Here is a 225,347-nt window from a genome sequence, read left to right as displayed (position 1 = left end):
TCGAGCTTCATGCCGAGGTCTTCCGAGATCACCTGGCCGCCGGTGAGGACAGCGATGTCCTGCAGCATGGCCTTGCGGCGGTCGCCGAAGCCCGGTGCTTTCACGGCTGCGATCTTCAGGCCGCCGCGCAGCTTGTTGACCACGAGGGTCGCGAGCGCTTCGCCTTCGACGTCTTCACCGATGATGAGGAGCGGCTTTTGCGACTGGATGACCTGCTCGAGGAGCGGGACCATCGGCTGCAGCGACGAGAGTTTTTTCTCGTGGAGCAGGATGTAGCAGTCCTCGAGTTCCGCGACCATCTTGTCGGGGTTGGTCACGAAGTAGGGCGACAGGTAGCCACGGTCGAACTGCATGCCTTCGACGACTTCGACTTCGGTCTCCATGCCGCGGGCTTCTTCCACGGTGATGACGCCGTCATTGCCGACTTTCTGCATTGCGTTGGCGATCATCTTGCCGATGGCTTCTTCGCCGTTCGCCGAGATGGTGCCGACCTGAGCGACTTCGTCCGAGTCCTTGACCGGGCGAGCAGCGCTCTTGATCGCATCGACGACTTTCGAGGTCGCGAGATCGATGCCGCGCTTGAGGTCCATCGGGTTCATGCCAGCGGCCACAGCTTTCAGGCCGTCTTTGACGATCGCCTGAGCGAGCACGGTGGCGGTGGTGGTGCCGTCGCCAGCCTCGTCATTGGTGCGCGAGGCGACTTCTTTCACCATTTGCGCGCCCATGTTCTCGAACTTGTCCGAAAGTTCGATCTCTTTGGCGACCGACACACCGTCTTTGGTGATGCGCGGCGAGCCGAACGACTTTTCGATCACGACGTTGCGGCCTTTCGGGCCCAGCGTGACCTTCACCGCGTCGGCGAGGATGTTGACGCCGTCGAGCATACGATCGCGGGCGTCGGTGGAGAATTTCACGTCCTTGGCTGCCATGTTTGTTGGCTCCTTGACTGAGTTGTTCTTGGGATATCAGGGGGTCTCGGTAAGGGCAGGGCGCCTTACGAGATGATGCCCATGATGTCGCTTTCTTTCATGATGAGCAGCTCTTCGCCGTCGAGGGTCACTTCCGTGCCCGACCACTTGCCGAAGAGAACGCGGTCGCCTGCTTTGACGCCCGGTGCGATCAGCTCGCCCGATTCCTTGCGCGCGCCGTCACCCACTGCGACAACTTCACCCTCTGCGGGCTTTTCTTTCGCGCTGTCGGGGATGATCAGGCCACCCTTGGTTTTTTCTTCGCTCTCCACGCGCTTGACCAGCACACGGTCATGAAGCGGTTTGAATGCCATCTGGGTCACTCCCTAAAGGTTCCAGGTTCGAAAGCTTTTAGCACTCGTCACTGGTGAGTGCTAACGATGGCGGAGTTAGTCATTGGGGCGGGCGGGTGTCAATAACCGGATGACGAATTTTTTGCGTCAATTCGAGCGATCGGGGCGCGGCGATTTCGCCTCTATGCGGAATGCAGATCGCATGGCACTCTCGCCGTCATGAAACTCGCCACGTTCCTTCGGCCGCTGCTGGCCCCCGCGCTCTCGCTCTGCCTTGCACTGCCCGCTTGGGCCGAGTGTCGCGGCAAGAATATTTTCGACGCGCTGCCAGCAGCCGAGCAGGAGGCGCTGACCGCCGAGGCCGATTCCGCGCCCTTCTCTCGCGGATTGCTGTTCTCTGCAACCAAAGGCGAGGAAAAGATCACGCTGGCTGGCACTTACCACCTTCCCGATCCGCGCCATGACAAACTCGTCGGCGCGCTCTCGAAAGCGCTCGACGATGCGTCGCGGCTTCTGGTGGAGGCCGGTCCGGACGAGCAGGGGAAGCTGGAACATGCGATCAAGACCGACCCGACGCTGATGTTCTCGACCGGCAAGACGCTGCCGCAGATGATGTCGGAGCAGGACTGGAACATGACCAAGGCGGCGCTGGCGGCCCACGGGATGCCCGCCTTCCTCGCGGCCAAGATGCGGCCCGCTTTCGTCGCGATGACGCTCTCGCTTCCGCCGTGTGCGACGGCCGAGCTTGCGAAGGGGCAGGGAGGGCTGGACCTGCAGGTGATGACGAAGGCCGAGGCGGACGGCGTGCCGGTCGAGGCGCTCGAACCGTGGGATACCGTCTTCAAGCTCTTCAACGGGATCACCGAGACCGAAGCGCTGGAGATGCTGCGCGCGGCGGTGATCGGCGCGCCCCTGGCCGACGACATGGGCGTGACGATGGGCGATCTCTATTTCCGGGGCGAACCGCGTCTGATCTGGGAACTCGCGCGCTATCAGGCGGTCGCGGCGGGCATGGATGCCGACGAGGTCGAGCGTCAGATGAAGCTTTCCGAGGACCTTCTGATGGTGGCGCGTAACCAAAACTGGCTGCCCGAGATCGAGGCCGCGGCAGAGGATGGCCCGGTCGTCGTGGCGGTGGGCGCGCTGCACCTGTCCGGCGAAGAGGGGCTGTTGCGGCTGCTCGAAAAGGACGGCTGGACGATCAAGCGGCTCGATAGCTGATAAGCTGAAATACCGCCTTTGCGGGGCGCCCGCCCAAGGTTCGGGCGCGCCCCTTTCCGCATTGCCAGACCCCTAGGTGACAAGCCCAGACACAGCGCCTATAACCTGCGCCGACAGATTATTATCCGTGAGGATCTCCCCATGACGATTAAGGTTTTTGGCCATAAGGCTCCCGACACCGACTCCACCGGCTCGCCCATCGCCTGGGCGTGGTATCTCAATGATGTCAAAGGCACTCCGGCCAAGCCCTGCTTGCTGGGTGAGCCCAATACCGAGGCCGCTTTCGTCATCGAGCATTGGGGTCTCGACAAGCCCGAGATCATCTCTGACGTGGAAGAAGGCGAGGACGTGGTCGTCGTCGACACCAACAACCCCGCCGAGCTGCCGAGCGGTATCAACGCGGCCAACGTCATCCAGATCATCGACCACCACAAGCTGACCGGCGGGATCGAGACCAAGGGGCCGATCGACATCACGATGCGCCCGCTCGCCTGCACCGCGACCATCCTCTACGATCTGATGGGCGACGACGTGGCGAAGGCCCCGCGCGGCATCAAGGGTGCGATGCTCAGCTGCATCCTTTCGGACACGCTGGAGTTCCGCTCGCCGACCACCACCGATCACGACCGGGCCGTCTGTGACGCGCTGGCATCGGATCTGGGCATCGACATGCACGAGCTGGCCGAGAAGATGTTCGAAGCGAAATCGGACGTCTCCGCCTTCACCGATGCGGAATTGCTGCGGATGGATTCCAAGGAATACCCGGTCGACGGCACGAGCTTCCGCGTCTCGGTGCTGGAGACCACCGCACCGAAGATGGTGCTGGACCGGAAGGCCTCGCTGATGTCCTCGATGGAAGAGGTCGCGAAGGAAGACGGCGTCGATCAGGTGCTGCTCTTCGTGATCGACATCCTGAAGGAAGAGGCGACGCTGCTGGTGCCGAACGATCTGGTGAAGGGCGTGGCCGAGAAGAGCTTCGACGCCACGGTCGAGGGCGACACGGTGGTGCTGCCCGGCGTGATGAGCCGGAAAAAGCAGATCATTCCGTCGCTCAAGGTCTGATTGTCGGGGTTTGAGATTGGGGAAGGGGCGTCCGGTCGGGCGCCCCTTTTCGCTTGGTCGCGGAGCTGGGCGTGTGCCGGCCCGAGGGGTGGCGCAGCCTATTTCCTAAATGGCGCGGGGCGACCAGCCCCGGGCCGCGCCCGACCCTCCCCCCGGGAGGGCGCATTGGCGATGTCAGCGCGGGCTCGAACGTCATTCGGGCTTGAGAGATAAATCGCCCGGCCACCCGCCGATCGAAGCGCCCACCCGAGGCTCGGGCGCGGCCCTCAGGGCCTCACTCCTCCATCGTCCCGGTTTCCACAAACCGCTGGTGCCAGCTCAGCGCCTCGCCCAGCAGGTTCGGGGCGTGATTGGCGAAGCTGCCTTTCTTCGCGCGTTCGAAATAGTCGCGCAGCATCGGGCGATAGGCGGGATGGGCGCAGGTCTCGATGATCGTCTCGGCGCGCTGCTTCGGAGACAGCCCCCGCAGATCCGCCAGACCCTGCTCGGTCACGATCACCTGCACATCCTGCGCGATGTGATCGACATGGGCGGCCATCGGCACGATCGCGGAAATCTTGCCGCCCTTCGCGACCGACGGCGTCATGAAAATCGACACATAGCCGTTGCGCGCGAAATCTCCTGAACCGCCGATGCCGTTCTGGATCTTCGAGCCCATCACGTGGGTCGAGTTCACGTTGCCGTAGATATCCGCCTCGATCAGCCCGTTCATCGCGATACAGCCCAGACGGCGCACCAGCTCGGGATGGTTCGAGATCTCCTGCGGGCGCAGGATCAGCTTGTCGCGGAAATAGGCGGCGTTGTCGTTGAAATACTGCGCCTTCTCGGGCGAGAGCGAAAACGCCGTGGCCGAGGCCATGCGCAGCTTGCCTGCCTCGATCATGTCGAGCATCCCATCCTGAATGACCTCGGTGAACGCGGTCATCTGGTCGAAGGGCGCTTCGATCAGCCCGGCCATCACGGCATTGGGCACATTGCCCACGCCAGATTGCAGCGGCAGAAGCCCGCGCGGCAGGCGGCCCTGTTTCACCTCGTTGCCGAGGAAATCGAGGATATGGCCCGCAATCGCCTCGGCCACCGCATCGGGCGGGCTGAAGGGCGCATTGCGGTCGGGCGCGTCGGTCTCGACCACGGCCACGACTTTCTCGGGGTCGACCTCGAAATAGGTCTGGCCGATCCGGTCGTCAGGCTTCACCAGTGGGATCGGCACGCGGTTCGGGGGCAGGGCGGTGCCGTAATAGATGTCATGCATCCCCTCCAGCAGCGGCGATTGCCAGCGGTTCACTTCGAGGATGATCTTGTCGGCACAATCGAGCCACGTCTTGTTGTTGCCGACCGAGCTCGACGGGATCAGCTTGCCATCCTCGGTGATGCCGGAAATCTCGATCACCGCCGTATCCAGCTTGCCCATGAAGCCCATCCACGCCATCGGCGCGACCTGACTCAGGTGCATGTCGAAATATTTCATCTGGCCCGCATTGATCCGCTCGCGCGCGATCGGGTCGGAATTGTAGGGCAGGCGGAATTCGATCCCGTCGGCCTTGGCCAAGGCACCGTCCAGTTCGGGGCCCGTCGAGGCGCCCGACCAGATCTTGACCTTGAACGGTCGGCCCGCCGCGTGCTCAGCCTCGATCCGCGCGGCCAGCGCCATCGGCACCGCCTTGGGATAGCCCGAGCCGGTGAAGCCCGACATGCCGATGGTCGCGCCATTGTCGATCAGCTCTGCGGCCTCTTCGGCCGACATCACCTTGGCGGCGAGCCCGGCATGGGCTTTGCGGATCGTATGGTTCATGAACAAGCGCCTCCTTCGCGATGGTTCGGTCGTGATGGCGCGGAACGGGGCTCCTCTCTGCCCCGCATGGCCGCGCGACCTAGTGTTCCGCTGACGAGGAACGCGAGGTTGCGCGGGATGTCCATGTTTGGCAGGTATGCGCCGAGTGCATAGCAAATGTCACAGAGCGCATGGCATATCGATCTCAGCGCCAAGGGCGCAGAGATCAGGCTTCGGCAAAACCCATCGAAATCAGGGCATTGGCGAAATCGTCATTGGTGAAGGGCTTGATCAGCATTTTGCCTTCGGGAAAGCCGTCCATCATCACGGATTGTTCATCATATCCGGTCGAGTAGAGGATCGGCACCGCACGTTCGCGCAGCGCCTTGGCGGCTTCCAGCGAGGTTTCATCGCCAAGATTGATGTCGAGCAGCGCCATCGAGATTTCATTGCCGCCAGAAATATGGAGCAATGCTTCTTCGACAGTGCCGAAGATGACCACATCGCGCGCGCCGAATTCGCTCAGCATCGCGGCCGCATCATAGGCCACGATCATCGCGTCTTCGAGCACCAGCGCGGTGCCGTCGATCCGAGGGGGGGAACAAAGAGTCACGAGGACCGCCTAGCCGCGAGGCGGGCACCGCTTACGCGGATCTCGCTTCGTTCGTGTTGGAAAATCCGGGGCATCAGCTTCCTGTCCTTGCAGATTACTGCATTTGGAGGGGGGGATAGGATCGGGATCGATCCGACGTCAGTATAACGCTTTTAGGCTTCAGCCTGATTGTCGGTGCGCTGAGAGGCCTCTTGGACCTTAGTGCACCTCGTAATCTCCGGGGTCATTTAACTATGACATACTGCTGCAAAGCGTCTAGCTGGCATGAATCCCACAGGGCTGCCTGTTACACAAGCGATCGTGAACATGCGGGGCGCAGATAGTGAGGGAAATAAGGGGAAATACGGAATCCACCCACGAAATTTGAAAGGAACCTGCCACGGTCCTTCGCGTTGCCTTATGACGTAAAAGTGAGCCAAGGCATGACACGCAACTTTAGAAATTGTCCCTTCGTCGATAATCCCGCCTTCATGGCGCCCGATGCGCACGAGGAAGCAATCGCCGAAGCCGCCCGCGCGGGCGAGCTACGGATGCCCGCAGGGCAGACCGTCGTGATGGAAGGCAACGAGCCGCAACGCTTCTTCACGTTGATCGAAGGCCAGGCCATGCGCTACCGGATGCTGGAAGACGGGCGGCGCCAAGTGCTCAATTTCCTCTTTCCCGGCGATCTGATCGGCCTCGACGCGATCATGATGGGCATGGCCTCGCACACGACCGAGGCGCTGACCCCGGTAAAGCTCAGCGTTTTCGACCGTAAACAAGTGTGGGAGCTTTTCTCGAAGATGCCGCAGCGTGCGATGATGCTGACATGGCAGGTCGCGCGCGAGGAGCATTTCCTGAGCGAGGCGCTGGTGACGGTCGGGCAGCGCTCTGCACGTGAAGCGCTCGCATGGGCCTTCGTCACTCTGTTCGAGCGCGGATCGCAGACCGGGCTGGTGCGCGACGGCAAGATGCCGTTCCCGGTGCGGCAGCAGGATCTCGCGGATGCGCTCGGGCTATCGCTCGTTCACACCAACAAGACGCTTGCCCGTCTGCGGTCCGAAGGGCTCGTCAGATGGGCGCAGGGGATTCTCGAACTGCCCGATCTCGAAAGGCTCGCCGATATAGGAGTCGTCGAACTCGGGGCCGGGCCACCGCGCTACTATTTATAGTCGCGCAGGAGAGTGGCGGAATTCCTCAGGAACGCTGCAGTCGTGCAGCGATTCCTAAAGCTTTTCACATAAGCGAAAAGCGTTTTTCCGCCGGGTGACGCCGAGGAATATCCAAAAAAACCTGCATCAATGTCCTATGACGTAGCGCGCTCAGCGCTTTCGCGGCAGATGCTGGTTTCTTCGCAGAAATCAACAAAACGGAACCGAGCAAGCTTGGAAAACCTGTCTCGAAAACCTGACCTCGCCTATCTGGCGGAGCTGTCCCAATCGCAACGCGCCATTCCTGCGGGAGCGGCGCTTTTGCCCGAGTCCACGCCATTGATCGTGCGGGTCGAGCGCGGGATCGCCATGCGCTATACGCTGCTCGAAGACGGGCGCAGGCAAGTCGAAGCGCTGGTCTATCCGGGCGATCTGTGCGGGCTGACGAGCGTGCTCTACGGTCCGGGGGCGAGCTATTACGAGGCGCTCACGCCGATGATGCTGTCGAGCTTTGATCCGGCCGATCTGCATCAGCCTCTGCCAGATGGTCCCGACCGCACCACGACGCTCGTGTGGCTGATGACGCGCGAACTGACGCGGCTGTCGGGCTGGCTGGCCTCGGTCGGGCAGCGCAACGCCAATGAGGGGATCGCGTGGTTCGTGATGCACGCATGGGAGCGTGCCGAGGCGGTCGGGCTGATCGAGAAGGACAGCGCACCGTTTCCCTTCGCTCAGCAGGTCGTGGCGGACTCGCTTGGGCTGTCGCTCGTGCATACGAACAAGACGATCCGCCGCCTGCGCGATCAGGGCCTGTTCCGGATTGCTGGCGGGCGTGTGCGGATCTCCTCGCTCCCGGCGCTGCGCCGAGCCGCGGCGCTCTGACCGCTCCTTTCCGCTAACCCTCTCTGACAGCGCGCCGCGGGTTTCCGCGGCGTTGGTTTGTCATGTGCCGGGGGAGGGCGCTGCCCGTTCCCGTCAAGGCGGGGCGAGGCGGGAGCCTGAGCGGATGACACCCCTCACGCACCGCGTGACCTCAAGCGTCCGTGATCGGCTAAGTTGCTCATTTTGCTCACGGATCGCTCACCGCTCCATCACAAGCGCGAGAGAAGGGCCCGTTTACCCCTGTATTCGGGCGCGCCCGTTCAAGACCAACCCCCTTTATTTATTGGTTATTTTTTCGTGCGTCGCAGGTGTGTGATGACATTTGTGCATGATTTTCAGTCGGTTACGCTCGTTCCTGCGACAATTTGTCAACACCGATTGACCTCGCGGGCGCTGCCCTAGAGTGGGAGGCATCGCGCGGGACGGGAGCCCTCGCGGCCTCCCCCGAGAGACCCCTATGCCCCCGCGCCAAGAAGAGGGAATAGGAAAGGTATTTCCGTGTTGTTTGAAAAAATCTACAAGCGGCCCAGCCGCCTCGCTGCCCCGGTCCTGTTGACCGTTGCGGCTGCATGGCTGTCAGGTTGCGCGGAGAACGGGGTGATGACCCCGCTCGGCCCGGTGGCGGCCGGAGAACGCGCTCACCTGATCAGCTTCTTCCTTTGGATGCTGCCCATTTCCCTGCCGATCCTGATCGGCACGCCGTGGATCGCGATGCGCTATCGCCGTCAGGGTGGGAAAGGTAAATATGACCCGACCTGGTCGCACTCGGTTGCCGCCGAAGTCGTGATCTGGGGTGGTGCCACGCTCACCTTCCTTATCGTCGGCTGGCTCACCTGGGGCCACGTGATGGGCGAAGACCCCTACAAGGCAACGGGCAAAGAGCCGATGCATGTGAAGGTCATCGGGTCCGAATGGAAATGGATGTTCATCTATCCCGGCAAGGTCGCCGCCGTGAACCGGTTGGTCCTGCCCGAGAACACCCCCGTCGAGTTCGATATCACCGCCACGGGCGCGATGCAGAGCTTCTGGATCCCGCGTCTTGCCGGCCAGATCTACGCAATGCCCGGCATGGGCACGAAGATGAACCTGACCACCTCGGAAGATCCGTCGCAGACCTATGGCTTCAACAGCCAGTTCAACGGCGCGGCCTTCCCGCTCAACAAGTTTGAGGTCGACGTGGTGAGCCAGGAGCAGTTCGACGCGTTCCTGCAAGAACCCAAGCACCCTTTCGCCCAGCTCGAAAAAGCGTTCAAGAAGACCGCGACGTGGTCGGGGCCTGAGCTCTTCGAGCCGCCGGAGAAAGGCTACTGGGGCAAAGTAATGATGAACCCTGACATGCTGTCCGATGGCGGCGCAGCGATCCTGCCCGACCACGCGCCTGAGCAGAAGAAGATCGATGACGCGATCCGCGAAGAACTGCATGTCTCGCAAAACCAACATCAAGGGGACGCTCAATGAGTATTCTTGGTAGTCTCGATTGGAACGATATCTTCATCGTTCCCTTCTTCACGGATCCGTCTCTGTCCACCGGGATCGCAGCAGGCGCGGGCGGCATCGTCGTCCTCGGCGCGCTCGCGGTCATGGTTCTGCTGACCGTCAAAGGTTGGTGGAAACCGCTCTGGTCGAACTGGATCACCACGCTCGATCACAAGAAGATCGGTGTCATCTACATCGTTCTGGCGCTGATCATGCTGATCCGCGGCGTCCTCGAGGCGGTCGTGATGCGCGCCCAGCAGGTCTCGCCCGCACCGGGCTTCCTGTCGGTCGAACACCACGCCGAGCTGTTCTCGACCCACGGCACGATCATGATCTTCTTCGTGGCGATGCCCTTCCTGACCGGCGTCATCAACGTCGTCATGCCGCTCCAGATCGGTGCGCGCGACATGGAGTTCCCCTTCATGAACGCGGTCTCGCTCTGGCTGTCGATCGGCGGCGCGGCGCTCGTGATGGCCTCGCTCGTTGTTGGTCACTTCGAGACCGGCGGTTGGACCGCTTACCCGCCTTATACGGGCATCAAGCTGTCGCCGAACGAGGGCGTGGATTACTGGATCTGGTCGCTGGGCCTGACTTCGGTGGGCTCGACGCTTTCGGGCATCAACTTCCTCGTGACGATCTACAAGCAGCGTGCCCCCGGCATGAAGCTGTTCGACATGTCGATCTTCGCCTGGGCGACGCTCTGCACGGCGATCCTGATGATCTTCGCGATGATGCCGCTGACCGTAGCTTCGCTGATGCTGGCGCTTGACCGTCAGGCGGGCTTCCACTTCTTCACCGCCACCCAAGGCGGGAACATGATGAACTTCGCCAACATGTTCTGGCTGTTCGGCCACCCGGAAGTCTACATCCTGATCCTGCCGGCCTTCGGCGTGTTCTCGGAAGTCATCCCGACCTTCTCGGGCAAGAAGATTTACGGCTACACCTCGCTCGTCTGGGCCACCATTGCCATCGCAGTGCTGTCCTTCACCGTCTGGGTGCACCACTTCTTCACCATGGGTCAGACCGCCCACCTTAACGCCATCTTCGGCATCGCGACGATGACGATCGGTGTGCCGACCGGTGTGAAGGTCTTCAACTGGATGCTGACCATGTGGCGCGGCAAGCTGCGGTTCTCGACCGCGATGCTGTTCTCCACCGGCTTCATCTTCACCTTCGTGATCGGCGGGATCACGGGCGTCATGCTCGCCAACCCGACGATCGACTTCGCGACCCACAACTCGCTGTTCCTGGTGGCGCACTTCCACAACATGCTCATCCCGGGCCTGCTGTTCGGTATGTTCGCGGCCGTGAACTACTGGTTCCCGCTTTGCTTCGGCTTCCGCCTGGACGAGAAATGGGGCCGTCGCAGCTTCTGGCTGTGGATGATCGGCTTCTACGGGGCCTTCATGCCGCTCTATGCGATCGGTCTGATGGGCGCACCGCGCCGCATGGCCTTCTTCACCGAGCCGGCCTACTTCCCGTGGCTGGTAATCGCGATGCTCGGCGCGCTGTGCGTGCTGGCGGGTCTGACCGCGCAGATCATTCAGGTCTGGGTCTCGGTCAAGAACCGTGAGAGCCTGATGGTGCCGGCGGGCGATCCCTGGGACGGTCGTGGTATCGAATGGTCGCTGGGCTGCCCGGTGCCGGAATACGACTTCTCCACCATCCCGGCGATGACCTCGCGCGAGCCGTGGGTCGATGCGAAGGAAGCGGGCAAGCGGGTCATGGATCCGACCGAGTTCGTCGACATCCACCTGCCGAAACCGACCGGTATGCCGTTCCTGGTGGGCCTCGTCGCGACCCTCTTCGCTTTCGCCATGATCTTCCAGATGTGGCTGATCGCTGCGGTGGGCTTCGTGGCCATGTGGGTGCTGGTGCTGATCCGCTCCTACGACACCGACTGGGAAGAAACCGTCACCGCGGAAGAACTGCGTGAGGGCTATGAAGCCCACAAGCGCCTCGTCGAAACCACGCCGCAAATCCGGCTCGACGATGAGTTCACCACCAAGAACCGCGGCCTGATCATGGAGACGCAGGTATGAGTGCAACTATGAGCAACACGGGGGCAGCGCACGCTGCCTCCCACGATCACGGCCATCACGACAAGACGGGCACGGTGATCTTCGGCTTCTGGATCTTCCTGATGTCGGACCTCATCGCCTTCTCGCTGATGATCGCCAACTACGCCGATGCCGAATGGCACGGCATCGCGAACGGGCCGAGCCCGCATGAGCTGTTCAGCCTCGGCCTGCCGACCATCGAGACAATGGCGCTGCTGATCTCCACCTTCACCTTCGGCATCTGCACGCTGGGGATGAAATACGGCGCGTCGATGAAGCGCACGGTGGGCTGGCTCGTCGTGACGCTGGCGCTTGGCGCGATCTTCCTTGGGATCGAACTCTACGAATTCCACGAGTTCTGGACCGAGGGCAACACGCCGCAAGTGTCGGGCTTCCTGACCGCCTATTACTCGCTGGTGGGTCTGCACGGTCTGCACGTCACCTCGGGTATCATCTGGGGCATCCTGCTGATGGTTCAGATGAAGACCTTCGGGATGAACGACCTGATCAAGTCGCGTCTCGTGCGTCTGGGCCTGTTCTGGCACATGCTGGACATCGTCTGGATCGCGCTCTTCACGAAAGTCTACCTGATGGGGGTGCTGTGATGGATTATATCAACTCCGACGTCGGCATGGACTCGGCTGAATACAAGCACGACATGGCGCGCTATGTCTGGGGCTTCGCGCTCTCGGTGGTCCTGACGCTCGCAGGCGTCGTGATCGTCGCGGGTGGCGTGTTCTCGACGGGCCTCGCATGGTCCATCGTGGGCATCCTCGGCATCGCGCAGCTGGTGATCCAGTTCTGGGCCTTCATGCACCTCGACTTCTCGAAAGAGGCGCGTCCGGACCTGTATCTGGTGCTGTTCACCTTCCTGCTCATCATCCTGATGGCTGCGGGCACTGTCTGGGTGCTGGCCGATCTGGCAAGCCGGATGGGTATGGGCGCCGGCAGCATGTAAGCCGAGGGGCAGGGGCCTTAGGGCCTCGCTCCGCCAAGCAAAAAGAAACGCGGGCAGCGCAAGCTGCCCGCGTTTTTTCATGTCCACCTGAGAGGCGCGTTTACATCGGGAAAAGCTGATAGCCTTGGCTTTCCAGCACGGGCACGGCGGCCAGAGCCGAGAGCGCCACATCGACATTCGGCCCGACCTGATCTTCGGTGAAGCCGTGATCGGCCAGTGCCTGCCCACAGACGTAAAGCGTGACGCCCGCATCCGCGAGCTCCTGCTTCAGCTTGGTGTCGGGATCGTCCTTGCCGAATTTCTTCTTATACGCTTCGGGCGAAAGCGCGAGCGGGGTCGCCGCGCCATGCAGCACCACCGCGAATTTGCGATGTTCCTTGTCGACGCCCGCATTGCCGTAGACGTTCACCGCGCGCGCGACATGCCACAGCGCCGCGTTCACGCCGCCGTCCATCGTCTCGCCCATTCCGACATCGAAGACGATCTTCCAGTCCTTGTTCGGATCGGGGCTGAGCGCGCCATCGGGCACGGGGTGCATCTTGCCGTAGTCCTTCACGACCGGGTTGATCCATTCGGTTTTCGAGCCGTCGTTGCTCGAGGAGGCGGCGAACGCCGCGCCCGAACCGAGGGCAAGGGCGAGGGCGGCGGGAAGAACGAAGCGGGGTGCGCGCTGCATGAAACTCTCCTGTGAAATCGATTTGAGGGCCGGAAACGGGGATGTCCGCGCCCGGTGAGGCTCAGCGCGGGGCGCAGCGCTTCGTTCCTCGCCGCACCGCTCACGGCAGATCAGGGCTGCGTGATGCGTGCCGCGCCTCCGCGCGTGCCAAAACCGATGCGACACTAAGTCACGCAAAACTCACGAAATGTCGCATCCCCGTGATCGACGCGATCGCGCTAAGCAATGTGAGTAACCAGTAGTGAGCCAGTCGGAGCATCGATGACACAGAGTGCATTGCGGATCACGGCATTCGTCTCAGCCGTGATTTTGGGCCAGCTTCCCGCCTACGCGCAGGACGCGGCCGGGGAGGAGACGCCCGCAATCGGCGCGCAATCGACACCCGTCGCGCAAGGGGCCTCGAAGGCCGCCCATATGAGCGATCCGGTGAAAGAGCTCACTGCCGACCACTCGAAATTCGATCAGCTCAAGGGACCGTTCGCGTCGGGCTCAGAGGTGACGGAAGCCTGTCTGTCGTGCCATACTGAGGCCTCCAATCAGGTGATGCATTCGGTCCACTGGACCTGGGAATACCAGAACGAGGCCACTGGCCAGACGCTCGGCAAAGCGCATGAGATGAACGCGTTTTGCGGCAATGTCGCCTCGAACGAGGTGCGCTGTACGTCGTGCCATACGGGCTATGGCTGGACGGACGTGCGCGAGCCGATGCCCGACGATCCGACCAAGGTCGACTGCCTCGTCTGTCACGACAAATCCGGCCAATATACCAAACAGGACAACCTCGCGGGCGAGCCGCCGCTGGATCCGGTGGCCGCAGGCGCGAAGACCATCACCGGCGCCGCCGCATGGCCCGTCAATCTGGCCGAGGCCGCGCAATCGGTGGGCGCACCGCCCGGACGCGACAATTGCGGCAACTGCCACTTCTACGGCGGTGGCGGCGATAACGTGAAGCATGGCGATCTCAGCTCGGCGCTGTTCAACCCGCCGCGCGACGTCGATGTCCATATGTCGCCCGACGGTCAGAACTTCACCTGCGAGACCTGCCACGTCTCGGACAAGCACGTCTTCGAGGGCTCGCGCTACGAGACCGACGTGATCGACCCGCATCCCGATCGCAAGGCGGGCACCGCCCATGACGCGGCCGTCTGCCAGTCCTGCCACACGGACAGCCCGCATGAAGGGCCGAACCCGCTGATCGCGGCGAAGCTCAACGATCACACCGACACGGTGGCCTGCCAGACCTGCCACATCCCCAGCTTCGCGCGGGGCGGGGTGGCCACAAAGACCGTCTGGGACTGGTCCACGGCGGGCAAGCTCGACGAGAACGGCAAGCCGATTACCGAAGAGGGCTTCACCCAATCCGACGGCAAGCACCTGCACACCTACATGTCGAAGAAGGGTAATTTCGAATGGGGCGAGAACGTCACGCCCTATTACGCATGGTCCAACGGCGAGATGACCTTCACCCTGCCGGAGGAAGAGATCGACCCGACGCAGGTGGTCGAGATCAACAAGATCGGTGGCAATCCCGGTCAGCCCGACAGTCGCATCTTCCCGTTCAAGCGGATGGTCGGCACGCAGGCCTATGACACGCAGCGCAATGTGCTGGCCTATAACAACGTATATGGCCCCGGCAACGGCACCGCGCTCTGGTCCTATTACGACTGGGAGAAATCGCTCAAGGCGGGCATGGACTATGCCGGTGTGGAGTATTCGGGCGAGTTCGATTTCGTCCATACCTACATGTACTGGCCGATCACCCACATGGTCGCGCCCGCCGACGATGCGCTGCAATGCGAGAGCTGCCACACGCAGGGCGGTCGGATGGCCGATCTGGCAGGGATCTACGTTCCCGGCTCGGAAATCAATTTCGGCGGCAAGCTGGGGCTCGCGATGTTCCTGATGGCGCTTCTGGGGGCCTTGGGCCATGGCGCGCTGCGCCTGATCAACCGCGGCAAGAAGAATGGAGACCACCATGGCTGAGCATTGCGTAAAGGTCTATTCGCGCTTCAACCGGCTCTGGCACTGGAGCCAGGTTGGCTCGATCATGTTGCTGTTCTTCACCGGCGCGCGGCTTCTGGGGCTGCATCCGATCCTGCCTTTCGGGGCGGCGGTGCTGATCCATACGGTCGTCGCGCTGGCGCTCCTGCTGCTCTGGGCCTTCGCGACCTTCTGGCTGTTCACCACGGGCGGCTACAAGCAGTTCATCCCACGCATGCAGGGCATGTGGGAGGTCAGCCGCTTCTACGCCTATGGCGTCTTCAAGGGCGAGGAACATCCCTACATCAAGAGCTACGAGCGGCGGCATAACCCGCTGCAGGCGGCGGCCTATTTCGCGCTCAAGATGATGCTCTTCCCGGCGATCTGGATCTCGGGGCTGGCCTATCTCAGCTACGGGTTCTGGGATCACCTCGACGGCGGCTCGTTCTGGCTAGAGATCATCGCGAATTTCCACGTCCTCGCGGCCTTCGCCATTGCGAGCTTCGTGGTGGTCCATGTCTACCTGCTCACCATCGGCCACGGCTTCCGCCAGCATGTGCGGCCCATGGTCTCGGGCTATGAGAAGGTGGATCTGACCCCGGAGGCAGAGGCCTATTTCCGCCAGCAGGGCCGCGTGCTCGATTGAGCATCGCCCCTCAAAGCTACATCGAGGCCCCCCACGCGGGGGCCTTTTTCTTGTCCGCGGTTCGGGGTGTCCCCCGGCAGGGCAGGCAAAGAAAAACGCCGCTCAAACGAGCGGCGCTATCGGTAACCCCGAAAGGAAGGGGAGCGGCTCAGGAGCCCCAGTGCCGCACCGGGCCGCAATCCATGTGAACGAAGTTCGAGCGCGAGTATTTGCCAACGCCGCCGGCGTGGCAGGCGGCGGCCGCCTTGTACATCTGGCTGACCGAGCGCGACTTCAGCCGCAGGTCCATCGCCAGACCCTGCATGTGCAGCGAGTTTTTCGCGACGCCTTTCGAGCGGGAGCGCAGCATGGCGTTGGTCTTGGGCGAGCGGTAGCCCGACAGAAGCATGTAGGGTTCGCGCGAGTCCATCAGGTTGTGGGCTGCCGCCGCGATGTCCACGGTGCGCGCGTCGATGTTTTTCAGCTGGTTGGTGCGCCAGTCGCGGGCGAAGTAGGTGATTTCCTTCAGCGCGTCGGGGATATACTCGCCTTCGATCCAGTAAACGGTGTCGAGCGTCTCGCCCGTACGACCGTTATACATCTTGATCCGTCGGATGTCCCCAGCGCCCTTGAGTAGACCGAAAGCGTTACTCATGGTGGGGGCTGCCGTCACCATGGTCGCAGCAAATGCGCCCAGAAGGCCGCGCCGGGAAATCGTCGTCATAGCAAGTTCCTGTGTTCGCCTGTCTCTCGATTTTCCCGCCCTGTTTCGAGCGGTTGAGGGATGGTAGACCCAAACTTCTTACTCCTTATGGCATAGACAGATTAATCGATAAAGAACGGAACTGATGCATCTTTGCCATGAAGGGGCAGGTCGGCAAAAATTCGCCTGCCGGTAGTAAAAATACCCTCACGCCCCTGTGCGAGCGGTGTGAGAGCGGGGCGAAAGGTGGCGGAGACTTGCTGTTGCGCCCCTGCATCGTTCTTCATGCCTTGGCCCAGTTCGTTGCGCGCAGGCAACGCTTCGCTGGACAGATGCGGGTAAGTTTGGAACATCTGGAACGATGGGTCCGGGCAGGGGTTTAGACGCTATGACGCGCAATTTCCGTAAGATAGGGCTGGCCTTCGCGCTAGCTACGCTCGCCGCCGGCGCTCAGGCGCAAGGCACTGCCCAGATTGCAGCTCAGGGGGCCATGTCGCCATTGGCAGGGGTCGAGCTTTCGGGCTTCACGCAGGCCGTGGCCGAAGCTGCGGCTGACAATCCCGCTCTGGCGGCCTTCTATGCCGCCCGCGATTACCGGCCGATCTGGACCGCCGCCGAGGATGCGGACCGCCGCGCGGCGTTCATGCGCGCACTCGATCTGTCGGCGATGCAGGGGCTGCCCACCGCGCATTACGACCCCGAGGGGCTGCGTGTCGCCTTCGCCGCCGTTCAGTCCGAGCGTCAGCGCGGGCTCCTCGAAGTGAAGATGAGCCAGATTTTCCTCGATTACGCCCATGACCTGTCGCATGGCGTGCTCGACCCGCATAGCGTCATTTCCGATATCAAGCGCGAACCGAAACGCGCCGATCCCGAAGCCCGGATGACGGCCTTCGCCGCCGCGACCAACCCGGCGCTGTTCCTGCGCGAACTCGCGCCGCATATGCCGCAATATGCGCAGTTGGTGAAGGCGCGTCTCGATCTGGAGCATCAGATCGAAGCGGGCGGCTGGGGGCCGACGGTGCCCGGCACCAAGCTCGAGCCCGGCGATCGCGGGCCGGACGTCGTGGCGCTGCGCGACCGGCTGCAGAAGATGGGCTATCTGGGCCGCTCTGCCAGTGCGACCTATGATGCCGAAATGCAGAAGGCCGTACAGGCCTATCAGACCGATCAGGGGCTCGCGACCGATGGCGTGGCCGGGCCCAGCACGCTGGGCGAGATCAACAAGAGCCCTGAGGCGCGGATGAAAGCCATCCTCGTCGCGATGGAGCGTCTGCGCTGGATGAACGGCATCGATTTCTCGGGCCGCTACGTCTGGGTCAACATTACCGATTTCTCGGTCCGCGTCATCGACAATGGCAAGACCACGTTCCGCTCGGTGACGGTGGTGGGCCAAAACAGCTCGGACCGCCGCACGCCGGAGTTTTCCGACGAGATGGAGCGGATGGTCATCAACCCGGCCTGGCATGTGCCGCGCTCGATCGTGACCAAGGAATACCTGCCGCAGATGAAGCGCAATCCGAACGCGGCGAGCCAGCTTCAGCTGATCGACAGCCGGGGCCGGGTGGTGCCGCGCTCGGCGGTGAATTTCGCCGCTTATAATGCGAGCAACTTCCCCTTCGCGATGAAGCAGCCGCCGTCGAACCGCAACGCGCTGGGGCTGGTGAAATTCCTGTTCCCGAACCGCTGGAACATCTACCTGCACGACACGCCGTCGAAATCGCTCTTCAAGAAAGAGACGCGGGCTTTCAGCCATGGCTGCGTGCGTGTCGGCGATCCCTTCGATCTGGCCTACACGCTTCTGGGCGCGCAAAGCGACAATCCCGAAGCGGAGTTCAAGCGCATCCTCAATTCGGGGCGCGAGACCGTCGTGCCGCTGGAAAAGCACGTGCCTGTGCATCTGACCTACTTCACCGCCTGGCCGACCGCGTCGGGGCATGTCGAGTATCGCCGCGACGTCTATGGGCGTGACGCGATCCTCTTCAATGCCTTGCAAAAGGCCGGGGTGGAATTGGGCACGCAGGACAGCTAAATCTCTGGCAACGGGGGCGGTAAGCGCGCCCTCATGCGACCATGAGAGGATCGGCCATGTCCCAGACAATCGAGCATATCGCGCAGGCGTTGGGCGCCCGCGCCGAAGGCGACCTGTCGATCGAGGTGACCGGCGCGTCCGAGCCTGCGACGGCGGAACCCGACCAGATCGCCCTCGCGATGAGCGAGAAATACGCCGAAGGGCTGCGCGAGGGTAAGGCCCGCGCGGCGCTTCTGTGGGAAGGCGCGGATTGGCGCGCGCTCGGGCTGGAGGCGGCGGTCTTCGTGACCCGCCCGCGTCTCGCCATGGCCGGGCTGTCGAAAGCCTTCGATCCCGGCCCCAATGTCGAACCCGGCATCCACCCGACCTGCGTGATCGACCCGACCGCCATCATCGGCAAGGATGCTGCCATCGGCCCCTTCACCGTGATCGGCAAGGAGGTGAAGATTGGCCCGAATGCGCGGATCGTGGGGCAGGTGACCATCGCGGAAGGCGCGCAGATCGGCTCTGATGCGCTGATCTATCCCGGCGCGCGGATCGGGGCGCGGGTGCTGATCGGCGATCGTCTGGTCTGTCAGCCTGGCGCGGTGATCGGCTCGGACGGGTTTTCCTTCGTGACGCCCGATCCCTCGGGGGTCGAGGAAATCCGCCACACGCTGGAGCAGCGCGAAGAGATCACGGAGCAGAAATGGTTCCGCATCCATTCGCTCGGCACGGTCGAGATCGGCGACGATGTCGAGATCGGCGCCAATGCCTGTATCGACCGCGGCACGGTGCGCGCGACCGCCATCGGCTCGGGCAGCAAGCTCGATAACATGGTCCATATTGGCCACAACGTGCAGGTGGGCGAAGATTGCCTGCTCTGCGGTCAGGTCGGGATCGCGGGCTCGACCCGGATCGGGCACCGCGTGGTGCTGGCAGGCCAATGCGGCGTCTCGGACAACATCACCGTGGGCGATGACGTCATCGCGGCGGGCGGCACCAATATCTATACCAACGTTCCCAAAGGCCGTACGATCTGGGGGAGCCCGGCGGTGAAGATGGAAACGCAGCTCGAGATCAACAAATCTGTCCGCAGATTGCCGAGATTGTTTGCGCAAATGGCCGAGCTTCGAGAAACTGTTACGAAACTCACGCAAAAAGGCGGCACGGAGTAACCCCAGATATGAGGCCAGACGTGCAAGACCAGGTTTTCTCGATCATCGCCCGCGAAGCCCTTCGCGAGCCCTCCGAGCTTTCGCCCGAGATGACACTCGACGAATTGGGGCTCGATAGCCTCGGCCTCGTCGAAGTGATCTTCGCCATCGAAGAAGCCTTCGACGTTTCGGTACCCTTCAACGCCAACGAACCCGCCGTCTCGCAATTCGACATGTCGTCAGTCGGCGCGATCGTCGGCGCGGTGGAGCGTCTCGTCTCGGGCGGCAAGCCGTCGACCGCCGTCGCCTGATGCGGCGCGTCGTCATCACGGGCGCGGGCACGATCAACGCGCTCGGCGAGGGCGTTGCGGCAACCAAGGCGGCCATGGCGGAGGGGCGCAGCGGCATCGGCCCACTCAGCTTTCAGGATGTAGAGCGGCTAAGCATCCGCATCGGCGGTCAGATCCGCGGCTATGACGCGTCGGACCGCTTCACCTCGGCGCAGCTCGCGCAATACGATCCCTTCACCCAATACGCGCTGATCTCCGGCGCGGAGGCGATGGCGCAGGCGGGGCTGGAGGCAGCCCCCGATCCCGCCCGCTGGGGCTGCATCATCGGGTCCGCAGGCGGCGGGCATACGACCGCGAATAACGCCTATCGCGCTGTCTTTGCGGATCAAAAGAACCGCGTGCATCCGCTGACGGTGCCGAAGCTGATGGCCAATGCCGCGCCCTCGCATCTCTCGATCCGCTACGGGCTTCAGGGGCCGAGCTTTGCCGTCGCCACCGCCTGCGCCAGCTCCAACCACGCCATCGGCCTCGCGTTCCAGATGGTGCGTTCGGGCATGGCCGAGGGGATGCTCGCGGGTGGCTCTGAGGCGATGCTCAATTTCGGCGGGCTGAAAGCGTGGGAAGGGCTGCGCGTGATGTCGCCCGATGGCTGCCGCCCGTTCTCGGCGGATCGCAACGGCATGGTGCAGGGCGAGGGCGCGGGCGTCTTCGTGATCGAGACGCTGGAGAGCGCCGAGGCGCGTGGCGCGCAGCCCTTGGCCGAGATTGCGGGCTTCGCGATGAATTCCGATGCGAGCGATATCGTGATGCCGTCGCTCGACGGGGCCTCCGCAGCGATCACCGGCGCGTTGAGCGATGCGGGTATGGCGCCAGAAGAGGTCGGCTATATCAACGCCCACGGCACCGGCACGGCAGCCAATGACCGGATCGAGACCGCCGCGATCCGCGCGGCGTTGGGCAAGGCGGCCGATCACGTCGCGGTCTCTTCGACCAAGGCGCTGCACGGCCACTGCATCGGCGGTACCGGCGCGGTGGAGCTGATCGCCTGCCTGATGGCGCTTGGCGATGGGGTGATCGCGCCGACGGCGAATTACGCCACCTCCGATCCCGACTGCGATCTGGATTATGTGCCCAACACGGCCCGCAAGGCTCAGGTCGGTACGGCACTCTCGAATGCCTTCGCCTTCGGGGGGCTCAACGCGGTGCTGGCCTTGCGCGCGATATGAAAACGCCGCGCCCGGGTGGGCGCGGCGTCTTTGATTTCAAACGGTTGCGAGCCGAAGCTCATCCATCCAGCTTACTGCTGAACGCCGTTTTCCTTGTTGGTTTTCACGGTTTCGTCGAAGGCTTTGGTGAAGCCCTTGAGCGAGATATCCGCTTTCACCTTCTGCTGCGGGTTGGCCAGCGGCGTGATCGTGATCGTCGCCTTGCTGCCCTTCTTGAGCGACTCGAGTTCGGCCTTGCCGACGCCGAAGCGCGCGAAGCAACCCATCATGCGCGGGTCGCAGAAGGAATAGGGATAGACCATTGCCTTGCCGCCATCGACCTGCATCACGAGGTTCTGCGACAGCAGGGTCTGCATCGGCACCATCACGGTCAGACCGGCTGCGGCCTGGCTGCCATCGGGCAGGCCGATCACCGAGATGTCGGCCACGTTGCCGCCATTCTGGTCTTTGATCACCTGATACATCTGGCAGGGATCCTTGCCGTCGGGCGACTTGGCGCATTGCAGCTGCCAGTCTTCATAGGTGGCCTTGATGTAGGTCTGCGGCTCCTGCGGCTTCTGGGCCTGCTGATCGGCGCCGGGCATCGTCGGCGTGGCGTCAGCACCGTTCGCGGTGGCGTCGGGCGCCTGATCGGTGCTGGTCGCGTCTGCGCCCGCATCCGCCGCCGGGGTCGCCGCGCCATCGGTGCTCGCGTCCGCGGTCGCATCCGCCGAAGGGGTCGTGGTCGTGTCGCTCGAGGTGGTATCTTGCGCCCACGCCCCGCTTGCAAGGCCGAGGGCCAGAGCGACGGCGAGCGGTTTCGTCAGTTGAGACATATTACTCTTCTCCTGAAACGTATTGGGCGAAGGCTTAACACGGGGCTGCGCCCCTGTCAGTCGCGAATTCCGCAGCGGCGCTCACGGATCGGCGGCAAACTGCCACAGTTTCGTGAGCGGTTCGACGGCCTGCATAAGAGCCGGGCCAGGCGGGGGATTTCGTGGAAAGAGCGGGGCGGTTCAGTCGCGTCTCGCGCAGGCTGGATCGGGTGTTCCGGGGGCGCGAAAGCTGGGCTTTCCAAGCGAAAGGGGCCCGTTCAGGACCCCTTCCTTTTCCCCCTGTCGGACTGGCCGACTTCGTCATTGCCGGTACGCTAGGCCGTAATTTTTCACAGGTCAACAGGCAAAGTTGAGGAAGTGTGACAGGCGGTGAGGCGATGAACTCCGGAACGCAATCCCTTGGCACAGAAGAAAAAGACCGCGCCAAGCGTGGCGCGGCCAGTTCAACAGGGAGGAAGCGCCCCCATCCGCGCAAAAGCGCACTCCGGGGGCAGGATCACACTGGCGCAAAAGGGTTAAGGTAGTATTGTCGGAGCCGAAATTTGTTTGGCGAGGGCAAGATGACCGGTGTTCTGACCGAAGAGGGTGTGTTCGTTGGGGGCGGTGGTGAAGGCTACGCAAGCCCGCAGGAATTGAAGCTCCAATACGGCAACCGTCACGGGCTGGTTGCGGGCGCGACCGGTACCGGCAAGACGGTGACGCTGCAGATCCTCGCGGAAGGCTTCTCGCAGGCGGGCGTGCCGGTCTTCATGGCCGATGTGAAGGGCGATCTGTCGGGCATCGCGGCGACTGGCTCGGCTGAGGCCAAACTACACAACGCCTTCATGGAGCGCTCGCAGACCATCGGTTTCGATCTGGAATATCGCGCCTATCCGACGGTCTTCTGGGACATGTTCGGCGAGAAGGGCCATCCGGTGCGCACGACCGTCTCCGAGATGGGTCCGCTGCTGCTGAGCCGCCTTTTGGGGCTGACCGAGGCACAGGAAGGCGCGCTCAATATCGCCTTCCACATCGCCGACAAGGAGGGGCTGGCGCTGCTCGACCTCGACGACCTGCGCGCCATGCTGCGCCATATCGGCGAGCGCGCGGACGAAATCGCGCTGGAATACGGCAATGTCGGCACCGCGACGATCGGCGCGATCCAGCGCGACCTGCTGGTGCTGGAAAACCAGGGCGGGGCGCAGTTCTTCGGTGAACCCGCGCTGGACCTCGCCGACCTGATCCAGATCGACGAAAATGGCATGGGCCAGATCAACATCCTCGCCGCCGACAAGCTGATGGGCAGCCCGCAGCTCTACGCGACCTTCCTGCTGTGGCTGCTCTCGGAACTGTTCGAGGAACTGCCCGAGGTCGGCAATCCGGACAAGCCCAAGCTGGTCTTCTTCTTCGACGAGGCGCATCTGCTGTTCGACGACGCGCCCAAGGCGCTGGTCGACAAGGTGGAGCAGGTGGCGCGATTGATCCGCTCAAAAGGGGTGGGGGTGTTCTTTATCACCCAGAACCCCGGCGACGTGCCCGACGGCATTCTCAGCCAGCTTGGCAACCGCGTCCAACATGCGCTGCGCGCCTTCACCGCGAAGGATCAGCGCGACCTGCATCGCGCCGCCGAGAACTACCGCGCCAATCCGAGTTTCGACACCGAGATCGCGATCAAGGAGGTCGGCACCGGCGAAGCGGTGACCTCCTTCCTCGAAAAGAAGGGCGTGCCGGGTATGGTCGAGCGCACGTTGATCCGACCGCCGCAGTCGCGCCTCGGCCCGCTCAGCGATACCGAGCGCGCCGCCGTGATCGCTTCAAGCGGTCTGGGCGAGAAATACGACACGCCTGTGGATCGCGAGTCGGCGCAGGAAATCCTCGCCAAGCGTGCCGAACTGGCCGCGCGCGAGGCTGCGGAGGCCGAGGCGCGTGAGAAAGCGGCCAAGACCGCCGCGGGCCGCTCCGAGCTCGATGAGGGCTTCGACAGTTTCAACAATGCGCGGCGCTACAATCCGACGGCTAAGTCGAAACCGGCGCGCAAATCCTCGCGCCGGTCCGATACGATCCTCGAGACTTTCGGCAAGAGCCTTGCGCGTCAGCTAGGCACCAAGACGGGCCAGACGATCGTGCGCGGGGTTCTCGGCTCGCTCTTCAAGTCGCGCTAAGCGAAGAGGCGCCCGCGCTCTCCCCAGAGGGCTGCGGCGCCAGCCGCGCCTCCGCCAGAAGCGCGATCAGCAGCTCGATATGGCGGGCGACCGAATAGGTCGCCTCGCCCGCGCGCCGCGCCTGATCGAGCGCCGCTTCCTCGGCAATCAGCGCGCGTAGGGCCGCGCCCGGACGCGGCAGCTCGCTCATCCGCATCACCCGCTTGAGGTCGCGCTTGCGGCTGTAATCGCTCAGCCCGTGCCGGGCCGCGCGGATCAACAGGCGCGGGCGGCGCAGCTTCGCCACGGCGGTGACAGGATCGGGATCAGGGGCGAGGCTGTCGACGGCGGCCGGTTCGACGAGGCGCAGCGGCGACGGGGCGTGAACGGCGGGCGTGGATTTCTGGCGAAATGCGAAGGTCATCGGAAACTCCCTTGAGGTGAGATCCCGAGCGTTACCCAGCCTCAGGCGGGGTTGCGCAATTTCGCCCTCAAGCGCGCGCCCCGCAAAGCTTTGTTTAGGAAGTTTAAGGAATTCTTGCTGGCGTCCCGTTTATTAACGAACGGGTAACCAAAGCAACTCACGGTTGTTACCGGACGGACTCGTCGCGCATTTTGCGGCGCAATCTGGGGGACAATATGACTTCGATCGCACCGGCCCCGGCGGAGCTTCCCGCCTGGCTGCCCGAACATGCCCGACTCTATCTGCGCCATGTCGAAGAAGGCGTTCCGATACGGGCACTGGCACGGGCGGAAGGGTGCGCGGCCTCGACCATCCTGCGCCGTGTGCGCCGGATCGAGGCGCGGCGGGAGGATCCGCTGGTCGATGAGGCGCTCGAACGTCTTGGCCGCGCGGCCGGACCGGGCGCTGCCAATTATCCCGAGGCTCCGATGACGACCGTGCTCCAAAAGGACACGCCCATGACCGCTGCTTTCCGCCCCTCTGAGGCGCCCGCCGATGAAGACCAGCTGCGCCGCGAGACGCGCCGCATCCTGCGCCGTCTGGCCGAGCCGGGCGCGCTCCTGATCGTGGGGCGCGAGATGGACAAGGCCGTGGTGCTGCGCGGCACGGTGCGCACGGCGGTGCTGGAGCGCGCGGTGGCGCAGGCTTTCGCGCTCAAGGACTGGATCGAGGTCGCTCATGCGGGGCGCGTCACCAGCTACGAGATCACGCAGGCGGGCCGCGCGGCGCTGAAACGCGTGCTGGAGGAAGAGGCCGCGGCACGCGGCGAGACCGCCGCCAATCCCTTCGCCGCGCAACATGGCGAGTTCGTCCACGAGACGCGTGCCGACGCGGACGGGCATCAGCGCCGGGTGCGCGCCAATCTGGCCGAAAGCCCGCTCGCGGTGCTCGCGCGGCGGCGTGACAAACAGGGGCGGCCGTTCCTTGGCGCTGATCTGGTCGCGGCAGGGGAGCGTCTGCGCGAGGATTTCGAACTGGCGCAGATGGGCCCGCGCGTGGGGCAGAACTGGGAACGGTTCCTGACCGGTGGCGGCGGGCGCGGGCAGTATCGCCCCGAGCTGGCGATGGGCGGCGGCTCCGACACGGCGCGCGAGCGGGTGGCGCTGGCGCTGCGCGATCTGGGGCCGGGACTGGGCGACATGGCGCTGCGCTGCTGCTGCTTCCTCGAAGGGCTGGAGACGGCGGAGAAGCGGCTCGGCTGGTCGGCGCGCTCGGGCAAGATCGTCCTGCGCATCGCGCTACAACGCCTCAAGCGGCATTACGACGACACCTATGGCGGGGCCAGTCCGATGATTGGGTGAACGGCGGTCCGGGCGTGCTGCAAGAGCTATCCGGACGCTCTCACGCGGCCAAACCCTCAATGCCTAACAGTCCGTTAAAGTTAAGGTGGTGCCTTAGCTTTGCTTCGCAAGACTCTGATAAAACGCAAAAAAGGGCGTGATATTTTCTCGCGCCCTTTCTTTTTGTCGCTGGTTCGCGTCCTGCCGGGCATGGCGCGCACCCTCACGAGTTCTCTTCGTGGCATGAGCCATCCATGTGGAAATGGTATAATGCGAAGTTGTAAAGTTTTTCGCATGTCGATAATCGAAGATTATGAATATCACGCTTCGCCAACTCACCTATCTGCGGGCGCTCGGTCAGGCACGCTCTTTTTCGCGCGCCGCCGAAATCGTCCATGTCAGCCAGCCCGCGCTCTCGGTGCAAATCCGTGAGCTCGAGGAGCAGGTGGGTCAGCCGCTGGTCGAGCGGCGTCCGCGCGATGTGCGGCTGACGCGGGCGGGGCGGCGGGTGCTGGAGACCGCCGAGCGGGTCGCGGGCGAGTTGCGCGATCTCCAGTCCGAGGCGCGGCGCGGGCTGGGGCAGGTCAATCTCGGTGTGATCCCGACCATCGCGCCCTATCTGCTGCCTGCGTCTCTGGCGGGGCTGCGCGCGCAAGGGGGGCTTCGGCTGCGCGAAGCCACGACCGAGTCGCTGCTGGCCGAGATCGCCGAGGGGCGCCTTGATGCGGCGATCATCGCGACGCCCGCGCCCGAACTGTTCGAGACGCCGCTGTTCGAGGACCGTTTCCTGCTGGCCGGGACGCCGGATCAGCTGACCATGGTGCGCGGCCTCAGCCCTCAGGCGATCGACCCGGATCAACTCTTGCTGCTCGACGAAGGCCATTGCCTCGCGGATCAGGCGCTGGCGCTGTGCGGGCTGACGCGGGCGGCGCAGCGCATCGATCTGGGGGCGTCCTCGCTTACCACGCTTTGCGCGCTGGCCGGGCAGGCAATGGGGCTGACGCTGGTGCCCGAGATCGCGAGCTTGCAGGAAACCCGGGCGTTCCCGACGCTCGCGCTCAGCCGGTTCGACGAAGAGCCGGCACGGACCGTAAGGCTGGTCCGTGCCCGCGAAGTTTCCGATGCCGAGGCGTGGTTCGACCCGCTCGCGCAGGTCTTGCAAAAAGCGGGCGAGGGCTTGGTCGCGCAGGCGCGCAGACGCTTCTGAGCGTCGCGCGCCCGGTCCCTCATAAGCCGGCCCGATTACGGGCCGGCATAGGGTCACGCCGCCGCTTCGGCCTTGGCGTTGACCAGCCAGTTCATGACGGTCTCGGGCGAGGACACGCCATAGGGGTCTTCGCCGTGGTTGTCTTCAAGGCCAGGCTCTTCGAACCAGGCTTCGATCACGCCGTCATTGACGACGGCCGCATAGCGCCACGAGCGCAGACCGAAGCCCAGATTGTCCTTGCGCACCAGCATGCCGACGCGGCGGGTGAACTCGCCCGAACCATCGGGGATCACCTTGACGTTCTCGAGACCCTGCGCCTTGGCCCACTGGTTCATCACGAAGGCGTCGTTGACCGACAGGCAGTAGATTTCGTCGATGCCCTGCTCGGCGAAATCGTCGAAGCCCTTCTCGAAGCCGGGCAGCTGGTAGGTCGAGCAGGTGGGGGTGAAGGCGCCGGGCAGTGCAAACAGCACCACGCGCTTGCCCGCGAAGTAATCCGAGGTGGTCTTGTCCTCCCAACGGAAGGGGTTCGGCCCCTCGATGCTGTCATCGCGCACGCGGGTGTGGAAGGTCACTTCGGGCAGTTTCGAACCGGAAAGCATGGGGAGGTCTCCTTTATCGGTTGGGGAGGTTGCGTTTTGGAGAGTGTCCTGACTAGCGGATGTCCCTTTCGGTCACAATCGCTGACTTTGCAGTTGCGGCATTCGCTGCGCGAGACCCTTTCGGATGCGCGGAGATGTTCGGCGTCTTTGAATTCGTTTTCCTTGTGGTGATCCTGACCGCCGCTTCCGCGCAGGTCAGCCGCGCGCGATGTGCAAGGCTGCCTTCGGGCCTGCGCATTTGCATCCGACACGCAATCGGCTTATGTGACGATCAACCGCACTCCGAAAGGATGGATCATGCGCGATCTCAAGATGCCCGGTGAACGCCACCCCGAAAAGGCGCATCGCGCCGACAATGCCCAGCCCAAGAAACCCGATTGGATCCGCGTGAAAGCGCCGGTCTCGGAAGGCTACAAGAAGACGCGCGACATTCTGAAGACCAACAAGCTGGTCACCGTCTGCGAAGAGGCAGGCTGCCCGAATGTCGGCGAATGCTGGAGCCAGGGTCACGCCACCATGATGATCATGGGCGAGATCTGTACCCGTGGCTGTTCCTTCTGCAACGTGGCCACCGGTCGCCCCGATGCGCTCGACGTGTTCGAGCCGGGCCGTGTCGCCCATGCGGTCGAGACGCTGGGGCTGAACCACGTCGTGATCACCTCGGTCGACCGCGACGATCTGGACGATGGCGGGGCGGAGCATTTCGCCCAGACGATCCGCGCGATCCGCCACCGCTCGCCCGACACCACGATCGAGATCCTGACGCCGGACTTCCTGAAATGCGAGCCCGCCGCGCTGGAGAAGGTCGTCGAGGCGCGCCCCGACGTCTTCAACCACAACCTCGAAACCGTGCCGGGCCTTTATCCCGGCGTGCGCCCCGGTGCACGTTACTTCCACTCGCTGCGTCTGCTGCAGCGCGTGAAAGAGCTGGACCCGTCGATGTTCACCAAGTCCGGCATCATGGTCGGTCTGGGCGAGGACGCGCCGCAGGTCCGTCAGGTGATGGATGACATGCGCTCGGCCGATGTCGATTTCCTGACGATCGGTCAGTATCTGCAGCCGACGCCGAAGCACCATGCGGTGATGCGTTTCATCACCCCGGACGAGTTCCGCGATTACGAGAAAGCGGCTTACGGCAAGGGCTTCCTGATGGTGTCCGCCACGCCGCTGACCCGCTCGAGCTATCACGCGGGCGACGATTTCGCGCGGCTCCGCGAGAACCGGCTGAAGAAACTCGGTCTCAGCTGAGCGCGTCCCAAGCGATTTGAACGAACCCGGCCCCACATGGCCGGGTTTTTCATTTCTCCAGCCGCGTGAGTTTTTCGTCCAGACCGAACAGCGCGCGAAATCGCAACGCGTCGCGCGCGCCCAAGGCCTGCGCGCCTTGGATGCTCAGGTGACCCGCATCGCGGTAAAGCGGCGTGCCGGCTTCCTCCAGCGGGCAGGTCTCATCCGGGCAGAGCACACCGATCAGGTCGAGCACCCGCACCCCCGCGATCGTCTCTAGCCCGTCGAGCGCGGCGAAGGCCTGCGCGCGATAGGCCCGCGCCTCCGCCTGCCGCATCTCGCAGCGCGCGCGGGGGCCAAAGCTGAGAAGCCCGCTCTCCGCCCGTTCGCGGCAGGCGAAGAAATTCGTGCCGACGGACGGGGGCGGGCTCACCAAGACGATCTGACGGTCGGGGCGTGCGATGGCCTGCACAGCCGCGTGCAAGGCGGCGCGGCCTCGGGCGAAACTCATTGCGACGGGCACGATCCGGCCGCGCTCCATCGCGAGGCCCTGCGGTTCAGAGCCGAGGATCTGTGCGACGGGGCTGGAAATGACCACGCGGGTGATCTCGGGATGGGCCTGCAGATAGGCTATGATTGCGGCGTTCGAGCGGATGCAGCCTTCGCCCCAGATAGCACCCTGACCGACCTCCGGCTGAATTTGGGACAGGCCGAGCACCGGCGCGCAGGCGGATTTCGTGGCCTGCGCGATCGGGCCGATCTCGGGAGGCAGGGTCGCGGCCAGATGCATCGCGTAGCTGTCGCCCCATAGGAATGTGGTCGGGTGCGGGCCAGTCGTGCACAGCGCTTCCGGGTCGAACGCCCCGGTGAAGTCGCATCCCGGCGCGATCCCGGTATTCGCGGCCCCGAGCGCGAGGTAGTCGCGCGGAGGCATGCGCAGGCCGGGCAGGGCGAGGGCGATCAGCCACAGCGCCACCGTCCCGCCAAGCGCCAGCCCCGCCGCGCGCGGCCAAGAGGGCGGCGGCGCGCTGTGCAGCGGGCGCTCGACCCCGATATGCAGCAGATGGGCGAACCCCAGCGAAACAGAGATCAGACTCAGTCGCAGCCAGAGCGGCAAAGGCGCATCCAGCCACGCGTTGCGCGTCAGCGCGAAAAGCGGCCAATGCACGAGGTAAAGCGCATAGGAAATCCCGCCGAGCCAGAGGAGCGGTCGCATCACCCAATGGCTGCCATTCATCCAAGGCGGTCGCGCCGCGATAACAAGCGCCGTGGCCCCGACCACGATCACCGCATCCAGCCCCGGATGTACCGAGCCCCAGCCCGCACCCGGCGCGATGGCGCAGACCGCCAGCAATACGGCCAGCGCCAAGGGGCTGAGCAGGCGCAGCCAGCGCCCAGCACGCCTTTCGATCCGCGGCTCGAACAGCATCACCACCGCCCCGGCCATCAGCTCCCACGCCCGCGTCGGCAGCAGGAAAAAGCTCGCAACCGGGCTGCGCGGGGCCAAAACGAGGCAGCCGGCGAGGCTGATCGCTAGAGCCCCCAGCAAAAGCAACGGCCAGTGCCTGCGCGGTGTAATCAGCATGGCGAGGGGCGTGACGAGGTAGAACTGCTCCTCCAGCGACAGCGACCAGCTATGCAGAAGCGGGTTCAACTGCGCGCCGGCGGTGAAGTAATTCACGCTCCGCCATAGAGCGATATTCGAGGTGAAGCTCAACGCCGCCCCGAGCGTGTCGAGGAACCGCGCCATCTCGGCTTGCGACAGCAGCCAGAGCGCGGCCACGGCGGTTGCGAGATAGACGGCAAAGGCCGCAGGCAGCAGCCGCTTGGCGCGCGACAGGTAGAATGTGCGCAAGGAAAACCGCCCCTCGGCCATTGCGCGCGCGATCATCCCGGTGATCAGGTAGCCCGAGATCACAAAGAAGATGTCGACCCCGAGATAGCCGCCCGCGAGGGGCAGCTCGGCGTGATAAAGTACCACCATCGCCACGGCGAGCGTGCGCAGCACCTGAATGTCGCGCCGATAGGGCAGACCCGCGCTCATGCCGAGGCCTGTGCGGGGATCGCGCGCAGGTCGGGCGCGATGTCGAGGGTCAGCCAATCGGGGATCAGATCTGGCCGTGGCTCCGGCGCCGTCCAGATCTGATCCCGCAGCTTGAAGCCGTTTGCGGCATAGACGTCGCGGCAGGGCGCGTTGAGGGGGCTCTCGTTGATCCGTCCGTGCAAGGGACGGCGTCCCGGGCGTGCCGCCAGCGCGGTCTGCAACAGCGCCGTCTCGATCCCGTAGCCGAAGGCCCGGCAACTGAGAACGAACTGGGTGATTTCACTCGCCTCGGCCCCATCCGCGATCACGAGCGCGCTCACGATCCCCATCGACCCGAACCTGTCACCCGCCTCGGCGATCAGCACATGGCGGGAGGGATCGGAGAGTTCCTTGGCCGAGATCGGAACCTGCGTCGTGTTGAACTGATTGGTGCGCGCGATCAACTCACCCACCCGGGGCAGATCGCGCCGTTTGGCGGTGCGGATCGCGACCCGCAGTCCAAGCTGGCGATAAGCGGCACCGGGGTCTTCGGAAGGCGTGGCGACATAGGCCTGCCGCGCCGCCCGCGCCTGATAGAGCGTGGTGCGGTCGGAACCCGCAAACGCGGCGCGCTGAACGGCCCAGTCGTCCAGCAACTGCCACGTCTCCGGCGCGTTCGGGTCGAGCGCCAGCAGCCCCGGACACCCCGCTTCGGCCAGCGCACGCTCATCGGCGCGATCGTCGAGAAAGACGAAGCTCTCGGGCGCGAGGTTCAGCCGCGCCGCGATCTTCGCGATATTGCCCGCTTTCGGCGCCCAGTCGATCTCGCGCGCGACGAAATCGGAGGCCCGCAGCGCGGTGCCCCGCCAACTGATATTCGTCGGATCGTTCTTCGAGGCCACCGCGAGCAACACCCCGCGCGCCTTCAGTCGCCGCAGCAGGGCCTGACGGTCGTGGTGATGGGTGATCGGACCTTCGCCGATTTCGCCCGCCCAGAGCGTGTTATCGAGATCGCTCACCACCAGTTTGCGCCGCGAGAGCAGATGCGCCGCGCGGCAGGCGCGCAGATAGGGGCCGGATGCAAGAGAGGCCGCCAGCGCCGTGGGGTGCAGATCGCCCGCCTCGAAGAGCACGCGCCCCGCCGCGGGACCCAGACGATGCGCCTCTACGGCCTCCGGGATACGCAGAACCGGGCGCGCCGCCCGCTGCGCCAGCGCGTCGAGCCTTGCGTTCAGCCACGCCGCCACACGGGCCCGCCTGCGCGCGCCGAAGCGATCCGCCACCGCACCACGCCAGCCCGAAGCCTGCCGCGCGCCCGAGATGTCATGCAGATAAACCGGGGCGTCGGTCCGCGCGAGGAGGTGGGATAGCGTCGCCTCCACCTCGTCCAACGTGGCGCGCAAGCCGGGCAGGTCGCGCGCCATCGGCCGCAGGACGGCGCTGGGCGCAAGGGCGCGCGTATAGCTTTGCGCGAAGCCGAAACCGAAAGGGGCGTAGAAGATCAGATCGACCGGGCCAGCCCCCTCCACCGCGCGGCGCAATTCCGCCGCGTCGCGCTGGGCGCAGAGCTGCGGCGTGATCGCGATGCCCTCCGCCGCCGCCGCGATCTGAAGCTGGGTCGCGATGTCCCAGATCAGGCAATCCCCGATGAACAGCACGCGCAGCGCATGACCGGGCGGTCGGGCCAGTGTCTCGGTCAGGTGTGCCAAGCCTTGCACGAGCGTGGCGCGGGCAGCCTCCGACAGCTCCGGGCTGAGCCTGTCGTGCCAGCGTGCGGCGAGCGTCGTGTCGCAGCCCGCCTCTGTCTCGGACAGCCGCGCGGCGCCATAGGTCAGCTTCAGCCACCCCGCCAGCGCCGCGAAGCCCTGCGCGGCGTCTCCCTGCGCGAGGTGATGGGCGAGCAAGGCGCAGCCCGTGCGCGCCTGCTGCAACGCCGCAGGGCCCGGCGCCTTCGCCAGCACCTGCAATTCCCCGGCAAGGGCGTCGGCTTGCGCACGGATCGCGCGGGACAGCTCCTGCTCACCCCCGTTCATCGCACGGCCCTCCGGGGTTTCAGTCGCAGCCACGCTCTCAGCAGCGAGGGCGCAAGCGCGATCACCAGCGCCTTCACCCAAAGCGCTTTCGGCGCGACCTGCCAATCCACCTGCGCCAGCCGCGCGAGTGCCAAGTCCCGATGGCCCGCATTGGCCTGCCAGATCACCGCATGCAGGCAGGAATAGGCGTGAAACCGCGCCGCGCTCCGCCGTCGTGGCAAAGCGATACGTCCGCGCGCGATCCAGTCCGCGAAGGTCTGGTGCCAATGCGGCACCTCGCCTTGATGCGCGCGCCAGCCGCTCGCGCCGTCTTCGATGTGGTAGCGTGCGACGGGGGCGGGGAGATAGGCAAACCGCGTCTCGCAGCCCAGCCGAAACCAAGTGTCGCTGTCCTCGCCGACCGTGACGCCTTCGGGAAATCCGCCCGCGCGGATAAGCGCGCCACGGCGGATCATCACCGAGGAGGCGGTAACCTCTGGCCCGCCCCGAACCAGATGCGCGAAGTAATCGCTCAGGAAAAGCACCGGGGCCTCGGCCAGCTCCAGCGCGGACAGACTATCCTGCCCCGCTTGGCACACCTCGCCGAAGATCACCTCCGCCCCCGGCACCGCCCGTCTTGCGCGCTCGAACGCGGCCAGCGCGCCCGGCAGATAGGTGTCATCTGCGTCGAGAAAGGCGATCCAGTCGCGCCGCGCGGCCCGCATCCCTGCATTGCGCGCGGTACTCACACCGCGATTGTCCTGCCGGATCAGACGGATGGTAAGCGGCGAACGCGCGGCGATCCGCTCCACGAGGGCGGCGCTCTCGTCGCGAGAGCCGTCGTCGATCACCACCACTTCGGCGGGCGCAGGCCGCTGCGCCTCGATCGAGGCGAGCGTCCGCGCGATGAAGAGCGCCTTGTCATGCAGCGGGATCACCACGCTCAGATCGGCGCAGCGGTCGACATTGACACTGGGCGTGCAGATGCGGGTGGGCCGTTCCATCCTTGGCGAAAGCGCGGTCATGTGAAGGCGACCTCCTCGGCGAATTGGGTAAAGGCGCGGGCCAGCCCGGTGATCGTGCCGTCGATAGCGTCTTGCGGGGCGCAGCTCGCGAGGGCACGAAGATCGGCAAGGTTTTCCAAGCCCGTGAGCGCTACGGGCTCCCAGCCGCGCCGGGCCACCGCGCTGGCGTAATCGTCGAACTTGAACCGCCCGCCGATCAGCCCCGGCGCGGCCAGCCAGATCGCGGGCAGGCCAAGCGCATCCGCCGCGATCAGCCCGTGCAGCGAGGCCGAGGCGATACGTTCGCAAGAGGCGATCTGCGCGATTACTCGCGCGGGCGGAGCCGCAGGCGAGATCAGCCGGATTGCCGACCCGTGCCGTGCTTTCAGTGCCGCGAATTCCGGCGCGTCGAGATGGGCGTGATGGGCCACCAGCCCGAAGGCATGGCTCGGCGCGGGCAGGGAGGGCCGTTTCTCGGTCCCGCCGAGGAGAAGCCGCGTTGCGTAAAGTCCGGGATCGCCGAGGGTCACGCTATGGCCCAGCCCTTCGACCCGGTCCCGGCTCAGCGCGCCGCGCAGCCCCACGATCCGCGCCCCGGTGAAGCGCCGTGTGCTGCGCGCATTGATGAACCCGGAGCCGAGGATCGTGCCGCGATATTGTTCGGTCAGGTGTTCGAGCACCGATCCGGTCGCGGTCAGCTGCGCGCGGTCGGGATAAGCATGGACCGGGGTAAAACCGTGATGGCGCAGGATCGCGGGCGTCAGCAGATCGCCGAAATTCAGCGACTCGCGAAACCAATAGGCGCTGAGCCCGTTGCCCCGCGCCAGCGCAAGGCCCTGTTGGGGCAGCCGCTCGGTAAGATGATAGCTCATCAGCCGGTCGATCCGGTGGCGCAGCATGAGGCTCATTCGCCCGCCCTCCCGATGAGGCTGGCGAGACGTTCGGGGTCTTGGGGTGTCGCGCCGTGGCCGCTCCGTGCGGCCTCCGCACGCAGGGCCGCCGCCTGCCGATAAAGTGCCGCCATCTGCGCCCCGACCTGCGGCCAGAGATAGGTTCGGGCCACAAGCGCCCGCCCGCGCGCGCCCATCGCCGCCCGCTCGGGCGCAGTCGTTGCACCAAGCGCGGCAATTGCGCCGCCCAAGCCCGCCAGATCGGGCGCGACCCACCAGCCGCAGCCCGCCTCGGCCAGTTCCCCCCAAGGGCTGCCGGTCGTGGCGATCACGGGACGTGCGGCGGCCAGCGCCTCTGCGACGACGGTGCCGAAATTCTCGGTATGGCTCGGCAGGATCAGCGCATCGGCCGCCACGATTTCCGCCTGTTTCGCAGCGCCCCAGATCGGTCCCGCGAGGGCGATGCGGTCTGCCGCGTCCCGCTCGACCGCGCGGGCGCGCAGCGCCGAGGTCAGGCCGTCCTCGTCGGGGCCTGCGATCCGCAGCTCCCAATCGCGCGGCGCGCAGGCGGCGAAGGCGCGGATCAGCGTGTCGAGGTTCTTCACCCGGTGCAGCCGCCCGAGAAACAGGAGCCGTTTGCGCCCATTCGGGCTGCGCGTCCGGGTTGGCGCACCCTCCGGTGGCAAGGCGATCCCCAGCGGAACCTGCGCGATCCGCGCGACCGGGCAATGGTGCGCGACCGCCTCCGCCTCGGCCTGCGAGGTGACGTGCAAAAGCTCCGCCCGCGCCAGATCGCGGCGCTGATACAGGTGCCACGCGAGGTCTTTCTTGCGCCGCTTATGCGCCCGCGCCCATGGCAGCAGCATCCCGTGCGGGCTGACGATCCGGCCCAGCCCCAGATCGGCGGCAAGGCGCAGCCCCGCATGGTTCAGCGGGTCCCACAGCCCATGGCTATGCACCACGATCCGCGCGCCGGCCCTCACTTGCGCACGCATCCCGGCCATCGCCCGTGCGAGCTGCGCGACGTTCGGACCTTGCGTGGGCGCGACGCGCAGGCAGCGCGGGGCGATCTCCGCGTCCGGGTCGAAAGCACGGGTCAGAAAGCGGCTCGCGATGCCCTGCGCCGCAAGCGCCTCCGCCAGAGCGGGCGCATTGGCTGCGATCCCACCGGCACTGCGGCGCAGGTCCGGCACAACATGCAGAACGGTGATCTCAGGCGGGGGAGAAGTCATGGGAGAACTCCGGTTGAGGCATAGGGTCGGCAGAGAGATGGTCCGCAGCCGCGGTCGCGAGGGCGGCGGTGAACCGGGCAGGGGTGAAGCGCGCGATGTCGGCCTGCAGGGCGGTGCTGAGCCGGGATTGCAGGCCCGCGTCGCGCGACAGGGACAGCAGTCGGCGCGCGGCCTCTGCCTCGTCCGAGAAGCGGCAGTCCGGGGCGGACACGATCTCGTCCTGCCCGGTTCCGCGCGCCACCAGAGGGATCATCCCGCTGGCGGCCATCTCGGCGGTGGCGATGCCGAAGGCCTCCACCTCGCAGCAGTTGAGCCCGTAGCGCAGCGATCCCAGAAGCGCGGTTTTCGCGGTGCCGCTCTGAGGTGGCAGCCGTTCGATCCAATTCTGCCCTGCGATCAGTGCGCGGATACGGGCCATGTAATCGGGCGGCCCGTCGGGCCCGGCGATCACGAGCCTGCCGCGAAACCCTTGGGCACGAGCGCGCGCGACGATGGCGATGGCCCGCTCGATCCGTTTTTCCGGGACGATCCGGCCGAAGACGAGCACATCCTCCCGCCGCGCCTCCCAGTCGCGGATCGGGCCTGGGGCGGCGGCCAGCGCCACCGGCGGGGGGGATCACGCGGACCCGGCCGGGGCAAAGCGGGGCACTCGCCGCCGCGAGCCAATGCGAATTGGCGATCACCATGTCATCGGGGCGCGGGTGCAGGGCGGGACCGTCGATCACGCGGCACAGAATCTTGGCGCGCGGGCCCGTTTGCCCTGCGAGCGCGGGATGCCAGTCGCGGGCAGAGAGCAGATGCAGCGCGGGCGCGTTCCAGCGGCGGACGCCAGACAGCGAGACCCGCAGATCGTAATCCCGCCCGAGCGCCGCCAGCGCCCGATTGAACCGCGCGGCCTCGAACGTGCCGATGCGGCTTCGCGCGGGAAGGGTGAGAACCCGCAGGTCGCCGGGAGAGAGGTCGGTGCCCGCCAGCGCGTTGAGCGCGTTGCAGTCGAAGCCGCCACGCGTGATGAGGGTCAGATCGAACCGCTCGCGCAGCGCCACGAGCGTCCAAGCGGCCACCGCCTCGGCCCCGCCGCGCCCCCAGATCGCATGGGCGAGCACGGCGCGCGGTTTTTTGGACGGCGCGCTCATGCCGGACCCTCCGTCGGGCGGCGTCGCAGGAGTGCGGTCAGCCGCGCGCGTTCCGGCGCGCTCAGCCCCAGCCGCCAGCTTACCCCGAGCCAGAGCGCCGCGCAGAGCCCGAGGCTCAGCGCCAGCCGCGCCGCGCCCTCGGGCAGCAGTGCCTGCACCAGCGCCGCGCCAAGCGCCACGGGCAGCACGCTCGCCAGCACCGGGATCAACGTCTCGCGCGCCCAGCGTGTGGCGGTGCCGGGGGAGAGGCGCGTCAGTAGCATAATCCGTAACGCGGCGATCGCGGTGGTGACGGCGAGGGCGACCCAGAGAGCCGCGCCGATCTCGCCACTGGCCCGACCGGCGAGGAAGGCGGCGGGCAGGCTCATCACCGCCAGCGCCGCGCCCCAGCCCTGCATCCATGCGATGCGACCGCGTGCGAGGAACGCCAGCCCCAAGCCCGCGCTCAGCTGATCGAGCGCGAGTGCCGCCAGCATCAGCCGCACCACCAGCACCATCTCGGGGTTGCTGCGCCCCAGCCAGAGCGACAGCAGCGCCGGGGCGTTTACCGCCATCGGGATCGCCGCCCCGAACGCGATCAGCGCAGCGATCCGGCTGGCGACCAGCGCGCCGGTGATGCTGCCGTCAGAGCCTAGTGCCGCATGATCGGCATAGATGCGCGGGGCCAGAACCTGACGCGTCGCTTCGGCGAATTGGCGCAAAGCGGCGGGGAGTTGGTTGCCCAGCCCATAGGCCGCGCTCGCGACCGGACCGCCCAGCGCCGCCATCAGAAGAACCATGCCCTGCGCCCGCGCACTCGCCGCCAACCCGCCGAGGACCGACCACGACAGGAGCGCGGTCTGGCCGCGGGATGGGCGGAAGTTCAGGATCCAGCGCAGATGCAGCCGCGTCTCGGGCAGGGATTTGCGCACCCGCCACGCCCCGGCAAGGGTTACGCTCAGGCTCAGCCCGGCGGATAGCGCGGCGAAAGCGGCAAGCGGCGGCGTAGTCTGCCCACCGAGGAGAAAGGCCACCGGGATCAGCGCCACCGCCCGTGCCAGATCGAGCGCGGCGAACAGGCCGAACCGTTCGCGCACCTGCAAGGCGATTTCGTACGGGGCGAGCGCGATCGCGGCGACGCTTGCCGCCAGAACGCAGAAGAAGGCGACCTGGGCCTGATCCGCCAGCGCGGGGGGCAGATCGAACAGCCGCGCCAGCGCGGGTGGGCCGAGAACTGCACCAATCCCCGCCACGCCGAGCGCCACCCGCAGATGCAGCCCGATCAGCGCGTTGAAGAGGCGCGGGCGCTCTGCCAGCGGCGCAAGGGAGAGCGCGCGCAGCGTCGTGCTTTGCAGCGCGCCGGTCACAATGCTCGCGATCAGCGCCATGGCGAGCGCTGAGAGATAGGCGCCCATCGCTTCGACCCCCAAAGCGGCCAGCGCGAAGCGGGTGCTCAGTAACCGCGCGACCAGCCCGCCTGCGATCTGCCCCCATGCAATCGCCCCGTTGCGTATCGCACGCGACGGAGGTGTTTGTGGTGAGGAGGAGGGCAAAGGCCGGGGGGACAATACGGAGACGCTCATCGGACACCTCCTTCCGACGATACGCCATCCGATGCCGCGCGCGGGCCGCGCCCGTCTCCGGCGCTGACATCGCCCAAAACGACGACACGCGGCGGCACGATGGCGCCGGGGCGCAGGACGCGATGCGCCGTGACCCACGCGCTGTCGCCGATCTCGATGGGCCGCGCGAAGAAGCGGAAATCGCCGCGCGCCCAGTCATGGCTGCCGGTGACGATGCGCACCCCTTGGCTAATGCAGACATGTGCGCCGATCCGCACGGGGCCGGGATTGTCGATCCAGACGCGCTCTCCTAGCCAGACATGCGCGCCGATCTCCAGAAGCCACGGGTATTTTATCGTGACGCGTGGCTTGCAGACGAGGCCGGGGCCGACTTTCGCCCCGAACCCGCGCAGGATCGCCGCTTTCGTGCGCGAGGGGATCAGGGCGAGAAGCGCCGATTGGAAGAAGAGCGCATTGACCAGATACCACGCCACGCGCCAGCCGAAGCTGCGATTGCCCGCGATTACCGGGCGGGGAAAGCGAGACAGGTCCTGCGTGGCGATCGGCCGAAAGGGACCTTGCCGGGAGGAGGGGCCCGATTGCGGCGGGACGGGGAGGGGCATGGCATCAGGCATTGGAGCGCACCGCAGCTTGGGGGAAGCGTACCCGGACCGCTTCGATCGCGCCTGACACGCTCGGGTTGAGCCGTGCGGGCTTGAGCCGGGTGCGAATGCGCTTGGCCAGCGCGGTCGTCATCCCCAGCGCGGTCCAGAAGGCGGGGGTGGCGGCACCTCCGGGCGAGAGCAGCCATGCCTCGAACTGCGCATGCGTGAAGAGCGCCGCGAGGTAGCCCAGCAACAGCGCCATCAGCACCCGGTCTCTGCGGTGGCGCGCATGCCGGACCGCGAGAACCGCGCCGCGCGTGATCAGGAGCAGCATTCCGGTGAAGAGCGCGGCCCCCGCAAGCCCGACCTCTTCGATCAGAGCCAGCGCCGAATTGGTCTTCTCGCGCCCATAGTGCGACGCACTCGCCGACAGTGCGTAGTCGTCGAACCCGTCGGAGACGCCGAAGCCCAGCCCGAACATTCCGCCCGCGCGGGCCCCTTCGAGCGTCGCGGCCCATGTCTCGGCGCGCGAGGCGATCAGGGTCTCGGTCTGTGCGGACGCCTTGAAGAGATAGCGCTGTGTCAGCGTCTCCGCCCGGTCCGGGAAATAGAGCCACAGAAGCGACAGCACGGCCCCAAGCGTTGCCGCCGCAATCGCCAGCCGTTTGAAGCCGCGCCCAAGAAGAAAGACCGCGATCAGCACCGTCAGCGAAAGCAGGCTCGCCCGCGACAGGCTCATCAGCACCAGCACCGTCAGGATCAGCGCCACCGCGCGCCAGAACAGCCGTCTCTGACGCCCGATCCGGCGCTGGGCGAGCCGCCACAGCGGCAGTGGCGCGACGGTCACGATCATCAGGGCGAGGAAGTTGGAATTGGCGCTCAGCCCCCGATAGAGCGAGATATCCGCGTTCATCTCGACCGTGCCGAAGCCCGAACGCAGCCCCCCGATGCCGGCGAACAGCACCAGCGCCAGCAGCGGCCAGAGGATCGCAAAGAGATCGCGCCGCCGCGTGTGCTGTGCCCAGGCAGCGCCCGCCGAGGCGAAGGCCAGCGCGGTCAACGCGTAGGTCGCGGCTTTCGGCCCGCTCAGATGCGGAACGCTCGACCACAGCGCAGACAGCGCCGCCAAGCCCAGCAGCGCCAGCCGGAAATACATCCCGTCGCCCGGTATCTTGCGCCACAACCGCCCATTGAGCAGAAGCGCGAGGACCAGCCCCCCCATCACCGCCCAACGCGCGCCGGGTCCGAAGATCATGTTGACATAGATGACGCTCGGCGCGGCGGTTGCGGCGATGCCGAGGCCCAGCAACAGGCCGCGTTTGCGGATCGCGAGCCTCATGCGCGTTCCGCCTTGCGGTTGGGCGCGGGCGCGGGCCAGCGCGGCATGCAATGCGCCGGCGTCGCCCGGCGGCACGATCAGCCCGGCCTCGCGCCCGCCCAGCAGGTCGGGCACCGCGCCGCAGGCCCCGCTTGCCACGACACCGCAGCCGGCGGCGAGCGCCTCGCCGATCACCAGCCCGAAAGGTTCGGCGCGGCTTGGCAGGACAAGGCAATCCGCGGCGGCGAGGTGATCGCGCAGCGCCGCCCCTTCGAGCCGCCCGCGCCACAGGATACGGGGATCGCGTGCCGCCGCCTTCGCCAGTGTCTCGCCAAGCGGCCCGTCGCCCGCCACGATCAAACGCGCCTGAGCGGCGTTGAGCTGCGCGAAAGCGTCCAGCAGCAGGTCCAGCCCTTTCTCGGGGGCGAGCCGCCCGAGGAACATCAACACGGGCGCATCGGCCGCGATCCCGAGCCGCGCGCGCATCTTCTGCCGCCCGTCAGGGCCGAGGGTGCGAACGTGGCGCGCGATGGCGGCGGTGTCCGAACTCATCCGTCCGGGGACGATCTTCTCGGGCGGCACGCCTTGGTCGCGAAGATAGTCGGCAGCACGCTGGCCTGCCGGGCAGAAACCGTCGATCATCTCGAGGATCCGACGCTTGAGCACCGCGCGAACCCCGCGTGCAGGGCTCATCCACGTGTCGCTCAGCGCGATGATCCGCGCGCCAGAGAGTTTGCCTAGGACGATCGCAGCCAGCAGGGGGAAATGCGCCCAACCGGCGACGAAAATGACTGTGGGGCGCGTGCTGCGGATCTCGCGCCAGAGCGTGACGAGGGCCGCCAGACGCTTCGCGGGCAGGATGGTTTCGGGCGCGGCGTCTGCCCATCTCTGCGTAACCGCCGCCGAGACATAGCGCACCGTGAGACCGGTGGGCAATTGTTCTGCCAGCGCGGTGGTCATTGCGACCATGTACGGCGCGGGCTCGATCAGCACCGCGAGCGCGGAGCCGGGGCAGGCTTCGGGGCAGGGAGGCTTAACCGACAAGGCGGGCCTCCTGCGGATAAGGGGCGGCGCGGGCGCAGGCGACGTGCAGCACTTCGGACAATGCGCGGGCATGGGCATCCCAACTGGCATGATCGCGGGCGAAGCGGGTGCCCGCGCGCGCAATTTGGCGCCACTCGGCACGCGGTCCGGTCACCAGGGGGCGCAACGTCTCGACCAGCGCCCCGACCGAGCGTGGCGCGACCAGATAGCCGGTCTCGCCGTTGCGCAGGAATTGCCCGGGGCCCTGGCCCTCGACCCCGATGCAGAGCGCGCCGGCCGCCATCGCCTCGAGATAGACGATCCCGAAAGCCTCTCGCCATGAGGGCAATACGAAAATGTCGCTTTGTCCGAGCGTTGCGAGAACATCTTCATGTGGTTTCGGACCGGCGAGGGTGATCCGATGCGCAAGCCCCTGCCGCGCGATTTGGGCGGCGAGATTGGCACGCTTGGGCCCGTCGCCGATGATTGTCAGATGCCATGGCGCGTCCCCCTCGCGTGCAAGCCGTCCGAGCGCCGCGATCAGCAGGTTCAGCCCCTTGGCGGGATGCAGATTGGCGACGCTCACCAGCCGCAGGGGAGCCTCGTCCGGTAGCTGCGGGGGCGGACGGTCGGGCGCGGGATCGACCCCGTTCCAGACCACCTCGATATGATCCCCACGCCCGGACAGATCGGTCGCGAAGCGGCGCAGCGGTTCGCCCACCACCACAAGCCGGTCGAGCCCGCCCAAGGCGTCCCGAAACCGCTCGGCCTGCCCATTGGTCCAAAGATACCGCCAATTGCTGTTCTCGCCGTGCAGCACGCCGACCACAGGCAGGCCCATCCGCGCGGCCAACGCCTGCGCCGCAGGGGCGAGCGTCTCTGTCTGCACCAGGATCACATCGGGACGGCGCGCGGCGATCATCTCGCTCGCCAGCGCCGTGAGCGCCCGGTCGAGCGTGCGATTGGTCAGCTTGCGCATCAGCCCGCCCGGCAAGGTCGGGTAGCGCGCGAGGCGGATCTCCTCGATCTCGGGGAAGTGCGTGACATCGATCTCTCCACGATGCTCGGGCGAGGCGAGCCGCGCCGTGCCCACAGGCGTCAATCCGCGCAGCACGCCGACCCGGACGCGGTGACCCTGCCGCGCGAGCGCCCGCGCGCTGTCGGCGACGAAGCGGCTCGGCCAGCCGTCGGGGCGGTTCGGAAACCACGGGGTCAGCATCAGAATGTCGAGCGATGCGCCGCTGATGATCACAATTCCACTCCTTCACTCGGTTCGCGAGGTCGGGAGGCGACGGGGCGCGCGCTTGGTTGACCTCGCGTTAACCGTCGCGCAAGCGAGGTTAATTTGAGGTTAATGGTCAAAAGCGTGGCCTGTGGGGGGCGGCGAGAGCGTGGCGCAAGGCCGCATCGGCGAGCGGCCCGCGTGGCCCTGCGCACTGCGAATTCCCGCGCGCGCGAACCGGAATCTGCAATTCTGGTTCCCGCAAAGAAACCTTTGCCGAGCTCCGGCGTTGAAGATATTCCAGCTTCTACGACACGCCGCAGACGGGTTTGTAATGACCAAGATTCACAGGCCCGCGCCTTCGCATGCGGTGTCCTTCCGACAAATCCTGAGACACGAGACCTCCGCCGCGCATGAGGCGGGGGAGGCGCAATTCTCCCAGTTCTTCGCGGCCCCGGCGCAGAAGCTGGGTTGGTTCCTCGCAGCGCAGGCCGCAGGGCTTGGCGTTTTGGCGCGCCATGCGGGCCCCGGAGCGCTCTGCGCGGGATTGCTGAGCGATTTGCTCGACCGGCTCGACCGGGATCTGGCGCGGCTGGGCCGTCCTGTGCACCCGGTGCCCGCCCCGGACGCAGAGCAGGGGCGGCTCGACCCGCTGGCGGTCGACTATCTCGTGCTGGGCTCGCGGCTCGGCACGCAGGTGATCGACCGCAAGGTCTTCGCCGAGACCCCGGCCGAGGCCAAACCGCTTTATTTTCAGGCCCCTGCCGCCGGGGCGCTGTGGAAACGGCATTGCGCGACGCTCGATGCGCTGAGCCCCGCAGAGCCGCGCGCGGCCCGTGTCGTCGCCGATGCGACGCGGGGTTTTTATCTTTTCGCGCAGGCCGTGCAGGCGCAGGGGGCGGGCACAACGTCCGACGCTCTCGCACCGGCGCTTGCCTCCAATTCCATTGACCATCCGCCGCCCGGCAGGATCGCGACAGACACCGATTTGACGCCCAAGGAGCCGACGTGACGCCCGATACCAGCCCCGCCCCCAGCCAGCGCCCCGTCGATCTGACCGATTGCGACCGCGAGCCGATCCACCAGCTTGGCCGGGTCCAGAGCTACGGAGCGCTTCTGGCGCTCTCGAGCGACTGGATCGTGCAACATGCCTCGAGCAATCTCGAGGAGATCCTCGGCATGGCCTATGAGGAGGCGCTTGGCCGTCCACTTGCCGATCTGATCGTCTCGGACGGGTTCGATCGGATCCGCGCGAGCCTGCGCACGGCGGAGGGCGGCGAGACGGCGGTGCGGCTGTTCGGTGTGGTACTGAAAGCGAATGGGAAGAGTTTCGACGTCTCGCTCCATGCCTCGGGGCCGTATCTGGTCGTCGAATTCGAGCCGAAGCTGGAAACGCGCGGACGTGATGTGATGACCGACGTGTATCCGCAGATCGCGCGTCTGCGCCGCGACCGGGGGCTGGAGCGGCTTGCGCGCGATGCGGCGATGGGGCTGCAGGCGCTCTCGGGCTTCGACAGCGTGATGATCTACCAGTTCCAGCCCGATCAGTCGGGCAAGGTCATCGCCGAGACCCGAAAGGACCAGCAGCGCCTCTATGACGGGTTGCGCTTCCCTGCCAGCGATATCCCGGTGCAGGCGCGGGCGCTGTATAAACGCGCGCTTCTGCGGCTGATCGCGGATGTGGACGATCCCGGTGCGCCGGTGCTGCCGGGCGTCGATCTGAACGGGCAGCCGCTCGATATGTCTCTGGCGGTGACGCGGGCGGTCTCGCCGATCCATATCGAATACCTGCGCAACATGGGCGTCGGGGCCTCGATGTCGGTCTCGATCATGCGCGATGGTGAGCTGTGGGGGCTGTTCGCCTGCCACCATAATCACCCGCGCTATATCGATTACGAATTGCGCACCGCGATCGAGATGTACGCCCATATGTTTTCCTATGAACTCAGCAAGTTCGAGGATGGGGAGCGCAAGCAGGCGCAATCCGATACGGCCAGCCTGCAGCGCACACTGATGGGGCATATGGCCGATGGCAAGGCGCTGTCGGAAAGCCTGATGGCCGTCTCCGACGAGATCCGTCTGGTGATCCCGCATGACGGGCTCGTCCTTTATGAGAACGAGGAATTCAGCGCGACCGGGACGACGCCGACCAAGGAGGAATTCGCCGGGATCGCGCGCATGCTGGACCGGTCGATCGGGTCCTCGACCTTCGCGACCGATCAGCTGGGGCGCGCCCACGAACCGGCCCGCGATTTTCCGGAACGGGCCGCAGGGCTGCTCGCCATTCCGATCTCGAAACGGCCGCGCGACTATCTCGTGCTGTTCCGCCGCCAGATCGCGGACACGGTCGAATGGGCGGGCGATCCGACGAAACCCGCGCAGCTTGGCCCGAACGGCGTGCGGCTCACGCCACGCAAGAGCTTCGAGGTGTGGCGCGAGACGGTCACCGGGCGCTCGGCCCCCTGGACGAACCAGCAATGCCATGCTGCGGAGCTTCTGCGCACGGTGCTGCTGGAGATCTTCCTCAAGATCACCGACGCGACCTCGGCCGAGCGCAAGCGCGCGCAGGAGCATCAGGAACTGCTGATCTCGGAGCTGAACCACCGGGTGCGCAATATCCTCAACCTGATGCGCGGGCTGCTGGCGCAGTCGCGCAGCTCGGCGCGCTCGCTCGAAGAGTTCACCGACAATCTCGACGGGCGCATTCAGGCGCTGGCGCGGGCGCATGACCAGCTTACCGCCGAGCATTGGGAGCCCGCCTCCCTGCATGGGCTGATCTCATGCGAATTCGCGGCCTATGCCGACCGCAAGGCCGAGCGTGTGATCATCACCGGCCCAGACGCGCTGATCTCGCCCCAGGCCTATACGACGCTGGCGCTCGTGCTGCACGAGATGGCGACGAATTCGATCAAATATGGCGGGCTGTGCGATAGTGGCGGGCGCGTCGAGATCGCGCTCTCCACTGATCACAGCGGCGGTCTGCTGATCGACTGGAAAGAACGCGGTGGTCCGCCCGTCACCCCGCCGAAACGGCGCGGCTTCGGCTCGATCATCATCGAGAACTCGATCCCGCACGAGCTGCGCGGCGATGCCGAGATTTCCTACAAGATGACCGGGGTGGAGGCGCAATTCCGCATCCCGCCGACCACGATCGCGGAGCTGATCGATCAGCCTGGCACGGAGGGAGACGTTGCGGCCGCACCCGCCGCGCAGACCGGCGCCGCCTTCCGCCTGTCGGGGCAGGGGCTGGTGCTGGAAGACACGCTCATCATCGCGATGGATGCCGCCGGCGTGCTGGAGGATCTGGGCGCGCGCGACGTCAAGATCACCTCCTCGGTGGAAGGCGCGCTGACATGGCTGGAGGGCGCGCGACCCGATTTCGCAGTGCTCGATGTCAATCTCGGGGACGAGCAATCCGTGCCGGTTGCCGAACGGTTGCACAAGATGGGCGTGCCCTTCGTGCTGGCCACGGGCTACGGGTCTGCGCCTGACCTGCTGGCAATCTACCCGCCCTGCACGGTCGTCCAGAAACCCTTCTCCTCCGACTCGCTCAGAGAGGCTTTGCAAAACGCAATTGCGTGACCCTACGCACAGAACTTCGATCATATCTGACGGTCCAATAACGATTTGACGTATCTGACATGTAAGTTTCCGTGATAATTCTGACCCCGCGGGACTGGGCAAAACGGGGGTCGCCATGAATGTGAGTGCCAACACGGTCGGCGGCAGCCGGGCCGATTTCACCGAGGACGAAATCGCGAAACTCCGCGCGGCGCTGCACACGCTCGGGAATGTCGCCAGTGTCTGCGCCTCCAGCGCCCGCCTCCTGCCGCGATTTTGCGAGGATCAGGCGGCACTCGGGATTTGCGATGGGCTGAGCGAGAATGCCGACATCGTCCGCGCCACGATGGAGGATCTGAAAGCGGTGCTGCGCCTCGACAGCCTTCAGTGACGGTCGTGGGTCTATGCGCGCGACCCGCCGAGTGATCCGGCGCGGCGGTCCTTTGCGTAGCCCTGTCACCCAAGCAAGAGGAGAGTGCCATGCGCCGCCTGTCGATCGCCTTTCTCGCATCAAGCCTTTGCGCTGCGCTGATGCCGAGCCTCGCCCCGGCCTCGATTTTCGGCGGCTGGACCGAGCAGAGGTTTTCGCTGTTCTCCTCCAACGACTGGCAGCAATCGCGCGATGGTGTTGCGATGCGCTCGGACGGCTCGGTGTCGCTGATCTGGCGGGCGCTTCCGCGCGCCGAGTGGGGCACGCGCAAGGCCGCGTGGCAATGGTCGGTCAGCCAGAGCGTCCCGCCCACGCCGCTCGACCGAAAGGGCGGGGATGATCGCGATCTGTCGCTCTATTTCGTCTTCATGCCCGAGGCCGTCGCCCGCGCCAATGAAGGGGCCAGCATCCGCAAGCTTCTGGCGGTGAAGGAGGCGCGCGTTCTGATGTATGTCTGGGGCGGCAAGCATGGGCGCGGGGCGCTGCTGCCCTCGCCCTATCTGGGCGCGCGCGGCAAGACCGTGGTGCTGCGCCCGGCGGGCACCGGCACGCATTCCGAGAGCGTCGATCTGGCGCGCGATTACCAGCGCGCTTTTGGAGGCCAGCCGACGCAGCTTGTGGGGCTGGCGCTGTCAGGCGACAGCGACGACACCGACAGCGCGATCCGCGCCCGGATCGAGGGGCTGAGCCTGAACTGACCGCGCCACACCGTCCCCGGTGATTTCACACAAAAACACTGCCGAGACATGACTTTGTCGGTAACCTGTGGCAGCAAGGCCCAAAAGGGGGGCAGGATGGCGCTCAATTTCCGACAGTCCGAAATTCTCGAAATCGCGCGCGACGAGGGCCGTGTCGTGGTCGAAGCCTTGGCCGAACGCTTCAATGTCTCGGTCCAGACGATCCGGCGCGACCTGACGGAGCTGTCCGAGGCGGGGCATCTGGAGCGCGTGCATGGCGGGGCGGTGATCCGCACCGGCGTGGTGAATTTCGCCTATGAAGAACGCCGCCGGATGAACGAGGCGGCAAAGGCGGCGATCGGGCGGGCCTGCGCGCAGGCGATCCCGGATAACAGCTCCATCGTGCTGACGCTGGGCACCACGACCGAGGCGGTGGCGCGCGAGCTTCTGCATCACCGCAACATCACCGTGGTCACGAATAACATCAACGTCGCCAATATCCTGCTGGCCAACGAGAGCTGCGATATCCTCGTCGCGGGCGGCAACCTGCGCCGCTCGGATGGCGGGCTGGTGGGCGACCTGACGGCGGATTTCATGGGCGAGTTCAAAGCCGATTTCGCGGTGATCGGGACCTCCGCGCTCGATGCCGACGGCGACATGCTCGATTACGATCTGGCCGAAGTGCGCGTGAGCCGCCGGATCCTGCGGCAGGCGCGGCAGAGCTTTCTGGTGACCGACGCGTCGAAACTGGAACGCTCCGCGCCGGTGCGGCTTGCCTCGCTCTCCGATATCGACCGGGTCTTCATCGACAAGCCCTTGCCGGACGCGCTCATGGCGCTTTGCGCGCAATGGGACACCGAGATCACCGTCGCGGAGTGAGCCTTAGCGCAGCACCCGCCGCAGCCCCGTCTGCACCCGCGTGAGCTCCGGCAGATAGGTCTCGATCAGCGTCTCCGCCGGATCGGCGCTAGCGGCCATCCCGGTGTTGAGCGCGGCCACGACCCGCCCGTGCATGTCGTAAAGCGGCACCGCGATGGAGCGCAGCCCGATCTCCACCTCCTGATCGATCACCGCGTAACCCTCGCGGCGCACCTGATCGATGCGCGCGAGGATTTCGCCCGGATCGGTGAGGCTATAGGCGGTGCGCGGCGTCAGGTCCGACGCCTCCACGGCGGCGCGGGCTTCCTCCGGGGGCAGGGCGGCCAGCAGCACGCGCCCCATCGAAGTGCAATGCGCCGGCAGCCGCGACCCCGGCATCAGCCCGATCGACATCACCCGCCGCTGGGCGGCGCGCGCGAGATAGACGATCTCGGTGCCGTCGAGGATCGAGACCGAGCAGCTTTGCCCGATCCGATCCGTCAGCTGATCGAGCCACGGCTGCACGATCTGCGGCAGCGGCAGCGAGGCCAGCGCCCCCATCCCGAGCCGAAGAACCTTCGGCGTCAGCGTGAAGAACTTGCCGTCGTATTCCGCGTAGCCCTCCGCGTTCAGCGTCAGCAGGCAGCGCCGCGCGGTGGCCCTGTCGAAGCCCGTCGCCTGCGCCACCTCGGCAATCGAGAGCCGCGGCGTCTCGGCCCCGAAACATTCGATGACGCGCAGGCCTTTCGCGAAAGAGGCGATGAAATCGGTCGGTTTGTTCAACATGCGAACAGGTTTTCTCGCGATGCGAACAAATGTCAAGATGCGCACGAAATCCGTGGAAAGCCGTCCCACGCAGGTCTAAATCCAAGCCCTCAGGAGGACCGCAAATGGACAAGAGACTTTCCTCGCTGACCGAAGCCGTGGCCGATATTCAAGACGGCGCCACGGTGATGATCGGCGGCTTTGGCGGCTCGGGGGCCCCGATCGAACTGATCCACGCCCTGATCGACCGCTTTCTCGAAACCGGCTCGCCCAAGGGGCTGACCGTGATCAACAACAACGCAGGCAACGGCCATGTCGGCATCGCCGCGATGATCGAGCAGGGTATGGTCAAGAAGATGATCTGCTCCTTCCCGCGCTCGGCCGACCCGACGGTGTTCACCCAAGCGTATCTGGCGGGTGAGATCGAGCTGGAACTGGTGCCCCAAGGCACGCTGGCCGAACGTATCCGCGCAGGCGGTGCGGGCATTCCGGGCTTCTTCACGCCGACCTCCGTGGGCACCGATCTGGCCGAGGGCAAGCCGGTGCAGCAGTTCGACGGCCGTGACTACGTGATGGAGCGCTGGCTCAAGGCCGATCACGCGCTGATCAAGGCCGAGCAGGGCGACGCGCTCGGCAATCTCACCTACCGGATGGCCGCGCGCAACTTCTCGCCGCTGATGGCGACGGCGGCTTCAAGGGTCGTCGTGCAGGTCACGAAAGCGGTGGAGCCGGGCGAGATCGACCCGGAAGTCATCGTCACCCCGGGCATCTTCGTGGATGCGATCGTCGAGGTCGCCAACCCCGCCCAGGAAGAAGAGTTGAACCGCGCCGGAGCCCATCACCCATGACCCAGAAACTGAGCAATGCACAGATCGCCTGGCGCGCCGCCCAGGACATCGAGGACGGCGCCTATGTGAACCTCGGGATCGGCTTTCCCGAGATGGTCGCGCGCTTCCAGCCCGAAGGCCGCGAGGCGATCTTTCACACGGAAAACGGGGTTCTCGGCTTCGGCCGCGCGCCCGAACCCGGTCAGGAGGACTGGGACCTGATCAACGCCGGCAAGAAGGCGATCACGCTGAAACCCGGCACCGCCTTCTTCCACCATGCCGACAGCTTCGCGATGGTGCGCGGCGGGCATCTCGACGTGGCGATCCTCGGCGCTTACCAAGTCGCCGAGAGCGGCGATCTGGCGAACTGGTCGACCGGGCCGAAAGGCGTGCCGGCGGTGGGCGGGGCGATGGACCTCGTGCACGGGGCCAAGCGCGTGGCCGTCATCACCGACCACGTCACCAAGAAGGGCCAGCCGAAGCTGGTCGAGGCCTGCACCTTCCCGCTGACCGGTGTGGGCTGTGTGACCCGCGTCTACACCTCGCTCGCCGTGGTGGACGTGGTGGATGGCCGCTTCGTCCTGCGCGAAAAGCTCCCCGCGATTTCGATGGAGGAGCTGCAATCCGTCACCGGTGCGACCCTCCATGTCGAGGGCGAGGTGGGTGATCTGATCTGTCCCGAGGAGTTGGCCGATGCGTGACGCTTATATCTGCGACTATATCCGAACCCCGATCGGCCGTTTCGGCGGCGCGCTGGCGCCTGTCCGGGCCGACGATCTGGGGGCGATCCCGCTGAAAGCCCTGATGGCGCGCAACACGGGCGTCGATTGGGAGGCGGTCGAAGACGTGATCTTTGGCTGCGCCAATCAGGCGGGCGAAGACAACCGCAACGTGGCCCGCATGTCGGCGCTGCTCGCGGGTCTGCCGGTGAACGTGCCGGGAACCACGATCAACCGGCTTTGCGGTTCGGGCATGGATGCCATCGTCACCGCCGCGCGCGCGATCAAGGCGGGCGAGGCCGATCTGATGATCGCCGGCGGCGTCGAGAGCATGTCCCGCGCGCCCTTCGTGATGCCGAAAGCCGAGGCCGCCTATAGCCGCGCCAATGCGGTCTATGACACGACCATCGGCTGGCGCTTCGTGAACAAGCTGATGAAAGAGACCCATGGCGTCGACTCGATGCCCGAGACGGCGGAGAACGTGGCCGATGATTTCGGCGTGAGCCGTGAAGATCAGGATGCCTTCGCGCTGCGCTCGCAAGCAAGTGCCGCGAAGGCGATGGAAGAGGGCCGTCTGGCCGAGGAGATCACCCCGGTCACGATCCCGCAGCGCAAGGGCGAGCCGGTCGTGGTCGACACCGATGAACACCCGCGCCCCGGCACCACGCTGGAGGCGCTGACCAAGCTGCGGCCCATCGTGCGCCCCGACGGCACGGTCACGGCGGGCAATGCGTCCGGCGTGAACGATGGCGCAGCGGCGCTGATCATCGCCTCCGAGGATGCCGTGCGCAAACACGGGCTGACGCCGCTGGTGAAGATCTCCGGCGGGGCCGCGGCGGGCGTGCCGCCGCGGATCATGGGCTTCGGGCCCGCGCCTGCGTCGAAGAAGCTGATGGCGCGGCTGGGGCTGACGCAGGACGCCTTCGACGTGATCGAGCTGAACGAGGCCTTTGCGAGCCAAGGTCTGGCCACGCTGCGCGATCTCGGCATTGCGGATGACGATGCGCGCGTGAACCCCAATGGCGGCGCGATTGCGCTTGGCCATCCGCTGGGCATGTCGGGCGCGCGGATCACCGGCACGGCAGCGCTGGAACTGGTGCGCCGCAAGGGCAGCCGGGCGCTTGCCACGATGTGCATCGGCGTGGGGCAGGGCATCGCCGTGGCGCTGGAGGCGGTGTAACAAAAGCAGGGCGCGCGGCGGCCCGTGGGGTGGCGCGCGCCCGTTGTCCGCTGTGGCGGTTTATGCCCGCCACATTCCTCTGAGCTTCCCGCTGGCCACGCGGCCCCAATCGCGCCAGCCCGTCGGGACGGGCCGTCGCGCGCCCTGCGCCTTCGGCGCGCACCGGGCGGGGTGTTAGCTCAGGTCCTGTCCAAGAAATTCTTCAGCAGCGCCGCGACAGCCTCGGGCTGCTCGTAGCAGGGCAGGTGGCCCGCATTCGCGATCTCGTGGAACGCGGCGCCGCACAGCTCCGCCGTGGCGCGCACCAGATCGGGCGGGGTCGAGGCGTCATCCGCACCCGTCATCGCCATTACCGGCAGTGTCAGCGCCCGTGTCGCCTCGGTCTGATCGGCCCCGGCAATCGCCGCGCAGCAGCCCGCATAGCCCTCGTCGGGCCCACGTTCGAGCATGTTGCGGCAAAGCGTGAACTCCGCCGGGTGGGCCTCGGCGAACCCGGGTGCGAACCAGCGAGCGAGGATCGCGTCGGAGATGCTCGCGATGCCGTCGCGGCGCACATTGGCAATCCGCTCGTTCCACATCTCGGGCGTGCCGATCTTGGCGGCGGTATCCATCAGGACCAGCGCGCGCAGAAGATCGGGGCGGCGCGCGGCGAGGCTCTGTCCGATCAGCCCGCCGATCGAGAGGCCGATAAAGGTCACATCCCGAAGCCCGAGCGCATCGCAGATCGCGGCGGCGTCGCCCGAGAGGTCCTCGATGCTGTAGGGGCCGGGCGGGCAATCGCTCAGCCCATGCCCGCGCTTGTCGAAGCGGATCAGCCGCAGCCCCTCGGGCAGATGCGGGATCAGCGCCTCCCAGAGCCGCAGATCGCTGCCGAGCGAATTGCCGAACATCACCACGCGCCCGTCGCGCGGGCCTTCGTCGAGAATGTGGAGCGTCACCCCGCCATGGGTCAGTGCGTGCATGAAAGCCTCCTCTTTGTGGGAGGTTGTAGCGCGCGGGACGGGGGAAGGAAAACATACCGCGGAGGTATCGGGGGTTACCTCGGTGATACCTTCGGAGGGGGCGGGATCTACTTGGCGCGGGGCGACTAGCCCCGAGCCGCGCCAGAGGGCGGCGCCCGACCTCGGGTGGGCGCGTGACGACAGTCGTGGTCCGCGCTTTATCTCGCAAGATCCGAGAGTGATCGGTGCGCGCAGCAGCGTCGCAAAAGCGCCCTCCCGGGGGGAGGTCGGGCGCTGCCCGGGGCTGGTCGCCCCGGGCGAGACCGGGGGGCGACGCCATCCCCAAAACCAAAAAGGCCACCCCCGAGGGGATGGCCAGTCTCCGAAATCGCGGAGAGGTATTACTCGGCTGGCTCGGCCACTTCGTCCTTGGTCTCCGCCTCGGCCATCGCGGCCTCGACGATCGGCGTGCCATAGACGAAGAAGTCCTGCGGAAGCTCGCCGCCGAACCAGACGCCGCCGCCGTTGAAGAAGTTGCTCTCGTCCCAGGTCAGCGTCTTCCAGTCCGGATCGAAGATCAGGTAGCCGGTGTCGCCGAACAGCTCGATGCGGTTGCCGCCGGGCTCGTAGACATACATGAAATAGGCCTGAGAGACGCCGTGCTTCGCCGGGCCCGCTTCGATCGTGACGTCGTATTCCTGCAAGATATCGGCAAGGTCGAGCATCTGGCCCTGATTGCCATACCAGAAGGCGACATGGTGCAGACGGTTGCCGGGGCCTGCCTGATCCTTGGTGAAGGCGACCTCATGCACGAGCGGGCTGACCGAGAACCACGCGGCCAGCTCGTCCGAGCCGCCGAAGACCACGTTCTCACGCTTGAGGAAGCCGAGATTGTCCTGCAGGAACTTGCCGTTCTTGGTCACGTCCGAGCAGAGCAGGTTGACGTGGTCGAGACGACGCACTGGCACGCCGCGCAGCGGGCGTTTCTGGGCGCGCGAGAGCAGCTTCGATTTCAGCTCTGCCGGGGCCTCGTAATACTCGACCTCCCAGAACAGGTGCTGCTTGTGACCGTCCGGCGTGGTGAATTCATAGGCGCGGCCGTAGCCCTTGTGGCCCTCGACCCATTTCCCCGGATTGTCGGAGGCCTCTAGCACGGCCACGCGACGCTCCAGCGCCTGCGGCGAGGAGGCGCGCCAACCGACCATGCCGATCCCGGCCTTGTCCGAGCGCGTCAGCTTCAGCGAGTGGTGATAGCGGTCCTCGTAGCCGCGCAGGTAGCAGGATTTGCCGTCATCCTCGGTGGGGGTCATGCCCAGAACATCGTGGAAGAACCAGAAGCTTTCCTCGAATTTGGGGGTGAAGAGTTCGATGCAGGCAAGCTGCGCGATATCGTGGATCTGTTCCTGAAAGCTCATGGTGTCCTCCCTAAAGCTCGATAAGGTGAATGCGGTCAGTTTGCGGGGGCCTTCTCGTGGCCGTTGGTCGGGGCTGTGCCGTTCGAGGCGGCGGCGGGTTGCTCGCTCGCTTCGGCATATTTCGGCTCGCCCGCGACCGCGTAATGGCCCGAGCGCAGCTCGTTGAGCATGATCCGAACGGCCTGCGGCTTGACGCCCAGCGTCTCGACCGCCGCGCGCGTGACCTCGCGCATCAGCGCTTCTTTCTGCGCCTCGGTGCGGCCTTCCATAAGGTTGATCTGGATTACCGGCATGACTGCTCCTCTATCCCGGGACGCGCCCTCATTCCCCGCGTGTCGGGGCCTCCTCGGCGTGTCCGTGGACCGAGATTGGGGCAGAAACGGCGATACGATCAAATACCATTTAGTCCGGGTTTCGATACCGAAGGCGCATCGCTCCGGGTAAGAGCAAACCCGTCAAATGGCATGATGCAGTACCCGGATCGCGTCCGGTCTGTCGCATGAAGAACGTTTTGCAAGTGGCGGAATTTATTGACTTAAACTGCGTGCGACTTCTAGGAAGTTCGCGACGATCGGGGACGTGTCACCCTCTCGCGAGATGCAGGAGATATCGACCCGCGCGGTCTCGCTCACATCACTGATCGGCAGGCATTTCACGCCCTCCATGATGACCGATGTGATCGATTGCGGGACGACCGAGACGCCGAACCCCGCCGCCACCAGCGCCATCGCGGTAAAGCCGTCGCCCACGACCTGCGCGACATTGGGCGCGAACCCCGCCTCGTGGCAGAGCCCCGTGACCTTCTCGACGAACCCCTGCGCGCGGCTGGCGGGAAACAGCATCATCGGTTCGCGCGCCAGTTCCGACAGCGCGACGCTCTCGCGATCCGCGAAAGGCCCCGGATCGGGCACGACGATATAGAGCGGCTCCGAGGCCAGTTCCTCGATCGCCAGCCCCGGCACCGGCGTCAGCATCCGGTTGAAGCCCAGATCGATCGAGCGGTTCTGCAGCCCCTCGATCTGCGCCAGCTTGTCGAGCGCGTGCATCACCACTTTCACATCCGGATAGCGGCGTTTGAATTCGAGGATGATCCGCGGGATGAAGCTGAGGATCGCGGTGCCGAAGATCGCGATGTCGATCCGGCCAAGCCCGCCCTCGGACGCCCGGTGCACCCGGTCCGCCGCCTGATCGAGCAGCGCCGCGATGTTGCGCGCCTCATCGAGAAACAGCGCACCCGCCTGCGTCAGCTCCACCCCGCGCGGCGTGCGGTTGAAAAGCTGCGCGCCGAGCTGTTCCTCCAGCGCCTGAATCTGGCGGGTGATCGGGGGCTGGGAGACATGCAGCCGCTCGGCTGCGCGACCGAAATGCAGCTCCTCGGCCACGGCGATGAAATAGCGAAGCTGGCGCAGGTTCATGACATTCCCTTTCCGCGTCCAGAGTTACGCGAACGCGCGCCCCGGGCAAGCCGGGACGCGCGCACAAGCCTTGAGACGAGGGAGGACGCTCACAGCTTGAGGCAGAGGTTCGTCCGCTCGGTGTAGAATTCGAGCGAATGCACCCCGCCTTCGCGCCCGATCCCGGAGGATTTCGAGCCACCGAAGGCCGTGCGCAGGTCGCGCAGGAACCACGAATTCACCCAGACGAGACCGGCCTCCATCTGCCCGCCGACGCGATGGGCGCGGCTGAGGTTTTCGGTGAGGATCGTGGCCGACAGCCCGTAATTGGTGTCATTGGCCATCGCGATCACCTCGTCTTCGCTGTCGAAGGGCTGGATGTGGCAGCAGGGGCCGAAGATTTCCTCGCGCACGATGGGGCTGTCCTCGGGCAGGCCGGTCCAGATCGTGGGCTCGACGAAGAAACCCCCGTTGCGATAGTCGCCTTCGGGGAAGTCGGGAACGCCGCCGCCGGTGATGATCTGAGCGCCCAGATCGGCGGCCTTTTTGTAATAGCTCAGCACCTTCTCACGATGCTCGGCGGAGATCAGCGGGCCGATGGTCGCGCCGTCGGTATCCGGGCCGCCCTGGATCAGAGCTTCCGCGCCCGCTTTCAGACGGCTGACGAATTCCTCGAAGACGGGGCGTTCGACGTAAATCCGCTCGGTGCCCAGACAGACCTGCCCGGTATTGGCGAAACACGAGCGCATCGTGACCTCGATCGCCTTGTCCATGTCGGCATCGGCAAAGACGATGGCGGGGTTCTTGCCGCCGAGTTCAAACGACACATCGCGCAGACCCACCGCGGCCTGTTTCATGATCGCCTCGCCGGTGCGGGTCTCGCCGGTGAAGGTGATGCCGTTGACGCCCGGATGCTGGGTCAGCAACTCGCCCGCGCTGTCCGGCCCGAAGCCGTGGATGACGTTATAGACGCCTTTCGGGATGCCCACCTCGTTCATCACCTCGCCCAGCAGGGTCGCGGTGGCGGGGCTTTCCTCGGAGGGCTTCACGACGACGGTGTTGCCGCAGGCCAGCGCCGGGCCAACCTTCCACGTCATCAAAAGGAAAGGCGCGTTCCACGGAGAGATCACCCCGATCACGCCTTTCGGACGGTACAGTTCGAGATTGGCCGCGCCCGTGCCATCGGGCGTATCCATATGGAAATACTCGCCGCCTGTGTTCTTGAGCATCTCCGCGAAGATCCGGAAATTCGCAGCCCCGCGCGGGATCTCGACCTTCTCGGCAAAGCCGCGCGTGTGGCCGGTATCGGCCACTTCCGCTTCCATGAAATCGGCCTTGCGCGCGTCGATCGCGTCGGCGAGCTTCATCAACAGATCGCAGCGTTGCGCCTTCGGCATCTTGCCCCAAGGGCCTTTCAGCGCCGCCTGTGCCGCCTCAACCGCGTCATTCACATCCTCGGCCAGCGCCTCATGCACATCGGCGATCTTTTCGCCGGTGGACGGGGAAATCTTGTCGAAGGTCTTGCCCGATTGCGCGGCGCGGTATTCGCCGTCGATGAAGAGCTTATGCGTGGTCATATCGTCCTCCCGTGAGCCACCTCTTGGGCGACAAGCTAGGCAACCCGGCCGATACGCTCCAATGCTTTTGCATCCCGCACGCGATACCGTTTTTGCATGATGCCGCATCGGGGCGCGATGCAAAACCCGTATCAAGCCCGGCCCGTCAAAGTATTGGAGCGTATCGCGCCGCCGTCTTAGCCTTGATCCGGAGGCAGCCCGTATCGGTTTCACGAGACCGACGCAGATGAGGGCCGCGACGGAGGACATATGCTGGACAGCACCAAGATCGAGAGCTTGGGCGATGCGCTCTATGACGCGCTGCGCTCGGGCCGACCGACCCAGAAAATCAGCGCGCTCGAACCCGAGAGCGATATCGAGGACGCCTATCGCATCCAGTTGCGAATGCTGGAGCGGCGTCTGGAGGCGGGCGACGAGGTCGTCGGCAAGAAGATCGGCCTGACCAGCCGCGCCATTCAGGACGCGCTTGGCGTCTATCAGCCCGATTTCGGGCAGGTGACGAAGCGGATGCTGTTCGAGGATGGCGCGACGATCGACCTGTCGAAACTGATGCAGCCGCGCCTCGAGGGCGAGCTGGCCTTCCGCCTCAAGGAAGACCTGATCGGGCCGGGTGTGACGGTGACGGATGTGATCCGCGCGACCGACTACGTGACGCCCTGCTTCGAGATCGTCGACACGCGCTTCGAGGATTGGCAGATCAAGATTCAGGACACCGTGGCGGACAATGCCTCCTGCGGCGTGTTCGTGCTGGGCGAGGCCAAGGCCGATCCGCGCGATCTGGACCTGAGCCTCGCAGGCATGGTGATCGAGAAGAACGGCGAAGTCGTCGCCACCGGGGCAGGGGCTGCGGTGCAGGGCTCGCCGGTGATGGCGGTCGCATGGCTCGCCAATACGCTCGGGCGTCTGGGGATCCCGCTGAAAGCTGGCGAGATCATCCTTTCGGGCGCGCAGGCGCCGCTGCTGGCCGTCACGGATGGCGATCATTTCACTTGCGAGATCGCGGGCATCGGCTCGTGCGAGATGCGATTTGCCGGGAGGGCGATGGTATGAGCCTCGATCAACCGAAAACCGTCGATGAGGAAGCGATCATCCGCATGGCCGAGCGCGTCGAGACCGCGCAGCGCTACGCGGTGCCGATCCGCAAGCTGACCGAGGATTACCCCGATCTGAGCATCGCCGACGCCTACCGCGTCCAGACCGCGCTGCGGCGCAATCTGGAGAAGAAGGGCGAGCGGGTGATCGGCTGGAAAGCGGGCCTGACGTCGAAGCCGAAAATGGCCCAGATGGGGGTCTCGACCCCCGGCGTGGGCTTCCTGACCGATGCGATGGAGCGTCCGGCGAATTCCAAGATCACCGTCAGCGACATGATCCACCCGCGCGTCGAGGCCGAGATCGCTTTTGTCACCCATACCGAACTGTCGGGCAAGGTCACCCGAGAAGACGTGCTGGCCGCCACCGATTACGTCCAGCCCGCGCTGGAGGTCATCGACTCGCGCTTCACCGGGTTCAAGTTCGATCTGGAATCGGTGCTGGCCGACAATTCCAGCTCGGCCCGCTATGTGCCGGGCGGGCGGATGATCCGCCCTGACGCGCTCGATCTGCGGACCGTGGGCGTCGTGTTGGAGCATAATGGCGAGATCGCCCAGATCGGTGCGGGCGCCGAGGTGCTGGGCCACCCCGCCGAGGCGATCGCGATGCTGGTCGGCGTTCTCGATGACATGGGCGAGGTGCTGCCTGCGGGCAGCTTCGTGATGGCCGGCGCGATCACCGCCGCCGTGGCCGTCAAACCCGGCGATTCCATCACCGCGAGATTTTACGAGATGGGCTCGATCACGGTCACTTTCACCGAGTGATCCCGAGCCAAGGAGGTTCAAGATGAACAAGATCAAATGTGCCCTGATCGGGTCGGGCAATATCGGCACCGACCTGATGTTCAAGCTGTTGCGCTCGGACGTGCTGGAGCCGGTCTGGATGGTGGGCATCGACCCCAATTCCGACGGCCTCAAGCGCGCCAGGGAAAAGGGGCTGAAAGTCACCCATGAGGGTGTCGACGGGCTGCTGCCCCATGTCGAAGAAGACGGTATCCAGATCGCTTTCGACGCGACCTCGGCCTATGTCCATGCCGAGAACTCGCGCAAGCTCAACGAGTTGGGCGTGTTCATGGTTGACCTGACGCCCGCCGCGATCGGTCCCTTGTGTGTGCCGCCGGTGAACCTTGGCGATCTGGCGAAAGCGACGCCGATGAACGTCAACATGATCTCCTGCGCGGGTCAGGCGACGATCCCGATCGTCTCCGCCGTGGGCGCGGTGCAGACGGTCGAATATGCCGAGATCATCGCCTCGCTCAGCTCGAAATCCATCGGGCCGGGCACGCGGGCGAACCTCGACGAGTTCACCTTCACCACCTCGAACGCGATCGAGAAGGTGGGCGGCGCGAAGAAGGGCAAGGCGCTGGCCATCATCAACCCCGCCGATCCGCCGATGATCATGCGCAACACGATCTATTGCGAGGTCGAGGGCGAGCCGGACCAGGCCGCGATCACCAGATCGGTCAAGGAAATGATCGCGCAGGTTCAGAAATACGTGCCCGGCTACAAGCTGGTGAACGGCCCCGATTTCGACGGCAATCGCGTCGCGGTCTTCATGGAGGTCGCAGGGCTAGGCGACTACCTGCCGACCTATGCGGGCAATCTCGACATCATGACGGCGGCGGCGGCACGCACCGCCGAGATGTTCGCCGAGCGGATCCTCGACGGCTCGATGGAACTCAAGAAACTGGAGCCGGCACAATGACCTCAGAGAGCGTGATCCAACAGAAAGTGAAATCCGGCCTCGAGGGCCGCAAGGTCAAACTGCACGACATGTCCCTGCGCGACGGGATGCATGCCAAGCGCGAGCAGATCCCGGTCGAGATGATGGTGAGGATCGCCAAGGGGCTGGACGCGGCGGGCGTGCCTTACATGCAGGTCACCCATGGCGCGGGTCTGGGTGGCAACTCGATCCAGCATGGCCGCGCGCTGGCGTCGAACGCGGAATATATCTCGGCGGTGGCCGAGGTGGTGAAGCAGGCAACGATTTCGGTGCTGCTGATCCCCGGTCTGGGCACGATGAAAGAGCTCGAAGAGGCCTATCAGTGCGGCGCGCGCTCGGTCCATGTCGCGACCCATTGCACCGAGGCCGACACCTCGCCGCAGCATATCGCCTTCGCGCGCAAGCTTGGCATGGATGCGTCGGGCTTCCTGATGATGTCGCATCTGAATTCGGCCGAAGGGCTGACCGAACAGGCGCTCCTGATGGAGAGCTATGGCGCCAACACCGTCTATGTCACGGACTCCGCGGGCGCGATGCTGACCCATGAGGTCACCCATGCGATCTCGATGATGCGCGATGCGCTGAAACCGGAAACCGAGATCGGCTTCCACGGCCACCACAATCTCGGTCTCGGCATCGCCAACTCCATCGCCGCCATCGGTGCGGGCGCGACGCGGATCGACGCCTCGCTGGCGGGGCTTGGCGCCGGCGCGGGCAATGCGCCGATCGAGGTGCTGGCCGCTGTATGCGACCGGATGGAGATCGAGACCGGCTCCGACACCTTCGCGCTGATGGATCTGGCCGAGGATGTCGTGGTTCCGTTCATGGATCACGTCGTGCGCGCCGACCGCGAGGCGCTGACGCTGGGCTTTGCCGGGGTCTATTCGACCTTCCTGCTGCCCGCGAAACGCGCAGGCGAGCGCTTCGGCATCCCGGCGCGCGACATCCTTGTCGAACTGGGCCGCAAGAAGATGATCGGCGGTCAGGAAGACATGATCCAGGACACCGCAATGACCATGGCGCGCGAACGCGGTCTGCTGAAGGAGAGCGCCTGACAGATCCTTTCCGCGCGTCGGTCCCAACGGCGCGCGGAAAGCCGGACCGGGTAGGGGAAGAGGAGCCCTGATGCCCGGAGCGACCGGACCAAAGAAACGCGAAGGGAGGAAATCCATGAAACTGAAACGCGCCGCGCTCGCTTTGAGCGCGCTGATGTCGCTTGCCGCATTGCCGGCCCATGCCATAGACGTGGCCCCGGGGGATTACAACATCCTGCCGTCCGGCACGACTATCGGGCTGCTCTATCTGCAGCATCAAAGCGCCGATACGTTCGAGCTCGGCGGGACGAAGGTGCCCGACAGCAAGGCCAAGGTGAACTTGATGGTCCTGCGCGGGCTGCACTACTCCGAAGCCTTCGGGATGCCTGCGCTCTATCAGGCGGTGCTGCCGATCGTGAATTTCGACACCGCGCGGATCGGCGGTGGGGATATGCCGACCAAATCGGGCGTGGGCGATCTGACGCTGGGCTTCTCGGTCTGGCCGGTGCAGCCGTCGAACGCTGAGACCGGGACAACGCTGGGCGTGACCGCCTTCGTGACCGCGCCCACGGGGCAGTATGACGCGTCGAAGGTCAGCGCGGGCTCGGGGACGTGGACGCTGACGCCGCAGATCGGGTTCATTCAGGGGCTCGGGCAGGGGCTCTATTTCGACGCGATGGCCGATGTGGCGGTCACGATGGACCACACGGAGAGCGGCCAGAAGATCGAGCGCAGCCCCGCCACGCAGGTTCAGGCCTATCTGCGCAAGCAATTCGGCCAGAAGACCTCCGTGTCCTTCGGTCTGTCCTCGCAGCGTGGCGGCAAGATCAAGGTGGGCGGCACCGATACCGGCCAGCGCACCGAGCGCGATCAGATCCGCCTCTATGCCAATACTTTCGTCACCCCGACGGTTCAGGTGCAGGGGATGCTGGCAAAGGACGTGAACAGCGATGGCGGGTTCCGCAACGACGTGGTCGCGGAACTGCGTTTCCTGAAGGTCTTCTGATCCTCCCCGGCCGGGCGCGAGCCCTCATTCGTGCCCGGCATTATCCAATACCTTTTGCGATAGTGAGGAGGGTTCCGTTATGACCTATATGGTATCAACGGGAGGAGGCGTGGGAATGGACTTCAAGCGGCTCAAATATTTCCTCGCGGTGGCCGAGGAATTGCATTTCGGACGCGCAGCGAACCGGCTCGATATCGCGCAGCCGCCGCTGTCGCGCCAGATCGCGGCGCTGGAGGCCGAGCTGGAGGTGCAGCTCTTCGACCGCTCGCGCAGCCAGATCCGGCTGACGCAGGCGGGCGAGGTGTTGCAGGATCACGCGCGGCAATTGCTCGAACGGCTGGATGCGGCCTATCGCGAGACGAAGATGGTGGGCTCCGGTGCGGGCGGGCGGCTGCGGATCGCCTTTGTCGGCTCGGCTTCGCACGGCGTGCTGCCGACGCTGATCAAATCCTACCGATCCTTCTATCCGGAGGTCGAGCTGCAGCTCTCGGCGATGAACAATGCCGAACTGCACACTGCGCTTGTGAGCCGGGAGATCGACATCGCGGTGGCGCGCCCGATCCTTGATGACGAGGAATTCCGCCGCGAGCCGCTCTGCACCGAGCCGCTGATCCTCGCGCTGCCCGACAATTCCGACCTCGGCACCCGCGCCGAAATCCATTTCGCCGATCTCGCCGATAAGACCTTCGTCCTCTATCCCCGCAAGCCCCGGCCCAGCTATGCCGATGTCGTGCTCGATATCTGCGCGCGGGAAGGGTTCAAGCCGAAGGCAGTTGATCTGGCGCAGGATTTCCAGTCCGCGATCAGCCTCGTCTCGGTCGGCGTGGGGATCGCGGTGGTGCCGCAATCTGTTTCGCGTACGCAGCGCCCCGGCGTGATCTTCCGGCCCTATAAGGGCTATAATCCGGGGACCGGGCTGACCGTGCATGCGCGGCTCGACAATCGCGCGCCGCAGGTGATGCACTTTCTGGAAGTCACGCGTAAATTCGCACGCAAACAGTAGGTTGCGGCGCGAAGTTCAAGTGATGCGTTAAGTTGGGCGCGGGTCGTCGCGGAAGGTCGTGGCCTGCACGGAGGGGCGTTCGGCAAAGCCTGCATGCCACTGCGCCAGCGCCGGACGGCCCTCGCGCCAGCCCTCACCGTCGAAGCGGAAATCGAGATAGCACAGCGCGACGCCGATGCTCAGATGACCGATATCGAAGGGCCGCTCGGTCAGGCGCGGGGCGTGGTCTTCGAGCCAATCCGCAACCCGGTTCATCTTGGTCCGGTAGACGGCGAGCATCTGCTCGGACCGCTGTTCCTCGGGCCGCATCCTCAGCTCCACCAGCCACGGCAGTGCCACGTCCAGAAGCCCCGTTCCCAGCGCCTCGTCGCGCTCGGCCTCGAGCCGCGCGGCGGGATCGGCGGGGAAAAGTTGCGGGCCGTCCGCGCTTTCCAGATCGGCCCATTCGCAGACCACATGGCTGTCGAACAGCACGCGGCCGTCTTCCAGCTCCAGCGTCGGGATCTTCGACAACGGGTTGATCGCCATCAGCCCTTCATGCGGGATCATCGGATCGGCATGGGTGCGCACGGTCTCGACCTTATCGGCGAGACCTTTCTCATGTAGCGCGACCATCGCTTTGCGGACGTAGGGCGAGCGCGGGGACCAGTGCAGGATCGGCATCGGCTCAGCCTTTCCGCGCGACGGAGGCCAGCACGTCCTCGTTCACCGTGATCCCGAGGCCGGGGCCGGTCGGGCAATGGACGTGGAAATCGGCGAAGCGGATTTCGCCGCCGGTCAGGTCCGTTTTCAGGATCTTCGGGCCGAAATGCTCGCAGCCCCATTCGAGCCGGGGCAGGGTGGAGAACACGGCCAGATGCGCCGCGGCGCCGATGCCGCTTTCGATTAGGCAGCCGCCATACAGCTCCATCCCGCAGGCCTGCGCGATCCCGGCGGCGCGCTTGATTTCATTCAGGCCGCCCGATTTCACAAGTTTCAGCGAATAGACCGAGCCTGCCGCGGCGATGCCGTTGGCGATAATATCGGGGCCGGTGAAGGCGGCTTCGTCCACCATGATCGGGATCGCGGCGCGGGCGGCGACACGCGCGGTGGCCGCGATCAGACCGGGGCGCAGCGGCTGTTCGATCAGCGACACACCCATCTCGGCCAGTTGCGGCAGGTAGCGGATCGCCGTCGCCTCGGTCCAGCCCTGATTGACGTCGACGATGATCTCGGTGGCTTTGCCCTCCAGCGCCGAGACGATCTTGCGCAGGCGGATCATGTCCTGATCGGGCGCGTTGAAGCCAAGCTTGATCTTGAAGCGGCGATGCTCGCGCGCGTCGAACTTGCGGTTGGCTTCCTCGATCTCCTGATCGGCATCGCCCGAGGCCAGCGCCCAGATCACCTCGATCTTGTCGCGCACCGCGCCCCCCATCAGGACCGAGACCGGCAGATCGAGCGAGTGCCCGGCCGCATCGTAGAGTGCTGCATCCACGGCGGCGCGCGCGGCGTTGTTGCGGCTCGCGGCCTTGGCCATCTTGGCGGCGTTCAGCTCGAAATCGAGCGCATTGGCCCCAGCCAGTGCCGGGGCCAGATACGTGTCGATATTGGCCTTCATCGCCTCGACGCTTTCCTCGGCCCAGCGGGGGCCGCCCAGCGTCGAAGCCTCGCCCCAACCGACCGATCCGTCGGCCAGTTCGGCACGCACGATCACATAGGACTGGAAGTTGATTTCCGTGTTGGACAGCTTGTGACGCCGGGTCGTCGGGCAATCGACGATCATCGTCTCGATCTTCGCGATCTGGCGACCCGCATGGGCGTCCGCGCCCTGAAAATGATCTGCGAGTTTCGCAACGCCGGGCGTAGTCATCGGCTCTGTCCTTCGAAATATGTCATTGGTCTTCAAGGTAAATCCGGCGCCGCGCGTGCGGCGCCGGGAACTCTTTACGCCACTCGGATCATTCCGCGGCCATCGCCTGAGCCTGATTGCCCAGCGTGAAGTCGAAGCGCAGAACCAGATCGGTGTCCGAGCCTTCGGGCGCCTTCTCGAACTTGCCGATCAGGTCTTCCTTCACGGCAAAAACCGAGTCGCTGTCGAGATAGTCGCTATCGGCGTCGTAGATCTGCGAGATCAGCGGGCGGTAGCCCTCGCGCGTGACCATCATGTGGATATGGCCCGGACGCATGCAGTGGTGGCCCATGTAGCGGATCAACTCGCCCGCGGTCTCGTCGCCGGGGATCGGGTAGGGCACGGGGCGGATCGCGACGAAGGCGTAATGCCCGTTCTCGTCGCTCTCAAAGCGGCCGCGCAGGTTGTATTCGGGCTGATCGGGATCGTGGTTCTCGTAAAGACCGTTCGGCGCGTCTTCCCAGACGTCGATGATCGCGCCGGGGATCGGGTTGCCCTTGTTGTCGCGGATATGGCCCTCGACATAGACGGTTTCCTGACCCTCGAAGTTCTTCTGAATGGTCGAGGCGCCTTTCGGCATCACCGGAGCGTTCTCGCGGAAGAACGGCCCGAGCACGGTCGAGACGGTCTCGTCGCCCGAGATCGGGTTCGAGAGCATGTCGACCAGAACTTCGACGCCGAGAATGTCGCCCAGAAGGATGAATTCCTGACGCTTGTCCGAGCACAGCGCACCGGCGCGGCCCAGATAGTCGCAGGCATAGAGAAATTCGTCATGGGTCAGGTTCACGTCTTTGCAGAACCCGTGCAGATGCTTGATCAGGCTTTCCATGATCTCGCGCTGGCGCGGCTCGAGCGTGGCGTGCTGGCCCAGCGAGTCGATGACCACATCGGTCACATTATCCACGGTTACGTTGCGCATAAGTCTCCTCCTCGGATGCGGTGGGCGGCCCTCCTCCGGGCAGCACCTTCAATTCGATAAGGAGAGATTTGCATGGTGCACGCGGCTTGGGCCAGACGGGTGCGCGGTATCCTGTAATACCTCAAAGGTTCAGTTTTGGCGAATTTCATACCCCAGGCGTTCGGAAATCGTCCGCGCGGCGCCCAGGGCGATATTGCGGAAGGCGCGCGGCTGGACCTCGTGGCGCGAGCGGGGGACCGAGATGACCAGCACCGCGACGGGCTGGGCGATGTGGTCGCGGATCAGCGCCGAGACGCAGATCACATCCGCCTCGTCCTTCGGCGCGCCCGCGTTGAACCCGTCGCGTGCGAGCGCGTCCAGCTCCGCGCGCAGGCGTGCGCGATCCTCCAGCCGCGAGCCGGGCCGCGTGTGCCGGTCGAGATATTCATCAAGCTGGGCCGGGGAGAACTGTGCCAGATGCAGCATCCCCGGCGGGCTGTCATGCAGCGCAATCCACGACCCCAGCGCCTCGCGAGAGACCCGCAGCGCCTGCGTGCCCTCCAGTGCGTCGAGCACCAGAAGCCGCCCGTGATCGTGCAAGGTCAGGTGCAGCGTCTCGCCATAGTCGCGCCAGAGCGCTGCGAGCACGGGGCGTGCGGCCTCCGTCAGCGCGGAACTATCCTCCAACGCGCGGTTCAGCGTCGCGACCAGCGGACCCAGCCGATAGCGCCCGCGCTCGACCTTTCGCAGCAATCCGATTCGGGCCAGACCGTTCACGAGGTCATGCGTGCCGCTCACGGAATTGCCGATCGCACGTGAAAGGTCCGTGACCGAATGCTCCGGCTGAGCGGCGGTGAACTGGCGCAAAAGCTCCCCGACCTTGCGTAATGTCTTCATCTGGACCCTCCCGCGGTGATTTCGGGTCCCAGAATTCCGGTATTGCCGGAAAAAGTCGCGGTATTTGTCGATACCTTTCGGTATCAGCCCGGCTCCGGCACCGTGAAGGGGACAGGTCGGACATGTCTTTCGTTCATCCGACCTGATGGAGGAGGAACCATGAAAGACCAAGTGAAAGACGCCCAGAGCGGCGTCACGACCCCCTATACCGGTGACGAATATCTCGAGAGCCTGCAGGACGCCCGCGAAGTCTATGTCCATGGCGAGCGCGTCAAGGATGTCACCAAGCACCCGGCATTTCGCAACTCGTCGCGCATGGTGGCGCGCTGGTATGACAAGCTGCATGCCGAGAAGGACACGATCGGGCGTCCCACCGATACCGGCTCGGGCGGCTGGACGCACCCGTTCTTCAAGGGCGCGAAGACGAAGGAAGACCTGATCGCGGGCCGTGACGCCATCGCCGAGACGCAGCGCGTCGCCAATGGCTGGATGGGGCGCGCCCCGGATTACAAGGCGGCCTTCCTTGGCACGCTGGGCGCGAATTCCGGCTATTATGGAGAATACGAGCAGAACGCGAAAAACTGGTATGCCAAGTCGCAGGAGCGTCTCGACTACTGGAATCACGCGATCATCAATCCGCCGATCGACCGTCACCTGCCGGCTGAGGAGACCGGCGACGTGTTCATGCAGGTCGAGAAGGAGACCGATGCGGGCATCGTGGTGTCTGGCGCGAAAGTGGTCGCAACCGGCTCGGCGCTGACACATTACAACTTCATCGGCTATTACGGCGTGCCGATCAAAGACAAGAAGTTCGCGCTGACCTTCACCGCGCCGATGGACAGCCCCGGCGTGAAGCTGATCTCCCGCGCGTCCTACGAGCTCAACGCCGCCGTCATGGGCACGCCCTTCGACTATCCGCTCTCCTCGCGCCTCGATGAGAACGACGCGATCCTCGTCTTCGACAAGGTGCTCGTGCCGTGGGAGAACCTGTTCCTCTATGGCGACATCGAGAAGGTGAACGGCTTCTTCCCGGCGTCCGGCTTCGCGCCGCGCTTCACGCTGCATGGCTGCACCCGTCTGGCGGTGAAGCTCGACTTCATCGCGGGTCTGTTCTCGAAGGCGCTGGATGCGACCGGGGCAGGCGGCTTCCGCGGCCCGCAAACTGCGGTGGGCGAGGTGATCGGCTGGCGCAACCTGTTCTGGGGCCTCTCGGACGCGATGGTCATGAACCCCGATGACTGGGTCGGCACCGATGGCTATCTCGCGCCGAAATCGTCCTCGGCGATGGCCTACCGTGTCTTCGCGCCGATGGCCTATTCCCGGATCAAGGAGCTGATCGAGCGCCACGTCGCCTCGGGTCTGATCTACCTGCCGTCCTCGACGCTCGATTTCCAATCGGAAGACGTGCGCCCCTATCTCGACCGCTTCGTGCGCGGCTCGAACGGGATGGTCGCGGTCGACCGGGTGAAGCTGCTGAAGCTTCTTTGGGACGCGATCGGCTCGGAATTCGGCGGCCGTCACGAGCTGTATGAAAGCAACTATGCGGGCAATTACGAAGCGATCCGCATGGAGACCATGTTCACCGCTCAGGCCACGGGCGAGCTGGATATGATGCGCGGCCTCGTCGACAATTTCATGAGCGAATACGACCTCGACGGCTGGGTGTCGAAGGACCTCGTGAACCCTTGGGACGTGAACCGCCTCAAGGGCGGGTTCCAGGCCTGAGACTGAAGGGGCTGCGCGGGATCCTCGCGCGGCCCACGACCCCGGGGAAGGAGGAGCCCCATGAGTTTGGATTTCACAGGGATGAAGACGCAGGTGCTGCGCGACGACCAGATCGCGCTGCCTGCGAGCGTCCTGACCATCGGCGCGTTCGACGGCGTCCATCGCGGCCATCAGGCGCTAATCTCGCGCGCCGTGACCGAGGCGCGGGCGGCAGGCGTGGCGTCGGTCGTCTGGACCTTCGATCCGCCGCCGAAAGTGTTCTTCGGGCGCGCCAAGCAACTGTCGCCGGTGTCGGAGAAACTCGCGCGGATCGCGCGGCTCGGGCCGGATTACATCGTGCTGGCGTCGTTTTGCAAAAGCTACGCGGCGCGCAGCCCGCAGACCTTTCTGGACGATCTGGCGCGGATCAACCCGGCCCGCATCCATGTCGGCGCGGATTTCCGCTTCGGCGCGAAACAGGCGGGCTGCGTGACGACACTGGCCGAGCGCTTCGACGTGACGCTGGCGCCCGCAGTGCTGTGCGAAGGCGGCGAGGTCATCTCGTCCACGCGCATCCGGGGCCTGCGCGCCGAGGGCCGGTCGCGCGAAGCCGTGGCCCTTCAGGGCTCGACCGATGCCGCTGCGCTGATGTCGGGCGCGCTTCTGACACAGGATATGAGATTTGGGGAGGAATTCGATGTCCGGAATTGATCCGCGCGATCTGCGCGACGCTTGCGGCAGTTTCGCAACCGGCGTGACGGTGATTTCGACGCGCACCGAGGATGGCGATCACGGGATGACGGCCAATGCCTTCATGTCGGTCTCGCTCGACCCGCCGCTGATCACCATTTCGCTCGATCACAATTGCAAGCTGCGCGAGAAGGTGCGGGCTTCCGGGCGCTACGCGGTCTCGGTGCTCAATCACGAGATGGAAGGGCTGGCGATGCATTTCGCGGGCCGCCACGATCCGGCGCATAACGACCCCTTCATCGAGCGCGCCGGGATGCCCGTCGTGCCCGGCGCGGCCTGCGTCTTCGTGACCGAGGTCGCGCAGGAGGTGGAGGCGGGCGATCACACGCTCTTCATCGGCAAGGTCGTCGAGATCGAGCGCGATCTGGAGGCCCGGCCGCTTCTGTTCTGTGGTGGCAAGTTCGGCGCGCTCGCGAGCTAGGCCAACGCTATTGCGCGAAGATGTCCCGCCAGCGTTCGAGGAATCGCGCGGTTTTCATCGTGTCGGTGGCAACCAATAGCGGCGGACCAAGCGCGATCAGGCGTTGCAGCGCCAGCGTCTCGTCGCTGTCGCTGCCGCCACCGTCGCGCGTGATCGGGTCGATCAGCTTGGTCTTCGTCAGCGCCCGCTTGCCTGCGGGCGAGAGCAGGAAATCCAGCAGTTTCGCGGCGGTCGGATTGGGCTCGCGCCCCGGCAGATAGGCTGCGCGCGACAGAACCAGCGTGTAATCGGCGGGCGCGATGATCCCCAGATCGGGATTGTCGCGTGCCGCCTGCGCCGCGTAGGAGCCGAGGATATTATAGGCGATCAGGTAGCGCCCGCCCGCGACCCCGTCGATAATCTCGGCCGAACAGCAGGTGGCGACCGCGCCGGAGCGCGCGAAGGCCTCGGTCAGCGCGCCGAAGGTGCTGGCCTCCTGACTGTCGAGGAAAGCGAACAGGAACCCCAGCCCGGAATCCGCGATGTCATAGGTCGCGACCTTGCCGGTGTAGGGCGATTGCGCGGGCCGCAGCAGGTCCACCAGATCGAAGCGCGTGCGCGGCACGTCCTCGGGCGGGACCAGCGCGCGGTTGTAGATCATCACCGCAGGCTCGCGCGAGATGCCCCAGACCTGATCGCGCCAGCGCAGGTCCTTCGGCAGCGCCGTCGTCTCGGGCGAGACCCATGTGGCGGCGCAATTGTCGTTCACCAGCTTCACCACATGCTGCACGCCCGAACTGATGACCAGATCAGCGCCGGGTTTGCCGGACGCGCAATCGGCCTCGGAAATATCGTAGAGGTCGTTCGAGCCCCATTGCTCGAACCGGATCGCGAGGCCGGGCTGGGTGTCGAGAAACGCCTCGATCGCGGGGGCGAGGATATTGACGTCGGTCGTGGTGCGCAGGGTGATCTTGCGTGCGGGCTGATCGGGGCCGAAGGTGCGGATGGCCTCGGGCTCAGCGGCCGCGACGGTGGAACTCAGGCATAGCCAGAGCGTCAGGGACGGGAGCGTGCGGATCATGTTGTCTCCTCGGCCTGGGGCAGGGTGATCGCGATGGTGAAGCCTGCCGCGTCGCTCTCCATCTCGAGCGTGCCGCCATAGGTTTCCGCCACCGATTGCGCGATGGCGAGGCCCAGCCCGCTCGACGCACCGCGCCGCCTTGTGTCCGAATGTCCCGGCGCGAAACGCTCGCCCAGCCGCGCGCGCAGCTCGGGCGTGGGGCCGGGGCCTGCATCGCGCACCCAAAGGCGTGCACGCCCGTCGCGCATGTCCGCGCCGATGGTGACCGGGGCCTCGCCATGCGACAGCGCATTGCCCAGCAGGTTCTTCGCCGCCTCCGACAGCGAAAGCTCATCGGCCAGCACGGGCACCTCCGCCTCGGCGATCTCCAGCCGGATTTCGCTCCCCGGTGCAAGGGCCGCGTGATCGCCTTCCTCGAAGATATCCAAGGCGATGTTGCGCAGATCGACCCGCTCGCGCCGCGCACTGTCGGCGCGGTGGATCACAAGCGCGCGCGACAGCATCTGGTCGAGCAGGCGGCTCAACCGAACCGTGCCGGAATGCATTTTCGCGACGATCTGCGCACGCTGCGCCGGGTCGTCTTCCTCGGCGGCGAGGTCGGATTGCGCGCGCAGGGCCGCAACGGGGGTGCGCAGCTGATGCGCGGTGTCCGAGATCAGGCTTTTCATCGTGGCGAATTGCCGGTCCAGCCGCCCCATGAACCCGTTCGTCGCCTGCACCAGCACATCGACCTCGCGCGGCACGGCGGCGCGGATCGGGGTCAGGTCCTGCGGATCGCGTTCCGAGATGCGATGGGCCAGCCGCTCCAGCGGGCGCAGCGCGCTATGCACGATGATGATCGCGAAGGCGAGCATGGCGATGCCGCCGACCGCCAGCCCGCCAAGCGCGTTGCGGGTGATGCTGAGTGCAAGCTGGGTACGCGCCCGCAGGGTCTGACCGACGATCACCTCCACCGTGCCGGAGAACTGGCGTTCCGCGAAACGGCGTGTGACCCGGATGTAGCGCGCGGGCTCTCCCTTGAAGCGCGCGTCGTACAGTTCGGAATCCTGTGCGGTCGTGCCGGGGCGGGGCAGGTCTTCATAGCCCGTGAGCACCGCGCCTTTCGGGCCGCTCACCTGATAGGCGATGCGGTCATCGGGGGCGAGCGCCAAGAGCTCGAAGGCCGAGACCGGCAGATCGACGACCGGCGCGCCGTCGCGGATCGAGATCGAGGCGGCGATGTCATTGGCTGCGCCCACCAGCAGCCGGTCGAACGCGTCGCGCGCCGCCGCGCGCCCATAGGCGAAGGCGGCCAGTGCGAGGATCAGCCCGCCGACGATCATCAGACCCGACAGCCCGGTGACAAGCCGCGCGGTCAGCGAGCGCGTGGCGGAGATGCCGATCTCGCGGGAGCGCGCGCCCTCAGACATCGCCATCGCGCGCCGCCAGACGGTAGCCGCGTCCGCGCAGGGTCTCGATCTCGACCCCGCTGCCCGCGATCTTCTTGCGCAGCCGCGCGATATAAAGCTCGATCGCATTGTCGCCCGGCACCGCGTCGTCGAAAGCGTAGAGCCCCTCGTGCAGCCGGTCCTTCGACATCACTTGCCCCGCATTGCGCATCAGCAGGCCCAGCAGCGCGAATTCGCGGCCCGTCAGTTTCAGCGGCTGATCCCCGACCGAGGCGCTGCCCGCCGTCGCGTTATAGCGCAGATGGCCGAGTTCGAGATCGGCGGAGCGATCCGCCGTCTGCCTGCGCCCGATCGCATGAAGTCTTGCCTCCAACTCACGGTGATCAAAGGGTTTTACGAGATAGTCATCCGCCCCGAGCTGGAAGGCGGAGATCTTGTCATCGACCGAGAATTGCGCGGTCAGCATCAGCACCGGCATCGTGGCGGCCTGCGCGCGCATCTCGCGCAAGAGGTCGGTGCCGGTGCCATCGGGCAGGTTGATGTCGAGGATCACCGCGTCATAGGCCTGCACCGCCAGAAAGTCGCGCGCCTCGCCCACGGTGGCGGCGAGATCGCAAGCCATGCCCGAGCGCGCAAGCCTGCGCTGCGTGGCCTCGGCCAGCTCCTCGGCATCTTCGACAAGCAAGAGCCGCATCCGTCCTCCCTATTCCGGCTCTGAGCCTGTGACAGGTTCGTGACAGGTTCAAGCGGTAAAACCCGGTCCATAGCCCGCTGCGGGAGGCAACGGGCGGACAGTGGAGGATATATCATGGCTTTTAAACTCATGCGCGCGGCGATTGCTGTCGCGGCACTCACCGTTGCGACCGGCGCCTCGGCGCAGGAATGCATCGCGCCCGCGAACCCCGGCGGCGGCTGGGACTTCACCTGCCGTCAGGTCGGCAAATCCATGCAGGATCTGGGTCTCATCGACTCGACCATGCAGGTCGTGAACCTCGCCGGTGGCGGCGGTGGCGTGGCCTTCGCCGAAGTGGTGAACAAGCGCAATGACGACGACAACCTGATCGTCGCGGCTTCCTCGGCCACCGCGACCCGTCTGGCGCAAGGCGCCTATCCGGGCAACTCGATGGATCAGGTCCGGTGGATCGGCTCGATCGGCGCGGATTACGGCGTGATCGCCGTGGCCGCCGACAGCGACATCCAGACGCTTCCCGAACTGCTCGACGAGATCAAGGCCGATCCGGCCAGCGTCTCGGTCGCGGGCGGCTCGGCCGTGGGTGGCTGGGATCACCTCAAGGTGCTGATCGCCGCCGACGCCTATGGCATCGACGATGTGCGCAAGGTCAAATACATCGCCTTCGACGGCGGCGGCGAAGCGGTGACCCAGCTTCTGGCGGGCTCCGTTCAGGCCTTCACCGGCGATCTGTCGGAAGCCAAGGGCTTCGTCGATTCCGGCGATATCCGCGTGATCGCGGTGCTGGCGCCCGAGCGTCTGGACGGCGAATTCTCGGAATTCCCGACCGCGAAAGAGCAGGGCGTGGATGCGATCGGCGCGAACTGGCGTGGTTTCTACGCGCCGGGCGGCATGTCCGACGAGGCTTACCAGATGTGGGTCGACAAGGTCGGCCAGCTCTACGCCTCCGACGAGTGGAAGCAGGTGATGGCGGCCAACGGTCTGGCCCCGCTCGACCTGCAGGGCGCTGAATTCGAGAGCTTCGTGCAGAACTCGGTCCAGCAGATTCAGGACATCTCGCGCCAGATCGGCATCATCAAGTAAGCGAGACAACCCATGCGCGCGGCGGGCTTTCGAGCGCCGCCGCGCCTTCATACCAAGGGAGGGGATCATGAGTGATCGCATCTTCGGCGCCGTCGGCCTGTGCCTTGCGCTGTTCTACGGCTGGGCGACGCTGCAAATCCAAGAAAGTTTCCTGTCGGATGCGGTGGGGCCGAAAACCTTCCCGCTGGTGATCGCGGTGATCCTCGGGCTGGCTTCGCTCGTGATCTTGCTGCGCCCCGATCCCGACCCGGTCTGGCCGAGCCTCGCCCGGCTTGCCGAAATCCTCGCCGCCGTTGTGGTGATGATCCTCTATGCCGAGTTTCTGCCCGTCGTGGGCTTCCTGATCGCGACCGCTTTTGCCAGCGCCTACCTGACATGGCGGCTGGGCACGGGACCGCTGCAATCCGTCGTCGTGGGTGTCGCTACCTCGATCGGTATCTACGTAATTTTCAAGCTGGTTCTGGGCCTCTCGCTCGCCAGCGGCCCCTTCGGCTTCTGAGGTGAAATGATGGACACCTTAATGTCACTCGCAGACGGTTTTCATACCGCTCTGACCTTCGAGAACCTCGCGCTCGCGCTCTTGGGCACGTTCCTCGGCACCATGATGGGCGCGCTGCCCGGCCTCGGGCCGTCCAACGGCGTCGCGATCCTGATCCCGCTGGCCTTCACGCTGGGGCTGGGGGCCACGCCTTCGCTGATCCTTCTGACCTCGGTCTATTACGGGGCGATGTATGGCGGGCGGATCAGTTCGATCCTGCTGAACATTCCGGGCGACGAACCCGCGATGATGACCTGTCTCGACGGCTATCCGATGGCCAAGAAGGGGCTTGCGGGCGAGGCGCTGTCGCTCTCGGGCATCGCAAGCTTCGTGGGCGCTTTCATCGCCACCTGGGGCCTGATCCTGCTGGCGCCGCAGCTGGTGAAATTCGCGCTGCTTTTCGGACCGGCGGAATATTTCGCGCTCTTCGCGCTGGCCTTCGCGACGCTGGGCGGGGTCTCCTCGACCAATCAGGCGAAATCGGCTTTCGCCGCGATGCTGGGCCTCGGCCTGTCGGTGATCGGGGTGGACACGCAGACCGGCGTGCCGCGTCTGACCTTCGGCGAGGTGCACCTCTATGACGGGCTCGATTTCCTCGTCGCCATCGTCGGCCTCTTCGCGCTGTCGGAAGTGTTCATCTTCCTCGAGCACCGCCACGGTTCGGCCTCGGCTGCGGGCCACAAGGTCTCGGTCGGGCGTATCACGCCGCCGTGGAAGATGGTGAAAGAGACGACGCCGACAATGCTGCGCTCGTCGCTCCTGGGCTTCGTCGCGGGCGTGCTGCCGGGGGCAGGGGCGTCGCTGGGCTCCTTCATCTCCTATTCGATGGAGAAGAAGCTGGTGGACCGCAAGAACACCTTCGGCACGGGCGATCCGCGCGGTGTGGCCGCTCCTGAGGCAGGCAACAACGCGGCAGCCGGTGGCGCGCTTGTGCCGATGCTGGCGCTCGGCGTGCCGGGCTCGGGCACCACGGCGGTGCTGCTGGCGGTGCTTCTGTCGCTCAACATCACGCCCGGCCCCTTGCTGTTCCAGAACAACCCCGACGTGGTCTGGGGCCTGATCGCGGCGCTGTTTATCGCCAACTTCATGCTGCTCGCGATGAACATTCCGATGGTGGGTATCTTCACCCGCGTGCTGATGATCCCGCCGCGCATCCTGATGCCGATCGTCGCGATGGTGTCCTTCGTGGGGATCTACGGGATTTCCGGCTCCAGCTTCGATCTGCTGGTGATGATCGGCTTCGGTGTGATGGGCTGGCTGCTGCGCAAGCTCGACGTGCCGCTGGTGCCGATCATCCTCGGCACGCTTCTGGGCAACACGATGGAGAACAACCTGCGCCGGGCCGTCACGATCTCGAACGGCGATTACTGGACGCTGGTCGGCAGCCCGCTGGCGATCGGTCTGTGGACCGTGGCGATCGTGGGCTTCATCCTGCCGCTGTTCCTGAGCCGCTTCGTGAAAGCGCGGATGCACGAGCGTGGCGATGACGAGGGTGCGATCTCGGACTGAGACCGCACCCCCTAGCGCAGGCATCACACCTCCCCCGAGGTGCCTGCGCCGGTTCGAAGGAAGGGGCGGCGGTGGTCAACCCGCCGCCCCTTTCTCACCTCCGAGCCTTATTGCGTGGTCCAGCCCCCATCGACCGGGATCGAGGTGCCGGTGACGTTATGCGCGATCGGCGCACAGAGCCACAGCGCGAGCGCCCCGATTTCGGACGGGTCCGAGAGGCGCCGGGTAGGCTGTTTCTCCGCCAGAAGATCCGCGATCCCCGCCGCCCGGTCGCCACCATGCGCCGCCGCGCGTTCCGCGATCTGGGGCCCGAGAATGTCGGTTTCGGTCCAGCCCGGACAGATGCAGTTCACCGTCACGCCACCCGCTTCGCGCGTGCCCGCCTGCGCATATTCCAGCGCCGCCACCCGGCTCATGCCGACGAGACCGAATTTTGAGGCGACATAGGGCGCCTTGTTGGCCGAGGCCACGAGCCCGTGGACCGAGGCGATGTTCACGACGCGGCCATAACCGCGCTCGGCCATGCCCGGCATCGCGCGGCGCATCGTGTGGAACGCGCCCGACAGGTTCACTGCGAGAATGGCGTTCCAGATTTCGGGGGTGGCCTCGGCAAGGCTCGCCGTGCGCTGGATGCCTGCGTTGTTCACGAGGATATCCGCGCCGCCCCAATCCGCGACCGCATCCATCATCGCGTCGATCTGCGCGGGATCAGCCATATCGGCGTCGAAGAAGCGCACCTCGGGCGCGCCCGAGGCCTCCAGCACCGCTTTCGCCTCGGCGACCTGCGCCTCATCGGCGAGACCGTGGAGCGCGATGCGCGCACCCGCCTCGGCCAGCGATTTCGCGATTGCCAGCCCGATGCCCTGCACCGAACCCGTTACCAGAGCCGTCTTTCCATCCAGTCGCGACATTAGTCCTCCTCCGTCACTTTCTTGCGCAGCTCGGTCTTGAGGACCTTGCCGTAATTGTTCTTGGGAAGCTGCGCGATCACGCGATACGCCTTGGGGCGCTTGAACCGCGCGATCTGCTCGCAGCAATGCTGATCGAGGGCGGCAGGGTCGATCTCGGACCCCGGCGCAGGCGTGACGAAGGCCACGACGCTCTCGCCCCATTCCGGATCGGGCTTTCCGACCACCGCGACCTCGTGGACGGAGGGGTGCAGCAGCAGCGCTTCCTCGACCTCGCGGGGGTAGATATTCGTGCCGCCCGAGATGATGACGTCCTTCGAGCGGTCTCGCAGCGTGACGAAGCCGTCCGCATCCATCGTGCCCAGATCGCCGGTCCAAAGCCAACCGTCGCGTAGCGCCTTCGCGCTCGCCTCGGGGTTCTGCCAATAGCCCGCCATGACCGCGGCCCCGCGCACGAGGATCTCGCCGGTTTCGCCCGCGGGCAGGGGGCGGCCTTCGGCATCGGCGATGCGTACCGAAACCGGGCTATGTGCTTGACCGACCGAAGCCAGCCGCGCGCGCCAGCGCGGATGGGTACGGTCGGCGACCAGCTCGCGCGACAGGGCGGTGATCGTCATCGGGCTCTCGCCCTGGCCGTAGATCTGAACGAAGCGCGGCCCCATCACCTCGACCGCGTCGATGATATCGGCGACATACATCGGCCCGCCGCCATAGACGATCGTCTTGATGCCCTCGCCGGTCTGGCCCGTCGCGCGGGCGCGGTCCACCAGACGGCGGATCATCGTGGGGGCTGCGAACATCGAGACATGTTGCAGCTTCGGCGCAAGCTCGAGGATCTCGTCAGCCTCGAACCCGCCCGAGCGCGGCACCACATGGCGCGCGCCGCGCATCACATGGACGAAGTTGTAAAGCCCCGCGCCATGCGACATCGGTGCGGCGTAGAGGATCGCATCCTGCGGTTCGACGCTGTCGACATCCGAGAAATAGCCCAGACACATCGCCTGCACGTTGGCCGAAGTGATGCACACGCCCTTGGGCCGCCCGGTCGTGCCGGAAGTGTAGAACAGCCAGACCGTCTCGCTTTCCGCGATCTCGACCGGGGCGGGCATCGGGTCATAGCGCAGAAGATCGGCATAGGCCGGGCCTTTGAGGTCCACCGTCTCGACGCCCAGATCAGTCCCCGGATCGCCGGTGAAGGCGAGCTTCGCCTCGGAGGCCTCAATGATCCATGCGGCCTCGCGCGGGTGCAGCTTGCCGTTGATCGGCACCGCCACCGCGCCTGCGAACCATATGCCATAGATCGCCTCGAGATATTCGGGGCAGTTCTTGGCAAACAGCGCCACGCGGTCGCCCGGAGCGATCCCACACGCCACCAGCCCAGCCCCGATGCGGGCGGCACGGTCGGCGAATTCCGCATAGGTGGCGCGCAGCTCCTCGCCCTGCAGCAGCGCGGGGGCGTCGGGGGTGCGGACCGCACTGCGGATCAGCCACTCCGCCGGGTTCATGCCGCGCGCTCCGCTTCGAGGATCGAGCAGTAATTCGCGACGCCCGAGCCGCCCATGTTGAAGACGCAGCCCAGCTCCGCGCCGGGCAGTTGCATCTCGCCCGCCTGACCGGTGAGCTGCATCGCAGCCAGCACATGCATCGACACGCCGGTCGCGCCTACGGGATGGCCCTTCGCCTTCAGCCCGCCCGAGAGGTTCACCGGCAGCTTACCGTCGCGCAGTACCAACCCGTCGTCGATGGCCCGCGCACCGGAGCCTTGCGGCACCAGCCCCATCGCCTCGTAGACGAGCAATTCCGCGATGGTGAAACAGTCATGGACCTCCGCGAAGGAGAGATCGTCGACCCGCACGCCCGCCGAAGCATAGGCGCGGCGAAAGGCCTCTGCCGGGCCCTCGAAAGCCAGCAGATCGCGGCGCGACATCGGCAGGTAGTCATTGACTTGCTCGGCGGCGCGGAGACCGATGGAATTGGCGAAATTGCCCGCGCGGTCGTCGGCGACCATGACCAGCGCGGCCGCCCCGTCGGAAATCAGCGAGCAATCGGTCATCCGCAGGGGCGGGGCGATCATTGGGTTCTTGTCGCTCACCGTGTTGCAGAACTCGAACCCCACATCCTTGCGCATCTGCGCGAGCGGATTGGCGAGCGCGTTGTGGTGGTTCTTCGCCGCGATCCGGGCGAGTGCGGCGGAACGGTCGCCATGCGCTTGATAATAGGCCTGCGCGAAACGCGCGAAAATCTGCGGGAAGGAGACACCCGCTTCCTCCATCTGGTAGGACGCCCCGGCCAGCGCCTCGGTGACGCCTGCGGTGTCCTTCGCGGTCATCTTCTCCGCCCCGATCACCAGCGCGGCCTTCACCCGGCCCGAACGGATCGCATCGCGCGCGGCATAGATCGCAGCCGAGCCCGACGCGCAGGCATTCTCCACACGGGTCGCAGGCGTGAAGCGCAGCCTGTCGTCGATCCCCAGCGCCAGCGAGCTTGCGAACCCATCCGGCACCAGCCCGGAGTTGAAATGCCCCAGCCAGATGCCGTCGATCTCTGCCGGGTCGATCCCTGCGTGCTCCAGCGCGCCGCCGCCCGCTTCGAGAACCAGATCCTCGAGCGTGCGCCCCTCCAGCTTGCCGAATTTCGTATGGCCCCAGCCGACGATCTTCGCGTCCATGCGGGTCTCCTCCCAATGATCCTCCGTTGCGGGGGAGACTAGCGCAGGGGCGGCACGACCTCTATTCGTAGAACTACGCTATCGGGAGAAGAGGATGGAGCAGGACCTGCTGGACAGCGATGAGATGGCGCGGCTGGCGTTCGAGCATGCGCCGGTCGGGCTGGCGGTCACCCGCGACCGGGTGATCGAGCGGTGCAACGCGCGGTTTTGCGAGAGTTTCGGCTATCGCGAAGACGAGCTGCCGCAGCGCTCGCTCGCGGTGCTCTACCCGTCGCAGGAGGAATTCCTTCGCATCGGCGAGATCGGGTTGCGGCGGATGCGCGAGACCGGGCGCTACGCCGATGAGCGGATCATGCAGCGCCGCGACGGGTCGCTGTTTTGGTGCCGGGTGCGGGGGCAGTCGCTGACGCCCCACGATCCCTTCGCCCGCGCGGTGTGGAGCTTTGCCGATCTGTCGGAATTACGGCCCGTCGTCGATCTGACCGCGCGCGAGCGGCAGGTGGCGGCCCTTCTGGCCGAGGGGCAGACCAACAAGGAGATCGCGCGGGTGCTGGAGCTGTCGCCGCGCACCGCAGAGGCCCATCGCGCGCGACTGCAGGCGAAACTCGGCGCGCGCAACACCGCCGAACTGGTGGCGCGGCTGACGGGGCTGCCGCTCTAGACGCGTCGCCCCAAGGAAAAAGGGGCGCCGATGCGCCCCTTTCTGTCTCGATCCCAAGTCAGGCCCAGATCACGAATGCGGTTCAGGTGTCGCCTCAGGTGTCGACCGAGGCGGTCGTTCGCTACGCTGCGGGGTGAGCTTGCTCTGGATGATCGCGAGCGCGCTCGACAGCGAGGCGGCTTCCTGAGAGCTCGTCGCTTCTTCGGGGAAGACGTATTTGCCGTTCGCGATGCTCTTGGCATCCTCCGCCAGCCGCTCGACCGGGCGCAGCAGCAGCTTGAGGAACACCAGCGTTACGCCCAGCAGGCACAGCGCCGCGGCTGCGACCGTCGCCAGCGTCACCTGCGTCAAAACCGGCAGATCGTTCGAGATGTTGTCGCGGCGTAGAACCGCGAAGACGCGCCAGCCGAAGTTGGGCAGTTTGTTCCAGACGAAATCCGGCGCAAAGGCATAGGTTCCGCCGTCCTTGCCGTCGACAAGGTGGAAGACGCCGGAAGACTTGCTGCGCAGGCTCGCGCTTGACGTCAGGCTTTTGGGCAGGGGCGTGCTCTCGTGACGGGTGTCGATGACCGTATCGCCGTTGATGTCCTGCACGACCACGTCGATGCCAAGCTCCTTGCTCGCCTCGAACAGGAAGCTGCGCACCCATGCGATCCGCACGCGGTAGACGAGCACGCCGATCTTCTGGCCGTCCGGGCCCTTCACGGGGGTCGAGAGGCTCAGGAAATACTCCATCTTGCCGGTCAGCGCATTGGTGGCCGTCTCGGTGATGGAATCGACCGACGGCACGCGGATGCCATCGCGGAACCACCGCTTGGAGCTGACATTCTTGCCGACATCATAGCCGTTCGAGCCGGAGATGATGGTGCCATCGGGCGCGGCGAAGCCTGCCCAGGCGACCTGACCCCCGGTGCGGGCGACGGCGTCCATGAACTTGTTGATGTCGTCTTTCGACGCGGTGCCGATGCTTCGCGCAACGGCATGCATACTGTCCCATTCGCGCATCAGCGCGGTGTTGAAGCTGAGCGCGATCGCGTCGGAGCCTCTCAGAACCAGCTTGTGTTCAATGGTTGTCTGAAATTCATGGGCCTGATCCGACACGACCTTGGCGACGAAGACGGCGGTCGCTGCCACGACGAGCACCATCGCCAGAGCGGTGCGTAGGAAAATGCCTCCGAGATTGTGATGTCGACGAATGGTCATCTTCGCTTCAATCCTACGTTAATTGTAGAAGGGGTCCGATTTAAATCATGGTTACTGAGTAAATACGGCGAGAAAGTGGTGCGGGCCCATTTCAAGGTAAATTTTTTCGCGGACCGGAAGGATGGCTTGCAAAGCGCAAAGCGATGTCAAACACTCGAAGGAACAAGCTCCCGGGGCACGGGGCTGCGAGGGCTCTATCGACGGGTCTTTCCGCAAAAACCAAATAGCAGATCGAGGGGCCGCAAAGGTCTCGGGCACAGGCTTACAGGACACGTAATATGCAAAAGATTCAAGATGTAAGCGTCGCGATCGCGACCTGTCTGGCACTGTCACTGGGGGCGGGCTCGCAAGCCCGCGCGGATGGCACGTTTGTGCAGTTCGACGCGGCGCAGAATACCTCCGACACGGTCTTTTCAATGTCGCGCGGGAAAGTGAGCTTCAGCGCGAATTTCTCTGATTACGAAGGCGGATGGTCGACCGGCGCGGCCGTCACGCGGGACTTCGCGCTCGAGGGAATCGGCACGCTGAAGCTCGGCCCCAGCATCGGTCGCACCTTGGCGGACGATAACTGGCGACTCGGTGCGCGCGTGGGGCTGGAGCGGTATACGCCGACCGGCTTCGGGCATGTCTTCATGCTGGCGCAATACAACACGATCGATCAGGACTGGTTTGCGCTGTTTCAGGCCGGGAACCGCTCCGGGCTGGGGCTAGAGCTCTCCGCGGGCGGAAGCGACACCTATTCCGAGCGTACCATCGCGGTGACCCAGAAAATCGACGACGGTCCGGTCTCGATCCGGGCGGGTTGGCGCGCGTTGGCCAAGGAAGCCTTCGTCGGCATCTCCATCAATACCTATTAATCGCGCGCCCCGCGGGCTCACTCGTCCGAGGAATATTTCGGCAAGAAGCGGCGGTAGATGTCGTGCAGAAGCGCGCTCGCGCTCACATGGCTGACGCCCGGCTCGTCCCCTTCGGCATAGAAGCGCACGAACAGCTCCTCGCGCTGTTCCTCGGTCGGCAGAAGCTGTAGCCGCGCGCCGTCGCGGGTCTTCGCGATGACGTAGCATTCGATCGGGTCGGTGATCTGGTCGATCGTCAGCATCCCGCGGGTCTGTTCCGGCAGGGTCAGGCCGCGCAGGCGCACCGTGTCCATCGTGAACGAGGTCATCCAGACCCAGTATTCCGTGCCGTCGGAGACGAAGGAAATCCGCTCGGGCTTGTCGGCCACATGGATTTCGCGCCGGGGCAGCTCGACGCAGGCACGGCAGGTCGCGGCCAGCAGGAACAGGTTATAGACCGTCCAGAACAGGATCACCCATTTGCCGTCGCCCGCGTCGTAATAGGCGAAGCGGTCCCAGACGATCCCGATCAGAAGACCGCCCAGCGTCAGGAAGAACAGGATCAGGAACGGCATCATGATCCGCCATTGCACGACGACTTTCGACCGATCCCCGCCTTTCGCCGTCACCGAAAACGGGTGGCCATGGGGCCGCAGCAAGCCGGTGAAGGCGGCGCGGGCGATCGGGATCGCACCGATCAACTGGCTTACGTCGTTCAGCAGAGGCACGACCATGCCGCGGCTGAGCATGTTCAGTATCATCAGGCTCCACAGGTAATAGACCCCGAAATAGCTCAGCACATCCGCGAGGCCCGCATTCACCACCGTGATGTTGAAATACCAGTAGAGCAGCGGGTAGCAGATCGCCGCGATCCGGAAGGGGAAGGTCGTGGTCCAGTAGAAGATCGAGTCGATGACGCTCCAGCGGTCGCGCAGGCGTAGATTGCTTTTCGAGAACGGGCCGAGCGAGGACCGCGCGATCTGCAGCAGGCCGAGGCACCAGCGGGCGCGCTGGGTGATGTATTCCTTGAGGCCTTCGGGGGCGAGCCCTTCGGTCAGCGGCTCGGCCAGATAGACGGTGCGCCAGCCTGCATTCTGCAACGCCAGCGTCAGCATGAAATCCTCGGTCACGCTCTCGGTGTTGAAGCCGCCGATCTCGCGCAGCGCGCTCCAGCGGCAGACCGAGGAGGTGCCGCAGCAAAAAGCGATCCCCCAGCCGTCGCGCGCGGGCTGCATTTGGTCGAAGAAGAAGCGCTGTTCGTCCGGGTAGGAACTGTCGAGCCGGAAATTGTGCTGGATCGGGTCGGAGTTGAAGAAATGCTGCGGCGTCTGCACGAGGCCCACCTCCGGGTCGTGGAACAGCGCCAGCGTGCGGGAAATGAAGCCGCGATGGGGCACGAAATCCGCATCGAGGATTGCCACGAAATCTGGCTGCACCTCTTCCTCGGCCAGTCGGTCCAGCGCGTGGTTGATGTTGCCGGCCTTCTGCCCCTCGTTATCGGGCCGACGCATGTAGCGCACGCCCTTGGTCTCGCAGAAATCGCGCAGCCAGTCGCGGCGGCTGTCGTCGCAGACCATGATCATCTTGTTGCGATGGCGCAAGAATTTCGCGCCCACGATGGTACGTTCGAGAACGTCGCGATCTTCGTTATAGGTGGCGATCAGGATTGCGACGAGCGGTTCTTTCTCCTTCGGGAGATTGGCGTATTGATCCGCTTCCTCGCTGCGCAGCTTGATCCGCGACAGGACCAGAAAGGCGCTGAGCGAGCCGATCAGGGTGAAGACTTCGAGCGCGTAGAGAGACCAGCTTGCCAGTACATCCAGCGTCAGGCCCGGCGGGGCGAGGGTCTCGGTTCCGCGCCACCAGATATAGCGCAGCGCGAGCACCGCGCTGATCCCCAGCAAGACCGCCCGGTGCCAATTGCGCCGCGGTTTGACGAAGCTCGGCAGAATGGCTGTGATACCCACCACGAGGATGAGCTGCATCGCCGCCGAGCCAAGCTCTCCCAGTTGCGGATAGAAGAACATGCCGCCCCGCCCTCAGCGCAGGAAGTCGAGGGGGCGGTGCTCGAAGAACACGCGCCCGGTCCGCCCCACGGGACAGTCGAGATCGGCATCGGATTTCAGGTCCGGAACGAGAAGCGTCACATCGTAGCGCTCGAGATGTTTCTGGCTCGGCGCGATGGCGAGGTGCTGGTAGACGCGCGCCGCGCCGCTGCCGGCGAGCCGGGCGATCGTCGCGTCGTAGATCTTGTCGCGCGAGGCCAGCTTGAAGGTCGCGGAATCGCCCACCTTGAGGTTGTTGTAGACGCCTTCGCTCACCGAGGCGGTCACCAGCGAGACGTCGCAATCGACGAGCGACATGATCGGATCGCCCCGCTGCACCGTCACGCCATCCGCCTGCAGGGTTTCCCAGTAGATCCCGTTCGCGGGCGATGTCACCTGGCTCGAGGCCAGAGTGTTCACCCGCGTCTGTTCCTTTGCCCGGCGCGCGTCGAGCGTCTTGACGCGCGTCTCGGCCTCGGTGAGGTCCGCCTCAAGCGAGGCGATTTCCTCGTCGAGAAGTGCGCCGCGCTGTTCGGAGCTTGGGGCGTCGTTATAGCCGTCGCCCAGATAGACGCCGGACTTGGCGGCATCGAGCGCGTTTTCGAGCAGCGCCACGTCCTCGCGCGCTTGCGTCGCGGGGCCGTTCTCCGCCGAGGCGGTAGGGGCGGTCTGCGCCACTTTCGTGGCACTCGTCTCCGAGCTTTGCGCATTGGGCTGCAGCCGGTCGAGCCGCGCGCGGGCGAATTTCAGCTTCGTCTCGATCTCGGCGATGCGATGCGTGCGATAGAGCTTGGTGCGCGCGCTATAGGCGTCGCGATGCGTGCGTTTGGCGGAGAGGTCGCTTTTTATCCGCGCGACATTCGCCTCGGCATTCGCCAGCTCCATTCGCAAATCTTCGAGCCGCGTCGTGTCCGAGAGGATATCATCGACGGTGGCCAGCCGCTCACCCTTGTCGACATGGGCGCCAAGCGGTCGTTTCGGCATCGAGAGTTTGCCGGCAGTGCCGCTGCGCACCGTGACCACGGGCGCATTGACGACGGCATCGGCGCTCACGCCCGACATCTGCTCTCCGACGATCACCCAAAGCGCGCCCGCGACTAAAACGATACCGATGACAGGGCGAAAAGTTTTCAATTCGGGGCTCCTCGAGATGACACGTTACAGCGGGGCGGGGCCAATAGGTTTAACAACCTATAAACGTAACGTAATTGCAAGATGCAACCCAGGATCTATTGAGAATATTTGGTTTGTGATGCGACGCGGCACGCTAGATCAGCCGCGGCGTGAGGAGGGCGCCTCGCATGAAATGCGCGTCGATAATGCGACGGAAAATCACTCGTTCGTGATATGCTTCCCGGTCTCAGGAGGAGGATTCACCATGACCGATCCAGCCAATGCGCGTCGCTTGACGGCGGCCGATTTCGACCAGGAACTTCTCGATCTCTACGATTACTATGTCCATGGCAAGATCTCGAAACGGGAATTTCTCGATCGGGCGGGGAAATGGGCGGTGGGCGGCGTGACCGCGCTGGCGATCCTCGGCGCGCTCGCGCCCGATTACGCGCTCGCCCAACAGGTGGCCGAGGACGATCCCGAGATTCAGGGCGAAGACATCACCTATCCCAGCCCAAACGGCACCGGCGAGATCACCGCCTATCTGGTGCGCCCGACGCAGATCGCCCCGGACAATCCGCCCGCGGCTATCCTCGTCGTGCATGAGAACCGAGGCCTGAACCCCTATATCCGCGATGTCGTGCGCAGGCTGGCCAAGGCGGGGTTCGTGGCGATGGGGCCGGATGGGCTGTCCTCGCTCGGGGGCTATCCGGGCAATGATGACGAGGGGCGCACGATGCAGCGCAGCCTCGATCAGGGCGCGCTGCTCAATGATTTCTTCGCCGGGTTCGAGTATCTCCAGACGCTCGACGGCACCAATGGCAAGGTCGGTGCGACCGGGTTCTGCTATGGCGGGGGCGTGGTGAACAAGCTCGCAGTCGCCTATCCCGAGATGGGTGCGGGCGTGCCGTTCTACGGGGCCGCGCCTGACTCTGCGCAGGTCGCGATGATCGAAGCGCCGCTGATGATCCAGCTCGCAGCCCTCGATCAGCGGATCAACGCGATGTGGCCGGAGTTCCAGAAGGCGCTCGAGGAGAACGACAAGCGCTACGAGGCCTATATCTATCCGGGCGTGAACCACGGGTTTCACAACGACACGACGCCGCGCTACGACGAGGCCGCCGCCAAGTTGGCCGAGGAACGCATGATCGCGTGGTTCCGGACCTACCTCGCCGGATAAGCTTCCGCGCGGGCTCGCGGTCTGCCGGGGGTGCGCTCGGATTTGGCGCGTGCTAGGCCTCTCGCAAGATCCGCGTCATCGCGCGGAGCCGCAAACGGGAGAGAGACGCGCGCATGAGAAACGGTGGTCAGGTTCTGGTCGAAAGCCTCGTGGGGCTTGGTGCGCGCAAGGCATTCGGGGTGCCGGGCGAGAGCTATCTCGCGGTGCTCGATGCGCTGCACGACACGCAGGGCACGCTGGATTTCGTGCTGTGCCGTCAGGAAGGCGGGGCGAGCTTCATGGCCGCCGCTTACGGCAAGCTGACCGGGGAGCCCGGCATCTGCATGGTCACGCGCGGTCCCGGGGCCACCAATGCCGCGATCGGGGTGCATACCGCGATGCAGGACTCCGCGCCGATGATCCTGTTCGTGGGGCAGGTCGGCACCGATATGAAGGGCCGCGAGGCGTTTCAGGAGCTCGATTACAAGGCGGTCTTCGGCACCATGGCGAAATGGGCCGTCGAGATCGACCGGGTCGAGCGCATCCCCGAAATCCTCTCGCGCGCCTGGACGATGGCCGTGAGCGGTCGGCCCGGTCCGGTCGTGGTCGCGCTGCCCGAGGACATGCTGACCGCGATGACCGAGGCCGCGCCGCTTGGCGCGCCCGTCCGGATCACCGAGCCGCAGCCTGATCCGGTCGCGATGGGCGAGTTGCGCGAGATGCTGGCCGGGGCCAAGCGTCCGCTGATCCTCTATGGTGGGTGCAACTGGCGCGGGGACGGCACTGCGCACATTAAGGCCTTCGCGGAAGCCTCTGATATCCCGGTTCTTTCGGTGTTTCGCTATCAGGACCAGTTCGACAATAACTCGCCCGTCTTCTGCGGCGATGCGGGCGTCGGGATGGCGCCGCATGTGAAGCGTCTGATGCGCGAGGCCGACGTGATCCTCGCGATCAATGCGCGCTTTGGCGAGAATACGACCGATGGCTACACGCTTCTTGACGTGCCGCAGCCCGCGCAGCGGCTGATCCATGTCCACGGCTCGGATTTGGAGATCGGCAAGATCTACCGTCCCGAACTGGGTATCCATGCTGGGCCGAACGCCTTTGCCGCAGCCCTTGGCGCGCTGGAGCCGGTCAAGGGTGACTGGGCCGACTGGCGGGCCGAGGGCCGCGCGGCCTATGAGGCCGGCTTCGATCTGCCCGATCTGCCCTCGCCGGTCGATATGGGCAAGGTCTGCGCCTATCTGCGCGAGGAACTCCCCGAGGATATGATCCTGACCAACGGGGCGGGCAATTTCGCGGTCTGGCCGGGGCGGTTCTTCCGCTTCGGACCGAACGCCACGCTGCTTGCGCCGCAATCGGGTGCGATGGGCTACGGGGTGCCCGCCGCGATTGCCGCCAAGGTGGCGCAGCCCGAGAGAACGGTGGTCTGTTTCGCGGGCGATGGCGATTTCCAGATGACCTCGCAGGAGCTTGCCACCGCCGCGCAGGCGGGCGCGCAGCCGATCATCCTGATCCACAATAACGGGATTTACGGCACGATCCGCGCCCATCAGGAGCGCAATTATCCGACCCGCGTGTCGGGCACTTCGATGGCGGTGAACCCGGATTTCGCGGCGCTCGCGAAGGCCTATGGCTTCCACGGCGAGCGGGTCGAGCGGACGGAGGATTTCGCCGCCGCTTTCGAACGCGCGCGGGCGTCCGAGACCGGCGCGGTGCTGGATCTCGTGATCTCGCCCGAGGCGCTGACCCCACGCCAGTCGCTCTCGGCGATGCGGGCTGCGGCGCTGGAGGCGGGCAAGGGGCGCTGAGCGCCCGCCGCCTCAGAACGTCTCGACCCAGGGGCGCAGCGTGATCTCGTTCGTCCAGGCGCTGCGATCCTGCTCGATCAGCTGGCGATAGGTCTTCGCGATCGCCGCGGGGCGCAGCATCGAGCCGGGCTTGTCGGGCGCCTCGCTGCGGCCCGGATTGAGGATCATGCCGTCGATATTCACCCACGCCACATGGATGCCTTGCGGGTGCAATTCGCGCGCCATGCTCTCGGCCAGCCCGCGCTGCGCGAATTTGCCCATCGCGAAGGGGGCGGAGCGCGCAAATCCTTTCACCCCGGCCGAGGCGCCGGTGAACAGGATGGTGCCGCGAGTACCCTCGGCAGGGTCGGCTTCGAGCATCCGGCGCGCGGCGTGCTTGCCGGTCAGAAACGCCCCGATCGCGGTGATCTCGACGGCGGCGCGAACCTCGTCGGCATCGAGTTCCGCCACCGGGCCGCGCACCCGGCCGGAGGGGTTGTAGACGACGACGCGCGGCGGCGCGGGCAGGACGTCGAACAGATCGGCAATCGCGGCCTCGTCGGTCGCATCCAGTTGCACCATGCGCGCACCGGTCTCATCGGCCAGCGCCTGCATCTTCTCGGCGCTGCGAGCCGCCAGCGTCAGGTCATAATCGGGCGCAAGCTCCCGCGCCACTGCGGCTGAAAGCCCGTCGCCCACTCCGATAATCACCGCCTGTGCCTTGCTCATGGTCAGTCCTCCTCCAGTTCGCGTTCCCGCGCCCGGCGGGGTTGCCTTACGACATAGCCCGGCGCGACAATGGCCCAAATCGGGGCTGCCCGCATCGCGGATAGCTTAGCCGAAGAGGATCAGATGCGAGCGCCAGATTACGATCAGGCAGACGATCCCGAAGGTGGCGAACCCGGCCATCGACCAGATCAGCAGCCGCCGCATCAGACCCGGCAGGGGCCCCGCCAGCGAAGCGCGCTTTTGAAACGGGCTGAGCGCGCCCGCCCCAAGACCGGCTGCGGTGGCCAGAAACAGCGGCACATACAGCGCGTAGCCGACATAGCCGTATTCGGGCTTGAGGATGCAGAACGGGCAATGATGGTTGGGGTTTTCATAGATATAGAGCGAGATCGTGGCGACAATCGCGGTCAGCCCCATCCCGAACATCAGCGCCGAGGCCAGCGCGTAAAGCTCGTAGCCGCGCTTGCGGATCAGCGCCGCGATCCCTGCCGTCAAGGCGATCAGCGCGGTGAGGCCAAGCAGCCAGAGCGCCTGCGCTTCGCTGACGCCCGCCATCTGGTTCGCGAGATTGGGATTGTTCGGCGTGAACAGCTTCGAGCAGCACGAGGTGATCACATCGGTCTGCATGTCGAGGAAATAGCTCAGCTCGACCGCGCCATCGGCAAGGATCAACGGCGTGATTGCGAGGAGGAGTGCGTATTTCACACGGGTCAGTGGGTAGTCCCGGCCCAGCCTGTCGGCCCGGTCGAGGATCAGCCAGATCACGGCGGCGAAGAACACCCCGATCTTGAGATAGAGCGCGGGGAAACCGTAATCGTTCACGTTGAGCGTGCCGACCGCACACATCGCGCCGACGAATAGCGACGACATCCGGTCGGCATTGAAGACGAAGAGCAAAAGCGCCGCGAGCTCGGCCAGCATGACGGCGGCGAAAAGGGTCGAGACCAGCTCCGTCATCCGCTCCATGCGCAGCTGGCGCGCGCCCATATCCGTCAGGTCCCAGCGGCGCAGAACGGTGACGGCGAAGCCGCCCGCCCAGAAGGCCGTAAGCGCGGCCAGCCCCGCCACCAGCAAGAGCGCCATGATCGGCGTTTGAAAGATCATGGCTGCGGCTCCTGCTGGGCAGGCGCGTCCTCGATCCGCCCGTCACGCATCGAAACCACCCGGTCGACGCAGTCCGCGCCCCAGACACGTGGGTCGTGGCTCGACATGATGACGGTGCGCCCGCGCGCTTTCTCCTCGGCGACGATCTGCAGGAAGGTCTCGGAGAGCGCGCTGTCGAGATTGGCCGTGGGCTCATCCGCGATCAGGATCGGCGGATCGTTGATGAGCGCCCGCGCAATCGCTGCGCGCTGCGCCTCGCCGCCCGAGAGCAACTCGATCCGGGTCTGGGCGCGCGGCCCCAGACCCAGCGCCTCGATCCGGTCCATCGCCCGCGCGCGGAGCTCTCCGAAGGGCTGGCCCAGCGGCGCGGCGGGCAGCATCACGTTTTCCAGCACGGTCAGGCCGCGCACGAGGTTGAACCGCTGGAAGATGAAGCCGAACCGCTCGCGCCGCAGTTCGGTCTGGAAGTGCTCGGGCAGGCCCGAGACGACCTCGCCATCGAGGCTGACGCGGCCCGTGGAAGGCCGCGCCATGCAGGCCACGACCGACAGCAGCGAGGATTTCCCCGAGCCCGACGGCCCCTTGAGCACGGTGACGGCCCGGCCCTCGATGCTCAGGTCGATCCCGTCCAGCGCGGTCACCGCATTGGGGCGGCCCGCATTATAGGTCTTGGTCACGGATTGCAGAGTGATCATGGGGGCCTCCTCAGCGCATTACGGCATCGGGATCGGCCGAGGCCGTGCGCCAGATCGGCACCACGGTCGCGGCGATATAGGGCAGGGTGGTCAGCAGCGCGAGCGTCAGCAATTGCAGCCCGTCCACATGCGGGCTCAGCGGGAAATCGGGATAGATCACCGCCCAGCCCTGCAGGATCGGCGCGAAGAGCGGGGCACCGAAGAAGAACACATGGGCGAAGCCCGCGACGGTGCCGATCAGGAAGGCCGCGAGCGAGATCAGCCCGCCTTCCCACATCTTCATCGCGATCACGTCGCGCGTGTTCCAGCCGACCGCCTTGAGGATGCCGATCTCGCGCGCTTCCTCGGCCGAGAGCCCGCTGGCTTTTTCGGCGGCGAAGATGACGAAGGCGAGGATGCCGGCGAAGGCCAGCGCCGTCAGCAGCCCCTCGCGCCAGTCGAACAGTTTCTGATAGGTGCGCGCGATATCGGCGCGGGTGACGAAGCGCATCTGCGGCAGCGCGTTCGAGCCTTTCTGGACAATGGTGGCGACCTCGTTGGGGTTACGCACGCGGGCCACGACATCGGTGTAGCGGCCTTCGGGAATGTCGAAGAAGTCGCGGAAATCGGCCTCGTTCATCAGCATCAGATCCGAGGTCATCAGCGCGGAGTCGCGGCTGAAGGTCTTGGCGACGTCGAATTTCTTCAGATCGCCCTCATAGCGCGACAGGAAAACCGGCGCGCCCGCCCATTCGAGGCCGCGTGCGCGGGGGATGCCCTCGCCAATCGCGATCTGACCGGGGTCGGGCATCATCTCGGGATCGTCGGGCACCATGACGGTGTAATTCGCGCCGTTGATCCGGTCGTAATAATAGCCCCAGAGCCGGGGATGGGCCTCGGTCACACCGCGGATCGCCGCGATCTCGTCGGCGACCGATCCTTCGATCAGATCCTGACGGCCCAGCGTGATCTTCTGCACGGTGATCTCGGGCGCGCCTTCGAGCACGGTCGTGGTCTCGAACCGCAGGCTTGCGGCGAAGAACATCGCCGAGGCGAGCACGAAGACCACCACGGAATAGACCGCGATCAGGGCGATATTCTTGCCTTTGCGGCGGGCGAGAGCGGCGAGGGTGAAATCGGCCAGCGCGCGCTGGCGGCGCAGGAATGGGGTCATTTCGCGGCCTCGGGTTGGAACAGGAGCCAGCCCTTGCCGGGCGTGGCGGGGGGCGGCACGAAGGTGCCGGAGGGGAAGTGGTCGAAGCTGCCCGGGTGGTCCTGAAACGGTGTGTTCAGATCGGCGAGGCTGGGGTTCCGGGTGTAGCGCGCCTCGGTAAACAGTGCCGGGTCGGTCAGCCCCAGCCGCGCGACCAGTGTGCGCTCTTCGAGCAGACGCCCATCACGATGGGGACGCGCGAAGACGGGGTAATAAAGCTCCACCGCGAGCAGCAGCGTCAGGCAACCGAGCCCCGCGAAAACATAGCTCGAGCGTCGCATCAGAACGGGCCGCCCTGATCGAGCGCGTCGATCAGCTCCGGTGTGACCTCGTCATGGCGCAACAGCTTCTGGCCCTTGTGGTCGCGCATGAAATCCTGCGCATCGACCGCGTTCATCAGCGGCACCAGCTCGTGCCCCATCGGGCCCAGAACGTCCGAACCCACGACATAAAGCGCCTCGCGCGCGTCGATCAGCTTGAGCCCGTAATACTCGGTCACGCCCATGCCGGTGATCTGGTCGGCTTTGCGGCCAAGGGCGTATTTCTCCATGTCGAACATGTATTTGAAGTAGTCCTTGGCACCGTCGAAATGATCGGCATAGCCATCCGCGTAGAGCACCGTGGTGACCCATTCGGGGTATTTGTAGACGAACATGCCGCAGACCGGGCAGGTGTCGCCGGGGCCGGGCGGGGGCAGGTCGAGTGTGGGCGCATCGGCACGCGCGGGGCTCAGCCCCGGGCCGAGCGAGAGGGCCGCGGCGAGGGCTGCCGCGCGTTTGAGCATCTGGCGCCGCGTCGGGCGCGACATGGGGCGCGACGGGGGGCGTGCCGGCGTGCCGCCGTGATGGCAGGGATGGTTGCACATCGTCTTGCAACTCCTTGAAACGTATTCGGAATGTGGCGGGACCGCGCGGGCCCCGCCTTGAGGCGATCACTGACCGGCGCGGGCGCGGCGCTCGGCGCGGCGTTTGCGAATGTTGATCGTGTCGCGCGCCATGTCGGCATAGGCCATGACCAGCGCCTCGTCGAAGCTCGCCAGCTTGCCCCCGTCCTTGGCCGCCGCATCCGCCTTGGCTGGATCGGCATAGGCGTATTTCGACGTGCCGGTCATCGTGCCGGGCTTTTTCGTGTCGATCACGTAGGTCATGTCATCGACCACCGCGAGCGGCTTGACCTTGGCCGTGGCCCCCGCATCGCCCGCGTAGATCGTCTTCGGTCCCGCATCCACGTTCAGCGCGAGGCTGATCGCCGCGCAATGCAGCGAGCAAGTGCCGTCGACCGTGTCGTTGTCATAGACGATCAGGTGGCGCGTCTGGCTGAACATCTGCCGCATCATGCCGCAATAGGGGCAGCGGGGGTATTTCTCGAACTCGTTCTCGAGCGGCGCGGTGTCGGTCTTGAGAAAGCGGGTCAGCCCGTTCTGGTCGGTCCAGTCCATCGGCGACATCGGCATGCCGTCCATCGGTTTCATATCCTCGGCAGCGGCGCCGGAGGCCACCAGCGCGAGGCCGGTCGAAGAGGTCAGAAGAAAGTCGCGTCGTTTCATTGGGATCATCCTGTCATATCGCAACGCACCGCCATCGAGAGACGGGCGCAGTCGCGAGCCATGTGTCTGGTTTGCAAAAAAGCACGTCCGGATCGACGTGCAGGGACGCACTCAGACGACAGGAGGGGCGCGGGCGTGCCGGAAACGGGGCGCGGTCTGCACCGGGAGAGAGACCCGCTCAAGGGACGCATGGAGCGGGGCGATCTCGCGGTCGAGACGGGCCGGGGTGACGATCGTGTCGGGAGCCTCAAACGCGCAGACCGAGGCCGAGCCGCAGACTGCGCATTGGCTGTGGACCTGACCCGTGGGCGCGGTCTGGCCGGGCAGGGGCGCGGCCCCATCCGGCGCGGCGACCGTTTCGCCCTGCGGGGTCATGTAGACGATCCCCTCGCCGGTACAGGTCTGCAGCAGCCCCATCTGCGCACCGGGCGCGGCCCGGCCGGTGGCGGCGATGGCGGCCGCGCCCAGATGATCGGTCAGCAGGACGACCTGCAGCAGGATCGCGACGAGCGCGGTCAGCAGCGCCGATTGCGCGCGGCGCAATCCAGCGAAGCGCGGCGCGTGCAGGCGCGGGCCGCGTTCGATCTTGCCGTCAAAGGCTCTGGAGGCGCGTTGGGGTCGGGTCATTGTTCAAGCTCGTATCACATGAGGGTGAGCCGAGAATTGATCCGCGTCAAACGCTTGAGGGGTGACTCAGCGTCGCAGTCCTGCGTGCCCAGAGCGCAGGCGGTCGGGCCATGGTCCGGCCTGCCACCTGTGCCTTCAGGCTACGCGACGCCAAGGCTGCGCGGGGAAGTGCACTGCCTCGCCGGTCTCGATCGAGCGCTGCACCGGGCCCTTCGGGTTCCGCTGCGATATCTCGACACAGCAACTCGGAAACCTGATGATAGATCGGCAGGCCGGTGCGCTATCAAGTAGGTTGTTTACCTAAGCTAAGTCGAAGAGAAATCGCGAGGGAGAGACGCATGACTGCAGTGCGGATGAGAGCGGCTATGTCGCGCCGAACCTTTGGACCGGGGTGGGGCGCACGCTCCGGCTGCGGTGCGGCGCTGGTGGGCTCACCCGATCAGGTGCTCTCGAAGCTTGAAGACTACCGCGAGATGGGCATTGGCGCCTTCACCTTGTAGGGCTATCCGCATATCGACACGGTCTCGCTGCCCGAAATCTATGGGACCGCCCTCAACACCGCTCGCAGAAGGGAAACGCCGCTAATGGAAAAGATCGACCTTACCTCGGATGTCGCGCTCAGCCGGATCGTCTATGGCATGTGGCGGCTCGCCGACGATGCCGACACCTCGTCCGCCCATGTGCGCGCCAAGATCGACGCCTGTCTGGCGCAGGGGATCACCACGTTCGATCATGCCGATATCTATGGCGGCTACACGGCGGAGGGGGTCTTCGGCGCGGCGATGCGCGAGGACCCGTCGCTGCGCGATCAGATGGCGATCGTCACGAAATGCGACATCATCGTCGCGGCGGGCCGTCATGCTCATCGCAAGGTGAAGCATTACGACACCTCGCGCGCGCATATCGAAGCCTCGGTCGAGGCTTCGCTGCGGGAATTGGCCACCGACCGGATCGACCTGCTGCTGATCCACCGCCCTGATCCGCTGATGGATCATCACGAGACGGGAGCGGTGCTCGACGATCTCGTGGCGTCCGGCAAGGTGCGCGCGGTCGGCGTGTCAAACTTCCGCCCGTGGGACTGGGAGTTGCTGCAATCGGGGATGAAGACGCCGCTGGTGACCAACCAGATCGAGATTAGCCTCGGTTGCCTGCAGCCCTTCACCAATGGCGATCTGGCCTTTCACCAGCGGCAGTCCCAGCCCGTGATGGCGTGGTCGCCACTGGGCGGCGGCGCGTTGATGACGGGCGAGGGGCCGGTGCAAAGCGTTCTCGACGAGATCGCCGAGGCGCAGGGCGTGGATCGCGCAGCCGTCGCGACGGCTTTCCTGCTGGCGCATCCCGCGCGGATCATCCCGGTGATGGGCACCAACAATCTCGAGCGGATCGCGAAGCTTTCCGATGCTTTGAAGGTTCAGATCGACAGGGAGACGTGGTTCCGCCTCTACGAGGCCGGGCTCGGTCAGCCGGTCCCATGATGGACGCAATGCCCTAATTCACCCCGCGCCACCCGGCGCGGGGTCTTCTTTTTCGGGAGGGTTAAGTGGCCCCTCAGGCCGACAGCCAACCCTCGAGCTTACCGCTATCCGGCAGGCCGCCCGTGTGGACCAGCTTCCCGTCGACCGAGACGCCGGGGGTCGACATCACGCCAGCCATGGCGATTGCGCGGGGGTCGGTCACCTTCTCGACCGAGACCTCGATGCCGAGCTTGGCGGCCGCTTCCTTGACCATCTCCTCGGTCTTTTCGCAGCGCTTGCAGCCGGGGCCGTAAACCTTGACGTCCTTCATCTCTTTTCTCCTTAGAACAATGCGTTGAACAGGAAGCCGACGGCGAGGATGCCGCTGGCGACGACCCCGATGAACACAGCGATCAGGCGCAGTTTGAGGACCTGTCGCAGGATGATCATCTCGGGCATGGAGAGCGCGATCACCGACATCATGAAGGCGAGAACCGTGCCGAGCGCCGCGCCCTTGCCCAGAAGCGCCTCGACGATCGGGATGACCCCGGCGGCGTTGGTGTACATTGGCACGCCCATCAGCACCGCAGCCGGCACCGACCACCACGTGCCCGAGCCCATGATCCGCACCATCAGATCCTGCGGCACATAGCCGTGGATCAGCGCGCCCATGGCGATCCCGACGATGATCCAGATCCAGACCTTGGAGAAGATTTCGCGCACCGCCTCGAGGCCGAGGCGATAGCGGTCGGTCATGTTCAGATCGTCGCTCTCGACCGCGCCCGGCGTGGTTGCGCCGGAATGGATGTCGCGCACCCAGTCCTGCAGCCAGCCCTCGACATGGAGCCTGCCGATCACCCAGCCCGCGACGATCGCGATGGCGAGGCCGAAGCCGAGATAGACCAGCGCCACGGACCAGCCGACGAGGCCGACCAGCAAGATCAGCGCCACTTCGTTGACCATCGGGGCTGCGATCAGGAAGGAGAAGGTGACGCCCAGCGGGATGCCTGCGGAGACGAAGCCGATGAACAGCGGTACCGCCGAGCAGGAGCAGAACGGGGTCAAGACGCCCAAGCCCGCCGCCATCACGTTGCCGACGCCCTCGCGCTTGCCCGAGAGAAGCGCGCGGGTCTTTTCCGGGCTGAAGAAGCTGCGCACGACGCCCATCGCGAAGACGATCAGGGTGAGCAGCATCATCACTTTCGGCACGTCGTAGAAGAAGAAGGCCAGCGCCTCGCCGGTATGGGTGTCGCGGGCGACCGGCAGCAGCGAGACGATCCATTCGGAGAGGGCCGGGAGCTGGTGGTAAACCACCCACCACGCGACGAGGCCTGCCGCGACGACCACGCTCCACGCCCAGCCGGGCATCCCGCCATGCGGGGTTTCATGCTGTGTCACACTCATGCCGCGGTCCTTTCTGCGCTGGCGCTGGCTTTCATGACCGCGCTCAGGATCTGCTGAATTTCCGGGGAGAGGTCGGGGTTCACCCGATACCGGACCCATTGCGCATCGCGCCGGTCGACCACCAGCCCGGCGGCTTTCAGCACGCCCATATGGCGCGACATGCGCGATTGGGTGGCATCGAGACGCGCCATCAACTCGCAGGCGCAATGCTCGCCCCCGTCATGCAAAAGCTGCATCGCCCCCAGCCGGGTGGGTTCGGCAAGCGCGGAAAGAACAGTCACGATCATCGGTGCCTCCATTTCTACATTTGCATATGCGCATTCGCGCAAATGGAGTCAACGCACCCGAGGTGGAGCATTCGGTCGCACCCATCCACCGGGGTACGGGAAACTATCGATGAGAGTGATCGCATCACGGGCCTCCGACCTTCACAGGACCGGGGCTAGATTAGCGCTAAGGGGGTGCGTCGCTTCAATGCGCTCGATCAAGTCGGGCGCGATTTTTCTCGATCTCTAGCGAAAGGTCACTGTGTTCGGCCTCAGGATTGGCCCTTCGCGATGTTGCGCTCCATGAGCCGCTGGAACAGCCGGGGCGAGGCGCGGTTGATCCACCATGCGAGCCGCGCGACGCGGCCCACCGGGATCATCGGGCGGCCTCGCTTGAGCCCGGCGAGGATCACCTGTGCGGCAGCCTCGGGCGTCATGTAATCCACTCCGTCCGCAGCCGCACCGGGGCGCGCGATGCCGTCGGATTGCCGCTCGGCCCGGTCGATATTGGTCGCCACGAAGGACGGCGCCGCGATCTGCACGCGCACGCCATGAGGGGCCTCCTCCGAACGCAGAGATTTGAAGAACCCTTCCAGCGCATGTTTCGACGCCGCATAGGCCGTGCGGTGGTAGAGCGGCGAGAATCCCGCGACCGAGGAAATTGCCAGATGCGTGCCGTGGCTTTCCCGCAGGGGGGCGAGGAAATGCCGCGCCATCGCGGTCGCCGCGAAATAGTTGATCTCGAAGACCTTGCGATGCGCGGCCTCGGTCAGCTCGGAGTACGGCCCGATCTGGGTGACGCCTGCGTTGTAGATCACAAGGTCGATGCGGGGACGACGCGTCAGGATTTCTTTGCAGGCGCTGGCAAGCTGCGCCGGATCGGTCAGATCGCAGGCGATGGCCTCCTCGTTCGGCTTGGCCGTCAGACTTGAGATATCCCGGTCGAGCAGCACGACCTGCCAGCCCTCGGCGCGCAGCCCCGCCGAGAGCGCCTGCCCAAGCCCCCCGGTGCCGCCCGAGATTACCGCAACCCGCGTGCTCATAGCCCGGCCTCGCAGGCCCAGAGGTCGAAAACTTCCGCGCTGGTCAGCTCGGGCGTGTAGCCGAAGACCTCCTTCAGCGCGTCATTGGCCAGCACGGGGCGGTATTGCAGGAAGCGCACCTGCTCTGGCCCGTAGCGGCTCAGCCCCAGCGGATGGGCGAGGGCGAGCGCGGCCTTGATGCCAAGCGCGGGCAGGCGGCGCACCGGTTTGCGCAGACGTCGCGCCAGATCGGTGACGCCCAAAGCGCCGTCGCCCGCCACGTTGAAGATGCCCGGCGGGCCATCGGTCGCGGCGCGGATCAGGATGCGCGCGAGATCGCGGGTCCAGATGAAGACGAAGGGGCTCTCGCAGCCTCTCAGCGCGAGCAGGCGCGGCTTGCGGAAAAGCGCGGTGATCTGGTTGTCGGTGCCCTTGCCCAGAACCGTACCCACCCGCAGCACGACCTGCTCGAGGGCAGGGTGGGTGTCGCGCGCCTCGGCCAGCATCTCCTCGACCTGCCGCTTGTGATCGGCATAGGCGAACTCGGGATTGCCGCGCACAGGGTCGCTCTCGCGCAGCGGCACGGGATTGTCGGCGTGATAGCCATAGGCCGCGCCCGAGGAGGTCACGACGAGCCGCCGAACCCCGACCGAATGCGCCGCCTCCAGCACCTTCCGCGTGCCCTCCACATCGACCTTATAGGCCAGCTCGCGCCCCATGCCGGCGCCCGGCGTCACGATGGAGGCGAGATGCACGATCACCTCCGGCCGTTCGCGCGCGATGACCTTGCCGGGGGCATCGGTGGTCACATCCATCGCCACGAAGCGCACGGCTTCGGGCAGGGTCTCGGGGGCCGCCAGATCGGTCGCGATGACCTCGTGGCCGCTCTCAGACAGCTCAGCCGTGAGTACGCGGCCGATCATGCCGCCCGCTCCGGTAATCAGAATCCGGGTCATCGCGCGGCCTCCTTTTGTCTCATGATGGTCGAGATCGCGAAGCCCGCGATGATGTGCCAGATGCCCCAGAAAGCCGCGACGATTGCCATGCCGCCCAAGCCGCCGAAGAAGGCGAAGATCAGCACGAGGCCGAGACCTGAATTCTGGATGCCCGTCTCGATGGTGATCGCGCGCCGGTCGAAGGGCGACAGCCGCGCCAGCGTCGCGGTGCCATAGCCGCCCGCGAAGGCCAGCGCGTTGTGCATCACGACCATCCCCGCGATCAGCCCGACGAATTGCACGAAATATTGCCAGTTGGCACTGAGCGAGAGCGCCACGAACGCCACGAAAATCGCCATCGAGATCCATTTCAGCGGATCGCGAATGCGCGTCGTGAGGTCATAGCGGTAATGGTTCAGCGCAATCCCGGCGATCAGCGGTAAGAGCAGCATGACACCGACGGTGATCGCCACGCTTACCGGGTCGATATGGGTCTCGTGCAGCAGCGCCCGCGTCGGGGCGTACAGGCTGCCCCAGAAGGCGATATTGAGCGGCGTCAGCACGATTGCCGCCACCGTGGCGAAGGCGGTCAGCGAGACCGAGAGCGCCGTGTTCCCACCCGCCCGATGGGTGAAGAAGTTCGAGACATTCCCGCCCGGGCAGGCCGCCACGAGGATCAGCCCCAGTGCGATCGACGGGCTGGGCTGCAGCGCCAGCACCAGCCCGAAGGTGAGCGCGGGCAGCACCAGAAATTGCGACGTGAACCCGACGATCAGCGCCCAGGGCCTGCGCACCAGCGGGCGGAAATCGCGTGGGGAGAGGTCGATCGCGACCGAGAACATGACGATGCCGAGGATCGCGTTGAGCAGATGCAGGGCGCCGGGGCTGAAATTCAGCCGAACCGCGTCGAGCCCCGTCATGCCGCCGCCTTCCCGCCGAGCGCCTTGATCCAGCCGGTGACCGCCTTGCGATAGGTCGCCTTGTCCACGTAATAGGCCATCCGCGCGAGCTTGAGATAGGCCATGCCGCCGGTCGCGCGCTCGAACCCTTCGGCCTTCTTCGCCTGCAGGCGCTTCGCGGCCTCCGAGCCATCGTGCAGCCCGCGAATGTAGCGCGCCACCATCTCGGCCTGTTCGTGGCGACCCTGCCAGCCAAGCCCGCTCGCCTCCAGCATGCCCAGCACGAAGAGATCGTCGCGCTTCGGGTGCATCGCGTTCAGGTACAGATGCGGCGCATCGCCTTGCCAGTTCAGCAGCTCCGGCGCGATGAACGGGTAATGCAGCTTGTAGCCGGTGGCCGCGAGGATCATGTCATACTCGGCCTGCGTGCCATCCTTGAAATGCACCGTGTGACCGTCGAGCCGCTCGATATCGGGGCGCACTTTCAGATCGCCGTGGCCTGCGTGGAACAGAACCAGCGAGTTCACGATCGGATGGCTCTCGTAGAGTTTGTAGTCGGGCTTGGGGAACCCGTATTTCTGCGGATCGCCGACGAACCATTTCAGCAGCGCGCCGTCGATCTTGCGCTTGAGCCACATCGGCAGCTTGATCGCCCCGCCCAGCGTATCGGCGGGTTTGCCGAAGACGTATTTCGGCACGAAGTAATAGCCGCGCCGCATCGAAAGATCGCAGCTCTTGCCGTGGTGGATCGCGTCCACCGCGATGTCGCAGCCAGAATTGCCCGCGCCCACGACGAGCACGCGCTTGCCTTTGAATTGCGAGGGGTCGCGATAGGCCGAAGAATGGATCAGCTCGCCGTCGAACTGGCCGGGGAAGTCCGGCATGTTCGGCTCGGAAAGCGTGCCATTGGCAATCAAGACGCCCGCATAGACCTCCGAATGCTCGCCCTCGCCATCGCGCCAGCTGACCCGCCAGCCTTCGCCATCGCCGCCCAGCGGTTCAACCTTCGTCACCTCGGCGCCGAAACGGTAATGGCGGCGAATGTCGAAATGATCGGCGAAATCGCGGAAATACTGCGCCATCTCGCGGTGACTGGGATATTCGGCCACCTCGTCGCGCATCGGGAAATCGGTGAATTCCGTCATCCGTTTCGAGGAAATCAGATGCGCGCTTTCATACATCGTCGAATGCGCGCCCTCGATATCCCAGAGCCCGCCCACATCGCTGTGCAGCTCGAAGCCCTGATAGTCCACTCCCTGTTCGCCCAGCACCTTGGCCGCGGCCAGGCCCATCGGGCCCGCGCCGATCAGGGCGAACGTGCCCCTCGTATTTGTCATGTTGCGTCTCCTCCCAGACATTCTTAAATTGAACCATTGTTCAAAATAAGCAAGCCCCGATCTGATGACGAAAAAGACGACCGAGAAACAAAGGCTTAGAGCGCCGTCGAAGCGCTCTCTCGCGAGTCGTTCACGGATTCTCGATGCGGCGGAAACGGTGTTCGCGCGGGACGGATTCGAGGGTGCGAAGGTGCGTGACATCGCCGCGCTGGCCGAGGTGCCGCTGGGTCTGGTGAACCATCACGGGGGCTCGAAAGAGGCGCTGTTTCGCGAAGTGGTGGAGCGGCGCGCCGAAGAGCTGGCGCGTCTGCGTCTGGAGGCTCTGGCGCAGGCGAAGGGGCAGGGGCCGCTCGATCTGACGGCGATCCTCGGCTGCTTCTTCCGGCCCTATCTGGCGAAGGCGGCGGGCAGTGATCCGCAATGGCTGGCCTATGCGCGGCTGGTGGCGATGGTCTCTGCCGATCCGGCCTGGGCGGATATCTCGACCGATCTGTTCGACCCGACCGCGCAGCGTTTCATGGATGAGATCTGCGCGCTGCATCCCAAGGTCAGCCGGGCGGTCGTCGCCGAAGGGGTCGTCTATTCGGTCGCGGCCCTTCTGGCCTTCCTGACCTCGGAATGGCGGATCGCGGCGCTGGCCTCGCAGTCAGATGCGCAAGCCTCGGTCGAGGGGCTGGTCGCCTTCTGCGCGGCGGGCTGTGCGGCGCGGATCGCGCAGGCCGAGACGTGACCGGATGCTGAGCACAACGACCCTGCTGGTCATCACAGCCGTGTTCTTCTCCGCCTTCCTGCGCGGCATCGCGGGGTTCGGTTTCGCGCTGGCTGCCGTGCCGATCGTCTCGCTGATGGTGCCGCCGATCGAGGCTGTGACGCTGGCGGTGCTGCTGCAGGTCGTGGTCGGGTGCCGCGATCTTTTCACCCTGCACGGGCATGTGCACAAACCCTCGCTCGCGCGGCTGTCGCTGGGCGCGATCGTGGGTACGCCGGCGGGGATTTTCGCGCTCACTGCCGTCAGCGCCGATGCCGCGCGGGTGATGATCGCGCTCGCCGTGCTGGCGGGGCTGGCGCTGCTGTTGCGCTACAAGCCTGCGCGCCCGCATCCCCATGGCGGGCTCGCGCTGCTGGCGGGCGTCGCCTCGGGGGCGTTTTCCGGATTGGCCGCGATGCCGGGCCCGCCTGCGGTGGCCTATTATCTCGGCGCGGGCACCACGGCGGTGCAGACGCGGGCCTCGTTGCTTCTGTTCTTCTTCGTGGCCTCGCTGCTGGCCACGCCGGGGCTGATCTGGGCAGGCGCGGTGAATGGCGATGCGCTCTGGCTGACGCTGGTCTCGGTGCCCGCGCTGGCGCTGGGGACATGGGCGGGTACGGCTGCCTTCGCGCGGCTCGACAATACGCAGTATCGCTCTCTCGCCATCGTGGTCATGGCGATTTCGGCGGTGCTTGCGGGTTGGCGGGGACTGTCTGTCTATCTCTAGGGCAGGGCGCGAACGCCCCTCTTAGCTGCCGCGGGCGAGGATGAACCACTCGCCGATATTCTCGCGATTGATGAAGCCCACGAAATTGCCGGTCTTTCCGATCACCGCCACGGCCGGAATGCGCCCTTTCGCGAACGCGTCGAGCACATCGTCCATCCCCGTCTTCAGCGACACGACGGGCACATTGTCGAACATGATCTCGGAAACGGGGCGCTGACGGAATTCGGGGTCGGGCCGAGCCAGCACGCTCTCGCGGGTGACAAAGCCCACGAACTGTCCCGCCGGCGTGAGCACGGGGAATTCCGATTGCGAGCTGTGCAGGATCGCCTGAGCGGCGGTGTCGAGCGTGTCGTCGGGTGTCAGCGACACGAAGGAGGTGATGACCGCGTCACGCGCGGCCGAACGATGGGCAAGGCCACGCATCGCCGCATCCGAGTTTTCCGCTCCGGCCGCGAAGAAGATGAATGCCGCGATCAGCACGAGGATCGGGTTGCCGCTCGTCAGCCCCCAATAGGCGAAGAGCACGGCGATGATTTGCCCGGTCCGCGCCGCGACCTGAGTGGCCTTCACCCGGTCCATGAACAGCGCAAGCACGGCGCGAAAGACCCGCCCGCCATCCATCGGGAAGGCCGGGATCATGTTGAACGCGACGAGCAGCGCGTTCACCAGCGCGAGCCGGCCCCAGAAGCTTTGCGCCGGATTGTCGAGCGATTGCAGGTCGCTCAGCCAACCGCTGCCGCCAAGGAAGATCGTCAGGATCAGGAAGATCACGACATTGACCGCAGGACCCGCCACCGCGATCAGGATTTCCTGCTTGGGGTTTTCTGGAATCCGCTCCAGCCGCGCCAGCCCGCCGATCGGCAGAAGGGTGATGTCGGGGGTGCGCACGCCGAACCGGGCCGCCATCGTCGCATGGCCGAATTCGTGCAGCACGACACAGGCGAAGACCGACAGGATGAAGAGCATGTTGACCAGCGCGGCCTGCGGTCCCTCCGCCGCCCAGGCCGAGGCGGTGATCCAGATGATCAGCAGAACGAAGGTGACATGCACCCTGAGAACCGTGCCGCCGATCTTGCCGATTGAATAGGACCAGCTCATGTCATCCCTCTCTTTCTGCCGTGCGGTTGCCCCGAAAGCGGGGCGCGGCACATGGATGTCCGCCGCCCTCAATCTGACCCTTCGTCCCGGTCACCACAAGCAAGCAATCCCAATAAGTGACGGGGCTTGAAAAAGCTTCTGCCCGCGCAGATCAGAACTCGGTCACGCGCCGCGTCGTCTCCGGGTCGAGGAAACCCGCGACCGTGGCATCGGTCTCGAGTTGCAGCGCCCGGTGCAGGTCCGGCACCGCGGCGTGATTGAGAACGCGTTTCATCGCGCGGACCGACAGGGTGGGTAGATCTGCGAGCCGTTCGGCGGTCTGGACGGCCACCGCGATCAGCGCGGCATCGTCAACGACCTTCCACGCCAATCCAATCTCGCCCATCTCCTGCGCGGAATACCGGTCGCCGAAGGTCAGCATCTCGCGCGCCTTGTTCAGCCCGACCAGCGCGGGCAGGAGCGAGGTGACGGCACCGGTAACGAACAGGTTCAGCGAGACCTCGGGGAAGAAGCCCCTCGCGCTCTCCGCCCAGATCGGAAAGTCGCAATTGATCGCCCATTCCAAGCCGCCGCCGACGGCCCAGCCGTTGATCGCGCCGACCACCGGTTTCTCGCCGAGCGTAATCGCATGGGTCGCGCGCTGGATCGCGTGCACGATCTCGCGCGCCTCTTCTTCGGTCTCGGGATGGGTATGGGCCTTGCGGTCATCGCCCGCACAAAACGCTTTGCCCGCCCCGGTGAAGATGATCGCCTTGGTGGCCGGGTCGGCATTGGCGTCCTCGAAAGCGTGTGCCACATCGACGACCAGCTGCCGGTTCATCGCGTTGAGGCGTTCGGGTCGGTTGAGGGTGATCGTGCGCACGCCCTTGGCGCCAAGCTGGCTCAGGACGGTGTCGTAGCTGAAATGGCTCATTGAAAACTCCGGATGACGCGTTTGGTCTTGCCCTCGGTGCGCGGGAAGCTGTGGGCGGGCAGGAGGGTGACGAGCGCGCTCGCGCCCAGTTTCGACTTGATCCGCTGTTCCACCTTGCGCGCAAGATCGGGCGTGGCGTGCTCGCCTTCCGCCAGTTCGGCGCTGACGGGCAGGGTGTCATAGGGCGGCGGCGTGTCGAGGGTGATGCGATAATCTCCCGAAAGCTCGGGGATTTCGTTGAGCACGGCGGCGACCATCGAGGGGAACATGTTCAGGCCCCGCACGACCACCATGTCATCGGAGCGCCCGACGACCGAGAAACGGAACCCGGTGCAGCCGCAGGCGCAGGGCTCGGTCTCGCCGATGGTGATGATGTCGCCCGTGCGGAACCGCACCAGCGGCTGGCAGTCGCGCACGAGGTGGGTCAGAACCAATTCGCCGCGCGCCCCGGCCTCCAGCGGGATCGGCGCGTCGGTATCGGGGTCGATCAGTTCGGGATGCAGCACGTCGGCGGCCATGAAATGCAGCTTCGTGTCATGCGGACATTCCGCCGCGAAGTTCGAGAAGACATCCGAGACGCCGTAATTTGCGTTGCGCGGCTCCATCCCCCAGGTCTCGCGCAGGCGGGCGCGGAAGGCGGGATCGTCGAGCCCCGGCTCGCCCCCGAACAGACCCAGTTTGAGGCCCAGATCGCGCGGCGTCAGTCCGGGATGTTTCTCGGCGATGACCCGTTCGAGGACGGACGGATAGGAGGGCGTGCAGGAAATCGCGGTGATGCCGACCTCGCGGATCGTCTGGATCAGCAATTCGGTCGAGCCGACGCCGAAGGGCACGACCAGCGCGCCCGTCGCCTCCAGCGTCATGTGATCGGTCAGCCCGCCCATCCACATCTGGTAATTCAGGCAATGCACCACCGTATGCTCCGCCGTCAGCCCCGCAGAGCGGTGACAGCGACCGCCGACCTCCTGCGTCACCAACGCGTCGCGGGCCGATAGGGCGAGGTTCATCGCCTGACCGGTGGTGCCCGACGTCCGATGCAGGCGGTTGGCGGTGCTGCGTGTGGCGGCGAGGTAGTCGCCGAAGGGCGGATGCTCGACCTGCGAGATCCGCAGTTGCGCTTTGTCGGAGAGCGGCAATTCAGGCAGGTCGCGCAGGTCCTCGGGGGGCCTGCGCCCCTGCCAGAGGTTCTGGTAAAATGCGGAATGCGCGGCGACATGGGCGCGCTGAGCCTGCCAGCTGCGTTCGATCTCGGGCTGCAGCTCCGCGCGGGAGAGTTTCTCGGCGCCGGGAATGGTGCTCATGCCGTCATCCCCCGGTCCCAGAGCAGCGAGAGCGTCTCCAGCACCGCATCGCGGTCCTGCGATATCTCGATCAGGGCCGGGTCCTTCGCCAGCAGAAGGTTGGAGAGGTACTGATCGACCATGCCCCCCAGCGCATAGGCGCGGCGCAGCAATTCGTCGCGCGGGGGCGCCGTCTTGCCCTCCTGCCGCTGCCTGCGTTCCACGGAGGCGACCACCGCCTCGATCCATTCTCGGTTCAGCGTCTGAAACGCCGCCTGCGCCTCGGGGAAGCCGTCGGTCGGGTGGATCAAGCTGCGCATCAACCCGCTATTTCGCTCGAACAGACGGAGATAGGCGCGGGTCGCCGCGCGCGGTGCATCATGGCCCTCGCGCTCGCTCGCCGCTCTCATCGCCAGTTGCAGGAAGGCCACGAACGCCCGAAGCAGGCTGTCGAGCAGGGCGTTGCGATCCTTGAAGTAAAGGTAGAACGTGCCGTTCGAGACGCCGGTTTCCTTGCAGATCTCCGCCACGGTCAGGCCCTGCGGCCCGCCGTCTTGCAAAACCTTACAGGCGGCGATCTGAAGCTGGGCGCGGGTGCGCTCTCCCTTCGGGCGTCCGGCGCTGGTCGTGGCAAGATGCTCCGGGAAAGAGAACACGGCGGCGTCCTGTGACGCATTTGCGAGAGAGGGCTTCACGTTTCCGCTCCAAATATGAAACTGACGTCAGTTTTATATTTAGGGAGCGAGACTCCGTCAACGCTGACGTGACCCTGCGTCACGTCAGGGCAATGCGCTCAGGTCGTGGAAGGTGCCAGATAGACCTCGCCCGGGGCGAAGGGGAGGAAGCGCTCCGCCGCGATCCCCGAGGCTGCGAGGCTACGACCCAGCAGGGCGGGCGGTTCCTCGCGCGGCTCGTCGGTCAGCTGGAACGTCCCCCAATGACAGCCAAGCGCCTGCGTGGGGCCGATATCGGTGAAGATGCGCACGGCCTCTTCGGGCGCGACATGCTGGGGCTGCATGAACCAGCGCGGCTCATAGGCCCCGATCGGGATCACCGCGATGTCCGGCGCGCCGTGCCGGGCGCGGATATCGCGAAAGAGCGCCCCGTCGCCATAGCCGGTGTCGCCCGCGAACCAGATTCGGCTGCGCGGCGTGTCGATCCAGAACCCGCTCCAGAGCGCCATGCGCCGGTCGCCGAGCCCGCGCGCCGACCAATGGTTCGCAGGCGTCAGCGTGACCGAGACCTCGGAAGTCAGCGCGATCCGGTCATGCCAATCCCCGGTCTCGATCTGTGCCCCGCGGACCGCTTTTCGCACCGTCGCATCCGTGCCCAGCGGCATCACCATCCTAGGGCGGTGGCGCTTATGCAGCTTGCGCAGCGTCACGGTGTCGAGATGGTCGTAATGGTTATGGCTGATCAGAACCGCATCGATGGGTGGGAGAGTGTCGAAGGCGATACCGGGCGCGGTCACCCGCCGGGGCCCGGCAAAGCGCAGCGGGCTCGCGCGCTCCGACCAGACCGGATCGGTCAGCAGGTTGAGCCCCGCGACCTGAATGAGAACCGAGGCATGCCCGACCATGGTCAGCCGCGCCGTGTCGCTGCGCTCGGGCGGGATGTTCGGCTCGACCGGGACATGCTTGGGCCAGCGCGCCCGCTGACCCTCGCGGTGCCATTTGAGAATGTCGCGAAAGGAGCGGTCGGTAGAGGGCTGGTCCTGCGGGCGAAACCGCTCGCCGTCGAAATGGTCGCTGACAGGGCCGGAATAGTAGCGGTTACGTGCCATCTCGTGCCTGCCTTTGTCTTTCGGGGAAGGTTAGCGGACCGGACCCGGCCTGTCGCGTCTCGGATATCAGCGCGCCAAGGCCTCGAGATGAGCCGCAGCCCCTTCCGCGAGCGCGGTCGGATTGTAGCCACCTTCCAGACAGGAGACGATACGCCCCTCGCAACAACGGCGCGCGACGCTCCGGATCGCATTGGTCAGCCACCAGTAATCGCCCGCGGTCCAGAGCAGCCCGGAGATATCGTCCTCGCGATGCGCGTCGAACCCGGCGGAGACGATGATCAGCTCGGGCTTGAAGGCCTCGAGCCGCGCCAGCCCGTCTTCCCACGCGACCTTCATCTCGGAGCCGCCGCTTCCACTGGCCAGTGGCAGGTTGAGCACGTTGTCATGCGCGCCGGTCTCCGAGCGCGCCCCTGTGCCCGGCCAGAGCGACTTGGGCTCCTGATGCGACGAGATGAACAGGCTGCGCGGTTCGTCCCAGAGAATATCCTGCGTGCCATTGCCGTGATGCACGTCGAAATCGAGCACCGCTACACGCGACAGGCCATGCCGTTCGAGCGCATGAAGCGCCGCAAGCCCGGTATTGCCATAGATGCAGAACCCCATCGCCCGCGTCCGCGTCGCATGGTGCCCCGGCGGGCGGGTCGCGACGAAGACGCGCTTGGCCTCGCCCGAGAGGACAAGATCGACAGCCTGCAGGGCACCGCCTGCGCCCAGACGGCTTGCACGGCGCGACCCGGGCGAGACATGGGTGTCCGAGTCGAGATCGGCATGCTCTTGCCGCGCGAAGACCTCTTCGAGTGCGGCAAGATAAGCCGGATCATGGCCCAGCCGGAGATCCTCGTCACTCGCCTCGCGCGCCTCGATCACCGGCAGCTCCATCTCGTCGATCAGTCCGCGCACCGTCTCCAGCCGCCAAGGACGCTCGCGATGATGAGGCCCGGTATCGTGACCGAGGCAATCCTCGTGGGTGATCGTGACGAAACTGCTCATGAAGCTCTCCAGAGAAGGGGCGTATCGGGGCTATAGGCGCGAGTCGGACCCCGCCGCACCGTTGCGAGAACGGTGCTGCCCGTTGCGAAGCTGCGTCAGCCTTGGGGAAATGACAAGCACCCCCGGCGGAGGAAACACGCGTCCGCCGTGACTTTGAAGGGACGTCGCCTAAACGCGGCGCATTGCTGTCAGCAGGGCGGCCCGATCAGAAACACGGGCGGCAACTCGCGCGCGCGGCGCTCTGCCAGCCGTTGTTTTGCGGTGGCCAGCTTGACCTGCGTGACCTCAAAGCGCACCAGCGCCCGGCTGCGCGCGTCATAGAGCCGCCGTATCGGTGAACCCGGATTTCCGATCATTCCCGGACGGCGGTCCGCACTCGGCGGAAACCAGTCGTTCAAGGCGACAAGCGCGTCTCGCCACGCTCTGTCCGCCTCGATGTAACGCTCGAACGCAAGACGCAAAGCGCGGCGGCGCGTCGTGAGTTCCGGTCGCATTCTCTCTCCTCCCCCAGAAGATTCGACATCTTCTCATTATAGCAGAAACGCGGCGAGTCGTCAGGTTTTGCTGGGCTCCGCGGCGATCACCGTCTCGAACACGGTTTCGCGAGCAGGGCAGGAATTCCTTGTCTCGACGCTTTAGGGTTGCATTAAATGAACCATCGTTCATTTAATATGAGCGCCCCCATGGAGGATCGTTGGCCCAATGTGCCGGCGATGGGGTGTCAGAGGAGGAAATCATGCATAGCGAGACGAACCCGCACCCTGAACTCGGTGTGGCCCCGAAACGCGGTCTGGCCCATGTCGCCGGGCCGACCGATACCCCGCTGATCGAGGACACGATCCCGGCCGTGCTGAAGCGCACCGCCGCGCGTTGGCCCGATCGCGAGGCCGCCATCTTCACCTCGGAAGGGATCCGCTGGACTTGGGCGGAATTCGCGGCACGGGTCGATCGGCTCGCCTCGGGTCTGCTCGCGCTCGGTCTGCGGCATGGCGATCGGCTCGGCATCTGGTCGCCCAACCGCTCGGAATGGCTGCTGACGCAATTCGCGACGGCGCGGATCGGGGTGATCCTCGTGAACATCAACCCGGCCTATCGTCTGCACGAGCTGGAATTCGCGCTGCGCAAGACAGGTTGCCGGGGGCTGGTGCTGGCGGAGACCTTCAAGAGCTCGGATTACCTGTCGATGATCCAGCGCCTGCTGCCGGAGCTTGCGACGAGTGAGCCCGGCCAGCTGGAAACCATGAAACTGCCCGACCTGCGCGACATCATCACTTTGGGAGAGGCCCAGCATCCCGGATGCCATCGCTTCTCGGATGTCGAGGCGCTGGGCGAGGCGCAGAACCGTAGCGCGCTCGATCCGATTACCGCTCGGCTGGACCCGAACGAGCCGATCAACATCCAGTTCACCTCCGGCACGACCGGGTCGCCGAAAGGCGCGACGCTGACCCATCGCAACATCGTCAACAACGCGCATTTCGTGACCCACGCGATGCTCGCGACCGAGCAGGACCGCGTCTGCATCCCGGTGCCGTTCTACCACTGTTTCGGCATGGTAATGGGCACGCTGGGCTGCGTGACCAAGGGCGCGACCATCGTCGTGCCGAGCGAAGGCTTCGATCCCCAGAGCGTGCTGGAATGCGTCGCCGCCGAGCGCTGCACCGCGCTTTACGGCGTGCCGACCATGTTCGTCGCGATCCTGGAGCATCCCGATTTCGCGAACCACGACCTGTCCTCGCTGCGCACCGGCATCATGGCGGGTGCGCCCTGTCCGATCGAGGTGATGAAGCAGGTGCAGTCGAAGATGCACATGTCGGAAGTGACCATCGCCTACGGGATGACCGAGACGGCGCCGGTCTCCTTCCAGTCGGCCACCGATACGCCTTTGGAAAAACGCGTGTCTTCGGTCGGTCAGGTGCAGCCGCATCTCGAGGTGAAGATCGTGCGCGAGGATGGCTCGCTCGCCAATGTGGGCGAGCAGGGCGAGCTGCTGACGCGCGGCTACTCGGTGATGTGCGGCTATTGGGGCGAGCCCGAGCGCACGGATGAGGCGCTCGATGCCGATGGCTGGATGCATACGGGCGATCTCGCCCGGATCGACAGCGAGGGCTATTGCAACATCACGGGTCGGGTGAAGGACATGATCGTGCGCGGCGGCGAGAACGTCTATCCGCGCGAGGTCGAGGAATTCCTCTACACCCATCCCGATATCAGTCAGGCGCAGGTCTTCGGGATACCGGATCACAAGTTCGGCGAGATCGTCGCCGCATGGATCGTGCCGCGCAACGGGGCCGAACTGACCGAAGACGCTATCCGCGCGTTCTGCCGCGACGAGATCGCGCATTTCAAGGTTCCGGCGGTGATCCGCTTCAAGGAGAGCCTGCCGCTGACGGTCTCGGGCAAGCCGCAGAAATTCGTCATGCGCGATGCGATGATCGAGGAGCTGGAACTGGAGGTCGAGGCGACCGCCTGAGCCGTCTCAAGCATTGCGAGCGTTGCGCGGGGTCTCCGCGCGGCGCTCGCTGCGTCAGGCTGCGTCTTTGGGTTTATGCGTGCCATTGAACCGCGCGCGCAGCGGCAACAGGCTCAGCGCCGCCGTCGTCGCAAAACCCGCGCCCGCCAGGAACGTCCATTGCGCGCCGCCAATCTCCCATAGCGCCCCGGCCAGCACGCTTGCGATCAGCAGCCCCACGCCGGTCACGAGGTTGAACATGCCGAAAGCGGTGCCGCGCAGCTCTGCCGGGACCGCTTCGGCTACCAGCGCGGCCAGCAGCCCCTGGGTGAAGCCCATATGCATCCCCCAAAGCAGCACGCCAACCGCAAGCCCGCCGATCCCGCTGACCAGCGCCAGGGTCAGGTCCGCCGCGATCAACAGCCCCAGCCCGACCAGCAGTAGCCCGACGCGACCGACCCTGTCGGACAACGCCCCCACCGGATAGGCGATCAGCGCATAGACCGCGTTCATGCCCACCAGAACCAGCGGCACCAGCATCACCGGGATGCCGTCGTCATTGGCGCGCAGGATCAGGAAGGCCTCGCTGAACCGCGCGAGGGTGAACAGCGTCGCGACCACCACGACCCACCAGAACATAGGGCCCAGGAGCTTGAGTTCCGAACGGGCGAGCGGGTTGCGCACGCGGCGTTGCGTGCGGGGATGGGCGGGCTCTTTCACCACGAACAGGATCAGCCCGAGCGACAGGAAGGCCGGGATCACCGCGACCCAGAAGACCGAGCGGAAATCATCCGAGAACAGCCACATCAGCCCGATCGCGGCGAGCGGCCCGAGGAACGCGCCCACCGTGTCGAGCGATTGCCGCAATCCGAAAGCCGCACCGCGCATCTTGCCTGGCGCGAGGTCGGCGATCAGCGCGTCGCGCGGCGCACCGCGGATGCCTTTGCCCACCCGGTCGATGAAACGCGCGGCCACAAGCCAGTCGAATGTCGGCGCGAGCGGGAAGATCGGTTTCGTCACCGCCGCCAGCCCGTAGCCGAGCGCGGCCAGCTCCTTGCGGCGCCCGATGCGGTCCGACAGCGCGCCCGAGAAGACCTTGGTGATCGCGGCGGTGGCCTCGGCGATCCCTTCGATCACGCCCACCGCCAGCGCCGTCGCGCCAAGCCCGGTCATCAGATAGACCGGCAGCAGCGCGTGGATCATCTCGGAGGAGATATCCATGAAGAGCGACACGAACCCCAGCGCCCAGATGCCCACCGGCAATCCGCGTCCAAACTTGCCCGCTGGCGTGTCCTGTGCCTCTTGCGCGTCGTCCGTCATGTGCCTCCTGCGCGCGCCGTGAGGGGCTTACTGCCCGCGCGCCTGTGCTCTGCGATCATAAAGCGCGCGTATGAGCAAGGCCATCGCCCCCTCAAGCGGCAGCCAGACGAGACAATAGAGCCAGACCAGCAGCGCGGGCCCCCAGCCGATCGGCGTCACGAAAAGCCCGTAAACCGCGATCAGGGTGCCCAGCAATTGCGTGGCCTCGGTCGTCGCGAACAGCCGCAGCGCCGGGAAGGGCCGCCGCCAGAACCAGCTTTGGTGGCGCGTCACGAACAGCGTCATATGCCCCGAGACGAGGAGCTTGAGGAAGATGATCGTCTGGATCTGGTCGCGCGGCAGGCCGAGATAGGCATCGACGAACCAGAACAGCACGAAGGTCTCGATCACCCCTGTCACGCCCAGCGTCGCCGCCACCGTCAGCACGCGCCGCATGTCCCAGCGCACCGGGCGTGGCGAGACCGAGACGTTGTCATAGGCGATCATCATGATCGGGAAATCATTCAGCACCGCCAGCAGCACGATCATGATCGCGGTGACGGGGTAGAAATCGAAGATCAGGATCGAGAGCGTCATGAACAAGAGCACGCGGATCGTCTCGGCCACGCGGAAGGTGGCGTAGCTCGTCATCCGCTCGAAGATCCGGCGCGCTTCCTCGATCGCCGTGGTGATGATCGACAGGCCCTTGTCGGTCAGCACCAGATCGGCGGCGGCGCGCGCGGCATCGGTGGCCCCGCTCACCGCAATCCCGGCATCGGCCTTGCGCAGGGCAGGGGCGTCGTTCACCCCATCGCCGGTCATCGCGACGATGGAATGCCCGGCCTGCAGCACCTCGACGATGCGGAACTTGTGCTCGGGCAGGACGCGCGCGAAGCCGTCGGCGGCGCGGACATTGGCCTCCACCGTGGCCGGGTCGCCATCGAGCAGCTGGCCCGCCGGATAGATTTTCTGCCCGAGATCGAGCTTGCCCGCGATCTGGCGCGCGATGGCCTCGTGGTCGCCGGTGATGATCTTGACGTCGATCCCCATGTTGCGGGCCTCGGCAATGGTGCTGGCGGCATCGGGGCGCGGCGGGTCGATGATCGGCAGAAGGCCGAGGAATTCCCACGCCTGCCCGGCGCGCTTCTGTGCCGCACCCAGCGCGCGGTAGCCCTGCTGCGCGAGGGTTTCGACCTCGTCCTCCACCGCCTTGCGCGCCTCATCTGCGAGGGCTGCAAGCTCCACGATCACCTGCGGCGCGCCTTTCGCGACCTGCCAGCGATCGGCCTCGTGCCGGACCTCCGCCTCGCTGCGTTTGCTCACCGGATCGAACGGGGTGAAGCTGAGCGTCTCGATAGCGTCGAGCGCAATGCCCTCCGCCGCCGCCAGCACCGCCTTGTCGATCGCATCGGGCGCGTCGCGGTCGCAGGCGAGCGCCGATGCGCGCAGCAGATCGTCGACCGCGATGCCCTCTGCCGGGCGCGGGTCCTCGACGGTCAGCTCGTTCAGCGTCAAGGTTCCGGTCTTGTCGGAACACAGCACATCGACGCCCGCCAGTTCCTCGATGGAGACCAGCCGCGAGACGATCGCCTTCATCCGCGCAAGCCGCTCCGCCCCCACCGCCATTGTCACCGACAGAACCGTAGGCAGCGCGACCGGGATCGCGGCCACCGTCAGGATCAGGGCGAACTGGATCACCTCGAGCGGCGGATTATGCCGCTTGAACGAGACGATCACGATCATCGCCACCAGAACCAGCGCCGCCGCGATCAGGAAATTCCCGATCTGCATCACGGCTTTCTGGAAATGCGATTTGCCGTTCGTGGTCTGCACGAGCGAGGCGGTGTGCCCGAAATAGGTCTCCATCCCGGTCGCAGTGACCTCGCCGGTCATCTCGCCCAGCTTCACCACCGAGCCGGAATAGGCGCTGTCACCGACCCCCTTGTCGACGGGAAGGGACTCGCCCGTCAGCGCCGCCTCGTCGATGGAGAGATATTTGCCCTCAAAGAGCGTCAGATCAGCCGGGACGATCTGGCCGATCGACAGGCGCACGATATCGCCGGGCACGAGATCGCGCGCGGCGATCTCCTGCCATTGCCCGTCGCGTTTCACGCGGGCGCTCGGGGCCAACTGCGCCTTGAGCGCTGCGATGGCCGAACTCGCCTTGCTCTCTTCCTTGAAGCCCACGGCCGCGTTGAGCAGCAGCATCACGAAGATCACCGCGAAATCGGACCAGTCGCGCAGCACGAGCGACAACAGCGCCGCCAATTCGATCAACCACGGGATCGGCCCCCAGAAATAGCCCGCGATCCGTTGCAGTAGGGTTTTCTCGTCGCTTTGGAGCGCGTTCGGACCGTATCGCTCGAGCCTCTGTGCCGCCTCTGCCGCGCTCAGACCTGTCTTGCGGTCCGTTTGCGGCACATCCTGCGTCATCGGTTCAGCGACGGTCTGGTCCATTGTTCGTGTCTCCAGCTTTGGCCCCGAGCGTTCCGAGCCACTGGCCGATTTCCGGCCAGACATTCGAGAGGGTATGGCTGCCCATGAAGAGGCCGATATGCCCGCCCTCGACGAGGCGGCTCACGATATCCTTGCGCGGCGTGCCGAGCAGCGTCTCGGCTGCAAACACCTGTTCGCGCGTGGTGATGTCGTCGGCCTTGCCCGCGAGCAGGAAGGCCGGGCAGGTGATCGCGTCCAGATCGAGCTTGCGCCCGAGACCCACGAACTCTCCCTTGGCGAACAGGTTCTGTTTGAACAGCAGGTCGATCGCCTGCAGGTAATAGCGCCCCGGCAGGTCGATGGGGTTCTCGTACCAGCTCTCGAACCGCTCGGTGCGTTTCATGAAATTGCGGTCGTCGATATGCTCGTAGAGATCGACGAACTTGCCGAAATACTGCTGATCGGCATGCATGTTCTTCCAGCCGGTGAGCATGAACCGCCCCGGCATCCGGCCCTCACCGGCCTCGACCATCTCCTGATAGGCCGAAAGGGGCATCTCATGGGCGAGCTTGCGGATCGGACCGTGCCCGGCATCGGTGTCGATGGGCGATCCGGCGAGCACGAGCCCCGCGATCTTCTCGGGGAAGCGCGCGGCATACATCGCCGACATCCAGCCGCCCTGACACAGCCCCACCAGCATTACCCGCCCGCCGAGCTCATCGACTGCAACATTGATCTCGGCGAGGTATTTGTCGATGTCGAAATCGCGCATCTCCGACGTCGCGCTTTTCCAGTCCGTGCAGAGCACACGCCCCAGCCCTGCATCCAGCAGCGTCTCGATCAGGCTCTGGCCCTTGGCGTAATCCGCGATGGTCGAGGAATGCCCGGCATAGGGCGCATCGACGATCACCGGGATGCCGTCGCCCGTGCCGCCGAAATCGCGCAGCCGCATCGTGTCGAGATCGAGCAGAACGTCGTTCTTGGTGGCCCATTTCGGATCGGGCGGGTGCGTGATCTTCGCCGCCTCGTCGAGATAGGTCAGCCCTTTCGCGACCGCGTCGAGCCCGATCTTCTGCCATTCCATCGCCGCCGCCATCGGCCAGAAGAAGGGAACGCTGTGTTCGTAGGTATTCTTGGCATCGCTCATGTTCGACACTCGCAAGACGCTATGGTGCACAGATGCACTCTTTTGAGACCCCAAGGCCCGTTAGAATGCAAGTGCAGCGAAGCCCGAGCGCGCGAACGTGAAGCTGATGTGTGGAACGGTGAGGCGGTTTTGGTGGCGGGTGACGCTTTCTTAATCCGTGCTCAGAAGCGCCGTGAACAGCGCGCTGGACGGGTCGGACAGCTCCTCGATCACGTCGAAATGGTGCCGCCGGTAGGCCGCGACCAGATCTGCCTTTGGCCAGTGCTCGGCCAGCAGGGACGACTGGCGCAGGAATTCCGGACGCTCCGCCGCGCCGACCCAGACGGTAACTTTCACGCCGGGGCGAAGATTCAGAAGGGCGGGGCTCTCGCTCGCGGCAATCTCGGGCGTGATCCCCAGCCGCGCGTTCATCGAATGCATCTGCAGCGGACGCAGATCATGCACGCCGCTCACCGAGATCACCCGCCGGATGCGCGCTGCGGTTTCGTCTGACAGCGCGCTGCCCTCGGACACCGAGCGCGTTACCAGATGCCCGCCCGCAGAATGGCCGACGAGATGGATCGGGCCCTCCACGAGCCCCGCCGCGTGATCGATCGCCCGTGCGATCTGCTGCGCGATGCCGGGAATGCTGTTCTCCGGGGCGAGCGTGTAGCCGGGCAGGGCGACGGTCCAGCCCTGTGCCAGCGCGCCTTGCGCCAGATGAGACCACATGTCCTTGCTGAATTTCAGCCAGTAGCCGCCATGCACGAAGACCACGAGCCCCTTGGACGCGCCTTCGGGGCGGAAGAGGTCGATCTTTTCGCGGGACGCTTCGCCATAGGCGACCTCGGTCATCCGATCGGCATGGCGCGACCGGAACTCGGCGGCGCGCTTGGCCCAGAGATCGGGGTAGGCGCTGCCATTCTCGATATAGCCGCCGTTCTCGAAAGCGTCTTCCCAGTCGATCCCGCTCAGGTCTTCCATGTTCCCTCCCGCTCGTTTCGCGTCCCATTTGGAGACAGAGCATATAGCGCGGGATATTGCGAGGGCATGGTTGCGCGGGTAGCGTGCGCCCGAGCCGAAACTTTCGTGATCCACCAGCCGATTGCCGGGTTTCGAGACGCGCTTTCGAGCCGTGAGAACAAGAGGAAAATGACCATGCCGAACCTGCCGAGAAAGCATCTTTTCGATCTGCCCGAGGGGGTGATCTATCTCGACGGGAACTCGCTCGGGCCGCTGCCGCGCGGCGTGGCGGAGCGGCTGGAAAGCAGCGCGCGCGACGAATGGGGGCAGATGCTCATCCGGGGCTGGAACGAGGCGCATTGGATGGATCAGCCCGCCCGCGTCGGCAACAGTATCGGTCGGCTGATCGGCGCGCCGGAGGGCTCGGTCGTGCTGGGCGATACGCTCTCGATAAAGGTCTATCAGGCGCTTGCCTCTGCGCTGGAAATGCGGCCCGACCGCAAGGTGATCCTGTCTGACAAGGGCAATTTCCCGACGGATCTCTATATGGCGGATGGGCTGATCCGCTCGCTGGCTCGCGGGCACGAGCTGCGCACACCCGCGCCCGAGGATGTGGCCGACGCGATCACCGAAGAGGTCGCGGTGGTGATGCTGACGCAGGTCGATTACCGCACGGGACGGATGCACGATTTCGAGGCGATCACCCGCAAGGCCCACGCGGTCGGGGCGGTGATGATCTGGGATCTTGCCCATAGCGCGGGCGCGGTGCCGGTGGACATGACGGCGAACGGGGCCGAATTCGCGGTCGGCTGCACCTACAAATATCTCAACGGCGGCCCCGGCGCCCCGGCCTTCATCTATGTCCGCCCCGATATCGCGGAGACCGTGCGCCCCGCACTCAGCGGCTGGCTCGGCCATGAGGCGCCCTTCGCCTTCGATCTCGACTATCGCCCCGGCCGCGCAGTCGAGCGGATGCGCGTCGGCACGCCGCCGGTCCTCCAGATGACCGCGCTCGAAGAGGCGCTCAAGGCCTGGGACGGGCTGACGATGGAGGAGGTGCGTAAGCGCTCCATCGAGCTGTCGGAGCTGTTCATCCGCGAGGTCGAGGCGCGCTGCCCAGACCTCACGCTGCTCAGCCCGCGCGACCCGGAGGCCCGCGGCAGTCAGGTCTCGTTCGGTTTCGCAGAGAGCTACGCCGTCGTTCAGGCCCTGATCGCGCGCGGGGTGATCGGAGATTTCCGCGCGCCCGATGCGATGCGCTTCGGCTTCACGCCCCTTTACCTCGACGAGGCCGACGTGACCCGCGCCGCTGAAATCCTCGGCGAAGTGATGGCACAGCGGGCCTGGGATACCCCTGCGTTCAAGGCGCGCGGACGGGTCACCTAGACGTAGGTCTTTGCGCAGCCGTCAGCCCGGCGTCGTAAACTCGGCGACGACCTCTCGGATCAGCTCGCGCAGCCAGACATGGCCCTGATCCCGGCGCAGATGCGGGTGCCAGGCGATCTGGCTGGGGAAGGTGCCGAGGTCGATGGGCACGGGAACATCGCGCAAGCCATAGGGTCCGGCGGTCATCGCGGCGACCCGCGCAGGCACCGTGGCAATCCCGCCCAGCCGAGCCACCGCAGGTGCGGCGGTCAGGAAATGCGTGACCACGACAGCCGTGTTCCGGTGCAAACCTGTCGCCTCGGTGCGTTTGTGAACTCCGGTGCGCCACTTGCCGGGCGGGGCGACGACGACATGCGGCAACGTCTCATAGAGGTTCCGGTCGAGCGACGCGCCCTCGGGTAAAGCCTGTGGGGCCACGATACAGCGGAACCCGTCCTCGAACAGGTCGGAGACCACGAGATCCTCGGGCGGGGAGTCGAACCGCCCGACCGCCAGATCGAAGGCCCGCCCGGCAAGCGCGCGGGGGTCCAGATCTGGCCCGATAGGCGAGATTTCGAGACGAGCCGACGGGGCCCTATCGGCAAAGGCCGCCGCAAGTTCCGGCGCGAGAACGATCTCGGCATAGGGCCCCAGCAACAGCCGGAAGCGGCGCGTGGTGCGCGCGGGATCGAAGGGTTCGGCGGCGCGGAAGGCCTGTTCCAGCCGCTCCAGCCCCGCGGCGATGTCGGGCGCGATCTCGAGGGCCTTTTCAGTCGGCTCCACGCCGTAGCGGGCGCGCAGGAACAGCTCGTCACCCAGCGCCGCACGCAGACGTGACAGCGCCGCGCTCACGGTGCTCTGGGATTGGCCGAGCCGTTGGGCCGCGGCGGTGACATTGCGTTCTTCCATGACCGCATGGAACACGCGCAGAAGCGAGATATCGGGTGTCATGTCTCCGGAATATCGATTTCTGACGTTGTCTGCATCAATTTCTCGATCAGTGAACGCAACCTATCTCTGTTGGGACGCGTTGACGGCTCGAAGCGAACAGGGCCGGAAATGCCCTCACATTCATGACGAAGGAGGCCAAACCCATGGCACGTATTCTTATTCTTTCGACCGCAGCCGACGCTCTGGGCGACACCGGCAAAAAGACCGGCGTTTGGTATGAGGAACTGGCGACGCCCTATTACGCCTTTCTCGATGCAGGCCACGAGGTGAAAGTGGCCACCATCGGCGGTCGCTCGATCCCGATCGACCCGAATTCCGACGTGACCGGCGATGACGCGCCGGCCTCGGTGACGCGTTTCCGGGATGACGCCGACGCCAAGGCGGTTCTGGCGAACCCGTCGCGGATCGAGGACGAGGACATCACTTCCTATGATGCGCTCTACATACCCGGCGGCCACGGCGCGATGTATGACCTCGCCGAGAGCGATATCTCCGCCAAGGCGATCGGCACCGCGTGGGATAGCGGCAAGGTGGTCGCCTCGGTCTGTCACGGTCCCGCAGCCTTCGACAAGGTCTTGGACAAGAACGGCGACTCCATCGTGAAAGGCCGCAAGGTTTCGGCCTTCACCGATAGCGAGGAACGCGGCGTGGGTCTTGCCGACGCGGTGCCCTTCCTGCTGGAAACCCGCCTGCGCGAGTTGGGCGCTCAGTTCGAGAGCACCGACGACTGGCAGCCCCATGCGGTGGCCGACGGGCGTCTTGTGACCGGCCAGAACCCGGCGTCGTCCGAGGCGGCTGCGAAAGAAGTGCTGGCCCTGCTGGGCTGATATCGAGAGGCGCCGCCCGGTCCGGGTGGCGCCTTCTTCGTTCCCACGAAATTCAGAGAGGCTGACATGTCGAAAATCATTCTCATCACCGGCGCCTCCACCGGGATCGGCGAGAGCTGCGCGCGCCATGCGGTCGAAGCGGGTCACAAGGTGGCGCTGGCCGCGCGCTCCGAGGACAAGCTCGAAGCGCTCGTGAAGGATCTGGGTGCAGACAACGCCCTCGCGCTGCCCACTGACGTCACCGACCCCGACGCTCAGGAACGCATGGTCGCGCGCGCAGTCGAGCATTTCGGGCGTCTCGACGTGGTGCTGGCCAATGCGGGCGTCGGCGCTTCGGCGCGCGGGACCGAGGCCGGATCGGTCGAGAGCTTCCAGAATATGATCGAGGTGAATTGCCTCGCGGTGACCTACACCGCGAAATTCGCGCTGCCGCATCTGCGCGCCTCGAAAGGGCATATGGTGCTGACCGGCTCGAAGGCGTCGCAGGGCGCGATGTTCGGCTCGGTCTATTCGGCGACCAAGTGGTTCATCCGCGGCTATGCCGACAATCTCGGTGAGGAGCTTGGCGCGGCGGGCGGTCGCGTCACCTGCCTGCATCCGGGCATGGTGGACACGCCGTTCTTCGACGAGGCGAAACCCGACGCGCTGCGCCCCGAAGATGTCGCGCGGGCCTTCCTCTTCGCGATCGACCAGCCCGATCACGTTCTGATCCCGCATCTGCCGGTCTATCCCAAACCGAAGACGGATTGATCCGGGCGGGCCGCCTCTGCGGCGATCCGACATTGAAAGGAGCCGGCCCATCAGGGCCGGCTCCTTGCTGTTTCGAACCTCTGAGAACCCGGCTCAGATCGGATAATGCTGTTTCGGGTCCTCGACGGTGATCCAGCGCAGATCGGTAAATTCGGCAATGGCCGCGCGCCCGCCGAACCGCCCGTAGCCCGAGGCCTTGACCCCGCCGAAGGGCATCTGCGGCTCGTCGCCCACCGTTGGGCCGTTGATATGGCAGATCCCGGTTTCGAGCCGGTTCGCCAGCGCCATCGCGCGCGAGACATCGGCGCTGAAGATCGCGCTCGACAGCCCGTATTCGGTATCGTTGGCCACTTTCAGCGCCTCTTCGTCGCCCTTCACGCGGATGATCGATTTGACCGGGCCGAAGCTCTCCTCGGCATAGATGCGCATGCCTTCCGTGACGCCGTCGAGCAGCGTGGCCGCAACGATCGTCCCTTCGCGCGAACCACCGGCGACCAGCTTTGCACCTTTCCCGGTGGCGTCGGCGATCAGCGCATCCATCTTCTCGGCCGCCGCCTCGGAGACAAGCGCCCCCAGCGCCACATCGCCGCGCGGATCGCCCGCGGGCAGGGCACTGGCGCGTGCGGCGAGCTTTTCGACGAAGGTGTCGGCCACTTTCTCGTCGACGATGATCCGCTCGGTCGACATGCAGATCTGGCCCTGGTTCATGAAGGCGCCGAAAATCGCGGCATTCACCGCCCCGTCGAGATCGGCATCGTCGAGCACGATCAGCGGCGCCTTGCCACCCAGCTCCAGCAGCGAGGGTTTCAAATGCTCGCCCGCAAGCCGCCCGATGATCCGGCCGACGGCGGAGGAGCCGGTGAAGTTCACGTGCTTCACCGCAGGATGCGCGATCAGCGCCTCGACGACATCGGCCGCGTCCTCGGGCGCGTTGGTCACGACGTTGAGCGCGCCCTCGGGCAGTCCGGCTTCTGCGAAACATTCCCCGATCAGGCGATGCGTCGCGGGGCACATCTCGGACGCTTTCAGCACCACGGTATTGCCGCAGGCAAGCGCCATCGCGACCGCCCGCGTGCCGAGAATGACGGGCGCGTTCCACGGCGCGATGCCGAGGCAGACGCCCTTGGCGCGCGCAACGCCCATCGCCATCGTGCCGGGCTTGTCGGAGGGGATGATCTCGCCGCCGATCTGGGTGGTCATCGCCGCAGCCTCCCGGATCATGCCCGCGGCGAGATGGACGTTGAACCCGGCCCAGGCCCCGGTCGCGCCGGTCTCGGTGATCATCGCCTGAACGAAGTCGTCGGCTCTAGCCTCCATTACGTCAGCGGCTTTCGACAGGATCTTGCGCCGCCCGTTCGGCCCGGTCGCGGACCAGCCGGGAAAGGCGCGCGCGGCAGCGGCCACGACCGCCTCGACATCATCGCGCCCCGCCGCGGCGGCGCGGGTGGCGACCTCTCCGGTCACGGGATCGATCCGGTCGAAACTTGCGCCCGAGGCGGCAGGGGCGGAGGCCCCGTTCAGCAGCAATCCGATCTCTTTCATGGGTAGTCTCCTCCTCAATTTCTGTCGCATTTGCGGAGTACCGCGCACGCCCGTCGGGTGTCGCGTCTTCCCCGGCAATCATAGTGATAGTCCGGGCACCGAGGCGCGGATTGCAAGGGGGGGGACGTCACAAAGCCAAAGCGGCGGGCAACAGCCTCCAGGCGGAGAGCGTCAGACCGACGCTCTCCTAACCAGATCGGACCGAATGCCCACTCAGACGCGCAACGCGTCGGCGGGGTGTTCGACAGAGGGGTCGGTCTCCTCGGGCTCGGGATCGGCGGTTCGGATGCCGAAATCCTCCAGCACGGCGAGGATCGCCGGGGTCACGAAGAGCGACAGCACCGTGGCCGCGCTCAGACCGAAGGCGAGGCTCGCCACGATCGGGCGCAGGAATTGCGCCTGCGTCGAGGTCTCCAGCAAAAGCGGGCCAAGCCCGACCACCGTCGTCAGCGAGGTCAGGAAGATCGCGCGGAAGCGGTCGCGCACGGCCTCCTTCCCGGCCTCGAGCATCGGGGTTCCGGTCGCACGTCTCTCGCCGATGAACGCGTCGAGCAGGATCGCGTCGTTCACCACCACGCCCGCCAGCGTCGCCAGCCCCACGAGGCTCGGCAGCGAGAGCGGAAGGCCAAGCAGCACATGCCCCCACATCACGCCGATCAGGCTGAGCGGGATCGTCGCGATCACCGCGATGGGGCGGATGAAGCTGCCCATGTAGAAGGCCAGCAACAGATAGACCCCGATTGCCCCCGCCGTCATGAAACGCACGAGCGACGCCCCGGTGGTCGCGGTGTCCTGTTCTTCGCCCAGAACCTGCACCTTCACGTCGGGCCGCTTTTGCGCCAGTTCGGGCAGGTAATCGGCCCGCATCGCCGCCATCAGCTCGCGCGAATTGGCCCGCGTCGGGTCGATCGTGCCCTGCACCGAGACCGCGCGTTGCCCGTTCACATGGGTGATCGTGGTGTAGCCGCGTGTCTCGCTGACCGTCGCCACGGCCGAGAGCGGCACCAGCGCGCCGTTCTTGCCGGGCACCCGCAGCGCGAGAACATCGCCGATAGCGCGCCGCTCGGAGGGCGCGAGCCGGGCCACGATATCGACCTGACCGCGCGCATCGGCGAAGCTGACGGCGCTGTCGCCACGGAAGGCCGCGCGTAGCTCACCCGCCAGCGCAGCAGGCGTCACGCCCAGCAGGTTCGCCACCGCCGGTTTCATCCGCACCACCAGCTCGGGCTTGCCCGGCTGCAGATCGAAGGTCACATCGCGCACCCCGTCGAAGCCGCGGAAGAAGCGGCGCAGCTCGCGCGCGGTGGTTGCCAGTTCGCCAAGATCCGGGCCGGTGACGAGCAGATCGATCGGCTTGCCTCCCGCACCGCGCTCCTTGTCGGTGATCCGGAAGGCGGCCATGTCGGGCATCTTGCCGACCAGCTGCTTCCAGCGGTCGAGCACCGTGCCGACATCGGTGGTGCGCGTCCCGGCAGGCAGCAGCGAGGCGCTCACCGTGGCCATGTTCGGCCCCGTGGTCGGGCTGTCGGCATTGCTGCCATAGGTGATGGTGTAGCTTCTGACGAGGGGCTGGCCGTCCGGCTGAGCGGGGCTCAGCTCGGCATCCATCTCCTTGAGCGCCTTGACGACCTTGCTCACCCGCGCCTCGGTCAGCGAGAGCGGCGCGCCCGCGGGCAGCAGAAGCCGCGCCTCGACCGTGTCGCTCTCCAGCGTCGGGAAGCTCTGGTATTTCAGGAAGCCCCCGGTGAAGGGCGCCACGGAAAGCGAAACGAGCAAGATCGCAAGCCCAAGCGTCAGATAGCGCCAGCGAAGAGCGACCCCGGCAAGCGGGACGATGACACGGTCGCGCAGCCGCTCGAAGACGCCGTTGACCGCGCGTTGCACGGGGCCGGGGCGCATGTCGTGTTTCAGCGAGTGGCGCATATGGGCGGGCAGGATCAGGAAGGCTTCGATCAGGCTGACCGTCAGCGTGATCAGCAGCACGATCGGGATGTATTTCAGCAGCGCGCCGATATTGCCGGTCAGGAAGCTGAGCGGCCCGATCACCATCGCGGTCGTCAGGAAAGACGCCAGAACGCCGGGAAAGACCTGCATCGTGCCTTTGACGGCGGCGACGCGGGCGGGCTCTCCCGTTTGTCGCCTGCGCACGATGTTTTCCGAGATCACGATGGCATCGTCCATCAACAGCCCGGTGGCGACCAACAGCGCCACCATCGTCATCATGTTGATCGTGTAGCCGAGGAACTGCATCGCGAAGATCGCGCCGAGAAAGCTGATCGGCAGGCCCATCGCGACCCAGAAGGACATGCGCAGCCCGAAGAACAGCCACATCGCGACGAGCACGAGGATCAGACCCTGCAAGCCGTTGACCCCGATGATGCGCAGGCGTTCGACGATATTGCGCGTGGAATCCGCCGAGATGGCGAGCTGGATATTGCCCGGCGCCTCGGCCTGCGCCTGTGCCATCTCGCGATCGAGTGCGGCCCGCACCCGCAGCGCATCCTGCGAGGCGGTCTTCTGGACCGAGACGATGGCGGCGCGCTTGCCGTCGAAATAGGTGGCCTGCGAGGGATCGGCGAAGCCTTCGCGGATCGTCGCGACATCGCCCAAGCGCACCTCGCCGCCCGCGGCACTGCCCGCAATCGGGATCTGCGTCAACTCGGCAGGCGTGCGCCTCTCGCCGAGGAAGCGGATCGCCACCTCGCCCGAGCGCCCTTCGAGCGAGCCCGCGGGCATGTCGAGGCTGTAGCGCGCCAGCGTCGCACCCACGGAGCCCATGTCGAGCCCGAAGCGCTCCAGCGCGGCGCGGTCGAATTCGATCGCGATCTCGCGGTCGGAAAAGCCGTTCACCGAGACCAGCGAGATTGCCGGATCGGCACGCAGCTGATCGGCGAAGCTCTGGGCATAGGCGTAGAGCACCGCCGGATCGTCCGGCCCGGTCACCGCAACCGACGAGACCGAGGCGGTGCGCTCGACGATCTGAACCACCGGATCGTCGGCCTTGTCGGGGAACGAATTGATTCCGTCCACCGCATCCTTGATGTCGTTGTAGAAGCGCGTCATGTCCGCGCCCTCGATCATCTCGGCGGTGATCTGGGCGCTGTTGTCGCGCGCGAGGCAGGTCAGTTTCGCAAGGTTCTCGACCCGCGTTAGGACCGGATCGGTCACGGTGCAGATGCCGGTCTCGACCTCCGAAGGCGCGGCGCCGGGATAGGTGATACGGACCGAGACATCCGAGGGCGGGGTCGCGGGGAAGGTGTCGCGCTGCAAGCTTGGCAGCGCCATCAGCCCGAGGCCCGCAATCGCAATCATCGCGATATTGGCCGCCGTGCGGTGACCAGCGAATAGCGCGATCATTGCGCATCTCCCGCGGGCTTGGCGGCGTCGCCTTCGGGCGCGGCCCCCTTGCCGCCACCTCCGCCGCCACCGCCACCGCTGCCCGGTTGCGGGCTGGTGGCCGTCTGGCCGAGCGCCTCGGCGGCAATCTCGGCCTTGCGCGCCTCATCCTCGGTCGCTTTCACCGTCATGCCCGGCACGGCGATCGAAGGATCGGTGACGACCAGCTTGTCGCCCGCCTTGAGGCCCTGCGCGATCACCGCCAGATCGCCCGAGACGAAGCTGGTCTTCACCGCGCGCTTCTCCAGCGTGCCATCTTCCGACACCACCATCGCACTCCCGCCCGCGACCGCCTCGGCGGGCACGACGAGCAGGCTCTGCTTCGGCGCGGCGAGTTCCACCGCCACCACCATGTTGCGCCGCAGGGGCGGGCGCTCGCCCGCCTGCGCCTGACCCAGCGGATCGTCGACGCGCACCACGACGGGCGCGCTTTGCGTGGTCTCGTCGATCGCTTCGCCCATCCGCTCGACCCGGGCCTTCCAGACAATGGGATGCTCGGGTTCGGGCAGGGTGACGCGCGCCTTTAGATCGGTGACCTTGGTGCCATCGCCCGCGAGCCGGAGCAGGGGCCCCATCCGCCCGATCGGGAATTGCGCCGAGATATCGACGGCCGCCACGCCTTCGCCGCTCAGCAGAACCTGACCGCGATTGACGTATTGGCCCAGATCCGCGTCGAGCGAATTGACCCGCAGCTCGAAAGGCGCCGTGATCGTCGAAAACCCGATGGACCGGTCGATCGTCGCCGCCTGCGTATCGAGCACCTCGCGTTCGGCCTCGTTCAGCTTCAGCTGGCTTTCGAGATCGGTCACCTTGGTCTGCGCGGTCAGCTGCTGGCGGCGCGCCGCGTCGAGCTGGGGCTGGGTGATCCGGCCCAGATCGTGCAGCGTCTTCTGGCGGTCGAGCTCGTCCTGGGCCAGCGCAAGGTCGGAGCGCGCCAGTTCGAGGCTCGTGCGCACCGTCTCATCCTTGACCTTGGAGGCCGCGACCTGCGCCTCGAGACTGGCGCGCTGCAGCTTCAGATCGCTGTCGTCGATGGTGAAAAGCGGCGTGTCCTTCGCCACGATATCGCCCGGTGCGAGCGGCTTGGCGATGTCGCGGATTTCCCCCTCGATCCGGGCAACGGCGCGCCATTCGCGCACCGGCGCGACCGTGCCATAGCCGGTGACGCGCGGGATCATCTCGATGGGCGCGAGCGTGATCACCCGCACCAGCGCGGCGGGGCGGTTCGCCTCGCTCGGGCTGGGCAGAGATTTCAGATCGCCCGCAAAAACGATCGCCGCCACACCAAGTGCGCTCGGCACCGCCACCATCGCGAGCCGTGCGAGGCCCGTACCAATTCCAACCATGACGTCCCTCTTCGCGCATGTCTTTTGACTACTTATGCAAACCTTGGCGCGTCGGGCTAGCGCAAATGTGACGCACCCCCTGAAAGGCCCCGTGGCCGGGCCGGGGCGTCGCATGCGGCTGGTGGGTCGGGGGAGGCTTGGCGGGCGCGGGTCGGGCCCTACCTCAGGCAGGATCACGTCTCGAGACACGCACAGACATCAGTCAGGGAGCCAGACCAGCCATGAAATATTCTCTCATCGTGGCCGCTGCGGTCTTCGGGGGCGCGCTCGCCTCCGCCGCGCAGGCCGATATCACCGTCTCCTCCAAGATCGACACCGAAGGCGGTCTCTTGGGCAACATCATCGCGCTATCGCTGGAAAATGCCGGGATGCCGGTGGAACGGCGGCTGCAACTGGGCGGCACGCAGGTCGTGCGCAAGGCGATCCTCGCGGGCCAGATCGACATCTACCCCGAATATACCGGCAACGCGGCCTATTTCTTCAACGAGGCCGATAGCGACATCTGGAAGGATGCCGCCAAGGCCCATGACCGCGCCGCCGAACTGGACAAGCAGAACGATATCACCTGGCTCGACTCCGCGCCGGCCAACAACACCTGGGCGATTGCCGTAACGGGCGCGCTGGCCAAGGAAAACGACCTCACCACCATGTCCGATTTCGGCAAATGGGTGTCGAATGGCGGCGATGTGAAGCTCGCAGCCTCGACCGAGTTCGTCTCGTCCCCCGCCGTGCTGCCCGCGATGCAGACGGCCTACGGGTTCAAGCTGAGCCCCGATCAGACCGTGGTGCTCTCGGGTGGTGACACGGCGGCGACCATTCAGGCGGCGGCGCGCGGCACGTCCGGCGTGAACGCGGCGATGGCCTATGGCACCGATGGCGGAGTCGGCGCGGCGGGGCTCGTCGTGATGGAAGACGACAAGGGCGTGCAGCCGGTCTACGAGCCCACCCCGATCGTGCGCGACGCGGTGCTGAAGGACTATCCGAAGATCCCCGAGGTGCTGAACCCGATCTTCGACAAGCTCGACATGCAGACGCTGCAAAAGCTCAACGGTCGTATTCAGGTCGGCGGTGAGCCCGCCGAGGCGGTCGCGAAGGACTACCTGACGCAGATCGGAGTGCTGAACTGACTGCGGCGGCGCGCAAACGGGCGGGCACAGGCTCCGCGATCGCGGGGCTGTCGCCGCCCGGCGTGCTGTTCGCGGTGCTGGGTCTGGCCGCGATCTTCGCGCCCTTCATGACCTTGGCGGCGAACCGGATCGTCGCCGGTGAGGGCAAGGCGCTCTGGACCTTAGCCGCGCCGCAGATCACGGGGCCGGGGATCGCGCTGATGCTGCTGGGGCTTGCCTTGGGGCTGCCCGCCGCGCGGCCGTATCTGCGCATCGCGGGGGCTGCGCTTGGCCTTGCGGGGCTGGTCTGGCTACTGGTTCTCGGCGCGTCTTCCCTGCTTGCAGAGGCGGGAGAGTATGCCCGCGTCTCTCCGGCGGCGGGCTTCTGGTTCCTGCTGGTGGTCTTCGCGCTGATGATGGCCGATGCGCTGAGCGCGCTGTCGCCGGGGCCTGCAGCGCGGGCGGGGCTGTTGGTTCTGGTGCTCGCGCTGGTGGCGGCCCTGCTGTGGTCGGGCGCGCTGAGCAATCTGTCGATCGCGCAGGAATTCGCGAGCCGCAAGAATGCGTTCTACACCGCGAGCCTGCGCCATCTGGGTCTCGCCTTCGGCTCGCTTCTGGCGGCGGCGGTGATCGGCCTGCCGCTGGGCGTGCTCTCCCACCGCAACGCCGGGCTGCGCCGCGCGCTCCTGCCGGTGCTGAGCTTCCTTCAAACGATCCCCTCACTCGCGATGTTCGGGATCATGATCCCGGTGCTGAGCTGGCTGAGCGGCGTCATCCCCGGCGCCCGCGCGATCGGCATCGCCGGGATCGGCTTCGCGCCGGCCTTCCTTGCGCTCACCCTCTATTCGCTGCTGCCGGTGGTCGCCAACGTGCTGGCGGGTCTGCGTACCGCGCCTGCTGCCACGCTCGAGGCCGCGCGCGGAATGGGCATGACATGGCGCCAGCGCCTGACCCGGGTGGAACTGCCGCTGGGCCTGCCGGTCGTGCTGTCGGGGCTGCGCATCGTGCTCGTGCAGAATATCGGGCTGGCGGTGATCGCCGGGCTGATCGGCGGCGGCGGGTACGGCACATTCGTGTTTCAGGGGCTGAACCAGACGGCGGGTGACCTGATCTTGCTGGGCGCATTGCCCACTGTCGCGCTGGCGCTGGTTTCGGCCATCGCGATGGACGTCCTCGTCGAACTGACGACCCCCCGAACGGAGCGTGAAGAATGATCGAAATCGACGAGATCACGAAGCTCTATGAGGGCACGGCAGCGGTCGACCACGTGTCGATGACGGTCGAGACCGGCACGATCACGGTGATCGTGGGCACCTCCGGCTCGGGCAAGACCACGCTTCTGCGGATGATCAACCGGCTGATCGAGCCCAGTTCCGGCGAGGTGCGGATCAACGGCGAGGCCACAAGCGCGCTGGCCAAGCACGAGCTGCGCCGCCGGATCGGCTATGTCATTCAGGGCGACGGGCTGTTTCCGCATTACACGATCGCGGGCAATATCGGCGCGGTGCCCAAGCTGCTCGGCTGGACCAAGGACAAGACGCGCGCCCGCGTCGACGAGCTGCTGGACCTGTTCTCGATGGAGCCCGCGCAGTTTCGCGACCGCTACCCGGCGGAGCTGTCGGGCGGCCAGCAACAGCGCGTCGGCGTGGCCCGGGCCTTGGCGTCGCGGCCCGATCTGCTGCTGATGGACGAGCCCTTCGGCGCGCTCGACCCGATCATTCGGGCCCGGGCGCAAGCCGATCTGCGCCATATCCAGCGGCAGCTCGGTTCGACCATCGTGCTCGTGACGCATGACATGGAAGAGGCGATCCATCTGGGCGACCGGGTGGCGGTGATGGATGGCGGAAAGCTGCTGCAACATGGCACGCCCGCCGAGATCATCGCCGCGCCCGCCACCGATTTCGTCGCTCAGATGGTGGGCGGGGTCGATCGTCCGCTGCGGCTTTTGTCGCTGATCCCGGTGTCGGAGGCGTTGGAAGACGGCACTGCTGACGGTGAACCGATTGCGCCCGACACCAGCCTGCGCGATGCGCTGTCGCTGTGTCTCTGGCGCGGCGTCGAGGCGCTGCCGGTGGCCGACGGGGACACCCCGCTTGGCCGGGTCACGCTGGCAACGATCCGCGCCCGCGCGGCGGAGCTGGCATGAGCCGTAGCGGCATGATCCGGGCCGCCTGCGTGGCGCTTTTGCTGGCGCTGGTCCTGCGCCCACATTGGTTCACGCCGGTCTTCGCGCCTTTCGCTCCGGCGGGCGGCCCGGTGATCTACGAGCGCGCCTCGATCCTGTCGCTTTCGCTGAGCCATCTGGGGCTCGTGGCGCTGGCCTCGGGGCTGGCGACGCTGGTCGCGGTGGGCCTTGCCATCCTCGTGACCCGGCCGGCGGGGGCGGCCTTCCTGCCGCTGTCGCGCACGATTACCAATATCGGGCAGACCTTCCCGCCCGTCGCGGTGCTGGCGCTGGCGGTGCCCGCGCTCGGTTTCGGGGCCGGGCCGACGCTGGTGGCGCTGTTCCTCTACGGGTTGCTGCCGATCTTCGAGACGGCCATCGCGGGGCTTTCGACCCTGCCGCCCGCCACGATGGAGGCCGCCCGCGGCATCGGCCTGACTCGATGGCAACGTCTGATCCGGGTGGAATTGCCGCTGGCCTTGCCGGTGATCCTGACGGGCATACGGCTGTCGGTAGTGATCGCCATCGGCACGGCGACGGTCGGCTCCACCGTGGCCGCGCGCACTTTGGGCGAGGTGATCATCGCGGGGCTTCTGACGAGCAACACCGCCTTCGTCCTGCAAGGCGGCGTGATCGTGGGGCTGTTCGCGGTGCTCGTCTATGACGCGCTGAGCCTGTTGGAGACCGCTCTGACGCGGCGCTTGGGCAGGCAGTCCGCTGGGGCGGAAGCGTAGCGCGATGCCGGGGCAGAGCGCGCCTTTTCGCAACATCGGGGAGGCGCGCAACCCTATGTCGGATGACAGTGTTTCGCTGCGCCCGCATGCCGTGGAACAGGCTTTCCACCGCGCGACACGGTGCTGGAATTCGTTCCGCTCCCGCCATGCGAGAGGGAATAAAAGACTAATTTTATCATATGTTTGCCTGCCGCATCGACTTCGCCTTGCCGCATTACTAGGTAAGGCGCCTGTTATTCCGACCCGCCACAGGGCGGCGTCTTCGACCTATCGGAGGTATCTCGCATGAAACCCATTCGCACCCTCATCGCCATCGCAGCCCTTGCCGGGATCGTGGCGCCCGCAGCCCAGGCCGCGAGCCTCGCCGACATCCAGAAAGACGGCGTCTTCCGCGTCGGCACCGAAGGCACCTATCCGCCCTTCACCTACCACGACGAGTCCGGCAAGCTGACCGGCTTCGACGTCGCCATCGCCCGCGCAATTGGCGAGAAGTTGGGCGTGAAGGTGAAGTTCCTCGAAGGCCGCTGGGACGGTCTGATCGCTGGCCTCGACGCCGACCGCTACGACGCGGTGATCAACGAGGTGGGCATCACCGATGCGCGCAAGAAGAAATACGATTTCTCCCAGCCTTATATCGCGTCGAAAGCGGCGCTGATCGTGCGCGAAGGCGAGACCGACATCACCAGCTTCGACGATCTGAAAGGCAAGACCGCAGCGCAGACCCTGTCGAGCAATTTCGGCAAGATCGCTTCCGATCACGGCGCCGAACTGATCGGAACCAATGGGTTCGATCAGTCGATCGCGCTCGTCTTGCAGAACCGCGCGGATGCGACGGTGAATGACAGCCTGTCCTTCCTCGATTTCAAGAAGCACAAGCCGGATTCCCCGGTGAAACTGGCCGCGACGCAGCCGGACGCGAACTATTCCGGCGTGATCATCGCCAAGGAGCAGCCCGAGCTGCTCGCTGCGATCAACAAGGCGCTCGACGAGATGAAGGCGGACGGCACGTATCAGAAGATCTCGCAGGAATATTTCGGCGAGGACGTCTCGAAGTAAGGCGCATGTAGAGCCGCGCGCGCCTCGGGGTTCGGCCCGGAGGCGCGCGTGAGGCTCTCGGAAAGGATCCGCTATGGCTGACTGGTTGCCCCTGATGTGGGCGTCGCTCGTGCCGCTTTTGCAGGCGACGGTGACCTTCACGATCCCGCTGACGCTTATTACCTTCACGCTGGGCCTTGCGCTCGGGCTGCTCTGCGCGGTGATCCGTCTCTTCGGTCCGCGCGCGCTGGTGTGGATCGTGCGGTTCTATGTCTGGGTGATCCGGGGGACGCCGCTTCTGGTGCAGCTGTTCCTGATCTTCTACGGGCTGCCGAGCCTCGGGATCACGCTCGATGCTTTCGTGGCGGGGCTGATCGGCTTCACGCTGAATGTCGGCGCCTACACGTCCGAGATCCTGCGCGCGGCGCTGTCTTCGGTCTCCAAAGGCCAGTGGGAAGCGTCCTATTCCATCGGCATGAACTGGCGGCAGACGATGACCCGCACCATCGTGCCGCAGGCCTCGCGGGTCGCGGTGCCGCCGCTGTCGAACAGCTTCATCTCGCTGGTGAAGGATACGTCGCTCGCCGCCGCGATCACCGTGCCGGAACTGTTTCAAGCGGCGCAACGGATCGTGGCGACCACCTATGAACCTCTCGTCCTCTATGTCGAGGCGGCGCTGATCTATCTCGCGCTCTGCTCTGTCCTGTCGGCGCTGCAGGGGCGGCTCGAACGGCGCCTCGGCCAATATGGCGGCTTTCTGGAGGAACGCACATGATCGAGCTGTCCAACATCACCAAGCGGTTCGGCGAGAACGAGGTCCTATCGGGGATTTCGCTGTCTCTGCCTGAGGGCTCCGTGACCGCGCTGATCGGCCCCTCGGGCGGCGGCAAGAGCACGCTCTTGCGCACGATCAACCTGCTGGAGGTGCCCACGAGCGGCACGCTCGCCATCGGCGACGCCTCGGTGACGCTGAGCGAAGGCGGCAAGCTTTCGCGCGCCCAGATCCAGAGCATCCGCCAGCAGACCGGCATGGTGTTCCAGAATTTCCAGCTCTTCCCGCATCGCACCGCGATCGAGAACGTAATGGAAAGCCTTGTGACCGTGCAGAACTGGCCTGCCGCGAAGGCACGCGAGCGGGCGATGTCGCTGCTCGAAAAGGTCGGCATGGCGCATAAGGCCGATGCTTGGCCCGCGACGCTTTCGGGCGGTCAGCAGCAGCGGATCGCGATTGCGCGCGCGCTGGCGCCGTCGCCCAAGGTGCTGCTCTGCGACGAGCCGACCTCGGCGCTCGACCCGGAACTGGCCGCTGAAGTCGTGGACGTTCTCGCGCAGCTTGCCCGAGAAGGCACGACGATGGTGATGGCGACGCATGACCTGCGGCTGGCTTCGCAAATCGCCGAGCGTGTGGTGGTTCTGGAAAGCGGCGGTGTGGTCGAGACCGGCCCGGCGCGGCAGGTCTTCGATGCGCCCGAGCGCGAGCGCACCAAGCGGTTCATCGCCACGCTGAAATCGAGCGGCGAGACCGCGCCCTCTGATACCGACCCGCGCCCCGTCTGAGGCGCGGGCGGCGGCGGGTTCAGAACGCCCAGTCTTCGTCCTCGGTCGCGACCGCCTTGCCGATCACATAGCTCGACCCCGAGCCCGAGAAGAAGTCGTGGTTCTCGTCCGATCCGGGCGAGAGCGCGGCGAGGATCGCCGGGTTCACGCGGGTGGCCTCGTCAGGGAACAGCGCCTCGTAGCCGAGGTTCTGCAGCGCCTTGTTGGCGTTGTAATGCAGGAAATGCTTCACATCCTCGGTCAGCCCCAGACCATCGTAGAGCTGCTCGGTATAGCGGCCCTCGATGTCATATAGGTCGAACATCAGCGAGAAGGCGAAATCCTTGATCTCGGCGCGCTCGGCCTCGGTCACGCGCTCCAGCGCGCGCTGGAACTTGTAGCCGATGTAATAGCCGTGGATCGCCTCGTCGCGGATGATCAGGCGGATCAGGTCGGCGGTGTTGGTCAGGCGCGCGCGGCTCGACCAGTGCATCGGCAGGTAAAAGCCCGAATAGAACAGGAAGCTCTCGAGGAAGACGCTCGCCACCTTGCGCTTCAGCGGGCTCGCGGTCGCGTCGTACTCATCGAGGATCAGCCGCGACTTCGCCTGCAGATGCGGGTTCTCCTGCGACCAGCGGAAGGCCTCGTCGACTTCTGCGGTGTTGCACAGTGTCGAGAAGACAGAGGAATAGCTGCGCGCGTGCACCGCCTCCATGAAGGCGATGTTGGACAGCACGGCTTCCTCGTGAGGCGTCGCGGCATCGGCCATCAGCGCGGGCGCGCCGACCGTGTTCTGGATCGTGTCCAGCAGCGTCAGCCCGGTGAAAACCCGGATCGTCAGGGTCTGTTCGTCCTCGGTCAGCTGTGACCAGCTTTGAATGTCATTCGACAGCGGCACCTTCTCGGGCAACCAGAAATTCGACGTGAGACGGTTCCAGACCTCCAGATCCTTGTCGTCCTGAAGGCGGTTCCAGTTGACGGCACGGGGGACGGGGCGCGGAACGGGGCGGGGCGTGTGCAGATCTTTCATGGCGGGCCTCACAGGGAACAGGATACGCAGCCCTGCACCTCGGTCCCCTCGAGGGCCGCTTGGCGCAGGCGGATGTAGTAGATGGTCTTGATGCCGCGCCGCCATGCGTAGATCTGGGCGCGGTTGATGTCGCGGGTCGTGGCTTCGGCGGGGAAGAACAGCGTCAGCGAGAGACCCTGATCGACATGCTCGGTCGCGGCGGCATAGGTGTCGATGATCGCTTCGGGGCCGATCTGATAGGCGTCGCGGTAGAACTCCAGATTGTCGTTCGTCATGTAGGGCGCGGGGTAATAAACCCGGCCGATCTTGCCTTCCTTGCGGATCTCGATTTTCGCGGTGATCGGGTGGATCGAGGCGGTGGCGTTGTTGATATAGCTGATCGACCCGGTGGGCGGCACGGCCTGCAGGTTGCGGTTCCACAGGCCGGTTTCCATCACGCGCTCGCGCAGGGCGGCCCAGTCGTCGCGCGAGGGCAGGGTGATCCCGAAGCGGTCGAACAGGGCCACGACGGTCTCACTCTCAGGCAGCCAGTCGCGGGTCACGTATGTCTCGAAGAGGCTGCCATCGGCATAGGCCGAGGCCTCGAACCCCTTGAAGCTGCGGCCATGTTCGGTCGCGAGCCGGTTCGACTCCGCCAGCGCGTGATAGGCCACGGCGGCGAAATAGACGGAGGTGAACTCGATCCCCTCGGGGCTGCCATACTGGATGCGCTCGCGGGCGAGGAAGCCGTGCAGGTTCATCTGGCCCAACCCGATCGCGTGGCTTTCCTCATTGCCCTTGCGGATCGAGGGGACGGCGTTGATCGCGCTCATCTCCGACACCGCCGAGAGCGCCCGGATCGCGGCCCCGACGCTCGCGCCGAGATCGCCGCCATCCATCACCTTCGCGATGTTGAGCGAGCCCAGATTGCACGAGATATCGGTGCCCATCTGCGCATAGCCCAGATCCTCATCGAATTCCGAAGGCTCGGCCACCTGCAGAATCTCCGAACACAGGTTCGACATGGTGATGCGCCCCGCGATCGGGTTGGCGCGGTTCACCGTGTCCTCGAACATGATATAGGGATAGCCGCTTTCGAACTGGATTTCGGCCAGCGTCTGGAAGAAGGCACGGGCGTTGATCTTGCGTTTGCGGATGCGCGCGTCGTCGACCATCTCGTGATATTTCTCGGTCACGGAAATCTCCGAGAAGGCGCAGCCATAGACCCGCTCCACGTCATGGGGCGAGAAGAGATACATCTCCTCGTTCTTCTTCGCGAGTTCGAAGGTGATATCGGGGATCACCACGCCGAGGCTCAGCGTCTTGATGCGGATTTTCTCATCCGCATTCTCGCGCTTGGTGTCGAGGAAGCGCAGGATATCGGGGTGATGCGCGTGCAGATAGACTGCGCCCGCGCCCTGACGCGCGCCAAGCTGGTTGGCATAGCTGAAACTGTCTTCGAGCAGCTTCATCACCGGGATCACGCCGGAGGACTGGTTCTCGATCCCTTTGATCGGCGCGCCATATTCGCGGATATTGGTCAGCATCAGGGCCACGCCACCGCCGCGTTTCGACAGTTGCAGCGCCGAGTTGATGCCGCGCCCGATGCTTTCCATGTTGTCTTCCAGTCGCAGCAGGAAACACGACACGAATTCGCCCCGCGCCTTTTTGCCCGCATTGAGGAAGGTCGGCGTCGCGGGCTGGAAACGGCCCGCCAGCATCTCCTCCATCAGCCGCATCGCCAGCGCCTCGTCGCCACGCGCGAGCGTCAGCGCCACCATCACCACCCGGTCCTCGTAGCGTTCGAGATAGCGCTGCCCGTCGCGGGTCTTCAACGTGTAGGAGGTGTAGTATTTGAACGCGCCGAGGAAGGTCGGAAAACGGAACTTGGCGGCAAAAGCCGCGTCCCAGATCGCGCGCTGGAAGTTGCGCGAATACTGATCGAGCACGGCGGCGTCGTAATAGCCTTCCTCCACCAGATAGCCGAGCTTTTCGTCCAGCGAATGGAAAAACACCGTGTTCTGGTTCACATGGCGCAGGAAATATTGCCGCGCCGCCATCCGGTCGGCATCGAAGCGGATATTGCCCTCCGCGTCATAGAGATTGAGCATCGCGTTGAGCGCGTGGTGATCAAGCCCCGCGAATTCCGAGGCCATGGCCCCGCTCGGTTTCACGTCGCTATCGAGCATTCCTGCCTCCAGAAGGTTTCGAGACCCGCGCGCACGCGGTCGATGTCACTGTCCGTGCCGGCCAGCTCGAAGCGGTAAAGCACGGGGATATTGCATTTGCGCGCCAGCAGATCGCCCGCGCAGGCGAAGAGCGCGCCGAAATTGCGATTGCCGCTGGCGATGACGCCGCGCAGACCGGCGCGGCGGGCGGGATCGTTGAGGAAGGCGATGACCGGTTTCGCGACCGCGCCGCGCCCCTTCCCGTCGGCATAGCTCGGGCAGATCAGGACATAGGGGCCGGGCGGGGTCGGCATCGGCCCCTCGGCCGAGACGGGCAGGCGCAGCGCGGGCAGGCCCAGCCGCTCCACGAAGCGCTGCGTGTTTCCCGAAGCCGAGGAGTAATAGACCAGTCGTGCCTGTTCCATGTCGGCTTGGCCTCAGGCCAGCCGGTTGATCATGTCGGGGCGAAAGCCTGCCCAGTGATCCTCGTTCGCGATCACGACCGGGGCCTGACGGTAGCCGAGGTCCTGCACCATCTCCATCGCGGCGGCGTCCTCGGTGAGGTCGATCACGTTGTAATCGATCCCTTTGGCATCGAGCGCGCGGGTCGTTGCGGTGCATTGCACGCAGGCCGGTTTCGAGTAGACGGTGATGGTCATGGTTCCTGTCCCTTTGTTTGCTGTCGGCAGCGCGGGACAAGGCTCGTGGGCAGGGCGCAAAGCACACTGCCACGCGCCCGGGCCCTCCGCCGCGGTCGTCGTCTATCTGCTTTGGCAGGTCTCCTGGCTCGCGGCTCGAGCGCCTCTCGGTCCGTCTTCCCGGTGCATCGCACCAGTGACATTCGGACCTAAGGCTCGCCGCTTACAGTTGCGGGGGCAGCGCCGGAATCTCACCGGCTTCCCTCTTCGCCTGCGGAGTGACTCGCAGGAACCAAAGCAACATCATATTGGGCGGTAGGGTGGATGGGTGTCAATATATAGATTTCCCTGCCGCGCGAAACTCTCGCGCGGCAGGGCTGCGTCAAGCCTCAGGCGCCGTCGCCAAGCGCCCGGATATGCGCCGGAAGGCGGGCGTTCTGGCCATACATGAAGTGGTTCTCCATGCGCTCCGAGAAGCGGCTGGCCTCGGTCTCGCGGCCCACGGCCTCGGCCATTTCGCGGATATGCATCGGGCTCGCCCCGCAGCACACGCCGAGGTAATTCACCCCGATCGCCTGCGCCTCGCGGGCGAAGGCGCCGATCTCGTAGCGGTTACACGCCAGCGGATCGAGCGCGGTCGGGAAGGTTCGGCCATGCGGCGAGGGGCAGGTGCAGCCGTTGTGGTCCGAGAGGTTGAAGAAGGTGGGCTCCTCCTTGGTGGTCCGGTAGGGCACGGGCAGGGCGCCGACATGGCAGCTCACCGCCGCGCGCACTTTACGCAGCCAAGGCATCATCGTCTGCGACCCGCGGAAGCAGTTCAGCCCGACGACATCGGCGCCCGCCTGCTCGAGCTGCTGGCAGGTCTCGACGATGCCGACTCCGTCCATCATCTCGTTGCCCGCCATCGGCGCCAGCGTCAGCACCACCGGCAGACCCGACGTCTTCGCGGCTTCCAGCGCGCACAACGCCTCGCCCGCGTAGTAGAAAGTCTCGCCGATAATGATATCCGCGCCTTCCTCGACCGCCCAGCCGATCATCTCGTCGAACATCGCGCGCACCTCGGCCTGCCGTGCCGGATCGGCCGGGTCCCAGATATTCGTGTTCGAGATATTGCCCGCCATCAGGTTGCCGGTCTTCGCATTGGCGACCTCGCGCGCGATCTTCAGCGCCGCGCGGTTGAGCGGCTCTAGCAGGTCTTCCTTGCCGATCACGCGCATCTTCTCGCGGTGACCGTTATAGGTGAAGGCCTCGACGATATCGCTGCCGGCGCGCTGGAAATCGACATGCAGATTGCGCAGCGCCTGCGGGTATTCGAGCGCCACCTCGGGCACAAATTCCCCGGCGGTCAGGTAGCCGCGCCGTTCCAGTTCGAACAGGAAGCCCTCGGCGCAGATCACCGGGCGCGCGTCGAGCAGGCGGGTCAGTTTGTTGTCATTCATGGAGAGATCCTCTCAGTTCATCCATGACCATCGTTTGGAAAAGCCGAGCCTCACAGGAAACGGAGTGCCGTTTCCTGCTGCAATGGTCCTCGGCCGGGCCGCAGCATGCGACCGCAAGACGAAAAACGGGTCAGAGGCCGCGTCGGGCGCGTGCGCCGCCCCGCCGCACCGGCGGGGGCATCTCGATCGGCAAGGCGAAAGGCTGCGGGGTCAGCGACTCCAGCAGGAGCTCGCAGAACACCTCCACCGCGGGCGAGATCAGCGAGTGCGGATAGGCCTGCATATGGGCGACGATCGCCGCCTTCGCATAGGGTATGTCGCCCGGCAGCGTACCGAGCCATTCCATGTAGCCGAGCGTCCCCAACTCACGCGCACGCAGCGGCGAGATCGGTCCTATATCGAGTTGTAGCAGTGAAAGCGTTCGTTCCAAAAGCATCGCGCCCTCCGCGCAAAAGGGCGGGAGTGGTCGCGGCACGGCGATATGCGAGGTCCGATCTGGTCCATCTCTCGTCTCTCCGTCCCAGGGCACCCCGCCCGGGTTTAAGGTGACCGAGATGCGCTAGGCGCGCATCCGAGATGGCAGGTCTCCTGACTCGCGGGTCGTAGCTTCACCGGACCTTCCCAACCTTTGCAGGTCAGTGGCGTTTCCGGTGGCGCTCGCCGCTTACAGTTGCGGGGGCAGTCACGGAGTTGGGCATCGCCCGCACCGTGTTCCCTTTTCAGCCGACCCTTTGGGGCCGGACACCATCCCGGATTTGATCGCAGGAAAATTCGGTGCTGTCCAGAACAGATTGGAGGATGTGGGACAAGCGGGCCCGCGTTGACAAAGATCAAGGTCAAAATGCGCCTCTGCGATAAAGTGCCGGCAGGTGCAAACAGGGGAGGCGAGCTCATGGCCACGAAGAAAGAAGTCATTCCTTTCGATAGCTTACGCCGCGAGGATGTCGCGCTTGTGGGCGGCAAGAACTCTTCGCTTGGCGAGATGGTGCAGGAACTTGGCGCCAAGGGAATTCAGGTCCCGCCGGGCTTCGCCACCACCTCCGACGCCTATCGGATGTTTCTCGAGGAAAACAATCTGACCGAGGCCATCGCGAGCTATCTCGCCGATTACGATGCCGACAAGATCAGCCTTCACGTTGCGGGTCAGAGCATTCGCGACACGATCGTGGCCGGAGATTGGCCAGCCTCGACCGAAGCCGCGATCCGGGAGGCATACCGCGATCTGTCGAAGCGGGCAGGGGTGCCCGAGGTCTCCGTCGCCGTACGCTCGAGCGCGACGGCCGAAGACCTCCCCGATGCCAGCTTTGCCGGTCAGCAGGAGACCTATCTCAACGTCTCGGGCGAAGAGGAGCTTCTGACCGCGTGCCGCAAGTGTTACGCCTCGCTCTTCACCAACCGCGCGATCACCTATCGCAAGTTCAGAGGGTTCAATCACCTCGATGTCGCGCTCTCCGTGGGCGTCCAGCAGATGGTGCGCTCCGATATCGGTGGGTCGGGGGTGATGTTCTCGATCGACACCGAAACCGGCTTCGACAAGGTCGTGCTGATCAGCGCGGCCTGGGGCTTGGGCGAGAATGTCGTGCAAGGCGCGGTCACGCCCGACGAGTTTCAGGTGTACAAGCCCTTCCTTGGCAAGGCAGGCGTTAAACCGATCATCGAGAAGAAGCTCGGGGCGAAAGAGATCAAGATGATCTATGCCGGGCCGGACGCCCCGAACCCGGTGCGCAACGTGCCGACATCGAAAGCCGAACGCGGGAGATTCGTCCTGTCGGATGACGAGGTGCTCGACCTCGCGCAGCAGGCGGCGACCATCGAAGCGCATTACGGCCAGCCGATGGATATGGAATGGGCGAAAGACGGCGTCACGGGGAAGCTGTTCATCGTGCAGGCGCGCCCTGAAACGGTGCAGTCGCGGGTCTCTGCCGGCTCGCTCAGGCGCTACACCATCGGCGCGCATGGTCCGGTCGTCGTCAGCGGTCTGTCGGTCGGCGAGCAGATCGCGACCGGGCGGGTCTGCCTGATCGAAGACGTCAAGGATATCGACGATTTCGTGGACGGCTCGGTCCTCGTCACCTCGACGACGGACCCCGACTGGGTGCCAGTCATGAAACGGGCCTCGGCCATCATCACCGATCACGGCGGCAGAACCAGCCACGCCGCCATCGTCAGCCGCGAATTGGGCGTGCCCGCCATCGTCGGCTGTGGCGACGCGACCCATGTGCTGCATGACGAGCAGGAGGTGACCGTCTGCTGCGCCGAAGGCGACGAGGGCCGGGTCTATGACGGAATAGCCGAGTTCTCGGTCGAAGATCTGAACCTCGACGCGGTGCCGGAGACGAAGACCAAGGTCATGCTCAACCTCGCCAACCCGGCCATTGCCGCGCGCTGGTGGCGGCTGCCGATCGACGGTGTCGGTCTGGCGCGGATGGAATTCGTGATCTCGAACACGATCCGGGTCCATCCGATGGCGCTGCTGCATTTCTCCGACATTCAGGAGACGGAGGTGCGGGAGGAAATCGAAAGGCTCACAAGGGGCTACGAGGACAAGGACGAGTATTTCGTCGATCAATTGGCGCTGGGGCTCTCCCGGATCGCCGCCGTGGCCTATCCGAACCCGATGATCCTGCGGCTGAGCGATTTCAAGACGAACGAATATGCCGACCTCTTGGGCGGGCGGCAATTCGAGCCGGTGGAATCCAACCCGATGATCGGCTGGCGCGGCGCCTCGCGCTATTACGATCCCGCCTATGTCGAGGGGTTCCGGCTCGAATGCCGGGCGATCCGGCGGCTGCGCGAAGAGGCAGGCTTCGACAATGTGCTGGTGATGGTTCCGTTCTGTCGCACGCCCGAGGAGGCCGACCGCGTGCTGGCGGTGATGGCCGAGGAAGGGCTGGTGCGCGGATCGAACGGTCTGCAGATCTACGTGATGTGCGAAGTGCCCTCGAACGTCATCCTCGCCGAGGAATTCGCCAAGCGCTTCGACGGCTTCTCCATCGGGTCAAACGACCTGACGCAGCTGACCTTGGGTATCGACCGCGACAGCGACCGGCTCGCGCCCTTGTTCGACGAACGGCATGCCGCCGTTCAGTGGATGATCCGGAGCGTCATCGAAAGAGCGCATGGCGTGGGCGCGAAGGTCGGGCTCTGCGGTCAGGCGCCGTCGAACTACCCGGAATTCGCCCGTAGATTGGTGGAGTTTGGCATCGACTCGATCTCGGTGACGCCGGACAGTTTCCTCAAGGTCAAAGGCCATGTTGCCGAGGCGGAAGGTCAGCGCTGATCTGAGCGTGAGCTCACGGGATGCTTCCGTTAACCGTCTCGGGCGAGTTGCCCGAGACGGTCGCGCGCTCAAGCCACGGGTGCCGGCTCGACACGCGGCTTCGCGGGGGCCACATGCATGCCCAGCCGCGCCAACAGATCCTGATCTTTCCAGGCTGCGGGGTTATCCGTGGTCAGAAGCTGATCTCCCACGAAAATCGAGTTCGCGCCCGCGAGGAAGCACAGCGCCTGCCACGCGTCGCTCATCCCGGTGCGGCCTGCCGAAAGCCGCACCACCGACGCGGGCATCAGGATCCGCGCAAGTGCGACGACCCGCACCAGCGCGAAAGGGTCGACCGGCTCGGCATTCTTTTGCACCGGCACGCCGTCGATCTCGTTCCAGAGGTTGATCGGCACGCTGTCAGGATGCTCGGGCAGGGCGGCGAGCGTCACCAGCATGGATATCCGATCCGCCTCGGCCTCGCCCATGCCCAGGATCCCGCCGCAACAGACCCGAATGCCGCCTTTGCGCACGTTCTCGACCGTATCGAGCCGATCCTCCATCGTGCGGGTCGTCGCGATCTTCCGGTAATAGTCCGGCGACGTGTCGATGTTGTGGTTGTAGAAATCCAGCCCCGCCGCTTTCAGTTTCGCGACCTGCTGCGGCGAGAGCATGCCCAGCGTCATGCAGGTCTCCAGCCCCAGATCGGAGACGCCACGCACCATCTCGCATAGTGCATCCATGTCGCGATCCTTCGGGCTGCGCCACGCCGCGCCCATGCAGAACCGTTGCGCGCCTGAGGCCTTCGCGCGTCGTGCCGCGCTCAGAACCTCGTCTGTCTTCATCAGCTTGGTGGCCTTCACGCCGGTGTCGTAATGCGCAGATTGCGAGCAGTATCCGCAATCTTCCGGGCAACCGCCGGTCTTGATCGACAGCAGGCTCGCCGTCTCGAGCGCGCTCGGGTCGAAATGGGTGCGGTGAACCGTTTGCGCCCGGTGAAGAAGTTCGGGGAAGGGCAGGTCGTGGATCGCTTTCGCCTGCGCCATGCTCCAATCGTTTCTGATGCCTCCCGCCATGATTACGCGCGCTCCTTCAGGCGAGTGAGGCCTGTTGCGAGACCGCTGGCAATTGCGATCTTGACCAGATCCCCGGGAACGAACGGCACGACGCCGGTTGCGAGAAGTTTTGACGCGGGCACGAAATTGGCGAGCCAGGCGAGGCCCGCGGCATAGACCACGATCAGCCCTGCAAGCATCGCCAGCGCTCTGCCGAGCCAGCCTCGACCTTGTGCGAGAAGGCTGATCAGGGGCGCCGCGAGCAGAAAGCCCAGCAGGTAACCCCCGGTCGGCCCCATCATATAGGCCAGCCCGATGCCGCGCTCGGGTGTGCCCGAGAAGACCGGCGCCCCCATCGCGCCCATGGCGAGATAGGTGGTCATTGCGGCAGCCGCCATTCTGGGGCCGACGCTCGCTGCGATGAAGAAGACCGCAAGCGTGTGCAGGGTCATCGGCACGGGCCAGAACGGCACCTGAAGCTTCGCGCCGAGTGTGATCAGGGCCGCGCCGCAAAGCGCGAGGCCAAGGCCGCGCCAGAGAGTGTGGGTGAGCTTCTGGGAAGTGTCGAAAACCGTCATTGAACCTGTCCTCAGTCGATAGTTGGAGTTTCTATCTATGACTATGCAGGCGCATCAGTGGCTATCAATTGAAGTTATAGATAATTATCCAGAAATCACGTAAGTCTCGTGTACTTCGGCATTTTTTATCGATGACTTGCGTTTTCCTATCCAGCCGACATGGCGTGCCAAGGTTGCGCAGGCCAGGTCTGTTTGCCCCTTGTGGAGGGCGGTAATGATGATCCGGTGGTCATGGTCCGAGCGGGCTTCCCAGTCGCGACGCCAGGCAGCAAAAAGGAAGCGTGCGCTGGTCGTCTGCAGATTGTCGATCGTCTCCAGAAGTCGTGGCATCCCGCAGGGTGTCAGGATCAACTGGTGGAATTGACGGTTCGCGGCCTCCCAATCACGGACTGTTCTGGCACTGTCTCCGATACGCGTAACCTGTTCTGCTTTCTGGAGAATTGCGCGTGTCATGTTCGGGGCCGCATGGCGCAGCGCCAAGGGTTCGAGACTGGCGCGCATCTCCGCCACTTCGCGCAGTTCGGCCACGTCGAACTCGGTTACCCGAAAGCCGCGGCGCGCTTCGCTCTCGGCCAATCCGCGCGCCTGCAATTCGCGAAAGGCTTCGCGCACCGGGACGTGACTCGCGCCGAACTCGGTCGCGATGTGATCCTGTCTCAGCCGGGCGCCGGGCGGAATCTCTCCGGAAATGATGCGATCCGAAAGTATCCGCGCGATGCGCTGCGAATGTGTTTCATGAGGTGTATCCGTCATGCTTTATAGATAATTTTTCTCGCGGCAATTCGTCCACCATTTTTTATGTGACCGAAACATGTTTGTAAGATTAAGGAAAAGCTATACTTGTGATGCGTGGTGGAGACGCATTAACCTGCATTGGATCTTATGTGACCTGGCAAGAAGCTTTCCGGCGTGATGCGCGCGGAACTGAGGACGACGCGGCTCCCGATGCCGGCTACAAAGCCCTGATGGAGCTGATCGATGACGGATTCTGCGTCATCCAGTTCATCGACGGGCCCAGAGGGCTCCTCAGCGACTATGTCCATATCGAAGCCAATTCCGGTTACGAAAGACATACCGGGATCGACGGTATCGTCGGCAAGACCGTGTTCGATGTCGCCCCGCAAGACGGGGCCGAGTGGGTCAAAATCTACGGCGAAGTGCTCAGAACCGGAGAGCCTCTGAGGTTCGAGCGCGAGTTCGTCGAGGCCGGGCGGCATATCGAGGTTTCCGCGACGCGGGTGGAGCCCGCCGCGAAAGCGCAGGTCGCGGTTCTGTTTCGCGATATCACCGAGCGCAAACGCAAAGAGCGCGAACTACGCGAAAGCCAGCGCCGCGCGGAAAAGAGTGCACGTCACGTCGCACGCGCGCTGTCGGCCGGGGCGATCCTTGGCACCTGGGTCTGGTATCTCGACAGCGAAACCTTCGATCTCGATGAAGAATTCTCGCGCAGCATGGGGCTCGATCCCGCGCAGGGGGCCGAAGGTCGGACCATCGACCAGATTGTCGTGAACGTACATGAGGACGACAAGCCAGGTCTCATGGCGGCGATCGATCGCGCCACGCAGCAGACGACGCCGTATGCATATCAGTTTCGGGTCAAGCGGACCGACGGGCTGTATCACTGGGTCGAAGCCAATGGCCGGATGGAGGCCGATACGCCGCGCATCTTCGCAGGCGTACTGATGGATCTCGATGACCGGCGCGCCATTCTCGAAGAGCGCGACAAGGCGGCGGCCGAGCTGTCCAAGTTGAATGAAACCCTTGAGCAGCGCGTCGAAGAGCAGACCGCGAAACTCATGCAGCGGGAGGGAGAGCTCCGGCAGGCCCAGAAAATGGAGGCCGTCGGGCAGTTGACCGGAGGGCTCGCCCACGATTTCAACAATCTCCTCACGGCGATTTCCGGGTCGCTCGACTTCGTAGAGAAGCGGCTTGAAGACGGGCGACGCGAGGAAATTCTGCGCTATCTCGAAGCCGCGCAGGCGTCGACCGAGCGGGCCGCCAGCGTCACACAGCGTTTGCTCGCCTTCTCGCGTCAGCAGTCGCTGATGCCCAAACCCACCGACGTGCCGCAGCTGGTCCGCAGCATGGAAGACCTGATGCGGCACTCCATCGGGCCGCATATTCTGGTAAGGGCGGAGGACGACCCGGAGGCTTGGCCCGCGATGGTCGACCCGAACCAGCTTGAAAGCGCGCTTCTCAATCTGTGCATCAATTCGCGCGATGCGATGCCCGATGGCGGCACGATCACGATCGGCACGACCAACGAGGCCATCGAGACCGAGAACTCGGAGCTTCCGCCCGGCGACTACCTGCGTCTGTCCGTGCGCGACACCGGAACGGGGATGACTGCGGAGGAAATTTCGAAAGCCTTCGATCCCTATTTCACGACGAAGCCCAGCGAGAAGGGCACTGGGCTCGGGCTTTCGATGGTCTACGGGTTCGCGCGCCAAAGCGGCGGTTGCGCGACGATCGACTCCGAACTGGGCAAGGGGACGACCGTGAACATTTTCCTCCCGCGCTCGGTCGAGACGGTCGCGCGCGCCGAGGTGGACCTGCCTGTAAGCGAGGAGCCCGCCACAGGGGGCGGACACACGATCCTCGTCGTCGACGATGAGGCGATCGTGCGCTTCGTTGTGGTGGAGGCGTTGGAAGAGGCAGGCTTCACGGTTTATCAGGCGGCCCATGCGGCGGCCGGCCTTCAGGTGCTGCGAGACCAGCCCGAGGTGACGCTTCTCCTGACGGATATCGGCTTGCCGGGCGGCATGACGGGCCGGGAACTCGCGGCCCGGGCGCGCGAAGCGCGAGAAGATCTGAGAGTGATGTTCATGACCGGCTATGACGAGGAAGCGGCAACGGCCACGACGCTTACGGACACTGAAGTTTTGTTGAAGCCATTCGATTTCGACGAAATGGTGCGTCGCGTCACCAGTTTCGCAAACCGCGGTCCTGCGTGACGCGGGTCGCGCCCGAGTGATGTTTTGGCGCTTCGCCGCTTTTGTGGATCAAACGCCGCGCTTGTTGCCCCAGATCAGAACATGCAGCTGCGGCAGGATGCGGGGCGCAAACCAGTTATCCGCCATAGCGGTGTCCGTCAGCCAGCCAAGCCGGTCGGCCAGACCCTGCGGATCGACCGGAACCTCGGGATCGACCTCGGGATTGCCCGGCTGAAGATAGAGCGGCAGATCCGGGTGGCGGACATGGGCGTCCTTCGCCCAATCGTAATCCGCCCTGTCGAAGATCACGATCTTCATCACGGTGCTGCGGGCCGTTTCTCCGGCTGCCACGCACGCGGCAAAAGCGCCCCAATCGACCTGCTCCCCGCTCGAGGGCGGCTTGGGCGACAGCACCAGCGTATCGAGATCGCCGAACCAAGGCCGCGCGACAGAGCCCTGCGTCTCGCAGGCGAAGCGGTAGCCGGCGGCTCGCCCGAGCGAGATCAGCGGTCCGAAATCCTGGATGGCCGGGTTTCCGCCGCTGAGCGAGATTGTCAGCGGGCGGTCGCCAGACAGCCGACGCAGCTCCGCCCAGACTTCCTCGGAACTCATCGGTGCCCATGTGTGGCGATAGGCGCTGTCGACCGCGTGGAGGCTGTCGCACCACGAACAGCGGTAATCGCAGCCGCCCGCGCGCACGAAAAGCGTGGGCTCGCCGATCAGCGCGCCTTCGCCTTGAATGGTCGGGCCGAAAATCTCGGCGATGCGCAGGGTGGTCATGGACGGTATTCCGCCCAGGTCTTGGGCGTCTCGCTGACCAGCGCCGAGCTGGTTTCGGGCCAACGCGCCTTGCACCAGTCGTAGAAATGCTTGGCCATATTCTCGGCGGTCGAGGGCACGTCCATCACGTCGTTCAGGTGCCGGTGATCGAAAGTGTCGTCGATATAGGCCTTGAGCGGTTTCAGATCGTGGTAATCGCGCACGAAGCCGTTTTCATCGAGCGACGCGGCAGCCAGTTCGACGACCACGATGTAATTATGCCCGTGCAGCCGCGCGCATTGGTGATCGTCTGGCAGATGCGCAAGCTGATGCGAGGCGGAGAAGTGGAATTCCTTGCGGATGCGGAACATCAGCGGGCCTCCTTCTCGGCGACGGCCTTGGCCCAGAAATCGGGATCGGCATAGGCAGTCGGGTCCGCGACGCCCGCAAGATGGAATGCCTCGCGCCGCTCGACACAGGTGCCGCAGCGCCCGCAATGCACCTCGCCGCCCTTGTAGCACGACCACGTCTCGGCAAAGGGCGTGTCGTGTTTGGCGCCCTCGGCCACGATGTCGGCCTTGGAGCGATGCACGAAAGGCGTCTCCAGCCGCACATCGGCATAGCCGTCGAGCGCCATGCGCTGCATCGCATCGAAGCTTTCAGTGAAGGCCGGGCGGCAATCGGGGTAGATGAAGTGATCGCCCCCATGCACCGCAGTCGCCACCGCTTCGTCGCCATTCGCGGCGGCCACGCCGAAGCCGATGGCCAGCATGATCGCGTTGCGGTTCGGGACGACGGTGATGCGCATCGTTTCTTCGGCGTAATGCCCGTCGGGCACGTCGATATCATCGGTCAGCGCCGATCCGGTCAGCGCGGCCCCGATCGGGCGCATGTCGATGAGATGATGCGGCACGCCAAGGCGGCGCGCGGCGGCGGCGGCGTAATCAAGCTCCTTGCGGTGCCGTTGGCCGTAATCGAAGGAAACAAGCCGCGTGAGATTACCCTCAGCGGCGACGATATGGGCGAGCGACACGGAATCGAGTCCGCCCGAGCAGATGACGAGAGTCTTCATATTTGAACCCTTGTTTTGATGACCGGGTAGGCTGCGACCGGTTGAGCGGGCCTCTAAAGGATGGGGCAGGGCTCTGCAAGGGCGGCGCGCCGGATAGATTGCAACGATCGCGCGATTGGACAGACGCGAACCATCGAGGCCCCCGCTTGTCGTCCCACCGCTTGTCGTCACACCGCTTGACGGGGGGCTCCGACGGTGTCACCTCTTTGGGCGAAGCGACAGGGGCGCTCGGGAAACCGGGCTGAGACGAACCCTTAGAACCTGAACCGGATAATGCCGGCGGAGGGAGGCGCGTGAGACGGTCAGGCGCAGTCCCGCCTTTGCCCCCCTCGCACTCCTCTTGCTGCCCGCAGCCAAGGAGAGTGCGATGGAAGACCCCGGACAATATCTCGCAACAATGCGGCAGACCGCGCCGCTCGTTCACAACATCACCAATTACGTCGCGATGAACGTGATGGCGAATGTGCTGCTCGCGTCCGGCGCTTCGCCCGCGATGGTCCATGCGCGCGAGGAGGCGGCCGAGTTCGCCGGGATCGCGCAGGCGCTGAGTATCAATATCGGCACGGTGTCGCCGCCATGGGCGGAGGCGATGGAGGCGGCGGCCACGGTCGCGCGCGCCAAGGATATTCCGTGGGTGCTCGACCCGGTCGCGGTCGGCGCGACGGGTTATCGGCGCGCTCTCGGGGCGCGGCTGGTGGAGCTGCGTCCGACGGTAATCCGCGGCAATGCCTCGGAGATACTCGCGCTTGCGGGCGAGGCCGGCGCGGGCAAAGGGGCGGATGCCACCGAGAGCGTTGCGACGGCTGAAGGCGCCGCGCGGGCCTTGGCGCGCCATAGCGGGGCCGTGGTCGCGGTGACCGGCGCGGTCGATTTCGTGACCGATGGGGAGCGCGCTGCGCGGGTTGCGAATGGTCATGCGATGATGCCGCGCGTCACCGCTTTGGGCTGTTCGCTCACCGGTGTCGTCGCCGCCTTTCTGGCAGGCCAGCCCCGGTTCGAGGCGGTTATCGCGGCGCTCGCCTATTTCGGGCTTGCGGGAGAGCGCGCGGGCGCGACCGCCCAAGGTCCGGGCAGCTTTCAGGTCGCCTTCCTCGATGCGCTCCATGCGATCGACGCCGACACCTTGACCGCCGGTGCGCGGATCGAACCCGCATGATCCCGCCCATCTGTTTCGTCACCGACCCGGACGCCCCGCAGCCCGTGATCGCGCAGGCTATCGCTGCGGCTGAGGGCGGCGCGGGCTGGGTGCAGCTGCGCGACAAGACGCTCCCCGATGCGGAGTTCGCAGCACTCGCCCGAACGCTGATCGCGGCGCTCGCCCCCTATGACGTCCCGCTGATCGTGAATGACCGGGTCGCCGTGGCCATCGAGATCGGCGCCGCTGGCCTCCATATCGGCCAAAGCGATGGCGATCCCGCCGCGATCCGCCGCAGGATCGGGCCCGACACGATCCTTGGCCTCTCGATAGAGACCGAGGCACAGATCGCCGTTGTGCCCGCGGGCGTGGACTATCTCGGTGTCGGCCCGATCCACGCGACCGGCTCGAAGCCCGACCACGCGGCCCCGATCGGCCATGCGGGCTTTGCCGCGATCGCCGCACGCACGGACCTCCCCTGTGTCGCGATCGGCGGGATCACCGCGACTGACGCGCCCGCGATCCGCGCGGCGGGCGGTGCCGGTCTTGCCGTGATTTCCGCCATCTCGCGCGCCCCTGACATGGCGCGCGCCACCCGAACCCTGCGCAGCGCATGGAGCGACATATGATCCCGAATATTCTCACCATCGCCGGTTCCGACCCATCGGGCGGGGCGGGCATTCAGGCCGATATCAAAGCCATTTCCGCCAATGGCGGCTACGCGATGAGCGTGATCACTGCGCTGACCGCGCAGAGCACGCGCGGTGTGCAGGCGGTCAGCCTGTGCGACACCGGGCTGATCGCGGCGCAGATGGCCTCGCTGCGCGATGACATCCGGATCGACGCGATCAAGATCGGGATGCTGGGCGATGCCGCGATCATCGAGACCGTGGCCGAGGGGCTGGCGGGGCTCGAGTGTCCGGTGGTGCTCGACCCGGTGATGGTCGCGAAAGGCGGCGATCGGCTGCTGGCAGAGGCGGCTGTGACCGCGCTGCGCAGCCTGCTGCCGCGCGCCGATCTGATCACGCCGAACCTGCCCGAGGCTGCCGACCTCTTGGGCTGCGCCGAGGCGACGACGCTTGACGAGATGCGCGAACAGGCCCATGCGCTCCGCGCGCTCGGGTCGCTTGCGGTGCTGCTGAAGGGCGGGCATCTGCAGGGCGAACAAAGCCCGGACCTGCTGGTCACCGCGCGTGACGAAGTTCGGCTGAATGCGCCGCGCATCGCGACGCGCAACACGCATGGCACCGGCTGCACCCTGTCCTCGGCGCTGGCGACGTGGCTCGGCGCGGGCCTGCCGCTGCCGGACGCGACACGGCGCGCGAAGGCCTATCTGAGCGCCGCGATTGCCGGGGCCGATCGGCTGTCCGTCGGCTCGGGCCACGGGCCGGTGCACCATTTCCATGCCATTCAGGAGGCAGGCCAATGAGCTTCACCCAAGACCTCGCGCAGGCGACCGCACCGCTGCGCCGCCAGATCCACGACATGCCCTTCAATCGCGAACTGGCGGAGGGCCGCCTCGATCGAGAGATATTCCAGGGCTACATCATTCAGGACGCCCATTACCTCGAAGGCTTCGCCCGGGCGCTCGCGCTGGCCGCCGCGAAGGCCCCCGATGCACCGACCGTCGCGCAGCTCTCAGGTTCGGCGGCCGGCGCGATCGCGGTCGAGCGGGAATTGCATGCGCATTACATGGGGCTGTTCGGCGTCTCGGCCGACGATTTCGCGAAGATCGAGCCCTCTGCCGCCTGCGATCACTATGTGTCCTTCCTTCTGCGCAGTGCCACGACGGGCGATTTCCCCGAGGCGGTGGCGGCCCTGTTGCCCTGCTTCTGGATTTATCGCGATATCGGCCGGGAAATTGCGCAGGTCAGTGGGGACGCGAACCCATATGCCGCCTGGATCGCGACCTATTCGGGCGAGACTTTCGATCAGAGCGTGGAACGGATGCTGGCGCTGACCGACAGGCTGGGCGCGCGTGCCGATGACGCCGCCCGCAAGCGGATGCACCGCGCCTTCGCCCGCAGTTGCTGGCATGAATGGCGGTTCTGGGACAGCGCTTATCACCGCGAAAGCTGGCGGCGGCCTGCGGCTTGAGTGTCGCAGGGGCACTTGACGCTCTCGGTGGGCCCGGTTTCGGGCCCGCGGCGGAAATCTCCGCGCGGGCCTGCGCTTCTCACAGATCCTTGGCCGAGCCGTCGGCCTGTCCGGCAATCCAGTATCCTGCCGCCTTCAGCCATTCCTTCGGATGACCGCGGGCGGTCAGGTCGTCGCGCAGAGCGCGGGGGACGCTGGCGTCGGCGGCGATCCAGAAAAATGTCCGCGGCGGCCGGGCAATGCGCCCTGAGCGCGACGTGATCCGAAGTCCTTTCGAATGCGCCAGTCGCTCGGGAGCAGGCGCCAGCCCTTGCGTCCTGCCGACGAACCCGATCCCCCTATAGGGATCGCTGTGCTTCGGGGTAATAGGTCCAGGCTATGAACCGGCTTGTCTTCTGCCCCTGCGCCATTTCGACGACCCTGGACTCGGCAACCCTCGCTTTGCGCAGCAGTCTGGAAATTGGCTGTAGGTTGTCTTTCTTCGACACCAAAGAGGTAAACCACAGGCATTGATCGGCGATGTCCATGCTCTGCTCGATCATTCTGGCGATGAAGCCGATCTCGCCACCGGGGCACCAAAGTTCGGCGTTCTGGCCGCCGAAATTGAGTTTCTTCGAGTGACCTTTCCCCAAATTCCGCCACTTGCGCTGGGTGCCTTTGTCCGCCTGCTCGACGGACGCATGAAACGGCGGATTGCACAGGGTGACATGGAAGATATCGTCGGGACCGATCACGCCTTCGAAGATGTCCTCCGGATCGGACTGGCGTCTGAGGCTGATGTTCAGACCGTTGCGGTCGCAGATCTCCGCCGCCGACTTGATCGACACCGGATCGATATCGACGCCGGTGAAATCCCAGCCATATTCATGCTGACCGGTCAGCGGGTAGACGAGGCTGGCGCCGGTCCCTATGTCGAGCGCCTTGATCTCGGGGCCGTGCGGGATCTCATGGTCGTTACACTCGGCCAGAAGATCCGCGAGATAGTGGATGTAATCGACACGGCCGGGGATCGGAGGGCACAGATAAGTGGCCGGAAGATCCCAGAAATCGATGTCGTAATGCGTCCGCAAGAGTGCCCGGTTGAGCATGCGAACCGCGTCCACGTCCGAAAAATCGATCGTCATCCGACCGCGCGGGTTTCTCGTCGTGAATGCCTCCAGCTCCGGGGTTTGCACGATCAGACGTTCAAAGTCGTACCCCGCCCGGTGTTGATTGCGCGGGTGCAACATCGGTTTGGTGGCCATGGAAAGAACCTTCATGCATAGCGGTGGGGCCGCGCGTCCAACAGGATGTCGACCTTAGATCTTCATCGCAGCTTGAGAAATGCCTGATCGGCCTGCGTGTCACCGATATCAATATGTCTGGGATGTGTCGCGGTCGGAAATTCGAAGCTCGATAGGCACGGGGCCAGCAGGGCCGCCTCACAAGAGGCGAGAGCGGCCCAATGCCAAAAGGGCGCGACCTATTTTGCGTTGTCGCTCAGAGCTGTGCAGGGGGGCAGGCGGTCTTTCTCGACATTGAGAAGCGCTTCGACCTGCGCGCTCACCTCGGCGCCCGGAAGCCCGGGCGGGATCGCCGGGAAATAGGCGACGGTGATCGTGCCCCCGGTCTTCACGTCCCTGCGCCAGACGTGGCCCGCGTTATGCGCGACCGGCACGATGGGCAGGCCGAGTTTGCGATAAAGCGCGATGAGACCCGGCTGGAATTCGCAGCGATCAGTCACGCCGACCCGTGTGCCTTCGGGGAAGATCAGGATCGAGCGGCCTTTGGCAGCCTCTTCGCGCGCCTGGGTGATCATCCCGGCAAGGGCACGCCCGCCGCCGCTGCGGTCGATCAGGATCATCGGCGAATGTTCGAGGAACCAGCCGAAGATCGGGATACGCCGCAATTCGTGTTTCGCGATGATGCAAACATCGGGGACAAGCTGGTTGAAGGCCAGCGTCTCCCAGGTGGATTGGTGGTTGCAGACATAGATGCAGGGGCTGTCGAGATGCTTGTTCTCGAGCCCTTGCTCGCGCACGCGCACGCGCAGGATCCCGCGTGCGAGCGCGAAGACCCCGCCGGTCCAGACCCGCACGGCGGCGCGCACGAGCCGGGGGCGCCGCGCCAGCGCGAGGACCGGGATCATCGGCGCTTGCAGTGCCGTCCACGCCCCGAAGGCTACGTCAAAGAGCCTCGAGCGTAGACCTTCGAACCTCGGGGCCGAGCCGGCCCGTCCGCGTCGCGCGCGCGACGCCGTATGTGCTGTGTGATCAGGCTGCAATCGGGTGATCCATGGTTTCGAATGGTGAAAAGCCGGCGGTGGTCGCGGCCCCGAGGAATGCGCTGCGCGCGTCGCCCACGGTGCCCAGACATTCCATGGCCGCTTCGACGCGGTCAATTGCACGGATCTGTGCGGTATCATTGACCGGCCATTTCTCGCGCAGCCAGTAGTGCACCTGCTCGATGGTGCTGAAGGTTTTGACGTCGCCGTCCGGCGACACGACGAGGGAGATGGGTTTGCCCCAGTAAATTTCGATCAAGGTTCGTATCTTTCTAAGCGGTCGTGACGGCTCCGATTTGAACGGTCGCGCGATCACGGAGGCATAGTGCGGGCTAAGCCGTTTCTATGCGGTGAATTAGGTCTGCGCGCGAGGGCGCGCCGGTTTGGTATCCCGAGCGGATCGCGAGGCGTCAGCGTCAATGCGCGCGGATCGCGGTCCGGCCCCTCTGACATGCGAAGCTCTCGTGGAGGTCGCGAGGGGCAGAAATTGCGGTATCGACCAAGTTCATCCCGGTAGCAGGGCTGAATGGGTTGGTCTGCTCGAACGGCGTCACGGCAGCATGGGCCGATGGGAAGCTCCTTTTCCTTACTGCCGCCTTTCAAAAGCTGCGGCCCGACAAAGCTCAAGATCGTCGCTGAGCCGGGAGGAACAGGGTCCGAGAATTAAGAGATGCGAGTGCAGACATAAGGGATTTGCGCCCAAATTACGAGGAAATTGCGTTTCGGCACCGGAATTTTCGCGCAACGGCTTGATTGTACGAGATATAAATTGCGCGCTCGGAAAGACGTGGCCGTGCGTGCCGTTCGCTCGCTGCTGATTTCCTTTGCAAAAGGGGCCGCGGTCACTTAGGTATACCGGACTACGCTCGTCTCATCTGTAATTTCTCTTCTCTGCCGGCTCCGGTCTTCCTGCTGAAATGACTGAGCTTGGCTGATCTATTCTGCAGACGGGATATCTTCGTCCACATCTCGGCCCTTGCGCGTGCAGGTCTCTCTCTGCGCGAAGACAGACAGGCCGTTACCTGAGAATTCGGAACCGGACGCGACGGTCGTGAGACCGTCTGCAATCTGGCACCAGCTGATGCGGTTCCGTAGCCGGTCTTCAGATCGGATTTCGCGACCAGAGCGGGACTATGCCCCGCAAACACGACTTCGACGGCGTCTTCCGTGATCTGCCCCCGAAAGCCCCGACGGCTCGGGACCGGACGGACGCCGCATCGCGCCTCATCCTTGGAGGCACCGCCGAGACACGAGCGAAACTGACCGAAATTTCGGTCATCCAGAGGAATTCCGCGAGTATCCCTCGCGGGTAAAATGGAGGGCCGAACATGGCTATCGAAAAACTGCCCAAGGGTAAGACGCCCCAGACGAATGACATCGCGAACAACAAGGGCCATGCCGCCCTCGCCTGGCCTCAATTCTTCCGGACTCTGTCCGAAGAGAGAGCTGCGAACGGGGAAAGCACAGCGTCGCGCAGCGCCCAGAAATAGGTCTTCGCGAAGATCAGGACCGGAATTCCCGGCATGAAGGCTGAGCGATGTGAGGTTCCACGCGAACCGGCCGATGCTCGCCACACGACGTGCCGGGACGTGGAGCGGCAGGGGGAAACTCCTGCCGCTTCGCTTTTTTGCAAGGCGGGTCAGTCGGAGCCCTTTGTGGGAGGTCGCCTAGGAGCGTCCTGATCGCGACGGCCCGACTTCGAAGGCCATCGGGCCGCGCGGGGGCACATGTTATTGGAGTGGCCGGCATTCGCCACGGACCGCACAAAATTCAGGCATGAAGCCCGAAAGCTGACCGCCAATCCGTCAGCCGTGAATTAGAGCTTGTCCGATCTGCGTCCGCGCTTCGAATGTTCGTCCGCTGGCTCTATGCCGGTCGCAACGGAAAACGAATGTGATCGATGCCCGAAGCTCTCTCCATCATTGTGATTGAAACAGACCCGGAGCGCGCGGGGCTCATCGAGGACAGTCTGCGCGAAGCGGGCTCCTTTGAGATCACCGTGATCCCCGAGACGACCGGTCTCGCGCGGCGGATTTCCGAGATGAACCCGGATATCGTTCTGGTCGATATGGCAAGCCCCTCGCGCGACATGCTCGAAGAGCTGACGCTGGCTTCGGGGCCGCTGGAGCGTCCGGTGGCGATGTTCGTCGATCGCTCGGATGACGGGGCGACGAAGGCCGCGATCGATGCGGGCGTCTCCGCCTATGTGGTTGATGGTCTGCGCGCGGACCGCATCAAGCCGATCATGGATGCCGCGATTGCGCGCTTCAACATGGTGCAGCGGATGCGCACCGAGCTGGAGACCACCCGGCGCGCGCTGGAAGAGCGCAAGGTGATCGACCGCGCGAAGGGCCTGTTGATGAAGGCGCGCGGGATCGACGAGGACGCGGCCTATGCGCTGCTGCGCAGGACGGCGATGGATCAGGGCAGGCGGGTCGCGGATGTCGCCCATGCGCTGGTGACGGCCGCGGGTCTTCTGTCATGAGCGGTGTGCCGATTTCGGTCGGATATATCCCGCTCGTCGATGCGGCGCCGCTGATCATCGCGCGCGAGATCGGTTTCGCCGAGGAAGAGGGGCTCGCGCTGACGCTCAATGCCGCGCCGAGCTGGTCGACCTTGCGCGATCAACTGATGCTGGGGCGGCTCGAGGCGGCGCATATGCTGTTCCCGATGCCGATTGCAGCCGCTTTGGGGCTGGGCGGGTTCAACACGCGCATCGATATCCTGCAGATCCTGTCGCATAACGGCAATTCGATCGGCGTGTCGCGTGCGCTGGCCGATCGAATGCGGGCGCAGGGCTACGGGTTCGATTTCGCGGATGCGCGCGCGGCGGGCGAGGCTCTGATCGCAGGCGCGTCGGGACGTTTGCGCATCGGCGTGCCGTTCCCGTTCTCGATGCATGCGGAGTTGCTCTATCACTGGCTGGGTGCGATCGGACTAAGCGCGCCGCAGGATCTCGACGTTCACACCGTCCCGCCGCCTTTGATGGCGGAGGCCTTGGCGGCGGACGAGATCGATGTTTTCTGCGTGGGGGCGCCCTGGGGCTCTATCGCGGTGGAGAACCGGGTCGGTGAAATGCTGCTGCCCGGCACGGCGATCCGCGCCAACGCGCCGGAGAAGGTTCTGGCCGTGCGCCACGACTGGGCCGAAGCCGAGCCGGGGCTGACGCGGCGGTTGATGCGGGCGGTGTGGCAGGCCGGGCGATGGCTTGGACATGAGCGCAACCTTCTGACGGCGGCCGAGCTGCTTGCCCGGCGCGACTATCTCGACTTGCCGCCGGAACTGATAGAACGGACGTTGACCGGCAATCTCGTGATTTCGCCGCGGGGCGAGATGCGCAGCGTGCCGGGCTACATGAGCTTCCAGACCGGCGCGGCGGGCTACCCCTGGGCCTCGCAGGGTGCCCTCGTGGCCGCTAGGCTCGCGACAAGACTGGGGCTGTCGCGCGAGGAGGCGATGGCCTCGGCGCGTGCGATCTGCCGGACCGATCTCTACACCCGCAATCTCGCTGATCTGGGGGCGGATCTGCCCGAGGCGCGCGAGAAGATCGAAGGCGCGCTGACCGCTCCGGGCGCCATCCCGGCCATTCAGGGGCAGGTGATTCTGCCGAGCGATGCGTTCTTCGACGGCTGGATTTTTGATCCTTTCGCGAATTGATGACGGTTTCGTGAGCATTTTCTAAGCATGCTGCAGAAAATCATCCCTTCGCAGGCGCAGCATGAAACCCAATTGTTGACGCTGCGGGTGCAAAGGTCGTTTTCTGGTCCTATCGAAGCAAGGGCGTTTCGATTTCCAACATATTCCGCCTCGCATCGCTGTGAGGCTCCGAACAAAGCCGTTCGACCCTGATCGCCGATCTTCCTCCTCCCTTGGAAGTGGCGCGCTCGGGTCGGGCGGCTTTTTCGTTTTCGACGCACATGACGATGCAACAGGGACCGTAACGATGAAAAAGCTTCTGGCAGCCATTGCCACCACCACCTGCCTTGTCAGCCCCGCGCTGGCGGAAATGCTCGATGTCGAGAAGGACGAGCTGAAATTCGGCTTCATCAAGCTCACCGATATGGCGCCGCTCGCGGTGGCCTATGAGAAGGGCTATTTCGAGGATGAGGGCCTCTTCGTCACGCTCGAGCCGCAGGCGAACTGGAAGGTTCTGCTCGACCGCGTGATCGACGGCGAACTGGACGGGGCGCATATGCTGGCCGGTCAGCCGCTGGCCGCGACCATCGGCTTCGGCACCAAGGCGCATGTCATCACACCCTTCTCGATGGATCTCAACGGCAACGGCATCACCGTGTCGAACGAGGTCTGGGCAGAGATGAAGAAGAACATCCCCGTCGATGACGCGGGCAAGCCCGTGCACCCGATCTCGGCCTCGGCGCTCAAGCCGGTCGTCGAGAGCTACCGCGCCGAGGGCAAGCCCTTCAACATGGGCATGGTGTTCCCGGTCTCGACCCATAATTACGAACTGCGCTACTGGCTGGCCGCGGGCGGTCTGGAGCCGGGCTACTATTCGCCCGATGACGTGTCGGGCCAGATCGGCGCCGATGTGCTCCTGTCCGTGACGCCCCCGCCGCAGATGCCCGCGACCCTCGAGGCCGGTACGATCTACGGCTATTGCGTGGGCGAGCCGTGGAACCAGCAGGCCGTGTTCAAGGGCATCGGCGTTCCGGTGATCACCGACTACGAGATCTGGAAGAACAACCCCGAGAAGGTCTTCGGCATCACCGCGGAATTCGCCGAGGAAAACCCCAACACCACGCTCGCGCTGACCAAGGCGCTGATCCGTGCCGCGATGTGGCTCGATGAGAACGACAACGCCAACCGCCCCGAGGCGGTCGAGATCCTGGCCCGCTCGGAATATGTGGGTGCGGATGCCGAGGTGATCGCGAACTCGATGACCGGCACCTTTGAGTATGAGAAGGGCGACAAGCGCGACGTTCCGGACTTCAACGTCTTCTTCCGCTACTACGCGACCTATCCCTACTACTCGGATGCGGTCTGGTATCTCAGCCAGATGCGCCGCTGGGGCCAGATCCCCGAGAGCCAGAGCGACGACTGGTATGACGAGGTCGCCAAGTCCGTCTACAAGCCGGATATCTACCTTCAGGCCGCCCAGATGCTGGTCGATGAAGGTATCGCGGACAAGGCGGATTTCCCTTGGGATACCGATGGGTATCGTGAGCCCACCTCCGACATCATCGACGGTGTCGAGTATGACGGCCGCACTCCCAACGCGTATATCGACAGCCTGCCGATCGGTCTGAAATCGGGCCAGAAAGTCGTGGGCAACAAGGTCGAAGGGTAACTCCCCTGACTTGCGGGCGGGGCCGCCGAGGTCTCGCCCGTCCTTTCCTCTCTACATTCCCCCAAGGACGCCAAGCCATGACCGCCATCGATCCTGACGCCCTGACCGCACAGCAGGCCCGCGAGGCCCGCCGCGAACGTCTCTTCACCCGCATCAACAAGGCCGATGGCTGGTTCAAGGTGCTCGGCCTGAGCTGGGTCACGCCGGTTCTTCGCGCTGCGGCCGGCGATAATCCCAAGGCCCAGATGAAAGAGATCTGGCAGCTTCTCGGCGTGCCGGTCGTCGCGATCATCGCCTTCCTCGCCGTCTGGGCGGTGCTGGCCCCGAAGGTGCAGACCTCGCTCGGCGCCATTCCCGGGCCCGCACAGGTCTGGGAGCAGACCGAAGTCCTCTATGCCGATCACCTGCGCGAGCGCGACAAGGCCGCCGCCTTCTACGAACGGCAGGACGCGCGTAACGCCAAACTGGTCGCCGACGGCAAGGAAGACCGGGTGAAATGGCGCGACTACACCGGCAAGCCGACCTATCTCGACCAGATCTGGACCTCGATCAAGACGGTGTTCTTCGGCTTCGCGCTTGGCACGATCGTCGCGGTGCCGCTGGGCATCATGGCGGGCCTGTCGAAAACCGCGAATGCCGCGATGAACCCGCTGATCCAGATCTTCAAACCGGTCTCGCCGCTCGCGTGGTTGCCGATCGTGACAATGATCGTCTCGGCGGTCTACACGACGAGCGACGGGATGTTCTCCAAGTCCTTCCTGATCTCGGCGATCACGGTCACGCTGTGCTCGCTCTGGCCCACGATCATCAACACAGCTCTTGGCGTGGCCTCGATCGACAAGGACCTCGTGAACGTCTCGAAAGTGCTGAAGATGGGCACCTGGACGAAGATCACCAAGCTGGTGCTGCCCTCGGCGCTGCCGCTGATCTTCACCGGTCTGCGCCTGTCGCTTGGGGTGGGCTGGATGGTGCTGATCGCGGCGGAAATGCTCGCGCAGAACCCGGGCTTGGGCAAATTCGTCTGGGACGAGTTCCAAAACGGCTCCTCGGACAGCCTCGCGCGGATCATGGTGGCGGTGTTCACCATCGGCATCATCGGCTTCATCCTCGACCGGCTGATGTTCGCGATCCAGTCGATGTTCACCTTCTCGAACAACCGGTGATCCTCATGAGCATCCTCGAATTCAAATCCGTCTCGAAAAGCTTTGGCGAAGGCACCGCGCGCAGCGACGTGCTCAACGGCATCGACCTGAGCGTGAAAGAGGGCGAGTTCCTCGTGCTGCTGGGCTTCTCCGGCACCGGCAAGACCACCCTGATCAACCTGATGGCGGGGCTTGAGATGCCCTCCAAGGGCGAGGTCCTGTTCAAGGGCGCGCCGGTCACCGGCCCCGGTCCGGAGCGCGGCGTGATCTTTCAGAACTACTCGCTGATGCCGTGGCTGACGGTGGATCAGAACGTGGCTCTCGCGGTTGAGACGATCTTCCCGGGCCTGTCGAAGAAAGAGCGTCAGGCGAAAGTCGATCACTACGTGAAGATGGTGGGCCTCAGCCACGCCGCGAGCCGCCGCCCGGCGGAGCTGTCGGGGGGCATGCGCCAGCGGGTCAACGTGGCCCGCGCGCTCGCGATGAACCCCGAGGTGCTGCTGCTCGACGAGCCGCTCTCGGCGCTCGATGCGCTCACGCGGGGCAACCTTGCTGACGAGATCGAGCATATCTGGGAGCAGGACAAGAAGACCTGCGTGTTGATCACCAATGACGTCGACGAGGCGATCGTTCTGGCCGACCGGATCATCGCGCTGAACCCTGACGGCACGCTGGGCGAAGAGTTCAAGGTCACCATCCCGCGTCCGCGCGACCGCGGTGCGATGAACCATGACGAGGGCTTCAAGCGTCTGCGCGCCGCCGTCACGAACTACCTGATGGATGTGGGCATGCAGGCCAAGGCCGAAGGCTCGCGCAAGCTGCCCGATGTCACGCCGCTGCACGCGCTGCCCAAAGCTGTGTCCGACGCCGCGCGCTCGGCGCTAGAAGGGAAGTATCTGGAGTATTCGCAGCTTCACAAGATATACCCGACCCCGAAAGGGCCGCTGACCGTGGTGGAGGATTTCAACCTCACCCTGAAGAAGGGCGAATTCGTCTCGCTGATCGGCCATTCGGGCTGCGGGAAATCGACCGTGCTGACGATGACCGCGGGGCTCAACGATGTGTCCAAAGGCGGCATCAAGCTCGACGGTTTCGAGGTGAAGGGCGCCGATCCCGAGCGCGCCGTGGTCTTCCAGGCGCCCTCGCTGTTCCCGTGGCTCTCGGCGCGCGAAAACGTCGCCGTGGGCGTGGACAAGGTCTATCCCAAGGCATCCCGCGCCGAACGTCAGGACGTGATCGACTATTACCTCGAGCGCGTGGGGCTGGGCGATGCGATGGACAAGCCCGCCTCGGACATGTCGAACGGGATGCGCCAGCGCGTGGGTATCGCGCGGGCCTTCGCGCTTTCGCCGAAATTGCTGCTGCTCGACGAGCCCTTCGGGATGCTCGACAGCCTGACCCGCTGGGAACTGCAGGAGGTGCTGATGGAGGTGTGGTCGCGCACCAAGGTCACCGCCGTCTGCGTCACCCATGATGTGGACGAGGCGATCCTGCTGGCCGACCGCGTGGTGATGATGACGAACGGCCCGCGCGCCACGATCGGCAAGGTGATGGAGGTCGATCTGCCGCGCCCGCGCACCCGCAAGGCGCTGCTCGAACACCCGGACTACTACCTCTACCGCGAGCAGGTCCTGAACTTCCTCGAAGAATATGAACAGGGCCACACGCCCAAGAAATCGGAGGCCGCGTGATGGACGCTGCAACTGCAACCCCCGCACGCGCCTTCATCGGCGTCAGCGAAGTCTGGGTACCCGAGGGCGACCGTCTGGTCCATGCCGCGGGCGATTACGGCGCGCACACGGCGTTCGAGGAAGCCTCGGTCCGCACCAGTTTCGCTCATGGCGAGGGCCTGCCGGGCAAAGCATGGGCCGAAGGGCGCCCGGTCGTCCTGAAAGGGTTCGACGGGTCCTATTTCCAGCGCATCGAGGCAGCGAAAGAGGCGGGCTTGACCTCGGCCGTCGCGCTGCCGGTTTTCGATGGCGACACGCTCAAGGCGGTTCTTGTCGTGCTGTGCGGCGATGACGAAATGACCACCGGCGCGATCGAGGTCTGGGCCGAGCGGGACGGGCTCCTGATGCTCGACGACGGATATTACGGCGCGGCCAAGCATTTCGAATGGGTCTCGAAGCACACGCATTTCCCGAAAGGGCAGGGCCTGCCGGGCGGTGTCTGGGCCGCGCAGACCCCGATGCTGATGCGCGATCTGGGGTCGGGCTATCGCTTCATCCGCTCGGAAAGCGCAGGCGCGGCCGGGCTGACCACGGGCCTCGGCCTGCCGATCCCGGTGCCGGGCGATCAGAACTATGTGGCAACGCTGCTGTCGGCACGCGGGACGCCGATCGCACGCCGTTTCGAAATTTGGGACGCCCGCGAGGCCCGTGTGGGTCGCGACGGCGGCGCGGTTCTGGTGGATGGCCTGTGCGAGCGAGAAGGCGCGCTTTGGAACGAGGACAACCCCAAGCGGGCGCAGGACTGGCAGGGCCCGATCGGCAAGGTGCTGGGCACAGGCCTGCCGCTGGTGATCGGCGGGGCGCAGATCGCGGCCGGCTACAGCTCGATGGTCGCGCTGCCCATCCATCGCGATGGCGAGATCGCGCATATCGTCGCCTGGTATCTTTGAGGAGTGACCAAGATGCAGAAACTGGTCGTTATCGGTGCTGGCATGGCCTCGGGTCGGATGCTCGAGCATCTGTTCGAAGCCGCTCCCGGCGCATGGGATGTCACGCTCTTCAACGCGGAGCCGCGGGGCAACTACAACCGCATCATGCTCTCGCCGGTGCTTTCGGGCGAGAAGAGCTACGCGGAAATCGTTACCCATGGCGAGGCTTGGTATGACGCCCACGGCGTGACCTGCCGCTTCGGCGAAAAGGTCGTGGGGATCGACCGCGACCGCAAGGTCGTCATCGGCGAGCAGGGTGAGGTCGCTTACGACAAGCTGGTCATCGCCACCGGCTCGAACCCGTTCATCATCCCGCTGCCGGGCCATGATCTGGACGGCGTGATCGCCTATCGTGATCTGGATGACACCAACCGGATGATCGAGGCGGCGCGCCCCGGCGCGCGCGCCGTGGTGATCGGCGGCGGTCTGTTGGGGCTCGAGGCCGCGGCGGGTCTGCGTCTGCGCGGCATGGACGTGACCGTGGTGCATATCATGGGCCACCTGATGGAGCGTCAGCTCGACGAGGCGGCGGGTTACCTCCTGCGCCGTGCGCTCACCGATCGCGGGATCGAAGTCTGCTGCTCGGCGAATTCCAAGGAGATTTTGGGTGAAGATGGCAAGCTGCGGGCGCTGAAGCTGGATGACGGCACCGAGCTGCCCTGCGACCTGCTGGTCATGGCCGTGGGCATTCGTCCCTCGGTCGCGCTGGCCAAGGAGGCAGGCCTCGAGACCGGGCGCGGCATTCAGGTCGACGCGCAGATGTTGACCTCCGACCCCGATATCCTGTCGCTTGGCGAATGCGTGGAGTTCGACGGGCAGATCTTCGGTCTTGTCGCGCCGCTCTACGATCAGGCGAAGGTCGCTGCGCAGACCCTGACCGGGGAGGCCAGCGAATACATCCCCCGCGAAGTTTCGACCAAGCTGAAAGTCACCGGGTGCGACCTGTTCTCGGCAGGCGATTTCGCCGAAGGGGAAGGCCGCGAAGACATCGTCTTCCGCGATCCCGCGCGCGGCGTCTACAAGCGCCTCGTGCTGGAGGGCGACCGCGTCATTGGCGCGGTGATGTATGGCGACGTGGCCGACGGCAACTGGTTCTACGGTCTGATCAAGGACGGCACCGACATCTCGGAGATGCGCGAGACGCTAATCTTCGGCCCGGCCTTCCAAGGGGGCGCCTCGGTGGACCCTATGGCGGCCGTTGCAGCCTTACCGGCTGACGCAGAAATCTGCGGCTGCAACGGCGTATGCAAAGGTCAGATCGTGGCCGCGATCGAAGCGGGCGCGACTTCGCTCGACGCGATCAAGGCCACCACCAAAGCCAGCGCGTCGTGCGGCACCTGTTCGGGGCTGGTGGAGCAAGTTCTGGCGGTCACGTTGGGCGATGATTTCGTCCTGCCCACCGCGAAACCGATCTGCGCCTGCACCGATCACCCGCATGAGGATGTGCGCCGTCTAATCAAGGCGAAAGAGTTGAAATCGCAACCGGCGGTGATGCAGGAGCTGGGCTGGAAGACGCCCAATGGCTGCCATGTCTGCCGCCCGGCGCTGAACTATTACCTGCTGGCCGATTGGCCGCTGGAATATCAAGACGATCCGCAAAGCCGCTTCGTGAACGAGCGCAACCACGCGAACATCCAAAAGGACGGCACCTATTCGGTGATGCCGCGCATGTGGGGCGGGATGACCACCCCCGAGGAACTGCTCGCGATTGCCGAAGCCGCGAAGAAATACGACGCGACGGTCAAGGTCACGGGCGGTCAGCGCATCGACCTTCTGGGCATCAAGAAAGAGGATCTGCCGCATATCTGGGCCGATCTGAACGCGGCCGGGATGGTCTCGGGGCATGCCTACACGAAGGGTCTGCGCACGGTGAAGACCTGCGTGGGCACAGATTGGTGTCGCTTTGGCACGCAGGACTCGACCGGGCTCGGGATCAAGCTGGAGAAGCGGCTCTGGGGCTCGTGGACGCCGCACAAGTTCAAGATGGCGGTGACGGGTTGCCCGCGCAATTGCGCCGAAGCTACCTGCAAGGATCTGGGCGTGGTCTGCGTGGACTCGGGCTTCGAGATCAGCGTCGGCGGCGCGGCCGGCATGGAGCTGAAAGAGACCGAGCCGCTGGCCAAGGTCGCGACCGAACAGGAGGTGATCGATATCTCGGTGGCGTTCCTGCAGCTCTATCGCGAGAGCGCGAATTACCTCGACCGGCCTTATAAATGGATCGCGAAGACCGGCGGGTTGGAGTGGATCATCGCGCAGGTCGTGGACGATCTCGACAACCGCGCGGCGCTGATCGAGCGCTTCGATATCTCCCAATCCGTCTATCAGAAAGACCCATGGGCCGAACGCGCGACCCCTCACTACGAGCGTGCCTGGAGCCCGCTTGCCGATCTCACGAAGGAGGCCGCGGAATGAGCTGGATCGATATCGGAGCCCTCGACGACATTCCGGTGCAGGGCGCGCGCGTCATCAAGACCAAAATGGGCTGTGTCGCGGTGTTCCGCACCGCCGATGATGCCGTTTTCGCCCTCTCGGATCGCTGCCCGCACAAGGGCGGGCCGCTCTCGGAGGGGATCGTGCACGGCCACAAGGTGACCTGCCCGCTGCATAACTGGGTGTTCAGCCTCGAGACGGGTGAAGCTCAGGGTGCCGACGAGGGGCAGGTGCCGACCTATGACCTGCGCGTCGATGCGGGGCGTTTGCTGATCGACGCAAGCAAGCTCGCTGCGCAAAGCGCCGCCTGACCGGAGTGGAACGATGACGCGCGCTGCTCCGACCATTTGCACCACTTGCCCCTATTGCGGCGTCGGCTGTGGCGTTCTCGCTTCGCCCGACGGCGCGGGCGGCATGGAAATCCGGGGCGACAAGTCCCATCCCGCCAATGCGGGCAAGCTGTGCTCGAAAGGCTCGGCACTGGGGGAGACGGTTGATCTGGAGGGGCGCCTTCTGGCCCCGGTCGTGAACGGGCAGGAGACGGATTGGGACGCAGCGCTCGATCTGGTGGCCGAAAAGTTCCGCGCGAGCATCGCCGAACACGGTCCCGACAGCGTGGCTTTCTACGTCTCGGGTCAGTTGCTGACCGAGGACTATTACGTCGCCAACAAGCTGATGAAAGGCTTCATCGGTTCGGGCAATATCGACACGAATTCGCGGCTCTGCATGGCCTCGTCGGTGGCGGGGCACAAGCGCGCCTTCGGCACCGATACCGTGCCCGGGCAATATGAAGATTTCGATCTGGCCGACGTCATCGTGCTCGTCGGATCGAACCTCGCCTGGTGCCATCCGGTGCTGTATCAACGTATCGCCGCCGCGAAGAAAGCACGGCCCGAGATGCGCGTCGTGGTCGTCGATCCGCGCCGCACCGCGACTTGCGACATCGCCGATCTGCATCTGGCCCTGGCGCCCGGCGCGGATGCGGCGCTGTTCAACGCGCTGCTGGCCGAGATCGCCGCGCAGGGCGCGGTGGATCGTGATTACGTCGCGGCCCATGTCAGCGGGTTTGACGACGCGCTCGCGGCGGCGCAGGAAAGCGATCCGGTCGCGACTGGGCTCAGCGCCGCCGATCTCGCGGAATTCACGCGGCTCTGGATCGGTGCCGAGCGCGTCGTCACGATCTATTCCCAAGGCGTGAACCAATCCAGCTCCGGCACAGACAAGGTCAACGCGATCCTCAACTGCCACCTCGCCACGGGCCGCATCGGCAAGCCCGGCGCGGGGCCGTTCTCGGTCACGGGTCAGCCCAATGCGATGGGCGGGCGCGAGGTGGGGGGCTTGGCGAATATGCTCGCCTGTCACCTCGATATCGAGAACGCGGACCATCGCGACGCGGTGCAGGGTTTCTGGGCGAGCCCGACGATGGCGCCGGGTCCGGGGCTGAAAGCGGTCGACATGTTCCGCGCCGTCGAGGAGGGCCGGATCAAGGCGCTCTGGATCATCTGCACCAACCCCGCCGTCTCGATGCCCGAGGCCGACCGCGTGCGCGCCGCCATCGCGGGCTGCGATTTCGTCGTGGTCTCGGACATCACCGACCGGACCGATACCGCGCAGCTGGCCGATGCGATCCTGCCCGCGACCGGCTGGGGTGAGAAGGATGGCACCGTCACCAATTCCGAGCGCTGCATCTCGCGTCAGCGCGCCGTTCTGCCCGCGCCGGGTCAGGCCCGTCACGACTGGAAGATCATCTGCGATGTGGCCGCGAAAATGGGCTGGGGCGCGGAGTTCTCCTATGACGGCCCGGCGGCGATCTTTCGCGAGTATGCGGCGCTGTCGGAGGTTGCGGGACGGCTGGGACGGGATTTCGACATCTCCGATTACAAGACGATCTCGGACGCCGAGTATGAGGCGCTCGCGCCATTCACATGGCCGCAAGGACCTATGAAAAAAGGCGGCCGGTTCTTCGCCGATGGCGGGTTCTTCACGCCCGACCGCAAGGGCCGGATGCTGCCGATCACGCCGCGCGCGCCGAAAACCGCGCTGAGCCCGCAGACGCCTTTCCGCTTCAATACGGGTCGGGTGCGCGATCACTGGCACACGATGACGCGCACCGCGAAATCGCCGCGCCTGAGCCTGCATATGGCCGAACCCTATCTGGAAATTCACCCTGCGGATGCGGCCCGGATGGGGCTGCGTCCCGCCGGGCTGGCCGAGGTTTCGAACACCCATGGCCGCGCCGTTCTGCGGGTTCTGGAAAGCGCGCGGATGCAACCCGGCTCGGTCTTCGCACCGATGCACTGGACGGGCGAGACCGCCTCCGATGGACGCGTCGATGCGCTGGTTGCCGCCCATGTCGATCCCGTCTCGGGCCAGCCCGAAAGCAAGGGCTGCGCGGTCCAGATCTCGCCTTATCAGGCTGCGTGGTTCGGCTTTGCGGCGAGCGTGCAGGACGTGACCCCGCGCACCGGTTACTGGGCGAAGGCGCGCAGCAAGAGCGGCTGGCGGATCGAGCTGGCCGGGCGCGAGGCACCTGCCGATTGGGAGGCGTTCGCGCGCGACCTCTTCGCTCTGCCCGACGCCGAGGCGGTCACGATGAGCGACGCGGGCCGGGGGCTCGCGCGGATCGCGCTGATGGTCGAGGGACACGTCTCGGCGGTTCTTTTTGCGGCCCCCGAGCCAGTCGCGGTGTCACGCGGCCATGTCGCGGCGCTGCTGGGCGAGACCGATCAACCGAGCCTTCTGGCCGGGCGCGCCGGTGCCGATCAGCCCGATCCGGGCGCGATCGTCTGCGCCTGTTTCGATGTCGGCGTGAACACGATCCTCGCCGCGATTGCCGATCAGGGGCTGGCCTCGGTCGAGGCGATCGGCGCGGCCCTGCAGGCGGGCACGAATTGCGGCTCCTGCCGACCGGAACTCGCGGCGCTGCTGGCGAACGCCCAACCGCGCGAGGCCGCCGAATGAGCCTCGCTCCCTACATTCACGCGATGGGCCGAGGTCCGGGCCGGGCGCGGTCGCTGAACCGCGACGAGGCCCTTGACGCGATGGGCCACATCCTGCGCGGCGAGGCGGCCCCCGAAGCCGTCGGCGCGCTTCTGATGCTGATGCGCTATCGCGGCGAGAGTGCCGCCGAGATCGCGGGCTTCGCCGAAGCGATCCGTGAGACCGTGCCGGATTGGACGGGACCCGCGCCTGCGCTCGACTGGCCGAGCTATGCGGCGGGGCGTTCGCGGGGCTTGCCGTGGTTTTTGCTGTCCGCGCGGCTGGTGGCAATGGCGGGAGAGCCGGTTCTGCTCCACGGCTGGAACTCGCATCAATCGCCCGTGGCTTCCGTCCGCGACGCGCTCGCAGGCGCAGGGATTGCCGTTGCGACGGATATGGCAAACGCCGCCGCGCTGCTGGCGCGTGACAAGATAGCCTATCTGCCGCTGGAGAGTTTCGCTCCGCGCGCGCTCGATCTGCTGCGGCTGCGCGAGGTGCTGGGGCTGCGCTCGGCGGTCAATACCGTGCTGCGCGTGCTCAACCCGGGCGGCGCAAGGGCCTCGGTGCAAGGTGTCTTCCATCCGCCGTATCGCGAGCTGCAATCCGATGCCTGCGCGCTGCTGGGTTTGCAAGCGATGACGGTGATCAAGGGCGGTGGCGGCGAGTTCGAGCGCCATCCGGGCAAGGACATCGCGCTCTTCGGCCTGCGGTCGGGGGAGGCATGGACCGGGCAGGGTGCGGCCAGCTGCGGCGCGACCCGCCGCCTTGCCGACGAAACCCCCGATCCCGCCGATCTGGGGCGCCTCTGGTCGGGCGAGATCGACGATCCCTTCGCGACCGAAATCGTTCTCGGCACGGCAGAACTGGCGCTCGACACCGCCGGAATCGCACAGCCCCGCGCGCGCGCCGCCGATCTCTGGGCACGCCGACACAGCGCGCGCGCCGCTTGATAGGAAGATGATCATGAAGCTCTCTGCCGCATCCCCCTTTGCCCCGAGCGACGCCGCGCTTCGCGCCCGCAAGCCGGGGATTCTGGCCTTCATGAGCGAGGTTTTCCACGACTGGCGGCTGGCTCTGGCAGGCGTCTCGCCTAAGGCGGCGCCCCCGACGCGCCCCGCGCCCGCTCGCGCGAAACCGGGTGCGATCGCGCTCGTGGGCGCGGGTCCCGGTGCGCGGGATCTGCTGACGCTTCGGGCGGCTCAGCGTTTGATCCAAGCCGATATCGTCTTCTACGATCGCCTCGTCGATCCGGAGGTTCTAGAGCTGGCGCGCCGGGAGGCCGAGCTTGTCTATGTCGGAAAAGCCGTCGGCGCTTGCGCCTGGCCGCAGGAGCGGATCGACGCGGTGATCGTGGCGGCGGCGCTGCAGGGAAAACGGGTCGTGCGGCTGAAAAGCGGCGATCCGTGCATGTTTGGACGCGCTACCGAAGAACTCGCCGCCGCGCGCGCGAACGGTATCCCGGTCGAGATCGTGCCCGGGGTCACCGCGGCTTCCGCGGCAGGGGCGGCCCTCGGCCGGTCGCTGACGGAACGCGGCGCCACCGACCGCGTGGTCTTCGCCACCGGCATGTGTCGCGCGGGCGACGACACGCCCGATTGGGGGGCATCCACACGCCCGGGCACGACGCTCGCGCTTTACATGGGCGTGCGGCAGGCGCCCGTAATCGAGGCGAACCTTCTCGCGGCGGGTGTCCCGGCTGTCTCCGAGGTCGAGATCGTCTCGGATATTTCGACCGACCGTCAGAGGATCGCGACCTGCCAGCTTGGCGCGCTCGCCGCGACGATCCGGGCGGAAGCGATCGGCAACCCGGCGATCATCCTGATCCGTCACGACAAGCGTGTCGCGCGCCTTGGCGGCACGGCGGAGCTGCAATCTCGGGACGTGGGGAAAGCCGGAAAAGCGCCGCTGCTCGCCGATTTCTGACGCCGAAGCTGTCACAACCCAAAGCGCAAGCGGGAGGTCGGAGCCGCCGAGTTTCACCGGCGAGCCCCTGCTTTTCGCCCCTTCGCGAATGGGGTTATTCGAGGCACATCAGGACCTCAATGCCCCATCATCATCTCGCCCTTCGCCATCGCCAGGTGATGCGGCTGGTGATGCGCGCCGACGGTCAGGATGCCGATGAAGCCGAGCGCGCGGATCTTCTGCGCATCCGCGCCGGTCACGGTCAGGGCGCTGCCGCCGGGGATTTCCTCGGCGCTCATCTTCCAGCCCTCGACCCCGTTCATCGTCGCGACATGAGCGGGCACCATCGCACGGATCGAGGCGGTGACCTCGGGGTCGTCCGAGGTCGCCTCGAAGCGCGCGCCACCATCGATGTCGTCCTCTTTGACCTTGGCGCGCAGAGTGACGTTGTTCATGTCGATCAGATGCTGGCGCAGACCCTCGATATTGACGCGGTTCCAATCCGTGTCGGGGTCGGCGAGCAGATAGGCGACGATCTCCTGAATGGCCGCGAAGGCGGACTGGCCCGGCTCGGTGATCGCGCCCGTGTCCTCGGGTTGCATGCCGGGCATCTGCGCGGTCGAGGTCATCGGCATCTGCCCGTCGGACATCATGTGGACGTCATGTGCGGGCATGTCTTCGTCGTTGCCCATATGCTCATGGTCGCCCATGTCCGCGTCGTCCATCATCATGTGATCGCCCGACGTCATGTCATGCGCGCTCCCATCCGCGCTACCATCTCCGTGCGCGTAGCTGACGGCGGGCAACGCCACGAGGGCGAGAATGCTGAGAAAACGAGTCATAGGTCCTCCGGAGTTTTGCGTTACCCTGCCATCTTTCATCTGGGATGTCACAGCTTCAGCCTCCGCAGGCGCAACGCGTTGCCGATCACCGAGACCGACGAGAAGCTCATCGCGAGCGCTGCGATCACCGGCGAGAGCAGCACGCCGAAGACGGGGTAGAGCACGCCCGCCGCGATCGGCACGCCCGCGGTGTTGTAGGCGAAGGCGAAGAACAGGTTCTGGCGGATGTTGCGCATCACGCCCTCGGCGAGGCGACGCGCGCGGACGATGCCGGTCAGGTCGCCCTTGACCAGCGTGAGCCCTGCGCTCTCCACCGCGACATCCGCGCCGGTGCCCATGGCGATGCCGACATCGGCAGCGGCGAGCGCAGGCGCGTCGTTCACCCCGTCGCCCGCCATAGCGATGGAGGCACCGTCCTTGCGCAGCTTCTCGACCAGCGCGGCCTTATCCTCGGGCGAGACCCCGGCATGGACCTCGTCGATGCCCAGCTCGCGCGCGACGGCCCGCGCGGTGCCTTCGCTGTCGCCGGTGGCCATGACGATCCGCAGGCCTTCCTCGTGGAGCGCGCGAATGGCGTCCGCCGTGGTCTCCTTGATCCGGTCGGCCACCGCGATCACCCCGATCACCTTGCCGTCGCGGGCGAGATACATCGCAGTCTTGCCGTCCGATTGCAGACGCTCGACCGTCTCGGACTGAGTGGAGGTATCCGCGCCGATCTGCTCCATCAGGGCCGCATTGCCGAGCGCGATCTGTGCGCCGTCGACGCGTCCGGTGACGCCCTTGCCGGTGACCGCCTCGAAGCCTTCGGCGTCCAGTTTGGGCGCATCCTCGGCTCCTTGAACGATGGCCTCGGCCAGCGGGTGTTCCGAGCCGCGTTCCAGCGCGGCGGCGAGGGATTTGACCTCTTCCTCCGAGGCCCCATCGGCGATCACATCGGTCAGCGCGGGCTTGCCCTCGGTCAGCGTGCCGGTCTTGTCGACGATGAGCGTGTCGACCTTGGCGAAGCGTTCCAGCGCCTCGGCGTCGCGGATCAGCACGCCTGCGCTGGCCCCGCGCCCGGTGCCGACCATCACCGACATCGGCGTGGCGAGACCCAGCGCGCAGGGACACGCGATGATCAGGACGGAGACGGCGGCCACGGTCGCATAGCCCAATGCGGGCGAGGGGCCGAAGGCCAGCCATGCGATGAAGGCGAGGATAGCGCAGATCACCACGGCAGGCACGAAGTAAAGCGACACCCGATCCGCCAGCCCCTGGATCGGGGCGCGCGAGCGTTGCGCCTTGCCGACCATCTCGACGATGCGCGAAAGGGTGGTTTCCGACCCCACGGCCTGCGCTTCCATCACGAAGCTGCCCTGCTTGTTCAGCGTGCCGCCGGTGACCGCGTCGCCCTGGGTTTTCTCCACCGGGACCGGCTCGCCGGTGATCATGCTCTCGTCGATGGCAGAGGAACCTTCCGTGACCACGCCGTCCACCGGCACGGTCTCGCCCGGGCGCACGCGCAGCTTATCGCCCGTCTGCACCTGATCGAGCGGCACGTCTTCCTCGCCGTTTTCGCCCACGCGGCGCGCGGTTTTCGGCGCGAGGTCCATCAGCGCGCGGATCGCATCGCCGGTCTTCTCGCGTGCCGTAAGCTCCATGATCTGCCCGACCAGCACCAGCACGAGGATCACCGCCGAGGCCTCGAAATAGACCGGCGGCAGGCCGTGCTCATTGAGCATTTCGGCGGGAAAGATACCCGGCACCAGAAGCCCCGCGAGCGAGAACAGATAGGCCGCGAGCGTGCCGAGCGCGATCAGCGTCCACATGTTGGGCGAGACATTCACCACCGATTTCCAGCCGCGCACGAAGAAGGGCCGCGCGAACCACAGAACCGGGGTCGCCAGCGCGAATTGCAGCCAAAGGAAGGCTTTCGGCCCGATCCACTCGGCGAAGGGCAGCCCGATATGCGCGCCCATCTCCAGCACGAATACCGCAGCCGCCAGCGGCCCCATGATCCAGAGCCTGCGCCGGAAATCGACGAGCTCGGGGTTCGGGCCGCTATCGGCACTGGGGCTCATCGGCTCCAGCGCCATGCCGCATTTCGGGCAGTCGCCGGGCTTGTCCTCGACGATCTCGGGATGCATCGGGCATGTATATTGCGTGCCCTCGGGCATTGCCTTGGCAGCGGGACGAACACCCAGATAATCCTCGGGTCGGGCCTCGAACTTGTGCTGACATCCCTCGGAGCAGAAATAGAACCGCTCGCCGTCGAGCTTGGCCATATATTTCGCCGTGGCACGCTCCACGCTCATGCCGCAGACCGGATCGGTCGCCTTGATGTAGTCATCGGGCTTGGCCACGAACTTGTCGTGACAGCCTTGCGAGCAGAAGTGGTAGCGATGCCCGTCATGCTCGGCACTGGGCTTGTCGGCATTCGGGTCGACGGTCATTCCGCAGACCGGGTCACGCGTGATCGCGTCCGCCGTATCCTGCGTGTCGTGGGTCTCGTTGTGGGCGTGTTGCGATGTCATCCGTTCATCCTTTCGGCAACTTCGCCCGATCAGATAGGGCTTCCAGTTGCTGGAGGGTCAAGAGTATAACCGATCTTTTTCCCAAACCCGGTCCCGCGTCCCTATGTTCCGGCGGCCCTCACGTGAGCGTGACTTTTGCTTCCAGTGACTGGAAGGTTTATATACCAAGCGCAGGAGGCCTATGCAGATGAATATCGGAACCGCCGCGACGCAGACCGGGCTGCCGGTCAAGACAATCCGCTATTACGAGGAGATTGGCCTCGTCACGCCGGACAGGCGGGCGAATGGCTATCGCGATTTCTCCGAGGCTTGCGTGGAGCAGCTGCGGCTTCTGGCGCAGGCGCGCCATCTGGGGTTCTCGCTCGAGGAATGTCGCCGCCTGCTCAGCTTGAGCGCAGATGAGGGGCGGGCGAGCCGCGATGTGCGCGCGCTCGCGCAGCAAAACCTCGAAGCGGTGCGAGAAAAGATCGCTTCTCTCAGTGCATTGGAGGCGCAACTCCAGCGGCTGATCGCGCAATGTCATGGCGACGATGCCCCCGATTGTGCGATCCTCGATGACCTGATGGGGCAGCGCGGGAATTGACAGCCGCGCCAGAGCCCACCAGATAGAGGGCAGGGAGAACCGGGAGAGCCATGCGCAAAGCGCTGCATATCGTCATCATCGGGCTGGTCTGTTTGATCGGCCTTTCGCAGTTGGGCGCACCCGCTGCCGCGATGACCCATGCGCGTGCGATGGATGCGATGGACGCAATCACCGTCAGCGATTGTGCCGCCTGTCCCGACAGCCATCACGATGCGGGGCCGATGCAGGACAAGACCTGCCCCCACGCGCAGATGATGGTCTCGGCTACGCTGGACTTCGCGCCGGAATTCTCTCTGAGCCGGGCCGACCTGTCCGTGACGCTCCTGCCTGCGGAGACGCCCGCGCCCTTGGCGCATGAGCCCCAGCTCGACCTTCCGCCACCGCGTATCTGATCGATCACACCGTCACTGGCCCCTGAGTGGGCTTGTCTGTCGCGTCCCGAGCCCGGGCGCATGATCGAACAGGATACTCCATGAAACGCTATATTTTCTCTGCCGCGGTCGTCGCGGCCCTCGCTGCGGGCGCTTGGCTCGTGATGCAACCCGATACTGCGAGCGAGGCCGAGGCGGCCACGCCCGCACAAGGTGAGCCGCTTGTCGCTGTCACCTTGCCGAATACGCTCTCAGAGCAAGCCCAGATGGGCAAACGCGCTTTCGACGCGACCTGTGCGGCCTGTCACGGCGCGAATGCCACCGGCAAGATGGGCTTCGGCCCGCCGCTTGTTCACAAGATTTACGAACCGTCCCATCACGGCGACATGGCCTTTCAGGCCGCCGTTCAGGCGGGCGTGCGCGCGCATCACTGGAAGTTCGGCAACATGCCCCCGCAGGAGGGTCTGACCCGTGGCGATGTCGCCAATATCGTCACTTACGTGCGCGAATTGCAGCGCGCGAACGGGATCGAGTGAGATGCAGAATTTCCAACTGACCCGCCGCGCGGTCCTTGCCGGAATGGGGGCCACGGCGCTGACGGCGCGCATGGGTAACGCGGCAACCGCCCCGACGCCGTTGACCGCGCAGCGCGCCATGGCCCAGATCGCCCCCGAGGGCTATCCGCAAACCGAGGTCTGGTCCTATGACGGCACGCTGCCGGGGCCGCAGCTGCGGGTGCCGCAGGGCGCGCGCCTGCAACGGCGCTTCGTCAACAAGCTCGACGTGCCCAGTTCGGTGCATTGGCACGGCATTCGCATCGACAATGCGATGGATGGCGTGGCGGGGCTGACGCAGGACGCCGTGCCGCCCGGCCAGACCTTCGACTATGATTTTGTCGCGCCGGACGCGGGCACTTACTGGTATCACGCGCATACGAATTCGATGGAGCAGGTCGCGCGCGGCCTCTCCGGTGCGCTGATCATCGAGGAGCCGGACGCCCCGGATGTCGATCGCGACGAGGTTCTGCTGCTCGACGATTGGCTGCTCGATCCCGATACCGCGCAGCTGGAGCCGGATTTCACCCATCCGATGGACCTCAGCCACGGTGGGCGTTTCGGTAATCTGGTGGGGACCAACGGGCACTATGCCCTGACCCTGACGGCGAAACGCCACGAGCGCTTGCGCCTGCGCCTGATCAACGCCGCCAATGCGCGGATCTTCGTGCTGCGGCTGACCGGGCTCTCGGGCTGGCAGGTGGCGCTGGACGGGATGCCGCTGCCCGCGCCGGAACCCATTCCCGAGGAACTGGTCCTCGCGCCCGCGCAGCGCGTCGATCTGATCGTCGATGTAACCGGCGATGGGGCTCAAGCAGCGATCGAACGGTTGGGCAACGACGAGCAGTGGCACAGCCAGGTCGCGTTCGAGATTTCCGGGGAGGCAAGCCGCACGCGGCGCGGCGCGCCTGCGCCTTTGCCGCCCAATCCGAACATGGCCCCGACCGATCTGACGCAGGCCCGCCCGCTGGAGATGAAGATCGAAGGCGGCGCGATGGGCCGGATGTCGCGCAGCCAGATGCAGGGGCTGATGCAGAGCGGCAATTTCTGGACGCTCGGCGGCAAGGCCGGGCCGGGGGATGCGCCGTTTGCGCGTCTGTCCAAGGGCGAGCCGGTGCGGCTGCGCTTCGTCAACGACACAGCCTTCCCGCATGCGATGCACCTGCACGGGATGCATTTCCGCGAGGTGCTTGAGGATGGAAGCCTCGGCCCGATGCGCGACACGGTGCTGACCTTTGCCGGACGCAGCCACGAGGTCGCGTTCACCGCCGACAATCCGGGAAAATGGCTTTTGCATTGCCACATGCTCGCCCATGCGGCGGCGGGGATGTCGTCCTGGATCGACGTGACCTGAGATGACGTTGAAAGGAGTGACTGTGAAACAACCCCTGATGACGACCCTTTTCCTGCTCGGCTGGGCGCCGATGGCGCTCGCGCATGGCGGGGTGGAGGACCCGCAGGTTCTCGCTCGGATGGAAGGCATGAAGCGGCTCGGGACCGAGATGAAGCTTCTCAGCACGATGGCGAAAGGGGAGAGAGACTTCGAAGCCGAGAAGGTCCGGCGCGCGATCACCCGGATCGAAGAGGAAGCGGGACAGATTCCGGTGCTTTTCGAGCCCGAGGCGCAGGACCCGAAATCCGAGGCCCATCCGTCGATCTGGGACGAATTCCATGACTTCCGCGGTCAGGCGCAGGCGTTGGAGGAAGCGGCCAATTCGCTCTCGGAGCCGATCGAGTCCCGTCAGGCGCTTGGACCTGCTCTCGTCAAGCTCGGGGTGACCTGCAAGGAGTGCCACGACGAGTATCGGGAGTAAGCGGCGATGCGAATTGAAGCCGTAGGTCTGGCTGTCGTGATCGCGCTCGGGGCAGGGGGCGCGCAAGCCGCCAGTCTGCTCGACGGGCGCGACATCACGGCGGGCAAGGAACTCTATACGCAGAACTGCGCGAGCTGCCACGGTGCCAATCTCGAAGGTCAGCCGGACTGGCGCGAGGCGGGACCCGATGGCGTCCTGCCCGCCCCGCCGCACGACGAAACCGGCCACACATGGCACCACGAGACCGCGTTGCTGTTCGATTACGTCAAACAGGGCGGGGCGGATGCGCTGGCCGCGCGCGGGGTCGCCGATTTCCCAAGCGGGATGCCGGGTTTCGGCGGAACGCTCGATGACGCGCAGATCCTCGATATACTGGGCTTCATCCGATCGACATGGCCGGAACGGATGCAAGCGGTGCAAGCGGCGCGCGACGCGCAATAAGCCACCGGCGCGGCTCCGTTGCTCCGTGCCGCAAATGTGCCTCGGAGCGTGCCGCGTTTGTGCCTTCGGGAAGTGAAAAAAGAAAGCCCGGAGCGAACTCTGGGCTTTTCTCTCTGAAGTCAGTCTCTTGCGAGAGATTTGGCCCCGGCGGCAGGGAACGGGGCTGTCTTGGATTCAGTCTTAAGAAGTTGAAGTCGTTAAGGGTTTTCTGCGTAGTCCCGTGGTTTTTGCCACAGTTGGATGTCCTAAGGATGGGTGTTCGATTTCGGCGCGGCAAGGTATTTTCGGTAGTCCGATCACGCTATCGAGCCGAAAAATCGCTCGGCTTGACAGAAGGGTTGGCTTGGCTGCGTTCACCAAGTGTTCTTAGCTCATCTCGAGATTAGCTCCGGCCAGCCAGAAGGTGCCAGCCGAATTGGAGTCGAAACACCAATACTTCGAGGTATTGGTCGCCTGAGCTTGGCACGCAGAGTGTCAGTGCCGACTAACCGGAGCGTAAAAAGGCAGCGAGGTTCCCATAGCTGCGTCCGAATATTGACGACACAGCCACCCCGTCCGACACGTTCATTGGTTCGTAATGTCGCCCTTGAGAGAGTAGCCGATCATCAGCACGTCCTTGCGGGTCATCTCGTCGATCTCATGCGCGGCGAGGACCGACATGATGTCGTCGATTGCGGCCATGTATTCGCCGGTGCTGATATTCATGCCCCGATGCGCCGCCACCATGTCGCGCCCGGTATATTGCTCGGGGCCGCCACTGCCTGCGCCGAAGAAAGCGCAGAGTTGGGCCTTGGCGTCTTTCAGGTCGTCCGGTCTTTCGCGGTATGGCAGGAAACGGGCGCTGATTGCGGGGTTTACCATATGCGCCTCGAGGACATCGTCGACGAGCGCCTTGATCCCGGGCTTTCCGCCCAGCCGGTCGTAGAGGGTCTGTTCCATCGTTCTTGCTCCTTGTTCGCTATCCGAACTGTTTGCAGCTTGGACCCCGGGCGCTGGCTTGCGCCCGGGATGAGGGCTCATTGCGCGGCCTGCTGCACACGCTGCGGCTGGATGTTGTGGTTGACCCGGAAGAGGTTCGTGGGGTCGTAGCGCGCCTTGATCTCCTGCAGCCGGTTGAGGTTGCCGCCATAGGCCTCGGCAAGGCGATCCGCGTCATCCGCTGGCAGGAAGTTCACGTAGACACTGGGCGCCGCGTCCGCTGCCGTTGCGTTGAACAGATCGCGCGCCCATGCGATGCAGGCCTTGTCCTTCGACGCGTCGTCCCAGCGGGTGTGAACGTTCATGGTGAAGTGGCTGTCGCGCTGCGGATAGGCGGTCGCGTCGGAGGGGACGCGGGCCATCGCGCCGCCGACATGGGCGATGAAGATCTCGCATTGCGGATCGGGAAGCTCCTCGACCGCGCCGAGGATCGCCTCCATCGTGCCGGGGCCGAGCTTCAGGAAGTCCCGGCTCTTCCAGTAATTGCGCGCGCCGGGCGTCAGCAGCGGATCGAAGGCCGCCTGCCAGCCGGTGAAGGGATGCGGGCCGATCACATCGACAATAGGCGTGCCGAGGGCGCGCAGCTCGCGCATCGCCTCTTCGCCCTTGGCCATGTCGCCAACGTAACAGGCCGCGAAGATCAGCACCTCTCGCCCATGCCAGTCTTCCGGCAGGAAGGGCAGGGGCGGCGCCTTGCGCAGGACCGACCAGACCGTCAGCTCGTCCGGCGCCTTGTCGCATATCTCCTGGAACTTCGGCAGCAGAGTGGCCGCCTCCGCGAAGGGATGGATGACGAGGCCGGACAGAACCTCGGTGCCGATAGCGTGGCCCTGGAATTCGAAGGAGGACACCACCCCGAAATTGCCGCCCCCGCCGCACAGCGCCCAGAAAAGGTCCGGATGCTCCGTCTTCGACGCCTTGACGCAGCGCCCATCGGCCAGCACCACGTCGGCCGACAAGAGGTTGTCGACCGTCATCCCGTATTTCCGGGTGATCCAGCCGAAGCCGCCGCCAAGTGTCAGCCCCGCGATCCCGGTTGTCGAGTTCACGCCGACAGGCACGGCAAGCCCATGCACCTGCGACTCGCGATCGACATCGCCCAGTGTCGCGCCCGGTTCGGCCCGGACGGTCCCGGCCTCAGGATCGACGTGAACCGAGCGCATGCCCGACAGGTCCAGCATCAGCGAGCCGTCCTCGACCGCGAGACCGGCAATCTGGTGGCCGCCGGACCGAACGGCCATCCGAAGCCCTTTATCCTTGGCAAAGGCGACCGCAGCCTGAATGTCGCTGGCTCCCATCGCATGCACGACAAGCCCCGGTTTGCGGTCGATCATCCCGTTCCAGATCGACCGCGCGGTGTCATAGCCCTCATCTCCCTCGATCAGGGCCTTGCCGCGCAGAGCGGCTCCAAGGGCCTCCCGGTCCGCGCCGGTGATCTTCTTGCGCGTGCCGTCCAGCCCGTTCATTTCAATGATATCCGACATGTCTTTCTCCCTGTGAGATCATGGCGCACAGCGACGCGATCCACCCCTCGCGCGTCTGCCGCGTTCGATTGTTTGCGGTTCTGAAAGGATGAGCGCGCCGCGGGTCTCAAACCAGTGGCGAAACTGGACCGGTCTGCACGGGCACAGGGTGTGGGCACGGAGTTGGATACAAGAAGCGCAATTTGCGCTATGCTGGAAAAAGCCATGGAGGAGATCTCCGATGTCCAACGCCAGCTATTTCCAGTTTTGCCCGGTCGCGATGGCCGCCGAAATCCTCTGCACCCGATGGACGATGGTCCTCGTGCGCGAACTCGTGGCCGGATCGACCCGCTTCAACGATATCAGGCGAGGTGTCCCGCGCATGTCGCGCACACTGCTTGCGCAGCGCCTGCGGGAGCTGGAGGCGGCCGGGATCGTCGAGAGACACCCGGTCGCGGGCACTCAAGCCGTCGACTACCTTCTCACCGATGCGGGAAAGGACCTGCTGCCGCTCGTCGAGGCTTTCGGGATCTGGGGGCAGAAATGGGTGGAGTCCGAGCCGTCTCTGGAGCGGCTCGATGTGTCGCTACTGATGTGGGACATGCGCCGCAATCTCGATCCTTCACCGCTTCCTCCGGGCCGGACGGTCCTGAATTTCCACTTCCCCGAGCTCGCGGCGTCAAAATCCTCGTGGTGGCTGATCGTGGAGGCGAGCGGCGATGTCGATCTGTGTCAGGTCGATCCGGGGTTCGATGTGGACCTCTTCGTCACGACGGATCTGCGCACGATGACAGAGATCTGGATGGGCCTCACGACCGTGTCGAAGGCCGCCCGCAAGCTCGACCTTATCGGGTCCCGAGACGTGGTGGCCTCGATGCAGAAATGGCTGGGCCTCAGCCCCTTCGCTGCCGAGAAAAAGCTGGCCTCCTGAGCCGCGTCGCCGTTCCGGTCAGCGCGTCGTCGAAGGCTGTGGCAGACCGTGCCAGCATCGGTCACAGGTCGCGCGTTCCGAAGGGCTACACGCCCATCAGCACCCGCGCAGCGTTGAAGAGCACTTTCGGGTCGAGGTCCGTACGTGCGACCGGCGGGGGAGGTGTGATCCGTCCCATCAGGCTCGCCACCGCGGCCCGGGCCGAGCGGACGGAATATTCCACCGTGAAGACGCAATCGCGAGGGAGTTCGCAAAACTGCCCGATGATCGCGAAGTTGCTGGCGCCGCTGGGCCGGGTGTCGGGGCGATCTCCGGGCTGACGCGGCATGAACTGGCTGGTGATGAAGGGCATCCGGCAGGGGATCACGCGGGCGGTCTTGAACCAGGCCTGCTGTTCGGGCGTCAGGCCCATATGGCCGAAAAGCTCCGTCAGGATCTCGTCGCCGGTCGCCTCCCACATCGGTTTCGTGGTGAAATCGCCGGGACGATCTCCGCGCAGGCCGTATCCCCAGAAGACATAGGTGCCGTGTTTCTGGCCGCGGAAATGGGGTTGGTGGAAGAGCACGATCGAGAGCGTCCAGCCCGAGTCCGCGAAGGTCACCAGCCCGCCCGTGCCCGTGCGGTTGCCGGTGAAATCCTCCATGAACTCGAAGAAATCGGGGCTGTCGAGCGTGACCGTGAAGGAATGCCACGCGGTTTTGTCGGTCTCGCCGCAGAACACCTCCGGGCGGCCGAAGCCCTCATGTTCCGCCGCCAGCTTTCGCCACAGCGTCCAGGCACCGCCCTCGCGGTCATCGCAGCTGGGCGCGCGGTCGTTCGATCCGGTCACCGAGGCATCGGTCATCGAGCCGAGCGTGAGATAGACCTTGTCGGTCTCGGCGACCGGCACTTCCTGGCCACTGGCGAAAACCAGCGCGCTGACGCGGCGGTCCTGCCGCGTGCCCTCGATCCGCATGTCGACGATCTGCGTGACGGTGACGATTTGCACGCCTCGGTCGCGCAGCCAGCTCACGATTGGCGCGATCAGGGAGTCATACTGGTTGTAGCGGGTCCGCAGGATGCCGGCGATCCGGGTGAAACCGGGAAAGAGATGAATGAAGCGTCGCAGGTAGCGCCGCATCTCGACCACGGAATGCCATGGTTGGAAGGAGAACATCGTCGACCACATCAGCCAGAAGTTGCTGGCGAGAAACGTGGGCTGGAACCAGTCCTCGATCGTCTCGGCCCCGAGAGATCCTTCGCGATGCAGGATCAGGCGGTTGATATCGACGATGTCCTGCGCCGTGAGGGTAAGGTCGAAACGGTCCTCGGCGGGTTTGCCGCCGCGCACGATGCGGCAATTGGCCGAGCCGGGCACCATGCGGTTGAAGGCGAAGATGTCCTGTGCTGCCGAGGTGGCGGGATCGTCCGCCGAGGGGATCGAGCCGAGCAGATCGAACGTGCAGGCGAAATGCTCCTCGAACATCCGGCCACCGCGGACGAGATACCCGTCCTCGCCATCGCCCGATCCGTCCAGCGAACCGCCCGCGGTGCCGAGTTGTTCGTAGACATTGATCGCCGCGCCATCCACGCCCGCGTCGCGTAGCAGAAATACCGCCGTGGCAAGGCCCGCGATGCCGCCGCCAACGATGTGATGTCGTTCCGTTGTCGCTTCCATCGCCGAGCCTCGCTCTCTGCAGTCCAGACTTTCCTCGCCGCCGCCGAAATCCTTGGCGACACGGCGAATTCTAGCATTTTATGAGAAACGGACGAAGAAGATTGCTCTCCGAGTTTACGCCTGCTCCGCCCGCTTGCATGGTGATCAGGGAAGTCACGTCATGCGGCGGACTGCCCAGACCGTCTGAGCATGGGACCGGCCATTCGCGCCGGGTGCAGCTAATATCCATGCTCCCCCTTTGGCGAGAGGGAAAATCTCGGCCCATTGCGGACCTTCGCGCTCGGCGAAGCCGATGACCGGTCCCAACGCATTTCTGCCGATCGCAGCTGAAACGAGACCGTCAAGGGGCAGCCAAAGCGCTGCGCCTGACCATGGAGGCGTGCAACTACAATACGTTCTAAGTTCAAGCCGAACAGCCACGACGAATGGTTGACACGCGCCATTGTTACACGCTCTTCTTTCCGTAAACGAACAAGAGGGAATTGGAAATTGCATTCCAAGCATGAACTGGCTGATGGATTGCGGCAACTCAAGGAGATCTCTGAGGAGTTTCCTGAAAGCAGCAAGCATTGGAATGAGGCTCAAAATAGGTTCCAATTAATTGATCGGTTGCTCTTGGAGTGTCTCGGCTGGGATCACATTTATCTGGAAGTTGAAAGCACGGACGAATCTGGCGGCAGGGCCGACTATATTCTCGGAAAGCCCCCACGTGCCGTATTGGAGGCGAAGCGTGAAGCAAAAATATGGAACATACCTCCCGGCGGAAGCCCGAACCGGCCTCGCGACATTAAGTCACTGACCGAATCTTGCCAAAATTTTGCAGATATAGTGCGCCAAGTCATACCATACTGTTCCTTCCGTGGGATCCCAGTGGCTGTGGTATCTAACGGTCGACAACTTGCGGTATTTCAGGCGATAACTGTTGGGGAGCCCCCTACCCATGGACTGTGCTTCTTGTTCAACGGACTAAAGGATCTTGTTGGAAGTTTCCCGCTGCTTTGGGAACTCCTTTCCCCTGAAGGAATCTCAGAAAACCGAGCATTTCAAAGACTTTCACAGCTAAGAAGTCCCAGAATGCCTGCAAAGGCTTCGAGTGCTATACCTGAACCATTCAAGCACCGGTATAGAGATGATATGCAGGAAAGCCTACAGCTTATCGGCTCCCTTTTGCTTGAGGAGATCGAAGACAACCCCCGGACAAAAGAGGACTTCTACTCCGAGTGTTACGTCTCTCTAGAAGCGAATAATCGTCATCTCCTGCTAAGCAAAAACATTATTGAAAGAAGATATAAAAGATCAGGAGAAGAAGCTTCATCTCCTGCCCCACTTACGGCTCCATCGGTTAGTGATTTACTGGAGAGTGCGGCCCCTCGGATCGGCTCCCGTCCAATCGTAGTCTTAGGTGACGTTGGCGTGGGAAAATCTTCATTCTTTGAAAATCTGGAGATTAACACCGCGAAAACATCATCATCTAGCATCTACATCAAGATAGATCTAGGGAGGAAAGCCAACCTAACGGAAAGTGTCAAGTCATTTGTCCTGAGTGAAATTCCCCGGGTGCTTGCCGACAATTACGGATGCGACATTTTTGAGAGAGGCTTCGTAAGAAACGTATATCAAAGGCAACTGTCTGAATTTGACCGTCGGACAGCCGGGGCTTTGAAGGAGATTGACCCCAAGGCTTACGAGATAGAAAAGATAAAGTTCACTCAGGACTTAGTCGAAGCTAGAGACTCTCATCTTCATGCTAGCCTCTCCTTCCTCTCCGGAGGCCAAGGAAAGCAAATCACTCTCGTTATAGACAATGCAGACCAGCGCAGCTATCCTGTTCAACAGGAAGCATTTCTTATAGCTCAGGAGTTGGCCGCAACGAGGAACCTCATTGTATTCGTAGCTTTGAGGCCAAGCACTTTCTTGACCTCAAAAACGACGGGCGCCCTATCTGCCTATCAGAATAAAATACTTTCAATTTCGCCTCCCCCCATCGATGAGGTTGTCGTCAAGCGTCTAACTTTCGCCTTAAGGGTTGCTGAAGGGAAGGCAGCTCCGGCAGCGCTCGAAGGAATTAGGCTCAACTTAAAGAACGTCGCGACATTTCTTAAAGCCACGCTTCGATCCGTGAAGTCTAACGATGATATCCGTCAGTTCTTAAGTAACATCAGCGGCGGCAACACTCGAGCAGTTATTGAGATGATCACCGGATTCTGCGGAAGCTCAAACGTTGACTGCAGGAAGATAATCCAGATCGAAGAGAAGTTTGGGAACTATAAAGTTCCACTTCACGAGTTCACAAAACACGCTCTTCTTGGAGAATATTCGTATTACAATCCGAGATCATCCCAGCTGGCGACGAATATCTTTGACATACACACGGCAGATTCTCGAGAGCACTTCTTGATGCCCTTAATCGTCTCCTTCCTATCGTCAAATCAGGGCGTGAGGGACAACGATGGATTTTTCTTCGGAGAGGATATCAGAGCCGAGCTTTCCAGGAACGGCTTCGCTGATGAGCAGATTGCAGAGGTCTTGCGTCGCGCTGCTGAGGGCCGCATCATTGAGACGCCACACTCTCATTTTCGCGAGATTCCGGTAAGCGAAGGTGTCTCTCCATTTTCCTTCAGCTATAGGTCAACATCGGTAGGATTGTATCATATCAGACATTGGTGCGGAAGCTTCCCATATTTGGATGCGATGTCTACCGACACTCCAATCCTCGAAGCAGAAGCCAGAAGATTAGTCTTTGATCTCGCATCGTCATTCTACATCAATGATCGTTTCCGAAAAGCCAATGCCTTCAAACATTACCTTTTGGAAACTTGGAATACATCTGCGTTTCCAGTCAATTACTATGATTTTCGGGGCGTTCTGGAGGCTAATAACAAAGATTTCCTCGCGATAGAACGTCTGCAAGGAAAACCAAAAGCAGGATGGCGGTAGGCATTAGCATTCAGTAATGAGCGCAGTTTCGCTCGACTGGGACGGATGTTAAAACGCGAAACACTTGGGTATCCCGTGTGCAAGTTATGAATACCATCGCAGATTATAATCCCGGTTAAATGGCAATTTTATCTATGTTTTTGCATTATGCTTCCCTACCGAGTCCGCAGCAACGCATCTGAAACGTGTGCGCATTTCTGTCGTTCGTCAAAGACGCAGCGAAGGTCGGCTTCCCGCCCATGCCCGTCCTCTGGCTGCACGATAGCAGAAGCATAGGCGGTTAGCGCTTCCTGTCTTGTGCCTTTGCGACGCTGTCGCGCACGACCAGTTCCCCCGTCATCAGAACCTTGACGGGGGATTGGTCACGGTCGTCCGCCGCTATGAGGTCGTCGAGCAGGCGGATCGCCATTGCGCCGATGCGCGCTTTCGGCACGTCGACCGAGGTCAGGGGCGGGTCGAACACGCTCGAGGTAGGCAGGTTGTCGAAGCCCACGACCGAAACATCCTCCGGCACTCTGTGGCCCAATTCGCGCAAGGCCCGGACGAAGCCGAAGGCGATTATGTCGTTCGCGCAGAAATAGGCATCCGCGACGGGCTGGCCGCGCAATTGAGCCAGGGTCTCTTTATAGGCCCCTTCCAGCGTCGACATCACCGAAAGTTCCTGCGCATCCTCGCCCTGCAATCCGAGTGCCGCGGCCGCGGTCTGGAAAGCCCTTTGACGCAGTCGGAAGTTCATCACCTCGCTGTAGCTCCCGACATAGCCGATCTTGCGGAAGCCTCGCGCGATCAGATGTGAGAGCGCGTCGTGGACGAGTTGATCGTTGTCCATGTCGACGAAATTCGCCTTCAGGAACGGGTGATATGTGTCGATGAGCACGGTGGGGAGCGGCGCGTATTCAATGATCGTCTCGATATCCTCGCGCGACAGTTCGGTGCCGAGCACGACGATCCCGCGCGGCTCCGTCCCCTCCAGGTCGGACAGCATCTGCTGAAGAGATTCCTGCTCGTAGCTTACGACCTGCAAGGCGTAGTCGCGCCGTAGCGCCTCGAAGGACATGCCGTCGATATAATCCGAGATGAAGTGGTTGTGGTCGCGGTTCACCGTCTGGCCGTGCCGCGCGATTTTCAGGAAGCGGATCGTGTTGGTGGCTTCCTGCCGTGGCCGATTCGAACGCGGCGTGTAATTCAGCGCTTCCACTGCTTGCAGGACGCGAGCGCGGGTGGCCTCTGAGATATCGCCCTTATCGTTCAGAACCAACGACACGGTGGCAGCGGAGACCCCCGCATGCCCGGCAACTTCGCGTAAAGTGACCGGTTTCTTCGGCTGAACTTCCATGGTCTCGCTCATCCCACCTTCATTTCATCGCGATTTGTCTGTGCCGCACATGGGCGGAACGCACGGTCCTTTTAATCTCACGCGCCGAGAGGGGCTAGTGAACAAACGGGGTTGACTTTAGTAAACATAATAGTAGCAATTTAGTAAATAAGATAATTATTCAGTAAACGACACGGGGGAGGAGATGTCGAAACTGGACGGGAATCTGTTTGTGTTGTCCGTGCTCATCGTGCTGCTTCTCGCAGTCGGCGGCGCGGCATCCGGCGGCAATTACCTTTCGATCTACAATTTGCAGTCGATGGCGAACCAAGTGCCCGAGATCGGGTTGCTCGCCATCGGCGTGATGCTCGCGATGTGCTCGGGCAATGGCGGGATCGACCTGTCGGGGATCGCGCTGGCGAACCTTTCGGGGGTGGCCTCGGGGCTTGTGGCTCTTTCGATTTTCCCGGTGGACGAGGCCCCGGTGCTGTTCACCATCACTTTCGCTGGGGGCTGCCTGCTGATCGGCATGCTGGGGGGCGCGCTGAACGGATTTCTGATCTCGCGCTTCGAGATCACGCCGATCTTGTGCACCTTGGGCACCCAGATGGCCTTTACCGGTGCGGCGGTCGTGTTCTCGGAAGGGCGCTCGGTCATGATCGGGTCGCCGCCCGCGCTCTATGATCTGGGCAACGGCCTGATTTTCGGAGTGCCAGCGAGCTTCCTGATCTTCCTCGGCGCGGCTTTGATCTTGGGGGGCGTCCTGCGGTTTACGCCCTACGGGATGAAGCTGATGCTCACCGGGGCAAACCCGAAAGCGGCGCTCTTCAGCGGCTTCAACCGTGACCGCATCCTGATCACCACCTACGCACTGTCAGGGCTGATGGCCGGGCTTGCCGGGGTGATCATCGCGGCACGCAATATCAACGTGAAATGGGACTACGGCACCTCGTATCTTCTGATCGCGATCCTTGTCGCGGTGATGGCGGGGGTGCGTCCTGATGGCGGGTATGGCCGCGTCGTCAACGTGGTGCTTTCGGCGATCACTCTGCAGCTCCTGTCGAGTCTGCTGAACTTCGTCGGGTTCTCGAATTTCGTGCGGGATTTTGCTTGGGGCGCGCTGCTGCTGTGCTTCCTCGCGGTGAACCGCTTCGAGCTGGTCGACCAGTTCATCACACGCTTTTCGCTGGGGCGCGCGGCGCGCGCTCCGAAAAACTGAGCCGAAGAATGTAATCCAGGGAGGAGATCATCATGGCATTCAAAGGACTTAAAATCGGCCTGTTGGCCGCGACCACGGCGGCAATGCTTGCCGGTGCGCAAGGGGTCGCGGCACAAGAGGGCAAGTCGATCACCACGGTCGTCAAGATCAGCGGTATTCCGTGGTTCGACCGGATGAAGACCGGCGTCGAGAAATACGCGCAGGAACATTCCGACATGAAGATCGAGCAAGTCGGCCCTGCCACGGCGGATTCCGCGCAGCAGTTGCAGATCGTTCAGGATCTCGTGGCACGCGGCGTCGATGCACTGGCCGTCGTGCCGATGGATCCGGCGATCCTCGAAGGCGTGCTCAAGCGCGCGATGGATCGCGGCATCGTCGTCGTGACCCATGAGGCCGATAACCAGAAGAACACCATGGCCGATGTCGAAGCCTTCGATAACGCTGAATATGGTGCGGCCCTGAACGAGCGTCTGGCCAAGTGCATGGACGGCAAGGGCAAGTGGACGACCTTCGTCGGCTCGTTGGGCAGCCGCACCCATATGCAATGGGTCGGCGCGGGCGAGGAGAACGCGAAGAAATACCCGGATATGGAACTCGTCGATCCGAATAACGAAAGCTTCGACGACGCCCAGGGCACCTATGAGAAAGCCAAGGAAATCCTGCGCAAGCATCCGGATATCAAGGGCTTCCAGACCTCGGCGGGCAATGACGTTCTCGGCGTCGGTCGCGCGATCGAAGAAGCGGGTCTGGCCGGTAAGGTCTGCCTCGTGGGCACCGGTCTGCCGAACCCTTCGGCGGCCTATCTCGACAGCGGCGCAATCACCGCGATCGGGTTCTGGGATCCCCAGAAGGCCGGCATGGCGATGAACTCGCTGGCCACCAAGATTCTCGCGGGTGAGGAGATCACCGACGGCATGGATCTGGGAGTCGACGGCTACCACAGTGTCAGCGTGCGCCCCGGCGCAGGTGACGGCGTGCTGGTCGTGGGCAACGGCATGGTTCTCGTCGACAAGGACACCTACAAAGAGACCCTTTTCTAAGGCGTGAAAAAAACTGGTCGGTCGGGGGCAGCCCCGGCCGACTGTCAGACCGCCCGTGCCCAGGCTGGAGGAGCTTTGGCGCATGGGATGGAAGCGACCGGTGTTCAGGGGGGAGCAATCAGATGTCAGACGGACATTTTCTGGAGCTGCGCGGCATTCATAAACGCTTTGGCGGTGTTCACGCGCTGCGTGGCGTCGATGTGACGATCGATACCGGCGTCGCCTATCACCTGCTGGGCGAGAATGGCTGCGGCAAGAGCACCTTCATCAAGATTATTTCAGGTGCCCACGCGCCCAGCGAAGGCGAGATCATACTGGACGGGCAGGCGCATAACGAGTTGTCGCCGATCCAGTCGCTCGAAGCGGGGATCGAGACGGTCTATCAGGACCTCTCCCTGCTGCCGAACCTCTCCGTCGTGGAAAACGTCGCTCTTGGCGACCAGCTGGTAAGCGGCAACGGGCGCTTGATGCGTCTGTTGAACCGCCGCCGGCTGCGCGAAACCGCCCGCGAGGCGATCCGCAATGTCGGGCTGGAGCCGACGGCGAAACTCCTCGGCACGATGGTCGGAGACCTGCCGCTTGCGATCCGTCAGCGCGTCGCCATCGCGCGCGCTATCGCCGCCGATGCGCGGCTGGTGATCATGGACGAGCCGACCACATCGCTCACCCGGCACGAGGTCGACGCGCTGATCGAACTGGTCGGCAAGTTGCTCGAACGCGACGTGGCGGTGCTGTTCGTCACCCACAAGCTGGAGGAGTGCTACCGCATCGGCGGGCAGGCGATCATCTTCCGCGACGGCGAATGTATCTCGCAGGGCCCGATCGCGGACTATTCGCGGGCCGAGCTGTCGCATCTGATGACCGGGCGCGAGCTGGACACGATGCGCTATCGCAAGGGCATCCCGCAGGCCGAGGAAGTGCTTCGCGTCGAGGGCGCGAGCTCCGGTGCGGCCTTTGAAGATGTCGCCTTTTCGCTGAAAGCGGGCGACGTGCTGGGGATCACGGGGCTCTCGGATTCCGGGCGCAACGAGGTCGCCCTCGCGCTGGCTGGCCACCAGCCGTTGAGTTCCGGTCATTTCGAGATTTCGGGCGCGCGGGTGCATCTCGACTCTCCCGCTGACGCGATTGCGCGCGGTATCGGCTATGTCCCCGAGGACCGCCTCTCCGAGGGTCTGTTCCTGCAGAAATCGATCTACCAGAACGAGGTGACGCTGATCCTCGACCGGCTGCGCGGTCGCGGCGGCATCGTCGACAAGCGCAAAGGCCGCGAGGCGGCGAGCAAGATTTCCGAGGCGATGAACCTCAATACCGGCAATATCGATCTGCCGGTGTCGGCTTTGTCTGGCGGCAACCAACAACGTGTGCTGATCGGCCGGTGGCTCAGCATCGAGCCGAAACTGCTGGTGCTGCACGGCCCGACGGTCGGCGTCGATGTCGGCTCCAAGGACACGATCTACCGCGCGATCCAGGCGATGGCGGAGCGCGGGATCGGGCTGATCATCGTCTCCGACGATCTGCCGGAACTGCTGCAGAACTGCGACCGGATCCTCGTGATGAACCGCGGTCGCCTCGTCGACGAACTCGACGCCGCGACCACCGACGAGAACCGTATTTATCAATCGATGCTCGGCTCGGCGAACGAGGCTGCCTGATGACCATGGTGCAAGAGATGAATGACCGATCAACGCCCAAACGTCCCGAGGACAAACTGACGATTTGGGAGACCCTGCGACGCCGACCCGAGATGGTGACGCTGACCATCCTCGTCGTGATCTGCGTGGCGGTGTCGATCATCAACCCCAACTTCCTGCAGCCGGGCTCGCTCATCGACATGGGCCGCGCGAGCGTGGTGACCGGCCTCTTCGCGCTCGGCGTCTTTGCCATTCTAGCGGCAGGGGGGATCGACGTCTCCTTCACCGCGATCGCGGCGCTGACGATGTATTCGCTGACGAAATTCGTGATCACCGTGGCGCCCGATCTGCCGATGGCCGCGATCATCGGAATTGCCGTCGTGGCCGGGGCGCTTCTGGGGGCGGTGAACGGCCTTCTGGTCCACGGTCTGCGCGTGCCCTCGCTGATCGTGACGATCGGGACGCAATATCTGTTCCGCGGGATCCTGCTGGCTTTCGTCGGCACGGTGTGGCTGATGGAGCTTCCGCCGCAGATGACCGCCTTCGGCAAGGCCGCGCTCTATCAGTTTCAGGGCGCGAATGGCGTGACGGTCGATCTGCCCGCCTATTTCCTGATCTTCCCCGTGGTCGTCGGGCTGGCGTGGTTCCTGTTCGACCGCACGCTGATGGGCCGGGCGATCTTCGCCACTGGCGGCAACCCGGAGGTCGCGGCGCGGCTCGGCTATGGCCAGCGCGTGGTGCATGTCTTCGTCTTCGCCTTCGCGGGCGCGCTCGCGGGGCTTGCAGGCATCATCCATGTCAGCGCGACCCGCATGGCCAACCCGTTCGATCTGGTCGGCACCGAGATCGAAGTGATCGCCGCCGTCGTTCTGGGCGGGGCGCGGATCACCGGCGGCACGGGTTCGGTGCTGGGCACCGTGGCCGGTGTTCTCCTGATCACCGTCGTCAGCAACACCCTGGTTCTGGTGGGAATCCCCAGCACCTGGCAGCGCCTCGTCGTGGGCGCGTTCATCCTTCTCGCAGCGGCCTTCTTCGTGCGCCGCAAGCAAAAACCCAAGCAACGCAAAGCAGAGTGATCCGATGAAGAAATTTCTCAACAAACCCGAAGATTTCGTCGAAGAGATGCTGGAGGGGATTTACGCCGCCCATCCGGAAGTGACCCATGTCGCGGACGATCTGCATTGCTTCGTGACGGCCAACCCGGTCCCCGGCAAGGTCGGGATCGTGACGGGGGGCGGCTCCGGCCACCTACCGCTGTTCCTTGGCTATGTCGGCGACGGGATGCTCGATGGTGCGGGCGTTGGCGGGGTGTTCCAGTCACCCAGCTCGGACCAGATCCTCGAAGTGACCAAGCATGTCGATCAGGGGGCGGGCGTCCTCTATCTCTACGGCAACTACAGCGGCGACATCATGAATTTCGACCTCGCCGGGGAATTGGCCGAGGTCGACGATATCGAGACCGCCACCGTGGTCGGCAATGATGATGTCGCCTCCTCCAAGCCGGGCGAGGAGCACAAGCGCCGCGGCGTGGCGGGGATCGTCTTTCTCTACAAGGTCGCGGGTGCCGCCGCCGCCGAGATGAAGCCGCTCGCCGAAGTCGTCCGCCTGACCGAGAAGGCGAAGGCGCGCACGCGCACCATGGGTGTCGCGCTGACGCCCTGTATCGTTCCGGAGGTCGGCAAGCCCAGCTTCACGCTTGGCGAGGACGAGATGGAAATCGGCATGGGCATCCATGGCGAGCCGGGGATCACCCGCAAGACGCTCGAGCCCGCAGATGCCGTCGTGGACGAAATGATGGAGCGCATCTTCGCCGAGCAGGACTACGCGGCAGGCGACGAGGTGGCGATCATCGTCAACGGGCTGGGTGCGACGCCGATGGAAGAGCTCTACATCTTCTACCGTCGCATCTCGCAGCTGTTCGCAGAGCGCAACGTGAGCGTCGCGCAGGTCTGGATCGGCGAATTCGCGACTTCGATGGAGATGGCGGGCGCCTCGATCTCGGTGCTGCATCTCGATGACGAGTTGAAACCGCTGATCGCTCGCGGCGCGACGACGCCGTTCTTCAAACATATCGCGAAGTGAGGGTTGCCATGACGATGGATGCGAAGGCACTGCCGGACCTGTTCAACCGTTACCGGGACCGGTTCGCCGCCGAGAAGCAGGCGCTGATCGAGCTCGACGGCAAGGTCGGGGACAGCGATCTGGGACTGACCATGGCGAAGGGCTTCACCGCTGCGGCGACCGCGCTTGAGGAGAAGGCGCCCGAGACGCTGGCGGACGGAATGAAAACCGCAGGCGCTGCGATCGCGAAAGCTGCCCCCTCGACCATGGGCACACTGATGGCGACGGGCTTCCTGCGCGGCGCGAAAGCGCTCGACGGTGTGGACGTGATGGATACCGCGGCGCTTGCAGATTTCTGGGCGGCCTTCCGCGACGGGATCGCGCAGCGCGGCAAGGCGCAGCTCGGCGACAAGACCGTGCTCGACGTACTGCACCCGATGGCCGAGACCATCGCCGCGCAGGCGCAGGCAGGCGCATCGCCCGCCGAAGCATCACGCGCGGCGGCCCAAGCCGCGAAAGAGGCGTTGGAGGCGACCAAGGACATGGAAGCCCAGCACGGCAAGGCTGCCGCGTTTGGCGAGAAATCCAAAGGCATTCAGGACGCGGGCGGCACCGTCGCCTGCATCCTCATCGAAGAGACAAGCGCCGCTTTCGGCGCGTAGGAGAGGGTATGTACTACAATACGCTGGGACGGAGCGGGCTGAAGGTTTCAGCCCTCGCGATGGGGACTTTTACCTTCGGTGGCGAGGGTCCCTTCGCGATGGTCGGCAGTCAGGGCGTGGCCGAGGCGCGCGATCTGTTTGATTGCGTGATCGACCACGGGGTGAACCTGATCGACACGGCGAACATGTATTCCACCGGCACCGCCGAAGAGATCGTGGGCGAGGCGCTGCAAGGCCGCCGCGACAAGGTGCTGATCTCGTCAAAAGCCCGGATGCCGATCGATGATGGCCCCAATGGCGAGGGCGCGAGCCGCTGGCATCTGATCCGCGAATGCGAGCGCAGCCTGAAGCGCCTGCGCACCGATCACATCGACATCTACCACATCCACGAATGGGACGGCCAAACCCCGGTCGAGGAAACGCTCGAAGCCCTGCAGACGCTGACCGATCAGGGCAAGATCCGCTACGCGGGCTGCTCGAACTATACCGGCTGGCAGGTGATGAAATCGCTCATGGCCTCGGACAAGCCCGGTCGGGCGCGCTTCGTCACCCAGCAGATCCACTACACGCTCGAGGCGCGCGAGGCGGAATATGAACTGCTGCCGATCGCGGTCGATCAGGGCGTTGGCGCGACCATCTGGAGCCCGCTTGCCGCAGGGCTGCTGTCGGGCAAACACACCCGCGACAATCCGGTGGCGGAGGGCAGCCGTCAGGCGAAAGGCTGGACCGAGCCGCCGATCCGGGATCAGGAACGGCTGTGGAAGATCGTCGATGTGCTTAACGAATTGGGCGAGGCGCATGGCGTCGAGGCCGCTCAGATCGCGCTGGCATGGCTGCTTACGCGTCCGGGCGTCGCTTCGCTCGTGGTGGGCGGCAGCAAGGTGGAGCAGTTCGAGCGCAATTTCCGCGCGCTCGAAGTAGCGCTCTCGGCTGACGAGCTAGCCCGCCTGGACCAGGTGAGCCGCCCGCCGCTGATCTACCCGCTATGGCATCAAGAGCAATTCGCCAAGCCGCGCTTCAGCCCGGCGGACGGGATCGTGACGCGCTGAAATGACCGGTTGAAGCTGGTGCATGAGGTCGGTCGCAGTAAGTCGCTCCGGTCGATGAAGCCTAAGACGACTACTGACGCTTTTGTGTGCTTTCGCAGTTGCCGCTAAGGTGGGTAGCAAGCGAATACTTGGGCGCATAGCAGGAATAGGGACCGAACGAAGCGAACGGCCGCGCACCGCCCAGACCTACGGACCCGTCGCGGACGGCCCAGAGCCGACGAACGCTGACGGCAGCGAATGTCACCGTTCGTCTATCGGGCCGTCAGCGATTTTGTAACGTCCAACTCCGCCTCAGAGCCGCTGCAGCGGGATGCGCAGACTAATCGAGAGCACATGTGCGTCGTTTTCGAAGCTCAGCGGAGCAACCGGCTCATCGCCACCGGTCACCGGCGTGCTGCCACCCTTCGCGGTCCCGAAGCTGTAATAGCGATAGGACATCTCGAGGATCGCCGGGTGTTTGCCGGGAGGCGTCAGCTGGTAGGCCATGCCGATGCCGAGCGAATAGGCGAAATCGCCATGGGTATCGCCCGAGAAGGTCCGGTCTACGGAGGCCTTTGCGGTGTTCGTCCGCGTCCAGTCGCTGACCTTGTTGTTCGCGTAACCAAGCCCCGCCACGACGAAGGGATGAAGGCGGGAATTGACGCCCATCTGCTCGAACGGGGAATAGTAGAGGTTTCCCATCACCGCAGTGGTCGAAACCGAAGCCGCGGTGATGTCGGCATGGTCGCCGCTGGTCGTGTGCGGACCGGTGGTATGGGCGGCGCCAGTCGTGAGGAAGCTGACATCGCCGCGGAAGCCGTTCATCCAGTCATAGCCGAAGGCGATCTCGCCGAAGCCAGTCGTGTCGTTGCTCAGGTCGAAATCGATTCGCGGATCGGACGGGTAGCCGGGCGGCAGCCAGTGCTCGTCAGACGGTCGGGTGTTTGCTGCCCCGAGCCCGAAGCGCACGTAAGGTCCATAAGTGACACTCGCCGTGCCGACCTTGAAGAAACTGGCCGAGTCTTGCGCAGCGGCTACCGCCGGAACTGCAAGACTGAAGACAAGGGCGCAGGCTGCGGCCCGCTTGATTGAAAAAACCATTTCGATGACTCTCCGTCCGCCTCATCCATCCGCCTGACCGGATGGTCCTGTTCCGCGACATAATGGATCTCTGGCTGCGCGCGTTGAAGAAGAAACTTCTGCCCCCGCTTCACGCAAGGGCAGAGTGTTGCTTCGGTTCCATAGCCTCTCAGCCGTCGTGACCTGCGAGAACCGCGATACGCACTGCTTCGGCTTGCGCGGCGAGGCTGGTCGCCGCGGCGCCCGTCACCGGCTGGCCAAGAATGGTCGTCACCGCCGTCACCGTAGCCGCCGTGATCGGCACGGTTTTATCCGAGGCGGTGCCCAGGAAAATCGCCTCGAGCGTTGCGGTGTTGTTCGTCACTCCGAGACTGGAAAGCGCTGAGCTGCCATCCAGCGCATCCTTGAGAAGGGCGAGGTTCTGCAGCGGCGAGTCTATGAAGGAGACGTTGTCCCAATTCAGCGAGAGCTGGTCGATCGCCTGATCGAGCGGCAGGTTGTAGAACGAGACCATGGTCGGCGAAATCGTTGCCAGCGCTTCCTCATAGGCGCGCTGCAGCACGTGATCGGGCGAACGGGCCACGTTCAGCCGCCCGAGCTCGACCTCCGGGATACCCTCTTTGGACCAGACCGGCTTGGTGCCGCGGGTGCCGGACGGGGTGCCGGCTTGCGGGCCCTTGCCCTCGGAATCCGCGCCCGGGCCGCCCTGACCCTGCCCGGAAGACCCGCTGGCGCCGCCATGGCCGCCGCTCTCCTCATGCGAGCCGTCGTCCTCATGGCCGCCGCTGCTCGAGCCATGCCCGGCCTCTCCGGTCTTGCCCTTCTGTTGGCCACCATCCGTGTGATCGCCATCGGTATGCGTGCCGCTATCCTGCGCAAGGGCGCTTGGCACGACAAGATGGAATGTCCCGAAGCTCGGGCCGGGCTGCACGGTGAGCCCCAGCCCAGCGATCAGCGCAATTCCTGCCACGGCAGTTGCGCTCTTTGCAGTCTTGCGTGTCATGACTGCCTCCTTGTTATGAGATGTTGGTCGTCTTGACCCGGACCCCGCGCCAGAGGCGGGTCCGGGTCGATGTTCGTCAGATGCGATCAGCCATGTCCGGCGAGGATCGCGATGCGCACAGCTTCGGCATCGGCTGCAAGAGACGCGGCCGCAGCCCCCGTGACCGGCACCCCGAGGATCTGCGTCACCGCAATCACCGTATCGGTCGTGATCGGAACGGTCTTGTCCGAAGCCGCGCCGAGGAAGATCGCCGCGAGCGTGTCGGCATCATTCGAGACGCCAAGGCTAGACAGCGGGGTCGACCCCTCAAGCGTCGCCTGCAGAAGGCCGAGGTTCTGCAACGGGGAGTCTATGAAGCTCACGTTGTCCCAGTTCAGGGAGAGCTCCTCGATCGCCTGGTCGAGCGAAAGGTTGTAGAACGAAACCATCTCGGGCGAAATCGATGCGAGCGCTTCTTCATAGGCCTGATCGAGCACATGTTCCGGCGAGCGCGCGACGTTCAGGCGCCCCAGTTCGACTTCCGGAATCCCTTCCTGCGACCAGGTCGGTTTGCCGCCGCCGGAGGAGGAGGGCGCGCCTGCTTGCGGCCCCTTGCCGTCGGAATCTTCGCCCGGCCCGCCTTGGCCCTGACCCTGAGATTGTCCGGTCTGGGCGCCTTTGCTGCCCTGACCCTGACCGCCTTGATTTCCCTTGCCGGTCCCTTGGCCGCCGGACTCCTGTGCATTGGCCGCGAAGCTGAACGGACCGGCGACCGGTGCTTGCCATGCGATCGCAAGTCCCAATGCCGCAGCAAGAGCGACGAGCGATACGCGAGACTTGTTCGTGAACATTGAATTACGCATTTCCATATCCTCCTCCGTGTTGACGCCTTCGCGTCGAAGCAAGAAGAACATAGGAGGAGGGATTCCTCTTTGATCGTAATCAACGAGATGTATGTTTCCGGATGCCTCTCACACAACCTGAGAAGTCGCGTCATCACCATCGTGACGCATTGGCAGAGGGCACGGGACAGGTGATCCGGGCGCGCGCCGCGACCGGCAGCGAGCCTGCGTCGCTGCCGGTCGTGTCTGGCGAAGCGGACGTCCGTTTCCTGCCGATTTCCATCAGAGCGTCGCGGTCGGCCCTGTGCTGTCGTAGGCCCTAGCCCCAACCAATGTGTGCTATTTCCAATCAAAAAAGGACGTTCGGTCCCCAAACAATATCGCTCGGAAGCTGCCCTCCCGCGAAAGCTTCACGTGATAGGATTTATGAGCTCGGGGCTGCACGATGTGCAGCCCCGCATCTGTCTTTCAGGAAGACACAGTTCAAAACCGGCACCGAGGCAGCTCTGCAAAAAGCGGCGTAGCGCGAATGCAGACTGCTCACGAGCTAACGGACCGGGAAACCGTAGCGTCCGTCAGCAATCTTCAGCTGGCAGCATGGTCACGTCGGAGTAACGACCATCCGAGGTCGTGATGCGTGCGCAGGCGCCAGTGGAGCGATTGAAATACCACGAGGTTAGCCCTTCGGAGCGAATACGCTCATAGCCGAGCGCCATGATCCCGCCTTCGGCTTGACCCGCGCGAGCGCCCTCGAAGGAGGAGAGGTCGTATTCGCTGCCGACCGCTGGGCGACCTTGCTCGGGCATGCTCGTGTCGCCGGTCTCCACGCAGGCGGCAAGCGGAAGGGCCGCGGCACAGGTCCAGATCAGTTTCGTCTTCATGTTTGTCTCCTTCGACAGTTTGTGCGCCAGTTCAGATCAATGCGCGGTTGGAAAATCTTGGCTGCGGCCCCGCTATGAGGGGGTGCGGGGCCGCAGGAGGCGCGTCAGTTCGCGTATTCGCTGAAGACTGTGACGCTGCCGTTCGCTTCAAGGCGGCAGGTGTATTTGCTCCCGCCTGCCATGAGGGTCAGGATCGGGCCGCCGTCGGTCTGGATGCGATCGAGGATGGAAACCGAGCTGGCGCTGGTGCCGGTCAGGGTCGCAGCCTGCGCGATACAGGGGCCGGTCATGGTGTCGAACTGGGCATCGGTGCCGCTGAGCGCCGGGTCCGAGCCTCCGGTCTCGACGCAGCCTGCGAGCAGGGCCGAGGCCGCGAACAGGCCTGCGATGGTCACAGTGGTCTTCATGGTTCTTCTCCCTCCAGGTTGGTCGTCGGTGAGTGCGGGCGTCTTCCGCAGGGCTCAGGTCTTGCGAACCATCTTCACGATCAACAGCAGGAGCACCGCTCCGAGGAACATCACGATCAGCGAGCCGAGCGCGCTCGCGATCTGAATTCCGAACAGCCGGAGCAGAACGCTCGCGAGGATCGAGCCGCCGATCCCGATCAGGATGTCGAGCCCGATACCGGAGCCCGTCCCCTTCACGAGCAGGCTCGCAAGCCAGCCGACGAGCCCGCCGACGACGACGGCAATCAGGATGCCGATGATCAGCCCCATCCCGGCGCCGACCGCGTTCGCGGGGCCTTGTTGCGCAAAGGCGGGCGCTGCGAAAGCGGTGGCCACGACCGCCATGAGTAGTCTCTGTTTCATCACTGGATTCCCAAGATTGCTGTGAAATCTCTCGCGCCAGACGAGCGGCTCTCGACCCCGATCAGGATTTCCCCCGCCTCTCCCGGAGCATTCCGCCGATGTAGCCGCCCACGGCCCCGGCAAGAGCGGTATTCCCACCAAGACGTGCCTCCGAAGCCCAAGGTGCGTGACATGAACGACCCGATGATCAGGGCGACGCAGCCAATGAGTCCGTATTTGACGGGCGTGCCGAGAGTATCGAGCAAGGCTGTCTCCACGTGTTGAGGCTTTCGGGGCAGGGGCCATACGCCGCTCCAGAAGGTCGGTGCCGATCAGAGGTAGCCTTCGCTGCCCATGAACATGGTTTGCGGGTTGCTTCCATCCGCGCCGACGAGACAGCGCCACGGAGCGCCGTTTGCGCCGACCCGCATGTAGATGGCGGTTGCGGCCTGCGACGTCTCTCCACCGACCACGGTCACGCCGCCCGTTGTCTGGGCCGCCAAGGCCGACCGGCAGGAGTCGATCGCGGCCTGGCTGACATCCGGAGACATGCTGGTGATGAAGGGCGGGCTGCCGGGCGCGACAGGCATTTGGGCTGCCGATCCGCCTGTGCTCTCGACACAGGCCGAGAGTGCAGTGAGCGCACAGAAACCGGCCATGATTCCGATCAGTCTGGGCATGTCTTCTTCCTTTCTGTTGAGGTCGAGAGGGCAGTTCGGATGTCAGTCGATCCCGAAGATGACCGTGTAGGATTGTGCGCCGTTGGCCGTGTTGTAGACGTCGATGATGTGGTCGCCCGATTGAAAGAGCTGGCCACGGTATTCCTGCGTTGCCGGCATTTCGTCGAGCAGGACGGACCCGTCCGGGTTGTAGATCACGTAAGTCATCCCGGGGCCGTTGGCGGCGAGGCGGAAATACAGATCCTGCCCGTTGCCCGCGCCGAGGATATATCGCTGCGATTTCTGCGGCATCAGCTGACCGGAGAGCTCCGCGCCGCTCGAACCGGGCGCGAACTGCACACGGATGTCTGCCGACCCGCTGCCCGCCATCGCCCCGCCGCCGTCATCGGCGGTTGCGGTGTTTTCTCCGCCACCCGGTCCGGGAAGGCGCAGGAAGCGAGCCGCGACCCAACCCTGCACACCACCTTGCGAGTCCTGAACCTTGCACCATTGCCGACCGTCCGACATCGTGCAGCCGCCGACATTGCGAACGACTGTGCCGTTGGGCAGCTTGCCCAGCAGGCGACCGCTGGGGCGCGGTGCGTTGCGAATATTGAGCGTGTCGCCAGGCGTGCGGAGCGTCACGACGAAGAAATCCTCTTCGGGAAGCATCCCGCCACTCTGACTGCCGCCCGAGGCCGAGCCGCCGCTGCCTTTCCCGGTGATCGAGACATTGATCGTGAAGCCGACCGTCTTGCCGGTATCCCTGTCATTGCCCATCAGGTAGACGCGGATCGCCCAGGCACGGGTCTCGGGCAGCACCACGCTTGCCGAACTGCCTTCATTCGAGCCAACGAACAGACCATTATAGTCCATTCCCGCGGGTAGGATGTTGAAATAGGCGATTCCGTTGCCGTTCGTGCCCGTGACCGTCAGATCGACATTCATCCGTTGGCCGGCGTTCCCGCGCAGCACGTAGTCGATAAAGTCCCGACCGGTCACCGCGCCGTTGATGGTCACGCCCGACTGCCCGCGCGGGAAGCTGATCGGCACGCTCTCCTGCGCAGCCGCTTGGGGCGCGCCGAGCGCGAGGGAAAACGTACAGAGCGCGGCGGTCGAGGCGGCGCGAAGCGCGTGCAGGAATGGGGGCGCTTGAAACATGACGTGTCTCCTCTCGGTTCGGACAGGCCGCGGGGCCTGGGAATGGACCACGCGCGCTCGCAAAATTCCGCTCGTTCCCGATCGGGGTGAGCGACGTCCGGGCTAAAAATTTCTTTTCAGACCATGCTTTAGCAAATCAGATCACGCGGGCGTGAGTTTGGGGAGGGCGAAAATATGCGTTTTGGGAGAATCTGTTGACCTAAGGGCAAGGTGGTGTCGTTTTCCGGGATGCGCCGACGCATATAAGCAGTGAAAACGTGGTGGTTCGGGCCGCTTAGTGGCGACGGCGCAGCACTCTGCAAACGATAACAAGCAGGACGAGATTTACGCCGGGCGCGGCAACCGCCCAAAGAGCGGCCGCACTTTCCGGCACGGGAACGATCATGTTCCACGGCAGGCCGAGCGGCATCAGAAAGACGCCAGAAAGTGGATCGCGCTCCTGTCCGAACCAGCCAAACGTGCCGATTGCGAGCAGCAGCAGCGCCGCGATCCAGAGGAGCACGAAGAGGCCGAGGAGGATCCGACAGAGCGTCATCTCGTTGGTTTCACCCCTTACACCTTCAGCAGTCTTCTGCAGGAAGCATCGTGATTTCAGAAAACTTCCCATCTGAGGTCGTGATCTTCGCGCAGGCACCGGTTGCCCGGTTGAACCAGAAGGCGGTGAGCCCTTCGGTGCGGATCGACTCGAAGCCGAGCGCCTCCAACCGGCCGACCGCCTGACCCGCAGGCGCGCCGACGAAATCGGTCACATCGGTCGGGCTGCCGACTGACGGCATGCCGCTTTCCTGCGGCGCGCCATCCATGGCGCCGCCACCGTCATCCGCCGTCGCCGGATCTTCCGCAGGGGCACCGTCCATCGCACCGCCACCGTCGTCGGCCGTGGCGCTGTCTTCCGTGGACGTCGGAGCGCTGACCTGTTCCACGCTCGCACCGCTGCCGTCATTCGAGACGAGACAACGCCATTCGGCATCGTCGGCGCTTTTCAGCATGACAAGCGAATTCGCCTCGGAGAACTCGGTGCTCAAAACCGTGCCGCCCATCGCGCCATGCGCCGCGCGCACCGCGTCGATGCAGGCGTCGATTGCCTCCTGGCTGACTTCGGACGAGGTCGCCGCTTGCGTCGCGGCAGGCTCCTGCGCTGCGGCTTTCGGGGCCTCATCCATCGCGCCGCCGCCGTCATCGGCCGTCGCGGTATCTTCCTTTGCGGGCTCCGCGCTCTGCGTCGTTGAGGTAGTCGCCGAGCCGGTCTCCTCGGTCTTGTCTTCCTCTTCCTGACATGCCGAAAGCGCGAAGACGAGCATGGCGCTGAGAACGAGCTTGTTCATTTTGAGGACCTCTCTGAATGCGTTGCGCAAGGGGTGACGGAAGTGGCGTGGTGCCAAAAGCAAGAGGGTGGCCGCTCCCGCTAAGGTCGTGCGCCGTCGTCATTCTTGGCATTTGATCACGAAGCGGTGATCGGTGGGAGGGCGGAAATATGCGTTTTGGCGGGCCCGATGAGTTGCGCGGCGAGGGGGCCGATCATCCAAGCGCTGCGGCCGCCCCGGTCCCCGTCAGTATAACGACGCGCCGTCGATCAGATGGGCGCGCTGACCCGCATGGGTGACATGAAAGGTTCCGGGATTGTCGGTCGCAACGAAGCCGATCTTCTCGATCGTGAATTCGTCATTGGCGGGGAAGTCGAAGAAAGAGGTGATGTAGTTGAGCGCCCCGATAAACTGCCCGTCCTCCGTCAGAGGCTCCCAGATCGTGACATTTCCGTTTCCGCGTGCATTCACCGTAAAGCTGAACAGAAGCGCCGCCCCGTCGAGAAAACCCGATTCCAGCAGGTGATCCCGAAGATGCGGCGCGCCGATGCGATTGGAGTAGGTCTCGAAGGACGTTCCCATGAGCTTGAAGGGATCCTGTCCGCGATCGGTGAAGGCCTTCTTGCCGGAGGCCGAAATTTCGACGAGCCGAAGATTCTGATCGAGGAGTGACGCAGGGCGCAGGTCACACCGCACGATCGCGAGGCTTCTGTTGAAGGCTCGCCGCTCCTCATCGCGCTCCAGAAGTGATCGCAGGCGCGCGAGCGTTGCGGGGCGCGGATTTTCCACTTGGCGCTCCCAGCGGCTCACCGTGCCCTGATCGACCCCGAGCCTTTCGCCCAGTTCGATCTGGGTGATGCCCAAGCGGCGCCGAATGTCCCGGATCGCAGAACCTTCCAACTCAGCCTCTCCCGAAATCAAAGCTTACCTAACGTTACCCGGGGGCGTTGTATCTGGGAAGACAGGAACTTGCGTGATCGGCGCAGGGCGAGGTGCGCCGTGCGGCTCAGATGTCACGCACAACCTTAGCGAGAACTGTTCAGGCTAGACAAGCGACTGCCCTTGGGTAAACTATTTGTGATCGAGCGGTTTTTCAGGATGTTTCCGTGGGTATTTTTCGAGTGAAACCAATCGCGCTGAGCCTCGCTCTGGCGCTGGCCGCGGCTCCTGTTTCGGCGCAAGGCACCCAATTCAACCTCACCGGGGTAACCGTTTACGATACGGCGGAGATCCTCGGATATGCCGCGCAGGTCGTCGTGCAACGCACCGGGACCGTTACGGCCGAAGACCTCGCTGAGACGCTCGAGATCATGTATCGCGAGGATGGGTATTTCCTCGCCGAAGTGTTCGTCGCAGATGATGGGCAGACACTCGTGGTCGACGAGGGGCAGATCGGCGATGTGTCGATCGAAGGGGTGGATGAGCCGACCTATCGCCTGATCCGCCGCTATGTGGAGCCGATTGTCGGGCGGCGCGCCGTCACCCAGAAGGAATTCGAGCGCGCGATCATGCTCGTGGAGGATATCGAAGCGGTCTCGGCCACGGCAGAGGTCGACTATCCGGAAGGCGCCTCCGCCGCGCGGGTCCGCGTCATCACGACGCCGGAGGATCGGGCCTCGGGATATGTGAGCCTCGATCACCCCTCGCGCGATTTCGGCGAAAGCGCGATCCTGAGCGTCCATCAGGAATTCCTCAGCGCGCTGACCCCGGGCGACCGGTTGCGGTTCGAGCTGTCCGGCTCGTCCGAATTCGATGGCGGCGGCGACAGCGTCTGGGGCGCTCTCGCCTATCGCATGCCCCTTGGCGGGGGCGGTGGGTTCGGCGAGGTCTATCTGGGCTCGGTCACGGCACGCCGGGACGCGCGCGGCACGCTTCTGTCCACCGATATTGAGGGCAACACGGCCATGCTCGCCTTCGGCTATCCGGTCCTGCGCGATGTGGATACCTATGGCTATGCGCTTCTCGAGGCGAAGCGGGTCGAATCCAACGTGGATGTCTCTGGCACGAAATTCGACAGCGCGGTCGATGTCGTCGGGGCTTCCTGGATCTTCGGCAAGGCGCTGCCGGGCGGCGGGGCCTATGAATATGCGCTGAACCTCTCTGTCGGCGAGCGCACATCGGATGCCGCGGGCTTTGATGACGGCGACAAGCATTTCTCGCATCTGCGCGTCGGATTGGGCTACCAGCACCCGGTCTCATGGTTCGGTCCAGAAAGCGCCGTGCGCGCCGAGTTCTGGGGGCAATATTCGCCCGATCGCCTGCCGAGTATCGAGGAATTCTATATCGGCGGACGTGAGGATGAACGCGGCTACCGGTTTGCAGAAGCGCAAGGGGACAGCGGCGTGTCCGCAACGATCGAAGTCGGTCGCGATCTCTTCCCGAGCGCGGGGCAGGTCCGGCGCGTTCGGCCCTTCGGCTTCCTCGATCTTGGCTATGTGAAGAACAACAGTCCCTCGGTGGACGAGTTGGGAGAAGAAACCTTCGCGTCCCTCGGCCTCGGGGTCGATGCCGAATTCCCGGCGGGGGTCTTCGTGCGAAGCTATGTGGCAGCGCCCTTGACCGATGGGCCGTCCACCGGTGCGGGCGATCCTGCCTTCTATCTTGGTCTGACGAAAAGCTGGTGATCTCATGCGTAAACCGTCTCTTGCTCTGACTGTCGTCCTGTTCACGCTTCCAGCGGTGTCTGCCTTCGGCGAAGGCAATCACTTCGGGTTCTGCAATGGTGTGGGAAACAAGCACGGGGCGGCAGATTGCGGGCCGAGCGGGACAGGCACCGGCACGGGAACACCGGGGACAATCCCGACGACCACCCAGCTTCCGACGACGGGCACTCAACCAACCCTTCCCACCGTTCCCGCGATCATCAATGTCGTTCCTACAAAGCCGACGGTCACTACAGGGTATGGCCCGGTTCCGACCGTGCAGGGACAGCCGGGCGCGCCGATCGTCGGCACGGGTCAGTTGCCGATCGTGATCAAGCCTGTGCCGCAACCCGTCCTGACCGGTGTCGGCCCGGTGAACCCGGCTCAGCCGTTGCAGACACCGTCCTTCACCGGCACGGGGCAGTTGCTGACTGTGATCAAGCCAGTGCCGCAAACTGTGCTGACTGGCGTCGGCCCGGTGAACCCGCCTCAGGCCTTGCAGACCCCGTCCTTCACCGGAACGGGCCAGTTGCCCTACGTCATCCAGCCGCTGACGCCTACGACCGTCACCGGTGTCTCTCCGGTGCCGACCATTCAACCGATTGCGACGCCGTCCTTCACCGGGCAGGGGCTGCCCATTATCATCGTGGTGCCGAACCCTCCGACGACCTTTGGCGGCTATGGCCGAGTGCCCGCCTCGATCATCGTGCAGGCAAACCCGGGACAAACTTTCGGAGGCTACGGCCGGGTTCCACAGCCCACGCCGCAGGCGATCCCCCAACAGGCGCCCTACGCGGTGCCGACCCCGATGCGACAATCCACGCCGGTGCTGGCGCCGAGCAAGGTCGCAACGCCGGTCGCCTCGCCGCAGATGGTGCCCGGCCAAGTGCCCACAGCCACGCCGCAGGCCGTGCCGGTGATGGTGCCGCGCCCGAAGCCGCGACCGGTTGGCGTGATGATGACCAGTTCGACGGGCGGAAAGGTCACGCATGCCCCGTCGGTGCAGCAGCCCGCCCTTGGCAAGCAGCACGTCACACACACGGCCGGTCGCCAGGCGCCGCACGATCCGCCGCGCTTTGCGTCCGCTGACGGAGGCGGTTCGTGGAATTGCATCGCGAGCGGCCACGGCAAGCGCAAACGCTTTATCGACGGCGAGGTCGCGGTCAGCGGAGCGCTCCGCCATGTCGGCGCGGTCGATGTGCTCGGGCGCGATTTGCCCGCCTTGCACCCCGATCATTCCGACTGCATCGTGTCCGTCAGGCGTCGCAAAGAGCGGTGATCGCACTCGGGCTCCGTGATCTCACGGTGCGCACCGCATTCCAGAGGCTTGCGCTGCGTTTCTCCGCCACCCTCTTTCGCTGCATGTCCGGAGCTATCGGGGAGCGAATGTAATGCCCAAAGAGTGAAGGGCGGCCACCGTCTGTGCGCTCCGTCGAGTGCTTTGCGGAGCTTTCTTACAGCCCATGAATGCTTTCTTGGTTGATGTCGTGACGATCGTCCCGGTGCTTCCGGCGATTTGCGCACCACGCAGCGAATAACCGCGCCATAGCCAGAAGAACGAGATGTCGCTGAACAGCAGAAAGCCGACATTCGGCAGAAGCGCAGCGAATGTCAGCTTTCCGTCCTTCCCTTCAGGTGCTGCGAACGGCCCAAAGTGGCCGTTAATAATTCCTGCGGCAGAAGACCGATTGCTGCATGGTGAAAATGTTACCCCGTAATTTTCGATCTGCCGCGAAGACTCTGTCGGGTCGTCGGTGCGGTCTCGTGCGACTGCCGCTCGCGACCGCCTGAGCCTCAGAAGCGAGTGCCCCAATGCGGGTGAAGATCGTCGATCACCAGCGGATGGCGATGCGTGCGTTGGCCCTGAAGATGCGGATGATCCGGCGAGAGATTGTCGTGGCGATGTTCCAGCGTGACCGGATCGCCGGAGGGCCAGACTCGCAGCGCCACGATCAGGCCGAACGTCGCCACCCCTGCGAGCCCGAGAAGCGCAGGGACCGCGCCGAACTTGGTCATCAGCCAGCCGGAGAGCGGATAGGTCATCAGCCAGCAGGCATGGCTCAGCGCAAATTGCGCGGCGAAGAGGGCCGGTCGATCCTCCGAATGCGAGGACCGTCGCAGCAAGCGACCCGACGGAGTCAGCACTGCCGAATAGCCCAGGCCCGTCGCCAGCCATGCCGCGAGCAGCAGAGGCCAGCTGAGCCCGATGGCCGAGATCGCTACGGCAAGGCCGAGCAGCGCGGCGATCATCACGGCTGCACCGGACAGCATCACCGGGCGATCCGGCACGCTCTCGAGCAGGCGCGGCAAGCCGAGCGCCGCCAGCATCGACCCTGCCCCAAAGGCGAACATCGTCCAGGCCAGATCGCTGTCCGAGAGGTTGAGCCCGCCGCGCACCAGCACGACCGAATTCACCAGCACCATCGCGCCCGCCGCGGCCGCGGCGAGGTTAACCGCCAGAAGCCCGCGCAGCCGGGGGGTCGCGAGGTAAATCCGGATACCGCGTGTGGTTCGGTCGTAGATGCCGCGCCGGGTTGCCGCCTGCGGGCTCGGCAGGATCACCGACACCACCAGCATGGCCGAGCCCGCAAACCCCGCGACCGTGCCGAGAAACAGGCTGTTATAGCTCATCACCGCGAGCAGCAGCGCCGCGAGCGTGGGACTGACGATATTCTCAAGGTCATAGGCCAGTCGGGACAGGGAAAGCGCTCGGGTGTAGCGCTCTTCTTCCGGCAGCACATCCGGCAGCGTCGCCTGAAATGTCGGGGTGAAGGCGGCGGAGGCCGATTGCAGCACGAAGATCAGCACATAGACTTGCCAGACCTCGGTCACGAACGGCAGCGCCAGCGCCGCGCAGGCGCGGACAAGGTCGAGCGTGACCAGAAGCGCCCGTCGGTTCACCCTGTCGGCGAAGGCGCCTGCCACCGGCGCGATGCCGACATAGGCGACCATCTTGATCGTGAAGACCGTGCCCAGCACCATCCCCGCATTGTCCCCCGCCAGATCATAGGCCAGCAGCCCGAGCGCCACCGTGGCGAGCCCGGTGCCGAGGAGCGCTACGATCTGCGCGGCGAAGAGATGGCGATAGGTTCTGTCTGCGAGGATGGAGAGCATGGGCTCATGAATAGCTTGAAATGGCCTTGTGTTCCAAGCGACCCATCTCGGTCTTCGGGTCGCGGCCCTGATCCAAGCGGTCATGGGAAGGGGCCAGCTTGGCGCTCGGGAGATCGGGCCCGACGGCTCGCAACCGTTCGCCGAGGCTGATCTCCGAGCGCAGCCCGATCATTCTTCGAGCGCTTTTCGGCGGGCCTGATATTCCTCGGGATCGATTTCTCCCTTCGCAAGGCGTTCCTTGAGAATGTCGAGGGCGGTGCTCTGGCTCCGGCCCGGTCCGCGCTCCATCAACCAGCGCACGGCAAGCACGGCGAGGACGATGAGCACGCCCCAGAACACGACCATCATGCCGACACCGAAGAAGCCGTAGCCTTCGCCCCACATCATCGGATGCCCGTAATAGCCCTCTGCATAGCCGCCCGGCGCATCGGCGAAAGCGACTGCCGGAGCAAGGGGTGCGAGACATGCAGTGAAAAGAGAAAGTTTGATCATAGTCGCCTCCACACGTTTGTTTTGGCGTCGATACACCTTTGATGAGTGCCGGACATTGAGCCAGATCAACGGCGCGCTCCGAAGGACGCCACAGCGCAGAAAAATCATTGGCTGAAGGCGAGTTGCCGGTAGGCCGCCTCGGCGATCGGCCAGAGCGCGGTGCCGCTCAAAGGTGCGGACAAGGCGAAGCCGTAGCCCCGATCCACCCAGATCAGACTCGCCACACCATCCGCCCCTTCGGTCAGGCGAAACGCGGTCTCTCCGGTGGACAGCGCCGTGACATAGAGCGTCAGCCGCGCCCCCGCTTGGGTTTCATACATCAGCTGCGCGGCGGGGCCTTGATCGGCGGGCAGCAGGCGCCCGCCCACGAGGCTGTAGCCCTGCGCCGAGAGGTCCGGGGCGACGAGCTTGCGGTCGAGCCGCTTCGTCAGCCAGGCCATCAGGTGATCGCGCTCCCGTGCGGCGACTTCGACCGGATGGACGACCTCCACCGTATAGACCGCATGGGCGACCTGTGCCTCGCGGGCGAGCTCTCTCAGTGGGGCGGTCGGTGGGGCGCTCCCATCCTGACGCGCCAGCTCCCAACCGGCGCCAAGCCCTGCAGCGAAGAGCGCCAAAGCGGCCGCCATCCGTGTCCAGACAGGCCGGGTCGGCGGGGCGATGCGTAGCCGCGCCGGGATAGGCGCAGCGTGGATCGGCGCGAGGGCCGCGCGCAGGGCGTCGCGATCGGCGCGCATCGCGGAGAGCCGCTGCGCCAGCGCGGGGTCCGCCGCGAGCTTCGTCTGCACCCGGGCGCGGGCCTCGGGCGGGAGCCGGTCATCGAGATAGGCGTGCAGCTCCGCCTCGTTCAGCATGTTGGTTTCCGCATGGGGATCTGTCATTTGAGCCTCCGCAGATGGGGACGGCGCGGGCGGTCGGGGCGGTCATGGCCGGTCATCTCGCGCAGCGCCTCTCGTCCGCGGGCAAGGCGCGACATCACCGTGCCCTTGGGCAGGTCGAGGATCCGGGCGACTGCCTCATAGCTGAAATCCTCCACTCCGACCAAAAGCAATACCTCCTGCTGCTCGATCGGCAGGCGCGCCAGAGCCCCCAGCACATCGCCGAGAAACACGACCGTCTCGGCATCGGCCGTCGTCCCGGCGAGATCGTCGGGATCGACGGCACCCGCCTCGGGGCGCCGGGCGCGATGACGATGCGCATCGTGGTAAAGGTTGCGCAAAATGCGAAACAGCCAGGCCCGCAGCTTGTCCTCCGAGCGCAGCAGGTGCCAGCGCGTCAGCGCCCGCGCGAGGCAGTCCTGCACCAGATCATCCGCCGCATCGCGCTCGCGGGTCAGCGCGAAGGCGAAGCGGCGCAGCGCGGGGATCTGCGCCTCGATCAGATGGCGGGTGCGAAGGGTCACATGGGCGGGCCTTGTTCGACCGGGCGGCCTCGATGGAACGCCGCCCGGAGATTGCGTCAGGGCTGGGCGACCTTCCAGGCGCCATTGGCGACGCCATCGCCGGTCACGTCGCCCGGCTTCATGTCGTTCTTCCAAGTATACAGCGGTTGGCCCTTATACGCCCATTGCTTCGTGCCGTCGTCGCGGGTGATTACGCTCCAGTCGCCCGTCGCCTGATCTTCGGCGGTGGCCATCAGCGGCGGCCAGTTGGTCGCGCAAGGACCGTTGCAAGCGGACATGCCCTCGCTGTCCTTCGCGAAAGTGTAGAGCGTCATGCCCGCGGAATCGACCAGCGTGGGCCCCTTGGCGGTGTCGGTGACACTGGCGGGATCGGCTTGCGCAAAGCTCGCGGCCAGCAAAACGGCAGTGGTCAGCAGAAATCGTTTCATCTTCCTCTCCTCTCGGAATTGGGTCCTGTAGGGAAGAAGACGACCCCGGCGCGGGAATAATCCCGGCCGGGGCAAAAAAATCTGAATTGTAAGGACGAGCCTCAGGCCAGACGGGCCTGCAGGCTGCGGCTCTGCCAGCGCAGGATACCTGCGACTGTTGCCCAGTAGACGATCCAGCCGCCCAGTGTCGCGGCGTCCGGCGCGGCGCGATAGCCGGTCAGCGCCGAGATCAGCCCGCCAAGACGGCCCCCGTCATCGAGCACCGCGCTCATATCCCAGAGCGGCGCGCCGAAGGGCAGGATGCCTGCCGAGACGAGATCATCGACACCGGTGGTGAAAAGCGCCGCGCCCAGAAGCAGCAGCATGACCTCGGACACCCGGAAGAAGCCGCGCCACGGCATGAAACGCGCCCCGGCCCGCAGCGCCGCATAGCTTGCCCCAGCGGCTGCCACGCCCACGGCGATCGAGGCCAGAACCCCCGCCATCTCGCTCTGCTTCGCTGCCGCTAGCGAGCCATAGAGGAAGACCACCGTTTCCGAGCCTTCGCGTGCCACTGCCGCCATCGCGAGAATGAAGACCGCCCACCAGCTTTGGCGTATCGCGGCGGCTTTCAGCCCGGCCTCGAGGTCGCGTTTCAGTGTGCGGCCATGGCCGCGCATCCAGACCACCATCTGCACGATCAGCCCGGCTGCGACGAAGACCATCACCGTCATCAGGTCCTGCCGGACATCCGCCGACAGAAGCTTCGAGAAGCCCAACAGCGTCAGCGCAAAGGTAAGCGCCAGCGCGAGCCCCGTCAGCACGCCACCCCAAAGGAAGCGTGCCGCTCGACGTCCGGCGCCTTCATGCGCGAGCCAGCCCGCGAGAATGCCGATGACGAGAAGCGCTTCGACGCTTTCGCGCCACAGGATGAAGATGATCTGTCCGTCCATGACATTCTCCTGCGGGTGGAAGATGGATTATTTGACGACGATCGTGCCCTTGGCGGTGTCGAGATCCTCGTGGAATTCCTCGACGAAGGGATAGTTGCCAGCAGGTAGTGCCGGAAGGTCGATCGTCTCGGTCTGGCCCGGCGCGATGATCTTTTCGATACGCAGGCGCTTGCTCTCGAATTCCGCTGCAGTCTTGCCGGTATTGGAAACGGTGAGCGTCACCCCGGTGTCCGCTGGCAGGTCGATCATTTGCGGAGCGATGACCCCGTCTGTCAGGGTGATCGTGGGAACGGCTTCATCTGCCACGGCAAGGGCCGGCGCACAGGCCAGCACGATGAACGCGGGAATGATGCGTGAAATACGGGTCATGATGTTCCTGCTTGTCTGTTCGCCCGTCGAATAACCGACAAAAATACTTGGGTCAATAATTCCCGATAAAAATGCTAAGCTGTTTCGCCCGCAAATAGGCGCTCGACGCTGAACGGGCCGCGTCTGACCTTCCTCACTTCCAAAGAGCCAAAGCAAACCGCGGGTCGATGACCGGCGGGTCATGAGCGGAATAATATTCATTAATCGTAATGGCTTGCGTTGGTCCGATGCGCCGCCAGAGTATGGTCCACTTAAGACCCTCTGCAACCGATGGAAGCGCTGGAGGTGAGTGGCTGAACGCCACTGGTCCGAGAGAAGCCACGAACGGGGTATTTTCGCCCGGATGATGGAGGGGCTTGCTTCCGAGGCCGCCGACCGGAAGACAGTGATGATCGATGTGAGCAGGCGAACGCCATGCGTTCGAGTGAGCCTGCGCACCTATCTCAAGGCGCACCGCACGGCTTCAAGCCTGCGGTTGAAAAGGGGGGGCGTGGCACGCTGATTGGGCGGAGTTCGAAGATCAGAAAACGATCCGGGGGATCGTTTTCCTGAGAACGGGTGGCATGAACACCAAGTTGCATGCCGTCACGGACGCGAACGGCCGCCCGATCAAGTTCTTCATGACAGCCGGCCAGGTCAGTGACTACGCCGGTGCTGCGGCCCTGCTGAGCAGCCTGCCCGAGGCCGAAGGGCGGCTCTCCGCCCAGGCCACCGAGCGGGTAGCGGTCGGCCCTAAGCTGACATCTGTTTTTGTGAGAACGCTGCGTGAGAACGGCGGAGCAAAAGTCGGTCACGGTATCGGCGGGATGCGCCTGCTGCGGGCGGCGTAGAAGTCGTCCAATTTTGCCCTTTCTGGCGACAGGGAGGGTTCGAAGATTTTTCACCGTGGACTCGTATCGCAAGGTTCGACTTGCCTGCGCCGAGGAGATCGTCAAGCTTGCCACCGCAAGCCTGCCGGTTCGGTAATCGAGGAGGAGCCGATGTCGGAGACAATCGAAGAGGACAGCGCCAAGCCCCAGCCCGCCGATGACGTGGCGCGCGAGGTCGATCTCCCGTGGTGCCAGCCCAAGCCCGGCCACGAGGATGTCCGCGCCCCCGATCTGATCCGCGAGATCATGGCGCATCCGAACTACCTGCAGGCCGATGAGGATGTCGATTTCCTCAACCGCGACGACATGCGCGGCCCGCGCCTGCAGCTCGATTACCAGAAGGCCGAGACGCTGCTGCGCGAACAGGGCATCGCCCATTCCATCGTGGTCTTCGGCGGCACCCGCATCCCCGAACCGGAAGCCGCGCGCGAGAAGCTGGCCGATATGGAGGCCCGCAGCGCGGCCGATCCCAGCAATGACGATCTGACCCGTCGCGTCGAGATCGCCAGACGCGTCGTCGCGAAAAGCCGCTATTACGACGTCGCCCGCGCTTTCGGCCAGATCGTCGGTGCGCGCGAGGGCACGCATGGCAACCGTCTGGTGATCGTCACCGGCGGCGGGCCGGGGATGATGGAGGCCGCCAATCGCGGCGCCCATGATGCGGGCGCGCGCACGGTGGGGCTCAATATCACGCTCCCGCATGAGCAATTCCCCAACCCCTACATCACGCCGGGCCTGTGTTTCCGCTTCCGCTATTTCGCCCTGCGCAAGCTGCATTTCCTGATGCGCGCGCGGGCGCTGGTGGTGTTTCCGGGCGGCTATGGCACGCTCGACGAGCTGTTCGAGACGCTCACGTTGATCCAGACCCGCAAGATCCGCCCGCTGCCGGTGATCCTTGTCGGGCGCGACTATTGGAGCCGGGTCTTCGATCCGGAATTCCTTGTGGAGGAGGGGGTGATCGACCCCGAGGACCGCGACCTGTTCTGGTATGCCGAAAGCGCCGATGAGATCTGGGAGGATATCGGGCGTTGGTATGCGCAGTTCGGTCGCAATATCGACGAACCAATGGGAGGAGAGGATGAAGATTTCATTTCACGGTGCCGCGCATGAGGTGACGGGGTCCTGCCATCTCGTCGAATGCGCGGGGCGCAAGATCCTGATCGATTGCGGCATGTTCCAGGGCCGCTCGGAACTGACCGAGGATAATGCCGCGAAATTCGGATTCGAGCCCTCGGAGATCGACATGGTGCTGCTGACCCATGCCCATCTCGATCACTGCGGGCGGCTGCCGCTTCTGGTCAAGCGCGGCTTCAAGGGCGAGATCATCGCGACCTCGGCCACGCGCGATCTGGCGCGACTGGTGATGCTCGACGCGGCACATCTGCAAGAGGAAGAGGCGCGCCATCATCACCGCCATGGGCGGCGCGGCGGGTCGCGTGAGGCGCTTTACGACACGATGGACGCGCTCGATGCGGTGGATCGGTTCGGGCGCAACGCCACCTATCGCAAGACGCTCTCGCTGTTTGACGGGATCGAGGCGACCTTTTTCGACGCGGGCCATATCCTCGGCTCGGCCTCGATCCGGCTTGACCTGACCGAGCATGGCCGCACCCGAAAGGTTCTGTTCTCGGGCGATCTGGGCCCCGACAATCGCCCGCTTCTCAACGATGCCGACCCGCCCGAGGATGCAGATATCGTGGTGATGGAAACCACCTATGGCGAGCGCGACCATCGCGGGCTCGAGGCCTCAATCGCGGAATTCCTCGCCGCGATCCGCGCGACCACGGGGCGGGGCGGCAATGTCATCATCCCGACCTTCGCGCTGGAGCGTGCGCAGGAGCTGCTGTGGTTCCTGCGCGAGGGGATGGCCTCGGACGAGATCGAGAAATCGCTGCGGGTGTTCCTCGACTCCCCGATGGCGATCTCGGCGACCCGGATCTTCGCGCGCCATGACGAGGCGCTGCGCCCGGAACTGGCCGAGATCATTCGCAAGGGGCGCGACCCGTTCCAGCTGCCCGAGCTGCATTTCACCCGCGAGACGCAGGACTCGATCGCGCTCAACGAGATCCGCTCGGGGGCGGTGATCATGGCGGGCTCGGGGATGTGCACGGGCGGGCGGGTGCGCCATCACCTGCGCCACCACCTCGCGCGGCAAGAAAGTGCTGTGATCTTCGTGGGCTATGCCGCCGAAGGGACCCTGGCGCGGATCATCGTGGACGGGGCGAAGCACGTGAAGCTTTTCGGCGAGGAGATCCCGGTGCGTGCGCAGATCCACACGATCAACGGCTTCTCCGCCCATGCCGATCAGAGCGATCTGAAACGCTGGCTGGCCCGCACCCGCCACCCGGAAAAGATCTTCCTCGTGCATGGCGAGAAAAAGTCGATGGAGGCCTTCGCGAAAGGGCTCGATCCGGCGAAGGTCGTGATGCCCGAGCTGCACCAGAGCTTCGAGCTCTAGCCGCGCTTCACAGCCCCGGCAGGTCGATCGCGACGGCCGCGTGATCGCTTGCATGGGGGCGGTGGCGGCCGATGCCGGGCAGGTGCTCGCCAGCGTAGCGGGCGGCCTCGGTGCCCAAGCCCTTGCGCAGGATACGCGGCACCGCATCGGGGTAGCGCGCGGCCAGCGCGGGCGAGGCGAGCAGCACATCGGGGCAATGGTAGCGCCCCGAATGCGGATCGTAATAGGTCCAGCGCTCGGGGCGCGGCATCCGCGCCATCAGATCCACGCTGAACCCGTGTTCTAGCGGCGCCGTCGCGCGGAGCAGGGGGCGCTCGGGGTCGTCGGGTTCGTTCAGATCGCCAAGGATCAGCCAGAGCGCTTCGGCCGGAACGTCGAAGTGCCGCTCGATCAGCGCCCGTGTCGCCAGCGCCTCAAGGCGCCGGGTGCGCCAGGCGGCGGCCTCGTCGGGGTAGGGCGATTTGAAATGCGTGATGAACATCGTCAGCGCGCCCACTTCGACCATCAGGCAATCGCGCCGGAAGACCGGCATCTCGGGATCGACGCCCTCGGGCAACTCCAGCCCCAGATCGCCCGGCGTCAGAGCGGCATGGCTGCGCACCGCTCCCAGCGCGCGGCGCGACAGCACCGCCAAATCGAGCCCGCGCCCGTCATTGCCCGGCAGGCAGACCAGCTCGGGGTAAGGCCGCGTGCCGGTGGGCAGCAGGTAGCGCGCGTGGAAGTGCTCCAGCGTCGCGAGGTCGAACACCTCCTGCAGCGCGACCAGATCGGCGTCGATCCCGGCGAGCAGTTCCGCCGTCAGCCGCCGGTCGATCGGATCGAGGCGCGGGTCTTCGGGGTCGTCGCTGTCCCAAGCCCCATGCAGCCGCCCCAGCTCCCGGTTCGGTAGCAGGCGCATGTTTTGGGTGTTGAGGCTCGCGATCCGCATCTTGGCGTCAGCATCGCATGGGCGGGGCGGTTTGGAACAGCGCGAATGCGTCCTTCGAGCCTCCCCCAATGAAGGGATCCGCCGTTATGTTTAGGAAAACGGAGGATCAGAATGGCTGCGAAGCGACACAAGCCGGAAGAGAGTGTCACGGTGTGAGGGGGCTGTGGCCCCAGTGGGGCCGCGCAAGCGAGCCGATCGCGCCGCGGCCGGTCTCTAGATTGCGCAAGGCCGGGATGCTGACGCCCGCTGATGAGGCGACAGCTGCCTGAGTGTGGCCGAGTGCGCGGCGGCGGGCGCGTAGAGGGAGGGCGGGGAGTGTCAAACTATGTTTCTGAAAGTGGCTTTGGAAATGGAACGATAGTCTTACATGGATCGAGGGCTCTGGCCGGTCTGAAAAGATTGCCGCTCGATGATTTCGAAACCCAGATCGCGCACGGCGGGGCGTGGGTCCTGACCTTCGAAACGTGCCAGCAATGCCTCTGCGGCGGTGCGGCCGAGACGATCGCGATCGACCCGCACCGTGGTGAGCGACGGGGCGATATCGGCGGCGAAATCTTGATCGCCGAAGCCGATGACCGAGAGCGTGCCGGGGACGTCGATCCCGCGCACTCGCGCCTCGATCAAGACGCCATGGGCCAGCAGGTCCGAACTGCAGAAGATCACGCCGGAGCGGAAGCCGTGAATGTCGATGGCCTCGGCGAGCCCGGCGCGACCGGCAGCCAGACTTGCCGGTCCGGGGCAATCGACCCGGGTCACCGGCTCCCCGCCAGCGGCCTCGAAATCGCGGGTGAATGCCTCGCGGCGGCGATGCGCGCGCGCGTCATTCGCGGTGACCGTCGCGGCGCGCTGGCTGCCCGCGCTGCGCACGAAGCTGGCCACGGCGCGCCCCGCTTCGGCGTGGCTGAAGCCCACGCAGATGTCGATCGGGGTGTCGGTGATGTCCCAGACCTCGACCACGGGAATGTCGGCGCCGATCAGCATCCGCCGCGATTGTGCGGAGTGGTGGATGCCCGTCAGCAGTACCGCGTCGGGACGGCGCGAGAGGTGGGTCGCGATCAGTGCCTCTTCGGTTTCAGGCTCGAACCCTGTTTCGGACAGCAGGATTTCGTAGCCGTTGGCGCGCAGGGTCGCGCTGAACGATTGCAGCAGCGACGAATAGACGATGTTGGTGAGCGACGGCACCAGAGCCGTCACCAGTTTTGAGCGGCTCGAGGCCAGCGCGCCCGCCACGGCATTGGGTACGAAGCCGGTGGTGCGGATCGCCTCGCGGATTTTCTCGAGCGTCGCGGGCGAGACCTTGGACGGGTCCGAGAGCGCGCGCGAGACCGTGACCTGCGACACGCCGGCAATCCTGCCGACGGTCGCCATGGTCACGCCGCCGCCGCCGCGACCGCCGGGGCCGCGCTTTCGGCTTTGCTCGGGATCCGTATCCATCATGCCCATCGTTTTTCCCGATCTGCGCGATTTGCGCAACCATTCCGCGCTTAGCCGGGCTGCGACGGATTGGCCGTTTCGGAATCCCGCTTTGCGCGGCGAGACAAGTAGATCGAGCCCGCAACCGACCCCACGATCAGGAGCCACAGGACAACCGCGATCCAGCTCTTGGTGAAGAAGATCGTGACCGAGCCGAAGCTCTCGAGCGTCTTGACGAAATAGACCTCGGCGGACGGGCCCAGAATGAAGCCGATGATGAAGGGCGCGACTTCGAGGCGCAGCTTGGTCATCAGCCAGCCGAAGAAGCCGAAGATTGCCAGCGTCCAGACGTCGAACATGATCCCGTAGTTGATCGTGTAGGCACCGATCACACACATCATAAGAATGACCGGGAACAGGATGTGTTTCGGGATCGCGACGGCGAGCGCGAGATAGCGGATCGCGAAATACATCGCCACGAACATCGCAATATTCGCGAGCAGCATGCCGAAGATCATCATGTCCCACGTCGCGGGATTGTCCGAGATAAACAGCGGCCCGACCTGCACGCCTTGCAAGGTGAAAGCACCGATCAGCAGCGCGGTCGTGGAGTCGCCCGGAATGCCCAGCGACAGAAGCGGGACCAGCGCGCCCCCCGTCAGGCCGTTATTGCCCGATTCCGAGGCGATGATGCCCGCGGGTTCGCCCTTGCCGAACCGTTCGGGATGGCGCGAGAAGGTCTTGGCGTTGGTATAGCTCAGGATCGACGCCGCCGAGCCACCTACACCGGGCAGAATGCCCACGAAAGTGCCGATCCCGGACGAGCGGATCAGGTTCAGGGCCTGACCCTTGAAGACGCTGAACGAGAAGCGCGAATGTGCGCCGACCTTGATGTCGCTCAGCGACTGGCCCTTGGGTACGCCATACTCCGCCTCCTGCAGGATCGCCGCGAGACCGAAGAGGCCGATCAGCACTGGCAGCAGCGAGAACCCGTCCTGCAGCCAGTATTCCGTGCCCGGCGGGATCAGGCGCTCCTTGCCGTTGCCGCCGTTCGAGACGTCATAGGTGCCGATCAGGCTGATGAAGATGCCCAGCACGCCCGAAAAAATGCCCAGCAGCATGTCCGACGACAGTGCGGCCATCACGGTGAGGGCGAAGAAGATGATCAGGAATTTCTCGACATAGGAGAACTTGATCGCGAAATCGGCCAGCACCGGCGCGAACAGGAATAGCGCGAGAAGGCTGAGAATGCCGCCCACGAAAGACGACACGATGCCGATCTTGAGCGCCTTTTCCCCTTCGCCACGCTGCGCCATCGGGTGCCCGTCGAAGGTGGTCGTGATCGAGCTTGGCGTGCCCGGAATGCCCAGCAGGATCGCTGGCACCAGCCCGCCCGAGATGCCGCCCACATAAAGGCCGAGCAGAAGACCGAGGCCGTTCACCAGCCCCAGCGAATAAGTCAGCGGCAGGCAGACTGCGACCGCCATCGTGGCGGTCAGGCCCGGGATCGACCCGAAGATGATGCCGACCACCGTCCCCGAGACGGTCAGCAGTACGAAGAGCGGGGTGATCTGGTCGAGAAATTCCATGATGTGGGTCCGATCAGGGCAGGGTGAGGTAGAACAGGTCGCCGAAAAGCCACCACACGAATGTGGGCGCGATCAGCGCGGTCAGCGCGAGCGGCCAGACCTGCCGCCAGCCGCGCTGATGCAGGAATAGGAGACCGTTCAGGAAGACGAATGGGATCGAACAGAGCAGGAAACCCATGCCCGTGTTGGGCCAGATATTGCCTACCGGCTCCATCGCCGAAAAATAGACCAGCAGCAGGACGAGCGTGCCGAAGAAGCGCAGCTTGTCCATCTGCGCGAAGATACCGCGCCAATGCGCGCCCGAAGCGAGGATCGCGCGGCGATGCGTGATCGCGATGGCGATGCCCAGCAGGGCGAGAATGCAGGCGATAATGGTCGGAAAGATCAGATGCGAGGTGTCGAAGTTGATCTTGATATGGGTCAGGCTGCCCATGCGGCCTCCGCGAGATTGCGATGCGCGAGAAAAATAGCCCGGCCGAACGGGTCGGCCGGGCCTTCGAAAACGGAGCGGATCAGCTCGAGGTGATGTCCTCGATCACCTGCTTATAGGTGTCCGCTTTTTCGGTGAGATGGGACTGAGCCTCGTCGGTCGGCAGGTAGTTCGGGATGAAGAACGCGGCCTTCTGACGCTTCTCGATCTCGCCTTCCTTGTAGATTTCGGCAAGCGCATCGGAGACCGCTTTGCTGATCGCCGGGTCCATGTCCTTGTTGAACAGGAAGAAGAATTCCTTGTCGAAGGTGAAGTCTTCCTTGCCGTCGAGCGTGACGTTGGTCTCGGGGCTCGCGTATTTCAGCAAGTCCGCACGGGTCGTCTTGCCCATGCCTTCCTCGGGTGCCTGTTCGAGCGTTTTCTCGCGGGCGGTGATCCAGACGAAGCGCATCGCTTTCTGATCGTCGGCGGGAAGCTGGGTGAACTGCTCGTTTGCCTGGATCGAGCCGTTGATCACATCGGCCAGCCCGTCCCACATCGCCTGGTTCTTGTCAGATTGCGAGCCGGTGTTCACCGCGACGATGTTCTTCTCCGAGCCCGGGTTCATCACCTTGGCGGCGTTCTTCATCGCCGAGAAGCCGATTTCCGAGACGCCACCCGGCTGGATCGCGACGCGGATCTTGGTGCCGTCGGCCGCCGCTTTGAAGATGTCGTCCATCGACTGATAGGGCGAGTTCTTCGGCACGAGATAGGCGTTGCCCGGGTTGATCGCGACGGTCGGGCCGACCGCATAGGTCTCGAAGGGGTTCTCGTAGCCGGTCTGGCCATAGAGCCAGCCGAGATAGGATTGATCGTGGAAGATCATCCAGGTGGTGCCGCGGCTGTCGCGATCGAGCGCTTTGAAGGCCGCGGATGCGCCGACTGCGTCGACTTTCACATTGATGCCAAGCTTCTTGGCCAGCGCATCGGCCACGATGGCGGAGTTCTGATAGGTGTCGCCGCCGGTCGATTTAGAGCCGATCACAAGGCGCACGTTGCGCGGCAGCTTCGTCTCGGCAAGCGCCGCAAGGGGGCGCGTGGCTGCCGCGGCCGCCAAGCCGGTGACGAGTAGCGTTCTACGGTTAATGGACATGTTTCCCTCCCAGTGAGCCGCGTGAGGCGGCAATTTTCGTCGGGCCCTCGCTCCTGTGGCCCGGCGCATGAATACGCATACATGCTTTTTCAGCATAGCAAATGCATTCTGTCAATCATCAGGCTGATGGAATCCTCAAAAACGTGATTGGCGCCTTTATAAAGGTGTTTCGTTCGTGCAATCGTGTTGACAGTCTAAAATGAATGCGCATACACAAAACGAGAAGATACGGGAGGAACACATGACCGAGTCGATCCGCAAGCAGCCTTCCGAGCTGCGCAGCGCCCGCTGGTATGCGCCCGATGACCTGCGCAGTTTCGGGCATCGGTCGCGGATGATGCAGTTGGGCTATTCCGAAGAAGATTATCGCGACAAACCGGTGATCGGCGTGCTCTCGACATGGTCGGAGCTGAACTCATGCCACAGCCATTTCCCCGAGCGGGTGCAGGACGTGAAACGCGGCGTCGCGCAGGCAGGCGGTTTCGCTGTCGAGATGCCGACGCTCAGCGTCGACGAGAGCTTCACCAAACCGACCTCGATGCTCTATCGCAACATGCTCGCGATGGAGACCGAAGAGATGATCCGATCGCACCCGCTCGATGGCGTGGTGTTGATGGGTGGCTGCGACAAGACCACGCCCGGTCTCGTGATGGGCGCGATCAGCGCGGGCGTGCCGATGATCTTCCTTCCCGCCGGCGCGATGCTGCGCGGCCATTACGCAGGCAAGATCCTCGGCTCGGGCTCGGATGCGTGGAAGTTCTGGGACGAGCGCCGCGCGGGCAATATCACCGACGAGGAGTGGCTTGGCGTGCAGGGCGGCATCGCGCGTTCGGCGGGCACCTGCATGACGATGGGTACCGCGGTGACGATGATGTCGATCACCGATGCACTGGGGCTTACGCTGCCCGGCGCGTCGTCGATCCCGGCGGTGGATTCGGGGCACAACCGGATGTCGGCCGACTGTGGGCGTCGCATCGTCGATATGGTCTGGGAAGACCTTACGCCCGACCGGATCGTCACCGAAGCGGCGGTGCAGAACGCGGCTCTCGTCGCGATGGCGACCGGCTGTTCGACCAACGCGGTCGTCCACCTTATCGCGATGGCGCGGCGGGCAGGGATCAACCTGACGCTCGACGATCTCGACCAGCTGGGTCGCACCACGCCACTCGTCGCCAATGTCCGGCCCTCGGGCAAAGATTATCTGATGGAAGATTTCTTCTACGCGGGCGGTCTGCGCGCGCTGATGAAGCAGATGGAGGATCGTCTCGACACCTCCTGCCTGACCGTGACCGGCAAAACCATCGGCGAGAACCTCGAAGGGGCGCAGGTGTATAATGACGACGTGATCCGGCCGCTGTCGAACCCGGTCTATCACGAGGGCTCTCTGGCGGTGCTGAAGGGCAATCTCTGCCCGAACGGCGCGGTCATCAAGCCCGCGGCCTGCGATCCGAAATACTACAATCACGAAGGTCCGGCACTGGTCTTCGACAGCTATCCCGAGATGAAAAAAGCGGTCGATGACGAGAACCTCGACGTCACGCCCGACACGGTCATGGTGCTGCGCAATGCAGGCCCGCTGGGCGGTCCGGGGATGCCCGAATGGGGCATGCTGCCGATCCCGAAGGCGCTGATCAAGCAGGGGCATCGCGACATGCTGCGGATCTCGGATTCGCGGATGTCGGGCACGTCTTACGGTGCCTGCGTGCTGCATGTCGCCCCGGAATCCTTTGTCGGCGGCCCGCTCGCGCTGCTGAAGACGGGCGATATCGTCCGGCTCGATCTGGCGAACCGGCGGCTCGACATGCTCGTCGACGAAGACGAGATTGCGCGTCGCCGTGCTGCGTGGACGCCGCCGGAGCCGCGCTTCGAGCGGGGCTGGGGCTGGATGTATTCGCGCCACGTGACGCAAGCCGACAAGGGCTGCGACTTCGACTTCCTGCAGGCCGATTTCGGTCAAGCCGCAGGCGAACCCGACATTTTCTAAGGAGGGCTCCATGAGCTTCGATCTCGACAAAGCCTTGGGCGGAATCTCGGGCATCCTCGTGACGCCCTACGGCGAAGACGGCAATCTCGCGCCCGATCGGCTGAGCCCGATCATCGACCGCGCGCTGGGGGCGGGGATGCATATCCCTGTCGTCAACGGCAATACCGGCGAGTTCTATGCGCTGACCACCGACGAGGCCTGCACGATGGTCGCGGAAGTCACCGCGATGGTGGATGGCCGCGCGCCGGTTCTGGCAGGCGTCGGACGCGGTATTCGCGATGCGTGCAAGCTGGCCGAGGCTTCCGCGAAGGCGGGCGCGTCGGCGCTGATGGTGCACCAGCCGCCGGACCCTTTCGTCTCGCCGCGCGGCACGGTGGAATATGTCCGTCAGGTCTCCGAGGCCGGGGGCGGGCTGCCGCTGATGCTCTATCTGCGCAACGACGCGATCGGCACCGACGGGATCAAGGCGCTCTGCGATCTGCCCGGTGTGAAGGGCGTGAAATGGGCGACGCCGAACCCGCAGAAACTGGCCGATGCGATTGCAGCCTGCGATCCTTCGATCACTTGGGTGGGCGGTCTGGCCGAGGTCTGGGCGCCCGCGCTTTACGCCGTGGGCGCGCGCGGCTTCACCTCGGGGCTGATCAACATCTGGCCCGAGCGGTCGATGGCGATCCACGCCGCGCTCGAGGCGAGCGACTACGTTAAGGCCAACGCGCTGATCCGCGAAATGAAACCCTTCGAGGACATCCGCGCAGAGGAGTTGAACGGCACCAATGTGACTGGCGTGAAAGCAGCGCTGATCGCGACGGGCCACGATTGCGGGCCCACGCGTCCGCCCTCCGCCTGGCCGCTGACCGAGACGCAGCAGACGAAGATGCAAAGCTTTCTGCGCGCGAACGGACTCGTTTGATGCGTGATCGCACGATCATCGTCACCGGAGCCTCGGGCGGGATCGGTCGCGCCACTGCCCGGGCCTTCCTCGCTGCGGGCTGGCGTGTCGGTCTGATCGGACGGCGCGAAGAGGCGCTCAACGAAGCGGGGCAGGGCGACGCCAAGGCATTGGCGCTGCCCTGCGACGTGACCGACGAGGCCTCGGTCGAGGCAGCTTTCGACCGCGCGATGACGGAATGGGGCCATATCGATGCGCTCTTCAACAATGCAGGCGTCGGACTGAAATCGGTCCGCGTCGATGAGGTGAGCCTCGAACAGTGGCGCCGTGTGATCGACACCAATGTGACCGGGATGTTCCTCTGCGCGCGCGCCGCATTCTCACGGATGGCGGCGCAGGTGCCGCAGGGCGGGCGGATCATCAATAACGGTTCGATCTCGGCGCAGGTGCCGCGGCCGGGTTCGATCGCCTACACCGCTTCGAAACACGCGGTCACGGGCATGACGCGCAGCCTCTCGCTCGACGGGCGGGCGGTGAATGTCGCCTGCGGCCAGATCGACATCGGCAATGCGCGCACCGACATGGCCGCAAGTCAGGCCAAGGGCGTGCCGCAGGCCGACGGGCGTATCGCGGTCGAGCCGATGATCGACGTCGACCATGTCGCCGCTTCGGTTCTGCACATGGCGCAGCTGCCGCTCGAGGCGAACGTTCAATTCATGACGGTGATGGCCGCGGCCATGCCTTACATCGGGCGCGGATGACGCCCAGCGAAAAGGAGACATCATGACCTTCACCCCGCACGGACAACACCTGATCGCTGGCGAATGGATCGGCACCGACAAGACGTTCTCTTCCGATCCAGCCCATGGGCCGAGCCATGAGTTCTGCGTCGGCACGGTCGAGATGGTGAATGCGGCCTGCGAGGCAGCTGAGGAGGCATTCTGGGACTACGGCTATTCGAGCCGTGAGACCCGCGCTAAGTTCCTCGAGACTATCGCCGACGAGATCGACGCACGCGGTGAGGCGATCACCGAGATCGGTACGCAGGAAAGCGGTCTGCCCGAAGCGCGCCTGAATGGCGAGCGGGGCCGCACCGTGGGCCAGCTGCGTCTCTTTGCCAGCCACATTCGCAACGGCGACTATCTCGACCGCCGCCATGACGAGGCGCTTCCCGATCGCCAGCCGCTGCCGCGCCCGGATCTGCGGATGATGCAGCGTCCGATCGGCCCCGTGGCCGTCTTCGGCGCGTCGAACTTCCCGTTGGCGTTTTCGACGGCAGGCGGCGACACCGCCGCCGCGCTGGCCGCGGGGTGCCCGGTCGTGGTGAAGGGCCATTCCGCCCATCCCGGCACCGGCGAAATCGTGGCCGAGGCGATCAAGGCCGCAGTCGAGAAATGCAACATGCCCAAGGGCGTCTTCAGTCTCATCCAGGGCGGACGCCGTGACGTGGGTCAAGGGCTCGTGCAGCATCCGCTGATCAAGGCGGTGGGCTTCACTGGTAGCTTGGGCGGGGGCCGCGCGCTGTTCGATCTGTGCGCCCAACGCCCCGAGCCGATCCCGTTCTTCGGCGAGCTCGGCTCGGTCAACCCGATGTTCCTGCTGCCTGAAGCGGCGAAGGCGCGCGGCGCCGAGATCGGCACCGGCTGGGCAGGCTCGCTGACGATGGGCGCGGGCCAGTTCTGCACCAATCCGGGCATCGCCGTGGTCGAGGACGGC

211 protein-coding genes, 2 pseudogenes and 3 riboswitches (1 of these 216 running past the window's edge) are annotated in these 225,347 nt (G+C 64.9%); of the genes and pseudogenes, 98 read left to right on the top strand and 115 right to left on the bottom strand.

Annotated elements, in window-relative coordinates; all coding sequences use genetic code 11:
- A protein-coding gene (gene groL, locus BMI85_RS01060; RefSeq protein ID WP_078519292.1) for a chaperonin GroEL crosses the window boundary here: on the bottom strand, positions 1–929 show its 5' portion. It extends 715 nt beyond the left edge of the window; only the first 929 of its 1,644 coding nucleotides appear in the window; the start codon lies at positions 927–929; its stop codon lies beyond the left edge, outside the window.
- Positions 930–994: 65 nt separating this feature from the next.
- Positions 995–1,282 carry a co-chaperone GroES gene (groES, locus tag BMI85_RS01055; RefSeq protein WP_075774612.1) on the bottom strand — a complete coding sequence of 96 codons (288 nt, stop codon included), beginning with the start codon at positions 1,280–1,282 and terminating at the stop codon, positions 995–997.
- A gap of 198 nt (positions 1,283–1,480) precedes the next feature.
- Here groES and BMI85_RS01050 point away from each other — a divergent pair, with 198 nt between their 5' ends.
- Positions 1,481–2,482, top strand: coding sequence for a TraB/GumN family protein (locus BMI85_RS01050; protein WP_078599215.1), 1,002 nt, complete (start codon positions 1,481–1,483; stop codon positions 2,480–2,482).
- A gap of 141 nt (positions 2,483–2,623) precedes the next feature.
- On the top strand, positions 2,624–3,544 hold the full coding sequence (locus BMI85_RS01045; protein ID WP_078599214.1) for a manganese-dependent inorganic pyrophosphatase: 921 nt from the start codon (positions 2,624–2,626) through the stop codon (positions 3,542–3,544).
- Positions 3,545–3,818: 274 nt separating this feature from the next.
- Here the strand turns inward: BMI85_RS01045 and BMI85_RS01040 are convergent, their stop codons facing one another.
- Entirely contained in the window at positions 3,819–5,336 is a 1,518-nt protein-coding gene (locus tag BMI85_RS01040) for an acetyl-CoA hydrolase/transferase family protein (RefSeq protein WP_078570352.1), read from the bottom strand.
- Between the two features lie 205 nt (positions 5,337–5,541).
- Positions 5,542–5,928, bottom strand: coding sequence for a response regulator (locus BMI85_RS01035; protein ID WP_143594953.1), 387 nt, complete (start codon positions 5,926–5,928; stop codon positions 5,542–5,544).
- Positions 5,929–6,398: 470 nt separating this feature from the next.
- On the opposite strand from BMI85_RS01035, the gene BMI85_RS01030 reads away from it, so the two are divergent.
- The 6 genes from BMI85_RS01030 (at position 6,399) to BMI85_RS01005 (ending at position 12,434) form a co-directional block, all read left to right on the top strand.
- Complete coding sequence (locus BMI85_RS01030; protein WP_158522063.1) at positions 6,399–7,079, top strand: Crp/Fnr family transcriptional regulator; 681 nt, start codon at positions 6,399–6,401, stop codon at positions 7,077–7,079.
- A 213-nt stretch (positions 7,080–7,292) separates the two neighbouring features.
- The gene (locus tag BMI85_RS01025; RefSeq protein ID WP_158522062.1) at positions 7,293–7,940 is read left to right on the top strand and encodes a Crp/Fnr family transcriptional regulator; all 648 of its coding nucleotides are present in this window, start codon (positions 7,293–7,295) and stop codon (positions 7,938–7,940) included.
- Positions 7,941–8,540: 600 nt separating this feature from the next.
- A complete protein-coding gene (locus BMI85_RS01020; RefSeq protein ID WP_078519285.1) occupies positions 8,541–9,398 on the top strand; it encodes a hypothetical protein in 858 nt (285 codons plus the stop codon).
- Positions 9,395–11,458, top strand: a complete 2,064-nt coding sequence (locus tag BMI85_RS01015; RefSeq protein ID WP_078539403.1) for a cbb3-type cytochrome c oxidase subunit I — start codon at positions 9,395–9,397, stop codon at positions 11,456–11,458. Before BMI85_RS01020 ends, BMI85_RS01015 begins: the two co-directional genes overlap by 4 nt.
- 8 nt (positions 11,459–11,466) lie before the next feature.
- Complete coding sequence (locus BMI85_RS01010; RefSeq protein WP_165756923.1) at positions 11,467–12,081, top strand: cytochrome c oxidase subunit 3; 615 nt, start codon at positions 11,467–11,469, stop codon at positions 12,079–12,081.
- The gene (locus BMI85_RS01005; RefSeq protein WP_078539402.1) at positions 12,081–12,434 is read left to right on the top strand and encodes a cytochrome C oxidase subunit IV family protein; all 354 of its coding nucleotides are present in this window, start codon (positions 12,081–12,083) and stop codon (positions 12,432–12,434) included. The genes BMI85_RS01010 and BMI85_RS01005 overlap by 1 nt, the downstream gene beginning before the upstream one ends.
- Positions 12,435–12,534: 100 nt before the next feature.
- Here the strand turns inward: BMI85_RS01005 and BMI85_RS01000 are convergent, their stop codons facing one another.
- Positions 12,535–13,110, bottom strand: a complete 576-nt coding sequence (locus tag BMI85_RS01000) for a DsrE family protein (RefSeq protein ID WP_078599212.1) — start codon at positions 13,108–13,110, stop codon at positions 12,535–12,537.
- 261 nt (positions 13,111–13,371) lie between these two features.
- Here BMI85_RS01000 and BMI85_RS00995 point away from each other — a divergent pair, with 261 nt between their 5' ends.
- Entirely contained in the window at positions 13,372–15,093 is a 1,722-nt protein-coding gene (locus tag BMI85_RS00995; RefSeq protein WP_210402294.1) for a tetrathionate reductase family octaheme c-type cytochrome, read from the top strand.
- A complete protein-coding gene (locus tag BMI85_RS00990) occupies positions 15,086–15,736 on the top strand; it encodes a cytochrome b/b6 domain-containing protein (protein ID WP_078599211.1) in 651 nt (216 codons plus the stop codon). Before BMI85_RS00995 ends, BMI85_RS00990 begins: the two co-directional genes overlap by 8 nt.
- A gap of 148 nt (positions 15,737–15,884) precedes the next feature.
- Here BMI85_RS00990 and BMI85_RS00985 read toward each other — a convergent pair whose 3' ends face one another.
- On the bottom strand, positions 15,885–16,439 hold the full coding sequence (locus BMI85_RS00985) for a DUF882 domain-containing protein (RefSeq protein WP_078546845.1): 555 nt from the start codon (positions 16,437–16,439) through the stop codon (positions 15,885–15,887).
- A gap of 101 nt (positions 16,440–16,540) precedes the next feature.
- Positions 16,541–16,771 (bottom strand): hypothetical protein, encoded by a 231-nt coding sequence (locus BMI85_RS20990; protein WP_143594952.1) that lies wholly within the window; start codon positions 16,769–16,771, stop codon positions 16,541–16,543.
- A 35-nt stretch (positions 16,772–16,806) separates the two neighbouring features.
- On the opposite strand from BMI85_RS20990, the gene BMI85_RS00980 reads away from it, so the two are divergent.
- From BMI85_RS00980 to BMI85_RS00965, 4 genes are read left to right on the top strand one after another with little or no spacing between them, the layout of a single operon-like run.
- Positions 16,807–18,447 carry a L,D-transpeptidase family protein gene (locus tag BMI85_RS00980; protein WP_078599210.1) on the top strand — a complete coding sequence of 547 codons (1,641 nt, stop codon included), beginning with the start codon at positions 16,807–16,809 and terminating at the stop codon, positions 18,445–18,447.
- Positions 18,448–18,503: 56 nt separating this feature from the next.
- Complete coding sequence (locus BMI85_RS00975) at positions 18,504–19,604, top strand: UDP-3-O-(3-hydroxymyristoyl)glucosamine N-acyltransferase (protein ID WP_078599209.1); 1,101 nt, start codon at positions 18,504–18,506, stop codon at positions 19,602–19,604.
- Between the two features lie 8 nt (positions 19,605–19,612).
- On the top strand, positions 19,613–19,894 hold the full coding sequence (locus tag BMI85_RS00970) for an acyl carrier protein (RefSeq protein WP_078599208.1): 282 nt from the start codon (positions 19,613–19,615) through the stop codon (positions 19,892–19,894).
- On the top strand, positions 19,894–21,099 hold the full coding sequence (locus BMI85_RS00965) for a beta-ketoacyl-[acyl-carrier-protein] synthase family protein (RefSeq protein WP_078599207.1): 1,206 nt from the start codon (positions 19,894–19,896) through the stop codon (positions 21,097–21,099). Before BMI85_RS00970 ends, BMI85_RS00965 begins: the two co-directional genes overlap by 1 nt.
- A gap of 71 nt (positions 21,100–21,170) precedes the next feature.
- On the opposite strand, the gene BMI85_RS00960 is transcribed toward BMI85_RS00965, so the two are convergent.
- The gene (locus tag BMI85_RS00960; protein ID WP_078599206.1) at positions 21,171–21,914 is read right to left on the bottom strand and encodes an invasion associated locus B family protein; all 744 of its coding nucleotides are present in this window, start codon (positions 21,912–21,914) and stop codon (positions 21,171–21,173) included.
- A 560-nt stretch (positions 21,915–22,474) separates the two neighbouring features.
- Here BMI85_RS00960 and BMI85_RS00955 point away from each other — a divergent pair.
- Positions 22,475–24,055: a helicase HerA-like domain-containing protein gene (locus BMI85_RS00955; RefSeq protein WP_078599842.1), complete on the top strand. Its 1,581-nt coding sequence runs from the start codon at positions 22,475–22,477 to the stop codon at positions 24,053–24,055.
- Here BMI85_RS00955 and BMI85_RS00950 read toward each other — a convergent pair.
- Positions 24,042–24,458, bottom strand: coding sequence for a DUF6477 family protein (locus tag BMI85_RS00950; protein WP_348638967.1), 417 nt, complete (start codon positions 24,456–24,458; stop codon positions 24,042–24,044). The genes BMI85_RS00955 and BMI85_RS00950 overlap by 14 nt on opposite strands.
- Before the next feature lie 215 nt (positions 24,459–24,673).
- Between BMI85_RS00950 and BMI85_RS00945 the strand changes: the two genes are divergently transcribed.
- Entirely contained in the window at positions 24,674–25,798 is a 1,125-nt protein-coding gene (locus BMI85_RS00945) for a DUF6456 domain-containing protein (protein ID WP_078599205.1), read from the top strand.
- Positions 25,799–26,090: 292 nt separating this feature from the next.
- Positions 26,091–26,984, top strand: a complete 894-nt coding sequence (locus tag BMI85_RS00940; protein WP_078546858.1) for a hydrogen peroxide-inducible genes activator — start codon at positions 26,091–26,093, stop codon at positions 26,982–26,984.
- A 53-nt stretch (positions 26,985–27,037) separates the two neighbouring features.
- Here the strand turns inward: BMI85_RS00940 and BMI85_RS00935 are convergent, their stop codons facing one another.
- Positions 27,038–27,586 (bottom strand): peroxiredoxin, encoded by a 549-nt coding sequence (locus BMI85_RS00935; protein ID WP_078599204.1) that lies wholly within the window; start codon positions 27,584–27,586, stop codon positions 27,038–27,040.
- 297 nt (positions 27,587–27,883) lie between these two features.
- On the opposite strand from BMI85_RS00935, the gene lipA reads away from it, so the two are divergent.
- Positions 27,884–28,834 carry a lipoyl synthase gene (lipA, locus tag BMI85_RS00930; protein WP_078519270.1) on the top strand — a complete coding sequence of 317 codons (951 nt, stop codon included), beginning with the start codon at positions 27,884–27,886 and terminating at the stop codon, positions 28,832–28,834.
- 49 nt (positions 28,835–28,883) lie between these two features.
- Here the strand turns inward: lipA and BMI85_RS00925 are convergent, their stop codons facing one another.
- The 10 genes from BMI85_RS00925 to BMI85_RS00880 all read right to left on the bottom strand — a co-directional run bounded on the left by BMI85_RS00925 (position 28,884) and on the right by BMI85_RS00880 (position 42,849).
- Positions 28,884–30,857: an acyltransferase family protein gene (locus BMI85_RS00925; protein ID WP_078599203.1), complete on the bottom strand. Its 1,974-nt coding sequence runs from the start codon at positions 30,855–30,857 to the stop codon at positions 28,884–28,886.
- Positions 30,854–32,869: an HAD-IIIC family phosphatase gene (locus BMI85_RS00920; RefSeq protein ID WP_078599202.1), complete on the bottom strand. Its 2,016-nt coding sequence runs from the start codon at positions 32,867–32,869 to the stop codon at positions 30,854–30,856. The genes BMI85_RS00925 and BMI85_RS00920 overlap by 4 nt, the downstream gene beginning before the upstream one ends.
- The gene (locus BMI85_RS00915; protein ID WP_078599201.1) at positions 32,866–33,873 is read right to left on the bottom strand and encodes a glycosyltransferase family A protein; all 1,008 of its coding nucleotides are present in this window, start codon (positions 33,871–33,873) and stop codon (positions 32,866–32,868) included. The genes BMI85_RS00920 and BMI85_RS00915 overlap by 4 nt, the downstream gene beginning before the upstream one ends.
- A complete protein-coding gene (locus tag BMI85_RS00910; protein WP_078599200.1) occupies positions 33,870–34,760 on the bottom strand; it encodes a polysaccharide pyruvyl transferase family protein in 891 nt (296 codons plus the stop codon). The genes BMI85_RS00915 and BMI85_RS00910 overlap by 4 nt, the downstream gene beginning before the upstream one ends.
- Positions 34,757–35,974, bottom strand: coding sequence for a glycosyltransferase (locus BMI85_RS00905; protein ID WP_078599199.1), 1,218 nt, complete (start codon positions 35,972–35,974; stop codon positions 34,757–34,759). Before BMI85_RS00905 ends, BMI85_RS00910 begins: the two co-directional genes overlap by 4 nt.
- Positions 35,955–36,578 (bottom strand): glycosyltransferase, encoded by a 624-nt coding sequence (locus BMI85_RS00900; RefSeq protein ID WP_078599198.1) that lies wholly within the window; start codon positions 36,576–36,578, stop codon positions 35,955–35,957. The genes BMI85_RS00905 and BMI85_RS00900 overlap by 20 nt, the downstream gene beginning before the upstream one ends.
- A 528-nt stretch (positions 36,579–37,106) precedes the next feature.
- Positions 37,107–38,672 (bottom strand): hypothetical protein, encoded by a 1,566-nt coding sequence (locus tag BMI85_RS00895; protein ID WP_143594951.1) that lies wholly within the window; start codon positions 38,670–38,672, stop codon positions 37,107–37,109.
- Positions 38,669–39,274, bottom strand: coding sequence for a putative colanic acid biosynthesis acetyltransferase (locus BMI85_RS00890; protein ID WP_210402293.1), 606 nt, complete (start codon positions 39,272–39,274; stop codon positions 38,669–38,671). The genes BMI85_RS00895 and BMI85_RS00890 overlap by 4 nt, the downstream gene beginning before the upstream one ends.
- A 4-nt stretch (positions 39,275–39,278) precedes the next feature.
- Positions 39,279–41,618 carry a glycosyltransferase gene (locus tag BMI85_RS00885; RefSeq protein ID WP_168174715.1) on the bottom strand — a complete coding sequence of 780 codons (2,340 nt, stop codon included), beginning with the start codon at positions 41,616–41,618 and terminating at the stop codon, positions 39,279–39,281.
- Positions 41,608–42,849, bottom strand: a complete 1,242-nt coding sequence (locus tag BMI85_RS00880; protein WP_078599194.1) for a glycosyltransferase family 4 protein — start codon at positions 42,847–42,849, stop codon at positions 41,608–41,610. Before BMI85_RS00880 ends, BMI85_RS00885 begins: the two co-directional genes overlap by 11 nt.
- Positions 42,850–43,153: 304 nt before the next feature.
- On the opposite strand from BMI85_RS00880, the gene BMI85_RS00875 reads away from it, so the two are divergent.
- The 5 genes from BMI85_RS00875 (at position 43,154) to BMI85_RS00855 (ending at position 48,366) form a co-directional block, all read left to right on the top strand.
- On the top strand, positions 43,154–43,831 hold the full coding sequence (locus BMI85_RS00875) for a hypothetical protein (RefSeq protein ID WP_078599193.1): 678 nt from the start codon (positions 43,154–43,156) through the stop codon (positions 43,829–43,831).
- Complete coding sequence (locus BMI85_RS00870) at positions 43,828–46,401, top strand: HWE histidine kinase domain-containing protein (protein WP_078599192.1); 2,574 nt, start codon at positions 43,828–43,830, stop codon at positions 46,399–46,401. The genes BMI85_RS00875 and BMI85_RS00870 overlap by 4 nt, the downstream gene beginning before the upstream one ends.
- A gap of 115 nt (positions 46,402–46,516) precedes the next feature.
- Positions 46,517–46,771, top strand: a complete 255-nt coding sequence (locus tag BMI85_RS00865) for a hypothetical protein (protein WP_078519256.1) — start codon at positions 46,517–46,519, stop codon at positions 46,769–46,771.
- An 89-nt stretch (positions 46,772–46,860) separates the two neighbouring features.
- On the top strand, positions 46,861–47,508 hold the full coding sequence (locus BMI85_RS00860; RefSeq protein ID WP_078599191.1) for a DUF3047 domain-containing protein: 648 nt from the start codon (positions 46,861–46,863) through the stop codon (positions 47,506–47,508).
- Positions 47,509–47,604: 96 nt separating this feature from the next.
- Entirely contained in the window at positions 47,605–48,366 is a 762-nt protein-coding gene (locus BMI85_RS00855; RefSeq protein ID WP_078599190.1) for a DeoR/GlpR family DNA-binding transcription regulator, read from the top strand.
- A 3-nt stretch (positions 48,367–48,369) separates the two neighbouring features.
- On the opposite strand, the gene BMI85_RS00850 is transcribed toward BMI85_RS00855, so the two are convergent.
- Positions 48,370–49,131, bottom strand: coding sequence for an IclR family transcriptional regulator C-terminal domain-containing protein (locus BMI85_RS00850; protein WP_078599189.1), 762 nt, complete (start codon positions 49,129–49,131; stop codon positions 48,370–48,372).
- A gap of 104 nt (positions 49,132–49,235) precedes the next feature.
- On the opposite strand from BMI85_RS00850, the gene BMI85_RS00845 reads away from it, so the two are divergent.
- The 3 genes from BMI85_RS00845 to pcaF are packed head-to-tail and all read left to right on the top strand — an operon-like array spanning position 49,236 to position 51,836.
- A complete protein-coding gene (locus tag BMI85_RS00845) occupies positions 49,236–49,958 on the top strand; it encodes a 3-oxoacid CoA-transferase subunit A (protein ID WP_078539377.1) in 723 nt (240 codons plus the stop codon).
- A complete protein-coding gene (locus tag BMI85_RS00840; RefSeq protein WP_078539376.1) occupies positions 49,955–50,638 on the top strand; it encodes a CoA transferase subunit B in 684 nt (227 codons plus the stop codon). Before BMI85_RS00845 ends, BMI85_RS00840 begins: the two co-directional genes overlap by 4 nt.
- Positions 50,631–51,836: a 3-oxoadipyl-CoA thiolase gene (gene pcaF / locus BMI85_RS00835; RefSeq protein WP_078599188.1), complete on the top strand. Its 1,206-nt coding sequence runs from the start codon at positions 50,631–50,633 to the stop codon at positions 51,834–51,836. The genes BMI85_RS00840 and pcaF overlap by 8 nt, the downstream gene beginning before the upstream one ends.
- A 179-nt stretch (positions 51,837–52,015) precedes the next feature.
- Here pcaF and pcaD read toward each other — a convergent pair whose 3' ends face one another.
- The 5 genes from pcaD to BMI85_RS00810 form a co-directional block, all read right to left on the bottom strand.
- Entirely contained in the window at positions 52,016–52,798 is a 783-nt protein-coding gene (gene pcaD, locus BMI85_RS00830; protein ID WP_078599187.1) for a 3-oxoadipate enol-lactonase, read from the bottom strand.
- Positions 52,799–53,178: 380 nt separating this feature from the next.
- Positions 53,179–54,192, bottom strand: a complete 1,014-nt coding sequence (locus BMI85_RS00825; protein ID WP_078599186.1) for a VOC family protein — start codon at positions 54,190–54,192, stop codon at positions 53,179–53,181.
- Between the two features lie 35 nt (positions 54,193–54,227).
- The gene (locus BMI85_RS00820) at positions 54,228–54,587 is read right to left on the bottom strand and encodes a 2-hydroxymuconate tautomerase (protein WP_256376228.1); all 360 of its coding nucleotides are present in this window, start codon (positions 54,585–54,587) and stop codon (positions 54,228–54,230) included.
- A 132-nt stretch (positions 54,588–54,719) separates the two neighbouring features.
- Complete coding sequence (locus BMI85_RS00815) at positions 54,720–55,607, bottom strand: LysR family transcriptional regulator (RefSeq protein WP_078519246.1); 888 nt, start codon at positions 55,605–55,607, stop codon at positions 54,720–54,722.
- A gap of 89 nt (positions 55,608–55,696) precedes the next feature.
- Positions 55,697–57,163, bottom strand: a complete 1,467-nt coding sequence (locus tag BMI85_RS00810) for a 2-hydroxymuconic semialdehyde dehydrogenase (RefSeq protein ID WP_078599185.1) — start codon at positions 57,161–57,163, stop codon at positions 55,697–55,699.
- A gap of 249 nt (positions 57,164–57,412) precedes the next feature.
- On the opposite strand from BMI85_RS00810, the gene BMI85_RS00805 reads away from it, so the two are divergent.
- The 6 genes from BMI85_RS00805 to BMI85_RS00780 all read left to right on the top strand — a co-directional run bounded on the left by BMI85_RS00805 (position 57,413) and on the right by BMI85_RS00780 (position 63,017).
- Complete coding sequence (locus BMI85_RS00805; protein WP_281480478.1) at positions 57,413–58,213, top strand: fumarylacetoacetate hydrolase family protein; 801 nt, start codon at positions 57,413–57,415, stop codon at positions 58,211–58,213.
- A complete protein-coding gene (gene dmpH, locus BMI85_RS00800) occupies positions 58,210–59,016 on the top strand; it encodes a 2-oxo-3-hexenedioate decarboxylase (RefSeq protein ID WP_078599184.1) in 807 nt (268 codons plus the stop codon). The genes BMI85_RS00805 and dmpH overlap by 4 nt, the downstream gene beginning before the upstream one ends.
- A gap of 22 nt (positions 59,017–59,038) precedes the next feature.
- On the top strand, positions 59,039–59,956 hold the full coding sequence (locus BMI85_RS00795) for an acetaldehyde dehydrogenase (acetylating) (protein ID WP_078599183.1): 918 nt from the start codon (positions 59,039–59,041) through the stop codon (positions 59,954–59,956).
- On the top strand, positions 59,953–61,029 hold the full coding sequence (dmpG, locus tag BMI85_RS00790) for a 4-hydroxy-2-oxovalerate aldolase (RefSeq protein WP_078599182.1): 1,077 nt from the start codon (positions 59,953–59,955) through the stop codon (positions 61,027–61,029). Before BMI85_RS00795 ends, dmpG begins: the two co-directional genes overlap by 4 nt.
- Positions 61,030–61,144: 115 nt before the next feature.
- Complete coding sequence (locus BMI85_RS00785; RefSeq protein WP_078599181.1) at positions 61,145–62,014, top strand: transporter; 870 nt, start codon at positions 61,145–61,147, stop codon at positions 62,012–62,014.
- A gap of 115 nt (positions 62,015–62,129) precedes the next feature.
- The gene (locus tag BMI85_RS00780; RefSeq protein WP_078519240.1) at positions 62,130–63,017 is read left to right on the top strand and encodes a LysR family transcriptional regulator; all 888 of its coding nucleotides are present in this window, start codon (positions 62,130–62,132) and stop codon (positions 63,015–63,017) included.
- Between the two features lie 27 nt (positions 63,018–63,044).
- On the opposite strand, the gene BMI85_RS00775 is transcribed toward BMI85_RS00780, so the two are convergent.
- From BMI85_RS00775 to BMI85_RS20985, 4 genes are all read right to left on the bottom strand, one after another.
- A complete protein-coding gene (locus tag BMI85_RS00775; RefSeq protein ID WP_078599180.1) occupies positions 63,045–63,680 on the bottom strand; it encodes a glutathione S-transferase family protein in 636 nt (211 codons plus the stop codon).
- Positions 63,681–63,684: 4 nt separating this feature from the next.
- Entirely contained in the window at positions 63,685–64,866 is a 1,182-nt protein-coding gene (locus BMI85_RS00770) for a muconate/chloromuconate family cycloisomerase (protein WP_078599179.1), read from the bottom strand.
- An 88-nt stretch (positions 64,867–64,954) separates the two neighbouring features.
- Positions 64,955–65,824 (bottom strand): dioxygenase, encoded by an 870-nt coding sequence (locus BMI85_RS00765; RefSeq protein WP_078599178.1) that lies wholly within the window; start codon positions 65,822–65,824, stop codon positions 64,955–64,957.
- A 129-nt stretch (positions 65,825–65,953) separates the two neighbouring features.
- Positions 65,954–66,700, bottom strand: coding sequence for an IclR family transcriptional regulator C-terminal domain-containing protein (locus BMI85_RS20985; RefSeq protein WP_168174714.1), 747 nt, complete (start codon positions 66,698–66,700; stop codon positions 65,954–65,956).
- Positions 66,701–66,859: 159 nt separating this feature from the next.
- Between BMI85_RS20985 and BMI85_RS00750 the strand changes: the two genes are divergently transcribed.
- Genes BMI85_RS00750 through BMI85_RS00740 form a run of 3 tightly spaced genes read left to right on the top strand, consistent with a single transcriptional unit; the run spans position 66,860 to position 69,575 of the window.
- Complete coding sequence (locus BMI85_RS00750) at positions 66,860–68,425, top strand: 4-hydroxyphenylacetate 3-hydroxylase N-terminal domain-containing protein (RefSeq protein ID WP_078519236.1); 1,566 nt, start codon at positions 66,860–66,862, stop codon at positions 68,423–68,425.
- A 60-nt stretch (positions 68,426–68,485) separates the two neighbouring features.
- Positions 68,486–69,115, top strand: a complete 630-nt coding sequence (locus BMI85_RS00745; protein ID WP_078599177.1) for an FAD synthetase family protein — start codon at positions 68,486–68,488, stop codon at positions 69,113–69,115.
- A complete protein-coding gene (locus BMI85_RS00740) occupies positions 69,102–69,575 on the top strand; it encodes a flavin reductase family protein (protein WP_078519234.1) in 474 nt (157 codons plus the stop codon). Before BMI85_RS00745 ends, BMI85_RS00740 begins: the two co-directional genes overlap by 14 nt.
- A gap of 7 nt (positions 69,576–69,582) precedes the next feature.
- Here the strand turns inward: BMI85_RS00740 and BMI85_RS00735 are convergent, their stop codons facing one another.
- Genes BMI85_RS00735 through BMI85_RS00725 form a run of 3 tightly spaced genes read right to left on the bottom strand, consistent with a single transcriptional unit; the run spans position 69,583 to position 72,717 of the window.
- Positions 69,583–70,635 carry an ABC transporter substrate-binding protein gene (locus BMI85_RS00735; RefSeq protein WP_078599176.1) on the bottom strand — a complete coding sequence of 351 codons (1,053 nt, stop codon included), beginning with the start codon at positions 70,633–70,635 and terminating at the stop codon, positions 69,583–69,585.
- Complete coding sequence (locus BMI85_RS00730) at positions 70,632–72,050, bottom strand: sensor histidine kinase (protein WP_143594949.1); 1,419 nt, start codon at positions 72,048–72,050, stop codon at positions 70,632–70,634. The genes BMI85_RS00735 and BMI85_RS00730 overlap by 4 nt, the downstream gene beginning before the upstream one ends.
- Complete coding sequence (locus tag BMI85_RS00725; protein ID WP_078599175.1) at positions 72,037–72,717, bottom strand: response regulator transcription factor; 681 nt, start codon at positions 72,715–72,717, stop codon at positions 72,037–72,039. Before BMI85_RS00725 ends, BMI85_RS00730 begins: the two co-directional genes overlap by 14 nt.
- Before the next feature lie 114 nt (positions 72,718–72,831).
- On the opposite strand from BMI85_RS00725, the gene BMI85_RS00720 reads away from it, so the two are divergent.
- From BMI85_RS00720 to BMI85_RS00710, 3 genes are all read left to right on the top strand, one after another.
- A complete protein-coding gene (locus BMI85_RS00720) occupies positions 72,832–73,797 on the top strand; it encodes a tripartite tricarboxylate transporter substrate-binding protein (protein ID WP_078599174.1) in 966 nt (321 codons plus the stop codon).
- A gap of 67 nt (positions 73,798–73,864) precedes the next feature.
- Positions 73,865–74,296: a tripartite tricarboxylate transporter TctB family protein gene (locus BMI85_RS00715; protein WP_078599173.1), complete on the top strand. Its 432-nt coding sequence runs from the start codon at positions 73,865–73,867 to the stop codon at positions 74,294–74,296.
- 9 nt (positions 74,297–74,305) lie between these two features.
- Positions 74,306–75,844 (top strand): tripartite tricarboxylate transporter permease, encoded by a 1,539-nt coding sequence (locus tag BMI85_RS00710; protein ID WP_078599832.1) that lies wholly within the window; start codon positions 74,306–74,308, stop codon positions 75,842–75,844.
- 107 nt (positions 75,845–75,951) lie between these two features.
- On the opposite strand, the gene BMI85_RS00705 is transcribed toward BMI85_RS00710, so the two are convergent.
- From BMI85_RS00705 to BMI85_RS00695, 3 genes are read right to left on the bottom strand one after another with little or no spacing between them, the layout of a single operon-like run.
- The gene (locus BMI85_RS00705) at positions 75,952–76,755 is read right to left on the bottom strand and encodes a 3-hydroxybutyrate dehydrogenase (RefSeq protein WP_078599172.1); all 804 of its coding nucleotides are present in this window, start codon (positions 76,753–76,755) and stop codon (positions 75,952–75,954) included.
- On the bottom strand, positions 76,755–78,257 hold the full coding sequence (locus BMI85_RS00700; protein WP_078599171.1) for an AMP-binding protein: 1,503 nt from the start codon (positions 78,255–78,257) through the stop codon (positions 76,755–76,757). Before BMI85_RS00700 ends, BMI85_RS00705 begins: the two co-directional genes overlap by 1 nt.
- Positions 78,254–79,420 (bottom strand): acetyl-CoA acetyltransferase, encoded by a 1,167-nt coding sequence (locus BMI85_RS00695; protein WP_078599170.1) that lies wholly within the window; start codon positions 79,418–79,420, stop codon positions 78,254–78,256. Before BMI85_RS00695 ends, BMI85_RS00700 begins: the two co-directional genes overlap by 4 nt.
- A 94-nt stretch (positions 79,421–79,514) precedes the next feature.
- Here BMI85_RS00695 and BMI85_RS00690 point away from each other — a divergent pair, with 94 nt between their 5' ends.
- Positions 79,515–80,081 (top strand): LuxR C-terminal-related transcriptional regulator, encoded by a 567-nt coding sequence (locus tag BMI85_RS00690; protein WP_246832461.1) that lies wholly within the window; start codon positions 79,515–79,517, stop codon positions 80,079–80,081.
- A 69-nt stretch (positions 80,082–80,150) separates the two neighbouring features.
- Here the strand turns inward: BMI85_RS00690 and BMI85_RS00685 are convergent, their stop codons facing one another.
- Positions 80,151–81,284 carry a cache domain-containing protein gene (locus BMI85_RS00685; protein ID WP_143594948.1) on the bottom strand — a complete coding sequence of 378 codons (1,134 nt, stop codon included), beginning with the start codon at positions 81,282–81,284 and terminating at the stop codon, positions 80,151–80,153.
- Between the two features lie 278 nt (positions 81,285–81,562).
- Here BMI85_RS00685 and BMI85_RS00680 point away from each other — a divergent pair, with 278 nt between their 5' ends.
- The gene (locus BMI85_RS00680; RefSeq protein ID WP_078599168.1) at positions 81,563–82,141 is read left to right on the top strand and encodes a hypothetical protein; all 579 of its coding nucleotides are present in this window, start codon (positions 81,563–81,565) and stop codon (positions 82,139–82,141) included.
- A 17-nt stretch (positions 82,142–82,158) separates the two neighbouring features.
- On the opposite strand, the gene BMI85_RS00675 is transcribed toward BMI85_RS00680, so the two are convergent.
- Both BMI85_RS00675 and BMI85_RS00670 read right to left on the bottom strand, forming a co-directional pair.
- Complete coding sequence (locus BMI85_RS00675; protein ID WP_078599167.1) at positions 82,159–84,147, bottom strand: cellulose synthase catalytic subunit; 1,989 nt, start codon at positions 84,145–84,147, stop codon at positions 82,159–82,161.
- 12 nt (positions 84,148–84,159) lie between these two features.
- Positions 84,160–85,299: an HlyD family efflux transporter periplasmic adaptor subunit gene (locus tag BMI85_RS00670; RefSeq protein ID WP_078599166.1), complete on the bottom strand. Its 1,140-nt coding sequence runs from the start codon at positions 85,297–85,299 to the stop codon at positions 84,160–84,162.
- Between the two features lie 244 nt (positions 85,300–85,543).
- Here BMI85_RS00670 and yghX point away from each other — a divergent pair, with 244 nt between their 5' ends.
- A complete protein-coding gene (gene yghX / locus BMI85_RS00665) occupies positions 85,544–86,458 on the top strand; it encodes a YghX family hydrolase (RefSeq protein WP_078599165.1) in 915 nt (304 codons plus the stop codon).
- A 113-nt stretch (positions 86,459–86,571) separates the two neighbouring features.
- A complete protein-coding gene (locus BMI85_RS00660; protein WP_078599164.1) occupies positions 86,572–88,248 on the top strand; it encodes a thiamine pyrophosphate-binding protein in 1,677 nt (558 codons plus the stop codon).
- Positions 88,249–88,260: 12 nt separating this feature from the next.
- On the opposite strand, the gene BMI85_RS00655 is transcribed toward BMI85_RS00660, so the two are convergent.
- The 8 genes from BMI85_RS00655 to BMI85_RS00620 all read right to left on the bottom strand — a co-directional run bounded on the left by BMI85_RS00655 (position 88,261) and on the right by BMI85_RS00620 (position 94,120).
- Positions 88,261–88,956 carry an SDR family NAD(P)-dependent oxidoreductase gene (locus BMI85_RS00655; RefSeq protein ID WP_078599163.1) on the bottom strand — a complete coding sequence of 232 codons (696 nt, stop codon included), beginning with the start codon at positions 88,954–88,956 and terminating at the stop codon, positions 88,261–88,263.
- A 105-nt stretch (positions 88,957–89,061) separates the two neighbouring features.
- Positions 89,062–90,060: a hypothetical protein gene (locus BMI85_RS00650; protein ID WP_078599162.1), complete on the bottom strand. Its 999-nt coding sequence runs from the start codon at positions 90,058–90,060 to the stop codon at positions 89,062–89,064.
- On the bottom strand, positions 90,057–90,755 hold the full coding sequence (locus BMI85_RS00645) for an ABC transporter ATP-binding protein (protein ID WP_078599161.1): 699 nt from the start codon (positions 90,753–90,755) through the stop codon (positions 90,057–90,059). The genes BMI85_RS00650 and BMI85_RS00645 overlap by 4 nt, the downstream gene beginning before the upstream one ends.
- Positions 90,756–90,765: 10 nt before the next feature.
- Complete coding sequence (locus BMI85_RS00640) at positions 90,766–91,908, bottom strand: FtsX-like permease family protein (RefSeq protein WP_078599160.1); 1,143 nt, start codon at positions 91,906–91,908, stop codon at positions 90,766–90,768.
- Positions 91,905–92,228, bottom strand: coding sequence for a hypothetical protein (locus tag BMI85_RS21525; RefSeq protein WP_078599159.1), 324 nt, complete (start codon positions 92,226–92,228; stop codon positions 91,905–91,907). Before BMI85_RS21525 ends, BMI85_RS00640 begins: the two co-directional genes overlap by 4 nt.
- Entirely contained in the window at positions 92,228–92,812 is a 585-nt protein-coding gene (locus tag BMI85_RS00630) for a nitrous oxide reductase accessory protein NosL (RefSeq protein ID WP_246832460.1), read from the bottom strand. The genes BMI85_RS21525 and BMI85_RS00630 overlap by 1 nt, the downstream gene beginning before the upstream one ends.
- 66 nt (positions 92,813–92,878) lie before the next feature.
- Positions 92,879–93,493, bottom strand: a complete 615-nt coding sequence (locus BMI85_RS00625) for a nitrous oxide reductase accessory protein NosL (protein ID WP_078599157.1) — start codon at positions 93,491–93,493, stop codon at positions 92,879–92,881.
- Positions 93,494–93,604: 111 nt separating this feature from the next.
- Positions 93,605–94,120 (bottom strand): hypothetical protein, encoded by a 516-nt coding sequence (locus BMI85_RS00620; RefSeq protein WP_078599156.1) that lies wholly within the window; start codon positions 94,118–94,120, stop codon positions 93,605–93,607.
- 349 nt (positions 94,121–94,469) lie between these two features.
- Here BMI85_RS00620 and BMI85_RS21595 point away from each other — a divergent pair.
- Both BMI85_RS21595 and BMI85_RS00610 read left to right on the top strand, forming a co-directional pair.
- Positions 94,470–94,617: pseudogene (locus BMI85_RS21595) on the top strand (alkanesulfonate monooxygenase); the annotation flags it as partial.
- An 87-nt stretch (positions 94,618–94,704) separates the two neighbouring features.
- Positions 94,705–95,595, top strand: coding sequence for an aldo/keto reductase (locus tag BMI85_RS00610; protein ID WP_078599155.1), 891 nt, complete (start codon positions 94,705–94,707; stop codon positions 95,593–95,595).
- A 73-nt stretch (positions 95,596–95,668) separates the two neighbouring features.
- On the opposite strand, the gene BMI85_RS00605 is transcribed toward BMI85_RS00610, so the two are convergent.
- From BMI85_RS00605 to BMI85_RS00575, 7 genes are all read right to left on the bottom strand, one after another.
- On the bottom strand, positions 95,669–95,905 hold the full coding sequence (locus BMI85_RS00605; RefSeq protein WP_078546966.1) for a thioredoxin family protein: 237 nt from the start codon (positions 95,903–95,905) through the stop codon (positions 95,669–95,671).
- Between the two features lie 11 nt (positions 95,906–95,916).
- Positions 95,917–96,942, bottom strand: coding sequence for a permease (locus BMI85_RS00600; protein ID WP_143594985.1), 1,026 nt, complete (start codon positions 96,940–96,942; stop codon positions 95,917–95,919).
- 32 nt (positions 96,943–96,974) lie between these two features.
- A complete protein-coding gene (locus BMI85_RS00595) occupies positions 96,975–97,265 on the bottom strand; it encodes a metalloregulator ArsR/SmtB family transcription factor (protein WP_078599154.1) in 291 nt (96 codons plus the stop codon).
- 251 nt (positions 97,266–97,516) lie between these two features.
- A complete protein-coding gene (locus BMI85_RS00590; RefSeq protein WP_078599153.1) occupies positions 97,517–98,287 on the bottom strand; it encodes an SDR family NAD(P)-dependent oxidoreductase in 771 nt (256 codons plus the stop codon).
- Positions 98,284–99,222 (bottom strand): SDR family oxidoreductase, encoded by a 939-nt coding sequence (locus BMI85_RS00585; protein ID WP_078599152.1) that lies wholly within the window; start codon positions 99,220–99,222, stop codon positions 98,284–98,286. The genes BMI85_RS00590 and BMI85_RS00585 overlap by 4 nt, the downstream gene beginning before the upstream one ends.
- Complete coding sequence (locus BMI85_RS00580; protein WP_078570418.1) at positions 99,219–100,121, bottom strand: bile acid:sodium symporter family protein; 903 nt, start codon at positions 100,119–100,121, stop codon at positions 99,219–99,221. Before BMI85_RS00580 ends, BMI85_RS00585 begins: the two co-directional genes overlap by 4 nt.
- On the bottom strand, positions 100,118–101,437 hold the full coding sequence (locus BMI85_RS00575) for an NAD(P)-binding domain-containing protein (protein WP_078599151.1): 1,320 nt from the start codon (positions 101,435–101,437) through the stop codon (positions 100,118–100,120). Before BMI85_RS00575 ends, BMI85_RS00580 begins: the two co-directional genes overlap by 4 nt.
- A gap of 64 nt (positions 101,438–101,501) precedes the next feature.
- Here BMI85_RS00575 and BMI85_RS00570 point away from each other — a divergent pair, with 64 nt between their 5' ends.
- Both BMI85_RS00570 and BMI85_RS00565 read left to right on the top strand, forming a co-directional pair.
- Positions 101,502–102,167 carry a TetR/AcrR family transcriptional regulator gene (locus BMI85_RS00570; RefSeq protein ID WP_210402291.1) on the top strand — a complete coding sequence of 222 codons (666 nt, stop codon included), beginning with the start codon at positions 101,502–101,504 and terminating at the stop codon, positions 102,165–102,167.
- 4 nt (positions 102,168–102,171) lie between these two features.
- Positions 102,172–102,912, top strand: a complete 741-nt coding sequence (locus BMI85_RS00565; protein WP_143594947.1) for a sulfite exporter TauE/SafE family protein — start codon at positions 102,172–102,174, stop codon at positions 102,910–102,912.
- A 21-nt stretch (positions 102,913–102,933) separates the two neighbouring features.
- On the opposite strand, the gene BMI85_RS00560 is transcribed toward BMI85_RS00565, so the two are convergent.
- From BMI85_RS00560 to BMI85_RS00530, 7 genes are all read right to left on the bottom strand, one after another.
- Positions 102,934–104,010 (bottom strand): site-2 protease family protein, encoded by a 1,077-nt coding sequence (locus BMI85_RS00560; RefSeq protein WP_078599149.1) that lies wholly within the window; start codon positions 104,008–104,010, stop codon positions 102,934–102,936.
- Between the two features lie 151 nt (positions 104,011–104,161).
- The gene (locus tag BMI85_RS00555) at positions 104,162–104,923 is read right to left on the bottom strand and encodes an enoyl-CoA hydratase/isomerase family protein (RefSeq protein ID WP_078599148.1); all 762 of its coding nucleotides are present in this window, start codon (positions 104,921–104,923) and stop codon (positions 104,162–104,164) included.
- Positions 104,920–106,224: an AMP-binding protein gene (locus BMI85_RS00550; RefSeq protein WP_078599147.1), complete on the bottom strand. Its 1,305-nt coding sequence runs from the start codon at positions 106,222–106,224 to the stop codon at positions 104,920–104,922. Before BMI85_RS00550 ends, BMI85_RS00555 begins: the two co-directional genes overlap by 4 nt.
- Positions 106,221–106,859 (bottom strand): TetR/AcrR family transcriptional regulator, encoded by a 639-nt coding sequence (locus tag BMI85_RS00545; protein ID WP_078599146.1) that lies wholly within the window; start codon positions 106,857–106,859, stop codon positions 106,221–106,223. Before BMI85_RS00545 ends, BMI85_RS00550 begins: the two co-directional genes overlap by 4 nt.
- Positions 106,860–106,996: 137 nt before the next feature.
- The gene (locus BMI85_RS00540; protein ID WP_078599145.1) at positions 106,997–107,986 is read right to left on the bottom strand and encodes an MBL fold metallo-hydrolase; all 990 of its coding nucleotides are present in this window, start codon (positions 107,984–107,986) and stop codon (positions 106,997–106,999) included.
- Between the two features lie 66 nt (positions 107,987–108,052).
- The gene (locus tag BMI85_RS00535; RefSeq protein ID WP_078599144.1) at positions 108,053–108,976 is read right to left on the bottom strand and encodes a histone deacetylase family protein; all 924 of its coding nucleotides are present in this window, start codon (positions 108,974–108,976) and stop codon (positions 108,053–108,055) included.
- A gap of 188 nt (positions 108,977–109,164) precedes the next feature.
- On the bottom strand, positions 109,165–109,470 hold the full coding sequence (locus tag BMI85_RS00530; protein ID WP_078599143.1) for a hypothetical protein: 306 nt from the start codon (positions 109,468–109,470) through the stop codon (positions 109,165–109,167).
- A gap of 242 nt (positions 109,471–109,712) precedes the next feature.
- Between BMI85_RS00530 and BMI85_RS00525 the strand changes: the two genes are divergently transcribed.
- Positions 109,713–111,446, top strand: coding sequence for an AMP-binding protein (locus tag BMI85_RS00525; RefSeq protein WP_078599142.1), 1,734 nt, complete (start codon positions 109,713–109,715; stop codon positions 111,444–111,446).
- Positions 111,447–111,500: 54 nt separating this feature from the next.
- On the opposite strand, the gene BMI85_RS00520 is transcribed toward BMI85_RS00525, so the two are convergent.
- From BMI85_RS00520 to BMI85_RS00505, 4 genes are all read right to left on the bottom strand, one after another.
- Positions 111,501–112,745: an MFS transporter gene (locus tag BMI85_RS00520; protein WP_078519197.1), complete on the bottom strand. Its 1,245-nt coding sequence runs from the start codon at positions 112,743–112,745 to the stop codon at positions 111,501–111,503.
- 27 nt (positions 112,746–112,772) lie between these two features.
- On the bottom strand, positions 112,773–115,181 hold the full coding sequence (locus BMI85_RS00515) for a plasma-membrane proton-efflux P-type ATPase (protein ID WP_078599141.1): 2,409 nt from the start codon (positions 115,179–115,181) through the stop codon (positions 112,773–112,775).
- Positions 115,162–116,307 (bottom strand): alpha/beta fold hydrolase, encoded by a 1,146-nt coding sequence (locus BMI85_RS00510; RefSeq protein WP_210402290.1) that lies wholly within the window; start codon positions 116,305–116,307, stop codon positions 115,162–115,164. The genes BMI85_RS00515 and BMI85_RS00510 overlap by 20 nt, the downstream gene beginning before the upstream one ends.
- Before the next feature lie 150 nt (positions 116,308–116,457).
- Complete coding sequence (locus tag BMI85_RS00505) at positions 116,458–117,270, bottom strand: alpha/beta hydrolase (protein WP_078599140.1); 813 nt, start codon at positions 117,268–117,270, stop codon at positions 116,458–116,460.
- 174 nt (positions 117,271–117,444) lie between these two features.
- On the opposite strand from BMI85_RS00505, the gene kynU reads away from it, so the two are divergent.
- A complete protein-coding gene (gene kynU, locus BMI85_RS00500) occupies positions 117,445–118,635 on the top strand; it encodes a kynureninase (protein ID WP_143594984.1) in 1,191 nt (396 codons plus the stop codon).
- 21 nt (positions 118,636–118,656) lie between these two features.
- Here the strand turns inward: kynU and BMI85_RS00495 are convergent, their stop codons facing one another.
- The gene (locus tag BMI85_RS00495; RefSeq protein WP_078599138.1) at positions 118,657–119,565 is read right to left on the bottom strand and encodes a LysR family transcriptional regulator; all 909 of its coding nucleotides are present in this window, start codon (positions 119,563–119,565) and stop codon (positions 118,657–118,659) included.
- A gap of 143 nt (positions 119,566–119,708) precedes the next feature.
- On the opposite strand from BMI85_RS00495, the gene BMI85_RS00490 reads away from it, so the two are divergent.
- Both BMI85_RS00490 and BMI85_RS00485 read left to right on the top strand, forming a co-directional pair.
- Positions 119,709–120,392 (top strand): type 1 glutamine amidotransferase domain-containing protein, encoded by a 684-nt coding sequence (locus BMI85_RS00490; RefSeq protein ID WP_078599137.1) that lies wholly within the window; start codon positions 119,709–119,711, stop codon positions 120,390–120,392.
- 66 nt (positions 120,393–120,458) lie between these two features.
- A complete protein-coding gene (locus BMI85_RS00485) occupies positions 120,459–121,142 on the top strand; it encodes an SDR family oxidoreductase (protein ID WP_078599136.1) in 684 nt (227 codons plus the stop codon).
- Between the two features lie 93 nt (positions 121,143–121,235).
- Here the strand turns inward: BMI85_RS00485 and BMI85_RS00480 are convergent, their stop codons facing one another.
- The 3 genes from BMI85_RS00480 to BMI85_RS00470 form a co-directional block, all read right to left on the bottom strand.
- Positions 121,236–122,684, bottom strand: coding sequence for an aldehyde dehydrogenase (locus BMI85_RS00480; RefSeq protein ID WP_078599135.1), 1,449 nt, complete (start codon positions 122,682–122,684; stop codon positions 121,236–121,238).
- Positions 122,685–122,897: 213 nt separating this feature from the next.
- The gene (locus tag BMI85_RS00475) at positions 122,898–126,041 is read right to left on the bottom strand and encodes an efflux RND transporter permease subunit (protein ID WP_078599134.1); all 3,144 of its coding nucleotides are present in this window, start codon (positions 126,039–126,041) and stop codon (positions 122,898–122,900) included.
- Positions 126,038–127,426, bottom strand: coding sequence for an efflux RND transporter periplasmic adaptor subunit (locus BMI85_RS00470; RefSeq protein ID WP_168174713.1), 1,389 nt, complete (start codon positions 127,424–127,426; stop codon positions 126,038–126,040). The genes BMI85_RS00475 and BMI85_RS00470 overlap by 4 nt, the downstream gene beginning before the upstream one ends.
- Positions 127,427–127,647: 221 nt before the next feature.
- Between BMI85_RS00470 and BMI85_RS00465 the strand changes: the two genes are divergently transcribed.
- From BMI85_RS00465 to BMI85_RS00435, 7 genes are all read left to right on the top strand, one after another.
- Positions 127,648–128,553, top strand: coding sequence for an ABC transporter substrate-binding protein (locus BMI85_RS00465; RefSeq protein ID WP_078599132.1), 906 nt, complete (start codon positions 127,648–127,650; stop codon positions 128,551–128,553).
- A 62-nt stretch (positions 128,554–128,615) separates the two neighbouring features.
- Positions 128,616–129,746, top strand: a complete 1,131-nt coding sequence (locus tag BMI85_RS00460) for an ABC transporter permease (RefSeq protein ID WP_246832458.1) — start codon at positions 128,616–128,618, stop codon at positions 129,744–129,746.
- Positions 129,743–130,678, top strand: coding sequence for an ABC transporter ATP-binding protein (locus BMI85_RS00455; RefSeq protein ID WP_078599131.1), 936 nt, complete (start codon positions 129,743–129,745; stop codon positions 130,676–130,678). Before BMI85_RS00460 ends, BMI85_RS00455 begins: the two co-directional genes overlap by 4 nt.
- A complete protein-coding gene (locus tag BMI85_RS00450; protein ID WP_078599130.1) occupies positions 130,675–131,430 on the top strand; it encodes an ABC transporter permease in 756 nt (251 codons plus the stop codon). Before BMI85_RS00455 ends, BMI85_RS00450 begins: the two co-directional genes overlap by 4 nt.
- A gap of 285 nt (positions 131,431–131,715) precedes the next feature.
- Complete coding sequence (locus BMI85_RS00445) at positions 131,716–132,486, top strand: amino acid ABC transporter substrate-binding protein (protein ID WP_078599129.1); 771 nt, start codon at positions 131,716–131,718, stop codon at positions 132,484–132,486.
- 73 nt (positions 132,487–132,559) lie between these two features.
- Positions 132,560–133,240: an amino acid ABC transporter permease gene (locus tag BMI85_RS00440; protein ID WP_078599128.1), complete on the top strand. Its 681-nt coding sequence runs from the start codon at positions 132,560–132,562 to the stop codon at positions 133,238–133,240.
- Positions 133,237–134,022: an amino acid ABC transporter ATP-binding protein gene (locus tag BMI85_RS00435; RefSeq protein ID WP_078599127.1), complete on the top strand. Its 786-nt coding sequence runs from the start codon at positions 133,237–133,239 to the stop codon at positions 134,020–134,022. Before BMI85_RS00440 ends, BMI85_RS00435 begins: the two co-directional genes overlap by 4 nt.
- Before the next feature lie 19 nt (positions 134,023–134,041).
- Here the strand turns inward: BMI85_RS00435 and nrdF are convergent, their stop codons facing one another.
- The 6 genes from nrdF to BMI85_RS00405 all read right to left on the bottom strand — a co-directional run bounded on the left by nrdF (position 134,042) and on the right by BMI85_RS00405 (position 139,691).
- The gene (gene nrdF, locus BMI85_RS00430; RefSeq protein ID WP_078599126.1) at positions 134,042–135,031 is read right to left on the bottom strand and encodes a class 1b ribonucleoside-diphosphate reductase subunit beta; all 990 of its coding nucleotides are present in this window, start codon (positions 135,029–135,031) and stop codon (positions 134,042–134,044) included.
- An 8-nt stretch (positions 135,032–135,039) separates the two neighbouring features.
- A complete protein-coding gene (gene nrdE / locus BMI85_RS00425; protein WP_078599125.1) occupies positions 135,040–137,199 on the bottom strand; it encodes a class 1b ribonucleoside-diphosphate reductase subunit alpha in 2,160 nt (719 codons plus the stop codon).
- Positions 137,181–137,603, bottom strand: coding sequence for a class Ib ribonucleoside-diphosphate reductase assembly flavoprotein NrdI (gene nrdI, locus BMI85_RS00420; protein ID WP_078599820.1), 423 nt, complete (start codon positions 137,601–137,603; stop codon positions 137,181–137,183). Before nrdI ends, nrdE begins: the two co-directional genes overlap by 19 nt.
- Positions 137,604–137,615: 12 nt before the next feature.
- Positions 137,616–137,837 (bottom strand): glutaredoxin-like protein NrdH, encoded by a 222-nt coding sequence (gene nrdH, locus BMI85_RS00415; RefSeq protein WP_078519183.1) that lies wholly within the window; start codon positions 137,835–137,837, stop codon positions 137,616–137,618.
- Positions 137,838–137,932: 95 nt separating this feature from the next.
- Positions 137,933–138,128: riboswitch (cobalamin riboswitch) on the bottom strand.
- Positions 138,129–138,205: 77 nt separating this feature from the next.
- A complete protein-coding gene (locus tag BMI85_RS00410) occupies positions 138,206–139,255 on the bottom strand; it encodes a homocysteine S-methyltransferase family protein (protein WP_078599124.1) in 1,050 nt (349 codons plus the stop codon).
- Between the two features lie 130 nt (positions 139,256–139,385).
- Positions 139,386–139,691, bottom strand: coding sequence for a hypothetical protein (locus BMI85_RS00405; protein WP_078599123.1), 306 nt, complete (start codon positions 139,689–139,691; stop codon positions 139,386–139,388).
- A 124-nt stretch (positions 139,692–139,815) separates the two neighbouring features.
- A riboswitch (cobalamin riboswitch) is annotated at positions 139,816–140,019 on the bottom strand.
- 128 nt (positions 140,020–140,147) lie between these two features.
- Here BMI85_RS00405 and ppsA point away from each other — a divergent pair.
- Positions 140,148–142,535: a phosphoenolpyruvate synthase gene (gene ppsA / locus BMI85_RS00400; RefSeq protein ID WP_078599122.1), complete on the top strand. Its 2,388-nt coding sequence runs from the start codon at positions 140,148–140,150 to the stop codon at positions 142,533–142,535.
- Between the two features lie 68 nt (positions 142,536–142,603).
- Here the strand turns inward: ppsA and bioB are convergent, their stop codons facing one another.
- The 3 genes from bioB to BMI85_RS00385 all read right to left on the bottom strand — a co-directional run bounded on the left by bioB (position 142,604) and on the right by BMI85_RS00385 (position 144,900).
- Positions 142,604–143,590, bottom strand: coding sequence for a biotin synthase BioB (gene bioB, locus BMI85_RS00395; protein WP_078599121.1), 987 nt, complete (start codon positions 143,588–143,590; stop codon positions 142,604–142,606).
- Between the two features lie 2 nt (positions 143,591–143,592).
- On the bottom strand, positions 143,593–144,147 hold the full coding sequence (locus BMI85_RS00390) for a biotin transporter BioY (RefSeq protein ID WP_078599120.1): 555 nt from the start codon (positions 144,145–144,147) through the stop codon (positions 143,593–143,595).
- 84 nt (positions 144,148–144,231) lie between these two features.
- Positions 144,232–144,900 carry a GntR family transcriptional regulator gene (locus BMI85_RS00385; protein WP_078599119.1) on the bottom strand — a complete coding sequence of 223 codons (669 nt, stop codon included), beginning with the start codon at positions 144,898–144,900 and terminating at the stop codon, positions 144,232–144,234.
- A gap of 131 nt (positions 144,901–145,031) precedes the next feature.
- Between BMI85_RS00385 and BMI85_RS00380 the strand changes: the two genes are divergently transcribed.
- Positions 145,032–147,101, top strand: coding sequence for an ATP-binding protein (locus BMI85_RS00380; RefSeq protein ID WP_078599118.1), 2,070 nt, complete (start codon positions 145,032–145,034; stop codon positions 147,099–147,101).
- A 48-nt stretch (positions 147,102–147,149) separates the two neighbouring features.
- Here BMI85_RS00380 and queE read toward each other — a convergent pair whose 3' ends face one another.
- Genes queE through queC form a run of 3 tightly spaced genes read right to left on the bottom strand, consistent with a single transcriptional unit; the run spans position 147,150 to position 148,911 of the window.
- Positions 147,150–147,860, bottom strand: coding sequence for a 7-carboxy-7-deazaguanine synthase QueE (gene queE, locus BMI85_RS00375; RefSeq protein WP_078599117.1), 711 nt, complete (start codon positions 147,858–147,860; stop codon positions 147,150–147,152).
- The gene (queD, locus tag BMI85_RS00370; RefSeq protein WP_078599116.1) at positions 147,857–148,210 is read right to left on the bottom strand and encodes a 6-carboxytetrahydropterin synthase QueD; all 354 of its coding nucleotides are present in this window, start codon (positions 148,208–148,210) and stop codon (positions 147,857–147,859) included. The genes queE and queD overlap by 4 nt, the downstream gene beginning before the upstream one ends.
- Complete coding sequence (gene queC, locus BMI85_RS00365; protein ID WP_078599115.1) at positions 148,210–148,911, bottom strand: 7-cyano-7-deazaguanine synthase QueC; 702 nt, start codon at positions 148,909–148,911, stop codon at positions 148,210–148,212. The genes queD and queC overlap by 1 nt, the downstream gene beginning before the upstream one ends.
- Before the next feature lie 210 nt (positions 148,912–149,121).
- Positions 149,122–149,216: riboswitch (TPP riboswitch) on the top strand.
- Positions 149,217–149,278: 62 nt separating this feature from the next.
- Between queC and thiM the strand changes: the two genes are divergently transcribed.
- From thiM to tenA, 4 genes are read left to right on the top strand one after another with little or no spacing between them, the layout of a single operon-like run.
- Positions 149,279–150,067 carry a hydroxyethylthiazole kinase gene (thiM, locus tag BMI85_RS00360; protein ID WP_078599114.1) on the top strand — a complete coding sequence of 263 codons (789 nt, stop codon included), beginning with the start codon at positions 149,279–149,281 and terminating at the stop codon, positions 150,065–150,067.
- Entirely contained in the window at positions 150,064–150,675 is a 612-nt protein-coding gene (gene thiE / locus BMI85_RS00355) for a thiamine phosphate synthase (RefSeq protein WP_078599113.1), read from the top strand. Before thiM ends, thiE begins: the two co-directional genes overlap by 4 nt.
- A complete protein-coding gene (thiD, locus tag BMI85_RS00350; RefSeq protein WP_078599112.1) occupies positions 150,672–151,475 on the top strand; it encodes a bifunctional hydroxymethylpyrimidine kinase/phosphomethylpyrimidine kinase in 804 nt (267 codons plus the stop codon). Before thiE ends, thiD begins: the two co-directional genes overlap by 4 nt.
- Positions 151,472–152,143, top strand: coding sequence for a thiaminase II (gene tenA / locus BMI85_RS00345; RefSeq protein ID WP_078599111.1), 672 nt, complete (start codon positions 151,472–151,474; stop codon positions 152,141–152,143). Before thiD ends, tenA begins: the two co-directional genes overlap by 4 nt.
- A gap of 79 nt (positions 152,144–152,222) precedes the next feature.
- On the opposite strand, the gene BMI85_RS21800 is transcribed toward tenA, so the two are convergent.
- From BMI85_RS21800 to BMI85_RS00330, 4 genes are all read right to left on the bottom strand, one after another.
- A complete protein-coding gene (locus tag BMI85_RS21800) occupies positions 152,223–152,384 on the bottom strand; it encodes an SIP domain-containing protein (RefSeq protein WP_348638969.1) in 162 nt (53 codons plus the stop codon).
- 97 nt (positions 152,385–152,481) lie between these two features.
- Positions 152,482–153,387 (bottom strand): 23S rRNA (adenine(1618)-N(6))-methyltransferase RlmF, encoded by a 906-nt coding sequence (rlmF, locus tag BMI85_RS00340; RefSeq protein WP_078599110.1) that lies wholly within the window; start codon positions 153,385–153,387, stop codon positions 152,482–152,484.
- A gap of 218 nt (positions 153,388–153,605) precedes the next feature.
- On the bottom strand, positions 153,606–154,271 hold the full coding sequence (locus BMI85_RS00335) for a lysophospholipid acyltransferase family protein (RefSeq protein WP_078599109.1): 666 nt from the start codon (positions 154,269–154,271) through the stop codon (positions 153,606–153,608).
- Between the two features lie 124 nt (positions 154,272–154,395).
- Complete coding sequence (locus BMI85_RS00330; protein WP_078599108.1) at positions 154,396–154,665, bottom strand: DUF982 domain-containing protein; 270 nt, start codon at positions 154,663–154,665, stop codon at positions 154,396–154,398.
- Positions 154,666–156,306: 1,641 nt separating this feature from the next.
- Between BMI85_RS00330 and BMI85_RS00325 the strand changes: the two genes are divergently transcribed.
- The 11 genes from BMI85_RS00325 to cobA all read left to right on the top strand — a co-directional run bounded on the left by BMI85_RS00325 (position 156,307) and on the right by cobA (position 170,844).
- Positions 156,307–156,891: an ANTAR domain-containing protein gene (locus BMI85_RS00325; RefSeq protein WP_078547066.1), complete on the top strand. Its 585-nt coding sequence runs from the start codon at positions 156,307–156,309 to the stop codon at positions 156,889–156,891.
- Positions 156,888–158,063 (top strand): ABC transporter substrate-binding protein, encoded by a 1,176-nt coding sequence (locus BMI85_RS00320; protein ID WP_078599107.1) that lies wholly within the window; start codon positions 156,888–156,890, stop codon positions 158,061–158,063. Before BMI85_RS00325 ends, BMI85_RS00320 begins: the two co-directional genes overlap by 4 nt.
- A 286-nt stretch (positions 158,064–158,349) precedes the next feature.
- Positions 158,350–159,711 (top strand): CmpA/NrtA family ABC transporter substrate-binding protein, encoded by a 1,362-nt coding sequence (locus BMI85_RS00315; RefSeq protein ID WP_078599106.1) that lies wholly within the window; start codon positions 158,350–158,352, stop codon positions 159,709–159,711.
- Between the two features lie 77 nt (positions 159,712–159,788).
- Positions 159,789–160,874, top strand: coding sequence for an ABC transporter permease (locus BMI85_RS00310; RefSeq protein WP_078599105.1), 1,086 nt, complete (start codon positions 159,789–159,791; stop codon positions 160,872–160,874).
- Positions 160,875–160,879: 5 nt separating this feature from the next.
- On the top strand, positions 160,880–162,544 hold the full coding sequence (locus tag BMI85_RS00305; RefSeq protein WP_078599818.1) for a nitrate ABC transporter ATP-binding protein: 1,665 nt from the start codon (positions 160,880–160,882) through the stop codon (positions 162,542–162,544).
- The gene (locus BMI85_RS00300) at positions 162,544–163,473 is read left to right on the top strand and encodes a GAF domain-containing protein (protein WP_078599104.1); all 930 of its coding nucleotides are present in this window, start codon (positions 162,544–162,546) and stop codon (positions 163,471–163,473) included. The genes BMI85_RS00305 and BMI85_RS00300 overlap by 1 nt, the downstream gene beginning before the upstream one ends.
- A gap of 12 nt (positions 163,474–163,485) precedes the next feature.
- Positions 163,486–165,924, top strand: a complete 2,439-nt coding sequence (gene nirB, locus BMI85_RS00295; protein WP_078599103.1) for a nitrite reductase large subunit NirB — start codon at positions 163,486–163,488, stop codon at positions 165,922–165,924.
- Entirely contained in the window at positions 165,921–166,253 is a 333-nt protein-coding gene (gene nirD, locus BMI85_RS00290) for a nitrite reductase small subunit NirD (protein ID WP_078547080.1), read from the top strand. The genes nirB and nirD overlap by 4 nt, the downstream gene beginning before the upstream one ends.
- Positions 166,254–166,266: 13 nt before the next feature.
- The gene (locus BMI85_RS00285; RefSeq protein ID WP_078599102.1) at positions 166,267–168,903 is read left to right on the top strand and encodes a nitrate reductase; all 2,637 of its coding nucleotides are present in this window, start codon (positions 166,267–166,269) and stop codon (positions 168,901–168,903) included.
- Positions 168,900–169,871, top strand: coding sequence for a glycosyl transferase family protein (locus tag BMI85_RS00280; protein ID WP_078599101.1), 972 nt, complete (start codon positions 168,900–168,902; stop codon positions 169,869–169,871). The genes BMI85_RS00285 and BMI85_RS00280 overlap by 4 nt, the downstream gene beginning before the upstream one ends.
- A 13-nt stretch (positions 169,872–169,884) precedes the next feature.
- Complete coding sequence (cobA, locus tag BMI85_RS00275) at positions 169,885–170,844, top strand: uroporphyrinogen-III C-methyltransferase (protein WP_246832457.1); 960 nt, start codon at positions 169,885–169,887, stop codon at positions 170,842–170,844.
- A gap of 116 nt (positions 170,845–170,960) precedes the next feature.
- On the opposite strand, the gene BMI85_RS00270 is transcribed toward cobA, so the two are convergent.
- Both BMI85_RS00270 and BMI85_RS00265 read right to left on the bottom strand, forming a co-directional pair.
- Positions 170,961–171,665, bottom strand: coding sequence for a hypothetical protein (locus tag BMI85_RS00270; protein ID WP_143594944.1), 705 nt, complete (start codon positions 171,663–171,665; stop codon positions 170,961–170,963).
- Between the two features lie 47 nt (positions 171,666–171,712).
- A complete protein-coding gene (locus BMI85_RS00265) occupies positions 171,713–174,178 on the bottom strand; it encodes a heavy metal translocating P-type ATPase (RefSeq protein ID WP_078599098.1) in 2,466 nt (821 codons plus the stop codon).
- 187 nt (positions 174,179–174,365) lie between these two features.
- Here BMI85_RS00265 and BMI85_RS00260 point away from each other — a divergent pair, with 187 nt between their 5' ends.
- The 6 genes from BMI85_RS00260 to BMI85_RS00235 all read left to right on the top strand — a co-directional run bounded on the left by BMI85_RS00260 (position 174,366) and on the right by BMI85_RS00235 (position 177,941).
- The gene (locus BMI85_RS00260) at positions 174,366–174,761 is read left to right on the top strand and encodes a MerR family transcriptional regulator (RefSeq protein WP_078547336.1); all 396 of its coding nucleotides are present in this window, start codon (positions 174,366–174,368) and stop codon (positions 174,759–174,761) included.
- Between the two features lie 50 nt (positions 174,762–174,811).
- The gene (locus tag BMI85_RS00255) at positions 174,812–175,153 is read left to right on the top strand and encodes a hypothetical protein (protein WP_078599097.1); all 342 of its coding nucleotides are present in this window, start codon (positions 174,812–174,814) and stop codon (positions 175,151–175,153) included.
- 80 nt (positions 175,154–175,233) lie between these two features.
- A complete protein-coding gene (locus BMI85_RS00250; RefSeq protein WP_078599096.1) occupies positions 175,234–175,668 on the top strand; it encodes a cytochrome c in 435 nt (144 codons plus the stop codon).
- A 43-nt stretch (positions 175,669–175,711) separates the two neighbouring features.
- A complete protein-coding gene (locus tag BMI85_RS00245) occupies positions 175,712–177,040 on the top strand; it encodes a multicopper oxidase family protein (RefSeq protein WP_281480479.1) in 1,329 nt (442 codons plus the stop codon).
- 37 nt (positions 177,041–177,077) lie between these two features.
- A complete protein-coding gene (locus BMI85_RS00240; protein WP_210402289.1) occupies positions 177,078–177,500 on the top strand; it encodes a cytochrome c in 423 nt (140 codons plus the stop codon).
- Positions 177,501–177,506: 6 nt separating this feature from the next.
- A complete protein-coding gene (locus BMI85_RS00235; protein ID WP_078599093.1) occupies positions 177,507–177,941 on the top strand; it encodes a cytochrome c in 435 nt (144 codons plus the stop codon).
- 564 nt (positions 177,942–178,505) lie between these two features.
- On the opposite strand, the gene BMI85_RS00230 is transcribed toward BMI85_RS00235, so the two are convergent.
- Positions 178,506–178,880, bottom strand: a complete 375-nt coding sequence (locus BMI85_RS00230) for a group 1 truncated hemoglobin (protein ID WP_078519148.1) — start codon at positions 178,878–178,880, stop codon at positions 178,506–178,508.
- Positions 178,881–178,957: 77 nt separating this feature from the next.
- Entirely contained in the window at positions 178,958–180,403 is a 1,446-nt protein-coding gene (locus BMI85_RS00225) for an FAD-binding oxidoreductase (protein ID WP_078599092.1), read from the bottom strand.
- A 220-nt stretch (positions 180,404–180,623) separates the two neighbouring features.
- Here BMI85_RS00225 and BMI85_RS00220 point away from each other — a divergent pair, with 220 nt between their 5' ends.
- Positions 180,624–181,313: a helix-turn-helix domain-containing protein gene (locus tag BMI85_RS00220; RefSeq protein ID WP_078519146.1), complete on the top strand. Its 690-nt coding sequence runs from the start codon at positions 180,624–180,626 to the stop codon at positions 181,311–181,313.
- Positions 181,314–181,398: 85 nt separating this feature from the next.
- On the opposite strand, the gene BMI85_RS00215 is transcribed toward BMI85_RS00220, so the two are convergent.
- The gene (locus BMI85_RS00215) at positions 181,399–182,970 is read right to left on the bottom strand and encodes an oleate hydratase (protein ID WP_078599091.1); all 1,572 of its coding nucleotides are present in this window, start codon (positions 182,968–182,970) and stop codon (positions 181,399–181,401) included.
- 519 nt (positions 182,971–183,489) lie between these two features.
- On the opposite strand from BMI85_RS00215, the gene BMI85_RS00210 reads away from it, so the two are divergent.
- Positions 183,490–185,907 (top strand): hypothetical protein, encoded by a 2,418-nt coding sequence (locus tag BMI85_RS00210; RefSeq protein WP_210402288.1) that lies wholly within the window; start codon positions 183,490–183,492, stop codon positions 185,905–185,907.
- A gap of 280 nt (positions 185,908–186,187) precedes the next feature.
- Here BMI85_RS00210 and BMI85_RS00205 read toward each other — a convergent pair whose 3' ends face one another.
- Positions 186,188–187,255 carry a LacI family DNA-binding transcriptional regulator gene (locus BMI85_RS00205; RefSeq protein ID WP_210402287.1) on the bottom strand — a complete coding sequence of 356 codons (1,068 nt, stop codon included), beginning with the start codon at positions 187,253–187,255 and terminating at the stop codon, positions 186,188–186,190.
- A 172-nt stretch (positions 187,256–187,427) separates the two neighbouring features.
- Here BMI85_RS00205 and BMI85_RS00200 point away from each other — a divergent pair, with 172 nt between their 5' ends.
- The 7 genes from BMI85_RS00200 (at position 187,428) to BMI85_RS00170 (ending at position 194,884) form a co-directional block, all read left to right on the top strand.
- Positions 187,428–188,441, top strand: coding sequence for an ABC transporter permease (locus BMI85_RS00200; RefSeq protein ID WP_078539249.1), 1,014 nt, complete (start codon positions 187,428–187,430; stop codon positions 188,439–188,441).
- Between the two features lie 32 nt (positions 188,442–188,473).
- Positions 188,474–189,481 carry a substrate-binding domain-containing protein gene (locus tag BMI85_RS00195; RefSeq protein WP_078539248.1) on the top strand — a complete coding sequence of 336 codons (1,008 nt, stop codon included), beginning with the start codon at positions 188,474–188,476 and terminating at the stop codon, positions 189,479–189,481.
- Positions 189,482–189,603: 122 nt separating this feature from the next.
- Positions 189,604–191,133 carry a sugar ABC transporter ATP-binding protein gene (locus BMI85_RS00190; protein WP_078599089.1) on the top strand — a complete coding sequence of 510 codons (1,530 nt, stop codon included), beginning with the start codon at positions 189,604–189,606 and terminating at the stop codon, positions 191,131–191,133.
- Positions 191,133–192,188 carry an ABC transporter permease gene (locus BMI85_RS00185; RefSeq protein ID WP_168174712.1) on the top strand — a complete coding sequence of 352 codons (1,056 nt, stop codon included), beginning with the start codon at positions 191,133–191,135 and terminating at the stop codon, positions 192,186–192,188. Before BMI85_RS00190 ends, BMI85_RS00185 begins: the two co-directional genes overlap by 1 nt.
- Positions 192,189–192,192: 4 nt before the next feature.
- The gene (locus BMI85_RS00180; RefSeq protein WP_078547148.1) at positions 192,193–193,194 is read left to right on the top strand and encodes a dihydroxyacetone kinase subunit DhaK; all 1,002 of its coding nucleotides are present in this window, start codon (positions 192,193–192,195) and stop codon (positions 193,192–193,194) included.
- A gap of 8 nt (positions 193,195–193,202) precedes the next feature.
- On the top strand, positions 193,203–193,835 hold the full coding sequence (locus BMI85_RS00175; protein ID WP_143594644.1) for a dihydroxyacetone kinase subunit L: 633 nt from the start codon (positions 193,203–193,205) through the stop codon (positions 193,833–193,835).
- 8 nt (positions 193,836–193,843) lie between these two features.
- Positions 193,844–194,884 carry an aldo/keto reductase gene (locus BMI85_RS00170; protein ID WP_078599088.1) on the top strand — a complete coding sequence of 347 codons (1,041 nt, stop codon included), beginning with the start codon at positions 193,844–193,846 and terminating at the stop codon, positions 194,882–194,884.
- Positions 194,885–195,175: 291 nt separating this feature from the next.
- Here BMI85_RS00170 and BMI85_RS00165 read toward each other — a convergent pair whose 3' ends face one another.
- The 11 genes from BMI85_RS00165 to BMI85_RS00110 form a co-directional block, all read right to left on the bottom strand.
- A complete protein-coding gene (locus tag BMI85_RS00165) occupies positions 195,176–195,964 on the bottom strand; it encodes an outer membrane beta-barrel protein (RefSeq protein ID WP_078599087.1) in 789 nt (262 codons plus the stop codon).
- 148 nt (positions 195,965–196,112) lie between these two features.
- The gene (locus BMI85_RS00160) at positions 196,113–196,946 is read right to left on the bottom strand and encodes a hypothetical protein (protein WP_078599086.1); all 834 of its coding nucleotides are present in this window, start codon (positions 196,944–196,946) and stop codon (positions 196,113–196,115) included.
- 86 nt (positions 196,947–197,032) lie between these two features.
- Positions 197,033–197,788: a hypothetical protein gene (locus BMI85_RS00155; RefSeq protein ID WP_143593904.1), complete on the bottom strand. Its 756-nt coding sequence runs from the start codon at positions 197,786–197,788 to the stop codon at positions 197,033–197,035.
- Between the two features lie 554 nt (positions 197,789–198,342).
- Positions 198,343–198,648, bottom strand: coding sequence for a hypothetical protein (locus BMI85_RS00150; RefSeq protein ID WP_078547159.1), 306 nt, complete (start codon positions 198,646–198,648; stop codon positions 198,343–198,345).
- 104 nt (positions 198,649–198,752) lie between these two features.
- The gene (locus tag BMI85_RS00145; protein WP_078599085.1) at positions 198,753–199,055 is read right to left on the bottom strand and encodes a hypothetical protein; all 303 of its coding nucleotides are present in this window, start codon (positions 199,053–199,055) and stop codon (positions 198,753–198,755) included.
- Positions 199,056–199,109: 54 nt separating this feature from the next.
- A complete protein-coding gene (locus BMI85_RS00140) occupies positions 199,110–199,457 on the bottom strand; it encodes a GlsB/YeaQ/YmgE family stress response membrane protein (protein ID WP_210402286.1) in 348 nt (115 codons plus the stop codon).
- A 311-nt stretch (positions 199,458–199,768) separates the two neighbouring features.
- The gene (locus tag BMI85_RS00130) at positions 199,769–200,116 is read right to left on the bottom strand and encodes a hypothetical protein (protein WP_078599083.1); all 348 of its coding nucleotides are present in this window, start codon (positions 200,114–200,116) and stop codon (positions 199,769–199,771) included.
- Positions 200,117–200,158: 42 nt separating this feature from the next.
- Positions 200,159–201,256, bottom strand: a complete 1,098-nt coding sequence (locus tag BMI85_RS00125; protein WP_078599082.1) for an SH3 domain-containing protein — start codon at positions 201,254–201,256, stop codon at positions 200,159–200,161.
- A gap of 274 nt (positions 201,257–201,530) precedes the next feature.
- Positions 201,531–201,791 carry a hypothetical protein gene (locus BMI85_RS00120; RefSeq protein WP_078599081.1) on the bottom strand — a complete coding sequence of 87 codons (261 nt, stop codon included), beginning with the start codon at positions 201,789–201,791 and terminating at the stop codon, positions 201,531–201,533.
- Positions 201,792–201,816: 25 nt separating this feature from the next.
- The gene (locus BMI85_RS00115; RefSeq protein ID WP_078599080.1) at positions 201,817–202,581 is read right to left on the bottom strand and encodes a hypothetical protein; all 765 of its coding nucleotides are present in this window, start codon (positions 202,579–202,581) and stop codon (positions 201,817–201,819) included.
- A gap of 225 nt (positions 202,582–202,806) precedes the next feature.
- Positions 202,807–203,460, bottom strand: coding sequence for a helix-turn-helix transcriptional regulator (locus BMI85_RS00110; RefSeq protein ID WP_210402285.1), 654 nt, complete (start codon positions 203,458–203,460; stop codon positions 202,807–202,809).
- 206 nt (positions 203,461–203,666) lie between these two features.
- Between BMI85_RS00110 and BMI85_RS00105 the strand changes: the two genes are divergently transcribed.
- Entirely contained in the window at positions 203,667–205,184 is a 1,518-nt protein-coding gene (locus tag BMI85_RS00105) for a ShlB/FhaC/HecB family hemolysin secretion/activation protein (protein WP_143594943.1), read from the top strand.
- Positions 205,185–205,479: 295 nt separating this feature from the next.
- The gene (locus BMI85_RS00100; RefSeq protein WP_078599077.1) at positions 205,480–206,481 is read left to right on the top strand and encodes a hypothetical protein; all 1,002 of its coding nucleotides are present in this window, start codon (positions 205,480–205,482) and stop codon (positions 206,479–206,481) included.
- A gap of 515 nt (positions 206,482–206,996) precedes the next feature.
- Here the strand turns inward: BMI85_RS00100 and BMI85_RS00095 are convergent.
- The 8 genes from BMI85_RS00095 to BMI85_RS21280 all read right to left on the bottom strand — a co-directional run bounded on the left by BMI85_RS00095 (position 206,997) and on the right by BMI85_RS21280 (position 211,939).
- Positions 206,997–208,316, bottom strand: coding sequence for an MFS transporter (locus tag BMI85_RS00095; RefSeq protein WP_078599076.1), 1,320 nt, complete (start codon positions 208,314–208,316; stop codon positions 206,997–206,999).
- Between the two features lie 4 nt (positions 208,317–208,320).
- Positions 208,321–208,488, bottom strand: coding sequence for a hypothetical protein (locus BMI85_RS21520; protein ID WP_210402284.1), 168 nt, complete (start codon positions 208,486–208,488; stop codon positions 208,321–208,323).
- On the bottom strand, positions 208,485–208,808 hold the full coding sequence (locus tag BMI85_RS00090) for an SHOCT domain-containing protein (RefSeq protein WP_078599075.1): 324 nt from the start codon (positions 208,806–208,808) through the stop codon (positions 208,485–208,487). Before BMI85_RS00090 ends, BMI85_RS21520 begins: the two co-directional genes overlap by 4 nt.
- Positions 208,809–208,912: 104 nt before the next feature.
- The gene (locus BMI85_RS00085) at positions 208,913–209,689 is read right to left on the bottom strand and encodes an anti-sigma factor (protein ID WP_078599074.1); all 777 of its coding nucleotides are present in this window, start codon (positions 209,687–209,689) and stop codon (positions 208,913–208,915) included.
- Complete coding sequence (locus tag BMI85_RS00080) at positions 209,686–210,210, bottom strand: sigma-70 family RNA polymerase sigma factor (protein ID WP_246832456.1); 525 nt, start codon at positions 210,208–210,210, stop codon at positions 209,686–209,688. The genes BMI85_RS00085 and BMI85_RS00080 overlap by 4 nt, the downstream gene beginning before the upstream one ends.
- Positions 210,211–210,266: 56 nt before the next feature.
- Positions 210,267–210,638, bottom strand: coding sequence for a hypothetical protein (locus tag BMI85_RS00075; protein WP_078599073.1), 372 nt, complete (start codon positions 210,636–210,638; stop codon positions 210,267–210,269).
- 101 nt (positions 210,639–210,739) lie between these two features.
- Positions 210,740–211,570, bottom strand: a complete 831-nt coding sequence (locus tag BMI85_RS00070) for an FTR1 family protein (RefSeq protein WP_078520048.1) — start codon at positions 211,568–211,570, stop codon at positions 210,740–210,742.
- Positions 211,571–211,597: 27 nt separating this feature from the next.
- Positions 211,598–211,939, bottom strand: coding sequence for a cupredoxin domain-containing protein (locus tag BMI85_RS21280; protein ID WP_168174711.1), 342 nt, complete (start codon positions 211,937–211,939; stop codon positions 211,598–211,600).
- A gap of 139 nt (positions 211,940–212,078) precedes the next feature.
- On the opposite strand from BMI85_RS21280, the pseudogene BMI85_RS00060 reads away from it, so the two are divergent.
- The 3 genes and pseudogenes from BMI85_RS00060 to BMI85_RS00050 all read left to right on the top strand — a co-directional run.
- Positions 212,079–212,640 (top strand): annotated as a pseudogene (locus BMI85_RS00060) (transposase); the annotation flags it as partial.
- Positions 212,641–212,919: 279 nt separating this feature from the next.
- Positions 212,920–213,918, top strand: coding sequence for an LOG family protein (locus BMI85_RS00055; RefSeq protein WP_078599071.1), 999 nt, complete (start codon positions 212,920–212,922; stop codon positions 213,916–213,918).
- Positions 213,887–215,266 carry an MBL fold metallo-hydrolase gene (locus BMI85_RS00050; protein ID WP_078599070.1) on the top strand — a complete coding sequence of 460 codons (1,380 nt, stop codon included), beginning with the start codon at positions 213,887–213,889 and terminating at the stop codon, positions 215,264–215,266. Before BMI85_RS00055 ends, BMI85_RS00050 begins: the two co-directional genes overlap by 32 nt.
- A 7-nt stretch (positions 215,267–215,273) precedes the next feature.
- Here BMI85_RS00050 and BMI85_RS00045 read toward each other — a convergent pair whose 3' ends face one another.
- The 5 genes from BMI85_RS00045 to BMI85_RS00025 all read right to left on the bottom strand — a co-directional run bounded on the left by BMI85_RS00045 (position 215,274) and on the right by BMI85_RS00025 (position 220,758).
- Positions 215,274–216,164 carry an endonuclease/exonuclease/phosphatase family protein gene (locus tag BMI85_RS00045; protein ID WP_246832455.1) on the bottom strand — a complete coding sequence of 297 codons (891 nt, stop codon included), beginning with the start codon at positions 216,162–216,164 and terminating at the stop codon, positions 215,274–215,276.
- Positions 216,165–216,557: 393 nt separating this feature from the next.
- A complete protein-coding gene (locus BMI85_RS00040) occupies positions 216,558–217,631 on the bottom strand; it encodes a LacI family DNA-binding transcriptional regulator (protein ID WP_246832454.1) in 1,074 nt (357 codons plus the stop codon).
- 47 nt (positions 217,632–217,678) lie between these two features.
- On the bottom strand, positions 217,679–219,196 hold the full coding sequence (locus tag BMI85_RS00035) for a tripartite tricarboxylate transporter permease (protein ID WP_078599068.1): 1,518 nt from the start codon (positions 219,194–219,196) through the stop codon (positions 217,679–217,681).
- A gap of 13 nt (positions 219,197–219,209) precedes the next feature.
- Entirely contained in the window at positions 219,210–219,629 is a 420-nt protein-coding gene (locus BMI85_RS00030; protein ID WP_078599067.1) for a tripartite tricarboxylate transporter TctB family protein, read from the bottom strand.
- A 79-nt stretch (positions 219,630–219,708) separates the two neighbouring features.
- Complete coding sequence (locus tag BMI85_RS00025; RefSeq protein WP_078599066.1) at positions 219,709–220,758, bottom strand: ABC transporter substrate-binding protein; 1,050 nt, start codon at positions 220,756–220,758, stop codon at positions 219,709–219,711.
- Positions 220,759–220,999: 241 nt separating this feature from the next.
- On the opposite strand from BMI85_RS00025, the gene araD reads away from it, so the two are divergent.
- From araD to BMI85_RS00005, 4 genes are all read left to right on the top strand, one after another.
- Positions 221,000–222,742, top strand: a complete 1,743-nt coding sequence (gene araD / locus BMI85_RS00020; protein ID WP_078599065.1) for an L-arabinonate dehydratase — start codon at positions 221,000–221,002, stop codon at positions 222,740–222,742.
- 10 nt (positions 222,743–222,752) lie between these two features.
- Positions 222,753–223,652 (top strand): dihydrodipicolinate synthase family protein, encoded by a 900-nt coding sequence (locus tag BMI85_RS00015; RefSeq protein WP_078599064.1) that lies wholly within the window; start codon positions 222,753–222,755, stop codon positions 223,650–223,652.
- Positions 223,652–224,392 carry an SDR family oxidoreductase gene (locus BMI85_RS00010; RefSeq protein WP_078599063.1) on the top strand — a complete coding sequence of 247 codons (741 nt, stop codon included), beginning with the start codon at positions 223,652–223,654 and terminating at the stop codon, positions 224,390–224,392. Before BMI85_RS00015 ends, BMI85_RS00010 begins: the two co-directional genes overlap by 1 nt.
- A 22-nt stretch (positions 224,393–224,414) precedes the next feature.
- Positions 224,415–225,347, top strand: a 933-nt coding sequence (locus BMI85_RS00005; protein ID WP_143594942.1) for an aldehyde dehydrogenase family protein, incomplete at its 3' end; no start/stop codon positions are given.

The sequence above is a fragment of the Thioclava sp. DLFJ4-1 genome, from assembly GCF_002020145.1.
In the GTDB taxonomy this organism is placed as follows: Bacteria; Pseudomonadota; Alphaproteobacteria; order Rhodobacterales; family Rhodobacteraceae; genus Thioclava; species Thioclava sediminum.
This window is presented reverse-complemented; position numbering and strand designations above follow the sequence as displayed.

Bases quoted from the DNA above. Each gene is read 5' to 3' on its own strand.
- BMI85_RS00465 (WP_078599132.1), top strand. From the start codon at position 127,648: ATGAAATATTCTCTCATCGTGGCCGCTGCGGTCTTCGGGGGCGCGCTC.
- BMI85_RS00895 (WP_143594951.1), bottom strand. From the start codon at position 38,672: ATGAGCGTCTCCGTATTGTCCCCCCGGCCTTTGCCCTCCTCCTCACCA.
- BMI85_RS00925 (WP_078599203.1), bottom strand. From the start codon at position 30,857: ATGAGCGCGGGTCTGCCCTATCGGCGCGACATTCAGGTGCTGCGCACG.
- BMI85_RS00285 (WP_078599102.1), top strand. From the start codon at position 166,267: ATGACGCGCGCTGCTCCGACCATTTGCACCACTTGCCCCTATTGCGGC.
- BMI85_RS00975 (WP_078599209.1), top strand. From the start codon at position 18,504: ATGTCCCAGACAATCGAGCATATCGCGCAGGCGTTGGGCGCCCGCGCC.
- dmpH (WP_078599184.1), top strand. From the start codon at position 58,210: ATGAGCCTCGATCAACCGAAAACCGTCGATGAGGAAGCGATCATCCGC.
- BMI85_RS00055 (WP_078599071.1), top strand. From the start codon at position 212,920: ATGTCGGAGACAATCGAAGAGGACAGCGCCAAGCCCCAGCCCGCCGAT.
- BMI85_RS00150 (WP_078547159.1), bottom strand. From the start codon at position 198,648: ATGAAGACGAAACTGATCTGGACCTGTGCCGCGGCCCTTCCGCTTGCC.
- BMI85_RS00840 (WP_078539376.1), top strand. From the start codon at position 49,955: ATGACCCAGAAACTGAGCAATGCACAGATCGCCTGGCGCGCCGCCCAG.
- BMI85_RS00515 (WP_078599141.1), bottom strand. From the start codon at position 115,181: ATGGACCAGACCGTCGCTGAACCGATGACGCAGGATGTGCCGCAAACG.
- BMI85_RS00855 (WP_078599190.1), top strand. From the start codon at position 47,605: ATGGCGCTCAATTTCCGACAGTCCGAAATTCTCGAAATCGCGCGCGAC.
- BMI85_RS00805 (WP_281480478.1), top strand. From the start codon at position 57,413: ATGCTGGACAGCACCAAGATCGAGAGCTTGGGCGATGCGCTCTATGAC.
- BMI85_RS00165 (WP_078599087.1), bottom strand. From the start codon at position 195,964: ATGGTTTTTTCAATCAAGCGGGCCGCAGCCTGCGCCCTTGTCTTCAGT.
- nirB (WP_078599103.1), top strand. From the start codon at position 163,486: ATGCAGAAACTGGTCGTTATCGGTGCTGGCATGGCCTCGGGTCGGATG.
- BMI85_RS00130 (WP_078599083.1), bottom strand. From the start codon at position 200,116: ATGCCCAGACTGATCGGAATCATGGCCGGTTTCTGTGCGCTCACTGCA.
- BMI85_RS00200 (WP_078539249.1), top strand. From the start codon at position 187,428: ATGTCGAAACTGGACGGGAATCTGTTTGTGTTGTCCGTGCTCATCGTG.
- BMI85_RS00560 (WP_078599149.1), bottom strand. From the start codon at position 104,010: ATGAGCTGGTCCTATTCAATCGGCAAGATCGGCGGCACGGTTCTCAGG.
- queD (WP_078599116.1), bottom strand. From the start codon at position 148,210: ATGTTCCGCATCCGCAAGGAATTCCACTTCTCCGCCTCGCATCAGCTT.
- BMI85_RS00480 (WP_078599135.1), bottom strand. From the start codon at position 122,684: ATGAAAGAGATCGGATTGCTGCTGAACGGGGCCTCCGCCCCTGCCGCC.
- BMI85_RS00655 (WP_078599163.1), bottom strand. From the start codon at position 88,956: ATGAGCAAGGCACAGGCGGTGATTATCGGAGTGGGCGACGGGCTTTCA.
- BMI85_RS00995 (WP_210402294.1), top strand. From the start codon at position 13,372: ATGACACAGAGTGCATTGCGGATCACGGCATTCGTCTCAGCCGTGATT.
- BMI85_RS00265 (WP_078599098.1), bottom strand. From the start codon at position 174,178: ATGACATCGCAACACGCCCACAACGAGACCCACGACACGCAGGATACG.
- BMI85_RS00490 (WP_078599137.1), top strand. From the start codon at position 119,709: ATGGCACGTATTCTTATTCTTTCGACCGCAGCCGACGCTCTGGGCGAC.
- BMI85_RS00750 (WP_078519236.1), top strand. From the start codon at position 66,860: ATGAAAGACCAAGTGAAAGACGCCCAGAGCGGCGTCACGACCCCCTAT.
- nrdH (WP_078519183.1), bottom strand. From the start codon at position 137,837: ATGACCATCACCGTCTACTCGAAACCGGCCTGCGTGCAATGCACCGCA.
- BMI85_RS00240 (WP_210402289.1), top strand. From the start codon at position 177,078: ATGACGACCCTTTTCCTGCTCGGCTGGGCGCCGATGGCGCTCGCGCAT.
- BMI85_RS01050 (WP_078599215.1), top strand. From the start codon at position 1,481: ATGAAACTCGCCACGTTCCTTCGGCCGCTGCTGGCCCCCGCGCTCTCG.
- BMI85_RS00245 (WP_281480479.1), top strand. From the start codon at position 175,712: ATGGGGGCCACGGCGCTGACGGCGCGCATGGGTAACGCGGCAACCGCC.
- BMI85_RS00690 (WP_246832461.1), top strand. From the start codon at position 79,515: ATGGAGCAGGACCTGCTGGACAGCGATGAGATGGCGCGGCTGGCGTTC.
- pcaD (WP_078599187.1), bottom strand. From the start codon at position 52,798: ATGCACGCACTGACCCATGGCGGGGTGACGCTCCACATTCTCGACGAA.
- BMI85_RS00580 (WP_078570418.1), bottom strand. From the start codon at position 100,121: ATGACGGGGCTCGACGCGGTTCGGCTGAATTTCAGCCCCGGCGCCCTG.
- BMI85_RS20985 (WP_168174714.1), bottom strand. From the start codon at position 66,700: ATGAAGACATTACGCAAGGTCGGGGAGCTTTTGCGCCAGTTCACCGCC.
- BMI85_RS00250 (WP_078599096.1), top strand. From the start codon at position 175,234: ATGAAACGCTATATTTTCTCTGCCGCGGTCGTCGCGGCCCTCGCTGCG.
- BMI85_RS00225 (WP_078599092.1), bottom strand. From the start codon at position 180,403: ATGTCGGATATCATTGAAATGAACGGGCTGGACGGCACGCGCAAGAAG.
- BMI85_RS00875 (WP_078599193.1), top strand. From the start codon at position 43,154: ATGACCAAGATTCACAGGCCCGCGCCTTCGCATGCGGTGTCCTTCCGA.
- BMI85_RS00255 (WP_078599097.1), top strand. From the start codon at position 174,812: ATGCGCAAAGCGCTGCATATCGTCATCATCGGGCTGGTCTGTTTGATC.
- BMI85_RS00645 (WP_078599161.1), bottom strand. From the start codon at position 90,755: ATGATCACTCTGCAATCCGTGACCAAGACCTATAATGCGGGCCGCCCC.
- BMI85_RS00530 (WP_078599143.1), bottom strand. From the start codon at position 109,470: ATGCGACCGGAACTCACGACGCGCCGCCGCGCTTTGCGTCTTGCGTTC.
- BMI85_RS00630 (WP_246832460.1), bottom strand. From the start codon at position 92,812: ATGTGCAACCATCCCTGCCATCACGGCGGCACGCCGGCACGCCCCCCG.
- BMI85_RS00470 (WP_168174713.1), bottom strand. From the start codon at position 127,426: ATGGTTGGAATTGGTACGGGCCTCGCACGGCTCGCGATGGTGGCGGTG.
- BMI85_RS00310 (WP_078599105.1), top strand. From the start codon at position 159,789: ATGACCGCCATCGATCCTGACGCCCTGACCGCACAGCAGGCCCGCGAG.
- BMI85_RS00140 (WP_210402286.1), bottom strand. From the start codon at position 199,457: ATGAAACAGAGACTACTCATGGCGGTCGTGGCCACCGCTTTCGCAGCG.
- BMI85_RS00230 (WP_078519148.1), bottom strand. From the start codon at position 178,880: ATGGAACAGACCCTCTACGACCGGCTGGGCGGAAAGCCCGGGATCAAG.
- BMI85_RS01030 (WP_158522063.1), top strand. From the start codon at position 6,399: ATGGCGCCCGATGCGCACGAGGAAGCAATCGCCGAAGCCGCCCGCGCG.
- BMI85_RS00160 (WP_078599086.1), bottom strand. From the start codon at position 196,946: ATGACACGCAAGACTGCAAAGAGCGCAACTGCCGTGGCAGGAATTGCG.
- BMI85_RS00145 (WP_078599085.1), bottom strand. From the start codon at position 199,055: ATGAAGACCACTGTGACCATCGCAGGCCTGTTCGCGGCCTCGGCCCTG.
- BMI85_RS00570 (WP_210402291.1), top strand. From the start codon at position 101,502: ATGACGAAAAAGACGACCGAGAAACAAAGGCTTAGAGCGCCGTCGAAG.
- pcaF (WP_078599188.1), top strand. From the start codon at position 50,631: ATGCGTGACGCTTATATCTGCGACTATATCCGAACCCCGATCGGCCGT.
- tenA (WP_078599111.1), top strand. From the start codon at position 151,472: ATGAGCTTCACCCAAGACCTCGCGCAGGCGACCGCACCGCTGCGCCGC.
- BMI85_RS01040 (WP_078570352.1), bottom strand. From the start codon at position 5,336: ATGAACCATACGATCCGCAAAGCCCATGCCGGGCTCGCCGCCAAGGTG.
- dmpG (WP_078599182.1), top strand. From the start codon at position 59,953: ATGACCTCAGAGAGCGTGATCCAACAGAAAGTGAAATCCGGCCTCGAG.
- BMI85_RS00445 (WP_078599129.1), top strand. From the start codon at position 131,716: ATGAAACCCATTCGCACCCTCATCGCCATCGCAGCCCTTGCCGGGATC.
- BMI85_RS00780 (WP_078519240.1), top strand. From the start codon at position 62,130: ATGGACTTCAAGCGGCTCAAATATTTCCTCGCGGTGGCCGAGGAATTG.
- cobA (WP_246832457.1), top strand. From the start codon at position 169,885: ATGAAGCTCTCTGCCGCATCCCCCTTTGCCCCGAGCGACGCCGCGCTT.
- BMI85_RS00305 (WP_078599818.1), top strand. From the start codon at position 160,880: ATGAGCATCCTCGAATTCAAATCCGTCTCGAAAAGCTTTGGCGAAGGC.
- BMI85_RS00920 (WP_078599202.1), bottom strand. From the start codon at position 32,869: ATGAACGGGGGTGAGCAGGAGCTGTCCCGCGCGATCCGTGCGCAAGCC.
- BMI85_RS00300 (WP_078599104.1), top strand. From the start codon at position 162,544: ATGGACGCTGCAACTGCAACCCCCGCACGCGCCTTCATCGGCGTCAGC.
- BMI85_RS00520 (WP_078519197.1), bottom strand. From the start codon at position 112,745: ATGACGGACGACGCGCAAGAGGCACAGGACACGCCAGCGGGCAAGTTT.
- BMI85_RS00440 (WP_078599128.1), top strand. From the start codon at position 132,560: ATGGCTGACTGGTTGCCCCTGATGTGGGCGTCGCTCGTGCCGCTTTTG.
- yghX (WP_078599165.1), top strand. From the start codon at position 85,544: ATGACCGATCCAGCCAATGCGCGTCGCTTGACGGCGGCCGATTTCGAC.
- BMI85_RS00270 (WP_143594944.1), bottom strand. From the start codon at position 171,665: ATGACTCGTTTTCTCAGCATTCTCGCCCTCGTGGCGTTGCCCGCCGTC.
- BMI85_RS00450 (WP_078599130.1), top strand. From the start codon at position 130,675: ATGAGCCGTAGCGGCATGATCCGGGCCGCCTGCGTGGCGCTTTTGCTG.
- BMI85_RS00970 (WP_078599208.1), top strand. From the start codon at position 19,613: ATGAGGCCAGACGTGCAAGACCAGGTTTTCTCGATCATCGCCCGCGAA.
- BMI85_RS00730 (WP_143594949.1), bottom strand. From the start codon at position 72,050: ATGGCGATGTCTGAGGGCGCGCGCTCCCGCGAGATCGGCATCTCCGCC.
- BMI85_RS00705 (WP_078599172.1), bottom strand. From the start codon at position 76,755: ATGTCGCGACTGGATGGAAAGACGGCTCTGGTAACGGGTTCGGTGCAG.
- BMI85_RS01045 (WP_078599214.1), top strand. From the start codon at position 2,624: ATGACGATTAAGGTTTTTGGCCATAAGGCTCCCGACACCGACTCCACC.
- BMI85_RS00485 (WP_078599136.1), top strand. From the start codon at position 120,459: ATGTCGAAAATCATTCTCATCACCGGCGCCTCCACCGGGATCGGCGAG.
- BMI85_RS00905 (WP_078599199.1), bottom strand. From the start codon at position 35,974: ATGACTTCTCCCCCGCCTGAGATCACCGTTCTGCATGTTGTGCCGGAC.
- BMI85_RS00125 (WP_078599082.1), bottom strand. From the start codon at position 201,256: ATGTTTCAAGCGCCCCCATTCCTGCACGCGCTTCGCGCCGCCTCGACC.
- BMI85_RS00985 (WP_078546845.1), bottom strand. From the start codon at position 16,439: ATGACGACGATTTCCCGGCGCGGCCTTCTGGGCGCATTTGCTGCGACC.
- BMI85_RS00585 (WP_078599152.1), bottom strand. From the start codon at position 99,222: ATGACCCGGATTCTGATTACCGGAGCGGGCGGCATGATCGGCCGCGTA.
- BMI85_RS00180 (WP_078547148.1), top strand. From the start codon at position 192,193: ATGAAGAAATTTCTCAACAAACCCGAAGATTTCGTCGAAGAGATGCTG.
- BMI85_RS00070 (WP_078520048.1), bottom strand. From the start codon at position 211,570: ATGGACGGACAGATCATCTTCATCCTGTGGCGCGAAAGCGTCGAAGCG.
- BMI85_RS00850 (WP_078599189.1), bottom strand. From the start codon at position 49,131: ATGTTGAACAAACCGACCGATTTCATCGCCTCTTTCGCGAAAGGCCTG.
- BMI85_RS00220 (WP_078519146.1), top strand. From the start codon at position 180,624: ATGTCCAACGCCAGCTATTTCCAGTTTTGCCCGGTCGCGATGGCCGCC.
- BMI85_RS00625 (WP_078599157.1), bottom strand. From the start codon at position 93,493: ATGAAACGACGCGACTTTCTTCTGACCTCTTCGACCGGCCTCGCGCTG.
- BMI85_RS01020 (WP_078519285.1), top strand. From the start codon at position 8,541: ATGACCCCGCTCGGCCCGGTGGCGGCCGGAGAACGCGCTCACCTGATC.
- BMI85_RS00555 (WP_078599148.1), bottom strand. From the start codon at position 104,923: ATGAGCCATTTCAGCTACGACACCGTCCTGAGCCAGCTTGGCGCCAAG.
- nrdI (WP_078599820.1), bottom strand. From the start codon at position 137,603: ATGGAACAGGCACGACTGGTCTATTACTCCTCGGCTTCGGGAAACACG.
- BMI85_RS00815 (WP_078519246.1), bottom strand. From the start codon at position 55,607: ATGAACCTGCGCCAGCTTCGCTATTTCATCGCCGTGGCCGAGGAGCTG.
- BMI85_RS00525 (WP_078599142.1), top strand. From the start codon at position 109,713: ATGCATAGCGAGACGAACCCGCACCCTGAACTCGGTGTGGCCCCGAAA.
- BMI85_RS00725 (WP_078599175.1), bottom strand. From the start codon at position 72,717: ATGCGGCTCTTGCTTGTCGAAGATGCCGAGGAGCTGGCCGAGGCCACG.
- BMI85_RS00945 (WP_078599205.1), top strand. From the start codon at position 24,674: ATGACTTCGATCGCACCGGCCCCGGCGGAGCTTCCCGCCTGGCTGCCC.
- BMI85_RS00785 (WP_078599181.1), top strand. From the start codon at position 61,145: ATGAAACTGAAACGCGCCGCGCTCGCTTTGAGCGCGCTGATGTCGCTT.
- BMI85_RS00735 (WP_078599176.1), bottom strand. From the start codon at position 70,635: ATGATCCGCACGCTCCCGTCCCTGACGCTCTGGCTATGCCTGAGTTCC.
- BMI85_RS00980 (WP_078599210.1), top strand. From the start codon at position 16,807: ATGACGCGCAATTTCCGTAAGATAGGGCTGGCCTTCGCGCTAGCTACG.
- queC (WP_078599115.1), bottom strand. From the start codon at position 148,911: ATGAAGACTCTCGTCATCTGCTCGGGCGGACTCGATTCCGTGTCGCTC.
- ppsA (WP_078599122.1), top strand. From the start codon at position 140,148: ATGGCCACGAAGAAAGAAGTCATTCCTTTCGATAGCTTACGCCGCGAG.
- BMI85_RS00410 (WP_078599124.1), bottom strand. From the start codon at position 139,255: ATGAATGACAACAAACTGACCCGCCTGCTCGACGCGCGCCCGGTGATC.
- BMI85_RS00385 (WP_078599119.1), bottom strand. From the start codon at position 144,900: ATGACGGATACACCTCATGAAACACATTCGCAGCGCATCGCGCGGATA.
- BMI85_RS00315 (WP_078599106.1), top strand. From the start codon at position 158,350: ATGAAAAAGCTTCTGGCAGCCATTGCCACCACCACCTGCCTTGTCAGC.
- BMI85_RS01010 (WP_165756923.1), top strand. From the start codon at position 11,467: ATGAGCAACACGGGGGCAGCGCACGCTGCCTCCCACGATCACGGCCAT.
- BMI85_RS00550 (WP_078599147.1), bottom strand. From the start codon at position 106,224: ATGAGCACCATTCCCGGCGCCGAGAAACTCTCCCGCGCGGAGCTGCAG.
- BMI85_RS00775 (WP_078599180.1), bottom strand. From the start codon at position 63,680: ATGCCGATCCTGCACTGGTCCCCGCGCTCGCCCTACGTCCGCAAAGCG.
- BMI85_RS00405 (WP_078599123.1), bottom strand. From the start codon at position 139,691: ATGCTTTTGGAACGAACGCTTTCACTGCTACAACTCGATATAGGACCG.
- nrdF (WP_078599126.1), bottom strand. From the start codon at position 135,031: ATGAAAGATCTGCACACGCCCCGCCCCGTTCCGCGCCCCGTCCCCCGT.
- BMI85_RS00935 (WP_078599204.1), bottom strand. From the start codon at position 27,586: ATGCTTTCCGGTTCGAAACTGCCCGAAGTGACCTTCCACACCCGCGTG.
- BMI85_RS00695 (WP_078599170.1), bottom strand. From the start codon at position 79,420: ATGGACGCGAAGATCGTCGGCTGGGGCCATACGAAATTCGGCAAGCTG.
- BMI85_RS00715 (WP_078599173.1), top strand. From the start codon at position 73,865: ATGAGTGATCGCATCTTCGGCGCCGTCGGCCTGTGCCTTGCGCTGTTC.
- BMI85_RS00540 (WP_078599145.1), bottom strand. From the start codon at position 107,986: ATGGCACGTAACCGCTACTATTCCGGCCCTGTCAGCGACCATTTCGAC.
- BMI85_RS00990 (WP_078599211.1), top strand. From the start codon at position 15,086: ATGGCTGAGCATTGCGTAAAGGTCTATTCGCGCTTCAACCGGCTCTGG.
- groES (WP_075774612.1), bottom strand. From the start codon at position 1,282: ATGGCATTCAAACCGCTTCATGACCGTGTGCTGGTCAAGCGCGTGGAG.
- BMI85_RS00495 (WP_078599138.1), bottom strand. From the start codon at position 119,565: ATGACACCCGATATCTCGCTTCTGCGCGTGTTCCATGCGGTCATGGAA.
- BMI85_RS00740 (WP_078519234.1), top strand. From the start codon at position 69,102: ATGTCCGGAATTGATCCGCGCGATCTGCGCGACGCTTGCGGCAGTTTC.
- BMI85_RS00175 (WP_143594644.1), top strand. From the start codon at position 193,203: ATGACGATGGATGCGAAGGCACTGCCGGACCTGTTCAACCGTTACCGG.
- BMI85_RS00590 (WP_078599153.1), bottom strand. From the start codon at position 98,287: ATGAGCACGCGGGTTGCGGTAATCTCGGGCGGCACCGGGGGGCTTGGG.
- BMI85_RS00765 (WP_078599178.1), bottom strand. From the start codon at position 65,824: ATGCGCAACGTAACCGTGGATAATGTGACCGATGTGGTCATCGACTCG.
- BMI85_RS00195 (WP_078539248.1), top strand. From the start codon at position 188,474: ATGGCATTCAAAGGACTTAAAATCGGCCTGTTGGCCGCGACCACGGCG.
- BMI85_RS00770 (WP_078599179.1), bottom strand. From the start codon at position 64,866: ATGACTACGCCCGGCGTTGCGAAACTCGCAGATCATTTTCAGGGCGCG.
- BMI85_RS00505 (WP_078599140.1), bottom strand. From the start codon at position 117,270: ATGGAAGACCTGAGCGGGATCGACTGGGAAGACGCTTTCGAGAACGGC.
- nrdE (WP_078599125.1), bottom strand. From the start codon at position 137,199: ATGCTCGATAGCGACGTGAAACCGAGCGGGGCCATGGCCTCGGAATTC.
- BMI85_RS00045 (WP_246832455.1), bottom strand. From the start codon at position 216,164: ATGCGCCTGCTACCGAACCGGGAGCTGGGGCGGCTGCATGGGGCTTGG.
- BMI85_RS00610 (WP_078599155.1), top strand. From the start codon at position 94,705: ATGGAAAAGATCGACCTTACCTCGGATGTCGCGCTCAGCCGGATCGTC.
- BMI85_RS21525 (WP_078599159.1), bottom strand. From the start codon at position 92,228: ATGCGACGCTCGAGCTATGTTTTCGCGGGGCTCGGTTGCCTGACGCTG.
- BMI85_RS00955 (WP_078599842.1), top strand. From the start codon at position 22,475: ATGACCGGTGTTCTGACCGAAGAGGGTGTGTTCGTTGGGGGCGGTGGT.
- BMI85_RS00965 (WP_078599207.1), top strand. From the start codon at position 19,894: ATGCGGCGCGTCGTCATCACGGGCGCGGGCACGATCAACGCGCTCGGC.
- BMI85_RS21520 (WP_210402284.1), bottom strand. From the start codon at position 208,488: ATGATCGGGCTGCGCTCGGAGATCAGCCTCGGCGAACGGTTGCGAGCC.
- araD (WP_078599065.1), top strand. From the start codon at position 221,000: ATGACCGAGTCGATCCGCAAGCAGCCTTCCGAGCTGCGCAGCGCCCGC.
- BMI85_RS00090 (WP_078599075.1), bottom strand. From the start codon at position 208,808: ATGATCAAACTTTCTCTTTTCACTGCATGTCTCGCACCCCTTGCTCCG.
- BMI85_RS00075 (WP_078599073.1), bottom strand. From the start codon at position 210,638: ATGAAACGATTTCTGCTGACCACTGCCGTTTTGCTGGCCGCGAGCTTT.
- BMI85_RS00155 (WP_143593904.1), bottom strand. From the start codon at position 197,788: ATGCGTAATTCAATGTTCACGAACAAGTCTCGCGTATCGCTCGTCGCT.
- BMI85_RS00050 (WP_078599070.1), top strand. From the start codon at position 213,887: ATGAAGATTTCATTTCACGGTGCCGCGCATGAGGTGACGGGGTCCTGC.
- BMI85_RS00235 (WP_078599093.1), top strand. From the start codon at position 177,507: ATGCGAATTGAAGCCGTAGGTCTGGCTGTCGTGATCGCGCTCGGGGCA.
- BMI85_RS00860 (WP_078599191.1), top strand. From the start codon at position 46,861: ATGCGCCGCCTGTCGATCGCCTTTCTCGCATCAAGCCTTTGCGCTGCG.
- BMI85_RS00915 (WP_078599201.1), bottom strand. From the start codon at position 33,873: ATGACCGCGCTTTCGCCAAGGATGGAACGGCCCACCCGCATCTGCACG.
- BMI85_RS21280 (WP_168174711.1), bottom strand. From the start codon at position 211,939: ATGACCCGTATTTCACGCATCATTCCCGCGTTCATCGTGCTGGCCTGT.
- BMI85_RS00620 (WP_078599156.1), bottom strand. From the start codon at position 94,120: ATGACCCGACCCCAACGCGCCTCCAGAGCCTTTGACGGCAAGATCGAA.
- BMI85_RS00940 (WP_078546858.1), top strand. From the start codon at position 26,091: ATGAATATCACGCTTCGCCAACTCACCTATCTGCGGGCGCTCGGTCAG.
- BMI85_RS20990 (WP_143594952.1), bottom strand. From the start codon at position 16,771: ATGTTCCAAACTTACCCGCATCTGTCCAGCGAAGCGTTGCCTGCGCGC.
- BMI85_RS00435 (WP_078599127.1), top strand. From the start codon at position 133,237: ATGATCGAGCTGTCCAACATCACCAAGCGGTTCGGCGAGAACGAGGTC.
- BMI85_RS00825 (WP_078599186.1), bottom strand. From the start codon at position 54,192: ATGAGCTTTCAGGAACAGATCCACGATATCGCGCAGCTTGCCTGCATC.
- thiE (WP_078599113.1), top strand. From the start codon at position 150,064: ATGATCCCGCCCATCTGTTTCGTCACCGACCCGGACGCCCCGCAGCCC.
- BMI85_RS00025 (WP_078599066.1), bottom strand. From the start codon at position 220,758: ATGTCCATTAACCGTAGAACGCTACTCGTCACCGGCTTGGCGGCCGCG.
- BMI85_RS00640 (WP_078599160.1), bottom strand. From the start codon at position 91,908: ATGACCCCATTCCTGCGCCGCCAGCGCGCGCTGGCCGATTTCACCCTC.
- BMI85_RS00455 (WP_078599131.1), top strand. From the start codon at position 129,743: ATGATCGAAATCGACGAGATCACGAAGCTCTATGAGGGCACGGCAGCG.
- BMI85_RS00960 (WP_078599206.1), bottom strand. From the start codon at position 21,914: ATGTCTCAACTGACGAAACCGCTCGCCGTCGCTCTGGCCCTCGGCCTT.
- BMI85_RS00795 (WP_078599183.1), top strand. From the start codon at position 59,039: ATGAACAAGATCAAATGTGCCCTGATCGGGTCGGGCAATATCGGCACC.
- BMI85_RS00510 (WP_210402290.1), bottom strand. From the start codon at position 116,307: ATGAGCGATGCCAAGAATACCTACGAACACAGCGTTCCCTTCTTCTGG.
- BMI85_RS00605 (WP_078546966.1), bottom strand. From the start codon at position 95,905: ATGAAGGACGTCAAGGTTTACGGCCCCGGCTGCAAGCGCTGCGAAAAG.
- bioB (WP_078599121.1), bottom strand. From the start codon at position 143,590: ATGGCGGGAGGCATCAGAAACGATTGGAGCATGGCGCAGGCGAAAGCG.
- BMI85_RS01000 (WP_078599212.1), bottom strand. From the start codon at position 13,110: ATGCAGCGCGCACCCCGCTTCGTTCTTCCCGCCGCCCTCGCCCTTGCC.
- BMI85_RS00685 (WP_143594948.1), bottom strand. From the start codon at position 81,284: ATGACCATTCGTCGACATCACAATCTCGGAGGCATTTTCCTACGCACC.
- BMI85_RS00575 (WP_078599151.1), bottom strand. From the start codon at position 101,437: ATGACAAATACGAGGGGCACGTTCGCCCTGATCGGCGCGGGCCCGATG.
- BMI85_RS00280 (WP_078599101.1), top strand. From the start codon at position 168,900: ATGAGCCTCGCTCCCTACATTCACGCGATGGGCCGAGGTCCGGGCCGG.
- BMI85_RS01015 (WP_078539403.1), top strand. From the start codon at position 9,395: ATGAGTATTCTTGGTAGTCTCGATTGGAACGATATCTTCATCGTTCCC.
- BMI85_RS00600 (WP_143594985.1), bottom strand. From the start codon at position 96,942: ATGCCCGGCTGGGCGTGGAGCGTGGTCGTCGCGGCAGGCCTCGTCGCG.
- BMI85_RS00595 (WP_078599154.1), bottom strand. From the start codon at position 97,265: ATGATCGTGACTGTTCTTTCCGCGCTTGCCGAACCCACCCGGCTGGGG.
- BMI85_RS00910 (WP_078599200.1), bottom strand. From the start codon at position 34,760: ATGAGCCTCATGCTGCGCCACCGGATCGACCGGCTGATGAGCTATCAT.
- queE (WP_078599117.1), bottom strand. From the start codon at position 147,860: ATGACCACCCTGCGCATCGCCGAGATTTTCGGCCCGACCATTCAAGGC.
- thiD (WP_078599112.1), top strand. From the start codon at position 150,672: ATGATCCCGAATATTCTCACCATCGCCGGTTCCGACCCATCGGGCGGG.
- BMI85_RS00215 (WP_078599091.1), bottom strand. From the start codon at position 182,970: ATGGAAGCGACAACGGAACGACATCACATCGTTGGCGGCGGCATCGCG.
- BMI85_RS00035 (WP_078599068.1), bottom strand. From the start codon at position 219,196: ATGGAATTTCTCGACCAGATCACCCCGCTCTTCGTACTGCTGACCGTC.
- kynU (WP_143594984.1), top strand. From the start codon at position 117,445: ATGCCGAACCTGCCGAGAAAGCATCTTTTCGATCTGCCCGAGGGGGTG.
- BMI85_RS00030 (WP_078599067.1), bottom strand. From the start codon at position 219,629: ATGGGCAGCCTGACCCATATCAAGATCAACTTCGACACCTCGCATCTG.
- BMI85_RS00320 (WP_078599107.1), top strand. From the start codon at position 156,888: ATGAGCGGTGTGCCGATTTCGGTCGGATATATCCCGCTCGTCGATGCG.
- BMI85_RS00865 (WP_078519256.1), top strand. From the start codon at position 46,517: ATGAATGTGAGTGCCAACACGGTCGGCGGCAGCCGGGCCGATTTCACC.
- rlmF (WP_078599110.1), bottom strand. From the start codon at position 153,387: ATGGCCACCAAACCGATGTTGCACCCGCGCAATCAACACCGGGCGGGG.
- BMI85_RS00680 (WP_078599168.1), top strand. From the start codon at position 81,563: ATGCAAAAGATTCAAGATGTAAGCGTCGCGATCGCGACCTGTCTGGCA.
- BMI85_RS00745 (WP_078599177.1), top strand. From the start codon at position 68,486: ATGAGTTTGGATTTCACAGGGATGAAGACGCAGGTGCTGCGCGACGAC.
- thiM (WP_078599114.1), top strand. From the start codon at position 149,279: ATGGAAGACCCCGGACAATATCTCGCAACAATGCGGCAGACCGCGCCG.
- BMI85_RS00185 (WP_168174712.1), top strand. From the start codon at position 191,133: ATGACCATGGTGCAAGAGATGAATGACCGATCAACGCCCAAACGTCCC.
- BMI85_RS00535 (WP_078599144.1), bottom strand. From the start codon at position 108,976: ATGAGCAGTTTCGTCACGATCACCCACGAGGATTGCCTCGGTCACGAT.
- BMI85_RS00095 (WP_078599076.1), bottom strand. From the start codon at position 208,316: ATGCTCTCCATCCTCGCAGACAGAACCTATCGCCATCTCTTCGCCGCG.
- BMI85_RS00015 (WP_078599064.1), top strand. From the start codon at position 222,753: ATGAGCTTCGATCTCGACAAAGCCTTGGGCGGAATCTCGGGCATCCTC.
- BMI85_RS00120 (WP_078599081.1), bottom strand. From the start codon at position 201,791: ATGACGCTCTGTCGGATCCTCCTCGGCCTCTTCGTGCTCCTCTGGATC.
- BMI85_RS00890 (WP_210402293.1), bottom strand. From the start codon at position 39,274: ATGCCCCTCCCCGTCCCGCCGCAATCGGGCCCCTCCTCCCGGCAAGGT.
- BMI85_RS00810 (WP_078599185.1), bottom strand. From the start codon at position 57,163: ATGACCACGCATAAGCTCTTCATCGACGGCGAATACCGCGCCGCGCAA.
- BMI85_RS00700 (WP_078599171.1), bottom strand. From the start codon at position 78,257: ATGAACCCGGCGGAGTGGCTGATCCGCAGTGCGGTCCGCACCCCCGAC.
- BMI85_RS00845 (WP_078539377.1), top strand. From the start codon at position 49,236: ATGGACAAGAGACTTTCCTCGCTGACCGAAGCCGTGGCCGATATTCAA.
- BMI85_RS00325 (WP_078547066.1), top strand. From the start codon at position 156,307: ATGCCCGAAGCTCTCTCCATCATTGTGATTGAAACAGACCCGGAGCGC.
- lipA (WP_078519270.1), top strand. From the start codon at position 27,884: ATGCGCGATCTCAAGATGCCCGGTGAACGCCACCCCGAAAAGGCGCAT.
- BMI85_RS00335 (WP_078599109.1), bottom strand. From the start codon at position 154,271: ATGATCCCGGTCCTCGCGCTGGCGCGGCGCCCCCGGCTCGTGCGCGCC.
- BMI85_RS00040 (WP_246832454.1), bottom strand. From the start codon at position 217,631: ATGATGGATACGGATCCCGAGCAAAGCCGAAAGCGCGGCCCCGGCGGT.
- BMI85_RS00390 (WP_078599120.1), bottom strand. From the start codon at position 144,147: ATGACGGTTTTCGACACTTCCCAGAAGCTCACCCACACTCTCTGGCGC.
- BMI85_RS00170 (WP_078599088.1), top strand. From the start codon at position 193,844: ATGTACTACAATACGCTGGGACGGAGCGGGCTGAAGGTTTCAGCCCTC.
- BMI85_RS00675 (WP_078599167.1), bottom strand. From the start codon at position 84,147: ATGTTCTTCTATCCGCAACTGGGAGAGCTTGGCTCGGCGGCGATGCAG.
- BMI85_RS01005 (WP_078539402.1), top strand. From the start codon at position 12,081: ATGGATTATATCAACTCCGACGTCGGCATGGACTCGGCTGAATACAAG.
- BMI85_RS00085 (WP_078599074.1), bottom strand. From the start codon at position 209,689: ATGACAGATCCCCATGCGGAAACCAACATGCTGAACGAGGCGGAGCTG.
- BMI85_RS00115 (WP_078599080.1), bottom strand. From the start codon at position 202,581: ATGAACAAGCTCGTTCTCAGCGCCATGCTCGTCTTCGCGCTTTCGGCA.
- BMI85_RS00475 (WP_078599134.1), bottom strand. From the start codon at position 126,041: ATGATCGCGCTATTCGCTGGTCACCGCACGGCGGCCAATATCGCGATG.
- BMI85_RS00650 (WP_078599162.1), bottom strand. From the start codon at position 90,060: ATGATCTTTCAAACGCCGATCATGGCGCTCTTGCTGGTGGCGGGGCTG.
- BMI85_RS00010 (WP_078599063.1), top strand. From the start codon at position 223,652: ATGCGTGATCGCACGATCATCGTCACCGGAGCCTCGGGCGGGATCGGT.
- BMI85_RS00950 (WP_348638967.1), bottom strand. From the start codon at position 24,458: ATGACCTTCGCATTTCGCCAGAAATCCACGCCCGCCGTTCACGCCCCG.
- BMI85_RS00565 (WP_143594947.1), top strand. From the start codon at position 102,172: ATGCTGAGCACAACGACCCTGCTGGTCATCACAGCCGTGTTCTTCTCC.
- BMI85_RS00190 (WP_078599089.1), top strand. From the start codon at position 189,604: ATGTCAGACGGACATTTTCTGGAGCTGCGCGGCATTCATAAACGCTTT.
- BMI85_RS00260 (WP_078547336.1), top strand. From the start codon at position 174,366: ATGAATATCGGAACCGCCGCGACGCAGACCGGGCTGCCGGTCAAGACA.
- BMI85_RS00660 (WP_078599164.1), top strand. From the start codon at position 86,572: ATGAGAAACGGTGGTCAGGTTCTGGTCGAAAGCCTCGTGGGGCTTGGT.
- BMI85_RS00710 (WP_078599832.1), top strand. From the start codon at position 74,306: ATGGACACCTTAATGTCACTCGCAGACGGTTTTCATACCGCTCTGACC.
- BMI85_RS00205 (WP_210402287.1), bottom strand. From the start codon at position 187,255: ATGAGCGAGACCATGGAAGTTCAGCCGAAGAAACCGGTCACTTTACGC.
- nirD (WP_078547080.1), top strand. From the start codon at position 165,921: ATGAGCTGGATCGATATCGGAGCCCTCGACGACATTCCGGTGCAGGGC.
- BMI85_RS00720 (WP_078599174.1), top strand. From the start codon at position 72,832: ATGGCTTTTAAACTCATGCGCGCGGCGATTGCTGTCGCGGCACTCACC.